We start from the raw sequence: 230,686 nt of genomic DNA, 5'->3' as shown, positions 1-230,686 counted from the left end.
CACGCCAAAGCTAATGAAGGAAAAGATCATGGCGGCATACACCGACATCCCAGTCACAAACATGTGGTGCGCCCACACTAGGAAACCGAGCACAGCGATGGCCACCGAAGACAACGCCACGAAACTGTACCCGAAGATACTCTTGCGGGAGAAGCACGTAACCAACTCGCTAATGACGCCCATGGCCGGCAAGATCATGATGTAGACGGCGGGGTGCGAGTAGAACCAGAACAAGTGCTGAAACAGGAGCGGGTCGCCACCGTAATTCGGATCGAAAATGCCGAAGTGAAAAGCCCGCTCCAGCGCCACCATGACCAAGGTAATGGCAAGCACCGGCGTGCCTAAGACTTGGATCAGGCTCGTGGCGTAGTGGGCCCAGACGAAGAGGGGCAAACGGAACCAAGTGAGGCCCGGCGCCCGCATGCGGTGAATGGTCACGATAAAGTTGAGCCCCGTGAGGATCCCGGAGAAGCCGTTAATGAAAATGCCAATGGCCGTCGGCACCACGTTGGTGTTCGAGGCCGTGGTGCTGAACGGGGTATAAAAGGTCCAACCCGTGTCCACCCCGCCGGTGACCATCGCGTACAACGCAAAGAGCGCGCCGAGCACATACAGGTACCAACTCAGGAGATTGATCCTCGGGAAGGCGAGATCGCGCGCACCGATCATCATGGGAATCAAGAAGTTCCCCAACGTCGCTGGTATGGCGGGCAGGAGAAAGAAAAACACCATGATGATGCCGTGCATGGAGAACATCTTGTTGTAAGTGTCGGCAGCCAAGAGGTCGCCTTGCGGCGTCAGCAGCTCGAGGCGCACGGCAGCCGCGAACAGCCCGCCGATGGCAAACATGATCGTAACGGAGATGAGATAAAGGATGGCGATCCGTTTGTGGTCGCGCGTGAGCAGCCACGATAACAAGCCGTATTCCGCGTTCAGGTAATTGGTTCGAGTTTCTACGCCGTTCATGGTCTAAACCACCTAACTGCGCACCGACCGCGCATCACTGGAGTTCCGTCCCAGCCTTCCCGGTTTTGATGTACGCGATGAGCTGCATCAACTGCTCTTCGTTGACCAGCCCCTTGAACGTCGGCATGATCGGCTGGTAACCGGCAACAATTTTCGCCTGCGGGTTCAGGATCGACTCGCGAATGTAATCTTCGTCTGCCACCACCGTGCTGCCATCTTGCAGGGACACATTGTGACCAAAAAGACCTGCAAGGGAAGGACCCAAGGCTCCCGCCTGCGCACGGTGGCAACTCACACAGCCGAGCTTTTTGAATAACTCCGCCCCGGCCTGGGCCATCGCCGCCTGCTGATCCTCTGGTTTTGCAGCCGGCACTGCCGCAACCGCGGTGGTTGTCGCTCCGGAAAGCCAAGCTTCATACTCGGCCGGTTCCATCACGACGATCCGGCCGATCATTTTGGCGTGTTCTGTGCCGCAATACTCGGCACAGAACAAATGGTAGGTTCCCGTTTTCGTCGCTTCGAACCAAGCCGTGGTGTAGCGGCCCGGGATGGCGTCTTGTTTGATTCGGAACGCGGGAATGTAGAAGCTGTGGATGACGTCTTCCGAGGTCATCGTCAGCTTAATCGGCTGTCCAACTGGCACGTGCAGCTCGTTGATTTCGCGCTTCCCTTCGAGGTGTTGCAGCTTCCACATCCATTGTTTCCCCACCACGAACACTTCCATGGCGTCCGGCGGTGGCACCGCGAGCGTGATGTAAACCTTCGCCCCCCAAAAGAACATGATCATGGCCAAGCCGAAGGGGATAATTGTCCACGCCAGTTCGAGGGCGAGCGAACCATGAATTGCGGCCGGACGTTCATCCTCGCTGCGGCGGCGGTAGCGAATCGCAAACACTACGACCAACGCGGCGATGAGCACGGCAAAGAAACCGCTCACCGCAACTAAGAACAGATACAACGCATCGACTTCGCCAGCCACCGTCGATGCACGTTCTGGAAAGAGAGCAAAGTTCGAAGCCATGCTTGGTCGCTACTCCACGTTTGAAATCAAGATGACGCTCCGCCCCCGGCCCACGAGTGCCCACCCACTACCCCAGCACGACGCTCGCGCCGCAACATCACGATAATGAAGGTGGCAAGAGCCAGCACCGTAATCGCTCCACCGATGCGAATCGAATTCAGGGCGATTGCGCTGTAACGGCCGGTGGCTGGATCGTAGTGAAAACAGTAAAGCAGGAGCTTATCCACCGGTGAGCCGATTTTTCCTTCAGCCGCTTCGATCAGGGCAAAGCGCAAGTCCCGCGGCGAAAATTCCACGCCATAAAAATACCGGGCAATTTGGCCCCCCGGCGTCAACACCACTAGACCGGTTGCGTGTGCATACTGCTGATTCTTCTCGTCCCACGCATACCGGAACCCCACTGCCTCGGTGAGGCGCTGGATTGCCGCCTCCCCGCCCGTAAGGAAGTGCCAACCAGCTTCCGCACCTGAGCGGCGGTACTCCTTCAAATAGGTTGCCTTCTTGGCGGCGGCGAGTTCAGCAGATTCTCGCGGGTTGAACGAAACATTGATCGCGACGAATTCCTTTCCGAGATCGAAGCGCAACGCTCGCAGAGCGCTCACAAGCCCATTCAGCACGAGCGTGCACAACATCGGACATTCGTAATAGGAAAGCGTGAGTACCACCGGCTTTCCTTGAAAGTAGTCACCCAGCCGAACTGTCTGACCACTTTCGTCGCGGAACATCAAATCCAAAGGCACTTGGGTACCTAAGCGCTGCTCGAAATCCACCTTTTGGAGAATCGGGGTTGCTCCTGTGCCTTCCCCGGCCGGTCCGGGTAAGCGAGTCGCGGCAGCACTACCCGCCACCGCAAATACGGCAACCGTGACCACCACTCCACGAAGGCTCATGGTTGTGGCTCCTCCGGTCGCGCCGGCAATCCTTTTTCTGCCAACAGGTCGATCGCTCGTTCGATCGGAATGCGCACGATACCGTTTGCCTTGTCCACCCAACCGTAGTGGTGCAGTTGGCTATCTTCCCATGCCCGCAGTTCCTGCAAATCCTTGATGGGTGCGGGTTGAAGCCGCGGTGCCGGCGGTTCCTTCGGCACCACCCCAGCGAGTGGATTCGGCGGCGGCGATGTGTGTTGCACATAACGCTCCAATGCCGCCGTGAAGACGTACAAGGCCGCAAAAATCGCGACCGTGACCACCACGCCCCCAACGATCGTCACCACGATCGGGCGGCTCGGTAGGTCTCGCGTTTCGTGGGCGCCCGCAGTATGGCCGGCGCTTCCCGTCTGTGGATGGCTCATGAGTGACCTCCTGCAGCGGGCAGCGATGGGTCATTCCATACGATGAGTGGCCGACCGCGCAATCCTCCCGTGAATGCCCACAGCCATACTCCGCCGACACCGAGCCAGGTCGTGACATCGAGCCAGTGAACCCGCGCGTAGTGCGGGGAAAACGCCGGCGTGATCAACCAATACACCTCGATCACCCGCACACAGAGGATGAACAGGGCCACTCGGGAAACCAGTCGTGCGCTCCGTTTGATATCGCGCGACAACAAAATCACGAATGGAAGGGCAAAGTGGAACAAGATCAGGCACAAGCCCACGTACTGCCACCCGCCGCTCATCCGCTTGAGATACCAAGGCGTCTCCTCCGGCAAATTGCCCGACCAAATGATGAGCAACTGCGACAAGGAGAAATACGCCCACAGCATCACGAAGGCGAACATGAGCTTGCCGAGGTCGTGAAACTGCATCGGTTGCACGACGCCACTGAGCGGTCCATCGTCAGCCAGCAGGGCTGTGACCTTGATCATGAATGCCATGGCACTCAGGAGGCAGCCGCCCATCACCAGCACCCCGTACAGCGTAGAGTACCAGTGAGGCTCCAGTGACATCGCCCAGTCGACCGCCGCGAAGGTGAAAGTCAGTCCCAGCGCTACGAGACCACCGCGACTGAGGTTTTCCAACCAACCGATGGCCCTCGGCTCGCCGTTCTCCTGCGCCTCCGACCAACGGGATAAAAAGTTTGCCAACAGAGTCCACACGACAAAGTACAGAACGGCGCGACCGACGAAAAACGGCACATTCAGATACACGCTCTTGTGTTGCAGAAGCGGGTCGTGCGCTACTTTGGCAGCATCCGCCCATTCGTAGAGAGAGTGCACACCAACCACGACGGGCACAAACAGCACTGCGAGCAACGGGATCGTCCGCACCGCCGATTCCAGGCTCCGCCGGATCACGGATCCCCAGGCACCACCCGTCACGTGGTAAATCATCAGCAATGCCAACGAACCCATCGCGATTCCGAACCAAAACAAAAAGCCGAACAGGTACGAATGGAAGAACTGGGTAGTGTCGATCAAGGCACCCGCCACCGAGACTAGCAGACCGACTGCCCCCACGCCTAACGCGACAGGCCGCAAACGTGCCAGTGGGTGGTCGTCGCGCAACAGGAATCGACTGCGATCCGGGATAGCGTTACTCATGGGAATTTCCTGCCTTAGACTTCGTGGTCGGTGCGGCTTGGTCGAGCTTCGGCCGATCCGCTTCAGGAATGTCCGCCAAGGTTGCGTGTTGGCTCAGTTGCAATGCACGGATGTAAGCCACAATTGCCCAACGGTCGCGCACGGGAATCTGCGCTGCGTAGTCGGGCATCACACCGAAGCCATTGCCAATCACGTGAAAGAAATAACCCGGCGGCTGCTGGCGCAAACGATCCTGGTGGAAAGACGGGGGCTGCTTATAGCCACGCTGCACGATCATTCCATTGCCAGTGCCAACTCGGTCGTGGCACGGCGAGCAATAAATGTTGTATCGCTCTTGCCCCCGCTGGAGAACGGCTCGCGTGACCGGAAACGGAAACTCAGGGCTGAAGTTCTCGCCAATCTTGCCGGTGTACAGCAGGGTGTCATCGTGCAAATGGCCCCGCGCCACAGTGCCTGGGACTAGCGGCCGCACCGAACGACCATCGGCGAAAAACTCGCTCGGGCGAAATCCCTTGTACTTCGGCTGATCCTGCATGTCCCGGCGACAGCCGGCGGAGAATAAGAGCGCCCCCACCAATCCCAAGGCGCAGCTCCAGCGGAGTCTGTGTGCGGTCATCAGTCCGGCACCTCGGCAAGAGAAACAGGTGACAAAGATTCTAAGACCCGTCGCGTACCCTCGCGGTCGAACAGCGGGTCCGTACTCTCGACCAACAGGAAGAACCGGTCACGCGATGCCAGCGCAAACCGCGGCACGTTAAACACTGGATGGTACGGGGCTGGAAGGCCGTTCAACGCTAGCATGCCGAGCACTGCGGTGAGGGCGGCAAACAGCACTGTGCACTCGAAAGTCACCGGCACGAACGCCGGAACACTGAAGAGTGGGCGACCACCGACGTTGATCGGGTAATCAATCACCGAAGTCCAGTACTGCAAGCCGATGCCGAACAAGGCACCTGCGAGGCCGCCGCAAAACACCAAGAACGACACCATGTTGCGGTGAATGCCCAGTTCCTCCCACACCTCCTCGACGGGGAAGGGAGTGAATGCATCCATGCGCCGGTAGCCCATTTGGCGCAGCTTCCGTATGGCCGCAACCAGGTGGTTCACGTCGGCAAATTCCACCATCAAGCCATACAGCGGGACACGCGCCGTCATGCGTGCTTCTCCTTCACCTTGGCTTCAGGCAAAAGCGTCCGCATCTCAAAGATGGAGATCATCGGCAACAGCCGAATGAACAGGAACAGCAGAGTCAAGAACAAACCAATGGTCCCGATGAATGTGCCGTAGTCGAAAATCGTTCCAGCATACATGCCCCACGAGGAAGGCAGGAAGTCGCGGTGCAAGCTCACCACGATGATGACGTATCGCTCGAGCCACATCCCGATGTTGATCGACATCGCCACCATAAAGAGCAGCGGAATGTTCGTCCGCACGCGTTGGAACCAGAGCAACTGCGGAATAACCACGTTGGTGAGGATGAGCGCGAAATACAAAGTCTGATAAGGCCCGGTGAGTCGGTTCTTCACCATGAACTCCTCGAAAGGGTTACCGCTATACCAGGCCATGAAAATTTCCATGAAGTACCCGTATGCGACCACCAAGCCGGTGGCGAGCATCACCCGCGCCATGTAGTTGATGTGGCGCATGGTGATGAAATCCTCGAGTCCATAGTAACGGCGCAGCGGAATCGTCAGCGTCAGCACCATGGCAAACCCGGCGTAAATCGCTCCCGCCACGAAATACGGAGGAAAAATGGTCGCGTGCCAACCCGGAATAATGCCGACCGCAAAGTCAAACGACACCACGCTGTGCACGGAAACCACCAGAGGCGTCGAAAGACCCGCCAACAGGAGGTACGCCGTTTCATACCGGTTCCAGTGCCGCGCCGAGCCGCGCCAGCCCATCGCCAGGATTCCGTAGATCACCCGCCCAACCTTGCTCGTGGAGCGATCGCGAAGTGTGGCCAAGTCGGGGATCAGCCCCACGAACCAAAACAGCGCCGAAACGGTGGCGTAGGTCGACACCGCAAACACGTCCCACATCAACGGGCTGCGGAAGTTGGGCCACATCCCCATGGCGTTAGGGTACGGCAATAGCCAGTAAAACAACCACGGGCGCCCCAAGTGCAGGATTGGGTACAATCCGGCGCAGGCGACAGCAAACAACGTCATGGCTTCCGCGAATCGGTTAATGGAGGTCCGCCAGGTTTGCCGGAACAGGAGCAAAATGGCCGAGATCAAGGTCCCGGCGTGTCCAATCCCGATCCACCAAACAAAGTTTATAATGTCGAAACCCCAACCGACTGGGATGTTGATACCCCAGATGCCGATACCGCGGACCAACAACACGGCCACGCACTGCAAAAAAATCGTCAACAACACGAACGACACACCGAACCCGAGCATCCAGCCGCGCCGGGTCTCGGAGAGCACGACGGCCGCAATTTTATCTGTAACGGTTTCGAACGTATGGCCTGGGCCAATGATCGGCCCGAGATCGCGTGCTGGGGCGCTCATGCGTGACCCTTTCCTGAGCTGAGTTCTGGGTTTGGGTTGCGAACCGCCGCCAAGTATGTTGTGCGCGGGCGCGTGTTCAGTTCTTCGAGCAACTGGTACGTGCGCGGCAATTGACGCAACTTTGCCACGCGGCTTTCCGCATCGTTCATATCGCCGAATACAATTGCCTCAGTGGGACAAACTTGTTGGCACGCTGTGAGGATTTCCCCGTCGCGAATGCTGCGTCCCTCGCGTTTGGCTTGGATTCGCGCCGCATTGATGCGCTGTACACAGTACGTGCACTTTTCCATCACGCCGCGGCTGCGTACAGTCACATCCGGGTTGCGCAACAGCTTCAAGCTCTCGGTATACCAATCTTGGTACAGGTAGAAATTGAATCGCCGAACCTTGTACGGGCAGTTGTTCGCGCAGTACTTGGTGCCCACGCAGCGGTTGTACACCATGTCGTTCAGGCCCTCGGCACTGTGCACCGTCGCGTTCACGGGGCAGACCAACTCGCAGGGGGCATTTTCGCACTGCTGACACGGAATTGGCTGGTGGACAAACTCCGGAGCATCCAGATCGCCCTCGTAGTACCGATCCACCCGGATCCAATGCATTTCGCGCCCGCGCGCCACCTGATCCTTGCCAACCACCGCGATGTTGTTCTCGGCCACGCAAGCAATCGTGCACGCGCCGCAACCAATGCACGCATTTAAGTCGATGGACATGGCCCACGCGTACCCAGTGTACGGGAAGCCCGGATACATCGAGGGGAGTTCTCCTTTGTGGCCTCCGTGGCCATGAGGCGCGAGCGACGGATCGTGCCGGTACTCTTCTAGGGTGCCTTTGCGCAGGATATCTCGCCCTTCGAGGCTAAAGTGATCCTGCGTGCAGGCCAAGCGGTAACGCCGCCCCGTCTTCCGTATCTCTCCGCCAGCCATGCCCCAGGGGGCACGCGAGGAACAAAGTCTAAAGGCATCGACGCCAATTCCGCCGCCTACACGACCGGCTCGCGGGCGCCCATAGCCCCAGTGGAGCAACACGGTGTCGTGGGCCTGACCCGGCTGAATCCAAACCGGAGCGTCCACGCGGCGGTCTTCCGCCACCACCTCGACGACATCGCCGTTCTTCAACCCGAGGCGCGCGGCCGTTGCCGGAGCCACGTACGCCACATTGTCCCACGTGAGCTTGGTGAGCGGCTTGGGCAGCTCTTGCAACCAGCCGTTGTTCGCGTAGCGGCCGTCGTAAACTGTCGGATCCGGACGCAGCACAATCTCCAGCCCCGCCGGCGCAGCCACAGGTGGGCGCAAGTTTTGGAAGAAATCGCTCCGCAACGTCACCGGGCGCACTGCCGCCCCGCTGCCCGGCACCACACCATCGTGCAAGGCACGCCGCCACTGGGCTTCGAAATCCGCACCGCTCCACACGCCTTTCCAATATTCGCGAACCGCATCGTACGGTTTGCGGCTGGGCTTACTGCTGAACGCCGCGAGCACTTCGAACGCCGTCTTGCCGTCATACAGAGGCGCGATGAGCGGCTGAATCAGCGTCACCGTGCCATCGTGCGCTCGAATGTCGCCCCACGACTCCAATACATGCGCTTCCGGAATGTGCCAGTGACAAAACAGTGAAGTTTCGTCCTCGTACAACCCGAGGCGGATCCGCAGTCCCACCTTTTGCAGCCGTTCCCCGAACTTCAGGTCTGCCGGTGCCGTGTACACAGGATTACCGCCGAGGATGACGAGCACCTCCACCTTGCCAGCATCCATATCGGCCACCAGCGATTGGAGTGACTCGAGCTGCAGCTCTGGGTGCGGCGCGATGGGCTCGACGAACGATACCGTCTCGCCGATGTTCCCGAGCGACTCATTGATTGCGTACGCCAGCGCGTGCGCCGTGGGCCCAAGCGCTTCGCCCACCACCACCAAGCTTTTTCCGCGGCTGCGCGCGAGGTCCTTCGCTAATGCGACAATGAACGCACGGCGCGGCTCCATGCTCGCCGGCGTTTGCACCGGCAAACCCAAGGCCCCCGCGAGGGCACGCAAAAACGCTTCGCACTCGCTCGGCCGCAAAGCCAAGCGATGGTCGGCCACCGAACCTGTGATGCTAGGTGCCGACTCCACAACGTACAGCCGGTTCATCTGGCGGTCGTTGCCGTCATCCACCTTGCGCCGCCGGGCGAATTCCCGCGCGTACCTCACGCCACCTGGGTGCGGCCCGAGCAGGTCGGCCTCCACACAAAGCACCACATCGGCCGCTTCTACGTTGTAAACTGCGTCGACCACCTCCCCAAACGCCGCTTTGGCGCCGGCATGAGCGTGGTCGCGGTTCACTGGTTCGAAATGATGCCAGCGCGCCTCGGGCCAGGCAGCAAGCAACCGGTGAATTTCCGCGAGGAGCGACGGCGACGTCACCGTTTCCGTCAAAATCCGAAAGCCCGCGCCGCGTTTCCCATTGAGGCGCTCGAACTCGCGTTGCGCAGCGTCCACGAACGCCTGCCACGGACGAATCACGCCGCCAAACCGCACTGCTTGCGAACGATCGGGGTCGTACAAGGTGAGGATATCGGCTTGCGCAAAGATGTCTGTCGCACCGAGGCTCGCAGGGTGGTCCGGGTTACCCTCAATCTTTGTCGGGCGGCCCATGTGGCTTTCCACTAAAACACCGCGGCCAAAACCACTGAGCGGGAGCGCGGTGGCAAAGTATAACGGCTGCCCCGGCACGACCTCTTCCGGCGCTTTTACATAAGGATAGATTTTCTCGACCGGTTGTTTCGTGCACGCACTCAGGCCTGCGAGGCCGAGCGAAGCACCCATCAGCTGCAGGAACTGTCGCCGCCCTAAAGCATCAAGCACCGACGCCTGCCGTGGAAACTCGGCTTCCAAAAACGCCCGAAAGCCCTCGCTGTCAGCAAGCTCTTCCAAACTGCGCCAGTATCGCCGGCCGGTAGCCGCAGCGAGCTTGGCGCGCAGTGCTTCCCAATCGTAGGCGGGTGCTTCAGGTGGAAATTCCCCGGATGCAAGCGCGGAATGGTCTTGGCTCTCGTCCTTCATTCTCAATCACCGGTGGCAGATGGAACAATTCGTGAGCTGCTCTTTGTGGACCTGGTATTGCGATACCAGACGAACCCCCAACTCCTCCTGAGTGCGCGCCGGCACCTTGTACGCCATGTTGAAGACTTCTTCCTTGGGCCGAATGAATTGCTCAGGGTGCCGGTGGCAATTGAGGCACCACTCCATTTGTAAGGAGTTTTCCTGCCAAGTGAGATTCATCTGGTCGATCCGACCGTGACAGCTCGCGCAGCCAATTCCCTTAGCCACGTGGATACTGTGGTCGAAGTACACAAAATCCGGTAAGTCGTGCACCTTGATCCATGGAATCGACTGGTCGGTGCGAAAACTCGCCCGCACGGGTTCCAAAGTGGGACTGTCTGCCCAAATTTGGGCGTGACAATTCATGCAAGTTTTCGTCGGCGGAATGCCGGCCGAAGCAGAAACCTCGACCGTGGTGTGGCAATACCGGCAATCAATCCCGAGCTCGTTCGCGTGGTGCTTGTGGCTAAACGGCACCGGCTGCTCGATGGCTACGTGCGCGCCGGTGACATACCCGGAGCGATTGAGCAGCATGCCCGCGTAACCGAGCAGTCCGATCACAAACACAGCACCAAATATTGTTGCGCGCGCCAGCGCGTTTGCACTTCGATGGAAGATCTGTGACATGCGGCAAGCGCGCCTTTTAGTCAGAACACCATCGTTCGTGCAACAAGTCCCAGTTGGAATTCCTCTAAAAGCAGAAAAAGTATTGGTGATGAAAAATAGCCGGAGCTCTCCTGTGATGGCGCGGTGCACAACACGCCAAGGCCCGACTCGCAACTAGCTTTTAGATTCGCGGAGCATGGAACTGCAGGTGCTTCGCTCGCCGAGCGGTCTCCTGTCTCCCCAGCGAGCGGCAACGCTCGCTTCACGGCCGACCTTCCCCCCGGCTCACCCGCCGGCGCGATTATACCCGGCACCACCTGCTTGGAGCGGTGAGTATGCTCGTTCTTCCAACCGGCGGGCACGCGATCTCCGCGCGGGCTCGGCGAGCTGCCCCAAGAGAAATTTTCCGCCGCAAGTCTGCGAACCCAATTGGCCAACCTGCGTGAATCGCGAGAACCGTTCGAGAGGACGACAAGATTACCCACAGGCGGCCACTCGCGGTGGTTGCGACGGGGCCGAGCCCGCGGAGGGACTTTTCATGCTGGTGGCGAAAATCTGCTTTACTTGCACGCCAGGCCGTTCTAAAGCCGAGCACGAGGTTTGGGAGCCGGGGTTCAAGGGCTTGTCCATGGGTGGGAGGTCGAAGATCGAAACGGGGCCAATCGGGTGGCTCATGCGCGCCGGCGTGCTTGCCGTCGCACTTGCGGCCGCAAGCTGCTCCGGAGGAGGGAACGGCCAGCCGTCGCCCAACGTAGGACGCCTTGCTGTGCAAGCGCAGTGGGAACAGGCGGATGGCAGCTTTGCTTCTCGCCTACCGAAGGCGGCGGTCACCGTGCGCGTGGTGGTGACAGACGCAGCAAATCGCAACTGTTGTCTGGCAGTGCAGCCGGGCGACGTTCCCGCCGACCCTGTCACTGGGTCGAGGATACTCGTGCTCGATGCGCTGGCCGAAGGCGAGGCAACCGTGCAGTTGGCCACGTTTGCGGAGCAATTTGCACCTGCACCACCTGGGCTCGCCTCCCCGAACATCTGCGGCACCGATCCGCCGGGCATCGGAACAGCATGCGCGAACGATCGGCCGGCAGCTCCGACCTACGAAAGTCGCCCGACTAAGGTGCACATCCTTGCCGGTAGCCGCAGCGGCTCGGGGGTGATTTCGATGCTCGCCCAACCATTCGTGCTTCCGTTCTCCCCGCGCCCCGGGAGCACTGCGGTTGCACCCGTCCAGGTAGAAGTGCTCGTGGCTGATGCCGCCAACGAGATCGCCCTCGCAAGCCTCCGCGTCGTTGCATCTGCGGGTGGTGCCTCCAACGTTCTGCCGATGTCGTGGGAGGCCTGCGACGATACCTCGGCTTCTCCGTGCAGCACTCAGCCCAATTTGGGCGTGCGCGGTTACTGGGGCACTGGCGTCTGGCACACCAGCACGGGGGGCGCGGGCAGCCTGCGCGTGAATGCGAGCACAACCGGGGCAAACCCTCGAACAGTCGACTTTACGTATTCCTTCCAAGTGACCCCCGGCACGCCAACGCCGACCTCTAGCCCAACAGCGACTACGACTCCCACGCCCACCGTTACTCCAACGGCCAGCCCCACGTACACCGCTACTTCAACGCCAACCCGAACAGCGACGTCCTCGTCGACTCCCACTTTCACCCCAACCAGCACCCCCACGTTTACACCCACGAACACACCCACAACGACGCCAACAGAGACCCCCACACAAACGCCGACACAAACCGCGACCACCACTTGGACGAACACACCCACATCAACTCCTACGGCAACCCCGACCTCCACCCTCACTCCTACCGCCACACCGACGGAGACTCCCACGTCCACAGCCACTCCGAGCCCCACGTCTACCCCGACGGCAACGCCAACGCTGACTGCAACCGCGACTGCAAGCTCGACACCGACCCCATCTCCTACCCCAGAGCCGCGAACGCTGGCTTATGTCGCGAACTTGAACGATGCGTCGCTGGCGGTGATCGATACGGCAACCAATCGGCTGATCGGCAGCATCCCCGCCGGCGACTACCCGACAGCCATCGCCCTCAGTGCCGATGCTCGCTGGGCCTACGTTGCAAATCAGTTCGCCAATCAGATCTCGGCGATCGATCTCGATTCGGGCCGCCTTGCAGCCACGGTTGCGGTAGGTTCGCGTCCCAACGCTCTCCAGGTTTCGCCGGACGACCGCTGGATTGCCGTGGTAAACCAACTGAGTGGGTCGCTCAGCATTATCGAGCGATCGACCCTGCGGGTCGTGGCCGAGGCGCCCGTGGGGTTCATGCCGACTAGCGTGGCATTCGATCAAAGATCGGCGCGCGCCTTTGTCGCCGAACAATTCGACAATCGTGTGCGCATCATCGCCGTTCCAGCGGGCTCAACGCTCGGATTCGTCCCGGCTGGGTCGCGGCCGCAAGATGTTGCCGTGTCGCCTGACGATGCACGCCTTTACATTGCCAACGGCGGAGACAATTCACTGACCGTGGTCGAACTCGCCACGCCGGAGACGGTCGGTCGTGTATCCGTGGGGCGTTCACCGCAATCGGTCGCCGTAACACCGGATGGAACGGTCGCCTACGTGGTCAGTCGTGGCTCAAACGAAGTCGCTGTGGTGGATACGGCCACGTTGACCTTACGGGCACGCATTCCGGTCGGCTCAGAACCGACTTCGTTAGCAATCCGTCCAGACGGCACGTTCGTTTATGTCACAAACTCGTTCACCAATAGCGTGAGCGTGATCGATGTCCCTCGTGACTTGTTAGCGACGGCGATCTTCGGCGTCGGCGTTACACCGGTCGACATCGCCATTGGAGTACGACGGTGAAGAAACTGTCTGGTTGGGTGGCGGTGGTGTTGGCAGCGATTGCTGCCCTGGTTTCTCCGAGCGGCGGAAGCGAACGCTCCAAACGCCTGTACAATAAGGGCTTGGTGGAATTTCACGCAGGCCAATTGCAAGAAGCACTCAAGTCGTTCGGCGATGCCGTGGAAGCCGATCCGCTCGATGCCCTCGCGTGGTACTACCGAGGCGTGGCGCTGAGTCGCACCGGTGACCGTGCGGCGGCGATCCAGGCCCTGCGCAAAGCGTGGGAGTTGAATCCGAAGCTCTTCGATGCCGCACTGGACCTAGGGATCGCGTTGGCAGAAGCCGGAGAGTTCAGCAAGGCCATCCAACCGCTCGAGTACGCGCGCAACGCTGCGGAGCTCGAAGCTCAAGCGCTGTTGTACCTTGGCATCGCCCTCTTCCGCCTCGATCGCGCTCACGAGGCCCGCTCTTACTTCTGGGCTGCACTGGAGAAGGATCCCGAACTCGAAGCCGTTGCCCGCTATCACCTCGGGGTACTGGATTACCAGCAGGGATTTTGGCAGCGGGCGAAACGAGAGTTCGAGCGGGTCCGCGAACTCAAACCTGGCACTCCGGTCGCCGAGCAATCGCAGCAGTTCCTCGCGCGCATCGCCGAGATCGAGCGGGAGCGGTGGACGTTGTTCGGCAGCCTCGGCCTGCAGTACGACAGCAACGTCATTCTCGCACCCTCCAGCGATTTCGGCGCAAGTTTCGCCAAGAGCGACGTAGGAGTTACCCGTCAGGCCGACGGGCGTGCCACCTTCCAGTTTGGCGGCTCCTACCAAATCGCGCGGACGCCCACCGCACAGTTGGCCGCAGGCTATGAATTTTACCAAAGCCTGCACTTTGAACTGCGGCCGTTCGACCTCCAAGACCACCGCGCGCAAGTGGCCTATACGGACCGCCGCAAATGGGGAGAGTGGGGTGCCCTCGGCCGGTACGACTATTACTTGCTCGACACCGACGACTTCTTACGCGAAGGTAGTCTCCTGCCCTTTGCACGGATCGACGAAGGGAATCTCGGTTGGACCGAGCTTTCCTTCCAACTGCGCCGGCGAGACTTCTTAAAACCAGAGTTCCACATTCGTGACTCGATCAATTACGTCCCCGGTGCCGCACAAGTCTTCTTCCTACAAAGCAACCGGCAGCGGTACCTGACCGTTTCTTATTTCTTCGAAGTGGAGGACACCGCTCCTGGTCGCGCCTCACGCGCCTTCGCGTATACGGCAAACCAGATTGGCGCTGGCTTGGCCTGGGCTTTGCCGTGGTCTGTCGAAACCCAATTCGACTACGCCTTTCGCCACAAGGTGTACGAGCGCGAGCCGAGCAACAACCGGAAAGACCAAGAGCACCGCATAATTTTGCTTGCTCGCCGGGCCCTCACCGGTCATATTAGTGTCACTGCCGCTTACTTCGGCCAACTGAACTTCACGAACTCTACGCAGCTCATCGGTTTGCGCGAGGAAAAATTGTTCGAGTACGAGCGGCACATTGGATCGATCACAATCGAAGCGAGGTACTAAGATGAGTCGACCGGGAGTGGGCACGTTCATAACGCTTGTGTTCTTCTGCTGTGGCGTGGCGCACGCTAGCATGAGCGAGGTGGGGACGATTGCGGCGGTCAGCGGCGAGGTGCACATCGATCGAAGCGGGCAGCAAATTCCTGCGGCGATTGGTAACCCGGTGGCCGTCGGCGACATCCTGGTCACGGGCACGGACGGGAAACTTCGCGTCGTGTTTCAGGATGACAGCGTGCTGATTCTGGCCGAGAACTCCCGCGTGACGGTGGATGAAAACGTGTTCGACGCTGGGGCCGGTGAGGCACGTTCTTTGTTCGGTTTGCTGCGCGGTAAGGTGAACGCCGCAGTTAGCGAATACTACCGCCGCCGGGGCAACGCATACGAAATTCGTACTGAAACGGCAGTTGCCGGCGTGCGCGGCACAGAATTCGCCGTGCGCTTTGACCCGGCTGCGCAACTTACCGAAGTGATCGGCATCGAGGGCAGTGTGCAAGTGCACAGTTTGCGCGATCCGCAAGCGCCTGGGGTGTTGGTCACTGCACATGAGGTGACCCTGGTCGAAGAAGATCGACCGCCCACGCGCCCGCGACGGCTCGACGAACCCTTGCTGCGCGAGCGCATCGAAGGCTTCGACTTTATCAGCCGCGGTCGCCCCGAGGGGCTGGTGCAAACCGCTTCGCTGGCTTCGGGTGCGGCAGTCGCACGTTTGTCCAGCGAGAAAGTGGTGACCGCCGGAGTGGCGCCCGGAGCAGAACCCTCAAAGCCCGTAAACCCGGGCACCGAGGGCGATGCCACCGGCAAGCTTGGGCAACCACCGGCTGCCATTCGCCTGACGGGCCAGCTCGGGTTGAACCTGGGCGAGTAGAAGGGCGCGAGAAGTACAACGGAAGCGGCAAGGGACGCTGCTTACTCCTACTCCTAGCGGCCCGCCCGTCGAGCTCACGCAACCGGCTTGCACCTGCCGGCGCTGACGGGGTGGGATTCAATCGACACCGACGACCTAAACAACAAGCCGCAGTCCCCGCCATGACTCGGCCCCGCGCAGCTCACTGGAACTAAGAAGCACACACATTCTCAAACTCCACAGGCCACAGCGAGGATGTACTGCCGAACTCGCAGTCTCCGATGGACTAGCGGCAACGAAGCGAAAGGCATCCGACAGAAGGTTGCAGAGAAAGCTGAATCTTGCTCCAGGCGGATCAAGCCAACGTGGTTTCTCCCCACCCTTCCTGCCGGAAGCCCACCCCTGAACCTCGAGTCACCGGCTTCCGCTCCGGTACGGTGAAATGCAAGGTCCTGAGTCCCGTACGCGGGAGGCACGGGGTTATTCTCTCCAGTCCCCACGAGGACTAGCCCAGCCCCGGGCGACGGGTCACCGCTTTTCTCCGACATCTTCACCAGCGGCTTGTGCGCCGGCTAGCCCCACGAAGTCCACGTCATGTCCTTCGGAACGCAACCTTGCCAAAGTCACCATCCAGTCCTCCTCGCCGCCAGCGAATACCGCTCGCAAGAACGCAACCACCGCTTCCTGCATAACGCGCCGTGCTGCAATCGGCGGCTCGATCTGGCTTTCCAACAAGTCACTGTGGCCCGCCCCGAGTACACCAATGAATGCACGCGGCGGCCGGGCAGTGGCGTAAAGACCGCGCCCCACCGCAATCGGCACAACATTATCGGCTGTGCCGTGGATGAATAAGTTCGGCGCCGCCAGTGGTTCCACCCGATCCGCACCAAAAGCAGCGTCGAGCGCACTTGGAGCGGCAACGAATATGGCAGCGCGGATTCGCTCATCGAAGCAACACTGTTTCCGCGTCAGCCCAAGCAAGGTCACGGCTCCCAGCGAGTGGCCCAGCACGGCAATTTGCCGCGCGGAAAACGCAGTGTACAGCGGACTTGCCGGATCCGCATCAGCGGCAAGCAACGCCTGGAGTACGAAGCTCACGTCGGCGGGCTGATGGACCAGGTCCCGCAGTCCGGTTTCATGTCCGCCAGGCGCGTTTTGGTTTGTCAGAGGAAACGCCGGGGCAGCAACCACGATTCCTTCCCCAGCGATCGCGCGCGCAAACGCTTCGAACTTTTCCGGCAGGCCACCAAAACCGTGCGCGAGCACTAACAGCGGGCGCACCGTGCTTCGAGCTGCTTCCGATTCGTCCTGCCAGACAAGAAAGCGAATCGTGCGCTCCGCAGCGCCTGGAAAGCTGCCATTCGGAGGAGTGCGGCGCGTGGGGTCGACTGCTACAAATTCGCGGCGCACCACATACGCAGAAGTTTCCCCGTCACCGCCGCAGCCGCCCAGCAGCCCAAGCAAGACTCCTGCGACCACGGCAAGCGAATACCGGTGCCACATCACGTCCTTCCTCTAACAGGGTCGAGGCATAGTTGGAAAGCCGATGGCAGTACCGAGAGCGGCACAGAGCCCTTTGTGACCGGAGGAAGGCACGGCAGGAGCACGGATTGTTGTCGCCGTTAATGCCGCGCAAAAGCAGCGCGCCCAAATCGCCACGCTTCAGAGCTGCGGAGGGAAACGAGCAACCTCGACCAAGCTTGTCGCGCTCCTGCAGCACACTGGCACTGTGCTGGCTGAAGGACTCGCCGCTGCCAGGCAAGGCGGCCGGCGAGCTCGCTTGCCGGACCCTGCGCTGCGCTCCCAGCCCAAACGGAGCTCAGGAGCTTTTCAGGTGTGGGTTCGGGTTAGGAGCACCCTGCCAGTACTGGCAAGGGATGGCCGCGCATGTCGCCCAACAAGGCCACGGCCATCGCCGATGGATCAAACAACCGTTGCGCTAAGGACACAATCTCGTCATTCGTCGTCGAGTCGATTGCAGCTACGAGTTCGCTCGCCGGCACGTGGCGGCCAAAGTAAAGCTCGTTTTTCGCGATACGGGTCATCCGGTTATCGCTCGTCTCCAGACCCAGTAACAAGTTGCCCTTTAACTGATTTTTGACCCGCCGTAGCTCCTCCGGCGTCAGCCCCTCGCGCTGCAATTTCTCCAGCTCGCTCACGATGATGTCCACCACTTCCGCGACCCACTCAGGGCTTGTGCCGACGTAAATCCCCAAGTAACCGGCGTCGCTGTAAGACGACAGGAACGAGTACACCGAATAAGCGCGGCCACGACGTTCGCGGATTTCTTGGAACAAGCGCGAGCTCATTCCTCCCCCTAAAGCCGTGTTCAGCAAGTACCCGGCGTAGCGCTCACGCGCGGTTTGCGAGATGCCAGGGGTGCCGAGGCACAGATGCACCTGTTCCAACGGCTTTTCCACGTAATGAACGCCGCACGAGGGCTTGGGCGGCGCGCCGTTTGTGCTGGTAGCCTCTCCCCGCAGTTGGTCGAAATCGCACGCAACCCATCCGACGATTTCCTCATGATTTACGTCGCCAGCCGCGGCGACAACGATAGAGTTCGGACGATACCGGGCGTCGACGAATTCCCTGAAATCCTCTTGACGGAAACGGCTAACCGTTTCCACCGTGCCGCAAACCGGGAAACTCAATGGATGTCCTGGCCAGTAGCGCAACGCGAACAAGTCATGAACGTAATCGTCGGGCGTGTCCTCCACTTGCAAGATTTCCTGCAGCACAACGGAGCGTTCCCGTTCGATCTCCTCTGGCGCAAACACGGAGCGAAGAAAAATGTCGCTCAGCAAATCTTGCACGAGGGGTAAATGTTCGCGCAGGACCTTTGCGTAGTAGCAAGTGTGCTCTTTACCCGTGAAGGCATTCAGCACTGCTCCGACAGAATCGGCCTCCTCGGCAATTTGCGCAGCCGAGCGGCGCTCCGTTCCTTTAAAGAACAGGTGTTCGAGGAAATGAGAGATGCCAGCTTGTTCCGGGCGTTCGTGCCGGGATCCGTTTTCCACCCACAGCCCGATCGTCACCGACGGAATGCCGGACATTTCCTCGGTGACGACGCGAATTCCATTGTCCAACTGCGAGCGGCGGACCCGCGGCTCGTTATCACGCCCCATCGCTCTACCCTCCGCCATCACGAGGCGTCGCCGCTGCCCGACTTTGTCTTGCTACTCGGCCGGCTCTCCTTCGCCGCTTCGCCTTGCTGCATCGCCTCGCGGCGGCTCAGGCGAATCTTGCCAGACTTATCGATCTCCAGCACCTTCACCAAGATTTCGTCGCCCTCTTTGAGCACGTCCGACACTTTGGCGACGCGGCCCGGCCCAATCTGGGAAATGTGCAGGAGCCCATCCACTCCCGGCAGGATTTCCACGAATGCCCCAAAATCCACGATCCTGCGCACGATCCCCTTGTAAATCCGGCCGACCTCCGGCTCGGCGGTAATTCCTTGAATAATTTCGATGGCCCGGTTCATCGCCTTGGCATCGCTCGACGCGATGATCACGGTGCCATCGTCTTCCACGTCGATCTTCACACCGGTCTCTTCGATAATCCCGCGAATGACCTTGCCGCCCGGACCGATCACCTCACGAATCTTCTCAGGCTTGATCTTCAAGGTCACGATCCGCGGTGCATGCTGCGACACCTCCGGCCGCGGCACCTCGATCGTTTGCTTCATCTGTTCGAGGATCTTCAGCCGGCCGCGCTGCGCTTGATACAGCGCCGCCTGCATGATCTCGCGGGTGACTTTACCCACCTTGATGTCCATTTGCAGTGCAGTGATCCCCCGCGCCGTGCCCGCCACTTTGAAGTCCATATCGCCGAGATGATCCTCGTCTCCGAGAATGTCGGAGAGAATGCGGACCTCCTCCCCTTCGATAATGAGACCCATGGCGATCCCGGCAACCGGCGCGGAAATGGGCACGCCGGCATCCATGAGCGCTAACGTCGCGCCGCACACCGTCGCCATGGAGGATGAGCCATTCGACTCCAAGATTTCCGACACCACACGGATCGTGTACGGGAAACTCTCTTCCGGCGGCAGGACCGCTTGAATCGCGCGCTCTGCCAACGCACCGTGGCCAATCTCCCGCCGGCCCGGACTACGCAGGAACCGCACCTCTCCGACGCTAAATGGAGGGAAATTGTAATGGAGCATGAACTTTTTGAACTGCTCCCCAATCAGGGCATCGATCTTTTGCTCGTCCGATGAGGTTCCGAGGGTTGTGGTCACGAGCGCCTGGGTTTCGCCCCGCGTGAACAGAGCCGACCCATGGGCGCGAGGCAGCAGGCCAACCTCGCAAGTGATCGGACGTATGTCTTCGAGGCCGCGACCATCCACGCGCCGGCCCTCTTTGACAATGGCCGAGCGCATCACCCGCGACTTCACTTCCTCACTGAATGCTTTCAGCTCGGCAATGCGATCCGGAAAGCGCTCTGCCAACTTGAGAATACTTTCCTCTTCTGCCTGCTTGACCGCTTGAGCTCGCTCTTGTTTGGTTGGAATTTGAAAGGCCGCTCGCATGCGCGGAGCGGCCTCTTGTTCGAAGAGAGAAAAAAGCTCCTGGTCTACTTGTGGTGCGACCACCGAGCGCTTTGGCTTCCCGACAGCCCGCTGAAGCTCGTCTTGCAGATCGAGCAACGTTTGGATTTCTCGTTGAGCCAGAAACAGCGCGTCGAGAATAACGTCTTCCGGCAGCTCCTTCGCACCGCCCTCGACCATCACGATGCCTTCCCGTCCTGCAGCAACGATGAGATTCAGCTCGCTCCGTTCGAGGTCGCTGACGGTGGGATTCACCACGAACGCACCGTCGATCCGGCCAATGCGCACACAGCCGATCGGACCGAGGAACGGCACATCTGAAATCTGTAACGCAGCCGACGCCGCGGTCACCGCCAGCACGTCGGGGTCATTTTCCTTATCGTGCGAGAGCACTGTGGCGATGATCTGGGTTTCCGAACGGAAGCCTTCGGGAAACAACGGGCGAATCGGCCGGTCGATCAGCCGCGACGTCAGCGTTTCTTTCTCCGTGGGCCGTCCCTCACGCTTGAAAAAGCCGCCGGGTATCTTCCCCGCAGCAAACGTGCGTTCCTGGTAGTCACAAGTGAGGGGAAAGAAGTCCACGCCCTCGCGCGTCTTCTTCTCCGCCACCACGGTGACCAACACCATCGACTCGCCGTAGCCAATCACCACGGCGCCGTCGGCCTGCTTGGCCATTCGCCCGCTTTCCATCCACAGCGGGCGGCCGTGATACACGGTTTCCAGTTTCTTATACGACATGACAACCTCCCGGGCCTCGTTGCCCCTTTAGCGGGAGGGAAAGACGTGCTCACTCGTGCCGAGAGATTTCGCACGAATGCACACTTGCTACTTTCGGAGCCCCAACCGCTCGATCAGGCTTTTGTAACGGTCAAAGTCCTCACGCCGTAAGTACTCCAACAGTCGCCGGCGTTGGCCAACCAGCATGAGCAAGCCACGCCGCGAATGGTGGTCCTTCTTATGGGTTTGTAAGTGCTGCGTGAGCGACTCGATCCGAGCCGTGAGTAAAGCCACCTGGACCTCGGGAGACCCCGTGTCCTTGTCGTGGCGCCGGTACGTTCCGATCAGCTCCTTCACCTGTTCGGGAGCCAGTCCCATCTTTCCTCCAACTTTAAGTTCGACCGCCGTGGTTAACATCATGCCGCTCCACCCGCAAGTGCGCGAAAGCATTGCCAGATCTTGTATTGTTCTCGGACGCCCATGAGCACTCACTGCCCGGGGCCCGCACGCCATGCACCCTCCCGCCTACTGGACACCGTTCCTTTACCAGGGAACAAGGCGCTCGCTTGCCTCCGACCTCCTATTGGTCGCAAGGAAGCCGCAGCTTCACAGCCTGCAGCGTTTGCCACGTCCACCGTGGTCCTTGAGACCGGAGCCACCCGTCGCTCTGCCATCGCCATTCTCGCCAACCCTTTACCTGCTTTAGCCGGCCCGGCTATGAAGACGGCCCACGGCCTCATGAATATTGCGAACCTCCACGTTGTGCACGTGAGCCCGTGGCGCTTGCCGGTACGGGGGTACGGCGGGTCGCAGCGCGTCCTCACCTGGCTTGTGCGGGCTCAGTGCGAATTGGGCGCGCGGGTCACCGTATTCGCCCCGGAGGGGACGGTTCTTCCTGGCGTGCGGGTAGTGGAAATCTCGGGGCGAACGAATACAAGAGCCTTTTTCGAACGCGTGTTCGAACAGCTTCCGGACGACGCCAGTGTGCTTCACCTGCAGCAATTCCCACCCGTTCACAGTTTTCCTTTGCCTTGGGTGGTCACCGTGCACGGAAACTCCCCCGGCGAGTTGGCGCCGCACCCGCAAAAGATTTTCATTAGCCGCAGCCATGCGGAGCGCGCCGATAGTCAGGCGTACGTCTACAACGGCCTCGATCCTACCGAGTACCTCTACCGAGAGCGCAAAGACGATTACTTCCTCTTTCTCGCCAAGGTAAGCCGGCGCAGCAAAGGGATCGATCTTGCCCTGCAGCTCGCAAGGCACCTTGGGTTTCGGTTGGTGGTGGCGGGAGGAACACGCTGGGATTTGCGCAAAACCGGTGGTTGGTGGACAAGCTGGGGGTGCCGCGTAGAGTTTTTGGGCGAAGTCGACGGCCCCGCCAAAGCAGAGCTCCTTGCCAACGCACGCGCACTCCTCTTTCCGATTCGCTGGGAGGAGCCGTTCGGACTCGCGGTCATCGAGGCCTTAGTGAGCGGGACACCCGTCATCACCGCGCCACTGGGAGCCATGCCGGAAATCGTTACCCCGAACGTAGGCTTTCTCTGCGGCTCGTTTGACGAATTCTGCCGTGCCATCGCTCGGGTGGAAGAGCTCGCCCCGCATGCGTGCCGGCAGCGCGTTCTCGATCACTTCACCCACCGCCACATGGCAGAAGGCTACGCGCGCCACTACGCCGCTGCAATCGCAAAGGCCAACCCGACACTCGCGGAGCCCCGTGGCGACATGGCGCTGAACGCCACCGCCCCAGCTCTTTCGCACAGTCGTCATGGCTGAGCCTCTGTTGAGCATCATCATCGCCACTCGGAACCGCGCTCAGTCGCTAGCGCGCACCCTGCGTACGCTCGAAGTCGCCCTCGACAACGTGGCCGGTGGGGTCGAAGTCCTCATCGTCGACAATGGCTCCAGCGATGCCACTCCGTCCGTGCTCGCACAGTGGCGGCCCATAGGCGCGGTGGAGACAAAGGTTCTGCGCACCGAACAACCAGGCAAAGCGCGCGCTCTCAACGCTGCTTGGCCACAGGCCCGTGCGCACACCTTAGCGTTTACGGACGACGACGTGGAAGTGCCCCCGCTTTGGCTCCGCATCGCGGCAGAATTCAGTGCGGGGATGCTGCAATACGCTGCAGCCACGGGCCCCGTGCGCCTTCCACCTGAACAGCGCCGTCGGGAAATCATGGAACTGGTCAACTTTTATCGGACCATCCCCCTCTTTGACCGTGGTCCGCAGCTACAGCCCTCCAAGCACCTCTACGGCTGCAACATGTTAGTGCGCAAATCCGCCCTTGCTGCCGTTGGAGGGTTCGATGCTCGGCTCGGACCGGGAGCGAGCGGCCTGCACGAGGACGGCGACTTAGCCCACCGGCTCCGTCAAGCAGGATATGCGCTTGCGTATCTGCCGCAATTGGAAATGTTCCACATCGTCGAACCTGAGCGTTTGTGCTGGGAGTACTTTTGCCGCTTGCATCGAGCGGATGCGCAGAGCCGCTTCGTCCGCGATGGCAACCTTGGCCTCGGCTATGCGCTGCGGCACTGGTTCGGCGCGGCTGCAGTGTGGGCGCTGTGGAGCTTGCTCGGCAACCGCAACCGTCGCATGCGCGCTCGCGGGCGGCTCCTCTCCCACACGGAATACCTGCGCCTTTGCTGGTTGGCCCGAACGAGCCCACCGTCCGGCGGCAGCACCTCCAATGGGCATGCCTGCGCCTCCTGATCCAGCCTCCAGAGTCCGTACCCGAGCCTGTTCGGCAGCGAGATTCGCCCGCAGCAGGGGCCGCTAGCGAAGGTGGCGCCTAGGGGATCGCCGAATGGCGAACGGTGCCTCGCGGAACGCAGAAGCGACCGGCCTCTCGCCCTCACGCGCGTGTGGCTGGTTGCAGCTGCGTCCCGCGGATCGACGCCCCACCCCTTCTTGCTCGCCCCATCTCCCGTTCGGCTAGAGGGAGAGATTTTTCTGGCAGGGAGTGTCATCAGACGTCAATCGCCGGCCGATGCAGATCACCCTCGCCCCGGCCCGGGGGAGACAGTACGTTTGCCGCACGTGGGCAACCGTGGCGCCGTGCCGCGTTCGATGCTCCGCCGGCTGGACGGAGCAGCAAAATCGTCTTCCATACAACGAGTCTTGCCCCATCACGCAATCAGTCGGGCAACTCGATGTAGTTTCGGTTCTCTCCCAAGCGAAAGCCGAGAATGCGGTTTTCTAAAAACGTTAACAGCCGAATCCGCAACGTGTCGTGGCGCATCTTTGCTTTGCCCGGCCGCACCTCCCAATTCATTGCCGCGATGCGCTCGCGCATCACTGCCGGGTGTGTCCCGGTAAACCGCGCCCTGCCGTGCAACCGCCCATAATCAAACGGCTGCTCGAGATCCGGAAAGTTTTTGTCTGCCTCTTCGCGCCCTCGGTGCAGGGTGAGAAAAGAGTGCGTCTTGCGGGTCATGCGCTGCGGGGGGCGCACCCAGCCGTAGTGAAAAATTCGTCCCCCGGAGTGTTTCACCTTGAGTTTCTTCCCGTTGCGGCGAAAGCCTTGCGCACTCTTCCAAGAGCGCACACCGATGCCGGTTCGCACGATGCGGATTTCTCGCCGATACCAACCGTGCGCAATCATGTAGTGGTCGTAGTCGCCGAAAAAATGCAGATAATCGAACAGCAAACCCTCCACCCGCGGGTCCTTCAGGTAACGCTCCATCGCGGCAACAATGGTGGGCAAATCGTCCTCGTGGACGACTTCGTCGGCTTGCAGATAAAAAGCCCAATCACCGGTACACGCATCGAGGGCGATGTTGGTTTGCTGCGCATTCGTGCGCCCTTGCACGAACAACGCTGGGTCCCAGACGGTTTTGATAATTTTGATCTTCGGGTCACCGATGCTACGGAGGAGCTCCGTGGTGCCGTCTGTGGAATCACCCGCCGCAACGATGAACTCGTCGCAAATCGGCAAGATGGAGCGGATCGATTCCACCATCGGGTAATACAAGTCGATGGCATTGCGCACGAAGGTAAAGCCACTAACACGCATGCGGCCACACGATCGGCACTTCGGAGTTGCGAGTCAATCCCTCGGGCGCCACGCACGCGTGCTTTTGGTGCGAACGGATCACCTCGGCGACATGTTGCTCACTCTACCCATGGCGCAAGTCTTGCGCGCAGCGCAGCCAGAGTGGCGCGTCAGTGTCCTCGCCTCGCCTGCCAACCGTGAAGCGGCAGAGCACCACCCCGACGTTAGCGAAGTGCTCGTCGACATTGAGGCGAAACATTCCGGCCTGCGACAACTCCGGGCGCTCGCGCGGGATTTGGCTGGGCGCTTCGATGCCGCAATTTTGGTGCATCCCACACCACGACTGGCACTTGCGTTGTGGCTTGCCCACATACCTCTGCGCATCGGAACTGCATATCGCGCCTATTCTTTCTTGCTGAACCGCAGAGTGCGCCAGCATCGCCGCGGACGGGCGATTCACGAGAGCTTGTTGAACCTCGAACTTCTCTCTGCAGTCGGGATTGCACCACCGCAGGCCGTGCCTCCGTTGCGCTGGCAGATGCGCGATCATGAGGTAGAACGTGTCGAAGCGCTGTTACGCCAGCACGGTCTCTCCGGCGAGTCGTGGGCCGTGATTCACCCGGGGAGTGCCGGCTCCGCTTTGAACTGGGACGCCTCTGCCTATGCCGCTTTCGGGCAGCGGATCGCGAAGGCCGGCCACCGCGTAGTGGTCACCGGGACGATGCGCGAGCAAGCCCTTGCCGCTCGCGTTTGCTCCGGCATCGGCAGCGCAGCCGTGAATCTTTGCGGGGCCCTGAGCTTGGGCGAGCTGGCGGTCGCGCTGCAACGCTGCAGTTTGTTCATCGGTGGTTCCACTGGGCCCACCCACTTAGCGGCGCTCCTCGGTGCGCCCACGGTGGCTTTGTACTCCCCGCTTCGGTCACAGCGCCCAGAGCGGTGGCAACCGCTCGGACCGCGCGTGCTCACGCTACTGCCCGACGTTGGCCAGCAGTGTCCGCGCTGTCTCGGAGCACGCTGCCCGTACTTCTTATGCATGACACAGCGACTTTCCGTCGACACCGTGTGGCAAGCTGCGCAACAACTGCTGCGCGCCAGTTGCAGTTGAGCTCGCCTGCCCGCTGCATCTCTGCGATCCACAACGCATTGCACAGGCCAGAGCCGCACAGGCACCGCACAGCTCGAGGTCGCGTCGTCGGCTCCCAGCGCATCCAATCCGCGCGCAACTTGCGCTGAGAAGCTGCTGGCGAACCTGCCGCTGAGACGGCACCTGCGGGAGAAGAGATGTGGCCCGATGGGCGCTCACACTTGAACACGGTGTGGCACCCCTCGGCGATCGCGGAGCTGAATTTCAACGCTTTTCTCACATTTTCAGCGTCGAGGGAGCGGGTCGAGAGGTCCGCACAGAATCAACCCATTGCTGATTTTCTCCTCCGGACAGTTAGCTCGGAGCCAGACCTATGATTCCGGGCAAGTCACGCTCGCTCGCAACCCTGCGGGGCTCTGCTGTCCCGATCAACCATGCTCCCCGGCAAAACCCTATTTCAACGGAGTCATCGTCGCCTCGGTTCTGCACTTGAAATAACCAAAACTCTCCTCCAAGCACTGCGCAAGCAGCCTGTCGAAGACAGCGGGCTTTTCAATAGACGGCAACGTTTCCGCAGGAAAAGCAGTAAGCATCGGCAACGCGCACGGATGGCGAGACATGACGAAACAAGAACCAAGAATCGGTGGCCTTGAAAAAGGCAACTCCTGGCTCTGGAAGTTTGCCCGGTGGCTATCCATCCGACGATTTGGAAAAGTCATCACACCGTTGAAAGTGGTTTACTCGCGAAAGCCCGCCCTGATTCCCATATCCGGGTTGATCGATTACGTCCGGGAAAAGAAGCTGCGACTCGATCAGGATTTGCGCTTTCTGGCGTTGGTGCGCGCGAGTCAAGTAAACCAATGCAGCTTTTGCCATGATCTGGTCACGGCACAAGCCATCCGTGCCAAGCTCGGAACTGAGAAATTCGCGCATCTACTGGATTGGCGAACAAGCCCTGCTTTTACGCACCGTGAAAAGGCCTTGCTGGCGGCTGTCGATGACCTTGTCGAACACACGATTTGTCCGACGGAGTCTTTCAGGAACTGCGGAAACAGTTTTCCGATGAGGAGGTGGTGGAGATCATTTGGCTGTGCGCCAGCGAAACCTATTTCAACATGATCGCCCACTCCCTGCGGATTGATTCAGATCAGTTGAGTCACATCGTCAACGTCGGAGGATAGCGACGAAGAACTCCGCGTTCGCCTGATCACGGCCGGCAACCCGGCCGTTTTCGTCGCTTCGCTACACCCCAACAAGGGACCCGTCTTCGTCAAAGCTTCCACGCGCAACATGAGGAAGCAAGGCGATGGCGCGGCCGTGCCTACTCACGAAGGCGCACACCCAATCGGCGGGTGGGTGGCGATGTTTACGATTAGGGACTTAGGCTGCCGACACAATCCAGCCCGGGGGCAGGGACCCGGCGGGAACATCCGGTGGCTTACGACCGATGTTGACGTTGTTTCGGCTGAAGAAACAGACGAGGACTTGACGGAGTTCGAGCCGCAAGAACATTCAGAGAGCTCCAGAGCGGATTTTGGGTATTATGCTCGACTTCGTGCACGCAACGAACTCCACCCGGAGGGCTGCCGTTATGGCCAACCCGCCTGTGGGCTTCGACGTCCGGCTTGCGCTGGCTGACACCTGACCAGTACACGTTAGGCTGATTCGCTGAGTCAGATCAGGAGGGCCCCGTGTACGAACATCATCGGCAGAGACTCCTAAGTCGGCGCGCTTTCGTAAAACGACTTGCGTGTCACGGCGGCTGGGCGTTGCTGCTGGTTTTGGGCTCGCTTACCCTCGGCACGCTGGGCTTCCATGTGCTGAGCAGCCAGCGCTGGGTTGACGCATTCCTCAACGGGGCGATGCTTCTTGGCGGCATGGGACCAGTCGGCGATCTAGGACCCGCGTTAGGGAAAATCTTTGCGGCGCTTTATGCGCTCTACGCAGGGCTGGTGTTTCTGATCGTCGCGGGGCTGTTTTCGCACCCGTGTTCCACCGCATCCTCCACAAGTTCCACATGGAGCCAGGGAAAGACGATCCAAATGCATAATGCGGCGTGGCACCGAATCGGGAGTCCTGCAACCACGTCGACCCGGCAACCGGCGACACGCGCGCGCTCCAGCCAGCGTTCGCGCAACCCACTGAACTTGCGCCAGCCGTGGGGCGGCGTCGCGTTGTACGAGCGCGTGTGGCAGAATTCCTGTCACGCTGTGAACGCGCATTGGCTCTTACAGGTGCGTTAGGGAGTTTGTAGGCGACCGTGGTTGTGAGCTTGAATCAGAAGCGACACAGATGCTGATCGAGGCCTGCCGGCAAGGTTGCTTTCGCCTCGGGGGCGAGGAGCGCGAGCCACTGTGGTTGCGCCTCCACTGGCTCATCGATCTCTGCCATCGGTAACTCCCTTTGCCGAACAGATCGCCGCTAGCCCACGGCCGAGCGCGAGACGCCCACGATGCGTGCCGAGCATCTTCGCCCGCACACCTCGAACTCGCCGCGGTGCGCTTCTGTGGCTTGTTAGGCCCACGCTAACGGCGGCCAATATCGCGCGATCTGTCGGCGCTAGCTCAGCAGCGAAGCGACGGAGGCAAACTTCGCGGAGTAACAGCCGCATGAAAGGGAAGACCTTGGCGCACTCCATTCTTGGAACTCGGAGAAAAGGCCGTCCGCTGAGCCCAACGAGGGAGGCCCCAGCGAGGCGGCGCTGTCGCGGCGAGCGAGACCGCACAGCCTGGCGAAGTACCTGTGAAGTCGCCCCGTTGGCCAGATCTCTTCGATCGCGATCACCTCTAGGTCGCGTAGATTTCACTGAAGCCGGTGCGCACCCGGGAAAATAATCGCCAACTACCCGCCCCGGAGGAACCAATGTGCTCTCTCAACCTCGGAGATGCCCCTCGCCAGGGAGGACTGTAACCCCCGTTTGTCCTTGGCCGAGTGGAAGTGCTCGCCCGCAATCTTCCCGTGCGCCCGAAGCGGGTCCTGGCCCTCGAACCGCTCCCGGCGACGACCGCAGGATTCGTCGGCGCTCGCCAGTGAGGGCATTCACTCGAATCTTCTTCCTCGTGTGCGGCCCCGGCTCCCAGGATGGCCTAAGCGACGGACATCAAACTGGGGTTATGCCGCGGAGCGGCAACTGCCCACGGTCGTTCGCTTCGTCAACGCTTCGCGGCACGGATCTTCGCCGCGCGCTGCTCGAGCGCCTCTGGCTCTGAACGACGTCCCGTGGCACGGTAAAGATCCGCAAGGTGCTCCAAGCCGGTCGCCACATCGGGATGATCCGGGCCAAGGGCCTTCTCTCTGATCACCAGCGAGCGCTCGTAGAGCGGCTCCGCCTTCGCGTAGTCCCCTTGCATCTGGTAGAGCAGCGCCAGGTTGTTCAGGCTGATCGCCACGTGGGGATGCTCCGGGCCCACGTTGGTTCGGCAACCTGAAGGGCCTGCTGAGCGACCTCCACCGCCCGCTCGTCATTCCCCGGCCGATACAGTTCCACAACCTGCTTGTTGAGCGCTTCCCACTCCGCACTTGCACCGCCAGCGTGTGCCAGCGGCGTAATGCCCCACAGAATGGTGAGAAACAAACTACTCAGCGTGACCAGCCGTGCTGCTGTCACAGTGATACCTCCTATTTGGCTTCACTCTTACCAGCGAGCAAAGCTGAACAGGCTCGATTCCGTGTAAAGGCGGCGACCCGTTCCTTTAAGGCCCCTTGGGTCAGAAAAGCCTTGTTTTTGAGCTCGCCAACCTCCGCAGGATGGCGCTCGCCGCGGAAAACGATGAATTCGTTGATCCACATCGCGTAGCCTCGTACCGTCTGGCCACTGTAATGACGAGTCACCAGCACTCGACGTAGTCGGTCGAGCCATTTCGACCTCGCGCCCGCGACTCGGTCGTCGCTCGACTGAACGCTCATCGTTTTGGATGATATGCGTGTATAGTCCAACCTTGCAGCGCGGAGATTGGCAGAAAACAACATCGCTGAAACCGCAACTACCCGGTCACATCCAACGCTGCCGCGGTGGGCCTGCCGGAAACCGCTACCGCGGCCACGTCGATTGCCTCGCCGCTCCAGTCACCCGCCTGCCGCAGCGACAAATCACCGCGCGTTCACTCGTGCGGCACCGCTCCACCGCCGCAGTGAGGAGACTTGCGGCCAGCGCCCCGGTTTTCAGCGGGCAGGGCTGGTGCGGTGCGCGCTGCACGTGGCAGCGCCGCTCGCGGCCCCCAATCCTGTCATTCAGCGCTTCCGCCGGTACCTACTTGCTGTCGGAACACCGAGGAGGGCCGCCCTTGTCAGCTGCATGCGGCAGATCCTGAAGATCCGCACGACGAGGCATGGCGCGGGAGATCTTGGACGAATTTCCTCATTGTATCTGCTTGCAAACCACAGGTGTTCCCCTCCCGTGTTCCCCACGGCACCACCTGCCCCGCACCCGGTGCTGCACTTTGCGCCGTTCGCAACGGGCGATCAATCGGATCGGACTCCTTTTTCGAACCGAGCGGTTTGCCCCAGCAGAGGGCGAGGAGCAAGCGGGGCGGTGCGAGTCGCGGCTTGTCATCCGAGCGCGTGTGGCCGCTGTGAGCCCGCTGTCGCTGCAGACCATGGCTCGGCCACGCCTCGCTGTATTCGTGCTTCATTCGTTGAATCCACGGAACTCCTCAGTTATGCCGGCGGCCATGCCGATTCCCCTGGCGCGCTTGCAAGTGCAGCACGAGCGCTTACGGGCGGAGCTTGTCGCTGCGTTTGCGCGCGTACTGGATTCTTCGCAGTTTGTGCTCGGACCCGAGGTCGAGGCCTTCGAGCGGGAGTTCGCTGCTTGGTGCGGGGTGCGTTACGCAGTCGGCGTGGCGAACGGCACCGACGCGCTCGTGCTCGGGTTGCGCGCGCTCGGGGTGCGCCCCGGGGATGCGGTCGCCGTACCTGCGATCACCTTCGCGGCAACGGCCGAGGCCGTGCGCTTGCTCGGCGCGCGGCCTGTCTTTGTGGATGTCGAGCCCGCTGGGCTTACGCTCGATGCGGCCTCGCTTCGTGCCGCGGCAGAAAGAGTACCGCTCAAGGCAGTCATTGCCGTGCACCTGTATGGGCAACCGGCACGAATGGAAGAAATTTTGGCCGTGGCAACCGACTTCGGACTCCGAGTTCTCGAAGATGCCGCACAAGCGCACGGCGCTGCCTTGCGCGCCCGCCCAGTGGGTACTTGGGGGCAGGCCGCAGCCTTTAGTTTCTACCCGACGAAAAACCTCGGCGCCCTTGGCGATGCGGGTGCGGTGGTAACCAACGACCCGGATATTGCCGAACGCGTGCGTCTTTGGCGTGACCACGGCCAGGTTGGCAAGTACGAACACGTCGACGTCGGGTGCAACTCACGCCTCGATGCGCTGCAAGCGGCTTGGCTCAGGGTAAAGTTGCCGCACCTGGCAACGTGGAATACGCAGCGCAGGGCACTCGCCAAACGCTACCGAAAACTGCTCGCCGCTGTTCCGGGGGTCCAACCGCTAGCCGAGTTCGCCGACTCCGTGCATGTTTACCACCAATTTGTCGTGCGCTGCCGCGATCGAGCACGGCTTGCTCACCACTTGCAGGAAGCTGGCATTGGCACCGCGATTCATTATCCAACTCCGTTACATCTCCTGCCCGCATTCGCAGCCTGGAGCGAGGGACCAGGCAGTTTGCCAGTAAGCGAACAGGCCTGTGAGGAAGTCCTGGCTTTGCCGCTTTACCCGGAAATGACGGAAGACGAGGTCGACCAGGTGTGCCGCACGATTGCCGAGGTGAGACGGTGAGTCCTGATCTCCGCCCCGAGCAAGTCCAGCGCCTGTTGCGAAAACTGCCCCAAGCCCGCGTGCTCGTGGTTGGCGACTTGATGCTCGACGAATTCCTCTGGGGCACGGTGGAGCGCATCTCCCCGGAAGCACCGGTTCCTGTCGTCCGTATCGAACGGGAGTCCACCCACCTCGGTGGCGCGGCCAACGTGGCGCACAACTTGCGCAGCTTGGGCGCCCGCGTGACGGTGTGCGGAGTGGTAGGAAGCGATCGTGCAGGCGATCGCATCCTGGCGGAACTCAAGAGCATCGGCGCGGATACCTCCGGCGTGATTCGCACCCGAGGCTTGGTGACTACCCGTAAAACCCGCGTGATCGCCCACCACCAACAGGTGGTTCGCTTCGATCGAGAGCAGGTCGAGCACCCTCCTGCCGCCACGAAACGCGTGATCGAATTCCTGCGCCGCCACAACCGCCGCTACGACGCGGTCCTCATATCCGATTACGCCAAGGGCACAGTGACTGCCGAACTCCTCTCGTGCCTGAGCGAGCTGCACCGCGCCACCGGCTGGCCTTTAGTCATCGACCCGAAGAAGCCGAATTTCGGCCGTTACTCCGGAGCCACGCTGATGACCCCCAATCAACACGAAGCCGCGGAAGCTTCCGGCATCGAGATTCGCGATGACGCCTCGCTGCGGTGCGCTGGCGAACGGCTGCTGGAGGCTTGGTCTTGCGAAGCTGTGCTCATCACCCGCGGAGAGGCCGGCATGAGCCTGTTTCGTGCGCAAGCGCCTCCGCAGCACTTTCCGACGCAGGCACGGGATGTGTACGACGTCACCGGCGCCGGGGACACGGTGGCAGCGGTTTGCACTCTCTCGCTCGCAGCAGGATTCCCCCTGGAGGTGGCGGTATCGCTCGCCAATGTCGCTGCCGGCATCGCGGTGGGCAAATTGGGCACCGCAACGGTCACGCCCGGCGAAATTCTCAATGCGGTCGCCCGCAATGGTGCCGGTCCCGGGCGCGGCAAACAACGGAGGTCCCGTGCGTAGCATGACAGGTTTCGGCACCGCCACGGTGAGGAGCGGACCGTGGAGTTGGACGGTGGAAGTGCGCTCGCTGAACCAGCGCGGCCTGGAAGTGCGCTTCAACATGCCGCGAGAACTCTATCCGCTGGAGGCCGAGCTCCGTGCCCTGGTGCAACACCACGCTGCGCGGGGCAAGGTTGACGTAAACGTTAGTCGCACGGGCCGCGGCGAGGCGGTCCTGCAGGTGGAAGCGAACGAGGCCTTGGCGCGAGCGTACGTCGCATCGTGGCGCCGACTGCAACAGACGCTCGAGTTAGCCGGCGAGCTACGGATTGAGCTACTTACCAACCGTGCCGAGTTATTCACGGTCAAGGAAAGCAAGGTTCCCCCGCAAGAAGAGCAGCGCCGCGTGCGCCAAGCTTTGCAGGCTGCCCTCCGCGCTTGGAACAAAGAGCGAGAGCGCGAGGGCAAGGCCTTAGCGGCTGACCTCAGCCGCCGTTTCGCTGCCCTCGAGCAGTATCGCCGAGAGATTGCCAAGCGGGTGAAGCGCATCCTCCCGCAGCTCGTTGCCCGCCTGCGCGAACGTGTGCGGGAACTGCTGCGCGGTCGCGACATCGACGAGCAGCGCCTGCTCCAAGAGGCAGTGCTCATTGCGGAACGCAGCGACGTCACCGAGGAGCTGGTCCGCCTCGCTACCCATTTGAAGGCAGCTCGTGCCCTCCTCAAACAAGCGGGCCCAGTTGGCAAGCGGCTCGAATTTCTCCTCCAAGAGTTACAGCGCGAGTTCAATACGATTGCGGCAAAGAGCGCCGATCCCGAGGTCACCGCCTTGACGGTCGACGCGCGCAGCGAGCTCGAAAAAATTCGCGAACAAGTGCAAAACCTCGAGTGAACGTCTGGGCGCTCTTGCCCCTCCCTAGGGCCGAGCCTTACCTTAAAGGGCGTTGACCATGCTGATCACCATTTCAGGCACTCCGGGTAGCGGAAAAACCACCGTCGCGCGCCTGCTCAGCGCACGGCTTGGGCTGCCACACGTGTATGCTGGCGACCTGTACCGGCGCGAAGCTGAGCGGCGCGGCCTGACGCTCGAGCAGTTCAACCAGCTCTGCGCGGTGGACCATTCGATCGACCGCCAGCTCGACGAGCTCATGATCAGCCATTTGCGGCAGGGTAACGCCATCGTCGAGGGCCGCTTGGTGGCGTTTTTCGCCCGGCAGTTGGGCATCCCAAGCTTCAAGGTTTACCTAACCGCGAGCCCCGAGGTGCGCGCCCAGCGAGTGCAAGCCCGTGAGGGCGGAGATGCGGAAGAAAAACTCCGCGCCAACGAAGCCCGCCAACGCGCCGACCGGGAGCGCTACCGGAAAATCTACGGCTTCGACCTCGACGACACCTCCCTCTACGACCTGGTGTACTGCACGGACCACGCTGCGCCGGAGGACATTGCCGAGGTGATCGCCAGCGCGGCGCGGATTCGGTTCCGCCACAATGGAGGCAAGCCAGTCGCCGAATGAAGCTGGAGAATCTCATCGAAACCGTACGCAGCTACGACCCCGCGGCTGACGTGAACCTCATTGCCCGGGCTTACGAGTTCTCCGAGCGCGTGCACCGCGGTCAAAAGCGCGCTTCCGGCGAGCCGTATTTCACGCATCCCGTGGAGGTGGCCAAAATCATCGCCGAGCTCCACCTCGATGCCGCCAGCGTGGCCACCGCGCTCCTGCACGACACGGTGGAAGACACGCTCACCACGCTCGACGAAATCGGGCGCCAGTTCGGTCCGGAAGTGGCCACGCTCGTCGATGGCGTGACGAAAATTAGCCAGATCTCCTTTACCAGCCGCGAGGAGAAACAAGCGGAGAACTTCCGCAAAATGCTCCTGGCGATGGCACGGGATATCCGCGTGATCCTCATCAAACTCGCGGATCGTACCCACAACATGCGCACCCTGGATGCCTTGAGCCCCGAGCGGCAAATCGAGATTGCCCAGGAGACTCTCGACATCTACGCACCGCTCGCGCACCGGCTGGGAATCTACTGGATGAAAAGCGAGCTCGAAGACCAGGCACTGCGCTACTTGCAGCCCGAGGTTTACTACCAACTCAAGCGGGCCGTGGCCAAACGTAAGGAGGAGCGCGAGCGCTACATTGCCGAGGTCATCGCCATTCTCCGCCGCAAGCTGGAAGAAGCCGGAATCGAAGCCGAGGTTACCGGAAGGCCCAAACACTTCTATTCGATTTACCAGAAGATGCAGGCGCAAAACCTGCACTACGACCAAATTTACGACCTCATCGCCTTCCGGATCATCGTGGGCACGGTGCGCGAGTGTTACGAAGCGCTCGGGGTCATCCACGCCAACTGGAAGCCGGTGCCGGGGCGGTTCAAGGACTACATCGCGCTCCCTAAAGGTAACATGTACCAGTCGTTACACACCACGGTGATTGGTCCGTACGGGGAGCGGATGGAGGTGCAAATCCGCACCCACGAAATGCACCGCGTGGCCGAAATGGGCATTGCCGCGCACTGGAAATACAAGGGCGGCAAACACGTGGACGGGCAAGACGCCGAGCGCTTTACCTGGCTGCGGCAGCTCTTGGAGTGGCTGCAAAATCCATCGGAGCCCCAGGAGTTTCTGCGCCTGGTCAAAGAGGACCTGTTTAGCGACGAGGTCGTGGTGTTTACGCCCAAGGGCGACTGCTTGTCCTTCCCCGAAGGCTCCACGGTCATCGATTTTGCCTACCGCATTCACTCCGAAGTGGGGAACCACTGCGCCGGGGCGCGCGTGAACGGTCGCCTCGTGCCCCTACGCTACTGCCTGCGCAACGGCGACACGGTGGAAATTATTACGACCTCGAACCAAACGCCGAGCAGCGACTGGCTGAACTTCGTCAAGACGGCGCGCGCCCGGCAAAAGATTCGCAACTGGATCAAGCAGCAACAACGAGAGCGCAGTGTGGCCATTGGGCGCGAGCTCTTGCAACGTGATTGTGCGCGGTATCACCTCGACTACGCCAAGCTGCGGAAGCAGCCGGACTTTCCCGCGGTCCTGCAAGCCTTTGGCGTGCGCGACGAAGAGTCTTTGTTCGCGGCAATTGGTTACGGTCGCCTCACCCCCCGTCAGGTCCTCGCGAAGTTGGTTCCTGCAGAGCAGTTGCAAGAAGGTGCTCAAGAAACCGGCTGGCGGCGGCTCTTCAAGCGGATGCGCCGCACTGAACCGCCGAGCGTGGTTGTCGGTGGGATCGACGATGTGCTGGTGCGCTTTGCCCGCTGCTGCAGCCCCGTGCCGGGAGAGCGGATCATTGGCTTTCTCACGCGCGGCCGAGGGGTCACCGTGCACAGCATCGACTGCCCGCGGGTGTTGGAAAGCGATCCGCAGCGCCGCGTGGATGTGACTTGGCGGAGCGATGCAGAAGCGAAGCAGTTGGTTCGGCTCGAAGTGGTCTGCGTGAACCAGCCGGGCTTGCTTTCCGCCGTGTCGGGGGCAATCAGCGCGGTGGGCGTGAACATCAACCGAGCCACCGTGCGGGAGCTCCCGGATCAGAAGGCGCTCAACGTGTTCGAAGTCACGGTGCAACACATCGATCAGCTGCAGCGCCTGCTGCGCAATGTCGCCAAGGTTCGCGGCGTAGTGAAAGTGGCTAGGGCGCGCTCGTGAGCGCACGACAGGAGGCTTTCCCCGTGGAATCGAAACAACATGAAGCCGTGGCAACATCGCTCGCTCCGGCGGCGATTGGGCCGTATTCGCAAGCGATCGTGGCCGGAGATTGGATTTTCCTTTCCGGGCAAATTGGCCTCGACCCCAAAACCGGCGAGCTCGTCGCTGGCGGCACGGCAGCGGAGGCCCGACAAGCTCTGGCCAATCTTGCCGCCGTGTTGCGCGCTGCCGGAGGCGAGCTCTCCACGGTGGTTCGGACCACTTTGTATCTGGTCGACTTGGCCGATTTTGCCACAGTGAATGAAATTTACAGCAGCGTGTTCTCGCCCCCTTTCCCAGCACGCGTCACTGTTGGCGTTGCCAGTCTGCCCCGCGGCGCCCGCATCGAAGTCGAAGCCGTGGCCTACCGGCGACCCCCCGGCTAACGCCCGGAGTGGGCTCGCCTCACGGCGAGCCTGCCGCCAGCTCGATGTACCAAGCGAGCAGCGCTTCTCCCCAATAGAGCGCCACGATTGCGCCGAGCGCGAGGAAGGGTCCAAACGGAATCGGCACCCCGGCTTGGGATCGGCGAAGCAAGATCCGACCGCCGCCGACCACGGCACCCGTTAAGGATCCCACGAGCAGGGTCACCAACACCCCTCGCCAACCGAGGAAAGCGCCGATCATGGCAAGGAGCTTGATGTCACCACCTCCCATGCCCTCTTGGCGCCGCGCCCACTCATAAAACGCAGCCACCGCCCACAAAAGACCGCCACCCAGCAAAACGCCCAACACCCGATCCACCAAACTCGGACCCCAACCGAACAAGGCGAGCCCCAAGCCAACCACAATGCCGGGCAAACTGATCACGTCGGGAATGATGAGGTGGTCCAAGTCGATAAACGTGACCACCACCAGAGCTGCCGAAAACATACAGGCTACTGCGGCCCACGGTGTGGCACCGAACATGACCACATTGGCGAGGAACAGGAGACCCGTGAGCCCCTCCACCAGCGGGTAGCGCCACGAAATCGGCTCTTGGCAGTAGCGGCATCGCCCGCGGAGAAGGAGAAAACTCAACAACGGGATGTTGTCCCACGGAGGGATGGAAGCTCCGCACTTCGGGCAGGCCGAAGGGGGATGCACGATCGACTTTCCTTGCGGCAGCCGCACAATGCACACGTTGAGGAAGCTACCCACCGCGGCGCCCACGACAAACGCGAACGCAAGGAACCAGGCTTCCGTCATTTCCCTGCTTCCGCGTTGCCGGTTTCCCCTGCGGGGCGAAGAACCGGATCGGCTGCCTCCAACCGTGCCAGCAACTCTTGCGCACGGGAAAACTGCGGATCGCGCTGCAGTGCAGCCTGCGCCGCGGCGTGCGCCTGCTGCCAATCGCCCCGCTGGATCCAAGCGAGCGCCAATAAGTAGTGCGCCGGCGCCGCCCACGGGTGCCGTTCGACCGCGCGGCCGCGAGCAGTCACATCGTCACGAAACACTGCCGCGTAGGCATGACTCTGCCACGCCAGCGCAGTACACCACAGTGCGAGCGCGGTCCCCAAAGCCCACCGTTTCCCACCTTCGCGCAATCGTGCACACGCGAGCAGCGCGCCCACCCACAAAGAAAACGCGATCATGGGGAGGTACAGGTAACGGTCAGCACGCAGCACCGCGATAGGCACGATGTTCGACACCGGCAGCAGGCAAAGCCCGATCCAAGCGAGGGTAAATGCAGTGCGGCGCATCCGCTGCCGCATCCTCCACACACTAAGTGCCAAAACCAGCAACCCGAGCAACGACACGTAATTGAGCGGCGAACCGATTTGCGAGCGCTGGTAGTAGTACGCTGGCGCCAGGCCCGCCGGCGCGAACAGCGCCACCAGATACTCCCACCACACTTGGCCCACCACCAGGGCACTCACCCACACACTCTCCCCATGCGGAGCTTGAACCACCACGCCCATCTTTGCGTAGGCGCTGAGAAGCGCCGTTGCCGCAGCGAGTACGAAGTAGCCCCACTTGCTGCGCCACTCGCAGCGCTCCGTGCGCAACCAGTCGTACAGGAAAAGCAGGAGGGGAAATGGAACCACGCTCGACTTCGACAAGCATGCCGCGGCAAAGGCAACGAGCCCCGCGCCGTTCCACACGCTGCTTCCGCCGGCTTTGTACCGGCCGTAGGCCAACAGCGCTAGCAGGAGAAAGAACGCCGCTAAGAGCGTTTTCCGCTGGGCAACGATGGCCACGGCCTCTACCTGCACGGGGTGCACGGCAAACACGACACCCGCCAGCACGCCGGCAACGGCACTGTCCAACGTGCGGCTCACCCAGCGCTGGACGAGGACCGCGTTCAGCACGTGAAACAACAAGTTGGTGGCGTGATATCCGAGGGGATCGAGGCCCCAAAGCTGGTACTCCAAAAGAAACGACACCATGGGCAACGGCACGTAGTCGTACAGGTAAAAGCGGTCGAAGCACATCCACAGGCGTTGCCACGTCCAGGGACCAATGGTCTCCACTTCGGTGACAAAGCCCGGATCGTCGAAGGCGACGTAGAGAAAACCGTTGCCCAGCACTGGGGAGAGAGCACCAGCCCCGGCCAAAACGACCAGGAGGGCACCAAGCCACTGTACCCGCGCGGGCGCGCTCTGGGCGGAATCGGTCACACGAATTCTCGGCGGCGGAACAACACCAAGCTGGCAGCCAACAAAACGGCCACGTAACAGAGGGCGTACGCAACCGCCCAAGCGTACAAAGAGGCCGGCAGCGTTTGGCCAGCAATCAGGCGGTCGGCCACGTACAACTGATCGAGTTGCGGCAAAACGCGTTGCAGCACGGCGGCCACGGCGCGCAACGCCGCAGGGAACTCGTCGCCCCTGAAGTGCGCGAGCCACGACGCGGATCGCCCGGCGATAAATGCGGCCACAGTAAACAAGCCCGCGAGGGCTGGCGTCACCACCACGGTGCTGAAAAACACCGCCACGGCCGCGAGGATGGCGATTTCGGCGAGCATCATGAGAATGGCGGGGACGAGGTTCCAGTCCGGTGCACCTTCCAGCGCTCCCAGCACCACAAACACCGCAAACGCCATCCCCGTAACCATCGCCAGCAAGGTGGCCATCAACCCGAGGTACTTGCCCAACAAGAACTCACCGCGGCTTACGGGTTTGGACAGCACGTTGTAAATCGTCCGTCGTTGCAGCTCGTTGTGCACCATCGTCACGCCGAGCACCACCGTGGCGGCGACACCGAACAGCGACAAGCCGGTTAGAGCAAAGTCCTTGACGAACTTAATGCTGTCGCCCAGCGAAACGGCCCCAAATGCGCTTGCGATGCCAATCAACAAGGCGGCAAAGAACATCACCGAGTACAGCACCTTGTTCCGGATCGACTCACGGGCAGTGTTGACGGCAATCGCGAAAACTCGGCTCATCGCCCTGCCTCCTCCTTCGGCTGAGAAAGTCCCTGCAAGTAATCGCGCAGCGCGCGGTCGTTCGGCTGCAAGCGCAAGGCAATGTTCAGCGCTTCCTTGCCCTGCTCCAGCTTACCGCCGCCAATCCAGGCAAGACCCAGCCCCTTCCACAAATTCGGCTGCGCAGCTTGCAGCCGCAAACCACTGCGGCAAGCGTCTTCCGCCTCCTGCCAGCGACCCTGCGCAACAAACAGCCGGCACAAATTGTTCAACGCCCCCGCGTGCTGAGGCTCCAGCTCCAACGTTTTCTTGTACCAAAATTCTGCCTCCGGCAGACGGCCCAAACGGTCGGCCACCTCGCCGCTGCCAAAGGCAATCCCTTTGTCGAAGGGATACAACACCCACGCCTTCCCGTACACCTCCAAAGCTTCGGCGAACTTCCCAGCATCGCGCAGCGCGACGGCGTGATTTTTCAGTGCCTTCGAACTGCGAGGGGCGTCTTGCGCGGTACGGGCAAACAGGGTGGCCTGATCCCGCCAATCGAAATTCCGCACGTACGTCCGGCCAGCGTATGCCACCACCGGGAACGCCACCACGAGCAGAGCCACGAACGGGCGTACAAAACGGCTGATGTACACCAGCACCGCGGCCAGCCACCAACACCAGGCAACGGAGGGGAAGTACGCCAGCCGCTCTCCGCGCACCGTGCCAATGGGGAACAAGAGGTTCGAGGTGACCGCAAACGCCACCCACGGAAACAAGAGCACGAAGCCGGTAGGCCCCGGCGCGCGGATCCCCCACGCCACAGTGCCAACAAGGAGCGCCAATCCCGCAATGGTGCCGAAATTCAGCAGCGAGCTTACGGGTACAATTTGCGGGTACGAGTAATCTGCACTCAGCACCAGCGGGAAGACAAACTGCGACCAATAGTCCCACTGAATGGCCAAAGCCGTACCCATGCGCTGCCAAGCTGGCACCGAGGCGAGAATGTTATCGATCGGATCTGGCGCTTCCACTCCTGGTTCCGAAGAGAGGGCGAGCGCACGCAGCAGGAACACAGCTCCTGCACAGGCAGCGAAGGCCAGCCAGTCGAGTTTGCGCAACTCGGCTCCCAGGCCAGCCCACCAACGTTCGTGTCGCAGCGCCACTCGCAGCAGGAGCAACAAGGGTAAAGCAGTGATCGCACTTTCCTTACACAAGAGGGCGGCGGTAAAGCTCACCAACGCCAGTGCCATCCACAAGCGTTGCCCCCGTGGCTGCCGCTGCTCGTCGGCGCGCACGGCCGAGAGCATTGCCGCCAGCGAGAACAGCGCGGCGAGCAACTCGGCGCGGCCAACCAGCCCGGTGACCGCTTCGGTGTGAATCGGGTGCACCGCAAACAACAATGCTGCCACCACTGGCAACGCGGGTTGGCGCGGAAACAGCCGAAAGCCCAACAACGCGACCGACAACGTCACCCCCGCGTGCACGAGCAGGTTCACCAGATGAAACCACCACGCTTCCCAGCCGAACCAAGCGTGATCGAGGGCGAAGGTGCCGATCGTGAGCGGGCGGTACAAATTTCCCGGGAATAGCGGAACGGCGAGGATTTTGAACCAATCGAGTTCACCTCTCAGTGCTGGGTTTCCGCGTATTTGGATCCAGTCATCGAACACAAAGCCAGCCTGGAGCGCGTTGAGGTACGGCACGATCGCTGCGCCCACCAGGAGAGCCCAAATCCGGGGCCCAACTGGTACGCGGGCGCGGGCTTGCGATACCGTTGCAACGGCCGGGCTCAGGCGAATGGTTTCAATCATGAACAGACCCAGGAGGCATATATCGGAGGAAACGTTCCTCGAGCGACCAGCGCACCGGCGCAACGGATTGAATTCGCGCGGTGGTTTGCAGCAACTCGCGCAACGCCCCTTGCAAGTGCTCGGTTCCAGAAAGAATCAGTGTGGCCCGCTCCGGGCTGCCCTCGGTTTGCCAACCAGTGCGCTGCCACTGCTGCCACAGCGCAGGTGGCACGCCCGTCACTATGACGCGATAGCCCAATTCCGCTTGGGCGGCGCCGTTGAGCTCGACGATCTCTTGCAACCGCCCGCGCGCCAAAATGGCCACGCGGTGGCAGAGCATTTCCGCATCGCTCAGCACATGAGAAGAAAAGAGAACTGTTGTGCCCTCCGCGCCCAATTGCGCAATCAGATCGCGCATCGAACGGCGGCCCACCGGATCGAGGCCCGACATCGGCTCGTCGAGAATGGCGAGTTTCGGCCGGTGCAAAATGGCCTGGGCGACGGCCACGCGCTGCAGGTTTCCCTTCGACAACGTGCGCAGCCGGGCATCTAACTTCGGACCCAAGCCAAACCGCTCCACAAGCTCGTCAATCCGCGATTTGCGCTCCGCGCGCGACAAGCCGTAGAGGTGCGCGTAAAAGTCCAAGGTCTCCCGCACCGTCAAGTAGTCGTAAAAGTAGGGCTGCTCCGGCGCAAAACCGACCATACGGCGAGCGGCAAGCCCGGTCTCGACACGCCCGAACCAGAGAATCTGACCTCGCGTGGGGCGAAGCAAACCGGTGAGCATTTTGAAGGTTGTGGTCTTCCCCGCTCCATTGTGGCCGATCAAACCGAAAACCTCCCCTTCTTCCACGGCAAAGGAGAGATCCTCCACGGCCAGCATGCGTCGGTACGTCCACGGGTGATAAAAGTGCTTCGAAAGGCCGATGAGCTCCAGTACCGTCTTCATGGCTGGCCCTCGTCACTCCGCTTGCCCTTCAGGATCGCCTCGCGAATTTTGCTGCTGCCAAGCTTTTTCGGCGTGCGCCCAGTAGTCGCGCGCACGGTCCCGGTTTGGGGATCGATCACGAAGCCACCGCCAAACGGGTCGGCGGGAACGCGAGAAAGAATCCCGGCAGTTTCGAGCGTGCTAAGGTTTGGCGGTGGGACTCCAAAGCGGTCCCGATAGATTCGCACCGCTTGCTCGATCTCCGCCCAGGCACGCGCAAATGCGAGTTCGCGGAGTTGTTCTTCAATCGTCTCCCGCACCTCTGGTACCGTGGTTGTCCGGAGAGCCGCTTGCAGAAACTCCATGGCGGCCTCCGGCCCGCGGTGGGCGGCGTCGATCACAGCTAAAAGCCCCGCCAAAAAGCCCGGGGCATCCGGCAAAGCCAGTGCGGCACGGAGCTCGCGGCTTGCCGCCTCGAGATCGTCGCGGAAAAAGTAATACGAAAAGCCGAGCATATACCGGAGCTCCCAGGAGTGCGGCAGGTTGCGCACGCCCTTCTCGAGCAGCGCGATTCCGGCATCAACCTCGTTCGCTTCCCACGGCAGGATAACGCCACCGAAGCGGTAGACGTGCACGGCCGCAGGATCCAAGTCGGTCACGCGCTCGCACATTTCCGCAAGCCAAGGGTAGATACGGTCGCCACGGTAATGCCGTCCAAAGTAATCGATGGTGCGAAACCAGAGAACGTCAGCCAAGGCGTGCCGATAGCCAAGCGAGACAACCTGCAGGAATTTCCCCGGCGGAGCGTAAATGAGCTCGGGAGGATCGCCTAACTCCGCCCGGGTGCGGGCCAGTTGAGTTTGAGTAAAAACCGTTGTCCAAACCATTCCCGCAGCGACGCCAATCCCCGCGAGGCCGACCAGCCAACGACGGAGGCGACCCACATGGCCGTTGGCCAGTCTTGCCGAAGCCATCCAGACCGCTTTTGAAGTGGAGAGTTCCATGGCGTGCTGCTCTGCTCCCTGCAGCCTGAAAGTTGCCCTATCCACTCGCGGAATGTGTGGTCTCGGAATCGTCGAGCCCGAAGCGATCGTTGATGTCGTTCAGCCCGTACTTGTACAGCCGGTGGCGGAAAGAGCGGTAGTTGATGCCGAGTAAGTCGGCAGCCCTCTTCTTCACGCCCCCGGCTTCAGCCAGCGCGCGCAGGATGATGCTCTTCTCGTAAGCGGCAAGGCTATCGTCCAAGTTGCCGTTTACGAGCTCTAACCTCGAGGGGGCAGAGTTGGCATGGAGCGGCGTCGCGCTTGCGATTCCGGGCGTATCAGCCAGCGGGGCGGGTTCTCCACCTTGCAAGCGCAGGAGGTACTCGGGCAAGTGCTCTTCGTGCACGGTTTCTCCATCGCACAGGGCGACCGCATGTTCGATGATGTTTTCGAGCTCACGGATGTTGCCTGGGTAGTGATAATCCTGCAACCGTTTCGCAGCGGCGACCGATAGCCGGTGGACATTTTTGCCATGCAACTCGGAGAACTGCCGCAGGAAGCGGCGCACTAACAACGGAATGTCCTGCCGCCGCTCGCGAAGTGGTGGCAAGGACAACGCTAAAACGTTGAGCCGGTAGTACAAATCTTCGCGGAAACGCCCCGCAGCCACCTCGGCCTCCAAGCTCCGGTTTGTTGCCGCGATGATGCGCACATCAACGCTCACGGCCGCATCCGAACCCACCGGGTTGAAGGTGCGCTCCTGCAGGACACGGAGGAGTTTCACTTGCAAAGGCAGCGGCAACTCGCCGATTTCGTCGAGAAACACCGTGCCTCCGTCGGCCGAACGGAACAGCCCTGCCCGCGCTTGCACCGCGCCGGTAAACGCTCCCTTGGCGTGGCCAAAAAGCTCGCTCTCGATGAGGTTTTCCGGGATGGCCCCGCAATTCACCGCCACAAACGGGCGGCCTGCGCGCGGGCTGCGGCTGTGAATGGCACGCGCCACCAATTCCTTCCCTGTGCCGCTCTCCCCGGAGAGGAGCACTGTGGCGTCGCTTCGAGCCACCTTGTCGATAAACTCACGCACCCGTTGCATCGGTGGACTCGTTCCCACCAAGCCATCGCCGCTGGCTCCGTCGTCGGCTTCCATGTGCGCCTCGATCAGATCTTCGGCACTCTGCTTGAGCTTTTCTTCAAGCCGACGGAGGCCCGTGATGTCCTGGAAGATAAACAGGGCACCGATGGGATTTTGATAGGTGTCGCGCAGCAACGCTGCCGAACAGCGCAAAATGCGCTCGCCGTCGCCATCCCTGAGGAAGCGAAACTCTGTGGGGTTACTTTCCGGTGACTGCAGAAAACTCAAACGACCACTGCTGGTGTGGCGCAACGGCGGGAACAGGCTGCCTAAATCACACCCGATCAGTTCCGCGGGAGCGCGACCGATGAGTTCCCCAGCTACCGGGTTGGCAGACGTCACTTGGCCAGCGAGATCCGTCGTCACTAAGGCACTGTCGATGTTCCTCGCCAGCGCTTCCTGCAAGGAAATCAGTCGCTCCCTTTCTGCTTCGCGTTCGAGCAACAGAGATTCAGCCGCCTGGAGGCGCCTTGTGAGGGAACTCGCCAACAGGGCGATGACAAAAAAGCTCGCATTGGTGATCGCGAAGCGAACGATGAAGTCCAGGTCCACGTGTGTGGTCACGCCGCGCGCTTGGAGGTTATACAACAAGCCAAGTTGAACCGCCCCAACCAATGCTGCATAGGCGATCGAGCTGACTGCGGCCATCGCCACCGCACCGGCAGACGATACCAAGAACGCCGCAGCGATGACCACCAAACTGTAGAGAAACCCGAACGGGCTCTCGGTGCTGCCAGTGACGTAAACCACGCCAGTGACCAACAGCACGTCGAACAGCAGTTGGCCGTAGGCAAAAGCGCCAAGCTGCCGCACCCGCAGCAGCACCACCGCAGAGATCAGCGTCACCGCATACGCGAGTGCAATGCCCCACAAGAGGAGCACCGTGGAAACTGCATAGCCCTCGCTTTGGTTGCGAAAGAAAGACAGCGCGAGAGCGCCGAGGAAACCCGACACCAAGAGCACGCGGAGAAAGAGTGCTGCTTTCAGCCGGTTCCGCAGGCGCTCCTGCGCTCTCGCGTCCATGGCGCTGCCGCTCCCTCAGCCAATGACCGAGCCCAACTTGAAGATGGGCAGGTACATCGAAATCACGAGCCCGCCGATCACGACACCGAGAAACACGATAATCAGCGGCTCCATCAACGAGGTAAGGTTGGCAACGGCGTTATCCACCTCTTCCTCGTAAAACTCGGCGATCTTGTTCAGCATCGCGTCGAGTGCGCCGGTGGACTCGCCGACGGAAATCATCTGCACCACCATCGGTGGAAATACCTTGCTTTCCGCCAACGGCTCGGCGATCGTACGCCCCTCGCTGATGCTGACCCGCGTGGCCAACACCGCTCGCTCTACCACTTTGTTGCCCGCGGTCCGTGCGGTGATGGCCAGTGCGTCGAGGATGGGCACACCTGAGGACACAAGGGTGCTCAGCGTGCGTGTGAAGCGGGCCACCGCGGTTTTGCGGAGCAGCTCCCCGAACACCGGCGTCTGTAACAAGAAGCCGTCGATCGCCAGCTTGCCCGACTCGGTTTTGTACACCTGTCGCAACGCCACCGCACACGCCACGACAAAAGCCACCATGTACTTGAAGTATGCAATGGTGAGGTTGCTGAGGTTGATGACAAACTGCGTCGGCCCCGGGAGTTCCTGGCCGAAGCTGGAAAACAACTCCGCGAACACTGGAATCACGAAGATGAGCAAAATCGCGGTGACGCCGACGGCCACGGTGACAATCACGGCGGGATAAATCATGGCCCCTTTGATTTTGGCCTTGAGCTTGGCAGCCTTTTCCATATAGCCGGCAAGGCGATTGAGGATACTGTCCAAGATCCCGCCGACCTCGCCCGCAGCGACCATGTTCGTGTAGAGGTCGTCAAACAATTTCGGGTGTTTGCGCAGTGCATCCGTGAAGGTCGAGCCTGCCTCCACCTCTTCCTTCAGTTGTCGCACCACGTTGCGCAGCTTCTTATTGGGAGACTGCGCTGCCAAGATGTCCAGGCACTGCACGATGGGCAAACCTGCATCGATCATGGTGGCAAGCTGGCGCGTGAACACCACGATGTCGCGGGTCGTCACCGAGTCGGAAAAGCCGGGGATGGTGATCTCGCGGTCCAGCCCCCGCCCCTTCTCCCGAATCTTGTCCGGCAGCGGTTGAATGCGCTGTGAGCGCAAGCGAATGAGCACCGCATCGCGCGACGGCGCCTCCATCTCGCCCGCCAACATTTCTCCTCGTGGGGAAATCCCTTGCCAACGAAAGACCGGCATATCCTCACCTCATTTTCCGCAATTCGAATTCAGCCAAAGATTGCTGCATCATGGCGTTCTCCGGAAACCGCTCAGCGCCTCCCGGCGCCGATTTGCCCCAGCATCGAGCGCACCTCATCGGGTTCGGTGGCGTGGCCGATGGCCTCTTCGTAACTAATCAACCGCCGCTGGTAGAGATCGACCAACGACTGCGACATGGTCTGCATCCCGAACCGCGCCTGCCCCACCTGCATTTGCGAATAGATTTGATGGATCTTCTCCTCACGAATTAAGTTGCGAATCGCCGGATTGGGGATCATCACCTCCACGGCGAGAACCCTTCCCCTCCCGTCGAGCCGGGGAATGAGCTGTTGTGAAATCACTCCTTGCAACACCAGCGAGAGCTGAGCGCGAACCTGTGGCTGCTGGTTGGCGGGGAAGATGTCGATAATCCGGGTGATCGTCTGCACGGCGGAATTGGTGTGCAAGGTGGACAACACCAAGTGCCCGGTTTCGGCCACGTTGAGGGCCGACGCCACCGTTTCCAAGTCGCGCATCTCGCCAATCAGCACGACGTCCGGATCCTGTCGCAACACGTGGCGGAGCGCTTCCGCAAACCCTTTGGTGTCGGCGTACACTTCGCGCTGGTTAACCACACAACCGCGGTGCTGGTGAACGAACTCGATCGGGTCTTCGATCGTAACGATGTGCTCGTGCCGCTCGCGGTTGATCTTGTCGATCATGGCAGCTAGTGTCGTTGACTTACCGCTGCCAGTGGGGCCGGTGACCAACACCAAACCGCGCGGCAACTTGGTCAGCTCCGCCACAACCGGAGGTAACCCTAATTCAGCCAGGCTCCGCACTTCATAAGGAATCAGCCGGAAGGCGCCGCCCACCGTTCCTTTTTGCAGGAACAAATTCCCGCGGAACCGGCTAAGGCCGCGGATCCCGAAAGAAAAGTCCAGCTCCGACTGCTCTTCGAATCGGTGGCGCTGGCTGTCGGTCAATAGGCTGTAACAGAGAGTCTTGGTCTCGTTGGCGGTGAGCGGCGGGAACGGCAGAGGCTTCAGTTCACCGTTCACCCGCATCATCGGCGGGCAATCGGCGGAAATGTGAAGATCCGTACCACCGCTTTTGACCACGATCTCCAAGAAACTCTGAATCGTGAGCGTTGGCGCCGGCTCGCCAATTTCCACCGTCGGCATGACTCGTTCTCCTCTCAGTCCGCCATGGTCACGCGCACGACTTCGTGAATGGTGGTCAGCCCCTCTTTGAGCTTCTGGATCCCGCTCATACGCAAGGTTTTCATGCCTAAGGAAATGGCCATGCGCTTGATCTCGCTCGCTGAGGCGCCGTTCAGCACGAGCTCGCGAATCTCCTCGCTCACCGGCATGACTTCGTAGAGAGCGATGCGCCCGCGGTAGCCGCTGCCGTTGCACGCCGAGCAACCCACCCCGTGGAAGGGCGTGAACGTGCCCACTTCCTCCGGTGGGACACCGATGTCAATCAACGCTTGCGGCGAAAGTTCGGTGGGCTCCTTGCAGTTGGTGCAAATCAACCGCGCCAAGCGTTGCGCCAAAATCAAATTCACCGACGAGGCCACCAAAAAGGGCTCCACGCCCATGTTGAGCAAGCGGTTGATCGTGGACGGCGCATCGTTCGTGTGCAGCGTGCTCAGCACCAGGTGACCCGTGAGCGCCGCCTTAATGGCAATTTCCGCCGTCTCGAAGTCGCGAATCTCGCCGACCATGATAATGTCCGGGTCTTGGCGCAAGAACGAACGGAGCGCGGCGGCAAAGTTGAGGCCAATTTCCTCGTGAATCTGCACCTGGTTGATGCCGGGCAGATTGAATTCCACCGGATCTTCGGCGGTAGAGATGTTGGAAGTGACGCGGTTCAACTCGGACAGGGCAGAGTAAAGCGTCGTCGTTTTTCCGCTGCCGGTGGGTCCGGTCACCAGCACCATTCCGTAGGGCTTGTAAATGGCCTCTTTGAAATCGCGAAGCTGGTCCTCCTCGAAGCCGAGCTTCGTCATGTCGAGCTGCAAGTTGGATTTGTCGAGCAAGCGGAGAACGATTTTCTCCCCGAAAATTGTCGGCAGCACCGACACCCGGAAATCCATCTCCTGCCCCTTGCCCAGCTTAAGCTTGATGCGCCCATCTTGGGGAAGCCGCCGCTCCGCAATGTCGAGCTGGGCCATGACCTTGATGCGCGAGGTAATGGCGTTCTTCAGTTTCAGCGGCGGCCGCATGATCTCTTCCAGTACGCCGTCCACCCGGAAGCGCACGCGAAACATGCGCTCGAAAGGCTCGAGGTGAATGTCCGATGCACGCCGCTTGATCGCGTTCGTCAAAATCGCGTTTACCAAGCGCACAACCGGGGCTTCTTCCGTGGCACGCTCGAGTTCCTTCAGGTCGATCTCGTCGTCCCGATCAACTATTTCCACTTCCTCCGTGCCGAATTCCGTAAGGACGTCTTGAACGTTGCTCCCTTCCTCGTAGTGGCGCTCGATCGCCGCCGTCACCGCGCTGACCGACGCCACCGCTACCTTCACATCGTAACCGGTGAGAAATTTGACCTCGTTTACGGCAACAAGGTTGGAAGGGTCCGACATGGCAACGGTGACCGAAGAGCCGCTGAAACTAATCGGCACGAGGTGATGGCGCTGCGCAAGCTGGCCGGGAACAAGCCGAATTACCTCCGGCGCAATGGACATTACCGATGGATCAACCAGCGAAAGGTGGTATTCTTTCTGTAAAGTGGCAGCCAACACCGCCTCGTCCACCAAATTTTGTTTTACCAGCGCCACGCTTAAAGGAAGCTGCGCCACTTCAGGATCTTCCAAAAGTTTGCTCAGTTGCGCTTGCGACACCAAACCTCTGCGCACCAACAATTCTCCCAGCCGACTGCTCATCGGCCCGCCTCCTCCAGCCGGTCGATGGACAATTTTCGGCACCCCCGCTGCCGGCGGAAATACAGGTGAGAATATGCGCTCATACTCGCCTTTCCCTCGAGAACTCGATTGAGTGCGCGGCTTTCAGAGCAGGGAGCGTGCCGACCCGAAAGTGACGAAAATTGGCACTAAAGGGCAGCCGCAACGTACACTTCCGTGTCACTGCATCCGTTCTCGCCAAGAGAACGTCACGGACTCACTCCGATCACCCTCGAACTGCTGCAGCGGCGCAAGGAAAGCGTCGGAGCTGAAAGCCTCACAACGAAAAGCGCGGTCCGAGAACTTCGTGACTTGCTTGCGGCAGGGGATGCCGCAGGAGGGCTGCAGTGCCCCAAGCTCGTTTCTCCGCGAGAGACCACTACCTCGCGCTTTCTCCCCCACGACTCCGCACCGCGATGCCGAGCGATGTAGGTCGGCCGCGTTCGCGGGGGCAGCACGCACGGATCCGTGGCCCCGAATCCGGGCGCGAAAGACCGCCCCTAATCGAGGGGCAGCACAGCCTCTGCGGATTCGGGGAACCCGCAGAGGAACCCCGCGCTGCAAGGTTCAACCTCGCAACCAGCCATTGCTACGCCCCGGCGCGCCTGTGCCCACGTCACAGGGCGCTAGCTGCCGAATGCGAGGCACCAACGCACCAGTGTGCCCGTGTCCCCAGGGGCATGGTCGGCAACACCCAAGAGCCAGGTACCTACCGGGTCTTCCCCGCCGAAGGTCGCGAGGGGCTCCATCGGCCGCACCGTGCCTCCGATCGCAGGCACGAGGTCCGTGCACGCGTCTTGGGCGGCAACGCTGGCAGCGTCGGCGAACGTACAACGGACGTCGTTGCCATCGCAGCCAACTGGAGCTTCGCCAGGGCGCTCCAACAAAAGCACTTGCGTGCCGGTCTCCACATGCACCAGCCAGAGAGCCAAGTCTCCCACCCAACTGTGCGAGATTTCCACATCTACGCGCAGTGCTCCCAAGCTTCCGCCTGCGGGCACGGTGAGTGTGTCGGCGATGCCGAACGGGTCGTTATCGGGAATGGCGATCCCTGGCGCTTGACAGAAGCGCTCGCTTGGCGGGGTCAACGTGGCCGTGGGTGTTGCCGTGCGCAAGCGCGTCGGCGTGGCTGAGGGCGTAGAGGAGGGCCGTGTGGCGTTGGTCGCCGTGCGCCAGGGAGTCGGTGTGGCGGTGAAGGGAACGGCGCTCGGAGTACGAGTCGCAGTGACGGTGGGAACAGGTGTGAGCGTCGGCAGCGGGGGAGCGGTAGCCGTCGCTGTGCGCGCACTCGCTGTTGCCGTCGCAGTCGGCGTCGAGTCCTCGGGACCGCATCCCAGAAGCGCATTCCCCACCGCCGCAATGATTTCCTCCACCGTCACGGCGCCGTCGCCACTGCGGTCGAAATTCGAACAAACGCTCAAGGGCGCCAACTCCAGGGCAATGTTCACGCCGCGAATAATCTCGTCGATCGTAACTTCCCAATTGCCGTCGCAATCGCCAGTGCACAATCCCGCTGGGAGCGAAACCTCCACCGGGTTCGAAGGCAAGCTGGCGCGACCGTCGGCATCGATCGCGACAACCACAAAGCGGAACCGCTGTCCCGGGGTGAGGCCACCGACCGGGAGCTTGGTTCCTCCCGGAACCGAGCGTACGAACGGATACGCGCTTTGCTCCGCGCTGTCGGTAAAGGCCACCATGTAGCCGAAGGCTCCTGGGCTGGGGTCCCACTCCAACAGAACGCGCCCGTTCTCAGCCATGCCACGCAAATTGCTGGGCGGCGCTAGCTCTCCTCTGTCAATGACGATCGGCTCGGGCCACTCGACAACCACGGGCAAGTGAGAGTCGTCGCGCACGACGAGCCGCAGGCGATAGGTGTCGCTACCAAGCTCGTCGAGGGGCCAGGTAGCGGTCAGGCGCCCGGCGGCCACATCGACCTCCGCATCAATGGTGCCGAAAACCCCACCGGCAAACGCGCCCGTGTACTCGAGCGAAGCTCCCGCTGCTGCCGACGCGGGCTGCACACGCGCACGCACGTGAACGAAGTTGCCCTCCCGGCCCACTTCTTCAAATTCCGCACGCGGCTGCTGCCGCACACCGAGCACGCGCACCGCATCCACGGCAGGCCCATGCGACGACCACTGCCAGCGCCCCGCCGCAACTTCCGGCAGGAAAAACATGAGCGCGTTCTCCTCACGGTCTTCCAAGGCGAAGGCCCCTGGAAGCCAGCGGCTCACGTTGCTGCGATCGAGCACCACGCCGCCCGGTGTGACAAGCTGCACTTCGGGCGACGCATCCCGACCAAAAAAGGCGAAAACTCCGTGTGGCGCGATCGTGGGGATGTCGATCGTCCCACTCCCACTCGCGGCACGCTGGACCGACGAACCCAAGTCGAGCGAGTACATTTCCGCATAATTCCTGCCGAACTGCAGGGTGGCACCCTCAGGAGCAAGTTGGAGGAGGACGACCAAAGGCCACCCGCGGAGTTGCAGGTTGGCCTGTGCTGTCGCGCTCCAAGTGTCGAGCCCCGCTCGTCCGGCAACGACCACGGAGGTGTTCGCAAACTGCACGGGCAAGGGACCTGCCACTTCTGTGAGGAGCCTACGGGTCACCTTGCAGACAAAGTTGACCGGATCGCAAGCAAACTGCGGAATTTGCAACGTGCCGCGAATGCCACCGTACACCAGCGGTCGCGAAAAACTAAAGCTCAAGTCGGCATCTCCCGCCACGAATTGCGCCAGGTTGGCATAACCGCGAACGAACATCCCCAAGGGTGGCTGATTGCCCTGAAGGCGGCCCCGGAGCCCCGCCACCGGAAATCCCAAGATCTGCGCTGTGCCTGCCCGAATGTCAAAGTTGAAAGGATGCTGATACCCAAGCCCGAGATCGGCGATGCGGAAAAATTCGCCCGGAATACTCACGCAGTCAACGCCCACGTCGATGCACAGGGTGGCGCGCGTGCCCACGTAAATCGCAAAGGGATCGCCGTCGCAAATATGATCCCCCCGCACCACTAAATCGCGTCCGGCCTTCAACCGTACCGGCACCACGGGCGGTGTGATCGTCACACCTTCCCCAAAAAACTGGCCGATCGTGGCATCGAACCGATTGAACCCGCAAGGCTCGAAGCCGAACGTGCCTATGTACGAAGGAAGCCCGGAGAACGGGAATCGACAAACGAACCGCGTGTCCAAACGTTGCCGTTCGCAGTCGTAACGGACCTCGATCTCCGCAAAGGAGATGCTCGGACTCACCGACCCAGATAAGACCCGAAGCTCCACGAACTCCGGACACCGGCCCGGCGCGAAACGCTGGGTGCCATCGATCCGTGCCAACTCCGCTACCCCTGAGAGTCCCACTATGGATACGATGCGGGCAAGCACCTCCTCAGGGCGAAACACCAGCGAGCGCAGGGCCACGACGCCGATTGTCGGCAGGCCTACGATCACGAGACCCGGAGTGGAAAACCCTGGGCTCGAGTCGAGCCGGCTTTGCGCCCCTTCGATGTCAAATGCCAGGACCTGGTCTCCTTTAGGACGAATCCATACGGTGCCACTTTGCGAGCGGACGAGCAGCTCTCCGAGGGCCACCAATCGCGGGTTGGATCCGGTGTACAACTGCACCGGGCGGGTGAACTGCGCCAGGTCATTGATGCGCAAATTTCCGCTCAGCCAAAACGAGTCGGGGACATCCTGCCGCACCTCATCGGCACAAAAACGCAAACCGCCAACACGAATGCACTGCACCTGTAAAGAGCCGGCGGAGGTGCACGAAACGCTGCCATAGCGGGCGGTGAACTGCCAGTGGTAGGGACCGACGCCACCGTACTCGTGCGTCACCTGCTGGGCCTGGCTTGTCTGCCCATCACCGAAGTCCCACTCGTAAGTCAGTTGCGCACCGGGGCAGCCCACCGGCAGCGCGGTGGCGCGAAAATCCACAACCAGCGGCAACTCATCCCCTCGCGGGGTGGCGACCACTTCGCAATCCAGGCGGCATACACCCGGCTCCACGTGGACGGTGCCGCTGTCGCAGCACTGCTCACAGCCCGCAAGCCAGCTACAAAATTCCCACGGATAATCTCCGGGAGTTTCCAGCCGTTTGGTGAACGAAACGACGCCCGTCGTGGGTACCCCATCGACGATCCAGAACTCCTTGCCGCGATTGCGTTCGCACTGGCTCGCCAATCCGTGAAATTCGACCGTGAGTGGCGCTGGCCCTCGCGAGGGCGAGGCATACGCCCCGCACAGTCCTGCAAACGCCCCTGCTGGTACGCCAGCGCTGGAGACAACTACCAACATCGCCATTGCGAGTGCCTTGGGCCCTACGCCGTGTCGGCGCCCTGACCTGAGGGACTGCATGGTGCGAAACCGCGCGCAACTCGCATGCCACTGGGCGTCACCTTGGCTACCGAGCGGAACCGGGCTCTGTGGTGTGAGGCGTGTGAAAACGATGGCTGGGCCTATGCAAACCCGGGAAAGCGCGGCCCAAGGACTAAGTGCAGCGAGCGCTGGTCGCTGTAGCGCTGCGTGCCAAGCAGGTCTCGGTCGCATCGAAGTCAGCAGCACCGACTCCATTACTATGCAGCGTCGAACCGAGCCCTCGCTTGCGTACCCGCCGCTCGGTCCGCGAGCCCGTGCATTCTCACTCGGCCCCAAACGCTGGCGCAGTTCTCGAGCGCAACGGCGTAAACCACGCAGGCCAGTCCACCGATTGGAATCGCGAACGGGTCTCCGAAGACACTCAGCTACCTCAGCATCGCGCGCCCATGCACTAGTGCTGTCGTATCTCGCAGCCCGGCTTGCGGTAGCTCCGGGCACCATGCATGGATACGAGAGCGCCCTTAGTGAAAGCCGACCGCGACAAGAACGGCGGCAACCATTCTCCCAACGTGGCGGAAAGGTCTCAAAACATGCATCGAACGCGAATCTGCCTTCTTTATTTTTGCCTCGCCGTATTTCTCGCCGCAGGGTGCCACCGACCAGAGGAGCGAGTGCTCGTTCCGGCTCCGGAGACGCTGCGGCACCCGCCGGCGGGGCCCGTCATCGGTGGGCACGATCTCTATGGCAGTTACGCGTGGTACGGCATTCCCTATGCGGCCCCGCCAATCGGCGAGCTTCGCTGGCGAGCGCCGCAACCGGCACCAGCTTGGACCGACACGCGCCCAGCAACACAACGCGGCGCGCCGTGCGTCCAATACCCGAGCCCGTTCGGCGGAGTCCCTGGCAAGAGCGGAACACCGACAGGGAGTGAAGATTGCCTGGTCCTCGACGTCTGGTCGCCGCCGCTGTCGGCAGCGGAGCTCGCCTCCCAGCCGAAGCTGCCGGTCATGGTGTGGATTCACGGTGGCGGCAACACCATCGGCTCGACGCGTCCTTACCATGGCGGCCATTTAGCGGCAGCACACCGAGTCATCGTAGTGGCTGTGCAGTATCGCCTCGGGCCTTTCGGGTGGTTTCGACACCCTGCGCTGCGTGCGGTGGCGGCAGATCCGCTCGACGCCTCGGGCAACTACGGTACGCTCGATTTGATCGCTGCGCTCCAGTGGGTACAGCGCAACATCGCTGCCTTTGGCGGCGATCCGGGCAATGTGACCATTTTCGGAGAATCCGCCGGCGGAACGAATGTGTTCAGTCTGCTCCTCTCGCCCCTTGCGCGTGGCCTCTATCACCGGGCCATTGTGCAAAGCGGCGGGATGCGATTCAGCGATCCGGAGCAAGCGGAACACCCCGCAGTCGAGCAGAGCTCCACTGCGGTGGTATTGCGTTGGCTCGAACGTTCCGTTGGTTCACGAGAGCGTGCACAACGAGAAGTCGAACGTCTGCGCAGCGACGAACTGGTGCGCCGCCTGCGGGAGTTGCCAGCTCACGAGATCTTGGCGCTCTATCGGCCGGGTCCAGCAGGCATGATCCGCATGCCCTTGCTGTTCCGCGAAGGCACCGTCGTGCCGCGCGAAGAGCCGCTCTCGCTGCTGGCACAGGGGCAATATGAGCGCGTGCCCGTGATCCTAGGAACCAACCGCGACGAAATGAAATTGTTTTTTTCGCAGATTCCTGAGCTTGTCCGCTACCGGCTGTGGATTTGGCCGCGCATCCGCGACGAGCGCCTTTATCAACTCTTCAGCGACTATGCCTCGCAGATGTGGAAGGCGCTGGGGGCAGACGAACCCGCGGAGCGGATGCGCGCCGCACAAGGGCCGTCGGTGTTCGTGTACCGCTTCGATTGGGACGAGCTTCCGCGCCGCCTCGGGGTCGACCTTGGTGTTCTGCTCGGTGCCGCCCACGGCTTCGAGATCCCCTTTGTGTTCGGCCATTTTGACCTCGGGCGTACCTCCGGGCTCCTATTCACAAACAGTAACGAGGCCGGACGCCTGGTGTTAAGCCGAGCGATGATGTCTTACTGGACCGAGTTTGCTTGGCACGGCAGCCCGAACCGCGGGCGCGACGGGCAAGTGCCCGAGTGGCACGCATGGGATCCGACTTCGCCGACGGCGCCCAAGTTTATTGTGTTCGACACGCCCGACGGCGGAGGCATTCGGATGAGTGCGGAAGTCGTCCGGCGCACGGAGTTGCTCGAACGGATCGATCGCGATTCGCGGTTTCGCGATTTGCAGGAGCGCTGTGCGCTATACCGCTTGCTCGCTGAGTTCGGGCGTGGTCTTAGCGCAGAGGAGTACCGCGAACGTGGCTGTGGAGAACAGGCGAAGTCTGCTCGGAGGTAGATCATGCGCGTCGGTGCGATTCGGTTTAGAGAAACTGGTGGTCCTGAGGTCTTGCGCTGGGAAGAGGTCGAAGTCCCAGAGCCGGCTCCTGGCGAGGCTCTCATCCGCCAGACCGCCATTGGCGTAAATTTTATCGACGTCTACCACCGCACCGGCCTGTATCCCGTTGCTGGCTTCCCATCCGGGATCGGCCTCGAGGGAGCGGGGGTCGTGGAAGCGATCGGCAAAGGGGTCACGGAAGTTGCCGTTGGCGATCGCGTTGCTTATGCCAGCGCGCCCATCGGTGCGTATGCCGAGTGGCGGTGTATGCCTGCCGAGCGCCTGGTACGCCTGCCGCCAGGGATTAGCGACGAAGTTGCGGCGGCAATCATGCTCAAGGGCATGACGGCCCAATACCTCTTGCGCCGCACCTATCGGGTGCAGCTTGGAGATACCATTGTCTTTTATGCGGCGGCGGGCGGAGTCGGCTCCATTGCGTGCCAGTGGGCGAAACATCTCGGCGCAGAGGTCATCGGCGTGGTGGGCTCCGAGGAAAAGGCCGCTCTGGCCCGCGAGTTTGGCTGTGCCCATATTATCGTGTACACGCGCGAGCGGGTACCCGATCGAGTGCGCGAGATTACGAACGGCAAAGGCGTTCCCGTGGTGTACGACTCGGTCGGACAAGCAACGTTTTTCGATTCCTTGGATTGCCTCGCGCCGCGAGGGCTGATGGTGAGTTTCGGAAACGCTTCCGGGCCCGTGTCCCCGTTCGACATCCAACAGCTCGCGTTGCGCGGGTCGCTGTATCTCACCCGGCCCACGCTGGCCACCTATACCGCGTCGCGCCCGGAACTGCTGGCCACCGCTGAAGAGCTCTTCGAGGTCGTCCTCGCCAAAGCCGTACGCGTACACATTGGCCGCCGTTTTCCCCTGCGCGAAGCGGCTGAGGCACATCGGGCCCTGCAAAGCCGGGCGACCACTGGCGCAATTGTGCTTTTCCCCTAAGGCGAGCGCCCCCCGCGAGCCCCTCGTTCACCTTCCGGCGCACCCGTACAAAGCCATCGACACCGCCGCAATCACTTCCTCAATGGTCACCATCCCATCGTTGTTGGGATCGGCCGCCGCACACTCAGGTCGAGCTTCGCCCAAAGCGCTTACGACCATTGCGACGATCTCCTCGACGGTCACGCTGCCGTCGCGATTGCAATCCCCAGCACACAGCGCGGTGGGCGTTGGCGATGGTTTCGGCGTGGGCGGTGTCGCCGTTGGCTCCGGAGCGTCGGCCCGCACATGCAGCACGCCATCTACCGCTCGCGCGTAAGGCAGTAGCGCTCCGCTGCCGTCAGCAACGATGACCCTCCTGAGCGGTATCGCGTAGTCGCCTTCCTCCGCCTGAGAATCGATCTGCGCGGTGCATTCCACCAGAGGTCCGTCGCTCAATGGGTTCCGATCGAAGAAATCGAACACCACCACCCGAACTGCCTCGCAACCCCCGCTCCGCTCCCGCTCGCACGCCGCCGGGACGAACGCAAACGCAGTGGCGTTGCGATTGATCTCGGGGTTCACTCGGCATGCCGGCCCGTCTCCTGCCTGCACTCCGATCTCGAGGACTTCGCTGATTCCAATCTCGAATTGTGCCGCCACACCCGCCTCACCTTCGCCACGATATTGCACCTTGAGGGTGACCGTCTCACCCGGGCGAGCCACAACAGGATCCAGCGAAATCACCTGCGCTCCCAGAGGATGGAAGGCGAACGCACAACCCAATGTTGTGAGGAGCCATGCGCGGCGCATTGTGATTGTCGGCATCGCTGGCCGACGAGTCTACTCCGCGCGATTCGCAGATGCGAGCAACCTCTTTAATGCTTTAGCCGCATGTTGGTGGGCAAGCCGAAGCGGTTCGGGGAGGCGAAAGCGAGGCGCGGCGAGGAGAACGACGCGCACCGCTTCGTCGAGGCCGATTCCGCCACCAACGCTGACATACACCGGCCGCACCTGAGACTGAGTTCGCACCACCCGGCCGACAACCTCCCCATCGAGAACGACATCGGCAACCGAACCACGCGCTGCTGCCACCCCCGTGTGACGCCCGCACAGCAGGCTCTTCGCACATCCGATCGTCGGCCAGCCGGTAACCCGCGCCACCTCGCACGCAAGCCCAAACCGTCGCGGGTGGGCTTGCCCATGGGCATCGCACAGCACCGCCATGGGGCGGTGGCTGAACGCGCGCAGTGCGGCGATGATCGCACCTGCTTCCCGCTCTGCAAACCGCCCCGGAACATACGGAGCTGCGTTGGCCGCCATCGCCACGTGTTGTTCCAAGACGCGCCCGGACTCCGCCTGCCACGCCACCGCCGCAGCGACAACAATTCCCTGCCCTGCAGCATACGCCGCATCAGCGCCAACCAGCACACCGCAGCTCGGCGGCAGAAACGGGCCCTCGTTTCCGTGAGCCTCCAGTACCAACATATCGTTGCGCGACTGCAGGACAGCAAAGCTACATCGCGGCCGCCAATGCCCGTCGCGTCACTCGCTGCCAAACGAATTTGCCTATTCAAAGAAGCCATTTCCGTTGCGAATTCAAGCGAGCCGCGAGTTGGCGCCAGCAGAGAGCGGCCTAGAAACAAACTGGCGGCGGTCTTTCCGGAATCAGAGATCGAACCGGCTGGGCTCTGAGCGGGCGGCGGACGATCTTCGTCAGAACAAAGATCCAGCATTACCGGTTACCAAAATCGCTGCACGTTTCTAATCGTTGCCTGGCCCGCCGCCAGCCGGCAAAAGCAATGCGAAAGGGGGGAGTTGAACCCCCACGGGTGTTACCCCACAGGATCCTGAGTCCTGCGCGTCTGCCAGTTCCGCCACTTTCGCGTGCGCGGCGTGGTTAGCGTTTTTCCCCTGCGGCAACAAGCGCATGCCCGTCGCAAGTACGAAGGAGCATTCCCAAATGCCTGTCTGCAAATCCCCCCGAGGCAGTGCTTTGCAATCACCATCGATGCGACACAGCGCGCCCGACAAAACCGAAAGGCAGGCACTTCGAGCTGCGGTAGTTGTCGAGCGGTGAACCGCTTCACATTGCGGGTCGTGGCGATGAGCGCGTTGCGCACCCCTGCTGCATCAGGACAGCACCAGGCGGAAGGGCACAACCTGCGTCCGTTTTTGAGCGGTTCGGAGGGGAGTCGCCGAACAGCGCCACTCTGCAATCAACGGCAAGCGGCGACGGCCACGGTTGCAAACAGCCACCCAAACAGATAGCGTCGCTGGCTTGCGGCGGCGGAACGATGGGTGCGCTACTGTCCTGGTGGGTGTTGTTGGAAGTCTTGGGACTGGTGGGACTTCCCCTGGCTGCTCGTCTGTTCGGCGAAGCTCGGGCATACGGTTATGTGTTCTCCAAGATTTTGGCCGTGGCCACGGTGACCTACATTGCGTGGCTGCTCGGCCACGCGGGTCTTGCCTACGGCACCGGCTTGCGCGTCGCTGTCGTGGCGTTCGCGGCACTCAACGTGGTGCTGGCCTGGCGCGACCGTGTCGCGCTCGGTGCGTGGATCCGCAGCGACGGGCTGCGCGAACTGTTGCGGGCTGACGCATGGTGGACCGCAGCATTTTTGTTCTTCGCCTGGCAGCGGGCTCTCCACCCGCACATTGTGGATCAGGAGAAGTACATGGACTTTGCCTTTTTCAACACCCTGATCCGCACCGAGCAAATGCCCCCGGAAGATCCGTGGATGTCAGGGCTGCCGTTCAACTACTACTATTTCGGCTACTTGATGAATGCCAACTTGGCACGCCTGCTCCCGCTGCCCAGCCCCGTGGCGTACAACCTCTGTGTGGCGACCATCGGTGGGCTTGTGTTCGCCCAGCTCGCCGGCATTGGCTGGCAACTCATGCAACGGCACGGCCCGGCGCTGCTGACTGGCGCGTTTGGCGTTTTGCTCGGGAACCTTGATGGCCTCTGGCAAGTGCTGGAAAAGGGCAGCTTCCTCGACATGGATTACTTCCGCTCCACGCGCATTGTGGGCAAAGACGCCACGATTAACGAGTTCCCCTATTTCACCGTGATCCATGGCGATTTGCACCCGCACTTATCGGTCATGCCCCTCACCATTCTTCTGGTCGGATGGCTGTTGTTGCGGCGTCCCTGGAGCGACATCGCCACGCGTGGAATCGCCACCATGGGCGAGCTCGTGCGCGTGACGGTACTCGGCCTCGTGTTCGGCGCCATGGTGGCAACCAGCCCCTGGGAGCTACCCGTGGGGCTGATGGTGACCTTTCTCCTCCTGCAACGCGAGCTCCCGTTGCGGCCGCTTTTATCCTGGCCACGGGTGCGCACGGGTCTCATTACCCTGAGTGTGCTCGTGGTCGGGTATGTTGCCTTCCTGCCCTTTTACTTTCACTTCCAGGCTCCGCAGGGCGGCGTGGGATTCAAAGTTGCCACCACCAAACTCTCGGAGTTCTTGACCGTTTTCGGGGCCCTGCTCGCTCTGCCGGGATGGTATCTTGTGCAACGATTGCGGGAAGAGGCGGCCGTGCAACGGTTTGCCCAGCTCCTAATCGCGACCCTCGCTCTAGGGCTCACCATTGGCGTGCTGAGCGGGAAAGCGGTCCTGGTGCTGACGCTAGCTTTTCTCATCGCGTCGTTGTGGGTTGCTTACCGCAGCGAGGACGAGGACAGCCGTGGCCCCGTACTGCTGGTGTTTGCTGCCAGTGTCGCACTTCTGGCTTGTGAGTTGGTGTACATCAAAGACCCTTACGGTGAACGGCTGTACCGGATGAACACGGTCTTCAAGCTCTACTTACAAGCCTGGTTTCTGCTTGCCATCGGCTCGGCCTGGTGTATGCGCCGCCTCGCAACGGCTGCCCAGCCGGTGGCGAGCCGCATCCCCCTTGCACATGTGGCTACCGTTCTCATCGTCATCGCCACTGCTTGCTACCCATTGGGCGTGACCGCGACCCGACTCAAATACCTTGATCGCGGCCTCACGCTCGATGGCAACTGGTACCTACGACGCGACCACCCCGATGACTTTGCGGCCATCGAGTGGATCCGCAACAACGTGCGCGGTCTACCGGTGATCTTGGAGGCGAGCGGCAATCCTTACTCCTACTACGCGCGCTTCTCTTCCAATACCGGGCTGCCAACGGTGATGGGATGGGCGAACCACGAAGGCCTGTGGCGTAGCCACGAGGCCTCGGTGGAAGCACGGAAGCGGGAGGTCGCAGCGATTTACGCGGCACCCACCCTCGAAGAGGTTGAACCGCTGCTCAATCGTTATCGTGTGCGGTACATCGTTATCGGCGAACTCGAACGGCGCGATTTCAAGGCGGAAAGCTTGGAGAAATTCAACCGACTCCGTGTGGCCTTTTCCCAAGGGCGGACCACCATCTACGAGCGATGACGCTGCCCAGGATCTTGGTGGCCACTTTCCGCTCGCTACCGGCTCCAGGTGAGCCTCGCCTTGCGAGGGACAACGTACCGACGCTTATACCAATAACGACTTCAGCGTTCTACCGCCCACGTCCGCAACGAGTCCAACTGTTTCGCTCCTCCCCTTTACGAATTGGCGCTGAGTTCGACCTGGGCCTGCGGGTGCGCGGGCGCAGGGGCGTCTCCTCGCAGCCCGTGGGCGCTAGCCGAGCGAATTGTGAAAGTGCTAGGCAATCGGGCGTTTTATGTCCGATCGCGGCAGGAAGCAGACGCGGTATGCTCGCGGAAACGGACGGTACGTGAGAACGATGAGCTGTTTTGTTGCCCATTCTCTGATGATGAGCCTCAGGATCGCAAGGGTGCGCGTATGCCCGAGTCGCCGCTTGGTGCTGGCAGACACCAGTGGAGCGCGGGCTCGTGATGTTTGCTCCGCTCACGCCGTAGGTCGGCGGAAGCAGGAGGCGTGGGCATGAGTGGCGAAAGCGCCCCCTGGTGGAAGCGCCCTGCGCTGTGGGCAGCGGCAGCCGTCGTGCTTGCCGCTGCTGTGCGCTTCCCCGCCATCGAGTGGGATCAGCGCCACTTTTTCCATCCAGACGAGCGTGCGGTTGCGTTTGCCATTCAACGCATTTCCTTTACGCAGATCAAGCTCGACCCTGACTGGTTCGCCTACGGCACGTTGCCGATTTATTTGAACCGCGCGCTGGCGGAGATCTTGAGCCTCGTTGACCCGCAGGCAACCAGCTACGACGATATCATCATCAACGGCCGCCGCCTCACCGCTTTTCTGGGCACGCTCACGGTGCTGGTGCTGATTCGGCTGGGCGCGCGGTTGTATGACCCTGCCGTCGGCGCGCTTGCCGGTTTTCTACTGGCGGGCGCTGTGTTGCACGTTCAGAACTCTCGCTTCCTCACCGTGGACGTACCCCTCACCTTCTTCGTGCTGTTGGCGCTCGCGCAGCTCGTCTGGGCCGCGGAAAAAGGAGCGTGGCGATCTTTTCTGCTGGCGGGCGCCGGGATCGGCCTCGCCATGGCAACCAAGTTCAGTGCAACCCCTCTGTTTCTCCCGTTGGCCGTGGTTGGATTGCTGCGCTGGCGCCGCGAAGGGCAGTTGTGGCCGAACGTCGCGAAAGTGTTCGCCGCCACCTTCGTGGCAGGGGCCACGTTCGCCATCGCGCAACCCTACGCACTCCTCAACTTCTCCCGCTACGCGCACGACATTCTCGAGCAGAGCAACATGGTTCGGAATGCCGGATTGTTCCCGTACACCAACCAGTACATGCACACGCCGAAGTACATCTACGAGCTCACCCAGCTCGTTCTGTGGTGTATGGCACCGGCCCTCGGCTTGGCGGCGGTGTGGGCGGCCACAGTCCGGCCGGCTTTTGCCTGGCGTAGTGGCCGAGCCGCCGAGTGGGTGCTGCTCTCGTGGGTGGTGCCGTTTTTCCTCGTGACTGGCTGGTTCGAGGTCAAGTTCCCGCGTTACCTTCTGCCGACCTATCCGGTTCTCTGCCTGTGGGCAGCAGAGTGGTTGCTCCGCCAATATCGGAGTGGGATGCAGTGGCGGCGCCTGCTCTTGCCGCTGGTTTTGGCCGGGAATACGGCAGCGTTGCTCGCGTTCCTCTCCATTTACACGCGCCCGCATACCGTGCGGACGGCGTCGGAGTGGTTTTATCGCAACATTCCGGCAGGAGCGAAGGTGCTGTCCCAGGATTGGGACGAAGGGTTCCCTTTCCCCGTGCCTGGCTTTAGCCCCAACCGCTACCACATCGTCACCTTCAGTTACTACGAACCCGATTCGCCGGCCAAAATCCAGCGTTTGGCACGAGAGCTTGCGAGCAGCGACTACATTGTTTTCCAAACAAAGCGGATTTACGGTGCGGTGACGCGCGCCCCGGAAAAATTCCCCCTGACCACCAACTACTTCTATCAGCTCTTCGCCGGCGATCTGGGCTACACGCTGATTCAAGAATTCGCATCGCGTCCGTCGCTGTTCGGCTGGGGAGCCCCAGACGAACTGGCTGACGAGTCGTTCTCTGTTTACGACCACCCGAAGGTTCTCATCTTCCAAAACACGGGGCGACTCGCCGAGGCTGAGCTCGCCGATCGGATCTTGCACCGCCCGCCCTCACGGCCGCTCACGCGCAATGATCTCTTGCTCGCCAAGCCAAGTGCCGAGGGAGTGATCGCTACCGGCAGCGGAGAGCGCATTCGCTCGAGTGTGCTGGCGCTGATTTTGTTCGCGGCGCTTGTGGAGCTGCTTGGGTTGAGTTTCTACCCCTTAGTGCGGCACTGGTTCGTGCGGCCAGGCACTTTGGGGCTTGCCAAACCGCTCGGCGTGCTGCTGTTCGCTTACGTGGCTTGGCTACTCGCAGGGTGGCACGTGGCGCCATTCTCGCAAGGCACGCTCGGCGTGCTTGTGATCGTGTTTCTGTTCGTTGGCGCCCTCGCGTGGCGAGCGCACGGCCGGGTGCCCATGTCGCGAGGCGAGATTTTGGCCACCGAGGGCTTGTTTTGGGGCGTTTTCGCCTTCTTCCTTATCGTGCGTGCCTACAACCCAGAGATTTACTGGGGCGAGAAGCCGATGGACTTCTCCTTCCTCAACACTCTATACCGCACGACGTACCTGCCACCGCCCGAGCCTTGGTTCGCCGGTTCGGCGCTCCACTACAGTTATTTCGGCTACTTCATCGTTGCCGCCTTGGGGAAAACCCTCGGGATCGAGCCGGCCATTGCATACAACCTTGGAATCGCGCTGGTTGCGGGCCTTACGGCTGCAGCCGTGTTCGCGGCCGGCACCATGGTGGGCGACCGCTGGGGTGTCGGTCTCTTCGCAGCATTTTTAGCAGTGATGGTTGGCAACCTCGCCGGGCCACGCGAACTCTGGGGAGCACATCGCATCATCAACTTCGATTACTTCTGGGCGACTTCTCGGGTCATCCGCGACACCATCAATGAATTTCCCTTTTGGAGCTTTCTCTTCGCCGACTTGCACGCGCACGTGATGGTGATGCCCCTATCGATGACCTTCGTCGCCCTCATGATGCGTTGGGTACGAAGCCGGGTGATGTCGCCGCCAGAACCGCTTCCACGAAGCAATGCTTTGGTGTTGCTCCTACTCCTGGCCGTCACGCTGGGCGCGATTACCACCACGAACACTTGGAGCACGCCCACCTATGTGGCGCTGTTAGCCTTCACTCTCGCTGTGTTGTGGCTCACGGAAAGCGAGCACCAGGGTGTGGGCGGCTTCGCGTTTGGCTTCATCGTGCGCGTCGTTCTCGTTACCGTTGTCGTGCTTGGCCTGGCCTACCTTTTCTTCTGGCCTTATTGGGCCACGTTCGTCGCCCCCGAGCGCAACTTCGGCTGGGAACGGCTGCCGCCCTGGAAGCTGGTACAACCGCGCGACCTCTTCACCATCTTCGGAACCTTTCTCCTTGCCATCGTTCCGTTTTTGTGGCGCCAGTGGGGTGAGCTGTTGCGCTCCGACCAAGGGAGATGGACGGCACCGCGCGTGGCCGCGTGGGCAATCGTGGTACTCCTGCCCGTTGTGGGCTTTTCCATCTCGACGCGGGTTGGCATGAGCGTGCTGTTCCTGCTTGCCCTGCAGTTGCTTCTGAGCCCGACCACAACACGGGAGTGGAGGCTCGCTCTTGCCCTTGCAACCTTCGCCCTTGCGATCCCAGCGGGCACCGACCTTGTGTACCTTTGGGACCGAATGAACACGATCTTCAAGTTTTACTTGGAGGCGTGGTTCCTCTTCTCGCTCAGCGCTGCAACGATGGCGGTGGCGTTATGGACCGGTACCGTTTCGCTCGGCCCATTGCGCCGCGTGTGGCAGGCAGTATTCGTTGCCGCAATTGCAGTAGGAATCTTTACTGCCGTTACCGATGTTATTGGAATCTTGAGGACCAACCGAGTGCCCACTCCGAAGCCTACGTTGGACGGCATGGCATACTTGCGGATCAAAGCGCCCGACGAGTACGCCGCCATCGAATGGCTCAACCGCAATGTGAAGGGGATCCCCTACATCTTGGAAGCGCACGGCGACGCCTATCAAGAGTTCACCCGCGTCGCGATGAACACCGGATTGCCTACCGTACTCGGATGGGCCTACCACGTCTACCAACGCGCCCATTCGTGGAACGAGATCAACCGGCGCAAGGCCGACGTAACCCTGGCATACACGACAGAGGACAAGGCGGAATTGATCCAAATTCTCGACCGGTACAAAGTCAGCCTGGTATATGTCGGCGCCTTGGAGCGGCGGACTTACGCCGGGGGAAACTTAGAGCGGTTCCGTTCTTGGACCGACGTGCTCACACCGGTTTACCAGAACCCTGGGGTAACCATCTTTGCCGTCAATGGCCGCTTTGCCGGGTCCCTCCCGGTGACAACGATCGAAGAAGTTGCTCCGGCGGCGGAAGGCGACGTACCGCGTGCACCTGATGCGCCGGGAATTTTGTCGCAGCCACGCGGTGTCGCGGTGAGTCCCGATGGGAGCATCGTCGTCTGCGATTTCGGAAACAATCGCATGCAAGTGTTTCGGCGGGATCTTTCGTTCGTGCGCGTATTCGGGCGCCGTGGCGAACTGCCCGGGCAGTTCAAAGAACCTTGCGGCGTGGCCATCGGATCGAAGGGCGAAATTTACGTTGCCGACACTTGGAACGGGCGCGTGCAAGTGTTCGACGCCGAAGGCAAGTACCTGCGGGAGTTCGGCGAAGCGTTGTATGGTCCACGCGGCATTGCCGTAGACGCAAAGGGAAGTGTTTTCGTAGCCGACACGGGGAACAACCGCATCGTGCGGTACTCGGCGCGGGGAGACAAAGAGGTCGAGTGGGGTCGTAAAGGGGACGGTCCTGGAGAATTTTGGGAACCCACGGGTATCGTCGTCGATCAAAGCAGCACGGTGCTTGTGGCAGACAACGGCAATGGCCGGCTGCAAATGTTCACTCGGGATGGCAAGTTCCTCGGTAGCTTCCCTGTGCCTGGCTGGGAAAGCAAGGTGTTCTCCGAACCCCACCTAACGCTCGACGCTCGGGGAAACGTTTGTGCCACGGTTCCCGGCGATAAAGAGGTGCGCTGTTATGACCGCAGTGGCAAGCTGCTACGCGCAATCCGCGGCGATGGCTCAGCAGGTGTGGTGTTCGACACTCCCATGGGCATCGCGTTCGACGCTGCAACGAACGAACTGGTGATCTCCGACCTAGAAAATCGCATCGTGCGGATCCGCTATGGAGGCAGGTAACAGCGCGCGACCTTCTGGTGCTCGGCTCGGCTTCTTCCTCACCAGTCTGATTCTCGCCGGAACGGCACAGTACTGTCTTGCCTTCAAGTGGCAAGTTGGACTCGCTGCGCCGCTGTGGCTGGCCGCGCTTGTGCTCTTTGCCGCCTCGCTCTGGTGGGCGCCCGCGGGGCAACGAACACTGCCGCGCCCGGAGGCGGACAGAGGCAACCGCCACGTCGAACTCGCACTCGCGCTGGTGGTGATCGCCTTGGGCATTTTTTTCAAGGTCCACAAGCTCGACGAGTTCCCCCCCGGTCTCAATCACGATGCTGCATGGGAGGGACAGTATGCCCTGGCCATCCTGAACGGCATTCCATACACGCCCTTTATCTCGGCCGCGTGGGGGCGAGAAACTCTCACGTTTTACTTTCGTGCCCCCTTTGTCTGGTGGCTGGGCAACGTTCCTCTGGCGGTCTACTTGCCCTCCGTCATTGCTGGATGCCTGTTCCTACCTTTTCTCTATTGGTGGGTGCGCACGATGTTCGGCGTCCGGGTGGCGTTACTCACCACGGCGCTTCACGGCGTCTCCGGCTGGAGTCTCGTCTTCAGCCGCACTGGCTGGCGCTCCGACTTTCAGCCTTTGTTTACCATCCTGACTTGCTGCTTTTTCTGGCACGGCCTTGAAACCCGCAAGACCTGGCCTTTTGCGCTCGCAGGGATCTTCCTGGCAGCCACCGCGAATACGTACAACGCCGGGCAGGCATTCCCCTTGGTGTTTTTGCTCTGGATTCCTGTTTTCGCTCTGCAGGGTTGGACCCTCCGCGGGTTTCTTCGCCGCTACGGCTGGCAACTCCTGGCCGGGGCGGTGGCATTTGCAGCCGCCATCGCGCCTCTGGCCTGGTACGCGCTGACCAACTGGGAGAAATTTTTCGGTCGCCAAACGTATTTGTTGCAGCAGTACTCTCGGCTGAGCGCGCTCAAGGACACTCTCCTGATCTTTCACTATTGGGCCAATGGAGACGACTTCTTCGTGAACACCCCAGGCCTGGAGTACTTCGCCGCGGTGCTGTTTCCTCTCGGCCTCGTCTGGTGCCTGGTTTCGCTGCGTGACCCGCGCGCTCAGTTCCTAACGGTAGGGTTCATCGTCGGTCTGCTTCCCGGCTTGATGAGCAAGCCCAACATGAACCGGGACATCGGCACCATGCCGTTCGTGTACGGCTTCGCTGGTCTCGGGGCATTTTATGTCGCGGAGGAGCTCGCCCGAATCACCCCGCAATTGTGGCGCCGCGCGGTCGCTGCCTCGGTGGCTGCAGCCCTAGTCGTCGGATCAGCGTGGGCGACGTATACGCAGTACCTCGGTCCTACGAGGCGTCTCGTTTGGGGGTACTATCCAGAGACCACAGTGCTGGGCCAGTACCTCCGAACCTTGATGCCAACCCATCGGGTTTGGGTTACCAGCAGCCGATTCCCTACAGAGACGCTCATCTACCTCACGTACCAAGGGGGCGATCCGTTCACCGCGGCGTTCACCAAGTACGAGGATCCGAGCGAGCTTTTGCGCGTGACGCTGCCGAAACCCGGGCAACGTGGCTTGGCTTTTGTGTTCCCCGACGAGACCCTGGCACTCCTCGTCATGGCTGAGCTGCGCAACCGATACCCCGAACATGAGATCGTCTCGCTGCGTTACCCGCCGAACGACAGCGGCCGCATTTTTGCTCGGGTGTTGCTCGTCCCGGCTTCTAACTCAGCAAAGCCGGCAGAACCCGACACAGCGCCGACTGCGGGTGCTTCGCCCTCGGGGTTCAGAGTGACCGCCGGGCAAGCGGATCTGGCTTCGCTCGCTGAGCCGCGCGGGGTAGCAGTGTTCCACGATGGCACCATTGTGGTGAGCGACTTCGGGCACGACCGCGTGGTATGGTTCGACTCGGCCCTCCATCCGCAGTTTGCCATCGGAGGCACACCTGGTGTGGATCCGGGGCAGTTCCGCCAGCCCTCTGGCCTAGCCATCGGGCCGAAGAACGAGTTGTTCGTTTGCGACACGTGGAACCACCGCATCCAGGTATTCAGCAAAGCCGGCGAATATCTCCGACAATACGTGGCCGATCTCTTCTCTCCGCGCGGGGTCGCGGTCACACGGTCCGGCACGCTGTTCATCGCCGACAGTGGGAACAACCGCGTGGTCGTTTTATCGCCCGATGGGACGATCGTGGATCGATGGGATGGAAGTAACAATGGCGGAACTCCATTGCGCGAACCTGTCGGAATTGTCGTCGACGAAGAGACCAGCACTGTCTACGTCACCGACAACGGCATGGCCGCAATCCGCAGATTTACGCTTTCCGGTGAGGACCGAGGCAGCTTTGCCATCGCGGGCCTCGGTGTCCGGGCGCTTTCGGAGCCCCAAATTGCTTGGGCCACGGGTGGGAACCTCTGGGTTAACGTTCCGCACGCGCACGAGGTGCGCCTCTACAACCCTAGCGGCGACCTTCTCCGCGCCATTTCCGTGAAGCGGGAGGGAAACACGGTTGAGGCGATGCCCATGGGTGTTACGGAAGATCGACAGCGGCGGCGCTTGCTGGTGACCGTCGCAGAGAACGAGCTGCTTGCGCTTCCCTTAAAGAACCCCTGACCGGCGCCACCGACGCCGCTTGTCGGATCAAGCCCGTCTTTGCGGAACAAGGGTGTCGAGCAAGCGGCGCACGAACGCCCCTGGCTCCGGGGCCCGTGCAATCGCGCTGATCATGGCCACGGCATCAGCCCCCGCGTCGAGCACCGCTTGCGCATTGGCCTCAGAGATCCCTCCGATGGCGACAATCGGCAGTTGCACCGCGGCCCGAATTTCTCCCAGCAATGCAAGACCCACGACCGGATCGGGGTTCGCTTTGCTGGAAGTAGAGAATATGGGCCCCACGCCGATATAATCCACCAGCCCTGTGCTTGCTGCTGCGACGGCCTGGGTCAGGTTGTGCGTCGACCAACCAATGATCCGCGGCCGGCCAAACCACGGGCGAACGGCATCGGGGGGGATGTCTTCTTGCCCCAAGTGCACCCCAGCCGCCCCCGCAAGCAAGGCAATGTCCGGGCGGTCATTGATGACCAACTGCGCACCATGCTGAGCACAGGCCGTGGCAATCTCGGTTGCCAGGGCGAGAAACTCGCGGCTGGTCCGCGACTTCGCCCGCAGTTGCAAGAGCGGCACACCAGCTTCGAGCAGGGAGATGGCGAAGCGCAACGGGTCCTGCTGAGAAGCGGCGTCGCAGTCCACAATTGGGTACACAGGGCAAGGAAGACGGAACATGGGACGAACAATCAAGTGCCACTCTCACCGCCAACGCGTCGGGGAGGGATCCGCAACTGCGTCATCTTTTTATGAAGGGTGTTGCGATTGATGCCCAGCAAGGCGGCTGCCCGCAGTTGGTTGCCCCCGGTCCGCTCCAGCGCAAACTCAATCAATGGTCGTTCAACCCGCTCCAGCACGCGCATATAAAGCTCGCGCGGTAGGACGTCGGGGTTGTCCCCGAGCAACGATTCTGCCACCCGGCGCACCGCGGCCTCCAGGGTAAGTTGTTCACCACCATCGGTCACAGCTTGCGGAGCCTCGCCGAGACTCAAGTCATTCGGCATCAGGAGCGGGCCGGGTGCGAGCACGGCGGCGCGCACCAAGGTATTTTCGAGCTCGCGGACGTTGCCCGGCCACGAGTGATCCAGTAACTTGGCCAGAGCCCTATCGGAGATTCCGGCCACCCGCGTACCGAGTTCGCGATTGATCTTCTCGAGGAAGTAGCGCACGAGTTCAGGAATATCGGCTCGCCGTTGCCGCAGCGGGGGAACGTGGATTGGCACCACGGCAAGACGAAAGTACAAGTCCTCCCGGAATTTCCCTTCGCGCACCGCGCGGTCCAAGTTTTGGTTCGTTGCCGCAATCAAGCGAACATCGATTTTGATCACCTCGCGACCGCCGACGCGGGTGAGTTCCCGTTCCTGGACCACACGCAACAACTTGGCCTGCAGCTCCAGTGGCATGTCGCCCACTTCGTCGAGAAACAACGTGCCCTCGTGCGCGACTTCGAACACCCCTGGTCGCTGCTCCGTGGCACCCGTAAACGCGCCCCGTTCGTGACCGAACAGCTCGCTTTCCAACAAGTCGCGTGGGACGGCGGAACAGTTCAATGCCACGAACGGCCTGCTCCACCGCCGCGAGTGAGCGTGAATGGCCCGGGCAATCAATTCCTTGCCGGTGCCGCTCTCCCCTTGGATGAGCACGGTAGCGTCGGTGGGCGCCACGCGCCCAATGGTCTTGAATATTTCCTGCATTGCCGGCGTGCGGCCGACAATTTCCACCCCGAGCTCGAAGCGTTTTCTTTGGTCCCGCTCGAGTCGTTCGAGCTCGGCGGTTTGGCGGCGCATCTCCACCAGACGTTGGAGAAGGATGCGCACCTCCTCCAAGTCGAACGGCTTCGTCACGTAATCGTAAGCCCCGCGCTTCATGGCCTCGATCGCATTCGCCATGGTGTTTTGCGCGGTGATGATGATCACGGAGGTGTTGCTTCCAGCGTCACGCAATTTGGACAACAGGGACAAACCATCGACGCCGGGCATACGAATATCGACGAGCGCAATGTCATACTGGTCGTCAGTGAGTTTGGTGAGAGCCTCGTGGCCGTCAACCGCGACATCCACCTCCCAGCCCAAATCGCCTATCGCCCGCTGCAAGACCCAGCGGATCGACTCTTCATCGTCGGCAACGAGCACACGCGGAACTGGCGCGGTCATGTTCTTCCGTCCACCGGCAAATGCACCGTGACCACCGCTCCCCCGAGTTCACGGTTTCCGAGATGAATGTATCCCCCGAGCGTGGTAACGATGCGCTGGCAGATGGCCAAGCCGAGGCCGGTTCCCTTTGGCTTCGTCGTAAAAAAAGGCTCAAATGCCTGGTCCAACACTTCCTCCGCAAACCCGGGACCGGTGTCAGCAATTTCCACCCGGACAAACTTGCCGGGGCCGCTGCCCTTCACGATATGATAATCGGTCTCCATCCGGGTCACGATCGTCAGGCGCCCGCCACTCTCCATGGCCTCGCAAGCGTTGTGAACCAAATTGAGAAAGAGTTGTGTGAGTTGGTCCGGATCGGACCAAATTTCGGGCAGGCTCGGATCGATCTCCAGAGCGGTTCCGATCCCGCTTCTTTCGAGCTGCGGGCGGCAGAGCCGCAAGACCTCATGCAGAGTGCGGTGCACGTTAACCGGCTCCAGCTTTGGCGTGGCCGGGCTCCCTAAAAGCAGCAGTTGTTCCACCAGGCGCGCCAAACGATCGGTTTCACGGATCATGATGGAAGTGTACTCGCGGATTTCGGGGTCGTTGCCGTAGCGGTCAGCCAGTAACTGTGCCGTTCCCCGGATGCCACCTAATGGGTTCTTCACTTCGTGCGCCAAGCCAGCCACCAAGGCGCCGAGGCGCGCCAAAGTTTCCGTGCGACGCACCGCCTGCTCCAGCTTTCGCTGATACGTGAGGTCATGAAACACGAGTGCCGTACCCTCAATGGCGCCGTGCGGCGACCAGACCGGCGAGCAGCTCACCCGCAGAGGTAGGCTGCGCCCCGCACCGATCTGCAATACAGTCTCCCCGCATGCTTGCCGCTGTGCGGAGGCCAGTGTGCGGCTCACCAAGTCCGCTACCACCGGAGAGGCGGCAAACACATCCCTCACTGGCCGCCGGCAAACTTGCGCCTCGCTCCAGCCCATCAGCTCTTGTGCTGCTGGGTTGAGAAAGACCACAATGCCGTCTCGGTCGGTGAGCACCACGGCCTCGCCAAGGCTCCCTAAGACATTCTCCATCATCGCCGCTAGGTAGCGCTGCTCCACTAGTGTCGAGACGAGCGGAGCGGCACGTCTCCGCTTGTGACGGGCAAACTAACAACCACTTGCTTAAGCAACAACATCCGCGCTTGACTCGCCCAAGCTCTGAGCACGCACCTTTCCACGGCATCCAATTTCGCTGGTTTTCCTTTCCGGCATGCCGTGCTAACGCCGAGTCGCGATGATTCGCGTTGGCCATGGTTACGACTTACACAAGCTCGTTCCCGGGCGAGCCTTGTACCTCGGGGGAGTTGCCCTCGAGTACGATCGCGGCTTGTTAGGGCACTCCGACGGCGACGTTGTTCTGCACGCGCTCTGTGATGCCCTGCTCGGCGCGATGGCCCTCGGAGACATTGGCCAACTTTTCCCCGATACCGACGAGCGCTTTCTCGGTACGCCAAGCTCCGTGCTCGTCAAAGAAGTGGCCCGCCTCGTCCAGCAGGAAGGCTGGGAGGTGTTCAACGTCGACGTCACGATCGTTGCTGAAGCCCCGCGCCTCGCCCCTCACCGCCATGCCATGCGCTCCCGGATCGCAGAGCTCCTCGGAATCCCGATTGAGGCAGTGAGCGTGAAAGCAAAGTCCAACGAAGGCGTCGACGCCATTGGTCGTGGCGAGGCAATCGCAGCCACCGTCGTTGCCGCGCTGCGGGAGCAACCCCAGCAACAGGTTCGCTAGGGCCGAAGTCCCCGCACGAGGGCGCAAGCGCGGCTAATCTTCCTCGGAGCTAACCCCCGACTCTGGCTCTTCTCCCTCAGCGGCTTCGTGCCCCTCGCCGCTCTCGATCTCGTCGATCATTTCCTCGAACTCGTCACCGCCGAACTCATCGCCCATTTCTTTGCCGACGCTCCGCATCCAACGAGCGAAACTCTTTGGGTCATTCTCATCGAGATCTCCAAAGCGGCTGGGGTCGGCCAAGGCTTCCATGCGCGCTTCGTCCGATTTCGGCATGGCAAAGCGGGACATTAACCGTTGTGCCTCCGTAGCCCCGCAGTGTTCGCAGCGCACTTCGTAGGATTCGCCGATGCGCAAGGTAAGGATGGAAAAGCGCTTGCGGCACTTACGACAACGGAACTCGTAAATCGGCATCGCTCGCACTCCTCGTGGTACGCACGCGCAGCGTTTCTAGCCCTTAGGTTCGAGCCGACGCAAGCACGGCAACATGCTGGAATTTGCTTGCCATGCACCCGCACTCCACGTAAACGTGACCCTGCACGGGAGGACAAACATGAGGGCCATCAGTGAGCTTGGATTGGGCAGACTCGGTCGGGCGTTCGTCTTCTCTCTCCTCGCCGCCGCGATGCTTTTTCCATCGGCCGCCAGGGCGCAAGGCGTTACCGATCTCGCGATCCGCGCGACGGCCACTTCCTTCCAGGTAGGCATGCCAGGGCGCTACGTGATCACGGTGGTCAACAACGGTGCGGCCGCCACGGAGGGGGAAATCGCGGTCATCGCACAGCTCCCTGCGGGGCTCGCGCTCCTCAGCAGTGCCGGGAGCTGGCAATGCGGAGCCAGCGAAAGTGGCGCCGTGTGCGCAACCAGTGCTTCAATTCGCGCCGGTCAAAGCAGCACGTTTAGCTTCACCGTCTCCGTTGCACGCGAAGCCGTTCCCCGTGCTTCCACGATCCTCAGCATCCGTTATGGGCCAGATCTGCGGCCAACAAACAACGTGGTCGTTAAGACCACCAGTGTGCGCCCGTCGCGCCGACCGATCCCGACGTTCACCCCCTCTCCGACATTCCCGCCGAACCGGCCAACGTGGACGCCAACTCGCACCCTGAGCCCGACGACTTCACCGACACCTTCGATCACCCGCTCCCCGACACCGACGGCAACGCCCATTCCGAACTCGACCAATCTCGCTTTGAGCGCGGCCGTAGCCGGCCGGTTCATCGTAGGAAGCAACGGAACCTATATTCTCACCGTTAGTAACCTCGGGCCGCAGGTGACGAACATTCCACTGGTCGTGACGGATGCACTCCCCCAAGGCCTGTCGTTTGTAAGCGCAACCGGCACAGGATGGAGCTGCCAAGCGAGCGGCAGTACCGTGCAGTGCACGTACAGCGATTCGCTGCCGGTGGGAGGAATCACAGCGATTACGCTAACGGTTGGCGTGGGCAGCGATGCCTATCCTACGGTGACGAATGTCGCAACATTGAGTTATCCGGCGGATCCGGACACGAGCAACAATTTCGCGCGGCGGCCCACGTCTGTGCGAAGATGACGGAACGGGAAACAGACGAGGTTTTGTCGCGAGGCGTTCAGGCAGAACGATGGAAATGATGGAACGAGGCTTCTCTGCAGCGGTGTTGCGCCTGTCGAGGCAGGCACGATGAGCGTTTACCGCTTATTTGGCAACGAGTTGTCGCCTTACTCCGTCAAGGTTCGCTCGTATTTGCGATTCAAGGGGCTCGCTCACGAGTGGATCGTGCGGAACGCGGCCACCGAAGAAGAGTTCTCGCGTCATGCCCGCCTCCCACTCATCCCGCTTTTGCTCACGCCCGCGGGTGAAGCACTTCAGGACTCCACACCAATCCTCGAAACTTTGGAAGAGCGCTTCCCGGAGCCGTCGATCATTCCCCACGATCCGCTGCTGGCTTTCCTGTCGGCACTACTCGAAGAATATGCAGACGAGTGGCTGAACAAGCCGATGTTCCACTATCGCTGGTACTACGATGAAGACGCAGCCTCAGCGGCTGCCCGGTTGGCGGCAAGCCTTATGCCTGAGGCTGACGCGGCAGTGGCGGCAGCAATGATTCGACGGCGCATGGTGGACCGTTTACGCTTCGTCGGGTCCTCAGCGGAAACCAAGGACGTCATCGAAGATTCCTTAGTTCGCCTTCTGCAATTTCTCGAGCGCCACCTCGAAACGCGCAGTTACGTCTTCGGCGAGCGGCCTGCCCTGGCAGACTTTGGGCTCTTCGGACAACTGTTCCAGTGCTTGTCAGATCCAACCCCGGGCCGACTCTTGCGCGAACAGGCCCCGCACGTGGTTCGATGGGTCGAGCGAATGGAACACCCCACTGTAAATGGACCGTTCGAGCCGTGGGCGAGCCTAGCGCCAAGCCTCGAACCTATTTTACGCGAGGAAGTCGGTGCAGTGTTCGTACCGTGGACCCTGGCTAACGAAGACGCACTGCAAGCGGGGAAGGATCAGCTCGAAGTTCAGATTCGCGGAAAAACGTTCCGCCAAACCCCGCAAAAGTACCACGCGAAATCGCTAGCCATGCTGCGACAGAAGTTTCGCCAACAATCCTCCCAGCAGCCAGCGCTCACCAAAGTTCTCGCCTCAACCGGCTGCGCTGTCGCGTTCCCGGTGTGAGCAACTGTTTTTCTAATTTTGGTCAGGCGAAGTGAAGCGATTCATCCCACTGGTGTTCTGTTCTTGACGCGGCGTTGAGGATGGTCAGCAGCTTGCGCACCCAGGCAACGAGGGCCACTTCCTTGGGTTTGCCGGCAACAAGCAGGCGCTCGTAGAAGCGGCGAATGACGAGCGGTGGTACCGGGATCGCGGGCTCATGACGTTCGCCGGGCCACACACAGGGGGCGCCGCGGGTGCGGCGCCGCCCACAAGTGCATGGAAATAGAAAATTGTAGGGGCAGGCCTTGTGCCTGCCCGTGGGGGGTGGGGGATCGGCCGTGGAGCAGGCAGTCGCGGCGTGGTCGTCGCCGACGAGGGCAGCCACAGGGGGCTGCGCCTACGTTGGCGTTGGTGGCGCGCGCCAAGACGCCACGCGCGGGGCACCAGCCGTAATACCATCCGCCAATGCACGGTTTCCGCTTCCCCATTCGGCATTCGCCAAGGTCCACCACTCGCCCCTCGCCAACTGCGCCCCGCTCACCCGCGGCTAACCCCGCACCCCCTCCCCCTGCTGGGGGTAAGGGCGTCTGGATATCGCGGCGCGAGTAAATGTGCCGCAAGCGTGCACAGGCTACCAACAGAGTTACCCTCTCCCCCGCGAGCGGGATAGGGAAACAGGGTAAGGCCGGCCTTGCCCCACAACCTTCGCCGCCCAAAAATGCCGGGAGGGCCCTCTTTCCTAGGGCCCTCCCGGAGAGTGAACTGAGTTCGAGACGGGGTTCTTGAACGTTTTGGCTGTGTGAACAGCCCGTCGAGCTAGACCGTTACTTTTTCTTCTTGCTGGTGCTCGTCGTCTTCTTTTTCGCTGGTGCTTTCTTTTTCGCTTTGCTGGACTTTGTTGCTGCCATACCGACCTCCTTGTGACCAATTGGGGAGTGTCTTCACTCTGAGAACATCCCCGCCTCGAACTCTACCTCTCCTCCCCTCCACAACCTCCGCTTACGACGCCTTTTACGGCAAGTTCCCCTTCGAAGTCAATAGGAGAATGCGATTTTGGAAATTTTTTTTTAAAACCGAATGCCCCGAAAAAATCGCGAGTTGGCGCGAACTAAAATCGTGTTCCGCCCGCTTCTTTCAATGGTCTAGGCAGCCGTTTTATCGAGAACTGTTGCCATCGGAGGCCGCCCCGGCGGATCCGAATTCGCAGTCGGATCATCCTCACCGCGTGCGCTTAAAGGCGCGGTTTCCCGGGAATATCGCTCGCCTCCCGAGTTGTTCTTCGATGCGGAGCAACTGATTGTACTTTGCTGTGCGCTCGCCGCGGCAGGGGCTGCCGGTCTTGATCTGGCCAGCCCCCACCGCCACCGCGAGGTCGGCAATCGTAGCGTCTTCCGTTTCCCCTGACCGGTGCGAAATAATCGTTTTGTAACCGGATCGGTGAGCAGCCTCGATCGTATCGAGGGTTTCCGTAAGAGTACCGATTTGATTTGGTTTGACGAGGATGGCATTTGCGACTCCCATCTCCACGCCGCGCCGCAGGCGTTCCGGATGGGTGACGAACAAATCGTCCCCAACGAGTTGGATTTTGTTTCCTAATTCGTGCGTCAGCATGCGCCAGCCATTCCAATCGTCCTCCGCCAACCCGTCCTCAATCGAAACAATCGGGTAGCGGCGCACCCACTCGGCATACAGTTCGACCAACTCCGCGGCGGACCGGCGACTGCCGTCGGACTTGTGAAACACGTACTCGACCTCCCGTTCATCGTAGAACGAGGAGGCGGCGGCATCGAGCGCCAGCAGCACGTGTTTTCCGGGCTGATACCCGGCCCGCTCGATGGCTTGCAAAATGCACTCGATGGCCTGCTCGTTCGATGCCAAAGCCGGGGCAAAGCCGCCTTCGTCGCCAACAGCGGTGGAGTATCCCTGCTCGTGGAGCACTTCTTTAAGGGCGTGGAACACCTCCACGCCGATGCGCAGGGCCTCGTGATAGGAACGGCTGCCGACCGGCACGATCATGAATTCTTGGATGTCCACAGAGTTGTTCGCGTGGGCTCCTCCGTTCAGGATGTTCATGAGCGGTACGGGCAGCATCTGCGCTTTACGGCCGCCCAGGTAACGGAACAGCGGCTCGCCGGCGGCTGCCGCTGCGGCCTTTGCCACGGCAAGGGAGACAGCCAAAACCGCATTGGCTCCCAGCTTGCGTTTGTTGGGCGTGCCATCGAGAGCGCACAACAAGGCGTCGATGGCCCGTTGGTCGCGCGCGTCTTTCCCGCGCAGGCGGGGTGCAATTTTCACATTCACGTTTTGCACCGCCCGTTGCACTCCTTTTCCGTGATAACGGCGCGTGCGATCCCGCAGTTCCACCGCTTCGTGCGTTCCTGTCGATGCCCCCGAGGGCACCGCTGCCCGGCCGAAGGCTCCGTTGTCAAGATGCACATCTACCTCCACGGTGGGGTTGCCCCGCGAGTCTAAGACCTCCCTCGCCCAAATTTTGCGAATCTTCATCCCTTCCTCCTCAGTTGTCTTTGCGTCGCGCGATAGAATACGCTGTATTCAAGGCGCCCAGCGAAGGCGAGTTCTCGTGCGTGTATCGCTTCGAAAGACACAACACAAAATTTTTCTGCTCTTAGCAATCGTGGTCATTGCAGCGCTTGCTGCCCATGCCATATGGGGTCCGTATGGTCTGTTGCACCTCCGTTACCTCGAGGGACAGCAAGCGCAACTCGAAAAGCAACTCTTTCGCCTGCATCAAGAAAACGAGGAACTTCGCGCCCACCTCGAGCGGTTGGAAAGCGACGATCTGTATTTAGAGCAGGTTGTGCGCGAGCGGTTGGGGTTCGTTGGCCCAAACGAAATCCTTTTGGAATTCGCCACCCCAACACCCACTGCCACTCCCTGATCCGACGGCCAGTTCTCTGCTTGAACGCCTTCCAGTGCCTCTTTACCATGCGCTCGTATGAGCAGTCTCGAGCGATTGCGGCGTATACGCGACGAGCTTCTGCAACTGTTCGTCGAGCGCCAGGCAGTCATCGACGGAGCTCTGACCTGCTTGCTCGCACGGCAGCACCTGCTCTTGGTTGGCCCTCCGGGCACGGCCAAATCCATGCTTGCAGACGAAGTATGCTCGCGCCTCGAAGGGGCACGTTACTTCCAGTGGCTGCTGACCCGGTTTTCTACTCCGGAGGAGATTTTCGGGGCCGTATCTCTGAGTGGCTTGGAGCAAGACGAATACCGGCGTGTGACCACGGGCAAGCTCCCGGAGGCGCACATTGCCTTTCTGGACGAAGTCTTCAAAGCCAACTCCTCCATTCTCAATGCCTTGCTGGCAATCATGAACGAGCGGCGTTTTCACAATGGGCGGGAAGTCGCCAACGTGCCGCTCGTTACGCTCTTCGGAGCGACCAACGAACTCCCGGACGACGACGAGTTGCAAGCCCTGTACGATCGTTTCCTCGTGCGCTTCACCGTCAGTTACATCCAAGATGACTTTCATTTCCTCCGTATGCTGGAGGGACGCTCTCCGGTACAGCGTACAACCCTCGCCCTTGCAGAGCTCGTCGAGCTGCAACGGTCCGTTGCAGACGTACAGGTGCCTTCGTCAATTTTCCGCTCGCTAGCCGATTTGCGCCGCGAGCTATTGCGCAAACAAGTCGTGGCCTCGGACCGCCGCTACCGCCAAGCCGTGTCGGTATTACAAGCGCACGCTCTCTTACGCGGCGCGACGACCGTCGGTGAAGAGGATCTCTTCTTCCTCGAACACGTGCTCTGGCGAGCGCCGAGCGAGCAAGCCGAGGTGCGGGCGACCATTCGCGAGCTCTTGCGCGGTTACGAGGACGAGGCTCGTGCTTTGCTTTTCCAAGGAAGAGAGATCGAGGAGTATGCCCACCGCCAGTGGGACAATCACGAGCTCCGCAGTCGGGCCGTCGTCGAAGCGCACACCAAGCTTCGCCAATTGCTACGCAAAGTGGGCGCCATCGTGGACGCCGCCCGCGCCGCGGGCAGGCCGACGGATACCGTGGAGGCGGTGCAGCGCGAGATCGAGGAAATCCAAAAGCGGATGCTGGAAACCCTGTAGCCCGTTCTGATGAAGAAAAAGCTCGACAGAGACTGGCTCGCACAACCGTTGCCGACCGAGGTCCACCGGCCCTGGGGCGAGCTCGTGCCACACTGGGTCGAAACCGACACGTACGACGCTGCGGCGTTCGCGGCGATCGTTCGGGACTCGCCCTCCCTACAGAAGCTTGCGGAAAGTGGGCAAAAGCTCGTGCCTCATTTCGGCACGTTTTTGTTCGATATTTATGGTCTGCTCTACAAAGCCAACATTGTGCTGCGCGGACCGGACCAAGTGCTGCCAAGCGCCGGGTTGTACCGCGTGATTCTCGAAGCGATCTTACGCTCCCCCGGGCTGCCTGTGCTGCGCGAGCGAACCGTGCTCGATGAGTACCAGAGCGGTCTGGCCACACTGCTCCTCGGAGAAAAAATCTTGTCTCTGCTCCGCAGCGAGCGGTTGGTCTCTCGCGCCCACATGCTGGACTACTGGAGTCTCGAACATCAGGAACGCGAACTGGTGGAACTCGGAGAAAATCGGTCCTCGGCTGCGCAACTGGCCACGCAGGTCAGCGAGGCAAGACAAGCCCCGCTGGCACAGCTCTCGAACAACATCGACAAACAGGCCCGCCTGGTCCAACGGAGCCATATGCTCAAGGCTCGCGACGTCGAGCGGACGGTGCGCGAAACCGTGGAGCGGCAGTTCACGCACCTCAGCACGACCGTGGCGCGCGTTGCAATGGCAACGAGCGAACTCGAGGAGCAAGGGCAAGATTGGCAAGAGCAGTGGGGAGGGCAGCTCGGACAATCCGTCGGGTTGCAAATCGAACTCGGCAAACGCCTGGCGGACAACCCACGGCTACGCAAGCTTGCTCGCCTGCTCGGCCGTATGCGGGCTGTGGCCTCGGCGCTACGGCAGAAGACTTTTGAACGAGCCAATCAAGAGGTGCACGCCATCAACCAGGGCAGCAACTTAAGCCGCCTCCTCCCGAGCGAGCTCTCGGCGTTGCGCAATCCTTGGCGCCGGCGTGACTTTGGCCGCCGCCTGTTGGAGGGGACCCTACTTCAGTACGACTTGCGAGGCCCTGAGCAAACCGGCCGGGGCCCCATGGTTGTCTGCCTGGACGTTAGCTCCTCGATGTCTGGCGACAAGGAGATTTGGGCGAAGGCTATCGCCCTGACGTTGCTCGATATCGCCCAGCGCCAAAAGCGCTTGTTCCGCGTGATTTGCTTCTCGAGTCGAGAAACGCCTTTGCTCGAACTCGACCTGAATCCTTGCGAGCGTTACGCGGCTGACCCGCACCGCGTTCTCGACTTCGCGGCCTATTTTCCTGGAGGTGGAACAGATTTCCAAAAGCCGCTCGACGCAGCAGTGAAATGCTTGCAATCAGGAACGTATCGTAAAGGCGATCTCATCTTCATTACCGACGGCGAGTGCCAATTCGAACCGGGATGGCTGGCCACGTTCCGCGAGCACAAACAACGGCTTACTTTCCGCCTGTTCGCCGTGCTCATTGACGTTGGCTCCGCGAGCCTCGCCGCGCTGCAGCAAGTGAGCGACCGTGTGACCTCCGTGCGACAACTCACCGCTGAAGCCGGAGCACAACTTTTTCTCGAACTCTAGCGAGCTCCGCTCTCCTGCGGGGCCATTCCCGGCAATTCGGGGAGGTCCCGCAACTCGGCGAGCAGCTGGTCCAACCGTTTGCTGGTCGATCGCATATACTCGTACAAATGCTTGTGCAGCAGCGCGAAGGTGACTGCATCGCGAAACGCGCGGGGGCGGCGGAATGCCGTTTCCAGCAACAAAGAGAGGGTCATCCATGCCCGGGCCGGTGACGCACGCAACACGCAGTACCACAGCACGCGAAAGAAGATCTTTAAATCCTGCGCCGATGTGACCAAGCGCGCGTGAGCGAGGTGCCCCCGGTTCAGGATAAAATCCATCACTCGCTTGCGGTAGGCGCGATAACTGTACAACCGCTTGAGCAGCCGCTTGTAGCCCACATACAGCTCCGCCAGTGACATCCCGGCTGGAATAATGTTCGTGAACACGAACTGATCCCCCACCGACTCCGCAATCAACCGCCCCGCGCGTTTCAATCGTTCGTACAGCGGTGTCTTCGGCACCGCATTGAGCATACCCGTCATCGACACCGGGATGCGCGCTTGCTGGATGAACTCGAACTGCTCGTCGAAGATCGTGGGGTCATCGTGATCGAAGCCTACAATCATCCCGGCCATCACTTCGATCCCCGCCCGTTGGATGCGGTGAACTGCGTCGAGTAAGTTTTCGCGGAGATTCTGGGTCTTGTGGGTTTCCTGCAAGCTTTCGCGGCGTGGCGACTCGATCCCGATGAAGATCGTGGTGAAGTTGGCGGCGCGCATGAGTTCGAGCAGCTCGTCATCTTGAGCGACGTTGAGAGTGACCTCGGTCATCATCTCGATCGGGTAACCGTGAGCTCGCTGCCACTCGGCCAACGCTCTGAGAAGCTCTTTGGCCTCTTTTTTATTTCCGATGAAGTTGTCGTCGACCACGAAGATGTTGCGCACACCGAGCCGGTGGATCTCTTGCACCTCGGCCATGACTTGCTGCACAGTTTTCGTGCGCGGCCGGCGGCCATACATCACGATGATGTCGCAAAACTCGCAGTTAAACGGACACCCGCGGGCAAACTGGATGGTCATCGTGCGGTAGCGATCGACTTTGAGCAAATCGAAGCGCGGCAGGGGCGACTCGTGCATGCTCGGTTTTTCGATCTGCCGGTACTCCTTCTTCCAAGTTCCCCGCTCGAAATCTTTCAGGAACTGCGGCCAGGTGTATTCCGCCTCATCGATAAAAAGGACGTCCACCTTGTCTCGAAGCTCCTCCGGACACAGCGAGGCAAACGGACCGCCGGCCACAACAAACTTCCCTCGTTTGCGAAATTCCTCGGCCAGCTCGAAGATGCGCTGTTTGTGGATCACGTACCCGGTGAGGCCAACAATGTCGGCATCCGTATCAAAGTCGACTTCCTCCACGTTCTCATCGCACAGCACCACCTCATGCTCTCGCGGGGTAATCCCTGCCACTGTCGGCAGCGACAGGTTCGGGAACACGCACTTCTTACCTAAGCTGGGCAAAATGCGGTCAAACGTCCAAAACGATTCCGGGTTCTTCGGTGCGATCAAGTAAATTTTCATCCTTCGCCTCCAGATGCGAAGCACACTTCTACCACGCTCGACACCACCCGCGCTAGAACGCTTCTCTCGTCGGAAATGTTTCTCCCGAGAGGGACAGCCCAGGGAAACACGCGTTTGCTTTTCTGCAACGCAACCTTGAGGACTTTGCGTTTGCGGACGGAGGTCCTCCCTGCCCCTCTATGCGAGGCGAAGGGCCATGCAGCCGTTGTCGCAGCCGCCCAAGTTCCTGGCCGCTCAAACGCTCGAGTCAGAGCTCAGTCGACAATTCCGGCGTTTTGCCGTTGTGCCCAGGCTTGCAGTTCTTTGATCCGCATGTAGCCACCCCTTCCTTCCACCACGCCTTCTCGCCGGGCATCGTGAATGCAGGCCACCGGGCACAGCGGCAGGCAAAACCCGCAGTCAATGCACTCTTCCACGCGGATCGCAAAGCGCCCGAGGAAGTCCCCCTCCACCGGGTAAATGGCATCCACCTTGCCCGGACAGGCATGTTCGCAAGCGCCGCAGCCTATGCATGTCTCATCGATGTAGAAGTGACCGTGCCGCGGCATCACCGAGTCCCAACATTCGCCGCGAAATGCGTATGAATGGCGGCAGAAAGGTTGAAGAATTCCTGCAGAGTCTGCGCGTAGCGGAAGTACAAGTCGCGGCGCAGCGGATCCGTGGAAGTCACCCGCATCGGGGTGCCCATATGGGTCAGGTGGTTGAGGGTCTGATCGAGGTCTGGCCGGCCGTGGTTGCGAGCGATGCTTTCCAGCATCCGTTGCCATGTCGCCAAGTCACCCTCGACGCGGAAATCGGCGCGATAGTGGTCGCTCACGCTGGGGATCCGCACATCGGTTACATCAAATTCTTCGAACGTGACCTGCACGGCAAAAGGTGAGGGTCGCCCGTCGGTCACGCAAAACTCCGCCACACAGTCCGCGTATCCCAGGTGTTCGAAGCGGCTGCGATGCACGCGAGCCAGTCGCGCAAGCTCTTGAAACCACGAAAGCGAAGGGAACACCGCTTCGGCAACCGTTTCCATGCTACCTGCAGGAGTGGCGAGCGAGCCGATCATGCTGCCAACCTCCACGGGGCCTCCGCCGGCAGGATACAGCGGGACCGGCGATCGAACCCAGCACGGGCGCAACGCTGCAAGTACTCATCGATGAACATCGACCAAACCCGCATCATTCCATCCATGCCGGCATCGATCTTGTTCAGTCCTCCGCCGAGGAGAATGGCGATCGGCTCAACCAACGTTGGCTCTGTGAACGCCGACAAAATCACTTGTTCACCAACGTCGGCGAACCGGTGAAGCGTCTCCAACGCTTGGTCACGATCCGGCTGATGATCCAACCACCACTGAAATTCGAGGACGCCGTAGGAAACGTGCCGCGCCTCGTCCTGCAAACAACGGCGAAAGATCTCCTTGTCGACGTGCGTCTTGGCGATCATTTCTCCCGAGCGAAATACGGAAAGCACCAGCCCTTCCGCCAACAGGTTCAACAAGAACGTGCCCATCGTGTGGGTAGGCGCATCGAGGATCGCCTTGAGCGCCCACTCGGCTCCTGGGGAGGCGTGCAACAATCCGCCGCCGGCCAGGGCCCGCTTGCGGAATACTTCCTGATGGCGCGCTTCGTCCATGATTTGGGTCGAAAGGAAACTCTTGACCTCGAGGTAGTCTTGCGGGATCCGAAACATCCACTTGGAGGGGAAATCGCCGGCCACGAATTCTACCTCTGTTAAGGCAGTACAAAGCTGGCAGGTGGCTTTCTCGAGATCTTCCGGTAAGGGGGTCAGTTCATCCCAGGGGATGTCGCGTGTTGCATTCCACTGTCGAGCCTTTGCTTCTTCGTACAGCGAAAGCACGTTTTCCGCCCACACTTCGTCCCGCTCGAGCACCGTGTAATCCTCGACCTCAGGCATCTCATCGCGGTAGCGGTCGCGCACCGAACCGCGGGGGGCAAAATTCAGCCAGGTGGCCACTTCCGGAAGCTCGCCATAGCCAGGCACCCGGTTAACGTCGGCGTACGTGAGCCCGCGCGAGGATGGTTTCGCCCGGCGGCCCCAGTGGGCCTCGCTCGTGTCCATCCAATGCAATGAGAACTGCCCACGCGCCAGGCGTTCAGCGTTGCGTTGCAAAATTTCCATCCAGCGCGTGTAGCGTTGTTGAAAGGTCGCTTCGTACTCTGCGAGAGCTTCCTCCTGCGGGCGCCGCCCTCCCAAGGTAGCCACCACCCGAGCGCCGCTCGGTTCCGCCAGTCTGTCCTCCGCCTTGCTTTGCATCGTGCACCTCCTGCGGCCACTAATGATAAAATTGTCACTACGCCCCACGGGTAACGAAGTCAAGAGCCTAAAAAGAGCGGTTCCAAAGCCTCCGCAGTTTGACCGACTCCAGCCCCTGCCGTGCGCGCTTCATGGCCCGAACACTCGCGCAGCAAAGCGACGGAGCACTGCCGCGTTTGGATAAAATCATGGGGGAACGGCAATGAGTCTAACCGAACTGGCTGCCCCGTGCGCGAGCACATGGCCCTTGGTACAAGGGTTCACGATGCAACGCCGACGCAGCTCCACTCGCACAACGACCAAAAGCGACGCGGTCAAGCCAAAGCGACGGCGCGCGGTGCGCCTCTCCCCAGAGTCTCGGCGTCAGCAACTGCTCGCTTGCGCGCTGCGCGTCTTCGCTCGGCGAGGCATAGGGGAAGGACGCCACGCGGAAATTGCCAAAGAAGCTCGCGTCGCCGTGCCCACGGTGTTTGCCTACTTCCCCACGCGAAAGGCACTCGTGGATGCCGTACTCGACGAAGTTGCCCGCTTTTACATCGACATGACCCAGCGGATTCACGCCCGTCGTGAGCTTTCAGCGAGCGAAGTGCTCCTGCTGCACGCACGTGAATTTTCGAGGTCCGTTGTGATGCACGAAGAATACGCGCGGGTGTGGCTGGACTGGAGTACTTCAGTTCGGGAAGGAGTTTGGCCTCGCTATCTCGAATTTCAGCGCGAGGTGGTAACCGCCATTGCGGAAACCATTCGTCGCGGCCAGCGGGAACGCAGCATCCCGGGCACATTAGATGCGCATTTTGCGGCGCTGTTCGTGGTCAGTGCCGCGCACATGGTGGCGCAGCTCCAGTTCTCGCACCAGCCGGCAGATGTTCTCGAGGGATTTTTGCAAACCCTTGTACACGCGGTGACCTCCGGTGCACGCACGGGACATGCGGGATCCAGCGTGTCACAGACGGAAGGCCAGCGGAGGAGCGGCGGCAAGCACGGAGCAAGGGTCAGCTGAGGGAATCGCCCTCGTTCCCAGCAGCTCGCTCCCTTGCGAAAAACAGAAGTGTTCCCGTATAGTGAAGCTCGTGCTCGGGCTCGGTCTCGGTGAACTGATCATCCTCCTCGTCATCGTGCTCATCATTTTCGGGGCCGGCCGCCTGCCAGAGCTCGGCGAAAGTCTAGGACGCGGAATCCGCAATTTTCGCAAGCAACTGCGGATGCCCGACGAAATCGACGTCACGCCGCGCAATGTGGAGGATGAGCCATCACGGCCCCAGGACAAAGATCAGCCTTGACGTCGCGCCGTCACCACTCGCAGCCGGAATTCCGACGGGTACCGCCCCTCTTCCACTCGTCTCGAGTCACCCTGGCGGGTGGCATCGAGAAAGAAGACGATGGCAAACGACGCAGACTCGCCTGGGGGGATGGCAAACTGTTTCGGCGGGCTCAACTGCTGCAAGATAGAAATTTCTTGCGGTGTCAGGTCGCGCAGCACACGCGCGGACACCATATTACCCAGGAAGACAGTCTTCTCGTCGACCACTTTGCCGTCCGCACGCAGCAGCTCTGCCGACAATTGCACCGCTTGCAACGGGTTCGGCGCTGTGTTCACTGCTCTACCGGTAATCACCAACACTGGCCGCCCGTCTTTGGTTTGCTGCGTGCTCGCCTCTACACCCTCCAGGCGTACACGCCGGGCCCACAAACGCTCCTCCCCGATCCCCTGGCCAACGACCGGAATCTGCGTGATCAACGCTTGCGCACGATCGGGCCGCGCAAACAAGCTCGTGGTCAGCACAGCGTAAAATCCCACGACCACACAGAGGAGAAACACAAGGGTGCGAAACTGGCCGAGATCATCGGAGGCCACAGTGCTGCCGCGAGTACGCCCGTTAGATGGGCGTCGCTTCTCCGGTTTTTGTCTGATTGGCTCGGACGCTTCGACTGCATCGAAATCTTTATTCTCCGGATCGAGAGTGAACTCCTCTTCCTCGCCAAACTCAAACTCCGGGATCATCGGGTCGCGATCCTTGCGGGGCTTGCGTTCCCCGCTCCGGCCGCCGCGTGGCGTCTTCGCACCACTCTCGGGAGGCCGGCCCTGTTCCGCGCCGCGTGCATCGGTGTCCGTGTCTGGCGGATTTGCCCCCACCTCACCTCCGGCCCCCTCGTCCAATGGCTCCGCCGCGTCGACCGCCCCTGCCTCGCTACTTTCAGTGGCAGTTGCCCGACCCGGGCGCGGCGGAACGTAAATAAAGATCTGCTGACACCGCCGGCATCGCAGACGAGCGTCCGGCTTGGGCGCCCGTCGAAGCCGATACACAGCATTGCAACTGGGGCAAATAATCTTCAATTCCATAGCCAACGTCAGGGCCGAGGATTCTATGAGTCAAACAGAAAAAAGCAATCAGAATCTTAGCGTTGTTAAGGACCTCTCCGTCGTGCTGCCCGCTTACAACGAAGAGGCCAACATCGAACGGGTGACCCGTGAAGTCGCGAGCTACTTGGATACCACTCCGCTCGATTACGAGATTATTGTCGTCAACGACGGAAGTCGCGATCGCACGGGAGAGATCATCGAAGCCCTCGCCCGGGAGCTACCGCGCGTCCACCCGCAGCACCACCCGCAGAACCGGGGATACGGTGCGGCACTTCGGACTGGGTTTGCAGCAGCACGCAAACGGTTCGTGTTTTACATGGATGGGGACGGACAGTTCGATATTCGAGAGCTGGCGCTTCTCTTGCCTCTGGCCACGGACGAGAACCATATCGTCACCGGCTACCGGATTAAGCGAAACGACCCTTTTATCCGTCGCCTCAACGCACGGCTGTTCGGCGGCTGGCTGGTGCGCATCCTTCTGAACGTGCGCGTGCGCGATTTGAACTGCGCCTTCAAGCTGATCCCCAAAAAGGTGTTGGATGCGGTGACCCTGGAGTCGACGGGAGCCCTGATCAACGCCGAACTTTACGGACGCGCCGTGCGCAAAGGCTTCGGGATCAAGGAAGTGGGCGTGCATCACTACCCGCGAACGGCAGGCACACAAACGGGAGCCCACCCCAAGGTGATCTTACGGGCGTTCTACGACTTGTTCCGGCTGCGGCAAAAGATCGTCTCGGAGCATTAGATCGGCGCACGCCTTTCACTCGCGTTCCTAGCGGGTGACGGGTAGGACGAATTTCTGGATACGGTGGTTCATCGTATCCGCGACGTAAACACCCCCATCGGCGTCAGCAGCGACGCCGATCGGGCGGTTGAAGTCGCCCGGGTCAGCACCGCTCTTTCCCCAGACAAACACCAGCGCTCCGCCTTTGTCGTACCGCGCCACGCGGTGGTTGAAAGAGTCGGTGGCCAGCAAATCCGCTCCTAGGATTGCCAGGTACGGCTCGGTGTAAAACTCTTCCCAACCGGAAACAAAATGTTCCCGCACGAACGACCCGTCCTGTCGGAACACCTGCACGCGACGATTTCCAGTGTCGGCCACGTAAAGTTCGCCCTCGCTGTTGAACGCCAGACCTACAGGTTCGATGAACTCCCCAGGACGCGACCCCTCCTTGCCCCACACCAGCAACTGCTTGCCATCCGGGTCGAATTTGACCACCCGTTTGTTGCCGGTGTCCGTCACGAACACCGCACTTCCATCGGGTGCCACTGCAATTCCGCGTGGGCCCCAGAATCCCGAAGTTTGCTCCACCCACTCACGAATGAACGTTCCGTCCGCGGTGAACTTTTGGATGCGGTGATTCCAAGTGTCGGCCACATACACCGATCCATCGGGCCCCACAGCGACCCCACACGGATCGTTGAACTCTCCCGGTCCATTTCCTTGCTTGCCCCACACGGTGACTGCGCGGCCTTCGGGAGAGAGTCGCTGTACCCGATGGTTCTTGCTGTCCACGACATACAGGAAGCCCTTGCTGTCCACAGCTAGGCCGCGCGGTTCGTCGAACTCACCGGCCCCTCTCCCCCTCTTCCCCCATACCGCCACCGGCTTTTCGAACGATGGCTGCATCGTGTACGGGCGCGGTGCGGGCGGAGGATTCACCGCGATCGGCGTGATGTCCTTTCCGGGCCGCAAGTCCTTGAGAACGTACATCACCGCGTCGCTCGAGCCGACCGGGCTCCACGCCTGGCGGGTGAAGAGCCAGCGGGTCAACGTCACCGCATTCATCTTCGACCAATCCGGTTCCCACCAGCCACGAATCGCAAAAGGAATCTTCTCGTACTGGTCGAGCAACACTTTGTCGAAATTCGCTGCTACCTCTTTGTCGACGATCACCACCGGCGTATCCACCTTGCGCACATCCGCTGCCCAGTTCACGGGGTAATGGCGCAAATACCAACTGAGCGGCCAGGTCGCGTTCCCCGACACTTGCAAACGCGTGTTCCTACCGGTTCCGAGCTTTTGCCCGACCTCTTCGATCTTCTGCATGACCATGTGAATATCGTACGTCGACTGAACGTAGGCCAGAAGTTCAGCCGTGCGCGGCCCGGGAGCTTCGGCTGGGCGCGGCGCACCATAAAAGTAGTTGCTCGCCACCAAGATCCAAACCGTGAGCGCGCCCAAAGAAGAGACCAGAACAATCGGAACGGGCTCGCGAAAAGTCCCGGCCTGAACGCGCTCGCTGTACCACGCTGCTGCGAGCATCGACATCGGCATCAGGATCGGGAACAACAACCAGGGAACCTTTTCTTGCGCCCAGGAGTAAAATCCGACGCAGCCGATCGTATAAATCACCATGAAACGTAAGAAACGGCTCGGGAGCCAACGCTGCATCACCGTGAGGCCAGCAAAAGCGAGCGGAATCAAAATCACAATCCCGGCCTGATGCCAGTCGTAAAAGCACCAGCCAACGAATATCGCGAAGGTTGCCACAGTGGTGTAAAACAAAAACCGCGTGCTCGGCCGTTCCGTAGCCCGCGCGGTCGAAAGCGGTCGCAGCAACAGCAGCAGCGCTGGAACGAAAATCAAAAACTCATACGAAATGAGCTGCGGGAAATAGTACCACCACGGGCCCCCAATCCGTTTAATTTGGTGTTGGCCCCACCAGTACGTGAGTGCCGGGGTCACCGGATTCCAGTTTTCCGGATGGGTAAAAAAAGACGTATAAAAGGTGAGAGACACCACGACAAACAAGACCGCGCTACCGACAATCGGGATCCACTTCTCCACGAGCAGGGATTTGGTTTCCGCCCACACGGACCTCAGTTGCGTGCGCCACTCGGGCGCGTACAACACCTCCCAAACCAGCATGAGCGCGAGGCTCAGCAAGCTTACGGGGATGAGCGCGTACATGTCCTCCTTGTTGCAAAAGGCAATTGCCAGGCCCAAGGACGACAAATACAAGTATCGATCACGCCGCGTTTCGCCGAAACGAAACGCGAAGTAAATCGCCATGATATTGCCTAGGCCCACGTACACATCGTGGCGGAGGAAGCGGGTGAAATACGTGAGCGCAGGCGAAAACGTGAACAACAGCAAGAACAGAAAGGCCGTGGTCGCACCGACAAACCTGCGCAGCGGCCACGTGAAACCGAGAATCCCGAGTCCGAACAGCACGGCGCTCAAGCGAGCCGTAAAGTCGGAATCGCCGAGCAACCACATGACCAGGGCAGAGGAGTAGTACAGCACGGGGCCGTGGTAGACCGGATCGTATTTATAATGCGCAATTCCTTCGTCCACGATCTTCCACGAGAAAAACGCGTGGATCGACTCGTCGTGGTGAAAGGGGCGCTCACCCAGCCAGAGCAAACGATTCACCAGAGCAATTGCGAACACAGCCACCGTCAGGCACTGCCAGCGGGTGTATGTGCCCAGCATGGGCTGGTCCCACCAATGCTCGGAGGAAGTTGGTACTGGCGCCTCGGGGAGCGCACTCGACTGGTTGCGAATCACTGCTCTCTCTGCCATACGACGCCACTCGTGCGGGTTTTGCCCGCGCAAAGCCGAACTCGTGTATATGCCACTGGTGACGTTGTCAACTAACGGTCTGCGCGCGGCATGAAACTGTCCGTCGTTATCCCAGCGTTCAACGAAGCACGACGGATCCTGCCTTCGTTGGAGCGCATCTTCTCCTACTTGGGCTCTCAACCCTATGACTCCGAGGTGGTGGTGGTCGATGACGGGAGTACGGACGCTACGGCTGCTCTTGTTCGGGAACGGTTTCGCGACCGTCCTGCCCTCCGCCTGCTGCGCTACACACCGAATCGCGGCAAAGGATACGCCGTCCGCCAGGGAGCGCTGCAGGCGCGCGGCGATTGGGTGCTGATCTCCGACGCTGATCTCTCGACCCCCATCGAGGAGTTGCCGAAACTTGTGCGGGCGCTGGAGCAAGGTTTCGATGTCGCCATCGGCAGCCGAGCCCTACCGCAATCTGAGGTGCGCAAGCGACAAAATTTGCTCCGCGAGCGTGCGGGCAAGCTTTTCAACTGGTGGGTACGGCATGTCGTGGACTTGCCCTTTCACGACACGCAGTGCGGCTTCAAACTGTTTCAACGCGAGCGCATGGCTGCTGTGTGGCCACACCTCACGGTGGATCGTTTTGCTTTCGATGTAGAGCTGCTGGCGGTAGCGCTCGCCCTCGGGCGCCGCGTCGCCGAAGTACCAGTGGTGTGGATGAACGCACCGGACTCCACAGTGAATTTCTGGAGTGGGCTCGAAGCCTACGTCGAAGTGTGGCGTATCCGCAAACGGGTGCAGGCCGTGCGGGCTCTCGCCGTAGGTGTTCCAGGGGCGACGACTCCGCCAACAGTGCGCTGAATTGCCAGGAGGCAAAGGGTGGCAACGGAGCGACGATGGATTTGGGGCATTGCGCTTGCGGTCGTTCTCCTTGGAGCGGCTTGGTTGCGCTTGTACCAATTGCGCGACGTTCCCGCGGGGCTGTTCTGCGACGAGGCTGCCTTCGGCTACAACGGCTACGCAATTTCGCAAAGCGGGTACGATGAGAATGGAAAGTTCCTGCCGCTACTGGTTTGGTCTTTCGGCGGCTACAAAAACACCGTCTACATTTATTCCACTGCATTAGCGGTCAAGATTTTCGGTCTCGACGAGTTTTCCACTCGCTTGCCCGCAGCTTTTTACGGCGTGCTGTCGATTGCCGTCGTGTACTTAATCGGGAAGGAGCTTTTTAACCCGTGGGTGGGGTTGTTCTCGGCGGTCTTTTTGGCGCTCGCGCCGTGGCACCTCCACATGAGCCGCATTGCCTTCGAAATGACTCCCTTCGCCTTCCTGTTCGGCATGGCCGTGTGGTTGCTCATCTTGTACACCAAGGGCCGGCGCACCTTACCCTGGGCTGCATTTTTCTGTGCCGCTTGCCCGTACAACTACGCGATTTCCACTGTGGTGGTGCCCCTGTTTCTCGTGGGTTTCGCCCTGTTATACGCTCCGACTTTGCTGCGCCGGTGGAAAGAAACGTTGCTGGCGATTGTGGTCGGCATCTTGACAATCGCGCCACTCGTCGCCTTCTACCAGCGCAACCCGCAAGGGGCGATTTACCTGCAACGCACGACGGCCTTCGACTGGAATGCCCCGTGGTTACCGCAGGCGAGGCGCTACTGGGCGCACTACAAGGCTTTTTTCGATCCAGTTTTTCTGTTCCAACGAGGCGATCCCATCACCCGACACGCGGTCCGCGAGTTTGGGGAGCTGCTGCCGATTTACATGCCATTCTTGCTCATCGGCATTGCTGCGGCCTTGCTCAGGCGCGATCGATTCAGCAAACTGCTGCTCTGGTGGCTGGCGGTGTATCCCACCGGCGCAGCGCTGCTCACGGAAATCCCCTCAGCCACGCGTGCCTTCATCGGCGTCCCCGCATTCTGCTTGCTCACTGGCCTGGGCCTTGCCACAGCACTGTGGATAGCGAAGATACTCCGCTGGCAGCCGTTGGTGCGCACCGTCCAGGCGGTAGGGCTCGTGGTCGCGGGGTACTTCTTGGCGCAGCAGTCGTACCGCTACGTCACATTCTACTTCAACGAATATCCAAAGTACTCCGCTCCGACGTACGGCGGATTTCAGTACGGATATCGCGATTCGATCCACTTCATGGAGCCGCTGCGCCCTCAATACCAGCGGCTGATGCTCACGGCTACGGAGGTCAACCAGCCGCAAATCTTCCCCCTCTTCTACAACCGAGTGGATCCGCTCTACTACATCCGCACGCGTGACATTGGCTACTTGATCGCTGACCCGGCCTTTTACTCCGAGTACACGATCGACGGGCCGATTTTGTACCAGCTTCGCGAGTCGGACCTCGCCTACTTCAGCGACTACACGATTTTGAAAGACATCATCGCCCCCGGCGGACAAAAGGAGTTTGTCATTGCCGAAGTCCGTGCCCGCAGGATGTTTTTAACCCAATGGCTCGTCCTAGGCCTGTTTGGCAACAGCGAGGGCGGCGGCATTCGTCGCGACTTCATCGATCCAACCAAAATCTCGAAAGATCGTGTACGCACGGCCTTTGGCGATGCGTATTGGCGGCCAATGTTTCAGCGCAACGTTCGGGTCGACCTCAACATGTTCTATGCCGGCTCTGATCCACTCCATCCAGGCAACCCCGAGTACGTGTGCGCTTACGCACTGACCAACGTGCGTTCCGATCGTGCTCAGCAAGTTTTCTTGGAACTCGCCGGCGGTGGAGATTTGGCGCGTGTTTGGCTCAACGGGAATTTGCTCTCCCCAGTGCCGATCGTGCTCGGTCCCGTCGCCTTGCGCAAATCCATCGACTTACAAGCGGGCGATAACGTGCTCCTCGTGCAAAGCTGCGAGAGCGTGGGGGACTGGTACTTTACCGCGCGCATCACGGACGCCGAGGGCAAGGACGTCCCGGGCATTTCCGCCGTGGCCGAAATCCCCACCGTGACCCTTTCCCCGGCACCACCCCCAGCAGACAAACGAGCGGAAGCCGTGCAATTGATTGAGGGGTTTGGCGAAATCAAGCGGTTCGTGCACACCCAAAATCCGTATCCGGATTACCGCGGGGGAACCGAATCCTGGTGGGCGTATGTGCGGGATTCAGCTGGGGAAGTCGTTTGGACGACTACGCCTGTGCCCGAAAAGAAGCGCACGATCGCCGTGCTAACCGCGTCGTTCTCCGAAGTGCCCTTCGAAGGAGAGTTGTACGTGGATGGTAAATTCGCCCTCACCTTCCGCTTAAGCCCTGAGTTTCAAGACGAGAGCTGGGGGCAAAATGGCTACCGCCTTCGCTTCCTGTATCGAGCGGCCACCGCAGGCCGCAGTGGCGTGCTGTTGGTAGAAGTGCCGGCTGAGGCGATGAGACCGGGCGAACCCCTGGAACTGCGGATCACCCCCACCGGCGGGGATGACGCGGGTTGGTTCATGGTGAAGGGCTACAAGGACACCCTGGCGCACGAGGGCATCACGGCCGAAGAGGCTCTCAGTGTCAGTGCGAGCGGCTGGGAAAAAACGCCACCAGAGAAGCCGTGAGCAAGGTCATGAGGCGGATGCAGCCGCACACTCACGTCTCCAACACATGCAGCAACGTCTCCCCGGCTACGACGTGAGCGTGCCTAGATAGAACCGCGATTGGTGACAAACGCTGACGGTGGAGCGGCGGGTTCACACCGAGTCCCACTCTACGCAGTCCTCGCAGTCACCGAGGCTAGGGGGCCGTTACCGCTTGTTTGTGTCGGGCCGTTTTCCCTCTCAGTGCTCCTTCCTGCAAAGCAGCACCAGGGGTTGAGCCCCGCCCTCTGGCGGCCAACAACAGGCCCAAAGCCAACAATACCGCGCGGTGGGAGACCAACTCCGGCGAGAGTAATTCTTCCGCCTTTACCGGTTGGAACGGAGGCGCAAACGGTGCGGCCAAGGGATTATACTTGCCGAGGGTCCGAAGCCCACCCGTGCAGAAATACAACTCTTCACTGTTCGCACCGACGAGGCGCGCGTGAAGCGATAAGGCCATGACCCATCCCCAGTCACCGATTGTGAGGAGGTAGTTGGCAATGGTTTCTTCGCTTCCATCCCACTTCGCCACCCCATCTCTCCATGGGGCACGAACGACGTGGATAGTCAACGCCAACGAAGCATCGCAGCGGTACTGCTTGCCCACTGACCGGTTGAACCGCTGCCGTGCTTCTTCGACCCGATCAACGTCCAACCAGCCCACCTCCGGGTCGAAGACGCCACCGACGTCAGCAGCAGCTCGGTCGGCCAGTGTTTTCCACCCCTCTTTGCTAATCGGCACCACGCCGAAGCCAGCTCGCTCGAGCTCCTCCACCGCGATTCTGCGCAGGTTCTCGGCACCGGGTTCGAGCTCCTTCACCTCAGGGTCGATGGGCAACACACAAATGGTCCGCACATCGAACCGCTCGGGGGGTATCCGCCACTGGTTCGCCTCGGGCATGTACAACTTTGGCGGGATGGGCCCGCAGGCTACCAAAATGAGCGTGACCGCAGATGGCAACAAGCAAAGGCGCGACTTCCGGACATCGCCCTCCCACGAGAAGGTTATTTCCCTACTCCTTTGTGATACTCCTTTCTCTTCCGGACCCACCCGGAAAGTGAATTTTCCCACGAAACCGGCGAGGTCGTGTCACACCTACTCCGCTCTTGCCGCCCGCGGGCCGACGGATCAACTGCCGAACCCGCTAAACAGGCAGGCCCGAGTCCCTCAGGAAATGGGGCAGCGAGCACACGATTTGAGATCGATCTTGCAACAGCACGTGTGGATCGAGCATGAAGGACCTCGGGGGATGCGCGACGGCAGGAGAAGTCGAATGCACTGTGTGCAAGGGCCTGCCCGGAACCTTCGGTTCTGGGTCGGGGTTCTCCTAGCCTCAACCGCGGGTGGCAGTTGTGCACCGAGTGCCCGCTACAACCCTTACCGAGTGCCCCGCGAGGAGTTCGCGCGGACGGTCCGCACGATTGGTATTATGCCTCCAGGGGTCAACTTGCGCGGATCCAAACGGTCCCGGGGTCGCGCACGACATCGAGATGATGCTTACTCGCCTGTTGCGCCAGCGTGGATACCGAACGGTGGGTAGCGACGTGGTGGGCCCAGTTTGGCGCCGGTATGCAAGTCAGGTTGGCGGCCTTTTCGACCCGATCACGGGCGACGCCTACGAAGCGAAGTGGAGGACCGCGTGCGGCTACGTTTCGCGCGACCTAGCGCACTCCCATGGGATCGACGTTTTGGCCGTGAGCTTCATCTCCGAAAGGCCATTTTACGTGCAATACGAGGGATTCCGCATCCCAAATGTGGCGTACGAGCCCCTTACGTGGTTCGGGCGCCCGGTCGAAGATTTACCCCAACTAATTTTCGTCCTGCGCCTCAACCTACTTTTGATGGAGCCGGACGGGCGTGTACTCTACGAGATCAGCGTGCCCACGCAGTGGCGAACAGTCTACGTTGCCCGCTCTTACTACCGCCGCCCGGACGATGAGTTGCTCAGCACGGGCGTGGTCCAACGAGCGGTGGGTTGGCTTGTCGAGGACTTGCAACCCGTCTTTGCTCCAGAAGTCGCCCCTACGCTTCAACACTGAAGGACGTTCGAGAAATCGCCCGCGAAGCAAAGCATGCGTTTTTGCGCTGCGGAACATGCGCTTTTCGAAGCGGCTCACGATTCGTTCGTAACCCAAGGCACGTTTCCACAACGAGTGCTTGTGCACCCGCAGAGAAACGGGCGCCGAGCTTCGTCACGCCCTTGCACAATCGGGCCTCGCCCCAGCTCGCCTCAGGGCAGTGGGCAAACCTTAGGGTGAGGCCAGCCCGCGCGGAGTCAAACCCCACCTTCCCCAAGCTAAAGGGCCGATGCTCTTCCATCGGTGCCAAAGGCTCACCCGCCATACGCGGACAGAGAGGGCTCTCGAACTGTTCAACTGTGACGATACGGTGCGTGGCAGCTGCTCAACCGCTTCAACACACGGCTGCCCCCCAGTGGTGCACGCAAGTCCCGGCTTGCATGCTATAGAATGCATGCTATAGCATAAAACCGAGCACCACGACCAGAAAGGAGGAAGCGAATCTAAAAATGAGCAGAGCGAAGAACAGCAACAACTCGAACGCGAACGTGGAACCATTCGCATGTCCCTTAACCGGGTTCCGCGGCTGGAGAGCACGCATCTCGTCCTACCGGGGGATCCCGACGCCCGCTGTGGCTGACGGGAGGGTATTCTTTGGAGGGGGCTTTGGTAGCTACGAGTTCTACTGCCTGGACCAGAGCTCCGGGGCGCTGCTCTGGCAGCTCCGGACGAGGGACGACGGACCTACCGCAGCCACCGTCTGCCAGGATCACGTTGCCTTCAACACCGAGAGCTGCACGGTTTACGTAGTCGATGCGAAGACCGGCCGGGTACTCTGGGAACGATGGCTGGGCGACCCACTACTGGCACAACCGGCAATGACCCCCTACGCGCTATACGCAGTGTATCCCTCGCGCGGTGATCACGCCCTCGGCGCCTTTGCCCTCAAGGACGGCGTGCAACTTTGGGAAACCCGCCTTACCCACGACGCCATCTCCGCCGTGGTGTTTGCCGAGGGGTACGTTCACGTTTCCACTTACGACGGAAAGGTTTGGAAAATCGACCCCACTTCGGGCAAGGTGCTGTGGGTGCAGGACCGAAACGCCACCTCAGCACCGTGGGTCGCCGATGGTCAGGTCTACGTCGCCGAAAAGGTCGAGGACGATTCGCACCATCGCAGCAAAACAGGGTGGGCTCCTGAGAGCGGTGCGACATCGTGGTCGGCAGGCCCATTTGAGCCCGACGCGAAGGCTTCACCAGGCGAGCATCACCCGTACGGCGGCGCCGCAACGGGAGCGAGTGCCCGCGACGCCACGCCTCGAGAGCGGACAACTTCGTTGCGAGGGGAAAAAGGAGACCCCAGGTGGGTCTCGGAGTCCAAGCAGGCCGACTACTTGGCAGCAAAGCGCAAGTTGAAAGGCCTAAGGAACTATGAAGAGCAGGATTCCGGTGTGGGATTCTCAGTCCCGCCAGCCAGCGCCAAGTTACATCACGTCGAAAAACTTGTCGGGGAACACCTAGTTTCTCGAGTGCATCGATACCAAGGATCGCGCCCCGTAGTTTGGAACGGCGTGCTCTTTCAAGCAAACGGTGACGAACTGGAAGCAACGGAGGTCGCCTCCGGAAGAACACTCTGGAAGCACAGTGTGCCCCGCCAGTCGCGACTGGAGCGAGCTATAACCCCACCCGCAGTCGCCAACGGACGAGTGTGGGCGGGCACGATCGACGGCCGGATCATCTGCTGGGACGCCCGTTCCGGACAAGTGCATTGGGAAGTAGCCGTGGGCTCCCGAGTCCACTGGCAACCTTCGATTTCAGAAGGCAGGGTTTACGTGGGCCTTGAGGACGGCTCTCTGGTCAGCTTCGCGACAGGTAGTTCGGCCGACGACGGATGGCCCATGTGGGGCGGCGGTCCTGGTCACAACGGCTGACCCGGACCTGCAGCGCCGCTCACCCCGACTCGCTCTCGATGGGTAGAAAAGAGATTCCTCTCCAACTGCCTCTCTGAGGATCAACCAGCGAGCGCCCAAGTCTTCCCTCTACTGCTCCATAAACCCGCCTGGTGAGTTCACGATCGTCCTCCGAGGTAAGAAGCTAAGGCGGAGCGCCCTCCAAACTTCACGGCCCCATCCCTAAGAGGAGCTCCCACAAGGCGGGATGCTCCATTGCCGAGGAAAAGGCCTTGCCACGGGAGCCACCCGGTCGCTTCCCCCAAGTTCGCGACCTGGCGCCGGCCCGCGGAGTCTCGGCCCACCCGCTGATCCGAATGTTTCATGGCTGTACAAGCGTGGATGCCGACCTCTGGGCGCCTGACCGAGGTAAACCAGCGTGGCAGGAAACAATCCGAAATCAAGGGCAATGCCCTTCGCACCCTTCGCCGCCTCTGATAGGACTCGCAAGCAACATGACAGCCGAGGCAAAATCTCTTGGAGTGCTCCTCTTCCCCGAATTCGAGCTCCTCGATGTCTGTGGTCCCTTGGAGATGTTCGGCTCTCTCCCAGGGAAACTGCGGATCCAAACGATCGCAGCCACGATTGACTCGGTTGCCAGCACACAAGGACCGGCGCTGATTGCGGAGACGGATTTTGCTCGGTGTGCGAAGCTTGATTGGCTTCTCGTGCCCGGCGGATGGGGTACGCGCCGAGAGGCGGAGAACCCACCCTTATTGGAATTCCTGGAGCGCCAAGCCACCGCCTGTGAGCTGGTCATGAGCGTCTGCACAGGATCCTTGGTCCTGGCTGCGGCCGGTCTTTTAAACGGGCGGCGCGCGACCACCAATAAACGCGTGTTTCGGTGGGTGGCTGAGGTGCAACCCGCCGTGCATTGGATCCCACAGGCGCGCTGGGTGGAGCACGGGAAGTTCGTCACCTCGTCAGGCGTGGCTGCCGGGATCGATATGGCGCTCGCTGTGATCGCGCGTTACTTCGGCGCAGAAACCGCGGAACAGATTGCCACCGCAACCGAGTACGAATGGCACCGCGATCCTCACTGGGACCCTTTTGCTCGGATGCACGGACTGGTCTGATTCGTCACCACGCACCTGCCCGGAAACCTCGATGCGGGTGATCGGCCGACATCTCGCCGCCAGCGCACCCACTCTTGGCGCTACTGTGCGCCGCGAGTGGGTGCTCGCTTCCGGCATGGGTCCGAGATGAGCCACCGCAGTCGGATGCGTTTACCGGCGCAGACAGTAATCAGGGCCGTGAAGTTCGTCTTGCCACAACGCAATCCCGGTGATGCTTTCCGCCCGGTCTTTTAACATCGCCGCAACTTGACAACCCCTTCATGCCCGGGCGAAACACCTGTCCGAACCGCTCAAGAGGCACCCCTTGGCCGCAAGCGGAAACTGCCTAAGCTGCAGGAGGGACACAATGGGGAAGCGTAAACTGCCTGCGCTCGCGACAGCTTTGCTGCTTCTGGCAGCAGCCGCAGGTCCGACGCAAGCCAACAACGCACCGCGCGCCGAACGCAAGATTCTTTTTGGCATCCAAACCACCCCTCAAGACTTCTCTTACGATGAGTTGGTCACCATTTGGAAAGATGCAGAGGCTCTCGGTTTCGATAGCGCTTGGGTTTTCGATCACTTCATTCCGATCCTCGGCGCCGACGTCGACGGGCCGTGCCTGGAGGGGTGGACGCTGTTGAGTGCCCTCGCGGCGCACACATCGAAGATCCGGGTCGGCGTGTTGGTCACCGGGAACACGTACCGGAACCCAGCCATTCTCGCCAAAATGGCGACCACGGTGGATCACATCAGTCGGGGCCGTTTGTACTTTGGCATTGGCGCAGGGTGGTTCGAACTCGAACACCGCGCCTACGGCATTCCCTTTTACGATGCCAAGGAGCGGGCACAGCGCCTCGAAGAGGCACTACAAGTGATCAAAAAACTATGGACCGAGGACCATCCCTCGTTTGCGGGAAAGTTTTACACACTCGAACGCGCTCCGTTCGCACCCAAAAATGTGCAGAAACCACATCCTCCCATTGTGATCGGCGGCCAGGGCAAGAAATGGATCGTGCCTCTCGTGGGTCGTTACGCCAATGGCTGGAATGCCCCCGTGGGCTTGACGCCCGACGATATTCGCCACCGCAAGCAAATCATCCGGCGAGCATGCGAGCGCGCCGGCCGTCACGATTGCAATATCGAGGTTTCTGCCTTGCTCATTCTGTATTCGATCAGTGACGTACCCCTCGCCGGCCCGGTGCTTCGTCTTGGCGCTCGCATGATTGCCGGCGAGCGCATCCAACGCTCGGTGCTCGCCGGCTCTCCCGACGAGATCGCCAGCAAGATTCAGGGCTACATCGACGCCGGCGTCGATCACATCATCATGAACATCCAGCCCAAATACGATCGGAAACTCCTCGAGCGCTTCGCGGCAGAAGTTATGCCACGGTTTCGCCGAGCTGCTCCCCACTCGAGCGGAGAGTGATTTCAGTTCCTCCAGGCGCAACGTCCTGCCTTGCCATCCCTTTGCCTAAGCGTGGTGCAGGAGACCGTTAACCAGAACGAAGAAACACGTTGCCGCCGAGTGCGGTTGGAGCAATTGGTCTCACCCTGAGGGGCCTTGGCGTGCGCCGCCAGAGGCCATCACAAGCCAAGCAGTAGGTCTATACGCTGCATTCAAGAGGGGTCGGCCATGCAAGACACGTCGTCTGCCTTGCCGCGGCTTTCTCTCGCTGCCGTACTTCCCGCAAACCAAGTGACTGCCGAGCGTGCCGGACGAATTCCGCGCGCAAGTAGTTCCGAGAGCAAGATTTTGACGAGGGACTCCTTCGTGCTTGCCCGGTCTCACCTTCGCGCCGCTACAGCCATGAGCCTTAACATCGCGGTCACAAATCGTTCTTGTCCACCAAGTCGACAACGAACTCAGACGTATCGTTCATTGGCTCCAGATCCGGGCTCACCGGGCCGACCACTGTTGCCGTCAACACGCAACGCGCCGGCGACTTGGGCTTGGCCGTACCCACCATGGTTCCGTCGGCAAGCAGCTCGACAACCGCCTTGGCCACCTTCCCTGGGGCTACCTGTGCATTCGGTTCAGCCCCTGGGGTTTGCGGGTCGAATGCGAGCCCACCGGTGTGATTTCGAGCACCTACTCGTTGGTTGAGCCAGGAGTCACCGACGTTGGCCCGCTTAGGGTGACGGTAGGCACCTGCCCGCCAGAGTGGCACTGGTTGCAACCAGTCGTGCTGGTCGTAAGTCCAGTGATGCGGCTGGAGAAGGAGAAGCCCGCTTCAGGAAGAGCAAGTACAAATAAAACCAGCAGTGCTCGCTGGCAGATGCGCCGGAGAGTCTTCACCGTTCTCCCCCGGTGAGTTAGCTCGCGCCCCTTGCCGACATGAGTCAACAACAAGCCTGCCTGCTCTAGTTCGAGCTGTAGACCCTTCAGGCTGGCCGTTTTGCGTCGAGCGCATCGAAATGCGCAATCAACCCGCCGTTCCGTGTGGGTTGTGGGTCGCACGGTTCGCTGTACCTAGAACCGAACCACCGCAGGGATGGTCGGTCAACCCTCCAGACGCCGGCGCAGGATCAGCCGCAAACTTGCCCACGCGGTGCGCCACACCTTCATCTTACTCGCCCCGCCTTTACGATCGTAACGGAGCACCATGGGCACCTCGCCCATTACAAGATCGAAACGCCGGAGCTTGAGCAAAACGTCGAGCATGCACTGGAACCCGGCTTGGTCAATGAACGCATCGCCGTACCTGTGAAACGCAGCCGTAAGCGCGGTGGCCCTATAGGCGCGGTAGCCACAGGTAAAATCACGCACGCCCATGGGAAATAAGGTTCGCAACAGGAGCGAGGCTATCCGTGTCATCAGCCGCCGCATCGCCGACACGCCGAGCACCCTTGCGCCGGGCTGGAAGCGAGAGGCAATGACAACATCGAATCCTTCCTCGATGAGCTGAAGCATACGCAAGATGAGCCCTGGGGGATGAGTTGCGTCAGCATCCATCGTCACCACTACATCACGCTCCGAGGCGCGTGCCACTGCGGCCTTAAGGCCATCGCGCAACGTCGCACCCAAACCTTGGTTTTTTTCGTGCTGAACCAAAACCAGCGGCATCTCCTCGGCGTACCTGCGTGCAATGTCCGCCGTCGCGTCCGTACTCCCGTCGTCGACAACCACCACCTCGTACGGCACGCTGTGCGGTTCGAGGGCGTCCCGCACTGCTTCCAGCAGAACCGGTAGGTTCGGCTCTTCATTGTACGCCGGCAGTGCAAGGATCACTTTTCGCCGCGTGCGGAGGTGTTGCCGTTCCCCCATCTCTGTCATCGGAAGTTGCACCGCTTACCCCGCGCGAGCGCCGCTTGCAACCGCAGCGTTCCCTTCGCTTTTTTTGTCCGAACCCCGCGGCTAAACAAACTCATCATGCAACGTTGGTTCGTGGCTGTCCTCGCCGCCGTCGGCTGCTTGCTCCTGTGGGTCATGATCCGGCCGCGACCTTCAACGGATCATGGGGTACGGCTCAGTCGCCCCAGCGCTCGCCAGCCCACCTTCCCGATTCGCGGAAGCGGGCTACGCGACACTGGGGAGAGTCCGTCGTTTAACGACTTTGCTGCCCCAGTGCGCGGGCCAACGGGAAGTGCCCCTCGTGCACGGCACGATCTGCTGCGGGCACGCCGCGAGGAGTTGAGCTCGGAGGGTAAAATCGAAGTTCCAGCAGCGGACACATCTTCCCCACCACCCGAGCTTGCCACGCGCCCTAAAGTCGTGCCCGCGGATCGTATTGCGGTGGGGGCCGTTACCGGCGCTCAGGGGGAAGGACTGCTCGCTGAAGCCGCGCTGTCGCTACCGTTCGACGACCCGCAAAAAGGCACCGGGGGGCTCCAGCCCTTGGCAGAAAAAGACGTGCAATTCGATGAATTCGGGGCCGTATTCGGTCCCAACGCGTTGTTCATCGCTCCGCCCCCCGACAGCGTCAACTCCAACGCCGGCAGCGTGGTCTTCTGGCTGCAGCCTGCATGGGCAGGGGATAGCGGCAGCAACAATGCGTACTTCATTTGGCGAATGCCCCACGCCTTCGAAAACCGCGTAACGATCTTCAAAAATGGCCCGTTCCTCCGGTTTTTGATGGCCGATAGCCTCGGCATGGAGACTGACGTCAGCTATGGCGTAGCGCGCTGGCGCGCGGATGAATGGCATCACATTGGTGCCACCTGGGGTGACTACGTGGCCACGTTCTATGTCGACGGACGCCCGGTGGGCAGCAAAGAATACGCACACGACATCATCATCCCACCGGGAACGCCCTGGTACATCGGCTCTGACTATCCGGGCGGCGCACAAGGCGCCAATAGCCGCATCCGTGGATTTCACGTCTTTCCACGCGTGTTGTTACCCGAGGAAATCGTGAGCCTCATGGACGACACGAGGCCGCCCGGGGCGTGACCGGCCCAGTGCACACGCCGATCCTGACCGGCGAGATTCTAGAGCTCCTTGCACTCGCGCCCGGCGATTCCTGCATTGATGCCACGATCAACGGCGGTGGGCACACTGCAGCGATCCTGGCTGCCACGGAGCCCCATGGCCGGGTGTTGGGCATTGATCGAGATCCGGAAATTTTGCAGCACGCGAGACAACGATTTCAAAGCGAGATAGCTGCCGGCAGACTCGTCCTCGTTCACGGCAGTTTTGCGAACCTTGGAGAGATCGCAACCAGCAATGGTTTTACTGGGGTGGCGGCAGTGGTCTTCGACCTCGGAGCTAGCTCCTTCCATTTCGATTTTGCTCAGCGAGGATTCACATTTCGCCGCGACGAACCGCTGGATATGCGGTTCGACCCAACCGATGCCTCACTGCGGACCGCTGCCGACCTCGTCAACAGCCTTGAGGTTCGCCAACTGGCCAGCCTGATCGCACGTTATGGGGAAGAGCGTTACGCCTGGCGGATCGCGCGCAGCATCGAGCGTCGGCGTCCGTTGCGCACGACCAGCGAGCTTTACGCAGCCATCGCGGCCGCCCTACCCGGGCCCGTGCGCTGGCGCTCCGCACGGTCGGCCGCCCGCGTCTTTCAGGCGTTGCGCATTGCAGTCAACGGAGAGCTCCATGCATTGGAAGCTGCCTTACCGCAAGCAGTGTCTTTACTGCGGCCTGGTGGGAAGCTGGTGCTGGTGTGCTTCCACTCCCTCGAAGACCGCATCGTCAAGAACTTTCTTCGCGCACAAGAGCAGCACGGCGCAGTGCGGATCCTGACAAAGAAACCGCTCCGCCCAAGTGACGAAGAGATTAGCGCAAACCCGCGGGCTGCCAGTGCAAAGCTTCGTGCCTGCGAGCGAAGGGGGTAACCCCCTAAAACTAGAAGCGTTGGCACCCGTGCTGCGATGGCTAAGACTCTGAACCTTCCCCTAATGTGACCCTACAGCCTCACTTGCCACAACTTTTAGATGCTCCTCGAAGCGCAAGACCCCCGGGCCACCAGCTACCACGAGCAGCGCGCCATCGAAGGGCACGACCCTTGCCGGTACCCCAACCGGTTCGAGAAGAGCGCGCCAATCCGCTGCGGGCTCGCGAGCCAGCAGGCGGCGACCTTCTCGATCATAAACGAACAGCCACGGCTTCTCCGGGTCGCCGACAACTAGACGCCCTTGGTGATCGAACGCCAGAACCCGCACTGCGCCTGCCGGCACGCTCCAAGGCGGGCGCACTTCGGTGTCCAGCACGAGGTCGTGGGGGCGATTCTCGCGCATGCGGAGCAACAAGATCCGACCGTCGGCTTCGGCGACGGCAAACCTCTCGGTTTGCGGATCGTAGGCAATGCCCGTCGGCTCGACGAAGCGCCCGAGGCCTCCCGTAAAATGGTGGATCCTCGAAAGCACGTTCCCTGCAAGATCAAATTGTACCACCGCAGCGACGGCAGGAACGGCTGCAAACAAGGACTGCCCCTCATCCCACCAAACTGCCTGCGGCCGAATCGGCGACGGTTGAAAGGGCCAGCGGTAAACGACTCGTCCCAGCCGGTCGATCACGAACATTCCTGACTCAGCATGTAGCAACCGATGCCCTGAAGGCCCTGGGACAAAGCCCCGCACTATTGTTCCCCCCGGGAGGTCGAGGGAGTAAGAAGCGCCAAGCCTCCCCCGCTCGTCCAGCTCGAGGAACCAATAACGCCCATCCCGCCACGTCAAGGCAACAAGGCCAGTCAACGGGTCAAGTCCGAGGTCAACAAAATTCCCCTCTTCCTCTCCAATGCGCCGGTCGAGGCGGAAGCCGTCGTAGATCGCCATGCGTGGGGCGCGGGTGAGTGGATCTTCACCAAGCCATGGACTCCACAGTGGCGCCACCCGCCACGTGGTTTCTTCAGCTCCGCGTATCGACATCCGCGGCAAAGACCCGCACGGTCCCCGGCTTTCAAGCTCCACGGGATGAAAGCCAGACGTCAGCGGGATGCTTGCGCCAGGATCGGGCGAACTCGAGAAGTCGCCGAGCTTCCACCGCAGCAATTCAAACGGAGGGAGCGCCTGCAGGCGGTACCAGTCGTCGTCTCTCGCAAACAGCGCAGCGCGCATCGCCACCGTACAAACACCTGCTACGTGGCTCGCCCCCTCGCCCGTGGCAGGAAGCTCCGTTGATTCCGACACCTGCAACAGCTCGAGCCCAGCGCGTTCGGCGGTGAAAACGGTAAGCGAAAAACTCCAGTCGAGCGTGCCAACCCACTGCTCCTTTCCCTGCGGAAACAAGCGTCGCAGCAAGGCAAGTTTTCGTTGTGCATCAGGCACCGCTGCGAGGAAGACAGTCCAGCGTCGTGGTTCGTGATCGTTCGCCCGACGGCTCCGCCTAACCTCGTCGGGAACCATCCAAGTCCACACGGCGTCGTCGAAACCACAAGGCTGCTCGATCACGGTTGACAACCACAACCTCGGAGAGAGCGCTTGTATGCACGGGAGACGCTCGCGCCACAGCGAAGAGTGCACCATCACAACCAATGGCAGCGCCGCAGGATCCATCTCATAGTAAATCGCTTCGCTGGTGCGGAACACATCGCGAGTCGCCCGGCCCAATTTTGCCAAGCTCACCTCAGCCTTGGGGAGGGCCAAGTGCGAAGCCGCGCTCGAAAGCGCGATTGCCGCCAGCGCCGCCAACGCTGGCAGTCGCCACGACCACGTGACGAAAGAGGAGCCACAGCCGCGGATCCAAAACATCACCTGCTGCCACCCGTAGCCAGCCAGTGCGTACAGCGCCGGAAAGGCCGCGGCCATGCGCCGGTCTGCGGGGTCCGTGCTCAGCAACGCCGGCAGACAGCCAGAAACAAACCACGCCACGAGCACCGCTGAGCCGCCACGACGCAACTGCCCCAGAGCCGTTCCGAGTCCGAGAATGCCCACGCCAACGATGCCAACGTTGATTACCGTGGGTGGGTACGGCCACGTTTGGCGCTCATACCACTGAGAGAAGCCGCTGCTCACCGTCCACTGCGCCGCAACCACAGCTGCATTGTTCGCCACGCGAGTTGCGACCGCAATCAACCTCTCCCCCAGGCTAGCTGCCCCGGCGCCGGTTAATTCACCGTGCAGTGCGGGATGAATAAACCGCCACTCCCCTTGGCTGACCAAATGCAGCAAGGACAAGCTGGACCACCACAAGCCCACACCAGCCGTGAGCACGAACAGCGCGCCCAAATAGCGAAGCCGTCTCGGACGGTTGAAAATCAACTGATGAAGGACCACCGCTGGTGGGACGAGCACGAGCGTCACAGCCGCCAAATAAAACAAGCGCGTCGCCCCCATCCATAAGGCCACGACGACTGCGCGCTGCCAGCACGGCTCTGTCACCAACCAAGCCGCTAATCGAGCGGTCACCACACCAGCGAAGCAAACAGCAATGAAGTACGTGTTTTCGCTGCGCGACCACCAAAGTTGCTCCGCACCGCATAGCGCCAGCAAGGTCCCGCACCAGGCGGCATCGCGCCCAACGTAGTTACGCAGCAGCCAAAACAAGTTCCACACCAAGGCGACTCCTAGAACCACACCGCTAGCGCGGAGAGAAAATACCGAGTCACCCCAAGCCACAAACGCAGCCCACTGTGCGAACAAGTGCGCGCAGCCGATCGAGGCGGTCGTAACCGCACTCACCAAGTAATTCTTCAAGCTGTACCAACTCGAGCCCGCAAGCATGGACAAACCCATTTCGCCCTCGAACCGCCTGGGGAGTTCGTCCAGTGCCCACAAGCGTAAAAAGACAGCCACGATTAAGAGCCAAAGCGCCAACACAAAGTCGGTAGAACGAATCGGTTCCGGCGAAACTTCCGGAAACCGTTGCAACCACCACCCAACGAGGACGGCTGCCCCCAATGCGCAAAGATACACGACTTTTCCGAGACGCAGTTCGTTCCCCAAAATCGCCCATTGGGCGCCGATCGTGGCGAGCGCAGCCGCGATCCACACCAATCCAACCAGACCGCGCCGCCAACTCCAAAACAGCGAAAGGATGCCCACCAAAGCGCCGAGGACGGCACTGACCAAGAACAACCGCCGAGGCTCCTGCAGCACAGCGCTGGTCAAAGCGTTGCCCCATTCGGCGCACGCTTCGAATAGCGGGGAAAGTTCACCCCAGACGCGGCGTGGGCCGAATTCGGCGTTTCGCTCGCGCCAGATGGCGAGAAACACGAAGGCACATGCAACTGCAGCAACCGCGCCCCAAGCTCGTTCCACCGGAGAGCGCTCCGCGCGAGTCATTGACTCACCTCACTGCTTCGCCCACGCCCACCGCTAGAGCCACTCTCCGTAAGCTTTCAGATCCGCACGGTTGCGCAAAGCCCTTCAGTCACTCCCCTCCTTGCACTTCAGCCGCGCAGCAGCACGTCGCAAAGCAAGCGGAGTCCGCGAACGAGGCCCTCTATGCCAGGCACTCCGTGTACGAGTTTACGAGACCAGCGTAATAGTTTGCGCTCGAGAAGGAAGCGGTCCCAGCGCGGGGGCCTCGAAGTCGGCGCCACACCCGTCCCTCGAGCACGCTCGACCGCAGCAAACAATGCCGGCCGAGCAAAACCCCAGGTTTCCAAGTCGCGATCATCGATCCCTTCGAGCACGCCCCGAACGAAAGCAAATTTCCGTGAGTCGCCCGCCAATTCATGGGCCCACTTGTCGACAGAATCCACGATCGGCCGACTCTGGCGTTGCACCGTAAGCGGATCCCCCAAACCGCGGAACGCAAACTCATGCCGCCCGTACTCGATCATGCTGGGTTCGTAAGGAACGGCGAGGAAGCCGCACAGGCGACGCATTTCTTCCTCCGGTTGCTGGACCAGAATTTCGTAGCGTACCACCTCCATCGGCACAGCGCGCTCGCGCAAAAACCGGGCGATGGCCGGAACGTAGCGATCCAAGATCGGGTTGAAGCGTTGCGCGGCAACATAATCGCCGTCGAAGAATGAATTTGCGTAGGACGCGAAAATCGCGGCTGGGTGCCGCAGGAGTACGATGTAACGAGCCCGTGGATAGAGCCGGGCAATGAAAGGCAGGACCAGAGCATTGGCAGGGGTCTTATCAAGAAAATACCGCTTGCCAGCGCCGCGCGCCGCGAGCATCCGCCCGTAAAGCACGTCGGTGTATGCTCTACAGGCATCTACGTAATCCGCTTCGCCGCGCGGTAAATCGGCAACGAACTCGCGAATCGCTTGAGCCGCCTGCAGATGATCAAACGGCGCTGCATCGACGGTGTCGAAGTAGCCGAGGTGCGCAAGCGGGGGCAGGATGTGTGGCTCGGGCCGGCTATAAATCTGTGAATGAGCTGCCAGCATGCGCATGAGCAGCGTCGAGCCTGAACGGGGCGGGCTCAACACAAAAATCAAACGCTCTTCCATCGGTTCAGAGCTTGCGGACGGTTCACGGAGAACAACCTGCTCGGCCACACTCATTCTGCCGCTGCCTTCGCAGACTGACGCTCATTCCTTGGCCGGCTCAACGCTTGCACCTCGGAGCCACTGCTGTCGTCCGTGAAGAACACGATGAACTGCCAGCCGAGCTCCCGGTCCTTGCGACGCAAACGTACGCCCATGTCGCCTTCGCCAGCCGCGGGAACGGCCCGCATGAAAATGCGGTGGACGCCAGGCTCCAACATCAACCGGGCCGCACTCATCTCCCCACCCAGTAAAAAGCCCTCGATTGGCACCGAGCGATCCAAGGCAAACGGCCGATCGTCTATTCGTCCGTCTACCGTCGCATTGCGGGCTTCGACGGCAATTTCCTGCCGACCCTCTCCTAGCAGTGCGAACTCCCCCTCCCATTCCACCACACAACCGGGATTGTCCGCGCGCCCCCAACGAGAGCACTCTGCCGGGAGTAATGCCCAACTGATTGCTGGTTCTGCACGCTCGAGGAAAGGCTCCTGCGCACCGGGGCGGAAATAGCGCACCCGCAGGCTCGTTGAGAACGATTTCGGGTGGGGGTTTCGCCCGATCATACAAGCGACCTGTTCTAAATGAGGATAGCCTTCGGGATGGCGAATCCACTCGCAGGCGGCCTGCGGGAACACTTGGCGGAGGATGTCCGCAACTTCATGTTGCTCGAACGGTTTTTGGATGAGAATGTGCAGGGAGCGTCCGCTCCACGGCCCGGGGGCACCGACAAGCACTGGATAGATATCCGTTACCACGTCGCCCGGAATCCGATCTCCGCGCCACCACGCGTAATCGTTGGGGATGAACAAATTTCGCATGTCGGAAAGCAGCAACGCGTAAGCATCGTTCGGCAATGAATGCAGGTAAGTGATCGCTGTCGTGTAGTAGTTCCGATACACAGCACGCATCACTGGACTGTGAATGATTTTGCCGAAGTACACTTCCCAGTTCAAAATCGCTGCCGCGACGGCTGCCGTTAGGCTACCAGCAGTCCACACCGCTTTCGGCCAATGCTGCCCAACCTCAGTCGCCAGTTCGTAAAAGCGATCCGCCCACAAGGCAACCAAGATAAAGGTCAAGGGCACGACAATTTGCAGGCGAGCTACCACCAGGGTTTGAGTGAGCATCGCACCAGCGAGCAAAAGAAACAGAAAAGCAAAGACGAAGAATCCTCGAAACACTCGCCGGGGGTGTAGCAAACAAAAGAACAGTGCTGTCGTGAACAATACCCCGGAGATCGGATCCAGCATAGGCTCGCCAGGTAGGTTGTAGGCCTGCTCGGTATCGCCCCAATGGTGGAAAATCCGTGCGGTCTCGACCAGGCGCTGCCAGCGAAGCCACAGCCAGGTTGGCCAATCGGAAACGTAGTACTGCTTGTTCGCGTAAGACCGGTAAAACGCCTCCAAGAAATACGCTGGGTTGGACCGCAATTGATTCACCAAGGCCACGACCGGACCCGCGAAAAACAGCAGGAAGAGCCCAACTCCCACCCAATACACCCGCCACCGCCCCGTCGCCTCCGAGCCTTGTCTCCTCCGTAAGAACAAAAACAAACCGTATCCACCGAGAAAACAAAGGACGACGAGCGGGATCCCCCGATAGCCCGCGTAGGCATAGAGCGAGTACCCACACCAGAAACCAATCCACGGATAAAGGCGGAGACCACCGGTTCTTGCCTGACGGACGCACAGCCACCACACCACCACGCTGAGCAACGTGGTGGGAAAAATGTTGTGTGCCAAGCGGGCGTAATGGAGGTGCCAGTGCGACACCGACAGCAAAAACATTCCCAAAAGTGCAGCGGGCGGCCGGACAACCTCCCGCAGCAGCACATACGTTGCCAACAAAGTCAGGCAGCTCACAATCACAAAGGGGATCCGAAGAGAGAGTATCGAGATTCCAAACCAGTGAAAAAATGGCACCGGCATCCAGCGGTCGATCATGAACTCCCAGGGCCTCACCCCCTCGCTCATGATCGTCCATGCGCCTTGGCCAGACTGGGGCTCCTCGATGGCAACAAATCCATCGGTAGGAGGAAAATAGTCGATGCGGTAGAACCGCAAATAAGTACCAAACGCAAGCACCGCGAGGACGGCAAAGAGTTCGAGTGCGGTCACCCGTGGTCGCGCTTCAGACAACCGCCATTGGCGATCGAGCATCCCCAGACCTACGCTGCTCACGGCCACGGCGGCAACCATCGTCGGGGCGGCCCAATCGAAGTTCGTACGCCAAGCGCTAACGAGCGCCCAGGTAGCCAGACCGAACAGCCCCATCCCGAAAACAAGACTCATCCAGCCGAGCACTCGTAACGCTGCGGTGGGCCTTGGTCTCTGTGACTGGGTGGACGCGGGGCAGTCAAAGAGTGGGCGGTCACCCGTGAAGAGAGCCGCGGCCAAACATCCGAACACCAACAGCACAGTGCCCGTGACCGTGTTCGGAGCGTCGGCTAGAAGGAACCTGCCCCACAACGCAAGGAGCAGCGCGAGGAACGCACCGACAAAACGCACCGGTGCGGAGAGAATAAGGTTGCGTCCGGCTGCACCCACCATGACATCGTACATACGCGAACGATGCCTGGTGGACAACGGGCGCTCCGCCCCTCGTCGATGTGGGTCAGACGGAGCGTTGTCGGGAGAGCGTCAGATTGAAAAAAAGGGCCGGGCTTGTGGCCCGACCCTCAGGTTCCGGTTGAGGTGAATCAGTTAGTTGGTGATGCCACCGGCGGCTGAGTCATAACTCCAGGTCTTGCCGGTGCCCAAGCTGTGCGTCGACGTACCCGTGAAGCTTTGCGTTGCCGCAGTCATCGTCAGGGACACGCCATTGGACAACTTAAACCCAGGAAGAGACGTGTTGCAGGCGGCATCGGAGCAGGACACGTACACCTGGTTCTGCGCGTAGTTCGCTTCTTCAGCGGTTGCCGCATTGCGGAGATCAGATTGAGCACGGGAGTCGAATCCCCGTTGCCGATAGGCCGCAAACTGCGGAATGGCGATCGCCGCCAAGATCCCGATGATCGCTACCACCACGAGCAGCTCGATCAATGTGAAACCCTTGCTGTTACGGATTGCTTTCATCTTTGCCAATCTCCTTTGTCCCTTGGTTGTATTCGAGTAATCCAACAAGTCCACCCAAGAAGCTTGCATGCTTGGCGATAAACGTAGGCAGCCAAGAAACCAGGCTGCCGATCCGGCCCCGCTAAGGAGGTTGATCGATCCTTGGCACCCACTCACTCCGAAGTTGACCCATAAACATGACCGCTCCTCTTCCTGCAAACGGTTACTGGCGGTAGGCTGAAGCACGAAGGGTGCCACCCGAGAGCCTACGTGGAGCCGCCAGGCGATTCCAGGTTAGCAGGCGGAACTGACCGTCAGATTGCTAACGGCCCCGCCTCGTTTCTGGCGTCAAATCTGCCGTCAAACGGTAACAGCCGAAATTGCTGAAGACTGGGGGATTCCTAACGCACCGTCAACGCGTAACCGCCTGGACACCCACCACAAGGGCGCAGCGCGCATTGCGACCAACGGATGAGGGCAAAATGCGCATCATCCCTTGAACCCGCGGTGCGCCTGACAGCAATTGCACCAGCGGGACCTCCCCGCGAATTAGACTCCAAGGTCTTCCGAACGAATTCACTTTGCGCCCAGAGGAACTGCTCAAAGCATCAGCTCAGTGTCCAAAAAGCGCGAGGGGCGAGTCCCCGACTCGCCCCTCGCGATGCGCAGAGCCGACAGAACGGTTTCGGGTTAGTTTGTGATGCCGCCCGCCGCCGAGTCGTAGCTCCAGGTTTTACCCGTGCCCAAGCTGTGCGTGGAAGTACCGGTGAAGCTCTGGGTAGCGGCCGTCATAGTAATGGATACGCCGTTGGACTTCTTGAATCCCGGCAAGGAGGTATTGCACGCTGCGTCGGAACACGAAACGTAGGTTTGCGTTTGCGCGTAGTTTGCCTCCTCAGCCGTCGCCGCATTACGGAGATCGGACTGAGCGCGGGAGTCGAATCCCCGTTGCCGATAGGCCGCGAATTGCGGAATCGCGATGGCTGCCAAGATACCAATGATGGCCACCACTACGAGCAGCTCGATCAACGTGAAACCCTTGCTGTTACGAATTGCCTTCATTTTTCTCTCCCCTTCTCGAGTTATTCAACCTTTTAAAACTTTTGCTTCTTTAACTTCTTGCCGTTCGCTTCCTTGGGCCGCCCGATCAGAGCTCGGTAGCCCCTGTCGTCTCACTACGGTGGTGCATGCGCCCTCTGCATCGCTCGTAACCTCTTTTCTCTTCTGCCGTTCCTTCCTTCGCGTTCGCCATCGGCGACGGGCCGCGTACAGTGCAGGGCATGTGCCAAGAGCTCGCTCCCACGAGGTGAAAAAAGATTTTCGCGAGAAAGAAAGGTTAGGACGGAGCAGGCCGCTAAAACGCGTACAAAAAAATTGACGACACCGCTATCCGAGCGATTTCAGTGACGCGCGGTGACATTTAATGTCACCGCCAGCCTGAAACGTGGCTTGCGCAAGCGCAAAGACCGTGCGCAGTAGTCCTGCGACAACTAACACACATTGCACACACACCGCCCCTCGGTCCGGAGCCTCGCCACCCGAACCATCTGACCACATCAGACGATGCGGTCAGATCGTGGGGGTCACGATCGTCGACACTCACAGATTCAGTCACACCATTAAATCACAAACATCGGATCACGGACACTCAGCAATTGGAGCGGTCTGCCCACCCCACCGTCAGATCATGTACGCCCACCGATTCGATCGGTCCACCCAACCCCACCGAACAGGGGATCAACCGGCATCCCTTACATCCCGGTAAGAATTCCCTATGGGCTGGCGATCCCCCAGACTACTCAGGGACTAGCCACGGACTATCCAAGGACACCCACAAACCCAAGAAGGGGGCGAAGAAGGTGGACATCCATGTCTTTGCCCGGGGGGCGAGGCCTTGGATGGGGTGGATGACGCAGCTCCCTCAGATACTTATGGCCTGGCCCACGGCATCTCCCCAACCTGCGCTCCGCCACGCCGCAATCCCCGACCCGCCGGGGTTCGATGGGTGTCCATCGTTCGCGTCATGGGTGTCCATCGTTCGCGTCCATCGTTCGCGCCATCGTTCGCGATGGTTCACGCGCGGAAGCACAGATTTGGTATCGTTCCGACCCGGCAAGATCCTCAATCCGAACAAGGGGAACCAAACGATACCTGGTACCGGGCACTTCGTGACAAGATTTGCCGGGCTCGCCGGATACGCCCGGCAACTCGGGCACCCAAACGTGGCGCTCGCACTTCGCCAGGCCGGCAGCTCCCCACCTTGGTGCCGGCTGACTTTGACGATCTTGCAATCGTTCGCGGCGTACGCCGACCCGCGGGCCCTCAGCGCCCCAACGCGAAGCGCAACATTCGGGTGGCTACTGGACCCTCCACGGGACGTCGCATGTGAGGTCCACGGGCCGTCTGAAATGTGGGTGTTTACGGAGGGTCTCCACGAACGGTCTCGACCTCAGCCGGGCTCCACGGACTTGCGGTGATGACCTTGACCGGACGTTGGGGGATTTCCTCGATGCAGGGGTGAATGAGTGCGGCCACTGCCCCTAGGCAAAGGCGCGGCGAAACTGGGTGTCCAGGTTTCTGCTTCCAGGTTTCTGCTTTTATAAAAAGGTGGGTGTCCACGGTGAGTGGACACGGTGGGTGACAATGGATGCAGTGGCTCACTCTTCAGGGGCTCTCCCAGTTTCTCCCTCTAAGTTCAGTCTTGCCTGAATCGTCGCGGTTTCCCGGGGGTTCTCCACGTGCGGTACGCTGGGTCACCCTCGAGGCCCGTACGAGGGGAGGCTCGTCGGTCGCGGTAAAAAGTGGGTGGCCATGGGTGAAGTCAGTACAAAGTGGATATCCATGGGTGAAGAGATCGAACAGACTCAAGCGAGAATTGTTTCCGCGGCGGCCGGGTAATTGTGCTTGAAGATGTGCCTCAGCGTTTGGGCCTGCGTTTTCGCGGAGGCACTCCTGGCGGGCTCAGCTCGCTTCTGCTTAATCGCACTGACCGCGGGGTGAAGTCAGTAGGCGTGGCGTCCTTTTGGGCCTTCTAGTCAAGGGTCAGTCGTACCCCACCTAGATTGTGGACTCCTATACTGCGGGGGGCGCGTGTTCAGCTTGCCGCCGATCTTCCCTTTGCACCGGTAGATTCGGGCGCATTCGCATTGTGCAAGTACTTATTGACGAACTCAACCAACTGCCGGTTAGTGAACGGTTTCGCCAAGTATCCTTCGCACCCCGCATCGCCCGCAGAGTGGGCAAGAAATTCCCACACATGCGCTGTCACCGCTACACATGGAATTCCCTTCGTTGTTTCGTCTCGCTTAATTTGCTGGATAACCTCGACTCCCGTCATCTTCGGCATCGCCAGATCGGTCAAAACGAGGTCCGGTTGGTGCTGCTTCACTTTTCGTAAGGCGTCTTCCCCACCGTAGGCGGGAATCACCAAATGCCCAGCCGCTCGCAGGGTATGCATCATGATCCGCAGGATGTCCGGATCATCTTCGACCACCAAGATCTTCGCCATACGCAACGCCTGACACTATCACGAAACTTTCGCATGCGCAGCGAAAAATTCCGCGCTCGATCCGGCCGGGACACTCCGGAATTCTGTTCAAGTTCCGTAAGGAAGCCCGCGCTCCAAGATCTGCACGACTCGCTGGGAGAACACCCCTGCACTCGGAGCGAGCTCCCCGGTGCGCACGGAGGAAACGAATGCCTCCACGGCAAGTGCTAGCGGTTCTTCCGTTCCCCCAGCAATCGATTCCACGCACGCGAACCGCTCAATCGGAATTACGTTCCCCTGTACTTTTTGGCCGTCGCTGATCCGGAACTCATAAAACTCTAGCTTCCGCTTCCCGAACCGCCCCTCGAACACCAACATGCCGCTACTGCCAACCACTGTTGCGGTCGCGATCTTTTGCGGTGCCATCCAACTGAGGTAGACATGAGCCGAGATCCCGCCTTCGAGGCGCAAGGTGCCAACGGCAACATCCGCGAGGTTCGGCTGAAGGTAACGAAAGGACTCCACGCGCACGTCCTCCACAGCTGCGTCGAGCCAATAACATAGAATCGAAAGGTCGTGCGGGGCCGAGTTCCACCACACATCGGAATCGCGGCGAATCCGTCCTTGACCCAAACGCTCGAACGACAGGTGGTACACCCTCCCCAAACGCCCGCCGCGAATCCACTCTCGGGCTGTTTGTACCAGAGGGTCGTAAAGAAACGTTTCGTCGACGAACAATTGGCAACGCTTATTAGACGCCAGCTCAACAAGCTCAGCCGCCTCATCAGCGCGCAAGGACAAGGGCTTCTCCACCCAACAGTGCTTCCCGTGGGACAACGCAATTCGGGCGAGTTCGTAATGTGTCGAAGGCGGGGTCGCGATCGCCACCGCATCGGGGTGGTGAGCGCGAATCAACTCCTGTAGGTCCGAGGCCACGGGTGCACCCTCGGCAAGAGCTTCCGCCGCTTGCCGATCCAGATCCGCGATCCCACACACCTCCGTGTCACTCCGCTCCCGGAACAGACGGAGTAAGTTTTTGCCCCAATAGCCCGCACCTACAATACCTACGCGCAACCTCTCCACCTTAACGCTCTCCCGCACATTGCCGCTGCCCACAGAACAACGAACCCTCGCCCAAGCGGCTGAATTCCCGCCGCACGCGAAAGACGCCATACCGTTGCGCCCGATTGAAGCGGCGCAAGTTCCAGGCAACGGCGTACGACAGCAGGGCGAAGGTCGTTGTTACCAGCGCTGGCAGCCACTTCTGCTGCAACGCCAAAGCGAGTGTGCCGACGATGGCCACGAGCGCCAGCGTAAACCACACGGGCTCGAACCACGTTGGTTTCGAAAGAAGAAAGGGCATGGCAAGTAAATCCCGCAAAACGATCAGAGTCCGGTTGAAACCATAATGCGAGGCCCCGTGCTGTCGCCGACGATCGCGCACGGGCACTTCAGTAACTTCGTCTGCCCCGACCCCGAGAATTGCGGGGAGAAACCGGTTGAATCCCCTCGGCAACTGCACTCGTTTCGCTACCTCCGCGCGGTAGATTTTGAGCCCGCACCCATTGTCGTGCAGCGGCACTCTTGTCACCCGCGCGATCATCCAATTCGCGACCCTCGAAGGCAGCACGCGGAGCCAAAAGCCTTCTTCACGTTTTTGACGCCAGCCGGAAACTGCCGCGAACCCCTGCCGAAAAACCCTCCACAGAAGCGGGATGTCCGCGGGGTCATTTTGCCCATCGCCGTCCAGCGTGACAATGACACTGCCCCGCGCCGCTTGAAAGCCGGCAGTCAAGGCGGCCGCTTCACCGAAATTGCCGTCGAGATCCAAGATGCGCAGGCGCGCGACATCCTTCAGAGCTGCGATGAGTTCCCCCAGCGTTCCATCGCTGCTACCATCGTTGACGAACAGGATTTCGTACTCCTCGCCCAGCTCGCGCACAATCGTATCGATCTCTCGAACCAGCGGGCCCGCGTTCCCTTCCTCATTGTACACGGGCACAACCACCGAAATTCGCGGGGATCCTTGTCGGGCTTTGGTCATCGCAGAAAGAATTTTCGAACAGCCGTGGCAACGTGCTCGACTTCCGGGTCAGACAAATCGGGAAAAACGGGAATGGAAAGCAGTTCTGCAGCGTAAGTCTCAGCACGCGGGAAATTGTAGTTTCCAAAGTAACAGGCCTCCCATGCCGGTTGTCGATGCAAGGGCACAGGGTAGTGCACGCCAGTGTCCACGCCCGCGGCTTTGAGGTGGCGCTGAAGTTCGTCCCGTTGTGCGGTCTGCACAACAAACTGATGGTACACGCTCACACCCTCCTCCGGCTCTGCGGGCACTATCAGCGGCAGATCGCGAAACTGATCGCGATAAAACGACGCGATGGCTCGCCGACGCGCGTTGCGCTGTTCTAGATAGCGGAGTTTCACCCGCAGTACGGCTGCCTGCAGTTCATCCAAGCGGCTATTGAATCCGTATAACTGATGCTCGTTCTTACGCGCCTGGCCGTGCGCCTGCAGTAACCGTACCTTTGCGGCCAGGGCACTATCATCGGTGGTTAAAAATCCCGCGTCCCCGTATGCTCCGAGGTTTTTCACCACTCCAGCACTGAAGCAGCCAGCTAGGCCGAAGCTTCCCACATGACGACCCCGCCACCGCGCCCCATGAGCGTGGGAGCAATCTTCAATCAAAAACAAGCGCCGCTGCCGGCACAACGCGACAAGCGGCTCCAGCCGCAAGGGGAAACCGTATAGATGCACAGCGATTACCGCCTTCGTCCGCGGCGTAATCGCCTGCGCAACCTGCTCAACGTCGGGGCCAAAGTCGTCGCCGGCAGCGTCCACAAGCACCGGGGTTGCCCCATTGTGGTGGACCGCCTCGAGTGCAGCAACGAAAGCATTGGCATGCAGGATCACCTCGTCGCCTGGACCGATGCCGAGCGCCCGCACAGTGAGCAGCAGCGCATCAGTGCCAGAGGCTACACCGATCGCGTGTGTGGTCCCGACAAACCGGGCAATCTCTTCCTCAAAGGCGGAGACGTTTTCTCCCTTTAGAAGATGCATCCGCTGCAGCACACGCTCCCATTCTGCCGCGAGCTCGCTGCGAATGCTCTCGTACTCGCGCTTGAGATCCAGTAGCGGGACGTGAATCGAGCCACCCATGGAACCAACCTCCACACTTTCGAACGGGCAACGTGCTCAAAAAGACCGGCGTCGCAGCAGCACCAATTTTGGCGGGAGGGTCTGTCTTCCGCTCAGGTCGAGTTGCACTTCTTCATACTGCCCACGTAACTCGCTTGCGGGACTCATCCACGCCCCTCGCTCTACCAACAAAAACGCCGGACCACAGGGTATGGCCTCAGAGCCCAGCGCGGGTATGTGCCGGTAAGAATAGTAGACAGCCTGGTAGTCAAACGTCTCCCAAAAGTAAACCGCTTCACCGTTCGTGGCGTGGCGCACAGCCTCCATGAATGGGCGGAGCGTCACCTGCTGCGCGTACGCCGGCAATACCCAGACGCGGCCTAATACGATCACGGCGTAAGTGGCCACAAACACTGGAATCAAAGCGCGCTGCCAGGTCGAATGTTTCAACGCATGTCCGGCCCACAGCCAAAATGCTGCGCAGGCACCGCCGGCCAAAAGCCCGGGTCCGCTGAAGAGTTCCCGCGCAACCCCGAGTGCGAGCAGCAGTTCCTTCGATGTCGTTCGGCCACCCACCTCACCCACGAACCGGAATGCCAGTCCGGCGACCACGATACCGCACAGTGCGAGCACAAGGAGAAACGCGACGGCATAAGCAGCGTACGACCACGCAAGACGCCACAGGCGGTAGCGGTCAACTTCCTGATTCGCGATCTCGTGCCACCACCAACCACACAGTAAGGCAACAGCAGGGTAAGCGGCCAGCAAGTATACGCCGCGCTTGCTAGCCGCGAACTCGTAAAAAAAGAAGACGACTGCGCACCATAGCAACAACCCGACAACCGGATGGTTGCGCCTCAAGACCCTGCGGCGGTCCCACAACGAGATCGCAAGAATCGGCCACAAGAGGGACCAAGGTAACGAGCCAAGAAACCACTGCACTGGCAGATAGAGTACGCCATGGCGGTGGCCACCACCCCAGTCCGGATCATCAAGGAAGGTGAACACATTTTCGGCCAGGATTTGCTTGTTGAAAAACGCCCACCCTCCTTCCCACAATGCCGCCACGTACCACGCGCCGGCAATCGTTACCGCAAAAGCGAGCCCGCGCACGTAACGAAGCTCGCGCAACGCTCGCCAATCACACACCTGTTCCCAACGCCGCTCCCGCCAAGCCGTCGAGTCCCAAGTAAGCGCGAGCAACAACACTCCAAACGCTACTGGCAAGGCAATACCCACCGGGCCCTTAGCCAACACTGCCCACGCGATCCCAGCATACAGGGGGAGTAACCAAAGCCAGTGCCGGTGCTGCCAAAAGAACAGCATTGCAAGGAAAGCGCCTTCCAAACCGAGCGTGAGCACCATATCCACTCGAGCATTCGAGGCCGCACGAGCCCACTCAAAGGACGTCGCCAACACTAAGGCAGAGACGACGCCAGTAGGGACCGACCACCACACGCTACCAGCAAGCAGCACACCGTAGAGGCCAAGCAGCGACGCAAGCGCCGAGGGCATACGCACAGTTCCCTCATCCACCCGGCCTGCAGCTCTGCTGGCCAACGCGCCGAGCCAATGAAACATCGGCGGCTTTGAGGGAATTTCTTCTCCGTTGCGCCGGGGCAAGATCCAACCGCCGCCGTGCGTCATTTCCCACACTACGAGCGCCTCGCGTGGCTCCCCCTTGGTGTAAAATGGGGCTGCACCAAGTCGCCACCAACTGAGTGGCCACCACAACACCGTGATTAGCAACAGCGCCAGGGCCACTTCGAGCCCGCGCCTAAGGATGCCCTCCCGGTCCCCATCTTGCTGCCCACCGGTTTGCGGCAGAGAGGATGCTCCATCTCCACCACTGGTCTCTAACTCGCCCGCGTTCATCAAAAGTTCACCACCACAACCTTTTTGCCCCAATGAGCCAATGGACGCGGCGACGGCTCGAGATGGCCAGCGAGATCAGCCAGCGCGCTTCTGTTGAGTACGAGAAACATTCGGCCACCCCTGTTCCACTCTCGGACCAAACGGTCGTCGTCCTCCCAGAAATAACCCGTGTGGTCACCCTGTCGTCTGCCGAAATCGAGCTCGCCCCAAGAACGGACCACCACCACCCTCCGGCCCGTATAGTAAGGGATCCCCTGGGTGTAATGACGATAAAGCACTATGCGGTCTCCGGGTTTCCACTGTTGCCGAATCGCTTGCGCTAAGGGGGTGTAGTGCTCGGCCACGCCTCGGTTCCTAAAAGTTGCAACTTCCACCGACAAAAGCAGGCCAGCCAGGCCAGCCACCGCGATCCACGGCCTCTGTCGAGTGCAAGATTCGAGCCTCGATAAGAGAACACCACCAACCACCAGTACCGCGGCTCCCACCAACAGGGCAGGGGGCAACCGTTCAGCGCGATGGTGCGTCGACAACACGGGAGCCAAACGAGCGGCTGCAAGCAAACCCAACCCTAACACAATGGCACTGGCCCCAGCGGCCTTCAAGAGTGACGCCCCAAGTCCGTCGATCTGCTTCACTATGCTGTGCGCAAACAACATGGCCAGCGGTGGCAAAGCTGGCAAAATGTAAGTTCCGAGTTTCGACCCGGACAACGAAAAGAACACAAACACAACTGCGAACCAGCAGAGCAAATACAAGTGTTCCGCTCGCCAAATTCGGCTTGTGCCACCCGCTACGGTTTTTACCCTTCGCCACGCGTACAAGCCGATCAGCCACCACGGGAAGGCCCCCAGGAGCACCACCGGGATGTAAAACCACGGGGGCTGCCGATGTTCCCAAGGTTGCGCGTAACGCAACACGTGCTGTTCGAAGAAGAAGAAACGCGCAAATTCCGGATTGTTCCATGTGACCAAGACAAACCAGGGAAGCGTGATAGCGCTGAACAGTGCCAGTCCCGGTAGCCAAAACAATCTGACCCAAGGTGCAAACTCCCGCGCCACCAACGCATATGTTCCGATGGTGCCGAACACGAGTACGGCCGCAACCGGGCCCTTCGCCAGCACCGCAAGTGCAAGGGCAATCCAGAAACACGCAACAAGAGCCCGCTCTCGGCCGCCTTCGTCTCTCGAATGAATCACCCATGCGCAGACCAAGCAGGCCGTGCACAGCGCAGCGAGCGGCATATCGGGGCTCGCGACCTGGCTGATCCCGAAATAAAGGGGCATGCTTGCCAAAATCGCTGCCGCAACCACACCCACCCGAAAGCCGAACATCCGCCACGCCAGGTAGGCAGTGCACATCACGCCAAGCAGGCCAAACACAGCCGACCAAAACCGCACCGCCCAGTCCTGCTGCCCGAAGATCGCCAAGTTCAACGCGATCAGCCAATAAACCAACGGCGGCTTCTCGAAGTATTTCACGAAATTCAGCGTCGGCGTAATCCAATCGCCGCGCACAAGCATTTCTCGAGCGACTTCCGCATATCGAGGTTCGTCGGGCTCGATGAGCGGGCTTGCGTTCAATGTGCACAGGAAGGCGACAGCGATCGCCACGAACGCCGCGATCGCAACCACGACTTGCCCGGCGGTTAGGTGCTCTCGCTCTACGGGGTCGTCCAGCACGGGCGCAACTTCAACCAAGGCGTTCTCCTTGTATCGCGACTGTGCCGGACCGCCCCGGGACGTGCCCCATGCGCAACTCACACCTCGAAGCTGTATTCCGGTACGCAGCGGCCAATTCGTCCAATCGGGTCACAGCCACACCTTCCGCAAGCACGCCGTGCAACCACTGCTCCAGAAAGTTCAAGTAGCCTCGCCCTTCCATCTCAGCGTGTGCCGTGTACACATTGAAGTCGTCGTCGAGCTGGCGCAGGTACCAGCGGCACAGGTGTTCCGTGTCGGTACTCACCGCTCCCCAGGTTTCGTCTAGCGTAGGTAACGTTGTTGGAATTTCCAGAGTGGGCAACATTTGCCCGTTCAGCACGATGTAATACGGCACACTGCCGCGAGTGTCGCTGCGATACAGGAGGCCGCGGGCCTCTTCGCACCGCAAACTTTCCTCAGTGCACTGCCATCCCGGCGCGCCGAAGGCGCGTGGCTCCGCACCTGTGGCATCACCGATCGTTTGCCAGGCCCAACGCAATTCGTCGGCAATGTCGGCGCGTGTTAACGACGCCAGGCAATCTTGCCAGCGAACGTGATCGTAGCCGTGCGCGGCCAGTTCATGGCCAGCGGCGACAATCTCGCGCAGTAGCCCAGCACAGCGGCGCCCAATGTGAGGTGACGGCAACAAAGTACCGTAAAGCAACGTGCGCCAACCGTACGTCGAGATTGCCCGGGTGCGCCACATCTTGTCCAAAAAGCCGGGGCGAAACAGCCGCCGAATCGCACGACCGGAGCGGTCCGGACCGACTGCAACAAAGAAGCTAACGCGAACGTTCAGCCGGTCAAACAAACGAAGCAGATTGGGAACGCCGTTGCGCATTCCCGCATACGTGCAAACGTCAACCTTGAGGCCCAGCCGCATAAGCGTGCACGACCCCAGCCTGGGCCGCTTGTTGCCTAAACCAGTCAATGGTCCGCTGTAAGCCAACGCGCAGAGACGTATTCGCGCACAGACCTAAAACGGTTCGCATCTTTGACACATCAGGAACCCGTCGGGGGATGTCCTCGTAAGAGGACCCGTACACGTCCTCGGAGGAAACAAAGCGAATCGGGGAGCGCGTTCCAGTCAGCTCAATAATCAGTTGGGCTAGCTCGAGTATCGTGGTTTCGACGTTTGTGCCAATATTAAACACCTCGCCGTCGGTTCCGGGGTAAACCCCCGCAGCGACCGTGGCACGGACACAGTCGTCAACGTAGGTAAAGCAACGCGTTTGCCGTCCGTTGCCGATTACCGTGATTGGTTCGCCCCGTAAGGCCTGGCCTAGAAAAACCGTTACGACACGGCCGCTATCGAGCTGATCGAGGCGCGGCCCGTACACGTTGAAGTAACGCAGCACGGTAACGGGCAGCCCCAGGCGGTGATACGCAAAGCAGAAGTGCTCGCCCACGGCTTTGGAGGTGGCGTAGCACCACCGATCCACTCGTGTGGAACCGAGCACACGATCGTCATCTTCGCTCCAGGGCACTTTTGGGTTTCGCCCATACACCTCGGAAGTCGATCCGAACACTACCTTTCGCTGACGTTTACAGGCCGCTTTCAGCACGTTCTGGGTGCCATTGATGTTCACGTCGAGCACCTCCTGTGGTGCGGCGACGTAATGGTCGACCCCAACAACGGCGGCTAAATGGTAAACCAAATCGCACTCTGCAATCAGCCGATCCAACACATCTTCATCGAGCACGCTACCGCGAATGAAACTAAAGCAAGGATGCCGCAGTAGATGCCGTACCTTGTCCGGAGGACCCGAATCAAACGCCAGCACGGTGTCGCCTCGGCGCAAAAATTCTTCCGCCAGGTGCGATCCGACAAACCCCGCTCCACCTGTGATCAGAACCCTCATTGCATTCGTTCTCCTCGGCTGACGCCGTGTCTGCGCGCCCACTCCGCTCCCGGGCACGGTTCTTCCCTGTCCGATTGGACCTCCTCGAGCACCACCACACCGCGCCCACATTGCACGACCAGCTCGGGATCGGTTTCCAACACTGTTCCCGGCAGGCCAGATTCCGCAGGCGCGGGCACAGCGGATGCCCGCCACACGAGCAGCTTCTTTCCGCGCCAAAAGGCAAATGCCCCGGGGTACGGCTTCGTCACAGCCCTGACCAAATTGAAAACCTGCCGCGCCGTAAGAGCCCAGTTGATCCGTCCGTCCTCCGGGCGACGTCCGCCAAAGTACGTGGCCTGACTGTGATCTTGCGGAATCCGCGGCGCGTTACCGCTGCACAAAAGTGGGTACACGTCTCTCAACAGCAACGGAGCGGCTTCCGCAAGTTTGCGATAGAGTGAAAGTGCGTCGTCGGAGTCGTCGATGGGAATCACTCGTTGAGCAACGATGTCGCCCGCATCTGGCTTCTGGGTCATGTAATGGAGGGTTAAGCCGGTCTCTTTCTCGTCGTGGATGAGCACCCAGTTGACTGGGCAGCGGCCACGATAACGAGGCAACAACGAACCGTGCAAGTTCAGCGCGCCGTGAGTCGGAAGTTCGAGCAAGCGCCGGCCCAGCAACCGGCGGTAATAAAAGGAGAATATGAAGTTCGGCCGAACTGCTTCAACACGATTCACCCATTCAGGTGCGTTAACGTTCTGCGGCGCAAAAACAGAAAGGTGTCGGTTCCTCGCCAGAGCCGCGACCGAGCGGAACCACACATTTTCTTCCGGGTCGTCCTCGTGAGTGATCACAAGTGGCACATCGGCGCCGAGACGCAAAAGCTCTTCCAAGCACACATATCCGAGTTCGTGGTAGGCAAAAACGACGCAGCGCATAACGGGTCACGGTTGACCGAATTCGTGCACCGCACGAATGACGTAAGGTGGATTGCGTCTCGCGCAGTGCGGAGTACGGCGCAACGTCGTTCCAACCAACCCTGCGCAGACAAGACCAATCCCGACGCACAACCCGACAACACCCAGAAGAAACTGTGGAGAGGGGGACGGTGCGCTATGAGGGCCCCGCGTCGCCGAGGAAAGCCCAACGAGCGTGGCCCCGGTAATCGCACTGACGAGCCCAATCGGCCCAAGCCAGCGGGGTAGGAGTACCGGCATCGTAGCCAACAGAGCCCGGCCGAGACGGAGTAACCCCAGCACCGAGTACCGAGAACGTCCGCGGAAACGCGCTGCGTGGCGGACCGGGATCTCGATCGCCCGTTTAGCGACAGCATTCGCGAGCACCGGGATGAAGGTCCAATTACCACTCCGGAGGATCACTTCTCGCACCACTTCCCGCCGGTACGCGCGCAGCATACATCCGAGGTCTTGCATCGATGCGCCGGTGAGCAGGGCGACGAAGGAGTTGATCACCCGTGAGAGGAAAATGCGCGCCTGGGAGTCACGCCTCCCCACACGGCGGCCCCCAACGACATCGGCGCCTTGGCCCACGGCGTCAAGCAAACGTGGGATTTCCTCGGGCGGGTTTTGCAGGTCAGCATCGAGAGTGACCACAACATCCCCGCGGCACACGAAAAAACCAGCCAAGATTGCTGCATGCTGCCCGCAGTTGCGCGCTAGCTCCACCACGCGCACGTGCGGATCCTTAGCGGCGCATTCCAGGAGAAAGGACAACGAACCGTCGTTGCTGCCATCATCGATGTAGCAAATTTCGTAGGTCCGCCCGAGTTTGGCCAGCACACGGGTCAAGCGCAGATGCAAGGGCGGTAGGTTGGGCCTTTCATTGAAAATCGGCACAACCACGGAAAGGTCCAGTACTGACCGGTCATTGGCGTTTGCGCCCTCTGACTCCTGCCCTTCCTGGGAGCAAGCGCGTACATCGACAGCCGGTGGGCGAGCTTCCGAATGCGCGAGTAGCGCATCGGTTGCGCCCGTCGCGAGGTTACGAGCAGGAAGGTCACGAGGCGGCAGACGCTCTGCCTCATCAGCACATTTCACAGCCTCACCTCTCCGAGCAGAGGCGCACTCAGGCGGTACAACGCGGGCAGCACAACGAGAGTGAGCAGGCAGGCACTCACAGTACCCCCAACAATCACGACCGCCACCGGCCTTTGTACCTCGCTCCCAATGGAATGACTCAGGGCAGCCGGGACCAGACCAAGTGCGGCTAGGCATGCAGTCATGAGAACGGGACGTAGCCGTTCCATGCAGCCCGAAACGATGGCCATCTCGAGGGGGGTACCTTCGCGCCTTTTCTCCTCCACGCGAGAGAGCACCAAAACTCCATTTAACGACGCTTGCCCGATCAAAGCAATAAAGCCCACTGCCGCGGAAACCGACAACGGCATTCCGGCGACCCAAAGTGCCAGCACTCCCCCAACAAGAGCGAATGGAGTGTTCAACAGAACCAACATGGCCGGACCAAAGCGTTGGAAGGATTGAAACAGGAGGATCAATGTAACGACGAGTGCGACCGGAACGACCGTCAACAACCGCGCCATCGCACGCTCTTTGCTTTCGAACTCACCTCCCCACTCTGCCGTCACCCCAGGTGGCAATTTCACCGCGGCCGCAACCCGCTGCTGCGCCTCTGCAACAAAGCTTCCCAGGTCGCGGCCGCCAACGTTCATGCGAATCCCGATGTAGCGCCGCCCGTTTTCGCGGGTGATTGCTGCACGACCGCGGCCCACCGTTACCGTGGCGAGCATTTCCAAAGGAACTGTCGCTCCCCCTTGCACTGGTACTTGCAGGTTGCGGATCTTTTCAATGTGCGCCCTGGCTGAGGGCGGGTAGCGCAACACGATGTCGAACCGGGCCTCACCGTCCCAGTACACCCCGACTTGTTGCCCACCAAGGGCGGCTTGCAGCACGTGCTGAAAATCCTCCATGTCCAGACCGTATCGACCTAGGGCATCGCGGTCCGGTTCCACTTTGATTTGCGGGATCTCGCTACTCAGCACCAGTCCTAAGTCCGCGATTCCGGGCACCCCGGCGAGCACACCCTTCACCTGCTCCGCCAACTGTTGCAATTCAACCAAATCTTCCCCGAACAGCTTGAGGGCCACTTGTCCCTTTTGCCCAGAGATCGACTCGTTCACGTTATCTCGGATCGGCTGAGAGAAGTTCACCTCGACGCCCGGGACCTCGACGAGTCGGCCTCGGATGTCCTCGATCAGGTCGCTCAGGTTGCGCACATGAGCGCGCCACTGTTCGGGAGGCTTAAGCAGCAAGAATACCTCCAAATTGTTCGCCAGCTTCGGGTCTGTCCCATCTTCGGGCCTCCCAAGCTGAGTGAGGACTTCCTTTACCTCGGGGTGGTCGCGCAACAAGGCGGTAATTTGAGGCACCATTCGCCGTCCCTCGGTCAGACTCGTGTCCGGTGGCAGGGTAAACGTCAAGTACAATGAACCCTCGTTGAGTTCGGGCAAAAACTCGGAGCCCATGCGGGCGAGCAAGTAGACGGAACACCCGAGCGCCAAAACCACCACGGCAAGAAGTGCCCGGGGCCACGTCAAGGCGAAGTTCAGCGCTGGCTGGTAGGCTCTTTCCGCCCAGCGTAGTAAAGGGGACTCACGATGGACAGGCAAATGTCGGTAAGCGAACGTCGCCAAAACCGGCACCAGGGTAATCGAGAACAGCAGGGCGCCAAGCAGAGCCGCCACCACCGTATTTGACATTGGAGCAAAAATTCTTCCCTCCACGCGCTCCAGCAAGAAAATTGGAAGGTATGCTGCAATGATGATGAGCAACGCAAACACCGTGGGCCGCACAACCGCAGTGACGCCGGCGCGAACCCGTTGGCTTAACGCCTGTGCGTACGGCGCTGATTGATTGTGCGCGCTTCCGTACAAGTGCAGCAGAATACTCTCGATGATCACCACGGCACCATCCACGATGATTCCGAAGTCTATCGCCCCCATGCTGAGCAAGTTGGCGCTCATTCCGCGAACGTGCAGGTAAATGAATGCACTAAGGAGCGAGAGCGGGATGACTGAAGCCGCGATCGCTGCGGCGCGGATGTCCAAAAGGAACGCGAAAAGAACGATCGTCACTAAGGTCGCCCCCTCGAGGAGGTTGTGCCCTACGGTACGTAGCGTGGTGTTGACCAAATCCGTGCGATCGTAAAACGGGATGAGAGATACACCGGTCGGAAGCCCCCCACCGTTGAGTTCTGCAACCGCCTGACGGACCCGTTGCAGCACGACGGATGGATTTTCGCCCCGCCGCATGAGGACGATGCCCTGTACCACGTCGTAGTCGTTACCTCGACTCACCACCCCCTGTCGCGGCGTCCATCCATCTTGCACTGCAGCCACATCTCCTACGCGCACAGGCGTGCCATCGCGGCTTGCGACATGGACCGCGGCGATGTCCTGCAAGCTGCGGAACATGCCCTCACTCCGGATGACAAACTGCTCCGAGCCATGCTCCAACACGCCACCACTCGCATTCACGCTACTCTTGCGTAGGGCACTCTCGAGTTGCTCTAAGGTGAGGTCATAACCTGCAAGCCTGGCGGGGATGGGCTGAACGTGAACCTCGCGAACCAAGCCGCCATAAGAAACCACGTCGGCCACGCCCGGCACGCGAAGCAATCGCGGGCGAACCACCCAGTCCTGAATGGTGCGCAGACGCATCGGGTCGCCACCCGCCCCTACGAGCGTGTAGCGGTAAACTTCTCCGATCGGAGTGGCGAGCGCCCCGAGTTCCGGGACCACTCCTTCGGGCAGCTCTGCACCTCTTAAGCGCTCGAGGGTTTGAGCCCGCGCAAACAAGACATCGAAGCCGTCATCGAACGTCAAGGTGACGTACGAGAGCCCGAACAACGAGATGCTTCTCAACCGTATGAGCCCCGGTGTCCCATTGAGGGCACGTTCGATCGGGAGACTAATCTGCCTTTCCACCTCTTCGGCAGGTTGTCCAGGGAACAAGGTAATGACGTTGACCTGTGTGTCCGTGGGATCGGGGAACGCCTCGATGGTTAGAGCACGAAATGCCCGCCAACCGAACAAGATGACTACCCCAGTGAAGAACAAAACAGCGCTGCGGTTCCGGAGAGACAAGTCAACAATGCGGTCGAACATGGGCTTTGTTGGACGTGTTAGGGAACAAGGTCGATGGCGTTTGCGAGCAAATTTGCTCCGCGAGCCACGTAGCTCTCCCCGGGCTGCAAGCCGGATAGGATTTCGATCGAGTGTTCGCTTTGACGGCCGGTAGTCACATCACGCCGTTGAAACGTCGGTGGGTTCTCACTCGCCACGACAAACACGGAGACCCGTTGATCGTCGGTAACGACAGCCGTTGCAGGCACCACGACCACTGTGCCTTCCCCGGGGTCGAAGACCACCTGTACGAATGCGTTCGGTCGCAGCAGGTGGTCCGGATTTGGCACTCGGATTCGCACGTTGACCATGCGTCGCTGTGGGTCTACAACTTCGCTCACGTATTCAATTTCTCCTGTCCAGACCCGGCCCGGCTGCGCCGCGCTGCGAATCCTCGCCTGTCCCCCGGCGCGCAGCCATGTCGCGCGCTGCTCGGGAACGTCGGCCGTAACCACGACCTCGCTGAGGTCAGCGATGACAAGCAATGGTTGTGTCCGATCCGCGCCGACTTCTTCACCCACGAGCACGTTCCGCTCAACGACCACACCGTCCCGAGGCGCCAGCAGCCAATACGACCCATCGGCCGACACCTGTATCGGGCGACTGCGCAATTTGAGCTCCGCGGCCTGTCGGGACAACCGCACCTCCTCCAACTTGAGCTGAGCTGCAAGCAGGTCTTTCTCGGCAGCAGCGCGCAACTGCACTAAAGCACCCAACCGTTCCACCGTCTTCGCGCGCACCGCCTCACTAGCTTGCAAGACCTCGATTTCGTGCAACAGGTCGACGAGGGCAGCAGACCTAAGTGAGATCAAGCGATCCCCAGGGTTCACCCGTTGCCCTAAGCGAACGGCGACGCTGTCGACTCGCCCCTCGAGAGGTGCCACGATAGGTTCCGCCCGTGATTCGGCAACGGCCACCCGTCCTGCAACGGGTTCGGGATCGAGCACTCGCTGCAATTTGGCCTGTTCAATGGTCAGGTAACCTAAGGTTGCTGCCGCACGCTCGACCTCAACCTTGGTGCCGTCCACGCGGATTGGTGACTTCGGGGCTTCTTGCAGGTCCCGTTCACAGCCGAGCAGCGCCACGACCACGGCTGCCGAAACAACCACCCCGACGAACGTCAACCTCAGCGGCAAGGAGAATCGATCAAAGCGACGCAGTGCTACGCTGCCACAAGGCGCGTCCTTTGCTCTTCTCAAATCCTCACTCCACCTCATAGGTTCTCATTTTTCGGTTGAGACCGTGGGAAATTGGCCAGACAGTTTCCGAATTGTCAGAGCGGCGGAGAAGGCATCGCCGTCGAGCTCCACGCGCTCCCGCAGTAAATCCTGGTAATTTCGGCGCGCGACCAGCACTTCGATTGCCGATATCCCACCGGCACGCTGGGCTTCGACCAGTGTGTCCCGCATGGCACTCGCTTTCGTCACTGCGCGATCCAGTTGCTCCATGCGACGAAGCGCCAAACCGAGTTGTTCCGTCGCCCCCTTTAGGCGATCGGGAAGGCTCTCCGTCAGAACGCGGAGGAGTTCGCGGGCTCTCGCCTCAACAGCACGGGCCGCAATGAGGTCAGCCTGGCCGCGATCAAACAACGGAATCGGCATTTCAAAGCCGACCACTAGACTGTTGCGTTGATTTCCAGCGACGGTGAACTGGTCGTACGTGTACCCAGCACGCAGCGTGACATCGGGCACAGCGCGGCGCTCCGCGAGCACGGCGTCTTGCTCGGCCGCGGCGATGGCAGCCCGCAGCGCCTTGAGATCGGGGCGTAGCTCTAACGCCAAGTCGACGGAAGGCTGGACCCCCGCAACACCCTGGTACGATCGAACAAGAAAGCTCTTCGCTGCCTCGTCGTCAGCGAATTGCGGGCACGGCATTGCAAGCAGCGCGCTGCACTCGGATTGTGCCTGGAGCAGAGCTGCTTGAGCACTTTCCCGCAGTGCCCGCAGTCGGGCTTGCTCCACTTCCGCGACATCCACATCCAACGCAGGGATTTCCCCACGGTCAGCACGTGCCCGATCCAGTTGTAGAAGTTCCTCGGAGTCGCGAATCTGTTGGTCCAGCACCGCGCTCCGTCGTTGCTCGGTGGCGATCCGTCCAATCGTGTCCAGGAGAGCGAAGAAGCGATCGCCCAACACGGCTTCTGCCTCGGCGCGTAACCGTTCAACGTCGAACGCTCGGGCGGCGATACGAGGGCCACGCTTCCCCAATTCGAAAAGCTGTGCAAAGACAACGGAGTAATTAGGAATTTGATTGAGGCGGTCCGGCAATCCAGGCGGATTGGTCCGGCCAACGGGAATGGTATTCCAACTTCCGTCGATTGACGGGTTTGGGTACGTCCGTGCCCGCAGATGCGCGCTTTCTGCTTGGCGAAGAGCTGTGCGGGCATCGAGCACCTCTGCCGCACGCGCCCACAAGAGAGCTGCCAGCGCTTGCTCGTCTTGGTACGAGAGTAGGGCTGCTTCCTCGCCGAATACGGGAAGGGCAACCGCAACGAGCATCGCAGCCCAGGTCAGAGTCCCAAGTTTCAAGCGCACGTATTGATCCCCGTGAGTCACGAACGCGTTCTAGACGCGCCAACACGCGCGCGATTCAATCCGTTAGGGCCGACCGTTGTTCGGCTATCGTCTTTCGACCGCAACCGAACACGTGATGCCATTCACCCGTGAGCTTTCGCTTCTAGCCACCGCTCTGCATCAATTGCAGCCATGCAACCTGTTCCGGCAGCAGTCACTGCCTGACGATAGGTCGGATCTTGCACATCCCCGCAAGCGAAAACGCCCGGCACACTGGTGGCGGTGGAGCGCCCGCGCGTGATGATGTAGCCGGCTGGATCCATCTCAAGCTGCCCTTGAAACAGTTGCGTATTCGGTTGGTGCCCAATGGCGATGAACACGCCCTCGCAGGCGAAGTCGCTTAGCTCGCCGGTTTTGACGTTGCGCAGCCGTACCCCTGTAACCGCCTTGCCATCGGGACTTCCGTAAATTTCGTCGACCACCGAATCCCAGATGAACTGGATTTTCGGATTTCGACGGGCGCGTTCCTGCATGATTTTCGATGCCCGGAGTTCATTTCGGCGATGGACGACGGTGACTCGCGAAGCGAACTTCGTCAGAAAGATCGCCTCTTCCATGGCGGTATCCCCACCTCCAACGACAATGACTTCTTTGCCCTTAAAGAAGAATCCGTCGCACGTAGCACACGCTGATACTCCGTGACCCATCAGGCGCTTTTCAGACTCAAGGCCCAACAATTTCGCAGATGCTCCGGTGGCAATAATCAGAGCGTCACAAGTGAACGCCTCACTGTGGGTGCGGACCTCGAACGGCGATTGCGAAAGCTTCACTTCGGTGACATCGCCGTAAACGTACTGTGTCCCGAAGCGTTCAGCCTGTTTGCGAAACCGTTCCATCAACTCAGGGCCTAAAAGTCCCTCAGGAAAGCCTGGGTAATTTTCGACCTCTGTCGTGATGGTCAACTGCCCACCGGGCTGCGAACCTTCAATCACAACGGGAGCGAGATTCGCGCGGGCGGCGTACAATGCCGCTGTCAGCCCCGCTGGCCCCGAGCCGAGAATAATGATTTTGTGGTGTGTCATGAGGTCTCGAACTCTACTGACTCAGTCAAGCCCCCGCAAGGATTCCGGTCAGTTCTCGCACTTAGATGCGCAGGGGAGAGCACGCATGGTGGACGTAGGTGCGAAGCCGAAGACACGACGGGAGGCTGTTGCGCGCACACTCATCCGCATGCAACCGTCGACGCTGGAACGAATTGTCAAGGGACGGATCGAGAAGGGAGAAGTGTTCTCGATTGCCCGGTTAGCGGGGATCATGGCAGCGAAGCGGACAAGCGATCTTATTCCGCTTTGCCATCCTTTGCCGATCGAGGCGGTCGAGCTCGAGCTGGAGCCCGTCGCTCCGGGCGAGTTAGAGATTCGCTCCCGAGTAAGGGTGGAGGGAAAAACGGGCGTGGAAATGGAGGCGCTGGTGGCCGCAAGTATCGCAGCCCTTACGGTCTACGATATGTGTAAGGCAGTAGACCGTGAGATGGAAATTGCAGAGCTTCACTTAGTCGAGAAAAAGGGGGGTCGGAGTGGTACGTTTCGTCGGCAGCGAGCAAAGCGAAGCGATCGGTAAGGCACATGAGTTTCCCTGTCCGCACTATCCTCAATGCGTAGGGTGCCGCCTGATTGGGCAGCCGTACGGGGCACAACTCGAGTGGAAGCAGCAAAAGTTACGCGCGTTGGTTGCCACCCAGTGGCCGAACGGGGGTCCTGCGATCGGCAACATCGTCGGGTCACCACAAGCGTTCGGCTACCGCAATCAAGCGAAGCTGGTGCTTCGTCGCTCCGTTCGACGAGGGTTGCTGGTTGGCTTATTTCGTCCCGGCACCCATGTCGTTGTGGATATTCGTGCTTGCCCGGTTCACCATCCGTTAATCACTACCACGCTTGCCCGGGTTCCTGCCTTGTTAGAGGCGAGCGAGTTGCCAACTTACGACGAGCGGACGCATGAAGGCTCGCTCCGCTACTTAGTCCTTCGCGTCAGCCGTTGGACGAAAAGCGTTCAAGTCATCCTCGTCACGGCCACAAAGTTAGACCAACGCCTGAGGACACTGCTCCGTGCTATCGCTCGCCTCCCGCGAGTTCGCAGCGTGGTGCACAATTACAATCCATCGGCCGGCAACGTCATCTTCGGAGAGCTCTTTACGCCTGTAACCCGAGAGGACACTTTGGCGGAGCGCATTGGGGCCTTCAAACTCAAAACTCGTGCGGGTGCGTTTCTGCAGGCGAATATCCCGGTGGCTCGCCGGATTTACGAATACGTAACTCAGGTAGTTCAAACGTCAGCGGAAGAGCTTGTTGCGGACCTTTACTGTGGAGCGGGCGCGCTCACTTTTCATCTCGCGCCAACGGCAAAACTTGTGTTTGGTATTGAGGAATCGCCGATTGCGAGCGCGGATGCGCGGAGCAACGTGCGGTGGAACGGTTTTCACAATGTGCGCATCCTCACTGCCACCGCTAACGAGGGTGCACGTATTCTGGGGGAGCGATTCGGTCGCGTTAGCGTTGTGACACTGAATCCTCCGCGCAAGGGCGTGGACGAGGAGGCGCGCTTGGGGATCATTAAGCTTGCTCCGCGGCGCATCGTGTACGTCTCGTGTAACCCAGAAAGCTTGCTCCGCGATTTAGCGTGGTTCGAGCGAAACGGATATCGAACCACCGTCATCCAACCCTTCGATATGTTCCCGCAAACGGACCACCTCGAGTGCGTGGCTGCGTTAGACTCCGTGGACCATAGCCCCTGTTAGCAACCGGGGCGAATAGCCCAGCCGGCCTAGGCGAGAAAAGCGCTGGGACCGCCCTTTCCCCAAGCCGCCCGAGTTTCAACCCCCGGCGGCGTAAAAGGCAGCGCCGTTTCCAGCTCACGTTCAGGGTCGGCCAGCAACGCCAGCGAGACAGAGCGAGACAAGGGAAGTTGCGTGATCCCTCACATGCGGTGTTCCACACTTGATTCCGGAGGGGCTTGGACTCGGTTGCCGGCCGCCGTATCGAGCGAATGGCATCCTCACTTGATCCCGAGGGCGCTCGGGCTGGGGACGTTTCAAGGGCATTCGATGATTGTCGTTGGAGCTTGACCCCGAGCGCGCTTAGACGCGGCGAGTCAAACATGCCGGAGGGCCCGGCGCGATACCTTGTTCCTATGCACGCTTGGGCTCGGGGCCAGCCCTCTTGTCGAGCGAACGGCGCCCTCCCCTGATCCCGCAGGCGCTCGAACTTGCTCAGGTCCACGTCTGGGGTTCTCGCTCGGCCACGGAGAGACTCGCGCAATGGGGCAGCAGATTTCGCTCCTCTTCACCCCATGCATCCACCACACGGCCCCGTGCACCTGCCCATTCCAGCCATCCGTGCAACCAAAAGTGGGGTCCAATCCTGGATGGAGTCCCATCTGGGATCCCATCGTGGGATCCCATCGTGGACACCCAAGATCCCATCGTGGACATCCAACAAATCCCTTCCTAGGAATCCCATGCTGGAGAAATCCCATGCTGGAGAAATCCCATCCTGGACACCCACCGAAGGAGGCACTCCTCCCAAATCCCATCCTGGACACCCAGGAAAAGCCGCTCGAGGAACCGGTCGAGGGCATCCAGTAGATGGGGGCCAAGTCTGGAGGTCAATGCTGGAGTGCAATGCTCCAGCGACGCCGATCGGGGGGGCAATCTTGGAAGGGAGGTCAATTCTGGAGGTCAATTCTGGACATCCAGGAAAAGCAATTTTGGAGGAGGCAATCCTAGGCAATCCTGGACATCCAAGAAACATCCGTGAAATGGGCCAGGATCCCCAGCCCGTTTCGCCAGTGGAGCATCAGTCTATAGACACCCACGAATAGCTCAGGAGCCCCGACTAGCTCCGCCGGCTCGGGGCTGAATCGACTATCCGCTCAGGGTGGTCCCTGACGAACCGGTCGCGGACACCCTAGACAACCTACCGATACCCAAGATGAAAACGCCAGCCCGCGGGGCAATCCCGGACCGCTGTTCATGCGCCGATGGCGGTCCGGGACGCGGATCTTGGAGCCGGGCACCGCATACCCACAGGGCAGAGACTTTGCCCTTGCGCTCCCCTGATAAGTCAAACCGGCCCCAAAAAATCGACTAACTGCCCGAGCCAGGAGCATGACCTGGTAGGTGGCCTCGCTCTTCTTGGTGACAGGTCACGACCGGCTCAGCGAGCATGGAGAGACGAGGGAGGAGCGACAAGGGAGGAAAAAGCAGGGAGGAATAATCAGGGCACAACCTCCGAGTTTCTCGGGCTCCTCGCGGCGCGGACTGCGGTACCATGCTCGAGTTGCAACCCACAGGATCCTGCGAGAGCGCGGGCAGACTTCGGACCCTGTCGGAAGCCGAGCTCCAGCCTCCGGATCCTAGGATTGGGGCAGCCAGATCTAACGTCGTCGCGGTTTTATACGCGAGTCTGCTCTCGTCCCTCAGTAGGGCCAACACCCTCACGGAGGCGCTTTGGCTTCAGGTTCGCACCTCGAAAATGCGGGTTTTCCGAGCCAATCCAAGAAACGGGGGAATCCGGCAATCGCCTCCAAAAGGGGTGCTGATCCTGGGTGTGAGTCAAAGAAGGGGGCATCCAGGTTTTGCGTCACTTCGCAAGAATTCCAGCCTGCCGAGTCAAACAGAGCAGACACAAAGAGCAAGCGTGCCGCCGTCGCCCGCTATTGGCCCCGCCGAAAATGTCGGTGTCCACCATCCACCCGTCCACGATTCGTCCCGCCCTCCACCAGGCATCCCCCCCATGCTCCCGGTCTGCACGACAGAGCCGGCCTTCTGCCGGGCCTGAGCATGCAACGGAAGCACGGAGGTCTTTTTCAGCCGCAGCTAGCTACCCCGAAAAGTGGGTGTCCGGGATCCGTCGCGGAAACGTCCGGGATCCGTCCCGGAAACGTGGGTGTTTACGATCCGTCTCCACGATCCGTCCCGTCCTATTGACCCCCAATTGACCCCGCCCAGCAGGTGGGTGTCCATGATCCCTGGTGGGTATCCATGATCCCCTACTCGTGGCCCACTCCTCGTTGGACAGTGGGTGCCCAGGATCCATCCCCATGCGGAAACGTGGGTGTCCATGATCCATGTCATGATCATCCATAACCATAACCTACGCTTGCCGAAGCGGCGGGTGTCCACCGACCGACCTCCACGACCGATGGCCATGACCCGGCCCCCATGATCCTTCTAATTCGTACGCGATTCGTCCTGGATTCTGCGACTGTTGGACATCTGTCAGAGGTGCACGAGGCTCGAACTGAGTTTCCCCCTCGCGCGCCTGCTGGTGGACGCACAGCCGTCCGCCAGGCGATGGCGTGTCTGACGCCGCTCTACTCTATCAATGCGATGGATACATGCCGGGGGCGGGACTCGAACCCGCACGGGGATAACCCCAAGGGATTTTAAGTCCCTTGTGTCTGCCGCTTCCACCACCCCGGCCCTTCCGCGCCTCGAAATCAAACTATCCCGTAAACTAATTGGTCAGGCAGGTTCCGTCTCAAAGTAAATGTTCCGGACCTCGCTGTACTGCTCGAGCGCGTGCATGCCCAACTCCCTGCCCAAGCCGGATTGCTTCATCCCTCCGAAGGGAGCTTGTAAGTGTACGCTACTGGAGGAATTCACAGAAAGCACTCCGGTACGCAGCGCCCGTGCCACGCGCAAACCGCGCTTCAAATCGTTGGTCCATAAGGAACCAGAGAGGCCGTATATGGTGTTGTTCGCCAGCTCGATGGCCTCTTGCTCCGTATCGAAGGTCATCACGACCGCCACGGGACCAAAAATTTCCTCTTCAACCACCCGCATTCCCGGGCGCCCGCCGTCCAGTACCGTGGGCCGCAGGAAGAACCCCGGGCGTGCCAATCGCTCCCCCCCGCAGATCTTCCGAGCCCCCTCTCGCCGGCCAATCTCGATGTAGCTCTCTGAAATCTCTCGTTGTCGCTCCGAAATCAGTGGGCCCATCTGAGTGTCCTGTTGCAAAGGATCGCCAACAACCCAGCTCTGGGTAACGGCGGCGAACGCCTCCAAAAACCGCGCGTGGGCTGAGCGTTCAATCAAGATACGAGAGCGTGCACAACAGTCTTGACCCGCATTTGCGAACACCGAGGCCGCCGCTTCGTGAGCCACCACTTCAATATCCACGTCGGCAAAAATAACATTCGGGGACTTTCCACCGAGCTCGAGACCCACCCGTTTAATCTGCTGCGCAGCGGTGGCCATAATCGCGCGCCCGGTTGCGGTCTCACCCGTGAACCCAATTTTTGCCACGTCGGGATGTGCCACGAGTTGATGGCCGATTTCAGCCCCCTTGCCGGGCACCACGTTCACAACCCCGGGAGGTATGCCTGCTTCGAGGGCAAGCTCTCCAAGGCGCAGGGCCGTGAGAGGCGTCAAACTCGCGGGCTTCAACACCACTGTGTTCCCGCACGCAAGCGCGGGAGCCAGCTTCCACGTCGCAATGACCATCGGGAAGTTCCACGGGACAATCAGGCCCACGACCCCAAGTGGAACACGAAGTGTCAGGTCAAGCCCACCTTTCTTTACGGAAATCGTATTTCCGAAGAACTTGTCGGCCGCCCCCGCGTAGTACCGAATCGTTTCTACAACATGACTTGCTTCCCAACGAGCATCGGCAATCGGTTTACCGACGTTCCTGGCCTCGATCACGGCCAATTCTTCCGCATGAGCCCGCACAATATCGGCAAACCGGTAAAGGATTTCTCCTCGGGCAACTGGAGTCAGTCCAGACCACGCGGGTAACGCCTTCTTTGCCTCTGCCACTGCGGCATCCAGATCATGACTGGAAGCCGCGGCCACTTCGGCAAGCGGCTGCCCGGTCGCCGGCTCGATGACAGTAATCACACCCGCTCCATCGAGGCGCCGATCCCCAATTATTAGCTTTTCCATGATCGCTTCTTACTCCGGAGTCACGTACGCAGCAGTAATGCCGCCGTCCACCAAAAACGTTGTGCCGGTGATGTAAGAGGACTCGTCGGACGCAAGAAACACCACCGCGCGTGCGATTTCGTCGGCCTCCGCGAGCCGGCCCATGGGAATGTGAACTAACCGCCGGGCACGACGCGCGGGATCCGAAAGCAGTGACTGAAGTAAGGGCGTGTTCACTGGGCCGGGGCACAGCGCATTCGCACGAATGCCTCGACGGGCGTACTCCACCGCTATCTCACGGGTAAGTGCCAACACGGCGCCTTTTGACGCTGTGTAGGCGCTCTGCGAGGTGGCCGCGCCCATCAGTGCTACGAAAGACGCGGTGTTGATCACGGAACCACCCCCGGCACGTAGGATGGCAGGTATTCCATACTTGCAGCCGAAAAACACCCCTTTCACATTGACGGCAAGCACGCGATCCAACACCGCCTCGCTGGTTTCAGTGACCGAACCGTCTTCGTCCGGGAAGATGCCTGCATTGTTGAACAACACGTGCAGCGCGCCGAATCTCTCCTCCGCAAAGCGGATCATCGCCGCACAATCGCCCTCACGGGAAACATCCGCTGAAAACCATGCAACCCCCGCGCCGCTTTTGTCCAAGTCGGTAGCCAGCTTTTGAAGGGCCGCTGCGTTGAAATCCACAAGCACCAAACGAGCGCCTTCTTCGCAAAAGCGCCGCGCGGTCGCCTCACCGATACCCCCGGCTGCTCCCGTTAACAAAGCGACCTTACCGGCAAGTCTACCACTCATTGCGCCTCCTTGCGTGCACTGAAGCTGCATCGATGAATGCCGCAAACAGCCGATCGTGTTTGGATCCACTTGGCTCCATTTCTGGATGCCACTGTACGCCAAAGCACCATGGATGTCCCCGATGTTCTACTGCTTCGATGAGGCCATCTTCAGCCCAACCGACCGGCCGAAGGTCAAGAGCCAAGCGGTCAATTCCCTGATGGTGCCATGAAAGGACATCGATCTCCACACAACCTAAAATCTGGGCCAAGCGACTCTGAGGATCCACACGGACGTGATGTCGGCAGGTTTGGCGGGGTGGAATGCGGTGCGCCACAGCTTCTCCAAACACCTCGGGGAGATGCTCATGCAGCGAGCCCCCAAGGACTACATTCAACACCTGAAGACCGCGGCAGATACACAGAATCGGGATGTCTTGTCGCTGCAGCGCAGCCCGCAGCAGCTCGAATTCAAAACGATCGCGCTCCTCGCTGACGGAGTAAATGGTCTCGTGGTGGTCACCGCCATAAGCCTCCGGCGACACATCCCCACCACCCGAAAAAACCAACCCATCCACACGATCGAGCAACCTCACCGGTTGCGCCATAGCCGGAGGCAGAATGACCGGGTCTCCACCCGCGGCAACAACGCGATCCACGTAACCTACAGGTAGACTGAAGCAAGGAAGCTCCGAATCGTCACGCGCGTAAGAGGTAATTCCGACGACCGGCGCTGGCATGCCTACGCCCGCTCCAGATAGCGCTGTCGCTCCCAAGAAGTAACAACCTCCTCGAACTTCCGCTGCTCCGTTCGCGCAAAGTGAATCAAATGTTCCACAACGTCTTCACCGAAGGCTTGGTAAAACAGCGGAGAATCTTCGAATGCAGCAATTGCTTCGGGCAAGCTGCGCGGAACGGAAGGCAGCGTCGTGGCTGCGTATGCGTCGCCACGAAACATCGGCGGCGGTTCAATTTTGTTTTCGATCCCGTCGAGTCCGGCAGCTAGCGTCGCAGCGAAGGCCAGGTAAGGATTAGCGTCGGCGCCCGGGATGCGGCATTCCACTCGTAGCGAGCTGCCGTGCCCGACCACGCGGAAACCAGCCGTGCGATTGTCGTACGACCAAGCGATTGCAGTGGGAGCAAAAGATCCAGAGCGAAAGCGCTTATAAGAGTTCACGTAAGGAGCGAACAAGAGCGTACACGCCGGCGCGTGGTGAATCAGCCCCCCGAGCCACCATCGGAAGACCTCAGAGAGGTGGCTGAGGTCTCCATCCACGGGTGCTTCACCTGCAAAGAGCGCTTCGCTGCCATCGATGGACCACAAACTCGAATGCAAATGCATGGAGCTTCCCGCGTGCCGCTCATCGAATTTCGCCATGAAGGTAATCGCCAGATTTTGTTGGATGGCCACTTCCTTTGCGAGTTGTTTGTAGATCGCGTGGCGATCGGCCATTTCCAAAAAGTCAGCGTAGCGGATATTGATTTCGTGTTGCCCCGGACCCCATTCGCCCTTAGAGAATTCTACCGGAATCCCCGAGGCCTCCAGATGGCGCCGAATCGCACCAATCAGGCCTTCGACCTTGAAACCCTGCAGCGTGTGGTAGTCTTCGATGTACCAGCCAAAGGTTTCCAGTTGCTCAAAGTTTTTCTGCTTTGCCGATTCGTAGGTCTCCCGCAAAACAAAGAATTCCAATTCTGACGCACCCATTGGGCAGAAACCTTTTGCTGCTGCTCGTTCGACCTGACGCCGCAAAATGGTGCGAGGCGCAACGGACACTGGTTCGCTGGTTTCCTCGTTCAGCACATCGCAGAGCACAATGGCCGTGCGGTCGATCCACGATGCACGCCGCAACGTGCTAAGGTCAGGCAGGCAACGAACGTCGCCATAACCCTTTTCCCATGACGCAAAGCGGTAGCCGGGGACCGGGTCCATCTCCATGTCGCACGCGAGCAAATAGTCGCAAGCATGCATCCCATGATGAGCCACTTCCTCACAAAAGAACCGTCCTGAGATCCGTTTCCCCACCAACCGGCCGTAGAAGTCGGGAAACACAGTCAGAACAGTGTCGATCTCGCCCTTGCGGACCGCCTCATCGAGCTCAGGCTCCGACAGTCTTCCGTTCGTGGCGTGGCTGGACATGCACGCCCGTCTAGCACGAGGAAAAAAAAAGGGGAGCCACTTACGCGAAGCGCTGAAACGCAGCGGCGCGGAGGTTCTACGGGTCCACACTCCCGCCCACGGAACAGCCTATTGATTATGTGAGACCGCAAACTCGCGGGGTGACCTCCCGAAGGGTCGTTTCTAACCGGATTCTCAAACTCTCCTAGGCTCTCACAAGAATTCGGAAATTGAAATCCTGCACACCTACTGAAATTCTAAAATCCCGTATAAAATCCTGGACACCCACGAATTCGCAGATGAACTCCTGGGCACCCTCGAATTCGCATGAATTGCCATGAATTCCCGTGAGCACTTGGATGAATTCCTGGGTGAACTGCGGGATGCATTACAGTAGGATGAATTGCAGGACACCCACCGATGAATTGCTAGAGAATTGGTGAAAAAATTGCTGGGCACCCACCAAGTTGGTCGCATTTCTGGCCAGCGATCGAATTCTTGACCCAACTTGGGCAGACTCGTTCTGGACACACTTCTTCGAGCCGCACTTCCCTACCACCCGCACTTCCTCGCCACCCAAGGATTCGTAGCGCCCGACAATGTTGCGCGTGGTCTCAAGGCTTCCCCACAAGACCTAGTCAGCGGGGGGCGCCGGAAACCGACAACGAGTTCTTGCCGATTGCGAAGGTCCCGCTTGTGGATCCCGTTCGTGGACACCCACGATACTTGCCTGCACTTGCCGAGCTTGTTTTGGCTACCCAGTTCACCCCCCTCCAAGCCAACCCTGGCCATCCGGGTGCCGGTTCCTCCGGATGCTGTCGGCAGCGCCCACTCTGAAGCAGATAGAATCCTGGATGAAGCAGATAGAATCCTGGACACCCAAGAATTCGTAGGAGCAAACTCCTGGAGACCCACGAATTCGTGAATTCGTGGATGAACTGCTGGACGCCCGCGAAATTGATCGCATTTCTCGACACCGATCAAATTCCTTGAACAATTCCCGAAGACCTATCCTGCCCTCCCTTTCTGGAGACGCACTTCATGGAGATCCACCCTTCTTCGACATCCATGAATTCGTAAAGCCCGACGATGTTGGCCAAGGCCTCCGGGGCTCCCTGCAGGACCTAATCAGCCGGAGGTCCGGCTCGTGGACACCCACGATACTCGCCTGCATTTGCCGCGTTTGTTTTGGGAACCCAGTTCACCCTCCAAGCCGAGCCTGCCCACCCGAGAGGCGGTCCCCCCGGAAGGTGCCGACTGGGCCCTCTTTGAAGCGACGCGTGAATCAACAGTGAGCGAGTTTCTGGACATCCACCGAGTTTCTGAACATCCACGGTACTGGACTAGCCTTGCCAACTTTGTTCTGGGCCCCGACTTCCCGCCCTCCATGGCAACCTGCCAGGGCACTCTGTCCAAATGAGGAAGGTTCCGGAAGGTTCGTGGAGGAAGGCTCGTGGACACCCACCGCTTCTTGTAAGCCGTTGCCAAGCCTTCGTAACGCCGCGGCTCCCTCAGGCCCCCTCGGAGCGAACCGGATCCCGGCTCATTCGGCGACTCGAGTGGGGAGGAAGCTTAGGGGAGGGCACCGTCCATCGAAGCTTCGCTTTATACGCTTGATGGAGATCCAACCGGGATCCCTTGCCAGGTGGCCAGATACTGCCTGCGCCGACACCCGGAATGTGCCAACCCGTAACCAGCCGCGATACCGAAACTGGATTTTGTCGCCTTCCTCTCCGAGTCCGGCCCACAGGCGAGGCTCGAACCGCGGCTTCGGGTCTTTAAAGTGCAACGCAAGGAGCGGGACTTTCGGAAGGTCAATTCGGCGAGAGCGGAATACCACGCAAGTGCACCGGACATAGACGAATCCGATGGTCCCTTCGTCGCGAGGCAGAGATACACTGTAAGACGAGTCACGAGACGCAGACGACCCGGGTCTCCCGTCCCCGTGAGCGTCTCACAACTTCTGAAAGGCGCATTTTCGCTTGTTGCACCTGCTGTGGGAGCCAACCCCTGTTTCCCCACAAGTTGTGTGTGGCCCCTGGCATTTCCAAAACGTTGTGGGTGTCCGCTGGCATTTCCTTTCCTCCACTGGCATTTCCTAGCGTTGGCGTTTCTCCACTGGCGTTTCACCCAGAACGAGTGCCAGCCCAAATTAGTGGGTCTCCACAAAACCCGCCCCTTGCGTTTCTCCACTCGCGTTTCACCCGAGCGAGGCCCGGTCAAAAAGAGTGCGTGTCCAAGATCCGCGGGGTGTCCGAAATCCGGTGCCCAAAATCCGTTGCGGGTTTCACTCGCGGTCCTCGGGTTTCACCCGGAGCGAGAGCCGACAAAAAGAGTGGGTGTCCAAGATCTGCGAAAAGAGTGGGTGTCCAAGATCTGCGTCCAAGATCTGCGCACGGAGCGAGAGCCGGTCAAAAAGAGTGGGTGTCCAAGATTCGTCCCAAGATTCGATCTCCAAGATTCGATGTCCAAGATTCGATCCAGGATCCGTTACGATCAAAATCGGATTACAAAGCGCGCAGCCCGAGATCCGCTTGGTCCGGAATCCACTTAGCGGCCGGGCTCTTCGAGGATTGGCACGCTGAACACGATTCGTTGAATAGGGAGCTACCGCACAAGTGCTCCGGACATCTCCCCAACAAAATGAAATTATACCGAGCTCTTGGGAGCTTTCCTGAACTCCCGCTGGGCCTAGCGTTGCGCCTGAGCCTTCTGTGGTGTGTCCAGGCAATGGCGAAAAATCACTTGCCAAATCTGTGGTATCCCCTCACCCGTGATAGCTGAGGAAACAACTAATTCGACGCCTACCTGGCCTAGCTCAACAGCGAGCTCACGAGCCCTTCTGACTCTCTCGCCTTGTCCCAGTTTATCCGCCTTCGTTGCCACGACGAGGCAGCTAATCCCCAGGGCGCGCAGGCGGCTGATCATTTGCCACTCTTCTGCCTCCAACCCGCGGCGGATATCCGTAATGAGCAACGCTGCTCGCAACTGGTGCCGAGTTTCCAAGTACAGTTGTAGGAGCTCAGACCACTGCGCCCGCATTGCTGGAGGCACCTTCGCAAAGCCATAACCCGGCAAGTCGGCGAAAATCAGCGAATCATCAACAAGAAAAAAGTTGATTTGTTGGGTTCGACCCGGCGTCTTGCTGACACGCGCAATACCGCGGCGGCCTCCAAGCAAACGGTTCAGCAAGGAAGATTTTCCCGCGTTGGAGCGGCCGACAAAGGCCACCTCAGGATAAGCAAACCTGGGAAACTGTGAAGGCGAAGCCGCGCCCACAAGGAAGCGTGCCTGATGCAGTCGCTTCATGGTCGCGCACGCGTCAACCTGAGCTTGGCCCTGGCGTTGCTCTCAAAAGTCGCTCAATCCCGCGCACGGTGTTCACAAAAGTCTCCCTCCCGGCACTGTCCAAAACGGCGCGAGGAAACGGCACCGGAACTTTCTCACGCGCTGTTGTACTGTAAATTAACCGCGTCTTTTTACCGTCAGGCGACGGTTCCAACCGGTACTCTCCTTCGATCTCTTGAGCCTGCGATCGCAGCGTTCGAAAAGTCACCCGATGCTCTTCGGGATGCAAGGTGAACTCCATTTCGTACCGCAATAAGGGCAGACTCAGTGCTTGGATCCCGAGCTCTACCCGTTTGACATTTCCTAGATCTTCGATCAGCCGCGAGATTTTGAAGTTGGGCACCGTCGCCTCAAGGCGTTCTACCTGCCAGACGACAGCCTGGACTTCCTCTACGGGAGCTGGCAGCAAAGCGACAAAGCGGCTGCGAGTCGTCCCATCGTCGTGCTCGATCTTCTCCTCGACAATCTCCTGGAAGGTTCCTTCCCAACGACGGGCCTCGCGCCGCATTTGGAGCTGGTACAAGCCGAAAGCCAAAGCGGCGGTAGCCAACACCGCTATGCCTGTAACCAAAAGCTTCCGGCTCAAGTTCTCCCCGTCCTCCTTCGACGCAACGGTTTTTGCTCTTCGGTCGGGCTGAAGTACAAAGGCTCCTCGCCACGAAGCATGGCCGGCGTTACCACGTAGTTCCCCCCGAGGGCTGGTTGCCAAACCTTCTTCGCTGTACCAACGTCACCAAGCGTCACGACGTACGCGAGCGATCCCGTAATGCCTCCGACCCCCGCCCAAGCGATCTTTGCCGGCACATAAAACAGGTTACACACGACAGCGAGGGTACCCCAGCCCAAATCACTCAAAAAATCATCGTCTGCGTATGCTGGCCAAGACAGCAGGGTAACGCCAAGCAGCACCACTGCAAATTTCTTCTGCAGCACCATGGCCACCTCCTCACTTGTCAGTTTTTCGCGAGTCTGCCACAGATCTACTCAGTGCGCACTACCAGTTCTGCGGGAACGTGCGCGAGGAAGTGTGCGAACGCCTCCTCAACGTAAGTTTGATCCTTCGACTCGAAAGTCACCCTGACGCGATAATCGGGATCGTTCCATTTCGGGTAAGAGCCCAGGAGAAGCTCAGGGAAAGCTGCCAGGGTAGCGTTTAGATAGGGAACCAACTCGGTTTCCGCCGCGCGAAGATAAATTACCCGCAAGTGGAAGGGGGCGGACCGGAATCGGGATCGAATTGCCAGGAACTTGGCACGAAAGAGTTCCGGAATCCCAGGTAGGATGAAGACATTGCGAACAACCACTGCCGGGAAGACGAGGTCTTCACCAAACAAGAGTTCAGCACCCTCTGGTACTTCGGCCAACTTCAGTCGAGCATCCCCAATTTCGCCGCCGCTGATGTTTTTTAGTCGGCTTTCCAGCAACGGATGCCGAATCACCTTCACACCGAAAGCCTGGGCTACACCCGAAATGGTGACATCGTCATGGGTCGGGCCCACACCCCCGGAAGTGAACACCCAGTGAAATTTCCTCGAGTAGTCGGAGACCGCCTCCGAAATGGCGCCAACCTCGTCTGGGATTACGAGGATCCGCTCGAGACTTACGCCTAAAGCACGAAGCTCCTGTGCAAGGAAGCCTGAGTTTGTATCAACTACCTTGCCAGATAAAATCTCATTCCCAACTACGACAACTGCCGCTGTACTGTCGCTCACAGGCCGACACCGTAGCTCCCCGCAGCAAAGACCCAGAGAGGGAAATTCTTGTTAAATCGAAATCGCATCTTTCCGAAATTCGCTCGTGCCGATCTTGATGTTCACTAGGGCGGGCTTGCCTGCAGCCAATGCACGTTCGATCGCTGGGCGGATTTCCTCTGGACGCTCGCAGTATTCACCGTGACCACCAAGAGCCTCGACTACGCGGTCGTAACGCGTGTAATCAAGGCCGGTCGCTACCGCCCGCTCGCGCCCGTAGAGCTGAATCTGGCCTCTCCGAATTTGCTGCCAGGCCGCGTCGTTTCCAACGATCCCAACCACCGGAATTTTTTGGCGGATCATCGCTTCAAATTCCATTGCGTGCAGGCCGAATGAGCCATCTCCGTAGATAATCACGACAGGGTGATCGGGCTTCGCCAACTTTGCAGCCATTGCGTAGCCTGGCCCAACGCCAAGTGTTCCCAGTGGGCCAGGATCGAGCCAATGGCCTTGCTCGTAAATACGCAGGATAGAAGCTGCTGTGGCGACGAAATCTCCCCCGTCGCCGATTGCGATCACATCGCGCCCTACGGCATCCGCGATCTCTTTACACGCACGGAGCGGATTGATTGGGACGGCGTCCGATTCCAACTCCGGACGCATCCGCTCCCACTTCTCGTGTTCTCGCCTCCGAAGCTCATCAACCCAAGGCTTGACCAGCGCCCTGTCGAAGCGCTCGCTCTCCGCTAGATGAGTGAGCTGCTCCATCACGAGGCCGGTATCCCCGACGATTCCCACCTCAATGGGCCGGTTCCTGCCGATTTCAGCACCGTCGAGATCCACTTGGATCACCTTGGCTGCGGGATTAAAGTGCGTTTCCCTTCCATATCCCAAACGGAAGTCCAGGGGCGTCCCAAAGATCAAAACTACGTCCGCTTGCCGTAACGCCTCCTTCCGCGTTTGTGAGAAAAAGTATGGGTGATCCGGCGGAAGCGACCCACGTCCCAGCCCGTTGACATAAACCGGGATTCCAAATGTCTCCACGAATTTTGGGTAGGCCTCTCGCCTCTTTGACCATCGCAGTTGTGACCCAACCAGAATCACTGGTCGCTGTGCAGAGCGCAATAACTCAAAGGCACGCTCGACATACCGCGGGTCTCCCGCAATACCGGCTTCAGTACGATACTTCGTAGGGAAGACAATGCGCTCCTCGTCGTAAGTTTGAAACAGTTGGTCGATCGGCATCTCTAAAAACACCGGCCCCGGGAGCCCTGAGGTTGCAATGCGAAAGGCCATTGCCACATATTCCGCCAACCGCCGACCCTCGGGCACCGAAACCGACCACTTCGTGATGGGCCGCATGAGTTCAACGTGGTTCATGTCCTGCAAAGAGCCCATATCGGCAAATGGCCTCGGGCCTTGTCCACCGATGAGAACCATGGGGATGTTTGCGCGATGGGCGCTCGCAACACCTGTAACTGCGTCGGTCACGCCGGGCCCAGCAGTAACTACAGCAACGCCCGGACGCCCCGTCACGCGCGCCCACCCGTCTGCAGCATGCGCAGCGGTTTGCTCGTGGCGCACGTCGATCACGCGGATCCCCTCGTCGACACAACCGTCATAAATGGGCATGACGTGGCCACCGCAGAGCGTGAAGATATAAGGGACATTTTCAGCCTTTAGAGCGCGCGCGACCACGCGCCCTCCGTGAATTTCAGCCATAAGCGTAAGGTCCTCTGGACCGACCGTTATAATGAGGGGCTAGGAGAGCCGCAACCGAGGCGAGTTCCAAGGGGCTCGTCTTCGGTCGGAGTAAGCCAATGGCGCCACTGCAGGCGCCGATCGCCCCCACGGAACATAAGCGAACCTTCCCCCGCCCGGCGGATCAACCTCAAAGGCGCAACGGCCAAGAGCTTCGGAAACGCTAACGAGCGTCTGGCTTTCACGGCCTAGGCTAAATCGAGCATTACCCGCTAGGGCACGCCCTGGGAAAACCTCGGGAGAAATAGTGGGCAATAACTGCGGAAAAATTCGTAAAAAACCATGGAAAAAAACCATGGACACCCATAAAAATCCATGGACATCCATTGAAAAAATCCATGGACATCCATTGGAAGACCCGGAAGATCCGTGGAAGGAAAAATCCATGGACACCCTGGAAGATCCCTGGAGGGAAGATCCGTGCACACCCATTAAATCTGAAGATCCCTGGACAAGCCCGCGGACGCCTAAGAATCCGCAAGGCAAATGGACCGCGCACGTAGCCAGCGGGGAGGCCCGCTATGGACAAAGGTTGTGGACACAGGTTGTGGACACCCACGATGGACAGGTTGTGGACGGTGGGCTGTGGGTGGGCTGTGGGTGGGATGCGGAGTTGGGCTGTGGACACTCCAAAATAGATGGCCCTGGCCACTGATGAGCCCACTACTCTCCCTCCCCTTCAGGCAAAGCCACATTGGCGGCAGGGCCCGACCGTTGAATTAACTACATTCGTCGAGGCACGCAGAGTTACGACACTCGATACTGATCGGCGTTCGCTTTGTGTGACACGTGTCCATTGGCACGGGACAATCCTCGGCATACATGTCGAGCACCAATACCTTTGCCCCCCGACTCGTGCAGGTATTTCTTCGATGTTTCAACATGTTGTGTGCTGAGGACGGCTCTGGAACACCGGATCGACAACTGCACGATCCACAAAGCAAACCCCCTCAAGCTGACTGCGCCTCTGCTGCTCACCTGCCCCCCCTTCTAGGCCGGCCCCGCCTGGCGGGCGAATATGTGGCTGTCCACAATGCCGTCATCTCGGGTTTTCCGATAGCTTTAGGAAATATTTGGCCGGTAAAGGAATTGTGAAACCATGGCCCAACCACGACACCCTCCCCTTCACGGTTTCCGAATTTTGGAATGGGGTGGATGGGATGCCGCGATCGCCGGTCGGATTCTTGCTGGCCTCGGAGCGGACGTCTGTATGGTTGAACCGCCCGAGGGTCACCCTCTGCGGCGTGGAGCCCCGAAGGTGATGGGCGGGACACTGGAGGAGTCGAGCAGCCTACATTTTTTCTTCGCCGCCTGCGGGAAAACCAGCGCGGTGCTGCCACCGCAACGGAGCGAATTTTCCAACTGGCTCGCAGTCACTCTGAATTCGGTTGATGCCGTCATAACTTCCCGCAGCACGCACTTTCAGGCTGCCGATGAGCGCGTGCTCGCGGAACTACTTTCTGCCAGTGACTGCCGCGTTTGGATTCGCATCGATCCTTACGCCGACGAAACGTATTCTGAACACACCACGGCCCCGAACTCCGCAGCGGAGCTTGTGTCTTCGTTTAACTTCCTCGTGCGTAACATCGTCAGCATCTGGGCAGCGGCGAGTTGTGTTGTAGGACTCGTGAACGCATCAATAACAGACTATCGGGAAAGCTTGCACTCGAGCAGCATCCTTGCGGAGCTATTCAGCCTCTTCGAACGTAAGGGCCAGCGGTCAGAGAGCTACTGGGACCGGGGTTTCAAGATCCTACCCACCCAAGACGGATGGATTGCCACGACAATCCTGGGAAACTGGTCAGCCCTTGGGCACGCGATTCGGGAGGCCGGGGGCCCGCATTGGCTATCCGCGCATGAGTTGGAGGACGTCAGCGTTCGTTACGATCGCGCTGAGGAGATTTTCAACGCCTTGCGTGCGTGGTGTCGCCACTGGAAATCCAACGCTCTCACGGTCTGGGCACAGCTAAGAAGAATTCCGTTCGCATCTCTACGCCACCCAACCCAAGCTTGTGCCGACCCGCTCCTCCGCCAACGGCGGTTTTTCTTCGAGGGCCCGAGTGTAGGACCAACAGCGCGCCTTTGGCATCCTCGAGTTCCGCTAGTTCTTCGGGGTTGCACTCTCCCAAACCTGACTTGTCTCCCTAACAGCCCGTCACGGAAAAAGCCTCTGTGGGATACACGCTCCGCCTGGCGGAATCGCTGCGCAAACAACACCATGATCTCACCACTTCGAGGTATAAAGGTGCTCGACTTTACTCATGCGGTGGCAGGGCCCTTGGCCACCCAACTCCTGCGGCGCTACGGCGCCGACGTAACGAAAATCAACTCCCCATCGAGGACGCGCGTTTCTCATCCAAGCAAGAGGACATTCGAGGTGCTCCACAAAGGCAAACATGACGTCACGGTGAATGCCGAAACAGACGTAGGACGGGCTCAGATCGTGGAGTTCATACGGAATGCCGACATAGTCGTCGACAATTTCAGTGTTCGAGTGATGGACAATTGGGGGCTCAATTATGCATCACTGCGAACGATCAACTCGAACGTCATTCAAACACGAATGTCGGGATTCGGTCTAACTGGTCGCTATCGCCACTGGGTAGCATATGCACCTACCCTGCACGCTTGGGCTGGCCTCAGCTGGCTCTGCGGACGCCCCAAAAACGGGGAGTGGGAGGAGCATTTGCCAATCCCTTACTCCGACATCGTCACCGGGCTCTTCAGTTTTCTGGGCACCGCGGCGGCCATTTTGCATCGAGAGCGATGCGGCCGCGGCACGCTGGTTGATGTGAGCGGCTATGAGTGCTTGCTATTTTCACTCGGCCCTGTCGTCCTGTGGGCGGCTAATCAGCACCTCTGGTCCGACGATTACGAACTTTCGCAGCTTAAAAGCTGGCCTTAACTGCTCCCGCAATCTGATGCTCTGACCAGCATGGCGGCACCAAAAGGTGCGATTTGGCACCTCGCGTTTGGCAGCGCCCTATGTGCTGACCGCGTCGTAGTTCCCGAACGCTGGCAAATACTATGCATCCTCACGAGTAGGCATCGTGGACACGCAACGTGACCCGTACCGTAGACACCCGCGACGTGTACCGTGTGTAACGCGGGCATTCACACAATGTATCGTGGGCAGCCACCGTCAATGTGCCGTCGACAGCCACCATTAGCGAGGCTAAGTGTCCCGTAGCCGTCCTTAGCCGTGTTGGACGCTCATCAATCAATCTGACAAGAAGGGCAGATATCGTTTCGGAGCTCAGGGCCTGCGAGACGCGGAGCCCTAAAGACGGCTGTGCCTAAGAGGGACCGGTTGTAGCCTTTGGTCAGCAGGTTTTATCTATCTTACCTTGTTCCGCCCTGCGGCTCCACACTCCTCTCCGCCAACCTGCCGACAATGGAATTTTCGGGTGGAACGGGTGGGTCAGCGGCGGCCCATGGCGGGAATGGAACCCCGTGTTGTTGATCCAATACTCGATCCGCGAATCGCGTCGCGTGTCCACAAATCAGCCCGTCCACTAATCAGCCGCAAGTCACCCTCTTGAGCTACGTCTCCACAGGTTGTCCGGTGGGCGCCTACGGGTTCGTACCTGTATCGGCTCCAGAGGTGGTGGATCTGGATGAGGCATCTCAGCTTTTATGGGTGTCCATTCAACGATTTGTCCATTCAACGATTTGGTCGGGACAATCTTTCCGTGCTGCCCCACAATGTTTCCGTGCTCCCCAGTTTCGCTGCGCGGCTCCTTATTCTTCTCCAACAGCCTGCCGACAATGGAATCCTCGGGTGGAACGGGGGTGGGTCTGTGGCGGCCCATGGCGGGAATGGAACCCACCGTTGTTGATCCAGTACTCGATCCGCGAGTCGCGTTGCGTGTCCACAAACCAGCCGTGTCCACAAACCAGCCGGAACTCACCCTTATGAGCTACGTCTGCACAGGTCATACGGGCGTGTTTACGGGTTAGCACCTGTATCACCCTCAGAGCCGGCGGTCGTTGCAAATGAGGGATCTGAGCCAATGGTGGGTAACCATTCAACATCTCGTGGGTGTCTGTTCGACGTTACCGGTTCGACGTTCGGTGGGTGTCCGTTCGACCGTCCGTTCGACCGGTTTGGTGGGTGTCCGTTCAACCGAAACATGTTAGACAAAAGGCCGGCGCCAGCCCCCCACAAAAGCCCGGAGCGAGCAAGGCGCGCCGGTCACAGCTGACACCGTCGCCTAGGTAACCCCTTCGAACGCAGCGCAGCACAACGTGTCCGCTAGGCAGGCTCCTTACGCGCTTGCGAACCCAAGACCGCCCTAAACTTTATAATCTGGCGGCGAGGTAATTTACGCGACGCGTCGCTTTAGGACAGCCTCACCGTCTAGGCCGCTCGGCGATACAGTAGCCGAGCGGCAGCAGCCCCCCTCGACCGCTTTCGTCCCCATCGAGCACAGGCAACCCTCAGACGGTCAACATGCCCGACCATCCCGAAGAAACGCAAGCTGTAGGTACGAACAGCCTGAACAAATGCTCCGGGATCTAGGCCTACAGACTCGACTGTATTCGCGGCCGCTCCTGAAAGGCGCTCCGCTTTAGAGACCTTCAATGCATGGGCGGTCGCCCGAAGAAGCTCGAGGTAATTCGTAAAATCAACGGGAATTACACCTAGCAATTCCCGTTTCGTGTCGCTCGGACCGATCGCACTTAGGTGCCCAGCCTCACTTTGGAACTTGGCCAACCAGGTCGATTGCGGCCGATTTCTCAACCGCTCCCCTATCGAGCTGAAACGCGAGTCTCGCAACTTGCCGACAATGCCAGCCCTCACTTCGTTTAGGTCCACGTAACACATGCAGGTCACTACAGCTCCTTCATCGAGTAGCGCCTGGCTCTTAAACCGGCCCTCCCAGAACCGCCCTGTGCACCCGTCCTCCCGATTCGCTCGGCGAGCAATCGATTCGTTCAGGCACCGCATGAACCAACTCAGATCAGCCAAGCGCTCTCTCCAACGATCCACAAATCGCTGGCGCATGTTTACGGGAATTTGCAACAACCGATCGCTGCTGCGCTTAAACAGTTGCCCCCAGCGGGCTACTACTTCATGGTCTGACCACTCGCGAGCGCGCGCAGGCTCAAGCGCAATGACAAGGTGATAGTGGTTGCTCATAACAGCGTAGGCAAAGACTTTCACCGCGAAGATGCCCGCCAGTGTCCTGATGCGCTCGACCAACCATTCTTTGCGGTGATCGAAATTCTTTCCAGTGTGGAAATCTCGGCCGCAGAGGTGGGCACGGCGTACGCACCGACTGATGACGTGGTAGTACGGTGTGACTGTGACGTCTACCAATTGGCGCCGAGCTACTGGCATCTCAGACCCCGAACCGTGCCAAATTTACTGCAATCTGTGAATATCACTTAGTACATTAATTGTAAAGTAGGCGCCGACATGAAGCGCACAAAGTCAACCGGCGCATTCGCGTCGATCATCTCAATCCACCCATCGCACCCTAGGAAGCGGAAAGGCGACAGCATTCCTTAGCCAAACCCGCTTCTCCTGACATCCGCATACACACCGGCGCGGCTCAACGAGGCGACGTAAAAGCGATTGCTTGCCTATCAGTGAAGCTCGGGTATCTTTCGAAGCCACAACGCCGCCGGGACAACTCCGCTGGCAACCCTTCGATATTCAGCGACACGTACAACCCTTCAGCCCGCGACATCGTGTCCCCTTCTACGCCTCAACCGGGCCTTTGGTCAACGCAAGCCAGCGATCGCGCCAATTACCTAAGTACTCACTAAATAGAGGATCCGTCGGTGACCCCAATCGCGCGTCCCTGAATTCCGGACACCCACCGAAGCCCTGAATTCCGGACACCCACCGAAAGACAGCGACGGGATACCCACTTGCCGTCCACTGCGCCGCCCGTCCAACCCAGCGTCAACAAAAATTCCGCCCCGGCATCGCGGGCCGGGTCACGTAGGCGTTGCAGCATCGATAAAAACCGCAACGCCAACCAACTCGATGTCCCCGTAAGGCGCACATCGCCGAACAACCTCCATCGAGCCCAGCCATTGAAAGCGCTGCCGCACACGCATCCGTGGCGCTACATTGCGCCACGCCTGACAATGTGCCACAGAATCCTTTCGCACGAACTTCGACGCTGGCAGACGTTGCAAGCACGGCATGCCAACGATTTCGGGTCAAGCTTTCCAGCGTCGTCGATCGCGCTCTTCTAATAAGAGGTAGTAAGAGGAGCGAGGCCCGCCCCAGCAGCGAGAATGGCCGAACGCACCAGGAAACGAATCTCCCTAGAGCCGCCGGGAATGTCCGCTTGGTGCAGCGTGAGCCCCCCGGGAACGCTCTGGTCTGGGCGACCTTCGTGAAGCCAGAATGTGGGCAAGACGACCCACCCCGGGCTCGTCACGACTATAGTCGGTAACGCCTCCTGCCGACGGTGGCTGCTCGGTATTCGAGAAAATCGCGGCCGATTTGGTGCTGCCCTCGCGCAAACTCCATGCTTTCTGCTGACTCCGCTCGCCAGGGTACTGCAGCCTTCGGACACTAACCTTGGCCGAAGCTCGCCGTATTTCGCAGATCGAGGCTAATGGATGTCCATTGGGCGTACTCACTGAGCGTACTGGTGGGTGTCCAATGAGCGTACTCTAGTGGGTGTCCACTGAGCGTACTGAGCGTATCCAGTGAGCGGAAGATCGGCGGATGTCCACTGAACCCGCACGCTATTCCCTGATTTCTCGTGGGTGTCCCGAGGACCTCTCCGGGAGACCTCTCTCAGGGGGACTGTCAGGGGACCCTCCACGTCAGTGTCCGTGGGGGGTGTCCTCTGCGAGGGTGTCCATGGAAGCTATCCATGGAGACCAGCGTGGCTGTCTCTGGAGGCCGTCTCTGGAGGCCCAGTCCATGGAGGCCATGTCCATGGAGGCCTTGAGGCCCTCCAAGGAGGCTTGGATACTTCGAGGCTCTCCATGAAGGTGCGCTCCATGAAGGTGCGTGGGTGTCCAGGTAGGCCTCTCCAGGCAGGCCGTGAAGGTGTGTTGGTGTCCAAGCAGGCCTCTTCCAAGCAGGCCTATGTCCAGGCAGGCGCTCTCCACGCAGGCTCGTGGCCGCTGCTGTCCATACAGGCTGCTGGGTGTCGCCCATGGCTCCGACGCGAGCAAGGCGTCGGCTCCGGATGTGGATGTCCGCTCCGGATCCTCCGGATCTTCTGGCCCCCCGATTCAGTGCGGGCACGTTCCGGACTCCCTCGCGGGGGTTACTCTCGGGAGCTATTTTTGTATAATCGCGACGGGATGGGGAACGAGCCGAGCTAGCAATCGGCCTGACTCGCTGCTCATTGAACCAGCCATTGGGAGGAGCTTCTTATTGTGCTTTGCAGCCCAGTGTGGAATGAAAGCCATTGAGACAACGCAGAAAGGAACCCCGTCGATGCCGCGCGAATTTAAAACCATTCTTTGCCCGACGGACTTCTCAGAGGATTCCTACCTCGCGCTCGAATACGCCCGGCAATTCGCGGAGCTGTGGCATGGGAGAATCTTGCTCACCCACGTCATCCATGTCCCCACCGAGTCGCTATTCGACGAACACGGCCGTTGGCAAAGCTCCGACCAAATCGAACGAAGAGCCAAAGACCTTCTCATTAAGGTCCGGGAAGAACGGCTAGCCGGTTTTTCGAACGTGGAACCTTTGGTTGTGTGGGGCAACCCTGTGGAGGAACTCATCAAGTTGTGTACGGAGCGAAACGTTGATTTGCTTGTGATTTGCACGCACGGGCGGACCGGACTACGCCACCTGCTCCTTGGCAGCGTCGCAGAAAACTTAATTCGGCTCGCACCCTGCCCGGTTTTCGTCGTCCGTCGGGGAACAAAGTAATTTTAAGCGCGCTGGACAACGGACCTATTTGGTCTCCTACACCACTGGAGCACGAAGTCCTCGAGAAGAAACCGTGCGTCAACCCGAAGTGTTTTGAGTTGCATGTCCAGTCTCTGCAGGTCAAGTAACGCGGCACACAAATCTCTTGAGCTCCAGGCCAACGCGTCTTGAAATCTCTTGAATAAAACGAACGGGTGAGGCTTCCCGAAGACAGCCATTTGGTCAGAAGAAATTCGGGGCAACAATGCCTTACAAAAGGTTCTGTAGTCCGACAGGGAGCGCCGCAGAGCTACCGCTGAAGCGCTGCCCTCGCCTTCACCGCTCCCCATCGCACTCCAACGAGGTGGCCTGCTCTCCGCCCCAGCCGACCGCCTAGAGTTCCCATCCTTCGCTCCGAAACCTGCTCTACCCGAATTCACCGCTGAACGCTGGTTATTGTTCACCAGAAGGTCACCTTCAACGTATTCGCGAACCGTGAGGAGGTTCCGCAATTCTCGAGCCACCAGGTACACAAGGCGGAGCGGCTGTTCACCCTGCCCCAACAAGTCCCGCAGCGTGCGAAGGGAGACCGCCAGATCCCTCTTACTCAATGCCGCCGTGAAGTCGAAGACCCAACTCTCCGCTAGGTCCGTAGTCGCTCGGTACACATCGTCTGCGCGGACCTCCGCCCGCTCTCCAACCCACAAACAGAGCTTTTCCACCTCGGTCACGAGTTGTTGAACATCCACCCCTGCCCTCTGTACAAGTATTTCCAATGCCTGTGGCTCCAAAGCCTTCCCATTACTCGCGACTATCTCTCTGATGAGAGAGGTCGCAGCACCCCGACTGAGAGCCTGGCTCCGCTCACGTTCCACGGCAAGCACGACGCCAAACCCATCCTGGCAAATTTTCCGCCAAAGGTGTCGCCGCTGGTCTACATTCTCTTCCGTCAGCAACAGGACGACCTTCGGAGCCAAAGTCGTAAGCAAATTGGCAAGCTGATCTTCTCCTGAGTCGTTGCCCGAGCCGCTAGTCTGCCTCTCTGTCACCGCAAAGCGGAAGATCGTCTCCAAAAGCCCCCATTCACTGTCGTCCACCGGTCGGCCAAGTGTTCGTGTCTGTTCCTCTACGGTGGCTGCCGCTTGCCTCAAAGACTCCAACTCCTCCGAGGCCCACCCAGCCGCAGTCAGCAGCGCCATCAAGTGACTCGCCGCCTGGTTTCGACGTCCCGCAGCCCACTCCTCCAGGATTCGATCGACACCTTTGGTTTTTGTCTGCGTACTGGCAAGCACCCCAGTACTGCTCAGCCAAAGAATCTTCGGCCCAGGCCCAAAACCTGGGGTTCTCGCACTATTCGCCACCCGCCCCCAGTCCACGTGCTCGCCCTCGTACCGCTCCACATTCCAGCTTCGGTCGGATGCAGGCACCAGCAATTCGATCAGAGCGCGAGCCGCCCGATCGACTAAATACCTGTCTCCTACAAAAGCATAGATCGGCCGGATCTTACCAGCCCGAATCTCCTCCAGTACGGGCTTCAACAAAGAGAGGTCCACATCGGACCGATCTCGCCGCGTGAAAATCGAGGCATCTGATTTCATCGGGTGGTCACCCCTCTGGCTTTGAACCCTGACTACACAGGCGACACGCCAGATCAACCGCTACGCCAGGGGCGTCGACGTGGTAGATCCCCTTTATTTCACGCCAAGCGCCTAAAGCAACGACCGGTCTACCCAGAACTCGTGCCAAATGAATCTCGGACGCCGTTCCAGCCTCACCCGCCAAAGCAATAACCGCTTTCCCCGATGCCACCACCAACAGGTTCCTTGCATGTCCGAGTCCCGTCCCAATCACTACATCCAGCCAGGGATTGCCGCCTTCCAGTTCAGTGTGCGGCAGGATGCCGACTACGAGGCCGCCCGCCAATTTCGCCCCCCTACTCGCTGCAGCCATGACGCCCCCCAGCCCACCCGTGACGACGACAACCCCTCGCCGAGCCAATTCTGCCCCCACTGCCTCTGCCTGCTTCGCAATCTCAGCGCCACACGTTCCTCCGCCGATCACCGAAATTTGCAACCTCATCCTGAACTCCGCTTTACTCTCATTCAGCTCAAAGAAGCCTGGTACTCATCACTGCGGGTTTCAACACCGTCCAGACTAGCCGGAGTCCCAAGCCGCAATATGCATTCACGAGCTTTCGTAGACGGCGGTAACTGGGCTCAACCCTAAGACACGCACCTCCATTATTCCTCCGCACCAATCTGCCCTAGAGACTGGGCATCTACGCTCCCCTCCCTGCTTATATAAAAGCATCGATCCGCATCCGTGGGTAACACCGGCTTCTCTCCCGGCTTTTTCGTCCCGCTCCATTGGGACCTCCAACCACCCGCTCAGAGGCGTCCAAATCCGGCTCACCATCCTGGCTGCCTGCCCGATCTACGCACCCTCCATCCGTGCGCCAGTGTCAGTGTGATTGGTCTACGCGGAGTACCATAGGGATGGAGCTCCACGCACGAGCTCTTTCACCCCTCGCAAGTTTGATGTGTGGGTGTCCAGTTCAGTGAGTAAATGGCTGTCCACGTTCCTGTGAGTGAGGGGCCCTATACCATACAAATGGCTGTCGACGTTTCTTTGTTTGGTCCACGTTTCTTTGGGGCCCTCTGGTCCGCGATACGTCGCTGTCCACTTCCGGAGCTGCCCACCTCCGGAGGGTCGTTGCCCCCCCAGATTTAGACGTTCCTGTGCGGGTACCCGCCCCACGTTCAGGCGACCGCCACGGACCCGGTCGAGGCGAACGTTCTTGTGTGCGTCCAGGGCCCTCTCCAGGTCCCCTCGCTCGCGTCGGTGTCCATGGATGGGCGTGGGTGTCCATGGATGGATGTCCATCCCCCGGTGGTCGCTTTTCGATGCCTGGGTGTCCGCGAGTCGATTTCTCTTTTGCGTGGGTGTCCATGAGGTGCTTTTAGGTGGGTCTCCACGAGGTGGTTTGCCGGGAGTGGGGTCCCGGGTGCCCTCGCGTGAGTGCCCGCGTGTGCGGGCGCCTCACGCGGGTGTCGATGCGTCGGTGTCCTCCAGTCGTGGATGTGCTCCATTCGCTCCATGCCGGGATAGGATCCATTCATGGGTGTCCACGAGTTGCCCGAGTTGCCTCCATGAGTTGCCTTTCGTTGGTGGGTGTCCACGGGTTGCGTCCACGGGTTGCACCTCGGTGGATGTCCACCAATTGCGGGCGCATGTATTCGCGCCTCCGAGCGGTCCTCTGGATGCCCGCGTGTCGCCGCGCATACCACCGCCTTCGAGCCAAGGGCCCGCGGGGTTCGCATGGGCGGGCGTTCCAGAGCCGGTGGGTTATATTCTCTGACACGCGGATGTCCACAAATGGGTGCCGAGTTTGGTCCTCCTGAGTTCCATCGGTGGGTGTCCGCGAATTGCCTCGCGAATTGCCTCCGCGAATTGCCTCCCGTACGTGGGTGTCCACGAATTGCCTGTCCACGAATTGCCCCTACGTAGCTGGGCGCCCGCGAATTCCTCCGCGAATTCCATACGTGGGTGTCCACGAGTTATCCACGAGTTACTATAGGTGGGTGTCCACGAATTACTCCCACCATAGGTGGGTGTCCACGAATTGCGCGAATTGCGTCCACGAATTGCGGGTTGGTCGGCAGCTTGTCCGGATTTCCGGCTCGGGGTGCACTCTTGGTGCCGGGCACCTTGGCCTGCGCCTGGATAGGTAGGCGTCACCGTTCTGATCGCGAGGCGGTTCACTCTAGGTGCCGGAAGCCTCGCTCTGCGTCGGACTAGTGTGCACGGCAGCACCTCCGGGGGACAGGCAAACGAGCTCCCGCTTGCTTTTGAGCGGGGAGCCGCAAGGCGGCACGCATTACGGTATTCGGGAACCACAACGTCTAGGTTTTCTACGACGAGAACCGAGGGCGGACGTGCCTCCGTGCGCTTGCGGCCCAACGGCAGCTCGGGTATCAGTAAACTTCGTCGCGAATTTTTGAAGTAGTCGTTCCAGGAGTGTTGAGCCATGGCCGAGAAGGCAAACCAGGAAAGCGCAATCGGTACGATCATTGGCTGGGGTAGCCTCGGAATTTTTGCCCTATGGTTCGCTTACCAAGTTGCTTCTCCGTTGCTTATTGGAGAACAATGGGCGGAAAAGCAGAACGATGCAATCGAGCTCGTGAAGAACAGTAAGCCTCTGGGCAATGACACGCTCTACGACATGATCCGTGCTTACTCGCTCAAGGCGAAGGAGAACGATTTCTTCGTCGGAGAGTTTAGCTGGAGCGCCATCCAGAAAGACGGTCCGGAGTACGAAGTAACCCTGCTTTGGACCGAGGGTGACCAAAAGAAAGTGGCCCTCTGGCGCGTCAACTTGGAAAATAAGGAGGTGCGACCCCAGGGGGACGCAGCTAGCCTCCCGCAGCGCCTTGCTGCAGGCCCTCCAAAGAAGCCAGCCGGAAGCTGATCCGCGCTGGGCGCGACAGACCGCGTTTGATAATCGGTTTCCCCTAGCCGATTTTGTTTCAGGCTAACCCGCGTCCCGCGGATCCCCTCCCGCAAGGGCCCTACCACCCTCATTCGCGCCCACTGCACCAAGATGTCGCCTAGCCACCTCCTAATGCTGCGAATCTAAGTGCTCCGTGGGCTCATCCGGTGACCGCGCCAGCCAGACGGCACCTGCGCAGCACAAGTACGTTACACACCAACCGACTACTGCGCCAGCTCGCGGCTGGCGTCTCTGCACCGCGCCCTCCCGATCGACCAAAGCGTCCTCAAGCGCTCTTATTCTCTCGCGCCTGAGCCACCCACGGGACCTTTTTCGAGCGGTGCCTGGCACTTCCCCCAGCAACCACAGCTTTTGCCTGCGATTCAACCAACGCCTCAGGGCACATTTTCAGGAAGCTCCTCGCGGCAAGCGCTAACACGACACCATCATCGAAAAATCCAGCTACGCTGCGTGTGTCCCACAGCAGATCCCGCGGCGCCCCTGCGTAGAGCAGAGCTGCCGCAACCAGAACCTTTCCCAAAGTCGGGCTAGCCGGATGCCTGAGTAAACGCACATAGACTGCGAGTCCGCGCCCGAAACTCCTCCAAGCAGCTCGCACCCCGTTCTCCTTCAAGCGCCCCCACACGCTGCGATCCCACGCACCCACCAACAGCACCCAGCCAAACCCAAACACCATGGCCGGCAACCACGCCACCCACACCCGCAGCGAGTAGCCCACGACCTTGCGAAATCGCCGTAGGGCCTGTCGGAGATCCTTCCGAAACTGCTTCAAGCGCGGCGATACTTCCCCTTCTCCAACCTCCACTGTCACCACCGCCTTGCCTCCAACCCCAATGGGCAACGGCCCCTCCCCATCAGCTCGCGTGGGGTTGATCAGCCCCCCTCCCAGAGCCAACACGACGCAGAGCAGCAGCGGCAGAGAAAACCTCTGCGAGCGGATCGAGCCCGGTTCCCCAAGCGCAGCGATCCTTTTCTCACCGTCGAGGCCGACCATGTGCTAGGAGCCGCTCTAGCTTTTGTCGCACAACTTCCGCATCCGTAATGGGCTTGGCAATGTAGTCGTCGCAACCCACCGCCAACGCGCGCTGCTCGTCACCCGCCATCGCCTGAGCAGTCAAGGCGATGATGGGAATCCTCTGGCCCACCTCGCTAGACCGCAGCCTGCGCGTTGCTTCCCATCCATCCAGCACTGGCATTTTGAGGTCCATAAAGATCAAATCCGGCGGGTTCTCCGCAACCAATTTCAAAGCCTCCTCGCCATTGCCCGCCTCGATGATTTCAAAGTCCCCAAACCTCTTGAGCCGATAGACCAGAATCCGCCGGTTATCGACGTTGTCTTCGACCACCAAGATTCGTTTCCTGCTCATAGCACTCAATTTACAAACCTCGCGGCCCCTCGCCAACAAGAAAAAAGGCCGCCGCCAAGGTTGGCGACGGCCCTTCCACTAATTTACGGACTCAGCGGTGCTCAATACGCAACCGTGTCAGCCTGCGACTTGTCCCCACGCAGGTGCACGTTGAAGGCGGCCGACCGTACCGTATTGTTGTTGGGATTCCGGTGAAACTCCTCCACGACGGCGAGGATCCCGTTCCCTGGATTGCCGTCGCCGGACAGCACCGGACGGATGACGGTCTGTCCGGCCAGCGTACCTTGCACGCCAACGTTGAAAACTGAGAAGGCTTCCTGACCGGGCCGCCGGTCAAGCCGCGAGAGTTGCACCTCCCGGAAGCAACGGAACCGAGCGCTCGCCGACATCCTCTGCTCGAACTCGTTGAACACAACAAACTGCAGCGTGTGCACCGCCGGGTTATCGTCAACTTCCAAGCGTTCGCTGCACGGGACCAACGTTATGTCACTCGTGACTTCCCGCGTTGTGCTCAAATCTGCGTTGTCAAAGAAATGGTCCACCACCAACTGCGAGGGGCAGCCGGCATACTCCGGGTTTCTTCCGCCAAGGACCACGTTTGTATCGTTCTGCGTACTACCGTCGGATGCAACGGCCTGGACTCCCACAGCGTTGTAGGTCTGCACGTCTACTGATGCGTTGTTCACACGGTAGATCGACGCGTTCCCGACTAGGTCATTCCGGTTCACTGGCACGTTAGGATCCTGGCCCGTACCCACAACCTGGATACACTTCAGTTCACCCAGGAACACCCCGGGATCGAGCGGTGGGACCCGGCCAATATCTTGGTTCTGACAAAATCCACCCGAGCAGTCGGCGTCGCCACTACATGGCAGGCCTGGCGACGACCCATTCACACATAAGCCGGTTGTCACCACGCCCTCACTCGCACGCCACCCGACGGGCTGGTTTGCTGTGAGGTTGAGGTCGAAATTCACCGCCTGGCAGGTAGACAGGGTACAGATACCCCCGGCCGCGCAATCCTGGTTCGTCTCGCAGGCGCCTTCCCCATCCCGTCCCCGGCCAATGGTGCAGCGTGGCGTACCATCCACGTAAAAGCAGTGCACGGTTGTCGGCATGGAACTCGTGTTCGTGATCCGAACGACCGTGTCCATCGGCACGCCATTCATCGCGCCACTGGTATCGACCACGACCTTCGGGAATACGAGGTATCCCGCAGCCTCCTCCGTAGATACCTTTTGCCCGACCGCCACGTTGCTCCACCCCAGTAAGATTGAGCAGCCCAGCAACGCGAGACCCTTCGTCCACCGTGTGGTTACCATGAGCACCTCTGTTCCTTTTAACCACGACATGACTCACCCTCCGTTACGGCAAGCGGATGATCCCCACCGCTCCGCCGCCGGTGTGCAGGTTGCTTGCCGCCGTACCTACTCTCCCAGCCTGATCGGCATGCGCCGATTCCGCCACTGCCACTGCGCCAGCACCGGAGACCACCAGCCGCGCCTGCGCGAAAATTGTATTAATTGCTCCCCCTGAAAGGAGCGTGGAGCGGAATTGGCCCGTGGTCTGCGGCGTGTTGCCCAAGTCGATACTCGACCAGCACTGATACGGGAATACGCCACTGAATGGCGACTCGAACTCGTCGTAAACAACGAAAGACACGATCCCATTGCTACGCACACCAGCTTGCAGGTCCACGTTACACGAGAGCAACGTCAGGTTTGTCGAAATGAACGAGTTCAGCGAGGCGTTGCCCAGATCTTCGATGACCGGATCCAATGATCCTCGAGGGCTGAAATTCAATGTGAGCTGATTCGGACATCGCTCGTACTCGCTATCGTCCAGGTTAAGCGGGTTGTTTACAGATAAGCCCCGCGCCGCCAGGGCGAACGCGTTGTACTTGGCCACGTCGCCATTGGAATCATCCAAAATCGTCACTTCACCTTTCAGCCGGTTCTGCGCAAGCGGGTCGCCGTTGGCATCCACTTCCACGCACACCAAGGAACCCCGGAAGCCCGGCGGCACCGGGGGAATCAAGCCTGCGTCGAACCCGGCCCCGGGCGCACCGAAAGCGTCACTGGGATCAACCCGTCTTCCTTGGGAGACCCGCCATTGCGTTGGCTGTTGCCGCGTGAGCACCAACTCGAAATCTGTCGCGCCGCAGTAACCGCTGCCGTCCGGCGCGGACAGGTAAAAGCAGTGCACCCAGTTAATGCTGTTGCCCGTGTTCGTAATCTGTACGATGGTGTCCCGCGACGCACTCCGCACTACTTTCGGGAACATCAAGATCGACCCTGGCCGATCCGTCCCCGAGCGTGTTTGCTGTGCAGGTGCCGCGGCAGCGGCTCCGAGGATGCACAGAGTGCCGATCCCCAAAAGCCAGCTCCTTTTTAGCGCGCTCATGACTGTCCTCCTTGCGGTTTCATCCCGCATCGCCACAAAACTTTGCACCCAGCGCTCCGTACCGAGCCCTTTACGGGAGAATGATCAGGTCCTGCCGGCCGTTGCCCTGCTGGTGCAGGTCGTAAGCTGCGCTACTCGGAAAGAGCAGATCACCATTGAGCTGCGCCCTCGCAACTCCGAGCAGACCCGAACCGAGCGGCGCCACGCCACCGACACCCCGGATTCTCGTTTGACCAGCGATGCTTCCGGCCACACCAGCACTGAAGATTGAACGGGCAGGATTGCGCGTGTCGATGCGGGAGAGCGCCGAGTCGAACAAACAGTCAACGGTGCGACTAGTCGAAAAGCGCTGCTCGAACTCGTTAAACACCAAGAACTGCGCCACCGCTCGTCCAGGCGTTTGAGTGCTGAAATCGTTTGAACATGGGATCAACGTCAGCCCCGTTTCGTAAGACACCCCTCCCGTTGGCGTGCTGAGCGGATCCACAGCCCCGTCAAACAAGTGGGAGAGAACGAGCACACCGGGACAAGCCTCGTAATTCCCGCGATCGCCAAGCACCAGATTTCCATCCGACACCGCGCTGCCCCTCGCCTCGAGGCCAATGGCATTGTAACGAGCTGGATCCACTCCACTCTCCCCGCGCTGCACGATCGTCGCGTCACCATAAAGCTTGTCCCGCGTCGCCGTTTGGTCGGGAGCGCTCTGGCTACCCCCCGTGAATTGGATGCAAATCAGCGCTCCAATGAACGGGTCCTCCGGTGCCGGAGGGATGGCGCTGCCCAGGTTACTTTGCCCTGTGTTACAGCCGACGTTATTGGGACACTGCGCATCCGTGTAGCACTGCAAGCTTACGAATGGCGCATTGCAACGAAACGGCCCCTCCAGCGGGAATTGCCCACGGGTCAGTCCGTCGCTTGCGTACCAAGCCAACGGCTGCTCTTGAGTCAGAACCACGTCAAAGTCCGTTTCGCTCCAGCTCGGGATGCACTCCGCGGCTTCACAGTCCCGGCTATCACGGCAGGCTGATCCATCGTTGGAGCAATGCCCGGTCGCATTGATGTAAAAGCAGTGCGCCTGCTTGATTCCCACCGTATTGGTACTGCTCAGCATCAGCTTGGTATCGGTCGGCGCACCCAACAGGGTCCCCGAACTATCCACCACTATTTTCGGCCACACAATGATCGAGGCCGGCCGGTTGGTTGTACTTCGGGCGCTCGCAGTTGTCGCTAGTACCCCCAAGGTCAGCCCGGCACACAACGCCCACCGAGCCATTCCGCTTACCATACTCGCCATCGCTCGACTCCTTTCGTACCTCGTTCCCGCTCGCTGTTGCTCTTGACCAAACCCCGTCATTGGAGCAGACCTCCCTCAACTGGCGGCCTAGCCTATCGCACCTAGGGGAGGGTCACGATGTCACCAAACCCACTACGGCTGCCCTCGTGGCGTAAGTTAAACGCCGCCGTGCCCAGGTTGCCGCCGAGGTCGTAAAATTCCTCCGCCACCCCCAAGACGCCCGACGCAGGAAGGCACCCCAACACCGTGCCGCCCGGCCCGCTCGCGAGGCCTACACCACATTCTGAATCGGAGCTACAGGCGTTGCCACGGTTGGTTCCCGAGTAGCACACGTTAACGGGACGCGGAGCAACCCGGATTTTCCACAAGTCCTGGTTGCCGTTAACGAAGATTCCACCGCCGGCGACCGGCAAGTCAGCAAGGCGCCGATTCAGGAAGCAGTCAAATGAGAAGGCTTCGATGCTTAGGGACTGCTCAAACTCGTTGTATCCCACAAAACGCAGCCGAACGGGCGCAGGAAGATCCTCTTCGAGCAATTCACTGCACGGGACAAGCGTAAGCTCCGTGCTGATCGTGGCCCTGCTAAACGTGTCCGTCACTCCTTCCGCGTTCGCAGTGAAAACCAAACTGGCTGGACAATAGTTCAGCTCGCCGCCGCCGGACCCGTTGAAGTTAAGGCGCAGCTCACGATCGTCGTTCAACCCCTGATTCATGTCTGCGTTGGCAGCTACGACCAAAGCGTTGTACTCACTGATCTGCCGACTAGCGAGCGTTTCGATTGTCGCTGCACCTTTAAGCGCATTCCCTGGAAAGGGATTTCCATTAGAGTCCATCTGATAGCACTTAAGTTCACCGACGAAGCTTGTCCCTACTGGCGGAACGAAGCTCGCGTTGTTTTGACCAATCAGCATACCCGGGCACACCAACTGCCCAGAACTGTCCAGTGTGCACTGGCACGGTTGCCCAGGTCGGCAGGGGGCCGATGGAATCGTGGTCAAACGACCCGTCGACACTCGCCACTGCACCGGTTGTTGGGCCGTCAACGCGATCTCAAAATTCGTCGCGTTACAGTTCCGGATGCAAGTTTCGCCAGTTGGGCAATCAGCATCGATTTCACACGACCGCTCTGTCGTGTTGCTGCACGAACCGGAGGCATTGATGTAAAAGCAATGCACCAGCACGACGGAATTAGATCGATTGCTCATCTGAATCAGGGTATCCCGCGAACCGTCCGAGATTACCTTTGGATAAATGATCAACGTGCCCGACTCATCCGACGTCACATCTGCCCGTGCACCTGGCGCCGTCACCAGCCCCGCCAGCAGCACGCCCAGGCCCATCAGCCAAGGACTCCGCTTCACCAATCGCATCGTACGCCTCCTTTCGGTCACTCCAGCGTATGGCAAACGCCAGGATCACTTCGTCGACCCCGGCACAAACGCATGCGATGTATGCCCCAAAGGCGGGAACGAGTCAAGCTGAAATTGAAAATTTGTTGGTTTATCGCTGGCGGGCAACTCTATGGCTGCCTTCGCACTACGATCTCGACGACGGGTCCGGGGCGCCCGGCCGTGTCGGCGACGCGCGCCGTGAGCACCGTATCGCCACTGGGGAAGGCAATGTTCGCGCTCACGATCGCACAGAACTGACGGCCCCCGCTTGGCAGGTTGGCAGTGATCGTACCATCCAGGCCGTCCGGCCCCAGAGTGCATGGCTCGCTCGGCAAGTGCGCATTAAAGCGGCAAGCAAAGTCGACCAGCGCGTCCGCCTTATCCACGCCGAAATCGGGCACGAGGAAACCAGGAACTCCGCCACCTCCTTGGGCTACGGGCTGTGTGTCGCAAATGGTGGGAGAGCCATTGCCCAAGCTCCTGCTGCTCAACACCTGCAGGCTAGGGTATACACCCGCACCGGGGGTCGGAGAGGGAACGAAGGTGCCGACAGTGCCCCCGCCACTACCAGGCTTCGCTTCGAGAACGAGATAGAATCCTGAGCCACGCCCTACCACGAACACACGGCGGCCGAAGCTATCGTACACCGGAGTCGGCGTTGGGCTGCCGTTGCAGAGGCACCCCGGTTCACTGCACCAGTAACAGCCGTTCGCTCGCACCACGCCGAAAAACGTGATCACCGGACCCACCTCAATGCTGGTCGGGGTGGGGGTCGCAGTGATTGTTGGCGTGGGCGTGATTGTCCGCGTGAGCGTAATGGTCGGGGTCGCAGAGGGCAGGGGCGTGTTTGTCGGGGTGCGCGTCGATGTGATTGTCGGTGTGGTGGTTCCCGTGGATGTAGGGGAACGGGTCGCCGTCGGCGTGCGCGTGGGCGATGGGGTGCGAGTGTCGGTGGGCGTTGCACTCAGGGTCGGCGTACGCGTCGCCGTGTGTGTTGGGGTACCCGTGCGCGTGGAGGTCACGGGAGCCGTGGAAGTGGGCGTGCGGGAACTTGTCGGAGTGAGCGAGGTGGTCGGCGTGCGGGAGAACGTAGCTGTCCAGGTATTTGTGGGTGTCCACGAATTCGTGGCGGTTGCAGTCGCGGTGGAGGTCCAGGTGGGGCTTCTCGTCGGGGTGTCACTGCGAGTTGGGGTGACCGAAACCGTTGCCGTCGGCGTGCGGGAAAACGTGGGTGTCCACGAATTTGTGGGCGTAAAGGCCATGGGCAGGGTCGGCGTGGGTGTGGCTGTTGTCGTCTCGGTACCGCTCGGAGTGAGCGAGGCGACCGTTGTGGGAGTCCGCGAAGACGTTGGGCTGGTCGTGGCGCTCTCGGTCCCGCTGGGAGCGAGGGATGCAGTCGGGGTCGCTGAGGGGGAAAACGTGGGTGTCCAAGAGTTGGTGGGGGTCGATGGGGCCGTCCGGGTAGGGCTCATCGTCAAGGGGTTTGCGGTGGCCGAAGGCACTGCGGTTTGCGTGCTCGTCCCGGTAGGCGAGCGCGACGCTGTGTGCGCCGGAGTGGCTGACGCCAGCGGCGAGGTAGCACTCGGAGAAGCCGTGGACGACGCGGTTACCGATTGCGTGGCCGTGGCTTGCGGCGTGAAGGGAGGGGTTGGGGATACAGTTGGGCTTGCCGAGGCGGAGGGTGTGGGGGAAGCGGTTTCGCTGCTCGTCCTGCTTGGCGTCCGACTCGCGGTGGGCGAGGAAGTCGGAACCTCCGTGTCGGTGGGTGTTGCCGCTGGCACATTTGTGGGCGACGCGGTGAACGAAGGACTTTCCGTTGGCGACTCCGTAGCTACACGCGTGCGCGTCCACGTCGGGCTCGCCGTCGAGGTGCGGCTTGGGGTGGGTGGTGGGGTCCAGGTAGGGCTTGGTGTCACCGTGCTCGAAAAGGTGGCAGTCGGCGTTCGCGTGGCAGTCGGGGTACGCGAGGGCGACCACGTCGGCGACACCGTGACGCTCGACGAGGGTGACACTGTCGGCGTCACCGTCGGTAAGCTTGTGACCGTCGGGCTTCCTGAGGGAGTTTCCGTTGGGGGCAGAGCAGTGGTTGTCGGACTGGCTGGCTCCGGCGAGCGCGTCGGCGACCGGGTTGCGCTCATGGTTCCGGTTGCGCTCATAGTTCCTGTTGGCTGTGGAGACAGGCTTGCAGAGGGCGATGGAGTCGCGGTTGCCGCGGCCGTCGGGCTTGCGGTTGTGCTCGGCGAGATTGTGGAAGTCGGCGTGCCGCTCTCGGTCGCAACTGGAGTCGGGGTTGAAGTCCGCGACGCGCTGGGGAGTGGTGCTGTAGGGGACTCGCTCGGCACCGGGGTGGGGCTCGGCGTTCCCGTGCGGGTTTCCGTCGGAGTTCCTTGTTGCGGAGTTGGCGACAGTGCCGTCGTCCCCGTGGGCAATGTGGTAGAAGTCGGCGAGCGCGACGGTGAGGGCGTGAAACCTCCCGTGGCGCTGGGCAGCGGACTCGCTGTTGGTGTGGGTGTGGGAGTGGTCGTGGGCGTCGGAGTCGTGCTGGGCTGGGGCCCGATCGCCGGCACGAGCAGCGCCGCCAACGCCACGAGATCGGCAGCGCCCACGCGCCCATCGAGGTTGACGTCGGCGGCAACGCAATCGCTGTCGCCGAATACAACCGTCGCCAAAGGTGCGACTTGCACATCCGGACGCCCGTCGCAGTCCACATCGAGGTCGGCGGCGGCCGACACGGCTCGCGCAATCCCCAACACGCACAGTGCCGCAATTGTCGCTCTGATCCGCAACCCGCAATGACCCCGCTTTCCTTAAGACGCACCATTGATGCCTGTGTGTTCCAACGTTTGCAATGCAGCTTTCCATCGAAGCTTGTGCGTGCGGAGCGACCCGAGTTGACTCGTCTCCGCGCGTGGGTTCTCATGTGCTGCATGCGCACGGTGCAAACCGTACTCGGTCCCGTTCCTGTCGATCAGCTCGGCGTGACGCTGATGCACGAACACCTTCTCATTGGCTGGCCTGGCTGGGAACATGACGCGGCGGCCCCGCAACCGTCGCTCTCGGAGCTCGCCAAACTGTGCACCGAGCGGATGCTCGAAATCAAAGCGCACGGGGTGACCACGTTAGTGGACCCTTGTCCGATGGACCTGGGGCGCGATGTGGAGCTCATGGCGCGAGTGTCTCAAGACAGCGGGGTGCACATCGTGTGTGCGACCGGTCTCTACAAGGAAGACCAAGGCTCCCCGTCCTACTTCAAATTTCGCGCTCGCTTTGCCGATGCGACGCAAGAGATTCGCGATGCATACGTGCGCGAACTCACCGAAGGAATTGGCTCCACGGGCATCAAGCCTGGGATCATCAAGGCGGCCACTGGCGCCCTCCAAGTGACTCCTTATGAAGAGATGACCTTGCGCGCTGCCGCGCAGGCTTCCTGCGCTACCGGCGTTCCCATCACGACCCATACCGATGAAGGCACGATGGGGCGCGAGCAGCTCGACATCTTCGCAGCCGAGGGCGTGGATTTACGGCACGTGATCATCGGCCACAGTTGCGGCACCGCCGATCTCCGGTATCACGTCGACTTGCTCGATCGCGGGTGCTTGATCGGCTTCGATCGCTTTGGGCTTGAAATTGTGCAGCCGGATCGGCTGCGGCTTGCCGCGCTCATCGGACTGCTCGGCATCGGGTTTGCGAAGCAAATTGTTTTGTCGCACGACTCCGTGTGGTGCTGGCGCGGGCGGCCCCTACCCTTACCGGAAACTGTTCTCCCCCATTGGCGGCCCACCTATCTATTCACCGACATCCTTCCTCGGCTCCGTGATGCCGGGGTCAGTCAAGACAAGATCGATACAATGCTCGTGCAAAATCCCCGGCGTTTCTTCTCGTAGCCCGCGTGTGCGAACCGACCCCGGGAGCCGAGGACGTCAACGGATCAATGCTGGCGGAGCCCGAAGGCATACACCTCGCGGCGCGTGATCCCGTACTCCTGTGCGACCTTTCTTGCTGCATCGCGCAGAGAAACGCCACGCGCCAGCAAATCCGCAAGCGCGGTTTGCCAATCCTGCGGCGCCGCTGGTGCACAAGCTGCGCGCCTCGCCCCTTCCGCGACGATCGTCACTTCGCCGCGCACTTCATGGCGGCGCTCGCCGATTTTCTGCAGCAGCTCAGCGGGCGTCCCGCGCAAAAACTCTTCGAATCGTTTCGTCAGCTCGCGGGCGATCACGACGGTGCGCCCACCCCAGACGTTCGCCATGTCTTCGAGGGTCGAGCCGAGCCGGCGCGCGGTTTCGAACAACACCAAGGTTCGCGGTTCGTTTGCCAATTCCTGCAACCGCGCTCGCCGTGAGCTCGCGCGGGCTGGCAGAAATCCCTCGAACACGAAGCGTTGCGCTGGCAGCCCGGCAGCGGACAACGCGGCGATCACGGCAGACGGTCCCGGCACCGGCACCACACGCACGCCCGCCGCCCAAGCGAAGCGCACGAGATGGAAGCCTGGGTCGCTGAGCCCTGGAGTCCCGGCATCAGAGACCAGCGCCCCACTTTCTCCCCCCGCCAAGCGCTCGACCAAACGAGGTGCTTTCTCCCGCTCCACCCAGTCGTGATACGCTATGAGTGGCGTGCGAATGCCGTAGTGGGAGAACAATTTCCGCGTGTGGCGCGTATCCTCGGCAGCAACCCAGTCGACCTCCTTGAGAACACGTAAAGCTCGCAACGTGATATCTTCGAGGTTGCCGAGAGGAGTCGCAACCACGTAGAGGCTGCCGGGCGGCATGGCGAGCGCTGCTCCCCTTCTTGGGGTTACACACCCCAGTCGCGGGCGTAGCGAAAGTCGCGGTCAATCGTGCGTTGCGACACCTTCGCGATGATCGGGAGCCGCCTTTTAAACTGGGAGTTGCGCACCATCTCGCTGACGCGACGAACGAAGGCTTCCGGAAAACCAACCGCAACGAGTTCCGCTCGCGAATAACGCAAATCCACCATGCAGTAGAGCAGGCGATCGACTTCGCGATAGCCAAAGCCTAATTCCCCTTCGTCCGTCTGCCCTGCCCACAAGTCCGCCGTCGGCTGCTTGCGGACAATCTCGAGGGGCACGCCAACATGCTCCGCCAAAGCCCACACCTGGCTTTTGTACAAATCTCCGAGGGGGTTGAGGGCAGACGCCATGTCGCCATGCAGGGTGCCGTAGCCCAGCAAGAGTTCGGTTTTGTTGCTCGTACCCAGCACGAGTGCATGCCAGCGAGCCGAGTGGTCATAGAGGATGGTCATGCGCTCCCGCGCCATCTTATTTCCGCGGCGTACACGGTCCGCCTCGGGGAAGCGCGCAAAGTAGGCGTCGATTTGCGGCGTGATGTCGACTTCGAGCGACTCCACCCCCGCGCGGGCAATCACGAGATCAGCATGCGCGCGGCTTTCCGGGCTGGAGGTGCGGTAAGGCATCTTGATGGCCAACACATTGTGGGGCCCAAGAGCTTCTGCAGCGAGCATGCAGCTCAGGGCGGAGTCCACCCCGCCGGACACGCCCACCACAACCCGTTCTACCCCAACCTTACGGACCTCATTGGCGATAAACGCGGTGAGGATCCGCCGAAGCAAAGGCGGGTTCACAGGAATCGCGGGGCAAGCGAGCGAGGGCGCGGGCGTCCCGGGAACTGATTCCGCCGGCTCGCCGTTATTCGTCGGAACCTTCTTCATCGCTGCAGCTCCTGTCTTCTGCCTCACGACCGTCATCGTCGGACAAACGGAGCGCGCCACCGCAGCGGCGGATGCGCTCGAGCTCGCGGATCGTGAGGTCGAGGTTCTCGTCGCGCAACAACGGCGCGGCAATCCGCTGGCGGCGCGGCTCCTTCAACGAGATCTCCGCCACGATAAAATCCTCTTCGTAGTATTTTGCCTTTGCCAAGCGCTGGCCGAGCGGCGACACAATCTCCGAACCTCCCCAGAAGCCAACTCCGTCTTCGAAGCCGACACGATTGGCGTACACCACAAACACACCGAACGTTTGCGCATACATGCTGTTCAGGAGCTCCCAGTAAGCGGCGTTGTCGTCGTGGTCGCGACCTTCAGAGATGCCGCGCAGCGGACTGCTCGAAGGGCAGACGATGGCCAGCGCCCCGTCGAGCGCCGCGATGTAGGCCGTGGAGGGATGCCACAAGTCCTCACAAATTAAAATTGCCGTGCGCCCCAACGCGGAAGAGAAACAGCGAATGCGGTCCCCGCGCGCAAGGTAACGCGCCTCGTCGAACAAGCCGTACGTGGGCAAGTAGACCTTGCGGTGCGTGTGGACGAGGGCACCGTCGCGAAAGTAAAGAGCGCTGTTGAAGAAACGAAAGTCCTCGCTTTCCTCTACCAAGCCGACGATGAGCTCGACTCCACAACTGAGCTCCGCCAAGCGCCGAAGCTCGGCACCGTCCCGCCGCAGCGCCACTGTAGAGACCATGTCCTTAAGAAAGTAACCGGTGAGTGCCAGCTCGGGGAACACCACGAGATCTGCACGCGCCTCCCTGGCCTGCTGTACCCCTCGTTCCAGCAAGGTGAGGTTGTGCTCCACATCTCCCAAGCGCGGGGCAACCTGCGCAATCGCAACGCGGCGAAACAATTCGGACATGAGTGCAGTCTCCGCGCCACCCTTTAACAAACAATTGGAGATCGTGCCTGCAAATTGGGGCAGCTGCCGCACTTCGGCGTTTCCTGCTCATTGCAATTCCCGTCCGCAGTCGATTCGCACGATGTAAACCACGAAGGTGTGGGCCCACCGTCACATAAGGAAACACCAACTCGCTTGCCAAGGCTGCTTATAGGTGATAGGGCTCGACACAGCGATGCGTGTCGCGGAAGAGATGGTGGTGGTTGGTGCAACGTCGCGCCCAAACTGTTTCCGTTCTTCCTCACTGTGCTTCTGGTTGTTGCTGCTCGCTCAAGGCTGCAGCCTCCTCCACCGGAGAATTCCGCATTGCCCAGACCTGTTGCCGACGAGTATACTTGGGGGCGGCAGAGGAAGAAGCACGAGCAGAGCGAGTGACGGAATGACGTAGGTGACCAAAAACAAAAACAGTGCGGGCATCAGGCGGAAACGCCAAGGAGCTTATGAGCCATGATGCATGACGATAAAGCCCATTTTCAGCGATTGATCGAAGAGGACAGGGCCGCACGAGGAGCGAGGGAGTGGCGGGGAACTTTCCTCGACTATCTCGAGCGGGTCAAGCAAGATCCGACGATTCCCAAACTCGCTCACGCCCGCATTTACGACATGATCATGCAGGCGGGCGTGCGTGATGTGCTCGATACGGACGATCCGCGGACGAAGCGACTCTTCAAAGACGAGCCGGTCAAGATTTACAACTTCTTCGCGGACTCCTTCTTTGGCATCGAGCGCGTGATTGCGCAGATTGTGCGCTACTTTCACGCTGCAGCACTCAAGGGGGAAGAAAGCCGCCAAGTGCTTTACCTCATGGGGCCGGTCGGTTCCGGCAAGAGCTCTCTGGTGGAGCACATCCAGCGCGGTTTGGAGCAAAGCCCACCATTTTACGCCATCGAAGGCTGCCCGATGTTCGAGGAGCCCTTGCACTTGCTCCCGCGGCACTTGCGCCGCGAGTTCGAAAAGATGCTCGGCGTGCACATCGAAGGGGACTTGTGCCCCGTGTGCCGTTTCCGGCTCAAAGAGGAATACCGCGGGAAGTACGAAGAAGTGCCGGTCGTGTTGCGATCCTTCTCCAAACGGAATCGCGTCGGCATCGGCGTCGTGCCGCCGGTAGACCCGAACAATCAAGACACCTCGGTGCTCATCGGTTCCGAAGACATCTCCAAGCTCGACTTGTACTCCGAGGGCGACCCGCGCGTGCTAGACCTCAACGGGGCGCTGAACGTCGGCAACCGCGGGATCGTCGAGTTCATCGAGGTGTTCAAAAACGAAACTGAGTACCTGCACGCGATGATCACGGCCACGCAGGAAAAGGTAATTCCGGCGCCCGGTCGGCACGGCATGGTGTACGTAGACGAGGTGATCATCGCCCACTCCAACGAGGCAGAGTGGCAGAAGTTCAAGTCCGACCACACGAACGAGGCCATTCTGGACCGGATCGTCGTGGTCAAGGTGCCGTACAACTTGCGGCTGTCCGAAGAGGTAAAGATCTACGAAAAGATCCTCCGCAACTCGGACTTCCGCGCGCACATCGCGCCCCACACGTTGGAAATCGCTTCGATGTTCGCCATTCTCACTCGCCTCGAGCCGACCGCCAAGTGCGACTTGATGACCAAGCTCAAGCTGTACAATGGCGAGGAAGTCATCGAGAAAGGCCGCACGAAAAAGATCGATGTTCGCGAGCTGCGCGAAGATGCCAAGCGCGAGGGCATGTTCGGTATCTCCACGCGCTTCATTATGAAGGCGTTGGACAACGCTCTGTCCGACAACATCGAAGGGAACTGCATTAATCCGATCAGTGTCCGTGAAGCGCTGATTCAAATGACGAAGGAAGCCGACCTGCCTGACGACACGCGCAAGCAGTATCTCGAGTTCCTCCAGGATACGCTGCACAAAGAGTACCTCGACATTTTGGAGCGCGAAATCACGAAGGCGTTCGTCTATTCGTATCAAGAGCAGGCTGAGGCCCTGTTTCAAAATTACCTCGACCACGCCGAGGCTTTCGTGAACCGCACCCGCGTGCGAGACCGGAACACCAAAGAGGAGCTGCAGCCGGACGAGGCGTTTCTAAAATCCATCGAGGAGCAAATTGCCATCATCGGCTCAGCAGCCGAAGGATTCCGTCAAGAAGTGATCGCTTACCTCTGGGCAGCAAGCCGGCGCGGCGAGAAAGTCTCGTACCAGAGCTACGAGCCGCTCAAGGAGGCGATCGAGAAAAAACTCATGACATCGGTGCGCGACATTAGCCGAATCATCACCAAGGCACGGACGCGCGACGCCGAGCAAACGGAAAAGTACAATGCGATGGTACAAAACCTTCTCAACCAGGGCTACTGCCACAGTTGCGTGGACGTCGTGCTCAAGTACGCCGCCAACAACTTGTGGAAGGACTGAGCCGACGGCTCAGGCCCTGCTTCGCCCGCAAACGGCTGCGTGCTCTACCGGTTGAGCCAAGGAGGCCGTAGCCATGCCGCTGCCAGAATCAATTTTTCGTCCGTTCAATCCGTCGGACGCCGAACGGAGTGACCGGGCTGCCGGAGACCGGCTTCGCCACCGCCAGAAGGTACGGCAGTGTATCCGCGAGAACATTGCGGACATTGTTGCCGAAGAGGCGATCATCGGGAAGGACGGAAGCCGCATCATCAAGGTGCCCATTCGGGGCATCAAAGAGTACCGTTTCATTTATGGTGACAACGTGCCCGGAGTCGGCCAAGGCGAGGGCCAGATGGAGCCCGGGCAGGTTTTGCGTCGCGGAGAAGGAGAAGAGCAAGGGCCGCCGGAGCGGGCGGGGGATCGTCCCGGCATCGACTATTACGAGACGGACGTCACGCTCGATGAGCTCGTGGACATTATGTTCGAAGACCTGGAGCTTCCTGACCTCGAGCGGCGCAAGCTACGGGAGTTACCGGCGCAGCGCGTCTTCAAACGCAAAGGTTATCGGCGTGCTGGCCTGCGGATTCGCCTGGATAAGCGCCGCACCGTGAAATCAAAGGTTCGGCGCCGTCTGGCTTCCCAGCGTCGCGCCGAGCTCGTCGGTGGGGATCGGTTTCCTTTCCACGAGGACGACCTGACTTACCGGCACATGGTTCCGGATCTCAAAGAAGAGTCCAATGCTGTGGTCATTTGCATGATGGATACATCCGGGTCGATGGACACGATGAAAAAGTACTTGGCCCGGAGCTTTTTCTTCCTCCTCTACCAGTTTGTGCGCGCCAAGTACCGCAACGTGGAGCTGGTGTTCATTGCCCATCACACCGAGGCGCGGGAGGTGACCGAGGAGGAATTTTTCCACAAGGGGGAGTCGGGAGGAACGTTCATTTCCTCAGCCTACCAGAAGGCGCTCGAGATCATCCAAGAGCGTTATCACCCGTCACTGTGGAACATTTACGCATTCCACTGCTCCGACGGCGACAACTTCGATGCCGATAACCCGACAGCGCTCCGGCTGGCGGAGGAGCTGTGCAAGGTGTCCAACTTGTTCGGTTATGGGGAAATCAAACCGCTCGGATCGAGGTACTACGAGAGCTCGATGTTGCAGCTTTACCGGCGCATCGGAGCGGATAACTTCCACACGGTCTTGATCGAACGAAAAGAGGACGTGTGGCCGAGCTTCAAAGCGTTTTTGGCTCGCGATCGAGTGCGAGAGTAACATGCGCTCTTACGATCTGACGGATCTCATCGAGTGGGATCGACGGATTCGCGAGAAGGTCGAGGAATTCGGGCTCGACTGCTTTCCGCAAGAGTTCGAGATTTGCGACCATAATCAGATGCTCGGCTACATGGCCTACTCCGGGATGCCTTCGCACTACCCGCATTGGTCGTACGGGAAGGCATACGAGAAGCTAAAAACTCTGTACGACCACGGTGTCTCCGGGCTGCCGTACGAAATGGTAATTAACTCGAATCCGGCGCTCGCCTACCTCATGCGCGACAACACGCTCTCGTTGCAGATTCTGACGATTGCGCATGTCTACGCTCACAACGACTTCTTCAAAAACAACTTTACCTTTCGCACCACTCGGCCCGAGTACGTCCTCGGGATGATGAAGAGCCACGGGCAGCGGGTGCGGTCGTATATCGAATCGCCTAGCATCGGGGTCGATCGCGTGGAGCAAGTTCTCGATGCCGCTCACGCTCTTTCGCTCCAGTGCCGACGCAATCTCGCCGTTCGCAAACTCTCCCAGGAAGAGCAGCGGCAGCGGAAGCTCGAAGCTGCACAACCACCGCAGGATCCCTTCTCGCGGGTACACAAACGGCCGGCCACCGACATGCCGGACCTGCACAAACTTCCGCTCGAACCCGAGGAAGACTTGCTCTTGTTCATTCGTGATCACAATCCATTTCTGGAGGAGTGGGAGCGGGACTTACTCACGATCGTGCATGAGGAGGCGCAGTACTTCATCCCGCAAATCGAAACCAAAATCATGAACGAGGGTTGGGCTACTTTTTGGCACAAGCGGATCCTCGAAAGCCTCGGCCTCCCTCAGGACTTGCACTTGGAATTTCTCGTCCGCCACAACCAAGTGGTGCGACCCATTACCGGCGGTCTGAACCCGTACCATGTCGGGTGGAAAATCTGGGAAGACATTTACCGTCGCTACGAGGAACCGGAGGCCGACGAGGAAGCGGATCTCGAAGCGGGCGCGCGATCGGGAATGGAAAAGATATTCTCTGTACGGGCCGCGGATCGCGATTCTTCTTTTTTGAGGCGGCACCTGACGGAGCGGCTCGTACGCGAACTCAACCTTTTTGAGTACCGGCCCCGCGGGAGCGATTGGGTGGTAACCGAAGTGGCCGACGACGAGGGCTGGCGCAAGATTAAAGAGACCCTAATCCGATCGGTAGGCATGAACAATGTGCCGGTGATCAAGGTCGAAGACGCCGACTTCGGGCACCAGCGAACGCTCCTGCTTGTGCACGAACACGATGGGCGTGACCTGCACTTGGAGTACGCGGAGAAAACGCTCGCATATGTTCACCAGCTCTGGGGCCGCGATGTCGCGCTGCAGACGCTGGTGAACGGCAAGAAAGTGCTCCTGCAGTACAGCGATCGCGGCTTCACGACCCGCCAACTCACTCGCTGAGTGCGGCACGTCGGTCCGGTCTGCAGTCCCCAAGGGCAGGCCGGGAGACGAAGTGCCTCTTAGCTACCCTGGGTCAGCGTCGATCGATGGTTCGTGAGAATTTCTCGAACTGGCCCGAACCCGGCGACGGCTGGGGCGCAAGTCTACGCACGCCGTCTCCACTGTGATTGGGGGGGCGCCCCGCCAGGGTTGCCTGCACCCATTCATTGTGCCGGGCACGCCATAACGGCTGAGGACGGTTTCGCCAGCACTACCGGGTGACAGATAAACGCCGTCAGGAGACTCGCGACAACACCTAGAGACGCCCCCCGCCACACACTTGGACATTGGACGCCCACTCGGACAGTGGACACCCACAAACACTCGGACAGTGGACACCCACAAATGGACGGACCCTAGACGAATACTGGGACGGACACTGGACACCCATAAAGGACGGACACTGGACACCCATAAATGGATACTTGGACACCGACAAAAGCCCGAAGGTCCTGCAAGGGTCCCGGACAAAGCCCCCCGACACTCGCCGACACTGGTCACCCACAAATGCCACAGTCCAAGTGCCACAATCCAAGCACAGTCTATGGACACAGTTCGTGGAGACACAGTCCGTGGAGACACAGTCCGTGGACACCCACGGAGACACAGTCCGTGGACACCCACGACAGGGAGACGTGGCTGTCCCCAAAAGCCCCATCCAAAAAAACGCCTATCCCCTCGAAAGTCCCCAACGGTGGACATCCACAAATGCCAGAGGCCAAGTGCCCCAGGCCAATGCGACGGTCCACGGACACCTACCACAGTCCATCACAGTCCATGGACACCCACCAGCCCAGTTCATGGACACCCACCAACACAATTGATGGACACCCACCAAACACAATTGATGGACACCCACCAAAGGTAAACGTGGGGGTCCATAAACGAATCTTGGAGTCCATAAACGAATCATCCATAAACCCAGGCGCCGGACACTGGACGCCCCGGCACTAGACACCCACAAATGCGAGAGGCCGGCACAATTTTCACACAATTTTCATGGACACCCATGACAGGAAAACGCGGCTGTCCATGAACAAAAGCCATGGGTACCCAGGACGTCCGGGAGGCTAGGAATAAAACAAGGGACACCGACCTCCAGCGGGTGGCCTTCCACGTGCACGAATTGGCCTCAGGGCGAGCTCGAATGTCGACGCGGGGGCCCCGGTGGTTTCGGGAGTGTTCAAGAATTCTTTTATGGATGTCCAAGAATTGCCTCCAAGAATTGCCTCTGGAATCCCAACCCGCCGGCTCACGGTCGTTTCGTGGGTCTCCCGGAACTGATTTCGTGGGTGTCCAGGAATTGATGGGGCAAGAGGTTCCGGAGCCGGCAAAAAATTGGCGGGGACCCTGAGGTGGCTCCCCGAAAGGTTCATGTGTGGCCCTGAAATCGCGGCGCCGGGCACAAAGGAGCGTCGATCCGCGGACTACTTGACCACTGGTGTGCGACCCCGCTGACTGGCGACGGAGTCACCAAATTTTAAGGGGTTAGCCCAGAAGACTTTGTTGGACTTCCATACGGTTGAGGGGTCCGGTCCTCCGACCTGGCAGGCCGACCAACCGCCCGGACCACATCTTTCGCCCTCATCGCGCCAACTGTCTCGGCTCGGACCGGAGATTCGTGGCGAACATCAGCGGGTTCGCAGCAGACCCTTTCCCGCGTGCCCACAAACAAGAACGTTGGGTGTCCATGAACGAGAAGGCTTACTTGGGTGCCCACGAAAGAAAACGTGGGTGTCCACAAACGAACATGGGTGTGCATGAAGGGAAACGTGTGCATGAGGGAAAACGTGGGTGTCTATGAACCAATCTTGAAGGGATGTGAATGAACGGGCGCGGGCGAGCCTGCCGACCGCGACTGCCCGCCCGCTAGAACCGGGGATATGTCGAGCAAATTAGCGAGTTAGCAGCCGACGCTTTCTTGGGTGTCCATGAAAGAGTGCTTGAGTGTCCGTGAGGGAAATCTGCCCGAAGCTTTCTTGGGCGGCTATGGAGGAGATCAATGAAGAAGGAGACATGAAGGAGGATGTGCGTCTCCACGAACAAACCTCCACGAACAAACCCTGGGCGTTCTGGAGGAATCCTGGAGGGATCCACGAACGAATGCATGAGGGCCCCCGGGCCAGCGAACCGCGCTCCGAGATCGGCACCCGGCCTACCAGAGCCCGCGGCGCGGTTAGCTTGCCATGGTGCGCAATAGCTGCTCGGTTACCTCGTAAGGCACGCCGGTGGGAAGGTTCATGAGGAAGGTATTCACACCTTCTTTCTCCCACTCGGCCATTTGCTCCTTACAGTGTGAGACCGGTCCACAAATGGCGATCGCGTCGATCAAGGCATCGTCCACGGCGGCCACAGCCTCGGCGCGGCGTCCTTGAGCGTATAGCTCACGCACTCGTGTTGCATTCTCCGCAAAGCCAAAGCGGCAAAACATTTCGTAGTAGTACGTGCCCATGCCACCGATATAGAAGGCCACGGTGGGCTTGAGCATTGCCCGAGCCGCCTCGCGATCCTCTAAGGGCACGATGCCGACGAATGGCGCGAGCTCGATCGCCCTCGGATCCCGGCCCGCTTGCCGCGCCCCCTCAGCGATCCACTGCAGCCCGGTGCGAAAATGTCGATACGGCCAGAACGTCGGCACCCAACCGTCAGCCAACGCCCCAATCTGGCGAATGGCCTTTTCCTGAAGGGCCGCAATATAGATGGGGATATCGGGGCGCACTGGTTTCATTTCGAGCTTGAAATGCCGAACCGGAAACAGGGTGCTGACCTCAGGACTCAACCGTTCGCCGCGCAAGAGCGTGCGCACGATTTGAATCGTTTCCTTCATCCTGGTCAGCGGCTTGCGATACTTGACCCCGTGAAGATTCTCGACCACCAGCTTTCCGCTCGTGCCCATACCCAAGATGGCACGGCCGGACGAAATTTCGTCCAACGTGGCGGCACTCATTGCAATGAGCGCCGCCGAACGGCTGAAGATGTTCACGATGCCAGTGGCCAGCTTCAAGCTTTTGGTGTGGACCGCAATCTCCGCAAGCAGTTGGAACTGCTCGTAAGCCCACGCTTCTGGAATCCAGATGGAGTGGTAGCCCAAATCGTCCGCAAGTTGCGCCGCGCGCAGCACAAGCTGGCGATCGTAGTTCTTCCAAAACGGCACGATACCAATTCTAAAGCGCATTCTTTCCTCCCCGACGTGTGATCAGACCAACAGTCATTGCAGAAACAGCGGGTGCTCGATTTGCGTGGGCTCGCAGTCTGCCGGCGCCACCACAGGGTTACACCGCGCGGGCGTGCCTCCGGGGATCGACGCCACGTACCCGTGCCCCCAACGGGTATCCGGAACAGGGTAATCCGTACTGACCCACTGAGCCCCGCTTGCCAGCGCCCGATCGCGCGGCTCGGTATTACCGGTGCGAGCCTCTACTGTGTCCGCGTCTGCACGCGTGCGGACGACAAACCCTCGCGCCACCATGTCACGAATCGTGTCGAAGTCGCCGATCGGATCGTTTAGCTTGATGAAGCCAGCCTCCGCCTCGCTCGGACCAGCACTCACAAACATCACCCTCCCAAGAAGGGAAGGGTGGGCCGCAAGGTACGCCGCCCGCACCGCACCCCCGTTATCGAGGCAAAACATCACCTTGCCCCTGCTCTCACCCAATGTCGGCCAGCCAACGTTGCGTACGGCGTCTTCCAGCGTCGGCCGGTCACCGCGCACAAAATCCGGAGTAATCAATTGTTCCTCGGGGAACACCGAGCGAATTTCCGCATCCAGTGCGTCTAGCTCAGCCTCGCCAATCGGCACCGGGACGGCCGAACCAGCCACAGGAATCCACTCGTCCTTCGCTTCGATCAAAACCATCAGCGGCATGTGGCGGGGATGCTCGTCCGACCAGCGCTTCACCTCCTGCAAGCACTCTACCAAGGTCCAACACGTACTCTCGAAGTCGATATCTTGTACGTGCAGCACCTTGAACCCTGGTTCGAGCAATTGTGGAATTCCTGCGTCCGGATCTTCGCGAATCAATGCAAGTCCGGCACGGTGCGAGAACAAACCACCTCGGGGATCGGCAAAAACGTCCAGCTCGATCTGCCTCACCCCCTGCTGCTCGAACTGCTGCCACAGAGGAATATGGCTGTACTGGAAGCCCTCGGCCAAAGATCCTAACCGGCGCAGCAAGTACTCCATTAAAGCTGGACGCGGCTCAATGTGGTAACTGTTGTGAGTGCCGATGACTTGGAAGTGGTTCAACCGCAGCTCGTGGTCCCGCAGGTAAGGCCAGCGTTGTGCGGTTTCGCCATCATCGCCACAACCACCCAAGGTGAATAGGACGGGAAGCAAGACACTCAGAACCAAAAGCCGCGCACCGCACCGACTCATTTGGACCATGCGGCCGCCTGCTTACCCCGGCGCCCCGCCTACATTCAACCCACCACCGACTACCTCGGCCGCCAGTGCTCGGCAATTCTAGGAGAGCGGGCTCTCGGTCTGACTGCGTCACCAGCCCGTTCGCAGCCACAATGACCAGCTGTAGGTAAACGGTTGCCGGGGCAGCGCGGGTCGCGGTAACGGGCCAACCGCAACCCGCGCCACACGGCTTGCGGAGCATTTCAGGCCGGGGGGCAACGGCCAAGGAGGCACTCCACAAACCGCCCTGCGGGAAACCCGCAGTCACCGGCACAACTGGACAAGACGCATCTACCCTAACAGAAATTCAATCGCCAGTCCCCTCTTTCGGTCAGTCAGCATCTGCGGGGAATCACTCCCCTCACGGCGTCGACGAACCGTTTCTCAACAACTGGCCAATTCACATTCCGCCAAAATGCTTGCATGTACTGGGGGCGGCCTGTCGCGCCATAATCGACCATATACGCGTGCTCCCAAACATCCATCACGAGGAGGGGAACAAAACCAGCAACGTTTCCCTCCTCGTGGATCTGCACAAAATGATTGTTGACCGTACCGACTTGCGGGTCGAACGCCAAGATTGCCCAGCCAATGGACCGCGTCGCCCCACACGCGACGAAATCATCTCGGAACTGATCGAACCCACCAAACTGTGCAACCAACAGTTTGTAGAGCTCGCTGGACTCGCGCAACTCGTCCACGTCTGCCTTGAGGTTGCCGAAGTAATACTCATGCAGCACCATGCCATTGTACTCGAACCCAAGGCGACGCCGCCGATCCGCGTACTGCACGGTGTTCCCTTTCCCCTCGCGCCGCAAACCTTCGAGCTCGGAGCGCAAGGCATTCACCTGGGCAACATAGCCTTCGTACAGCTTCCAATGCTGAGCGATCTGCTCTTCCGAAATTCCATGAAGATCCCTCGGGCGCAAACCGACTTGTACTTCGTAAGCCATACTGTGTGCTCCTTTCCGTTCGTCGGAGTATACGTATCGATTCTTACAGGGAGGGGAAGTGGTAGCGGCGCAAAATGTTTTGCGCGCCTCCTTTAGCATCGTTGATGCAAGAGCGCCGGCGCACAACTTTTGGCGCCGGGCTCACCCAAGGGCTCCGTACCACGGCAACATGAAGCCCCGTCATTGCCTCCTAGTGCAGGCCCTGCTCGATCAGCCGCGCCAGGTAGCGGCCGTAAACACTGTCGCCCATGTCGCGTGCAAGCTCCTGCAGTTGCTCCCGGTCGATGTAACCGAGCCGGTAGGCAATCTCCTCCAAGCAGGCCACCTTGAGCCCTTGCCTTTCTTCGATGGCTTGAATGAAGTTTGCCGCTTGCAGGAGCGCTTCGTGCGTGCCCGTGTCGAGCCAAGCGAAACCACGTCCCAAACGCTCGACGATGAGAGAGCCCTCTTCCAAGTAAACACGGTTGAGGTCCGTGATTTCTAATTCTCCCCGCGCCGACGGCCGCAGCCCGCGGGCAAATCTCGGAGCCCGACTATCGTAAAAATACAGCCCCGTCACCGCATAATTGCTTTTCGGAGCATGCGGCTTTTCTTGGATGGCAACCGCCACACCCTGTTCATCAAACTCCACCACGCCGTACCGTTCTGGATCCCGCACCCAGTAAGCGAAGATCGTCGCGCCTTGCTCGCGGGCGGCCGCGCGCCGCAGCAAATCGGGCAACCCATGCCCATAAAATACATTGTCGCCCAAAGCCAACGCGCAAGAAGCACCGGCGAGGAACTCTTCCGCAATCAGCAGCGCTTGCGCGATCCCTTCCGGCCTCTCCTGCACGGCATAGTCGATCCTCAAACCAAGCCAAGCACCGTCGCCCAATAAGCGGCGATAAAGGGGAAGGTCCTCGGCCGTGCTGATCAGGAGTATCTCGCGCAAGCCGGCGAGCATCAACGTCGAAAGCGGATAATACACCAGCGGCTTGTCGTAGACCGGCACCAGCTGCTTGCTGATGGCTCGAGTTACGGGGTACAAACGAGTTCCGCTGCCACCAGCAAGCAGAATTCCCTTACGCACAGCTACCCTCACGAACGAGAGGCACTCAGGCCCAGGCGTTGTCGGTCATATCGTCCTGCAAGAACCGCAGCGCACCAGTCGCGATGAGCGAAATACCAGCGCACCGTCTCCCGCAACCCAGCGAGGAAATCGTACTGAGGCTGCCATCCGAGTTCACGACGCAGGCGGCTCGAGTCCAACGCATAACGTCGATCATGCCCAGGCCGGTCTTCGACGAAAACTTTGAGTTGCTCGTACGCAGCAAACCCGCGCGCTTGTAAATGGGGATTGGTTCGTGCCGGAAACAGCTCCTCCAAGGCTGCGCACAGCGAGTCCACCACCTCCAAGTTTGTACGCTCATTCCCTGCTCCGACGTTGTACTGCGCACCAGCGGCTCCGTGCTCCAAAACACGAAGGAGCGCCTCGCAATGATCGGCAACGTACATCCAGTCGCGCACATTGCCGCCATCCCCGTAGATGGGCAGATCACGGCCGTCCAAGGCATTGAGAATCATGAGAGGAATCAGCTTCTCGGGGTACTGGAACGGCCCGAAGTTGTTTGACGAATTCGTGATCAGCACGGGAACCCCGTAAGTGACGTAGTAAGCCCGTGCCAAATGGTCCCCCGCAGCCTTGGAAGCAGCGTACGGAGAGTTCGGCCGATACGCACGCTCCTCACTTGCTCGCTCCCCATCAGGAATGCTGCCGTAAACCTCGTCCGTCGATACTTGGAGAAAACGGAAGCGCTCCTTGGTCCCACCGGGCAGCGATGACCAATACCGCCGTACAGATTCGAGCAACCCGAATGTACCGTCGATGTTCGTCCGCACGAAGGGCTCTGGCCAATCGATCGAGCGGTCCACATGGGTTTCCGCAGCGAAATTCACCACCCAAACAGGCTGGTGTTCGGCCAGCAAGGTTTGGACGAGCTCCCGGTCGCCGATGTCACCGCGCACGAATATCACGCGAGGATGTTGTGGCACATTGCCCGCATTGCCTGCATACGTCAGCTTGTCGAGAATGACCACCTTCGCGGCGCCCCGCTCCACGGCCAAACGAACGAAGTTCGTCCCGATGAATCCAGCGCCACCGCAAACAAGAATACATCGACCCGGCATTGCCATCGTCACCCGCGGCTCGTTTTTCCTAGTACTGTACGCTGCAGTTGGGAACAACGAGTTTACCGCCGCGGCTCATGGTCTGGCGCCCCAAGCAGAGGCGCAAGCATAGAACCTTCGTAAGATGCCAAACCATATCCCTGAAAGGACGACGACGTACGTGGCGCTTCCAATACCGACGGGCAGCGGCATTTTTCGGATACCCCCCAGTCCTCGTCGCGGGCTCGCCGGTGGCCGAAGATCTAGCCAGCCCGCTTTTCTTAAGGTAGCTTCGCGAAGCGTTGCTGCTAGCGGCCATTTGAGTTCTGGTTCCGTTCGAGCAAGCTCGCGGTGAGGTGGAGTTTCATGCGTTTCGCCTTCGAATGCCTCGAACAACGTCCAATTGCCCAGCGTCGCCGAGAGCTCGTCGAGGTCAAGGGAATCGGCCACCCCGACACTTTGTGCGATGCATTGGTGGAAGCAATCTCGGTCGAGCTGGCTCGGATGTACTTCCAACACCTTGGATTTGTGGCTCACTACAATGTCGATAAGGCGCTGCTCGCGGCCGGCCAATGCGAGAAGACCTTCCTCTCCGGCCGGATACTTCAGCCGATGCGCCTGTTTGTGGGCGACCGAGCCACCTTTTCCATCGAAAGCACGGCACTACCAGTTATCGAAACTTTGGAACGCGCCGTGTCCGATTGGCTCGAGCGGCATTTGCCTAAAGTGCGGCTCCGCCACGAGCTGACCTTGCATCCGGTGCTGGCACCCGGGTCGACCCCGCTGCGCAGGATCTACCGTCGCGCCGAAGAAATAATTTCCAACGACACGTCCGGAGCGGTCGGATTTGCTCCCTTCACGCCAACCGAGGCTTTGACACGTGGAGTCGTCGCGTTTTTGAACAGTGAGGAATTCAAACAGCGGTTTCCCGATACCGGGCAAGACCTGAAGGTTTTTGCCGTTCGCACTGATGCACGCGTCGAGCTAACTGTTGCGATGCCGTTCCAATGCGAGGCGATCGACTCGGAGTCGACTTATTTTCGCCGCAAGGAAGAAGTGCTTCACGCGTTGCATTCCCGCTTCACTGGTGCCGACTTGGAGATCGACGTGCGCCTCAACACCCTGGACCAACGCGGGCGAGGTGCGGACGGGTTGTACCTTACGCTGACCGGCACCTCCGCAGAAGATGCCGACTCAGGGCAAGTTGGCCGCGGAAACCGCACTTACGGGTTTATCGCGTTTGCCCGACCCGTTGGCGGAGAAGCTGCGCCCGGCAAGAACCCAGTGGCTCACGTCGGCAAGATCTACAGCGTTGCCAGCCAACGGCTGGCTGAGCGCATTCACACCCGACATCCGGAGCTTTTGGAGGTCTACGTTTCGCTAGCCACACGGATCGGCGAGCCTATTGTCCAACCATGGGTCAGCGTTCAAGTGCTGCCTGCACACGGATGCAGGGTTGCGGAAATCCAGCATTCGATTCAGCAGCTGGTCGCTGCGGAACTAGCGTGCCTGCCCGAGTATTGGCACTCCCTCGTCCAGGGCGAGTTCTCAGTATATTGACGGAGGACTGGGCACCTCAGCACTGCGTCAACGAAGCTCACCCTCGTAGTAGGTCCGGCTGCTTAAAGGCCGTCCACCCACGGTCGCACGGCAAAACGGCGCCGATGAAGCTTCGCCCTAGTTCAGAGGCGAGAAACACCACAACCTCCGCAATTTCCTCGGGCGTTTGCAAGCCCATGGCATGCCCACGGGCGAATGCTTCCTTAAGAGGCTCGTTTTGCCAAATCACCGCGTTCATCGGCGTATCTACGTAACCGGGGCAAATCGCGTTCACGCGGATCCCCAACGCAGCACAACCCGGCGCCATGGATTTCGTCAGCGCAGCCACGCCGCCCTTGCTTGCGGCGTACGCGTCTAGACCACCCAGAGGCAACAACGCCATGGAAGAGGCGGCATTGATGATTGCACCTCCCCCAGCCTTTGCCATCTCCGGGATCGCGAAGTGTGAACAGTAGAACGTTCCGGAAAGATTCACGCGCAGGACGCGATCCCAAACCTCCGGGGCAACGCTCGGCGTAAAACCATCCTGGAGCGGGAGGGCGATCCCCGCATTGTTATACAACACGTGGAGCGCACCAAAGGTCGCAACGGTCTCACGTACCAACCGCTCGCACTCCGACGGCTCCGCGACGTCCGCAGCAATGAATCGGGCAACGCCCCGCTGTTTCCTCACCAGCGCGGCCGTGCCTTCGCCCGCCATGGAGTCCACGTCCGACACCACCACGGCGGCCCCTTCCCTTGCCAAGGCCAAACACGCGGCGCGACCGATGCCCGATCCGCCACCCGTCACCACAGCAACTTTCCCTTCCAATAACATGTAGCCTCCTGTCACGCGCCAGCGGCCGTTCGTCTTCCTTCCATAGCCCGCAATCGAGCTCAACAGGAGTAGCCAGCGTTCCTGGGACTCCGCGGGGGCGAAGTTGCACCCCTTCGCCCTTACGCTCTCGCCCGGCCAAGCACCGCACGAAACGCGAGAGCGTCATTCCACATAGTTTGGTTATTGAAGAACACCCACGCTTCCAGATATGCCCGCGCCCAACGCGCGATTTGCAGCAACTCCGCCGGTGAAAACTGGTACCGGTAGCCTGTGCGCCCGTGAAGCCGAAAGTACGCCACCTGTTGCTGCACTGGATCGGGGGGAGGTAAAGCGAAGGGGTCACCAGCCCGCAACCAACCGAGTTCGCGGCAAAGCTGGTCGGTGAAATCTTGAGTCCACGCCGGGCCGCGCGGCTCAAAGGCGATCGTCACCCCGGGATCGCGCTCCCAGGCGGCAAAGGAACGAAGGCGGCGGACATGCTCGGCCGTGGGCTCGAAGCGAGCAGGGGTTTGCACAAGGACAATCGGAGCACGAAGAACTCGTGCACACTCCAACGTTTCCTGCCACGCCGCCCGTACGGCGTCGTTGTCACGGAAGTGGCCCACCTCCACACCGGCTGGCAGGCGACGGCGCAGACGGCGATAGGTAGGACTCGTGCGCTCGTGCGTCACCAACTGGAAGCACTTGACTGTGAACGCGAACTGCGGGGGAACAGCCTGCCGCCAACGCTCCAACGTGCGTCGCTGTGGCGGTTCATAAAACGTTTGCTGGAGCTCAACCGCGTTGAGCTCTCGCACGTAGAACGACTGTGCCTTCGCCCAACCACAGCAGCCGATTTGGATCATCCTTTGCCCCGTTCCTCACGACGACCCCGCAAACCACGCCGACCGTCGAAAGGAAATGTCTCGCTCCGTTACGGGAAGTACAGAGTTCTGCCGCTGTCTACCGGCAAGTTGGCAAGAGAGAAGGCATGCAACCGGTCCGCCCGAACGTAGAGGTTTGCCACATCGTCCCCTGTGAGTCGCTGCCAGCCAGGCTCCCGCTGCAGCGGATGGAATACTCCCGCGGGAAGCAACACCGCCTCGGTCGGGTAGTTCGAAAGCAGCCTGCGCCAACCTGGCTCGGCACGGAAAAACGAGAAGTTGTCGGCCACCACGGTTTCCGGATATACCGTGGCAAAGCGCCCATCGAGCGACGGCTTCACTAGCGGCGCCAAGTGCCAAAGCACATAACCGCCCCAATCAAGGGGTACAGCGAGGTTGCCGCGCGCACCTCCCGCTTTGAGCCCCTGAACGACCCGGACCGGATAGTCTTGCGAGTGAAAGACGAAGCGGCCGCCGTGTTCTCGAATCCCCAAGGTCACCAACACACCCTGTACAAGGGCAATCACTGCAACTCCGGTCGCAACAGTTCTGCTTGCGGTTGGCGACAAGGACCATCCCCGCGCTCTAAACAGCGCCGCAACCTGATCGAGTTGTACGGCGAGCAGCGGAATCACGCACAAAGCGAACACCGGCGTATGGCGCTGGTGTCGCCAAGCGAACGCGAGCACGACGGCAGCCAAGACTGCTCGCCAAATGTACGAAGGCCGAAGCGGCAACCACCGAACAGTCGCCAAGAAAACCACCGCCAAGAGAAAGAACGCCGTGTGCTCCGCTGCCAAAGCAACGGGCTGCCATTCGCTAATCGGGTGAGACCGTCCCAGTTCGTCTGCCAAATATAAATACAGCCGCACACCGTATGGATTGAGGCAAGCTGCAGTCCCACAGAGAATGAGGAGCCCAACCCGTTGTGCGAATTCCCGCCATCCTCTCCATACTCCGGTGGCTGCAAACAACGCCAACACCGCAAGGCCAAGCACAAATCCACCGTGCAGGTTCGCCCAAATGGCAAAGCCAATCACCGCGACCAGCCCGCGGCTGCGGCGCCCTCGCTCCCACTCGGCCAAGAGGCCCAAGAGCGCCGGGAGGAACGCATAGGTGACAAGTTGCGGCCTCATCGCCCATCCGCGGGCAAGCACCGGAATTGCCAGCAACAGCGCCACGCCCCAAGTCCACGGCGTACCCGCGCCTGCGACCGCAGCAGAGCGCGAACCGCGGAGTTGCGCCATACTCCACGCCGCCGAGGCAACGCAGAGACACACCAAGAGGACTTTGACCAAGTAAAGCAGACGGCTCCCGCCCCAGCTGAATAATTGAAAAGCCACCACTTGCCAGAGCCACTCATGGTCCACCCACAGCGCGCCAGTAGCGGTATAACTGAGTTGGTCCACACGCGGGACGCCGCCTGTTTCCACGATCCAGCGGCCAACAAACAGGTGCATCCAAAAATCGTTGTCCGCTTCCGCCACGGCGCCGAAGTACAACGTACTCGCGACGACGGCGGGAAGCCAAACACGATTTTCCATGCGCGTCTAGGCAGACCCTGACGCCAGAGGAGTCAGGGGACGGGTTCCGGAAGCCACACGTACCAAAATTCCGGTCCGCCGAAGAACCAGCTTAGGTCCGTGCCCAACACCTTCCAAAGCGGCAACAACGGCGTCTCCGCCGAGCCTGCAACAGAATAAATATTCTCCGCGTACTGGGAGGGCCGGCGGTACGTGACCACGGTTGCCTCCGTCACTTGCGCGAGCTGCTTTGCGCGTTCGATCGCCTCGTCCAAGTAACCAATCCGATCGACCAAACCTAACGCCAATGCTTCGCTGGCGTAGAAGACTCGGCCATCGCGGATTTTGTCCCAAGACTCGGGCACCACCTGCGGCCGACGTTCTTTCACAAGCGAAAGAAAGCGTTCGTGCATGGCAGACAGAATCCCCAGGAGTACGGCTTCGTCCGCAGGTGTCATTGGACGGAGAGGCGACCCGGCATCCTTGAGCGCACCAGACTTTAGTGTCTGGTCTTTCACGCCGATCTTGTCCAAGAGCCCACTCACATTAACTCCTGCGAGGAGTACGCCGATGCTACCAGTCACCGTGGTCGGGCTTGCAACAATCTCGTCCGCCGCGAGGGCAACGTAGTATGCCCCTGAAGTCCCTACGTCCAACAAATGCGCCACAACCGGCCGCCCGCTCTTCGCAGCAAATTCGCGAATTTCGTGGTACAACGTGTCGCTCGCTGTGACTGTGCCTCCCGGGCTGTTGATGCGCAGCACGAGCGCCCGGACGCGATCGTCCTCCTCGGCCCGCTTCAGCTCCTCGCGCACACGCGCGAGCAAACTCTGGCCCCTGGAACCCAAGAAACCGGGCCGCTCGGCCGACACAATCAGCCGCGAAATCTCCACGAGAACAACTTTGTCTCTACCCCTGCCTTCCAGCTTGCGCTCGATTAAGGGCTCCGGCCGGGTTCGAAACGGGTTCAAATCAGCCTGCACAAAAACGCAACCTGGTAGACACACCAACCACAGAACCACAAGACCACGGGCGGCCGCTCTGGCGAGCGGCCGCGATGCCCGACAGCGCTGAAAAACTCCTACTGCAGTCACGCGTATTACTCCAACACCTTAAGCAAAAGCGGGCATGACCCGCTCGGCGAACAGGCGCGCTGGCTCGCGCGTGTCACGACCGAAAAATTCCATCACAAACATCGTGCAACCAAGATCGACATGCGCATGGATGCGATCGATGATTTTTTCCGGGCTGCCGGCCAATGTCAGAGGCCCTGGCGAACCCATGTGCCCACCATAAATCGCCTGAGCCTTTTGTAATTTAGCTTCTGCGTCCGCTTCATCCGTTCCAATCACGACCAAGCATTGCTGAGAAATCGTGAGGGTGTCCCACTTACGATCCACCTGTGCGCAGTGCTCGCGGAGAACCTGAATCTTCCGAGGCAGTTCGTTCTGGTTCACCGCCAAGTTGTTCCAGATGTCGGCATGAATTGCGACGAGGTGGAGCAAAACCCGCTCGCCCCCGCCCCCAATGAGCAAAGGCGGATGCGGTCGCTGCGTGGGCTTGGGCTCGCAAAAGGCATCCCGGGCGCTGAAATGCCGTCCTTCGAACGACACCTGCGGCTCCGTCCACAGCCGCTTCATCAGCACCGCTGCCTCCTCTAATTGCTCGAGACGTTGGCATAAAGCGGGAAACGTGTAGCCGTAGCCTTCGAACTCCATTTGAAACCACCCGCAACCCAAACCAACAATCACTCGCCCGTTGCTGATATGGTCGAGAGTTGCGGCCATTTTCGCTAACAGCGCCGGGTTGCGAAACCCAACCGGACTAACCAGTGTGCCAAGCCGTACGCGCTGTGTCACCCCGGCCACTGCGGCAAGCGTGGTCCAGGCCTCCAAGATGGGCAGATTCGGCATGGGAACGCCGAACAGGTGGTCGTTCAGCCACACAGAATCGAACCCCAGCGACTCAAAGGTTTCCGCTGCAGCGCGTGTTTCCTCCCACTTCCGCTTAATCTGCGGCAACGTGACTCCAAAGTGAACTTTTCCCACCGGCGGCCTCCTTTTGCCCCGCCGAGTTAGCACAGATACTCTTTTGGAAAAAATAATTCTCCGTCCCCTTACCGGAGGCGCTTGACGCACACCGCGCGCACCGCCACGTTCGGTTCTACGCGGGCATGCAAGACTACATTACTGTTCGTGGCGCACGCCAGCACAACTTGAAAAACGTCGACGTTTGCATTCCCCGTCAACGCCTGGTCGTCATCACCGGCGTTTCCGGTTCGGGTAAGTCCTCGCTCGCCTTCGATACACTCTACGCTGAAGGTCAAAGGCGCTACGTGGAGTCTTTATCGACCTACGCACGGCAATTTCTCGAGCAGATCGAGAAGCCGGACGTGGACTCGATTGACGGGCTTTCCCCGGCAATCGCCATTGGACAAGCGACTTGGTCCCGGAATCCTCGCTCCACCGTTGGGACGGTGACGGAGATTTACGACTTCTTGCGCTTGCTTTTTGCCCGCGTCGGTACGCCCTACTGCCCCAACTGCAACGTCCCCGTCCGCGCCCAGAGCACGCAACAAGTTGTCGACCAACTCCTAGAGCTCCCCTCTGGCACGCGCTTGCAAATTTTGGCTCCTGTGGTGCGAGAGCGAAAAGGAGAGCACAAGCAAGAGCTTGCTAAACTCCGGAAAGCGGGATTCGTCCGGGTTCGCATCGACGGGCACCTGCACGATCTCGACTCCGTTCCCTCGCTCGCACGCGGAAAGTTGCACACGATCGAAGTGGTGGTCGACCGCGTCGTGGTACGCGACGGGATGCGTAGCCGCCTGTCCGATTCCCTGGAGCTCGCAGCACGCTGGGGCCAAGGGGTCGCCCTGGTCGAGGCGCTCGGGAGCGGCACGGAAGAAGTCACGGACAGCTGGCTGTTTAGCCAACGCAACGCCTGCCCACGATGCGGATTCTCGCTTCCCGAAATCACCCCGCGGATGTTGTCATTCAACAATCCACATGGTGCCTGCTCGACTTGCAAGGGGTTGGGCGAACTGCGGACCTTCGACCCAGAACTCCTAGTGACAAACCCCAGTCTCTCGCTGCTCGAGGGGGCAATTCCTTTGTGGGGCCCGATCGACCCGCGAACACGTTTGGGCAAGATACTAGAAAACCTGGGCCGCGCTTACGGCTTCTCTCTAGCTACGCCGTGGCAAGATTTGCCGGAACACGCCCGCAGGTTGATCCTGTATGGGCCGTCTGCCTCGCCGCTGGGAAACAAGCAAAGGACGAAAACGGACAACGGTCCGGCAACGCTGGTTCGGTATCCGGGCCTGATCCCGATGTTGGAGAAGCGCCTCGCGCGTGGCGGACAAACGGGGCGTGAGCAGGTGTACGTGGAGCGCTACCAAACCACGAAACCCTGCCCTGCATGCCAGGGCAGTCGGCTTCGCCCTGAGGCGCTGGCCGTACGCCTCGGCTCTCGGACCATTGCGGGGGTGGTCAATCTAACGATCCCCGAGTGCCAAGCTTTTGTCGCCAGTCTGGACCTACGGGGGGCCGAGCAACAAATTGCAAAGCCGATCGTCGCGGAGATTCTGTCGCGCCTCGGCTTCCTGATCGAGGTCGGCCTCGGTTACCTATCTTTGGGGCGAAAAGCAGACACACTCTCCAGCGGGGAAGCTCAGCGCATCCGCCTCGCCGGGCAATTAGGGGCGTCGTTGAGCGGGGTGCTGTACATCCTCGACGAACCCTCGATCGGCCTCCATCAAAGAGATAACGATCGCTTGCTCGCCATGCTGCGCCGCCTGCGCGATCTTGGCAACACGGTGGTTGTCGTCGAACACGACCGCGACACCATCGCGGCAGCAGATTACGTGATCGACATGGGCCCAGGCGCTGGGGCTCGTGGCGGCCAAGTTGTCGCTTGTGGGACCCCAGAGGAAATCAGTCGTAATCCGGAGTCGTTGACCGGCCAGTTTTTATCCGGGCGGCGAGAGATTCCTGTTCCCGACCGTCGCCGCCGCGGGAACGGCAGCTCTTTGCGACTGGAAGGCGTAACGGCGCACAACCTGAAGAACGTGAGCGTCTCGATCCCGTTGGGAACGATCACCTGCGTTACTGGTGTTTCCGGGGCCGGCAAAAGCTCGTTAGTCTTAGACACGCTTTATCCAGCGGTCGCCTCTCGGCTCGGACAAGCGCGCCTGGAGGATGGCCCGTTCAAGGAGATCTCCGGCTGGCAATCGCTCAGCAGGGTTGTGCAAGTAGATCAAAGCCCGATCGGCAGAACGCCGCGCTCGAACCCCGCGACCTACACTGGGGTGTTCGACGACATCCGTCACTGGTTCGCCCAACTGCCGGAGGCACGCGCGCGTGGCTTTGGCGCCGGGCGCTTTTCCTTCAACGTGGAGGGTGGGCAGTGCAAAGCTTGCCGCGGCGAAGGTCTCGTGCGGGTTTCGATGCACTTCTTGCCCGACGTCTACGTGACCTGCGACGTGTGCGGCGGCAAGCGTTACGAACGCGAAACCTTAGAGGTGCGCTACAAAGGGAGAACTATCGCCGACGTCTTAAGCCTGACCATCGCCGAGGCCCTCGACTTCTTCTCGTCCGTTCCCCACATCCAGCACAAGCTCCGGGTACTCTATGAAGTCGGTCTCGACTACCTTACGCTGGGCCAACCGGCGCCCACTTTATCGGGTGGGGAGGCACAGCGACTGAAACTCGCAAAAGAGCTTGCGCGCCGGAGCAGTGGCCACACGCTCTACATTTTGGACGAACCAACCACAGGGCTCCACTTCGAAGATGTGCGCCGACTGTTAGACGTGCTTCACCGGCTCGTGGACAGCGGCAACACGGTCGTGCTCATTGAGCACAATTTGGACGTGATCAAGGCAGCAGACTACCTCATCGACCTAGGCCCCGAGGGAGGAGAGCACGGTGGACGGGTCGTCGCGGAGGGTACGCCGGAAGAGGTCGCACGCACGCCAGGCTCGTACACGGGCCAGTACCTAAAACGCGTCCTCTTCCCGGCGCACTCCGGTGATGCCCACACCGCAGCGCCCAGAGCCTAAGCCATTGTCGCGCACGACGCCCGTCGCACCTTTTCTAGGGCTCGCCCTATGTTCAGCGGTGAGCGTTCACTAAACTGGAGGGCCCAATGCGAACGGATCGCCGCGTCTATATGGACCACCACGCCACCACTCCCGTGGATGGGCGCGTATTGCAGGCAATGCTGCCTTACTTTTGCGAAAAGTTTGGCAATGCAGCCAGCCGCCACCATCAGTTCGGCTGGGAAGCCGCAGAGGCGGTGGAGCAGGCGCGCGCTCAGGTGGCCAAACTCATCAACGCCGAGCCCAGCGAGATTGTGTTTACTAGCGGGGCAACCGAATCGAACAATTTGGCAATCAAGGGGGCTCTCGAATTTTACGCCAACCGGGGCAACCACGTGGTCACCGTCGCTACCGAGCACAAATCAGTCCTCGACGTCTGCCGCTACCTCGAGCGCTCGGGCAAAGCCCAGGTGACCTACGTGCGGGTAGACCGCTACGGGTGCGTCGATCCGGAGGATATTCGAAAAGCGCTCACAGCGCAGACCGTGATGGTCTCCGTCATGCACGCAAACAACGAAATCGGCACGATTCACGAGCTTGCTGAAATTTCGCGGCTGGCAACAGAACGGGGCATCCTTTTCCACACCGACGCCACCCAGAGCGTCGGGAAGATTCCCGTCGACGTTCACGCCCTCGGAGCCGATCTGCTCTCGCTCAGCGCACACAAAATTTACGGTCCGAAGGGCGTCGGCGCGTTGTACGTGCGCTCGAAGCCACGACGGGTACGCTTGGCGCCGCAAATTCACGGCGGCGGGCATGAGCGAGGGTTGCGCTCGGGCACATTGAACGTTCCCGGCATTGTGGGCCTTGGCGAAGCTTGCAGAATCGCGCGAGAGGAGATGGCGCAGGAGGCGGAGCGCCTCACCGTCCTGAGGAACCGCCTGCACGAAGGTCTGCTCCGCGAGGTCGACGACGTCATACTGCACGGCCATCCTACGCGCCGATTGCCAGGGAACCTGAACGTTAGTTTCCCTGGTGTGGAGGGCGAGTCGCTCCTCATGGCGCTAGCAGATGTGGCTGTATCGTCCGGTGCTGCGTGCACTTCGACCACTTTGGAGACATCCCATGTTCTGCGGGCCATTGGCGTCAGTGAAGAACTGGCGCAGTCTTCGATCCGCTTCGGCCTTGGACGCTTCAACACCGAGGATGACGTAGACTACGTGATCCTCCGGGTTGCCCAAGAGGTGCGACGACTGCGAGCCTTGTCACCCGAATACGCCGCCAGCGCCCGGCAGCGGCACAGTTCTTCGCAGTGAAGAAAGCCTGTGGCCACCTACAGAGGGGCCTTGCGGGCCAGCAGTGTTGAACACTAGGGAAAAAACCATGTTGGTCGAGGTTTCACAGGCTTTTGGGGCGTAGCTAGGAGTTGCAGGGATGGCGATAACGATATCCGCGCGTGCCGCTGAAAAAATTCGAGAGCTTGTGCGGGCAGCCGGGAAACCTGAGCTCGGCCTGCGGATCAAAGTTGTGGGTGGTGGCTGTTCCGGGCTGCAGTATAAGATGGACCTGGACAGCGAACGCAGTGGGGACAAGGTGTTTGGAACTGAGGACGCACGTGTTATCATTGACCGTAAGAGCTTTCTCTATCTCAATGGCACCGAGCTCGATTACAATGACGGCTTGATCAACGCTGGGTTTACACTCCGCAACCCCAACGTGAAACGAACGTGCGGGTGCGGGGCGTCTTTCGCTGTTTAGCTGGCGGAGGCAGTGCTGATGCGCGCCGCTAAAATATTATCTGTCCCGTTGCCGTCGGTCGGTAGCCGTGCTCCGCTCCACAGGAGAGGTGGGCTGCGGCCATATCGCCTGCCGTTCAGGGCTGGCTCGACAAATGGGCGTTCTGTTCCGCGCTCCCAGGCCATGTTCTGTGGGCGTGCGGGTTGTCGCTCGAAGCGGACCCAGAGGAGGCAAGACTATGCCTGAACCGCAATATCAACCCGACGGGTTCGTTCACCTATTGAACCCGGATGCGGTGCTCCCTTCGCAATACTTTGCGGCGTTGAGGCGGCGCTTGGAGCACGAGCCAGAGCGGCGGCTCGTAGTCGCACTTCTGCAGGACGCGGTCGAGTGCTTCCAAAAGCACCTCTTTGCCCACGAGCGCAAAAAGCGCCAGCTGTTCCTGGAAGCAGAGGAGTGGATTTCTTCTACCGACCGCACCTGGCCCTTCTCCTTCGAGAACGTCTGCGAGCAACTGCAGTTGGATCCTGAATATGTTCGCAAAGGGCTCTTTGCCTGGAAGGCGGCGCAGCTCGCCAAACACGCCAGTGAGAAAACTCCCGAACAGTCCCACGGCTCCGTGCTCGCGGCTGAAGCGGTGCGGCGCTCGGTTGTAGGCCGCTGAGTTCCCTTCGAGCCCTGCGCCAGCTGCCGCACTTTAGGCGGCGCCAGCGATACCCGCCGGCGGCTCGAGTGCAGCTTTGGCCCCGGAAAAGTTTGTCGTGACACCTGTGAGGATTTGCTAAAGCGCCTCGCATGCTTTGGCGGCTGTGGTTGGGGATCCGGCTCACGCTCCACTACCTTGGCGAGGCGCTGCGCTGGATCGCCGGGCGAAAACGTCCATTCGCGGTTCTTCGGATCACCCTGCGAGGCGAGCTTCGCGAAGCAGCGCCCTCTGGCTTTTGGAGCACGAGGCACCCGCTGACGTTCAGCGAATTGGTGAGGACACTCCGCTGGGCGCGGGAGGATAAACGGATCAAAGCAGTCTTTATCCAGTGCGAACAGGCACTCCTGGGATGGGCACAGGTCGAAGAGTTGCACCGGAGCCTGCTGGCGCTGCGCAAAGCTGGAAAGCGTGTGTACGTCGCCCTCGGCCAGGCGCAAGCGCCGGAATACGTACTTGCGAGCGCGGCCGATCACATCTTCCTTTCGCCCGCGGGCGAACTGGCAATTCACGGGCTGACCGCCGAGGTATGGTTTCTCTCTCGCGCCCTCGCCAAGTTGGGCATTCAACCGGAGATCATCCAAGTCGGCGAGTACAAGAGTGCGGCCGAAGTGTTCACCGCCACCGCGATGTCCGCAGCGCACCGCGAGGCCGCGCAAGCGCTTGTGGACCACTTACTCGAAAGCCTCGCAGCCGCAGTGGCAAGCGGCAGAGGGTGGGAACCGCAGCGGGCGATCCAAGCGATCGAGAATGGCCCCTACGATGCGCGGACGGCGTTAGATCAGGGATTGGTCGACTCGCTGGAGGACGCGATTATCGCGGAGGCAAAGGCCTTGGAGCTCACCGGCGTTTCCCGCACCGAGGCCATCGACTTCCATGCATACAACCGGCGGCGGGTGATTGAACTTCGCCGGTTCTGGTGGCGTCGCCGGGGCGAGCACGTCGCCATCGTGCACATTGCTGGTTCGTTATTCGATGGTCCCGCGCCTCGCTCCCGCTTGACCACGCTGTTGCACGACCTCGAGCAAATCAAGGAATCTCCAGGGGTAAAAGCCGTGCTCGTGCGCGTGGTGAGCCCAGGCGGGACCGCCTTCGCCGCGGATCGCATCTGGCACGCTCTTTCGGCAGTAGCAGAGAAAAAGCCCCTCGTGACTTCGCTCGGCGATGTTGCGGCTTCGGGCGGTTACTACCTCGCAGTTGCCGGGCGCCCCGTGTTTGCCGAAGCCAACACCATTACAGGGTCGATCGGGGTTCTCAGCGGCAAATTTATCCTCCGTGGCCTGTACGAGTGGCTGGGCATCGACAAAGACCGTGTCGCCCGCGGGCAACACGTCGGCTTAGCTTCTGATGCTTTGCCGCTGACTCCCGAAGAAAAACTCGTTTTGGAACGGCATGCCCGCCATTTTTACGAGCGGTTCCTCGACATCGTCCGACTTGGACGGGGACTGGAGTCATCTCAGGTGGACGCTGCCGCACATGGGCGAGTTTGGAGCGGCAAGGCTGCCCTTGGGCTCGGTCTTGTGGATGCCATCGGCGGGTTCGAACAAGCCCTCGATGCCGCGATATTGCTCGGCGGGTTCGACCCTGCTGAACCCGTTGCGGTTATCCACTACCCGCGCCCTCGGCCCTTCTGGCAATCCTTACTCGACCGCGTGCGCCCGACTCCGCCTGTACCCTTGCCGCCCACACACGAGTTGACTGCAGGGCGCGTTTGGGCGTGGATGCCGGTGCAGTACTGCATCTATTGATTGAACGGGAGCTTCGGCGCCGACCACAGAAACCCACGGCTGCCAAAAGCAGGAGCCACCGCTCTGCAGGCCAGGGACGTCGGGACCAAGCAATCTCTAACCGGAAAGCCACCCTTCGTTATTTCGTCAAAAGCCACCCTTGTTGATACCGACTTAAAGTGACGGACGCCGCGGGCCCCAGCGTCCTTGCCCTCTGCTTGTCCGCAGGGCCGGCTTGCTCAAGTACGGTTTCAAAGCAGAACCTTCTCCGTCTCGGGGGCTCCGGACTATTCCATCTGCCCCCCGTGGCCTCCTCCCGGGCGTCCACGCAACCCGCCGGAGGCGGACTCTGGCTGGGTGACAACGGACGGGATTGTTGGGTGGCCAGAACAACACCCAGAACAACAGAAACTTCAGTCGGTGTCCATCATCAAAGGGGGTCGTGAGGCGCAAGACTCGTGGCTGTCCACGTTCGTGTGTGGCTGTCCACGTTCGTGTTGGTCGGACAGATTGGTGGCTGTGCACGAACCGCGACGAACCGCGTGACCACGAACCGTGTGTCCAAATTGGTGGGTGTCCATTGATCGGCTTTGATCGGCTTCCATTGGTCGGCGCATTGACGGGATTCAGGAAGGGGAGCGGCGGGCGCCACGAATGGGGCTGGTCGGGGAGGCGGCCTTGATTTAGAGTGCCCGCCGCGGTAGGTACTAACCGATTGGTTTAGAGCTTTTGGTCTATAGCTGGCGGTTTATATCGTTAGATTGATCGGCCCGAGTAAGGTTGAGACGCCTCAATAAAACTCAATAAAAGAGGAGGGGCTGTGGAAGGCTTGAGAGCGGTAACTGGCACCGGAAGGCGAGACGAGCCAGTAAAGCGCGTCCGGGCTCGAGCTCACCCCAATGTCGCCCTGGTAAAGTACTGGGGGAAACGCGACCGACAGCTCAACCTTCCGAGTGTTGGCAGCATCTCATTGACCCTGGGGGGGCTCTCTACAGAAGTCACGATCCAGGCGGCCGAAGGGCCAAACGACGAGTACTGGTCAAACGGTCACCGCGTCGAAGGACAGGCGCTTCGCAATGTCAGCCAATTTGTCCGACTCTGCTGTGCACTTGCCGGGAGCGAGGGGGCCATATCCGTCCACACTCGGAGCAACTTTCCAGTGGCCGCAGGTTTAGCATCGTCGGCCTCAACGTTCGCGGCTCTGACCCTTGCACTCACGCACTTTCTCGGCCTGAACCTTTCCCGGCAGCAACTGAGTGCCTTGGCAAGACGTGGGTCCGGATCAGCATGCCGATCACTCTGGGGAGGATTTGTCGAGTGGCGCGCGGGCGAACTGCCTGACGGCAGTGATTCGTTCGCATTGCCGTTGCCCTGGCCGCACGATTGGCCTCTCGCAGTAGTGATTGCCGTCATCGATCCGAATCCAAAACCCATCGGCTCACGGGACGGCATGCATCGATCCACGACCTCGCCCTTTTACCCCGTGTGGGTGTCCACTCAAGATGCCGACCTAGACACCGCCCGTGCTGCCATTCGTTCTGGCGACCTCGAGCGGCTGGGGACCTTGGCAGAACATAACTGCCTGAAGATGCACGCGGTGGCCCTAACTGCTCAACCGCCACTAATCTACTGGGCACCGGGAACGCTTGCCGCCATCGCCACCGTACGAGAACTGCGCGCGACCGGGGTCCCAGCGTACTTCACGATCGATGCCGGTCCACAAGTCAAAGTGTTGTGCGACAAAACCGACGAGTCTCGCGTAGCCGCTGCCTTGCGTGACACACCAGGAGTTACGGAAGTGCTGTTGACTCGCCCCGGCGAGGACGCGCGTTTGGTCGAGGAGCCACTTTCATGACCGCCGTGCACGCCACCGCCCCAGGGAAACTCTTCGTACTCGGAGAGTATGCCGTGCTGGATTCCTGCCCGGCCATCATTGCCGCCCTCGAACCCGGGGTCCGGGTGCTGGCCGAGCCGCAAACACATCCTCGGGGGACTTGGGTGTCACTGCCTCAATACGGTGTGCATACCGCGCTCGAGGAACTGAGCGCACCTGCTCCCATCGGGAACGCACTCCGCTTCGTCACTGCGTGCTTTGCAGGATTGTCGGCCGCGGAACGCTTCCGGCTGCCAACCGGTCTCCACCTGCAAATTGAATTTCCAGAGTACTTCGGCCGGCCGCAAAAAGTTGGCCTTGGCGGTAGCGCCGCTCTGGTGACTGCGATCAGCGCCGTGTTGATCGAAATGGCCTACGGCCGAGGAGCCACAGAGGAGATGACGGATCTCGTGTATCAGCGCGCCGTGACTGCGCACCGCCGAGCTCAAGGTGGGCGGGGTAGCGGTGGGGACGTCGCCGCGAGCGTGTACGGCGGGGCAATCCTTTTCGAGCCCGAGGCGGAGGACGTGGGGATTACGCACCTCAAATGGCCCGAGCACCTTCGCTTGATTGTCGGTTGGAGCGGCCGCTCTGCTTCCACTTCCGCCCTGATCGAGGCGTACGAACGCGCGAAGCAGACCCACCCCACAGTCCACCAACAATTTCTCGACGACAGCATTCAAGCAGTGGCGAATTTCGCTTCAGCGCTTCACGGCAGCGGCAACGCCCTGCACATCTGGGCCCAAGCGGCCGAAGTACTCCCTGCTTTTGCTGCCCGTGCCAGGCTTCCCTACCTCACAACCGAACTCGAAACCCTTCTAACCGCAGCGAAACAAGCGGGCTCCGCAGCCAAACCTTCTGGCGCGGGTGGCGGCGACTGCGCCATCGCTCTCAGCACGCACGAAGCCGCTGCTCAAGTTGCGCAAGCTTGGCAGCACTTAGGCTTCCCTGCCCTTGTTGCTGCGCCCTCGGCTGAAGGAGTTTACTGTGCACAAGCCTAAGACAAGGTCGCCGCGCACCCCGACCGCGATCGAGGAACGCAAGCGCTCGCACCTCGAGTTGTGTGAGAAGGCCCCAGTGGAGCACCCCGAGAAAACTACCCTGCTCGAAGAAGTGGATTTCATCCACAACGCCTTGCCCGAGCTCAGGATCGAAGACCTCTCGCTCTGCACGGATTTTCTCGGCAAGACCTTGCAGGCGCCGTTCCTGATTACCGGGATGACTGGCGGGGCACCGGAGGCTTTCACGATCAATCGCGACCTTGCCGCGGTGGCGGAACGCTGCGGCATCGCTTTTGGTCTCGGTAGCCAACGCGCCATGCAGCATGAGCCCGAACTCGCTTGGACGTACCAAGTGCGCAAGTTCGCCCCGACCACGGTGATCCTTGCCAACATTGGGCTTACACAAGCGGCCCAAACACCAACGAGCGCATTGCGGGAACTCGTTGACAGCGTCGACGCCGATGGGCTGTGCATCCACCTCAACGCTGCCCAAGAACTCATGCAACCCGAGGGCGACCGCGACTTTCGCGGTGGTTACGACACCATCAACCGCATCGCGAACGAACTCGATGTGCCCCTCATTGTTAAGGAAACCGGTTGCGGCATCTCACCGCTCGTCGCACACCGCCTGCAGGATGTCGGCGTACGGTACGTCGACGTGTCTGGCGCTGGGGGAACTTCCTGGGTCCGCGTCGAGAGTTTCCGCAGCGCTGGCGAAGCCGCCGAGTTAGGGGAACAGTTTGCCTCGTGGGGAATTCCAACCGCAGCAGCACTGCTCGCGTTACGAGGCTCTCCGCTGCGGCGAATCGCTAGCGGAGGGCTCCGCAACGGGGTCGACGCAGCCAAGGCGCTGGCCTTAGGCGCCGACCTTTGCGGCATGGCCCTACCTGTGTTTCGCGCCTACCGCGCCGGCGGCAAAGACCAAGCGGAAGCATTCATCGGGCAGTGCATCCGGGGGCTCCGCACGGCGATGCTGCTCACGGGCTCGCGCTCCGTCGCAGAACTCCAACATCAACCACTGGTCATTGGGCCACGCTTGGAAGCATGGCTCCGTGCTTTGGAGACCGCACAAGGGAGGAAGTAGACCCATGGAAATCAACCCCATCAGTTCGCGCATCGAAGGCTTTTACAAGCTTCCGCGCAAAGAGCGTCTCGTTACCCTCGCTCGTATGGGCAACCTCGAAGAAAACGAGGTCGCCGAACTATTGACCCCAACGCCGCTGCCGTTTGAGGTGGCCGACCACATGATCGAAAACGCCATCGGCGTTCTCGGCCTACCCCTCGGTGTTGGGTTGAACTTCCTAATCAACGGCCGCGAGCGGCTCGTTCCCATGGCCATCGAGGAACCTTCGGTTGTTGCGGCGGCCAGTTTCGCTGCCCGCATCGTCAGGGACGCCGGCGGGTTTTTTGCCGAAGCTGATCCGTCGCTGATGATTGGCCAAATCCAACTAGTGAACTTACCGGATATCGACCGAGCAAAAGAGCAAATCCTTGCGGCTGCGGGTCGCATCTTGGCGGTGGCAAATTCTGTTCACCCCAACATGCTGAAACGGGGCGGCGGAGCCCGGAAGATCGAGCTGCGGCCGCTCCCTGATACCCCCTGTGGCCCGATGCTCATCGTGCACATTCTCGTCGATGTCGGCGATGCCATGGGGGCTAACGCAATCAACAGCATAGCCGAAGCGGTTGCGCCCTTGCTGGAGGAACTCAGTGGCGGGGAGACCAGGTTGCGCATCTTGTCCAACCTGGCGGACCAGCGCCTCGCTCGCGCCACGGCACGCATTCCTTTCCACCTGCTCGCCACCAAGGACTTCTCCGGGGAACAAGTCGCCCGACGGATCGAGGAGGCTTGGGCCTTCGCTTACGCCGATCCTTACCGCGCCACTACCCACAACAAGGGAATCATGAACGGAATCGACGCCGTGGCCTTAGCTACCGGCCAAGACTGGCGAGGCATCGAAGCCGGAGCGCACGCCTACGCCGCACGCGACGGGCAGTATCGTCCACTCAGCGAATGGCGGGTCCACAACGGAGCCCTGATTGGTTCTATCGAGCTCCCCTTGGCCGTCGGCATTGTGGGCGGCAATTTGGAATGCAACCCGCGCGCAAATTTCGGCTTGCGGCTCTTGCGCGCACGCTCTGCCCGGGATCTCGCGGCGGTCATGGCAGCCGTCGGCCTAGCGCAAAACTTCGCTGCTGTGCGCGCTCTGGCCACTGATGGAATCCAGCGGGGACACATGTCCCTCCATGCCCGCGGGCTTGCACTCGCCGCCGGTGCCACGGAGGACATTGTTGATCAGGTTGTCGAAGAGCTCATCGCCAGCGGCGAGGTGAAGCTCAGCAAAGCGCGGGAAATTGTCGCGTCACGCAAACGCGCAGCCTGAGGGCGACGCCTTGCATCCACTCCGCGTTGGCCAAGGCCGGGCCCCCGGCAAAGTCATCCTTCTCGGGGAACATGCCGTTGTTTACGGGTGGCCCGCCATCGCTTTGCCTGTGGACCGCTGGGTGCACGTCGAAGTGGGGCCGGGCAATCTCGTCCCGACAGAAACAGATTCTGGAACGCTGCACGGTAACACGCCGCCCGTAAGCATCCGGCAACTTCTGTCCCTCGCCGGAAGCCTCTTGCGGCTGCCGGCGGAGCACTTGGCCGTTCGGGTGAATTCGGCGGTTCCTCCGGGAATGGGGCTCGGCAGCTCGGCAGCCCTGAGTGTCGCGCTCATCCGGGCGATAGCCGATTACTATGGAATCGCGTTGGAGGACGGTGACGTGAGCAACTGCGCCTACAAGCTCGAATGCCTATTCCACGGCCAACCGTCCGGTGTCGACAACACCGCCGTCGCCCTAGGCAGTTTGCTCCGCTTCGTTCGCGGCAAGAGCCCGCTGCCCCTCTCTGCGCCAGCGCCGCTTCCGCTTGTCGTCCTCTTGGGAGACCAGCCCCGATCCACGCGGACCGTGGTCGAGCTGCTCCAGCGACGCCGCGAGCACGATCCGCAAACAGTGGACGCGAGTTTCGCCCGGATCGGACAACTCGCGGAACGTGCCGCCGCTGCCATCGAGCGAGGAGACTGGGGAATCCTCGCCGTGACCATGAACGAAAATCAAAGAATTCTTCACAATCTTGGGGTTTCTACTCCGGAGATCGACACGTTGGTGGCACAAGCCCTCACGGCGGGGGCCTGGGCAGCAAAGGTCACGGGCGCAGGCGGGGGCGGTGCTGTGGTTTGTCTTTGCCCAGAAAATCGGGCCGCCTTTGTGGAACGCTTTCTTGCCCGTGGCTGCCAATGCTTTCCGGTGAACTGGCCCCCTGAAGATGGAGGTGAACATGAACGATATGTTGCGCAGTCAAGCATTAGCACCGAGCGCCTCTGAAGAGATCGGTAGCGAGATCGAGAAAGCCCTCGACGAGACGATCCGCCGCACCCAAAGCCACCTGCTGCGGATCCAATCCAGCGCTGGTTACTGGCACTTCCCGCTCGAAGCCAATGTCACCATGGATGCCGAGTACGTTTTCTTTAACCGCTTCATGCGGCGCGAGGCTGCGCGGCCAGAGGCACGGCTGACCGAGCACATGCTCTCCACCCAAAACCCAGACGGATCTTGGTCACTGTACCCGGGTGGACCAGGCAATGTGAGCCTGACGATCGAGGCTTACTTTGCGCTCAAACTCTGCGGGTTTTCGGTCAATGACAACCGCTTGACCAAGGCGCGCGAGTTCATTCGCGCGCAGGGTGGGCTCGCACGTGCCGGCGTGTTCACTCGCTGCTTTCTCGCCTACTTCGGCCAATTCCCTTGGTACGGACTTCCGTCGATGCCGGTGGAGCTGATCCTCCTCCCACCTTGGTTCCCTGTGAACATTTACGCGTTTTCGAGCTGGGCTCGCGAAACTGTGGTCCCGCTCACCATTCTTATGGCACTGCGGCCACAGATACCGCTCGGCCCCGAATTCCATCTACAAGAGCTTTGGCTCGAGCCCCCCTCGCCCGATGCCGTGGCATTTCCTCGCGGCGACAGGACCTTGAGCTGGCGGAACTTCTTCCTGGCCGTGGACGCAACTCTGAAGTTGCTCGGGAAACACGTGCCGTGGGCCCCTCTACGCCGTCATGCGCTGCGGCGCGCCGAGCAGTGGATCTTAGAGCGACAAGACCGCAACGGTGGCTGGGGCGGGATTCAACCACCCATGCTGAATTGCGTGATGGCGCTCAAGACCCTCGGTTACCCTGACGATCATCCTGTAATTCTCAAAGGCATCCAGGCGATCGACGACTTCTTGATCGCTGACGGAGACGCGCTCATGATGCAGCCGTGCGTGTCGCCCACTTGGGACACCGCACTCGCTGCCAAGGCCCTGCTCGACTCCGGTTTGAACGCGGATCACCCGGCATTGTCCCGAGCCGCCGAGTGGCTGATTCAAAACCAAATATTCCGTCGCGGCGACTGGAGCATCTACAACCCAGATCTCGATCCCGGAGGCTGGGCCTTCGAGTTTGCCAACGATTGGTATCCGGACGTCGACGACACCGCCGTCATCTTGATGCAGCTCCAACGCATCCACACCAAGAATCACCGCGCCAAGCAGCGGGCAATTGCCTACGGCCTCAACTGGGCGTTGGGCATGCAAAGTCAGAACGGTGGCTGGGCCGCCTTCGATACCGACAACGACAGCGAATTCCTCAACCAAATTCCCTTTGCCGACATGGAGGCAATGATCGATCCGCCCACCGAAGACCTCACCGGCCGGTTGCTCGAGTTGATGGGACAATACGGTTACGACTTGCAAAGCTCGCGGGTCCGCAAAGCGCATCGATTCCTGCTGCGCACGCAACGCCCCCATGGTGCCTGGTGGGGCCGTTGGGGCGCGAACTTTATTTACGGGACTTGGTCGGTCTTGTCTGGCTTGCGTGCCATTGGCGATGACCTGCGCGCGAGCCATGTACGCCGCGCAGTAGCTTGGCTCAAACACCACCAAAACCCCGACGGCGGATGGGGCGAGACCCTGGCTTCGTATGACGACGAATCCCTAGCAGGGCGGGGCGAGTCGACCGCATCGCAAACCGCATGGGCGATCCTCGGCCTGCTTGCCGGCGAGGATGGCGTCAGCCCGGAACTGCTGCGGGGCGTGCGCTTCCTCTTACAAACGCAAAAGTCGGACGGCACTTGGGAGGAGCGGCTCTGGACCGGCACCGGCTTTCCCCGCCATTTTTACCTTCGCTACGACGGCTACCGCATCTACTTCCCGCTCATGGCCCTTGGCCAGGTGCGCCAGCGCTTACAACAAGTTCGCTCGGGCAGAGCTAGCGCCGAGAACACGCACCTTGCCCCCACACGAGGCGTTTCACCATGAGGGATGCGGCTGAGCTCCAGGAGGCATACCGGCACTGCTGGACCATTGCCCGCAACCACTACGAAAATTTCCCGCTCGGCTCTTACCTCCTACCTCGGCGGCTGCGAGACGCGATCGCAGCCATCTATGCCTTTGCGCGCGTCGCGGACGACCTGGCCGACGAAGGGGAAAAAACTCCCGACCAGCGCCTCGCCGCGCTCGACGCATGGGAGGCACAATTGGATGCCTGCGTGGCCGGCCAGCCCGAGTCGCCCATCTTTGTCGCGCTCGCGGATACCATTCAACGCTTCTCCCTAGCTGTCGAGCCATTTAAGGCACTGCTGGAGGCATTCCGGTACGACGCCCAATTTCGCCCGTTTGCAACGTACGCCGACTTGCTCCAGTATTGCACCCGGTCGGCAAACCCGGTAGGCCACTTGGTGCTCTGTCTGTTCGGCTACCGCGACGCGGAGCGGCAGCAGCTTGCCGACCGGATTTGCACCGGCCTTCAACTCGCGAATTTCTGGCAAGATGTATCCGTGGACGCTGCCAGGGGCCGAGTGTACTTGCCAAAGGAGGAGCTGCAGCGCTTCGGGCTATCGATCGGCGACATCCTCGAGCACGGCGCAGATCGCGAACGATTTCGCGGCTTGATGGAGTTCCAAGTCGCCCGCGCCCGCACTCTGCTGGAAAGCGGCCTTTCCCTAGCAGAGCACGTCTCGGCCGACCTTGCTCGCGAAGTCCGGCTCTTTGCCCATGGAGGACTGGCGATTTTAGACCGCATCGTGCGCATTGACTACGACGTTTTGCACCAACGCCCAACCCTATCCGCTTGGGATAAGGCTCGCCTGCTGTGGCAGTTCGCCAAACCGACGCCGCGCCGGCCGTTTTTGTTGCTGGACGACCGCAGCCCGACCTCCCTTCAACGAGACTACCGCTACTGCGAAGAGGTCACCCGGCGGAGTTCCAGCAATTTTTACTATGCGTTCCACCTCTTGCCCGCACAAAAACGACGGGCACTGTACGCGGTGTACGCGTTCTGCCGGTTTGTGGACGATGTTGCGGATCGGTCTGACCCTGCCTGGTCACCCGCCGCAGGCATCCAACGCTGGCGCGACGAAGTCGGCGCTGTGTTCCACGGCACTCCCCGCCATCCGATCAGCCGTGCGTTAGCAGACTCGGTTCGGCGATTCCCCCTGCAGGAGCGCTACTTTCACGAACTCATCGACGGCGTGGAAACCGACCTGCGCCCGCGCAGCTACGAAACCTGGGAGGAGCTTCGCACTTATTGCTACCGGGTTGCGAGCACGGTTGGTTTGCTCTGCATCGAAATCTTCGGCTACCTTTCGCCCTCCGCCAGGCAATACGCCATCGACCTCGGCATTGCTTTCCAACTGACCAACATTCTCCGCGACGTGCGCGAGGACGCCGAGCGAGGACGCATTTACATTCCCAGGTGCGATCTCGTGCAATTTGACTGCTCCGAGGGCGATCTTTTGCAGGGGCGCTATTCTTCCCGTGTGGCCAGTTTGCTCGCCTTCGAATGCGGCCGCGCGCGGGCGTATTACTTGCGCGCGCGTGCCGCCCTCGCCCCTGAAGACCAGCGCTCGCTGGCAGCCGCGGAAGCCATGCGTTTAATTTATCAACGGCTGCTGGCCCGCATCGAAGCGCAGAATTTCGACGTGTTTAGGCAGCGTGTCACGCTCCCGCGCTACGAGAAAGTGTCCCTCGCCTTGGCTGCTTGGGGACGCTCCCAATTGCAGCGCCCAGCGTAACCGATGTCGTCAAACGGATTCTCACCAACCCCAAGCGCATGCTCGGCACCCGTAGTCGTTATCGGCGGCGGGCTCGCTGGTCTTGCATCTGCAGTTGAGCTGAGCGACCGAGGACACCAGGTCTTGCTGCTCGAAGCTAAACGACGCCTCGGGGGCCGAGCGGCGTCGTTCCGCGAACCGGTGACCGGTGACGAGATCGACAACGGCCAACACGCCATGATGGGCGCATACCATCACACACTCAGTTTCCTCCAACGCATTGGTGCACAGCCAAAGCTGACGCGCCAGGAGCGCTTACGTGTACCCTATGTGCATGTCCCCTCCAGGCAGCATGCGACGCTCGAAGCGGCCGAGCTGCCCGCCCCTCTTCACGCTGCTTTCGCCATCGCCCGCTTCGCCCTGTTACCGCCCCGTGAAAGGCTGCAAGCCCTGCTCGGGGGCCTGAAGATTCTCACGATCTGCAAACAAAATCCACGGTTCCTCCAGGACCTGACAGTCGAGGATCTGTTGCAGTTTTGCGGGCAAACGCGGCGCACACGCGAGCGCCTCTGGCACCCAGTGGCCGTCGCCACCATGAACGAGCGGCCCTCGCGTGCCGCCGCGGCGCCGTTTGCCGAAGTCGTGGTGCGAGCCTTTTTTGCTTCCCGCCGCGATTCCCAATTTGTTTTCCCCCGCGTGCCGCTTAGCGTTCTATACGTGCACGATGCACTAAAGTTTATCCAGCGCCGAGGCGGCGAGGTGCGCACTGGCGCAGTGGTGGAAGAGCTAGTTTGCGAGCGTGGTAGAGCCCTGGCCGTTCGGCTGCGCAATGGTGCACTCTTGCCGGCGTCGGCAGTGGTGTGCGCTCTGCCTCCGGAGGGGGCGCACAAACTGCTCGCTCCCCACGGGATCGACGTGCCTTGCGGAGCCTACACGCCAATTGTTTCCTTGCATCTTTGGTTCGATGGCCCGCCCCGCCTGCCATCGTTTGTGGGCCTTCTCGGCACCCGTGCCCAGTGGGTGTTCGATCGAGAAAGCTTGTGGCAACAAACAGCAAACGCGGCAGTGCGCCTGCCGCACATTTTGAGCGTCGTCATCAGCGCAGCCTACGAGGAAGTGGAATTCAGCGACGGCACACTGGTCGATACCATCAAGGATGAGCTTGCGCGGGCCTTTCCCCATTTGCGGGCGCTAAGGCTCCGGCACGCCGCGGTCATTCGGGAACGACGCGCCACCCCCTCGCTGACTCCGGAGTTTGAGCGCTGTCGCCCGACCATTGCAACCCATTTGCCCAACGTCTTCTTGGCGGGTGATTGGGTGGCAACGCGTTTACCGGCAACCATCGAGAGTGCGGTCGCCAGCGGCTTTGCGGCGGCTGAAGCTGTTGTTCAGGCTGTCGGAAGGGCGTAGGATCGGGAAGCCAATGCATCGGATCGCAGTACTGGCCGCATTACCTTGGGAATGTAAGTGCGTGCTTCCAGCGTTGCGGAAGATTCGCAAAGGTCGAGAGGAGCATTGTACCTGGTGGTGCGGCCGGGCCACGGTGGGCGAAGTTATCGTCGTTCGCACGGGCATCGGAATGGAGCGGACCGCAAAAGCACTCCCATGGCTTTTGCAGACCTTCGCATGCGACCTGCTGGTCAGCACCGGATGTGCCGGCGGGCTCATGGCCGTACTGAGCCCGGGCCATGTGGTTGTTGCCAACGAGATCGTTTCCGCCTTGAGTGGGGCAAGCTTCTCCGTGCCACCTCCGCTCGTCGCGGCTCTCGTGGAAGCGAGTCAACAATGCGGCCTCAAGGTCGCCACAGGCCGACAGCTTTGTGTCAACGAAGCCTTGGCCTCCGTCGCAGACAAGCAGCATTCGGCTTTGCGCTTCGACGCCATCGCCGTCGACATGGAAAGTGCCGCCGTAGCCCAAGCAGCCATGCAACATGGCCTTCCGTTTGTCATCGTTCGCTCCGTTCTCGATCCCTTGTCCGATCCTCTTCCCTCGACAGACGGCCTTGTCGATCCGCAAACTGGCAGAGTTCGCCCAGCGAGGCTGCTCAGCCATGTCTTGAGCAACGGGATGCTGGGCTTACGGGGGCTCCAAGAGCTTTACGCTTGGAAACAGTGCGCAGAGCACGCCCTCGCTCGCTTGTTTGCGCACTGGCTGTCCACAAAAGACTGGCTGCCGCTCTCGGCACCACAGAACTAAAGGAGGAGGTTCCTAGAATGCGTTTTCCGCTGCACATTGCCACCGACATGATCAAATGGCAGTTGAAGAACTGGTGGCGCGGCAACAAGCGCTATCCTTTTGTACTGATGCTGGAACCCTTACACACATGCAACTTAGCTTGCATCGGGTGCTCGCCCGAGCGCTACAACGGTGACCTGAAGGACCGTTTACCCTTAGACGAATGCCTGCGCGCGGTGGACGAATGTGGCGCACCGGTGGTGTCCATTTGCGGCGGCGAACCAACTATTTACCCCGAGCTCCCGGAGCTCGTACAAGGGATCATCGCACGCAAGCGACACATTTACCTCTGTACCAACGGCATTTTGCTCGACCGCTTTTATCAGCGCTCGCAACCGCACAAACGACTCTCGATCAATGTCCATCTCGACGGGCTGCGCGACACCCATGACTTTGTCGTCAACCGTAACGGTGTGTTCGACAAAGCTATCGCCATGATCAAGGAGGGAAAGCGCCGCGGCTATTCGGTGTGTACAAACACCACAATCTACCGGGAAACCGACATGGACGAAATCGAGGCCATGTGCGCCTTGCTCACCGAGCTTGGTGTGGATGGAATTTTGCTTTCGCCGGGCTACCACTACGACGCGCTCAGCGGCGATCACTTCCTTTACAAGGATGAGATCCACGAAAAATTCCGCCGGGTACTCGCGCTGGCGGAAAAATACCCGGTGTCTTCGACACCGCTATTCTTGCAGTTTGCCGCTGGCCGACGAGACTATCCCTGCACGCCATGGGGCAACCCAACGCGAACGCCGAAAGGTTGGAAAGGCCCCTGCTATCTGATTGCCGGGCGTTACTACCCGACCTGGAAAGAGTTTTGGAGCGGCGTTGACTGGGATTACTGGGAATCGCGGCAAGACCCGCGCTGCCAAAACTGCCTCATGCACTCGGGGTTCGAACCGTCCGTGATCCGAAAACTCGGAGAGAATCCCCGCGATGTCTGGACGATGGTCAAGTGGAACCTGTCAAACCCACCCAGAGCCGCCAGTGCCACCCAGCGTTGACCCTCAGTGAGCTGCGGTTTGGGACCTACAGGCTGAGACAAACGATTGCTCCAGCAGTGCAGGCCGTGGCTTATCGTTAGCGCGCCTTCGCAACTCGATCAGGCTCGCGCCGGGCCTTGCCTGTTTCCCTCCAAGGAGGGGCGCTGAATCCTCTCCAACTGGAGGTGAATCCTCTACAACTCCAGTTGCGCCCCGAGTTCCACGACGCGATTGACTGGAATCTCGAAAAAGGCCGCCGCAGAAGGAGCATTGCGGGCCAACAAGATGTAAAGGCGCTTACGCCACTTAGCCATACGGGCGCGTCCTGTAGGGAGTAAGGTTTCGCGGCCTAAGAAAAACGTCGTCGTCATCAAGTCGAAGGCCAACCCTTTGGCCTGACAAAGGCGGAGCACATGTCGGATCCGGGGCATCTCCATAAACCCGAAGTGAGCAATGATCCGGTAGAATCCCTGGCCAAGTTCCTTAACCTCGACTTTTTCCTTGTCCGGCACCTCCGGCCGTTTTTCCGTCAAGATCGAGAGCAACACCACGCGCTTGTGCAGGGTCCTCGTGTGTTTCACATAGTGCAGCAAAACTGCCGGAATCCCTCGGGGGGTAGAGGTCATCACTACCGCGGTACCGTCAACACGAACCAGCCGCTGATTTTGCACGTCGGCCAAAAATGCCTCTTCACTCAAGCTTGCGCGCTCGAGCAGAGCGGCGACTTCGGCCCTGCCGCGCTTCCAAGTGGTCAGCACGGTGAATACCACCACACCCACAGCCAGAGCGAACCAACCTCCGTGTGGTAGCTTGGCCAAGTTCGCCAGTAAGAACGAAAGATCGAACAACAGGAACAAGGCTGCCGCTGCGAGCGCGGAAGCCAACCTCCAGGACCAAAGCTCGCGCGTCACCGCGTAAAACAACAGGGTGGTGGCAGTCATCGTTCCGGTCACTGCCAGGCCGTACGCCCCTGCGAGTGCGCTTGACGACTGAAAGCCCAAAACGAGCAACAGACAAAGTGCACCCAAGGCAACGTTGACTTGCGGAATGTAGATCTGTCCCGCTTGCTCCTCCGAAGTGTGAATAATGTTGAAGCGGGGTAGGTAACCCAGCTGCGAAGCTTGGTGCGTTAACGAAAACGCCCCCGAGATGAGCGCTTGCGAGGCAATAATCGTGGCTGCCGTGGCCAAGCCAACCAGAGGATACAACAGCCACGGAGGTGCCAGTTCGAAAAACGGGTGGCTGACCGCGCTGCCTTTTGCAAGCAACAGGGCTCCCTGGCCAAAGTAGTTGAGCAACAGCGCTGGAAACACGAGTACGTACCATCCCAAACGAATCGGCCGCCGACCAAAGTGGCCCATGTCGGCATAGAGAGCCTCCCCTCCGGTGATGCATAAAACCACCGAGCCAAGCACGAGAAATCCATGAACTCCGTTGCGGGCGAAAAACTCGATTGCATGCCAGGGATTCAGCGCGTGCCAAATCCACACATCGGCGTGCGGCTGCAAGAGAATTGCCCGCAGGCCGAGAACGCCGATGACGACAAACCAAATCAACATGGTTGGTCCGAACACCGCGCCGAGGCCCGCTGTACCGTGGCGCTGCACCGCAAACAGCGCCAAAAGGATCCCCGCAGCAATGGGAACCACGTACGGCTCGAACGCGTGCGTGGCAACGTTGAGCCCTTCGACTGCCGAGAGTACCGAAATTGCCGGCGTAATGATGCCGTCACCGTAAAGTAACGCGGCGCCAAACAAGCCGCAGAACACCAGCAACGAACGCGGCAGCGAAGCCGTGCCCTCTTTGGGAATCACGAGCGCGAGCAGAGCGAGGATCCCACCCTCTCCTTCGTTGTCGGCCCGCATGACAAAAATCAGATACTTGATCGAAATCACCACCGTGAGCGACCAGAACACGAGGGACAGCACCCCCAAGACATTCTGTTGCGTGATGGCGACGGCGTGTGGACCGACGAAGCACTCGCGAACGGCATATAAGGGCGAGGTCCCAATGTCGCCGAACACCACCCCGAGGGCGGCCAGAGCCAACCCTAGTACCGGCGACTGCCGTGCTGCCTCATTTGTCGCCATGGTCGGGCTGCGGTCCAACGCAACTCCGGATTGTTCGCTTCCTGCCTGCATCATCGCTTGACCGTTGCCCGCACGGTAACTGCCAGCCACATACCGCGACGACCGGAACACCCGCTGCTCGAAGAGCGTCGAGACAAATTCCCGGAATCCATCGCGTTCTCGCTAGCCTCTTCCCTCGCGCTCCGTTCTCGCCGGACGCGCCGCGCAACCCTAGCCAACCCGGAGAGCCAATCAACGCGTGTGCAGACCCGGCTGCGGCCCTACCCGAACTAGACAACTTATTTCTTGACATCCGTTACCAAACTGTCGTAAACGTTTCGCCGCGAGGGAGAGAAGGCGAAGGTTTTCCCGGTTCAAAAACTCAACTCCGGGGGTCGCATTTATGGGAGAGACGAAGAAGCTCTGCGGGTCGCTCATCGCTACCGCGTTTGCTTTGGCTGCTTGTGTTGGCCTCGGCATGGCCGGCCGAGCGAGTGCGCAAAGCTGCACGCAAGGACCGTTTGCGAACAAATGCATTCCGGGCGGTGGTTCGAAGAGCAGCGACTGCCACTTAGAATGGCTCGTTCCGACGATGCTCATTCCCCAATCCCCGAAGTTTACCGGCACTGGTTTCCCCAAAAACAAATATATTTGTTACGAGGGCGACCCACGATGCGACATCGATCCCGACCTCAACAACAATAGCTGCACTATCCCTGTCCAACTGTGCATCAACAACGCCGACCCTCGATTTGCAGGGAAGTGCATCCCCTCGGGTCTGACCTCGTTCGAAGTTAAAAAACCCAAGCCCACGAGCCTCGACCCGACTGACCTCGCGAACCTAGCTGCGCTGGAGACCGCAGCCAGTTCTGGCTTCGGCCTGACGGTAATGCGGAAGAACACCCCCACGACGTCCGGCGCGTCGAATACCTCTCCCAATTTATGTGGCGCGCCTGTTGCTGTGGTGGTTCCGCTCAAGGTTACAGTCAGCGGGAAAATCCGCCCCGGTACGCGTACGCTGCGGGTGATTGCCCGTACCACAAATTCGATCCTCGATCCGGACGCCCTGAAGATCCAATGCCTACCGAGCACTTGCGGGAACGGCATCGTGGAGTCGGATCACGAAACTTGTGACGACGGGAACCGAGCAAACGGCGACCGGTGCGATCAGGGCTGCCAAATTGAACCTCCGACACCGACACCCACACGTACCGCAACGGGAACCCCTACCCCGACTGAGACAGGTGCGCCCACGGAAACGCCTACACCAACGGTGACAGAGACGCCCACGCGTACACCGACCATCACCAAGACCTTTACACCAACCCGAACCGCTACGCCTACTTATACACCGACGGTAACGCACACGCCCACGAGGACGGCATCGCCGACATGGACCTGGACGCCCACCCGTACCCACACGCCGACGAACACACCGACGCCGACCAACACTCCGACAGTAACCAACACACCGACGGTGACCCCGACACCGACCAATACACGGACACCCACCGCTACGTTCACGCCAACGCCACCACCCGAAATTTACCTCGATTCACCTGCGCACGGCGTCTTCACCACTGCGAGCTCCTCGACGGTTACAGGCCATGTTGTGAATCCGGTCGCTGGGCAAGTCGTGAAGATTAACGGGAATACGGTTTGCACGGGACCGTGCACGACGTTTAGTTACAACCTGCCACTCAGTGCTGGTGCCATCTTCAATCCCGTGCTCGCTGAACTCACGGTGCCAGCCACTGGTTTCCGCGTGGTGGCTCGTCGTGTAATCATTCGCGGGCAATCGGTGGCCGACGGCGCGTTCTCCATCAACGCACTCGGCCTGCGCATTAACGATTCCGGTTTCGACAAACTCGAGCCGGTCATCCAAAGCATGATTCCACTCGACCTGGCCACCTTGTTGCCACCGGGAATGTTGCTGACGGATGATAACATCTGCGTCGTCGACGGCGGCTTCCTCGGTTGCTTAGGAGGAATCGACAAGGTTTACGTTTGTAACCCGCCGGGGAACGGTTGCGCGCCTGGTGACAGACCGTCGATCTCGGGCTTTACGATCAACATCGATTCGCAAAGCGGGTACGTGCAGCTTGATCTCACCTTGTTCAACATCCGCATCCGGCTGTGGCTGGACAATTTCGGTGTGGTCCCAGACTGTGCCGTGCGAGCAACTGCGAGCTCGGCGCTGATTCGCGGGAACTACACGCTTGCGCCCGGGAGCCCCGACCCGAGCTTCCTCGACGTCAACCAACAGGGTGACGTGTCGATCACGTTCTCCAACTTCAACGGCACCATTGAAGGTGGGTTCCTATGCGATGTCGTTAACTTCCTAGCTCCGTTGTTCGTCGACCTCGAGCAAACGGCACGCGACCAGTTGGTGAACTACTTGCGCGATCCTGACGGTGCTGGTCCGCAAGACTCCGTTATCGCAGATGCGATGGAAACAGCACTTTCGCAGTTATCCATTGCTGGCGCTATCGGCGGAGCCCTCGGCGTACAGCTCGATGCGCCCTTCAACTTCGTGGCGCCAGACACTCAAGGAGTAACCTTCGGGGTCAATGCCCGCATCATGTCCACCGATAAGCCGGCGTACACGCCAGACTTCACCGCATCGCTGCACGTGCCCGAGGCCTTCCCGTCGTATGGCACGACCACCCCGGTGCAAAACCTGCCCTACCACATGGCCATCAGCCTCGGCACCTCGGCAATGAACCAGTTGCTCAAGGCGCTCACCGAGGAAGGGATCCTTAATATCGACATTTCCCAAATCGACCTCGGGTCGGGTGCAGTGGATATCACCTCCGACTTACTCGCCCTCTTCCTGCCGGAGTTCGCCAACTTGCCGTCCGGCACACAACTGACCATCCGGATTGAGCCGACCATTGCGCCGGTGCTCACCGGCAACCTCGGGCCAAATCCGGGCGACCTGGCGGAGCTCAAGCTTGCGCACCTGCTGATCTCGATTTGGTCGCGCGACCTCTCCACTCTCTACCTGCGCGGCGCGGTCGACGCTCGAGCCGGCTTGCAACTGAGCTACGTTGCCGCCACCAACTCGATCAGCTTCGTCATCAGCAACATCAACCCGAGCGACGTGACTACGGTCGTGCTGCAGAATGCCATCGGCGTGAGCGAGAACGACCTGCAATCGATCATTCCACAATTGGTGCAACAGTTCCTGCCTTCCCTCGCCGGTGGTCTCGGCTCCCTGCCGCTACCGTCGCTCCTCGGTCTGCAGCCAGTGGGCGTAGAGTTGTCGCGTCTGGGCCAGGTGATCACCATTTTCTTGAACTTCCAATAATCCCCACCTGAGAAGCCGGACAAAAAGCGGCAGAGGGCAGCCCCCCCTCTGCCGCTTTTCTTTTCTCGGGCCCCCTGGGCACTGGCACCGAAATAAAATCTTCGGTTTTTGCGTCTTTGCTCTTCGCATGACGAACATAGTGCTGAACTCTGTGCAGGGCTGGGAAGAGGATGGGGTCCGTGAGGGTTCGGAAGCTCGCGCTGCTTCGGAACGGCTTTCCGCAGGTTTCATCACGCAAGAGATCCTGTTGCCGTCGCAGTACTTCGCTCCCATCTCCGAGCGAATCTTATCGCCGGAGCAGCGGCTGATGTTGGCAATCCTCGAGGACGCGGTGTACACGGTGCTTAAGCACGCGGGCACCCGCAACCGTCGCGCGCAAAGGCTCGTGCGAGAGGCTGAAAAGTGGATGGCCCTCACCGATCGCTCGTGGATCTTCTCCTTTGAAAACATTTGCGCGGTCCTCGGCCTCGAGGCCGATGTCGTTCGCGCCCGCCTTCGCCGCTTGCAGCTCAAAGGCGAGCGCTTTGGTTCCACGGGGTTGGCACGCCTGGCGAACCAGCACCGCGTCGTCGGCCGGCAGCATCGTGTGGTCCTCGCCCCTTCGGTTCGCCGCCGCTTACGGGCGCAACAAAAGGCCCGCGCTGCGCGACCGCAAAAGTCACAGTCGTAGTGGGGACGGACGTTGCCTCGGGGGCGCGTGGACTTCCAAGACGAAGCGCTTGACGCGCCGGACCCAGTCCGGTTGCATGTCACCCGACGCCAATCGCAATGGTAAAGGAGGGCGTGGCATGCTCGAGGGAAGTCTCCGGGGCACACGGGTTGCGCTGCTCGTAATCGGTACCCTTGCTGTGCTGAGCTGCGCAGACCGGAAACCTGCACCGCCGGCCGTGCCAAAGCCCGAACCATCGGTCCGCTTCGGTTTGATGACGCCCACGGATGGTGCTCGCTACGAGGACATTTTGCGTGCCTGGCGTGAAGCGGAACGACTCGGGTGGCACAGTTTGTGGCTCAATGATCACTTCATGCCGGTATTCGGCGACACGGATCGCAACCAGTACGAAGCCTGGACGCTGCTGGCGGCACTCGCTGCCCAGACCGAGCGCGTGCGCATCGGCGTACTGGTTACCGGCAACACCTACCGCAACCCTGCTTTGCTGGCGAAAATGGCCGCCACGGTCGACGAAATTTCTCGTGGCCGTCTGGACCTCGGCATCGGCGCCGGCTGGTACCGCCAGGAGCACTTTGCGTACGGTTTTCACTTCGGTTCCGACCGGGAACGAGCGGAGCGCTTGGAAGAGGCACTCAAGGTTCTCAACCTGCTTTGGGGCGAAGAGCATCCCACCTTTCGCGGAAAGTACTACGCCCTCTACCGTGCACCGTTTGCTCCGCGCGGCGTGCAGTCTCCTCGCGTCCCCATCATCGTTGGCGGGCAAGGGAAAAAATGGATCGTACCGCTCGTGGCTCGCTACGCCGATGGCTGGAACGCACCTGTGCAAACCGATGCACAAGGTTTTGCCGAGCGCGTGGAGCTCATCCGTCAGGAATGTCAACGGATCGGACGACACAACTGCCCCACGCGTTTCTCGAAAATGTTCGCCTTGGTGACCATCTCGAACATGCCTCTCGTGGGTCCCGCGATAAGAACCGGGGCGCGCATGCTGCCGCAGGTGGACGCCGGAACGGCACGCCACCTTCTAGCGGGCTCCCCCGCGGACATTGCCGAACAAATCCTACCGTTTGTGCGCGCCGGCTGTAACGAAGTAATCGTGAGTTTCCTCCCTCCGTTCGAATCCGAAACGATTCGGCAGTTCACGGCTGAAGTGATTCCGCGCGTCCTGGCAGCGCAAGGGAACTCCTAATCGGGTAGCGTTGCCCTCGCCCCTCTTGCCGCAAACCTTTCCGCCGGTACTGTCGCGGAGCATTGTGCACGGAGGGCACCGTATGGACTGGAACATTGGCACCACGGAAAGGATGATTCGCGATACTTTCCGCGACTACTTTCTACAACATCTCGAACCGCTCGTACCCCCGATGGAGCGTGGGGAGGAGTTGCCCTATCCGTTCATGCGAAGGATGCACCGCGAGCTCGGGCTGGATGCCTTCCTGTCTCGGCGAGCGGAGTCGACCGCCACGGAGCACAGTCCTCTCAATGATTTCGGGCTCGATGAGCGAGTGCTCAAATTCGCGCGCATCACCTTTTCGGTAGAAATGGCCCGCGTGAGCCCCTCATTTGCTCTGAGCTATGGCGCGAGTGTGGGCCTTTTTGGAGCAAATGTGGCCGCACGCGGAACTCCGGAGCAAGTAGAGCGATTTGCTTTACCGGTGTTGCGCTGTGAGCGGATCGGCTGCTGGTGCCTGACCGAACCCCAGGCCGGGAGTGACGCCCTCGGCGGCATGCGCACCCGTGCTCGCTTCGATGGCGACACGTACGTGCTCACCGGCAGCAAGACATTCATCACCAACGCCCCCTACGCCGACTTGTTCTTGGTCTACGCCCGCGTACAAGGCGGACCACTGGACGGCTCGATCCAGCCCTTCATCGTGGAACGGGGTACTCCCGGGCTAGCCACCGGAGCGCCCATGCGAAAAATGGGGATGCACGGATCGCCGACCGGCGAGGTGTTCCTCGACGAGGTTAGGATTCCTGCAACCCATCTGCTCGGCGGGGGAGTGCGCCAGCGCGATCATGTGAAGTCCAGCCTTGCCCAAGAACGGCTCGGGCTCGCAGCGCTCTCCTACGGTATTGCTGAGCGCTGTTTCGAGATCGCTCGCGACTATGCCAAACAGCGCCACCAGTTCGGGCAGCCGATCGCCAACTTTCAGCTCGTGCAACAGCGTTTGGCCCGCATGTACGTTGCCCTGAGCAATGCGCGCCGCTTCGTCTACGCGGACTACTACAGTGATCGACCGCTGGCGGAGTCGCTGGCGGAAATTTGCGCCGGCAAGCTGTACTGCGCTGAAGTCGGGACCTTCGTTGCCTTCGAGGCAATCCACATCCTTGGGGGCTACGGGTACATCGAGGACTACACTGTGGAGCGGCTGGCACGCGACGCCAAGCTCATCGAGCTCGGCGGTGGCACGACGGAAATGCAAATACTAACGATTGCCCGCGAAATCCTCCGCTAACCTGGGCGTTCGCAAACACCACTCGCGCGCTCTCGCCCCGATTGCCGTGGCCAGTCGTGCGGCGGGGGGGCGCCCGCCCTAGTTGCATCCCTGCAGCAGGTCCTCGACTGCCGCCACCCGCTCGTCTACGGTGACGCGGTCGTCGCCGGTGCTATCGGCAGCGAAGCAGTCGAGCGGCTCGGTGCCGGCTAGAGCACTTCTGACCGCACGAACAACTTCATTCACGGAGACGACCCCGTCGCCATTACAATCGGCAGGGCATGGGTCCACATCCAGGCACGCTCCTGGAACAAGCACGAACAGCCCGCCTCGCACCTGGCGCAATGCAATTTGTGTGGTCAGTTCAGCATCCCACACCGTTAACAAGTGAGTTCCCAATTGGTCGGCATAGCTAGCGGCGACCACCCACGTGCCTTCAGGCTCGACCGCGATCGTGCCCATCAGACCGATGCAGGGGGCCGTCGCTACGATCCGATCTTCGCCCACTGCCAGGGCGGCTACGCGGCACTCACCGTCGGCAACCATGGGGAAGTACAACGTCGCGCCGTTTGGGGCGGAGGCCAACGGGCGCGAAGCCACGCCGGAAGGTGGCAAGCGCAACTCGTCTACTACCCTGAAGTCGGTGAGACCGAAACGAAGAAGTTCGATTCCGACGCGAAAAACGGAAGTGAAGGAGCGCACGTTGGCTGCGAACTGGTTTTGCGAAGGACCATGCGAAGCCAGGCCCAGGCAGCTCCAGTGAAGCCGTTACCGCGCGCAATGCAACGTCAACTGCGCTCAACTTCGACTTCACGGTCAGGAAGTCGTCAATACGAACAAAACGCCAGTGCACCACGTAAAGAACGTTGCCACCCTCCGAGAACGATAACATGGTTGGCGTTCCCTCGAGGTAGACTCCCGGAACGAACCTACCCGAAGCTAGGTCGTACAGACTCACACCGAACTCGGGTTCGAGCGCAAGCAGATTTCTGGCCGGGGAATACGCCCACACCCGAAAGTCCGACCGCAACGAATCCACGACTTTTCCCCGCCGAGTATGGACCACTGGGGCAACTTGGTCGAGGCTCGAGTCCGTTGTCTCCCCGGCTCTTCCCAACGCTGCCGCCAACACCACGCAGGGTCCGATGGCAGCAAAGAGGAGGTTGCTGTCTCCAGCAACCGCTATGCTCTCAATCAACCATCCACGACGGGCATCCGGTAGCGGAAACGGCCCTGGGGGAGATCGGTCGCCGTGATCGTCCCGCGAACGGCCACATAACCGCACGCCTCGCCAGCCAAACTTTGGGCCGGGTGAACGCTCAAAACTGTCAATGCCCACGCCATCCATGCCGCCAAGCGGGACCTAACGCGGCGTCGCCACTGGCTACGGCGAGTCGTCCGCTGATTGCCCCCGGTCCTGACGAGTGGGTTCAGTACCGACTCCTTCTTTGTTTCCCCCAGCCCTCGAGAGGGTTTCAAAGACACAGCGCCTAACACGACGAGGGAAGAAGGTCTAACTTCATACGTAACCGCTGTCCCCCGCCGCACAATTAAACGGAAGTTGGTAAGTCCACGGTCCATGCGGGATACCCGGACGCTCTGCCCACTTGTACCGTGACCACGGGAAGCGCGAGGCTGGGGAGCCAGGTGACAGCGAGGACCGATGCGACACCCAGGCAGTGCACCAGTGCCCGTTTGCTCCTCACGGTTGCCGACATTTGCGCTCGCCAACGCGCAAAGAAAAGACGAACCGAACCTTCGCTTGCCGCGCTGCTATCGGACATGGCTGACCTCCTCCAACTTCGAACTGAGTGTGCCCCCGCAAACAAATCAATGATCCCATCAGTTGTTCCGATGGACGTAGGGCTTGCCGCCGGCTGCATTGCCAATGAGTTTGCTCCAGAACAAAGATGCTGACCACGGCGACCAGGTAGCTGGTCAGCGGCAAGGGATAAGCTCCGCGCAAGCAGCAAACGAAGGCTCTTTTTTTCCCGGTGCAACCCTGATAGAGGACCGGGCCAGCATGGAACTCAATCCCTTCTCGTATGAGTTCCACGAAGACCCGTACCCCGTGTACGCGTGGTTACGAGAGCACGCGCCGCTGTACTACAATCCTAAACTCGAGTTTTACGCACTCACTCGTTTTCACGACGTTTGGAGTGCCCTGCAAGATTGGCGCGCCTATAGTTCACGCGAAGGGGTGACTCTCGAGCGGATCGACACGACGCTGTTCGAAGTCACGCCGATGATGATCTTCATGGATCCCCCGCAGCACGATCGGCTGCGGCGCCTCGTCAGTGCAGCCTTCACGCCACGCCGGATCGCAGCGCTCGAACCCTTCATTCGCGAGCTTGCCCAAGGGCTGATTGCTCGGCTTCGAAGGGATGGCGGCGGCGACTTCGTGGCGGACTTCGCTGCACCGCTTCCGCGCGAAGTGATTTTCACGTTGCTCGGAGTCCCCGTCGAGGACCGTGTCCAGTTGCGCGAGTGGATGGATCGCGCTCTCGAGCGCGACCCGGACAGCCCAGAAATCCCCTCACGGGCAATCGAAGCCAGCATGAACTTGGTGCGCTACTGGTTCCAGCTCCTCGAGCGGTTGCGCCGACAACCGAACGACGGCCTGATTTGCGCGCTGTTTTCTGCAGAAATCGAGCACGACAATGGCACACGCACCAAATTGAGCGATGGCGAGATTGCCGGCTTCTGCGCCCTTCTCGGGGCCGCAGGCAACGAAACGGTGACCAGATTGTTGGGTAACGCCATCGTGTTGTTCCACCGGCACCCGGACCAATGGCGCAAACTCGTGCAGGATCCTTTACGGATTCCGCAAGCGATGGAAGAAGTACTGCGCTACTGGCCGCCCTCCCAATACCAAGCCCGAACCGTCACTAAGGATGCGGAGTGGTACGGCGAAACCGTTCCGGCCGGCGCACGCATTCTCTTAGTCAACGGAGCCGCCACGCGCGATCCGCGCGCATTCTCTGACCCCGATACCTTCGATATCGACCGGCAGATCCCGCTCCACTTGAGCTTTGGCTACGGCGTGCACTTTTGCTTAGGCGCCTCGCTCGCGCGTTTGGAAGCGCGGGTGGCGATGGAGGAGTTCGTGCAGGCCTTCCCGGAGTTTTTTGTGGATGAGTCGAGGTGCGTGCGGGCGCACATGAGTAACGTACACGGCTTCGACCAAGTGCCGTTCGCATCTCGCTAAACACCGCAAAAGCTAACCGCTCCTGCCGCCGTGGCGGCACGCAAAGCGCATTCCCGCTTCCACTCACCCGTGCCTCAGCCCGTTGGCCGTATAGCACCCTACTTCGCAACCCTCCTGCTATGATGCGCGCCCCATAAGCCCAAGCTACCCCACGCGCTGCCATCGGAGGGTTCGGCTCAGCCGCGGCGCACGGAATTCTTGTCGCGGTGCAGCATTGACAGAAGTTCGGCCCTTGGTATTGTGAAACGGACTAGTCCGTTTCGAAATTGGGATCATGGCAGGACGGAAGAAAAGCGAACACATTCGGGAGGCCATTGTGCGCGGCGCCGCCGAGGTATTCTCGCGGCACGAATTCCACGAGGTTCTCACCGATGACATTGCCGCGCGGATCGGTGTCGGCAAGGGCACGTTGTATCGGTATTTTCGTTCCAAGGAGGAGCTGTATCTCGCCGCCATCGGGGATGGGCTTCGGGAGCTGCACACTTCGGTCACGAATGTGCTCGCACAACCCTCGCCGCTGGTTCCGACGATCGAGCGGCTGGTGACGACGCTGATCGGATATTTCTGGGACAAGCGCGATTTCTTCGTCCTCATGCATCGTTTAGAGCCTAAACTGAAAGCCAAAGAGCGCGCTGAATGGCGGCAACGCCGCGATGAAATCGTGGCAATGCTGGGGCGGCGCATCGATGAAGCTGCCGGCAGGGGAGAGATTCCACGGGTCGACTCCCGCCTCGCCACAGAAGCGTTGCTGGGGATGATCCGTGGCGCCTGCATGTACCGGCAGCCCGGGGATCGGCCGCAAGAAGTGGCCCAAACCATCACGCGTCTGTTCCTTTCGGGGCTTCTCGGGCCCGACTCCGTGCGGGCGAACACGACATCGCGCCGCGTTGCCGGCGTACGGCGTTGAGGAGTACGTATGCAACCTTTCCTTCGCTGGTTTCCCTTGCTGATCGCCCTCGTGTGCGCTGGCTGCGGTCGCGCCGGGGGTGCAGAGAGTGCGGCCGCCACGCGCGGTGATGCCCCACCCCAAGGGGTTGTTGTGCGGGTGGCCCGCGCGGTCGTGCGGCCAGTGCAGCGCACGGTGAACTTTGTCGGCACGTTATATGGCCGTGAAGAGGTCACCATCGCGAGTCAAGTCGAGGGCCAGGTGCGCCGGATCGGGGCTGACCTGGGGGACACCGTTGCCCAAGGAGCTGTTCTCCTAGAGATCGACGATGATGCTTGGCGCGCGCGGCTGCGCGAGGCCGAGGCCAACCTGGCCAAGGCCCGAGCCGATGAGCAGCGGGCCCGGCAACTCGTCGCCGAGCGAGTGATTTCGCCTCAGGAATACGAAGCCCGGGCCACGGCCGTACAAGTGGCAGAAGCGCAACGGGACTTGCTCAAGGTCACGGTGGAGCATGCGCGGGTCACTTCGCCCTTAGAAGCGGCCGTCGCGCGTCGGTTCGTTTCGGCCGGCGAGTACGTGCGTCCCGGCACACCGCTGTTCACCCTGGTCGTAGAACATCCGCTCAAGCTGCGCGGCGATGTTCCGGAACGTTTCGCGCCCGAGCTCGCCGCGTCGCAAGCGGTGGAGGTTCGAGTCGACGCCTACCCGAACGAGGTGTTTTTCGGAACCCTGGAGCGGATCAGCCCCGCGTCGAACCCCCAAAACCGCTCGATCACCGTGGAAGCTTCGGTTGCCAATCCTGAGCGGCGACTCAAGCCCGGATTTTTTGCCAATGCGGCCATCGTGACAAAGAGCGACGACCAGGCAGTGTGCATCCCGCAAGAAGCGGTCATCTCCTTCGCTGGAGTGCAGCGTGTGTTCGTCATCGAGAACAACCGAGCGCAAGCACGTGAAGTGGAGCTTGGTCGTCGCCTGCCGGAAGGTTTGCTCGAGGTCACCCGCGGCATTCAAGCTGGAGAGACCGTCGCTGTGTCCGGCTTGAGCAAGCTCGACTCCGGGGTGGTCGTGGAAATCGATCACACCGAAGGCGAGTCGATTGCCGGAGGAGAAGGTGGGCGATGAAGCTGGTTGAGATTTGCATCCGCCGCCCGGTGGCGGCCACGATGGGAATCGCGTTCCTCGTGGTCCTCGGTTTGTTTTCTTATCGGCACCTCTCCGTCGACCTGTTCCCCAACATCGACTTCCCCATTGTCGTCGTCAACACCACGCTCAAGGGCGCAAGCGTGGAGGAGATGGAGTCGAGCGTCACCAAGGTCATCGAAGAAGCCGTCAACACCATCGAAGGCATCGAAGAGCTCCGTTCCACGACCAAAGAAGGCTTGTCGCACGTGGTGGTGATCTTCCACCTCGAGCGCAACCGCGAAGCGGCTGTGCAGGATGTGCGCGACAAAGTCGCGGCAATTACCTCGAAACTCCCGGCTGGGACAGACCCGCCGGTGGTGATGAAGTTCGACGTCGAGGCTTCGCCGATCCTCTCTTTGGCGGTGGCCGGCCAGCGCAGCCTGCGCGAGGTCACGGAGATCGCACGAAAGTTGATCAAGGAAGACTTGGAAACCTTGCCCGGAGTGGGCTCGGTTACGCTGGTGGGCGGTCTCGAGCGTGCGATCAACATCGACGTCGACACCCAACGACTCGCAGCGTACGGACTTTCCATCGGCCAGGTGCGCTCTGCCCTGCGCGCACAAAATGTCGAGCTCCCGAGCGGGCACGTCGATCAAGGCAGCAAAGAACTTACGCTCCGAACGATGGGGCGGGTGGAGCGTGTGGAGGATTTTCGCCAGTTGATTATCGGCACCGTGCAGGGCCGACCCATCACGCTCGGCGACGTCGCCACGGTGACCGACGGTTTTGTCGAACCCCGCACGCTGGCTCGGCTTGACGGCAACCCGGCAGTAAGCCTCCTCATTCGCAAACAAAACGGGCAAAACACAGTCGACGTCATCAAACGCGTCAAGAAGCGGCTCGAAGAGCTCCGACCAGTGCTGCCGGCGGATGTCAAAACGCAAGTAGTCCAAGACCACTCGCGATTTATCGAGCGCTCGATCGAGGAAGTGCAATTTCACCTCGTGTTGGCCGCAATTCTCGTCAGCCTGACGGTGCTCCTGTTCATTGCCAATTGGCGAGCCACGCTCATTGCTGCCGTCGCCATTCCCACTTCCATCATCGCCACCTTCACGCTCATGCGGTGGCTCGGCTTCACGATCAACAACATCACGATGCTCGGGCTCGTCTTGGCCACGGGCATCGTGATCGACGACGCGGTGGTCGTCCTCGAAAACATTTTCCGCTACGCGGAAGAGAAAGGCTTGTCGCCTCGCACCGCCGCAGCCGCTGCCACGAGAGAGATCAGCTTGGCGGTGATGGCAACCACGCTGTCGCTCGTGGTCATCTTCTTACCCGTGGCGTTCATGGAAGGCCGCGTGGGCCGATTTTTTAACAGCTACGGCGTCACGGTGGCCTGCGCGATCATGGTGTCGCTGCTGGTGTCGTTCACGCTCACGCCGATGCTGTGCGCCCGCTTTCTCAAGATCAACCCGCACAAAGGCATGCGAAGCCGGCAGCGCGGCTTCTATGCGGTTATCGACCGCGGTTATGGGGCGCTGCTTCGTTGGTCACTCCAGCACCGATGGGTGATCGTGTTAGCCTCGGTGCTCACCGTTGCCACGACGATTCCGCTCTTCCGCATGGTGGGCAAAGACTTTTTGCCGCAAGATGATCAGAGCGAGTTCGAGGTGATCGTGCAAACTCCCGAAGGCTACAGCTTGGCGCGCACCGACGAAACCATGCGTGCGCTCGAGGCGAAGCTCCGGGAGCTTCCCCATGTCGAACACTTGCTGACCACGATTGGCGATGCCAGCGGCACGTTGCGTGCTGGCGAGGGGCCGGTCACGGAAGGTTCCATCTATGTGCAGCTCAGCGATTTGCGGCACCGCAGCGTGTCGCAGTTCGAGCTCATGCAACGCGCACGAGAAATTCTTGCAAGCTTCCCCGACCTCCGCGCCAGTGTGCAAAACATCAACCTCTTTATGGGTGGCGGCCAGCGGTACACTGAAATCGAATTGGATCTCACTGGGCCGAGCCTGGCTAAGCTCGAGGAGTACTCACGGCGACTCATGGAAGGCATGCGCAAAGTGCCAGGGATTGT

At 60.4% G+C, this 230,686-nt stretch carries 167 protein-coding genes, 2 tRNA genes and 4 pseudogenes (2 of these 173 running past the window's edge); 71 read left to right on the top strand and 102 right to left on the bottom strand.

Annotated features, from left to right (window positions below; translation table 11 throughout):
• The 10 genes in view from ctaD to N3C12_06695 are tightly spaced (at most 34 nt apart) and all read right to left on the bottom strand, a layout consistent with a single transcriptional unit that may run on beyond the window.
• Positions 1-966 carry the 5' portion of a cytochrome c oxidase subunit I gene (gene ctaD, locus N3C12_06740; protein MCX8072130.1) on the bottom strand. The gene continues 645 nt to the left of window position 1, outside the view, so only the first 966 of its 1,611 coding nucleotides appear in the window; its start codon is at positions 964-966; the stop codon falls past the left edge of the window.
• A 34-nt stretch (positions 967-1,000) separates the two neighbouring features.
• Positions 1,001-1,987, bottom strand: a complete 987-nt coding sequence (gene coxB, locus N3C12_06735; GenBank protein ID MCX8072129.1) for a cytochrome c oxidase subunit II — start codon at positions 1,985-1,987, stop codon at positions 1,001-1,003.
• A gap of 26 nt (positions 1,988-2,013) precedes the next feature.
• On the bottom strand, positions 2,014-2,877 hold the full coding sequence (locus N3C12_06730) for an SCO family protein (GenBank protein ID MCX8072128.1): 864 nt from the start codon (positions 2,875-2,877) through the stop codon (positions 2,014-2,016).
• On the bottom strand, positions 2,874-3,281 hold the full coding sequence (locus N3C12_06725) for a hypothetical protein (GenBank protein MCX8072127.1): 408 nt from the start codon (positions 3,279-3,281) through the stop codon (positions 2,874-2,876). Before N3C12_06725 ends, N3C12_06730 begins: the two co-directional genes overlap by 4 nt.
• A complete protein-coding gene (locus N3C12_06720) occupies positions 3,278-4,471 on the bottom strand; it encodes a hypothetical protein (protein ID MCX8072126.1) in 1,194 nt (397 codons plus the stop codon). Before N3C12_06720 ends, N3C12_06725 begins: the two co-directional genes overlap by 4 nt.
• Complete coding sequence (locus tag N3C12_06715) at positions 4,464-5,087, bottom strand: cytochrome c (protein MCX8072125.1); 624 nt, start codon at positions 5,085-5,087, stop codon at positions 4,464-4,466. Before N3C12_06715 ends, N3C12_06720 begins: the two co-directional genes overlap by 8 nt.
• Complete coding sequence (locus tag N3C12_06710; GenBank protein MCX8072124.1) at positions 5,087-5,626, bottom strand: DUF3341 domain-containing protein; 540 nt, start codon at positions 5,624-5,626, stop codon at positions 5,087-5,089. The genes N3C12_06715 and N3C12_06710 overlap by 1 nt, the downstream gene beginning before the upstream one ends.
• A complete protein-coding gene (nrfD, locus tag N3C12_06705; GenBank protein MCX8072123.1) occupies positions 5,623-6,987 on the bottom strand; it encodes a polysulfide reductase NrfD in 1,365 nt (454 codons plus the stop codon). Before nrfD ends, N3C12_06710 begins: the two co-directional genes overlap by 4 nt.
• Entirely contained in the window at positions 6,984-10,022 is a 3,039-nt protein-coding gene (locus tag N3C12_06700; GenBank protein ID MCX8072122.1) for a TAT-variant-translocated molybdopterin oxidoreductase, read from the bottom strand. The genes nrfD and N3C12_06700 overlap by 4 nt, the downstream gene beginning before the upstream one ends.
• Before the next feature lie 6 nt (positions 10,023-10,028).
• A complete protein-coding gene (locus N3C12_06695) occupies positions 10,029-10,688 on the bottom strand; it encodes a cytochrome c family protein (GenBank protein MCX8072121.1) in 660 nt (219 codons plus the stop codon).
• Positions 10,689-11,205: 517 nt separating this feature from the next.
• Here N3C12_06695 and N3C12_06690 point away from each other — a divergent pair.
• Genes N3C12_06690 through N3C12_06680 form a run of 3 tightly spaced genes read left to right on the top strand, consistent with a single transcriptional unit; the run spans position 11,206 to position 15,900 of the window.
• Positions 11,206-13,497 carry a YncE family protein gene (locus N3C12_06690; GenBank protein ID MCX8072120.1) on the top strand — a complete coding sequence of 764 codons (2,292 nt, stop codon included), beginning with the start codon at positions 11,206-11,208 and terminating at the stop codon, positions 13,495-13,497.
• Complete coding sequence (locus N3C12_06685; GenBank protein MCX8072119.1) at positions 13,494-15,038, top strand: tetratricopeptide repeat protein; 1,545 nt, start codon at positions 13,494-13,496, stop codon at positions 15,036-15,038. The genes N3C12_06690 and N3C12_06685 overlap by 4 nt, the downstream gene beginning before the upstream one ends.
• 1 nt (position 15,039) lies before the next feature.
• The gene (locus tag N3C12_06680; protein ID MCX8072118.1) at positions 15,040-15,900 is read left to right on the top strand and encodes a FecR family protein; all 861 of its coding nucleotides are present in this window, start codon (positions 15,040-15,042) and stop codon (positions 15,898-15,900) included.
• Between the two features lie 507 nt (positions 15,901-16,407).
• Here N3C12_06680 and N3C12_06675 read toward each other — a convergent pair.
• From N3C12_06675 to rpsO, 4 genes are all read right to left on the bottom strand, one after another.
• Positions 16,408-17,382, bottom strand: coding sequence for an alpha/beta fold hydrolase (locus N3C12_06675; protein MCX8072117.1), 975 nt, complete (start codon positions 17,380-17,382; stop codon positions 16,408-16,410).
• A gap of 344 nt (positions 17,383-17,726) precedes the next feature.
• Positions 17,727-19,004 (bottom strand): insulinase family protein, encoded by a 1,278-nt coding sequence (locus N3C12_06670; protein ID MCX8072116.1) that lies wholly within the window; start codon positions 19,002-19,004, stop codon positions 17,727-17,729.
• A 17-nt stretch (positions 19,005-19,021) separates the two neighbouring features.
• A complete protein-coding gene (gene pnp, locus N3C12_06665; protein ID MCX8072115.1) occupies positions 19,022-21,166 on the bottom strand; it encodes a polyribonucleotide nucleotidyltransferase in 2,145 nt (714 codons plus the stop codon).
• 87 nt (positions 21,167-21,253) lie between these two features.
• Positions 21,254-21,523, bottom strand: coding sequence for a 30S ribosomal protein S15 (gene rpsO, locus N3C12_06660; protein MCX8072114.1), 270 nt, complete (start codon positions 21,521-21,523; stop codon positions 21,254-21,256).
• 339 nt (positions 21,524-21,862) lie between these two features.
• Here rpsO and N3C12_06655 point away from each other — a divergent pair, with 339 nt between their 5' ends.
• On the top strand, positions 21,863-22,918 hold the full coding sequence (locus N3C12_06655) for a glycosyltransferase (protein ID MCX8072113.1): 1,056 nt from the start codon (positions 21,863-21,865) through the stop codon (positions 22,916-22,918).
• On the top strand, positions 22,911-23,852 hold the full coding sequence (locus tag N3C12_06650) for a glycosyltransferase (GenBank protein MCX8072112.1): 942 nt from the start codon (positions 22,911-22,913) through the stop codon (positions 23,850-23,852). Before N3C12_06655 ends, N3C12_06650 begins: the two co-directional genes overlap by 8 nt.
• Positions 23,853-24,276: 424 nt before the next feature.
• Here the strand turns inward: N3C12_06650 and N3C12_06645 are convergent, their stop codons facing one another.
• Positions 24,277-25,155, bottom strand: a complete 879-nt coding sequence (locus N3C12_06645; protein MCX8072111.1) for a glycosyltransferase — start codon at positions 25,153-25,155, stop codon at positions 24,277-24,279.
• Between N3C12_06645 and N3C12_06640 the strand changes: the two genes are divergently transcribed.
• The 3 genes from N3C12_06640 to N3C12_06630 all read left to right on the top strand — a co-directional run bounded on the left by N3C12_06640 (position 25,154) and on the right by N3C12_06630 (position 28,461).
• Positions 25,154-26,239 (top strand): glycosyltransferase family 9 protein, encoded by a 1,086-nt coding sequence (locus N3C12_06640; protein MCX8072110.1) that lies wholly within the window; start codon positions 25,154-25,156, stop codon positions 26,237-26,239. The genes N3C12_06645 and N3C12_06640 overlap by 2 nt on opposite strands.
• A 597-nt stretch (positions 26,240-26,836) precedes the next feature.
• The gene (locus N3C12_06635) at positions 26,837-27,337 is read left to right on the top strand and encodes a carboxymuconolactone decarboxylase family protein (protein MCX8072109.1); all 501 of its coding nucleotides are present in this window, start codon (positions 26,837-26,839) and stop codon (positions 27,335-27,337) included.
• A 572-nt stretch (positions 27,338-27,909) separates the two neighbouring features.
• Positions 27,910-28,461, top strand: a complete 552-nt coding sequence (locus N3C12_06630; GenBank protein MCX8072108.1) for a hypothetical protein — start codon at positions 27,910-27,912, stop codon at positions 28,459-28,461.
• A 909-nt stretch (positions 28,462-29,370) separates the two neighbouring features.
• Here N3C12_06630 and N3C12_06625 read toward each other — a convergent pair.
• From N3C12_06625 to N3C12_06615, 3 genes are read right to left on the bottom strand one after another with little or no spacing between them, the layout of a single operon-like run.
• Positions 29,371-29,607, bottom strand: a complete 237-nt coding sequence (locus N3C12_06625; GenBank protein ID MCX8072107.1) for a tetratricopeptide repeat protein — start codon at positions 29,605-29,607, stop codon at positions 29,371-29,373.
• Positions 29,592-29,825 carry a hypothetical protein gene (locus N3C12_06620; GenBank protein ID MCX8072106.1) on the bottom strand — a complete coding sequence of 78 codons (234 nt, stop codon included), beginning with the start codon at positions 29,823-29,825 and terminating at the stop codon, positions 29,592-29,594. The genes N3C12_06625 and N3C12_06620 overlap by 16 nt, the downstream gene beginning before the upstream one ends.
• Before the next feature lie 11 nt (positions 29,826-29,836).
• Positions 29,837-30,124 carry a phage integrase N-terminal SAM-like domain-containing protein gene (locus N3C12_06615; GenBank protein ID MCX8072105.1) on the bottom strand — a complete coding sequence of 96 codons (288 nt, stop codon included), beginning with the start codon at positions 30,122-30,124 and terminating at the stop codon, positions 29,837-29,839.
• A 752-nt stretch (positions 30,125-30,876) separates the two neighbouring features.
• Here N3C12_06615 and N3C12_06610 point away from each other — a divergent pair.
• Genes N3C12_06610 through N3C12_06585 form a run of 6 tightly spaced genes read left to right on the top strand, consistent with a single transcriptional unit; the run spans position 30,877 to position 37,073 of the window.
• Positions 30,877-31,995, top strand: coding sequence for a DegT/DnrJ/EryC1/StrS family aminotransferase (locus tag N3C12_06610; protein MCX8072104.1), 1,119 nt, complete (start codon positions 30,877-30,879; stop codon positions 31,993-31,995).
• Positions 31,992-33,023, top strand: coding sequence for a D-glycero-beta-D-manno-heptose-7-phosphate kinase (rfaE1, locus tag N3C12_06605; GenBank protein MCX8072103.1), 1,032 nt, complete (start codon positions 31,992-31,994; stop codon positions 33,021-33,023). The genes N3C12_06610 and rfaE1 overlap by 4 nt, the downstream gene beginning before the upstream one ends.
• Before the next feature lies 1 nt (position 33,024).
• On the top strand, positions 33,025-33,891 hold the full coding sequence (locus N3C12_06600; GenBank protein MCX8072102.1) for a YicC family protein: 867 nt from the start codon (positions 33,025-33,027) through the stop codon (positions 33,889-33,891).
• A gap of 58 nt (positions 33,892-33,949) precedes the next feature.
• Positions 33,950-34,510 carry a cytidylate kinase family protein gene (locus tag N3C12_06595; protein MCX8072101.1) on the top strand — a complete coding sequence of 187 codons (561 nt, stop codon included), beginning with the start codon at positions 33,950-33,952 and terminating at the stop codon, positions 34,508-34,510.
• A complete protein-coding gene (locus N3C12_06590; protein MCX8072100.1) occupies positions 34,507-36,648 on the top strand; it encodes a bifunctional (p)ppGpp synthetase/guanosine-3',5'-bis(diphosphate) 3'-pyrophosphohydrolase in 2,142 nt (713 codons plus the stop codon). Before N3C12_06595 ends, N3C12_06590 begins: the two co-directional genes overlap by 4 nt.
• 23 nt (positions 36,649-36,671) lie before the next feature.
• Entirely contained in the window at positions 36,672-37,073 is a 402-nt protein-coding gene (locus N3C12_06585) for a RidA family protein (protein MCX8072099.1), read from the top strand.
• 19 nt (positions 37,074-37,092) lie between these two features.
• On the opposite strand, the gene N3C12_06580 is transcribed toward N3C12_06585, so the two are convergent.
• From N3C12_06580 to N3C12_06530, 11 genes are all read right to left on the bottom strand, one after another.
• Positions 37,093-37,875: a prepilin peptidase gene (locus N3C12_06580; GenBank protein MCX8072098.1), complete on the bottom strand. Its 783-nt coding sequence runs from the start codon at positions 37,873-37,875 to the stop codon at positions 37,093-37,095.
• Positions 37,872-39,287, bottom strand: a complete 1,416-nt coding sequence (locus tag N3C12_06575; GenBank protein ID MCX8072097.1) for a hypothetical protein — start codon at positions 39,285-39,287, stop codon at positions 37,872-37,874. Before N3C12_06575 ends, N3C12_06580 begins: the two co-directional genes overlap by 4 nt.
• Positions 39,284-40,054: an ABC transporter permease gene (locus N3C12_06570; protein ID MCX8072096.1), complete on the bottom strand. Its 771-nt coding sequence runs from the start codon at positions 40,052-40,054 to the stop codon at positions 39,284-39,286. Before N3C12_06570 ends, N3C12_06575 begins: the two co-directional genes overlap by 4 nt.
• A complete protein-coding gene (locus N3C12_06565; protein MCX8072095.1) occupies positions 40,051-41,829 on the bottom strand; it encodes a hypothetical protein in 1,779 nt (592 codons plus the stop codon). Before N3C12_06565 ends, N3C12_06570 begins: the two co-directional genes overlap by 4 nt.
• Entirely contained in the window at positions 41,822-42,757 is a 936-nt protein-coding gene (locus N3C12_06560; GenBank protein ID MCX8072094.1) for an ABC transporter ATP-binding protein, read from the bottom strand. Before N3C12_06560 ends, N3C12_06565 begins: the two co-directional genes overlap by 8 nt.
• Positions 42,754-43,710 carry a hypothetical protein gene (locus N3C12_06555; protein MCX8072093.1) on the bottom strand — a complete coding sequence of 319 codons (957 nt, stop codon included), beginning with the start codon at positions 43,708-43,710 and terminating at the stop codon, positions 42,754-42,756. The genes N3C12_06560 and N3C12_06555 overlap by 4 nt, the downstream gene beginning before the upstream one ends.
• Before the next feature lie 67 nt (positions 43,711-43,777).
• On the bottom strand, positions 43,778-45,874 hold the full coding sequence (locus N3C12_06550) for a sigma 54-interacting transcriptional regulator (GenBank protein ID MCX8072092.1): 2,097 nt from the start codon (positions 45,872-45,874) through the stop codon (positions 43,778-43,780).
• A gap of 15 nt (positions 45,875-45,889) precedes the next feature.
• Positions 45,890-47,110 (bottom strand): type II secretion system F family protein, encoded by a 1,221-nt coding sequence (locus N3C12_06545; protein MCX8072091.1) that lies wholly within the window; start codon positions 47,108-47,110, stop codon positions 45,890-45,892.
• 71 nt (positions 47,111-47,181) lie between these two features.
• On the bottom strand, positions 47,182-48,294 hold the full coding sequence (locus N3C12_06540) for a type IV pilus twitching motility protein PilT (protein ID MCX8072090.1): 1,113 nt from the start codon (positions 48,292-48,294) through the stop codon (positions 47,182-47,184).
• A 14-nt stretch (positions 48,295-48,308) separates the two neighbouring features.
• Entirely contained in the window at positions 48,309-50,003 is a 1,695-nt protein-coding gene (gene pilB, locus N3C12_06535; GenBank protein MCX8072089.1) for a type IV-A pilus assembly ATPase PilB, read from the bottom strand.
• Positions 50,004-50,647: 644 nt separating this feature from the next.
• The gene (locus N3C12_06530) at positions 50,648-54,322 is read right to left on the bottom strand and encodes a PKD domain-containing protein (GenBank protein ID MCX8072088.1); all 3,675 of its coding nucleotides are present in this window, start codon (positions 54,320-54,322) and stop codon (positions 50,648-50,650) included.
• 605 nt (positions 54,323-54,927) lie between these two features.
• On the opposite strand from N3C12_06530, the gene N3C12_06525 reads away from it, so the two are divergent.
• Both N3C12_06525 and N3C12_06520 read left to right on the top strand, forming a co-directional pair.
• Complete coding sequence (locus N3C12_06525; protein ID MCX8072087.1) at positions 54,928-56,736, top strand: carboxylesterase family protein; 1,809 nt, start codon at positions 54,928-54,930, stop codon at positions 56,734-56,736.
• A 3-nt stretch (positions 56,737-56,739) separates the two neighbouring features.
• Positions 56,740-57,720 (top strand): quinone oxidoreductase, encoded by a 981-nt coding sequence (locus N3C12_06520; GenBank protein ID MCX8072086.1) that lies wholly within the window; start codon positions 56,740-56,742, stop codon positions 57,718-57,720.
• Positions 57,721-57,747: 27 nt separating this feature from the next.
• Here the strand turns inward: N3C12_06520 and N3C12_06515 are convergent, their stop codons facing one another.
• From N3C12_06515 to N3C12_06505, 3 genes are all read right to left on the bottom strand, one after another.
• A complete protein-coding gene (locus N3C12_06515; GenBank protein MCX8072085.1) occupies positions 57,748-58,443 on the bottom strand; it encodes a hypothetical protein in 696 nt (231 codons plus the stop codon).
• A 96-nt stretch (positions 58,444-58,539) separates the two neighbouring features.
• On the bottom strand, positions 58,540-59,184 hold the full coding sequence (locus N3C12_06510; GenBank protein ID MCX8072084.1) for an endonuclease V: 645 nt from the start codon (positions 59,182-59,184) through the stop codon (positions 58,540-58,542).
• A gap of 315 nt (positions 59,185-59,499) precedes the next feature.
• A tRNA-Leu gene (locus tag N3C12_06505) sits at positions 59,500-59,583 on the bottom strand.
• Between the two features lie 410 nt (positions 59,584-59,993).
• Between N3C12_06505 and N3C12_06500 the strand changes: the two genes are divergently transcribed.
• The 3 genes from N3C12_06500 to N3C12_06490 all read left to right on the top strand — a co-directional run bounded on the left by N3C12_06500 (position 59,994) and on the right by N3C12_06490 (position 69,987).
• The gene (locus N3C12_06500) at positions 59,994-62,108 is read left to right on the top strand and encodes a DUF2298 domain-containing protein (GenBank protein ID MCX8072083.1); all 2,115 of its coding nucleotides are present in this window, start codon (positions 59,994-59,996) and stop codon (positions 62,106-62,108) included.
• A gap of 498 nt (positions 62,109-62,606) precedes the next feature.
• Positions 62,607-67,379: a DUF2298 domain-containing protein gene (locus N3C12_06495; protein ID MCX8072082.1), complete on the top strand. Its 4,773-nt coding sequence runs from the start codon at positions 62,607-62,609 to the stop codon at positions 67,377-67,379.
• On the top strand, positions 67,366-69,987 hold the full coding sequence (locus N3C12_06490; GenBank protein MCX8072081.1) for a hypothetical protein: 2,622 nt from the start codon (positions 67,366-67,368) through the stop codon (positions 69,985-69,987). Before N3C12_06495 ends, N3C12_06490 begins: the two co-directional genes overlap by 14 nt.
• Before the next feature lie 27 nt (positions 69,988-70,014).
• Here N3C12_06490 and thiE read toward each other — a convergent pair whose 3' ends face one another.
• From thiE to N3C12_06475, 3 genes are read right to left on the bottom strand one after another with little or no spacing between them, the layout of a single operon-like run.
• Positions 70,015-70,671, bottom strand: a complete 657-nt coding sequence (gene thiE, locus N3C12_06485; GenBank protein MCX8072080.1) for a thiamine phosphate synthase — start codon at positions 70,669-70,671, stop codon at positions 70,015-70,017.
• Entirely contained in the window at positions 70,668-72,131 is a 1,464-nt protein-coding gene (locus tag N3C12_06480; GenBank protein ID MCX8072079.1) for a sigma-54 dependent transcriptional regulator, read from the bottom strand. The genes thiE and N3C12_06480 overlap by 4 nt, the downstream gene beginning before the upstream one ends.
• Positions 72,128-73,195 carry an ATP-binding protein gene (locus N3C12_06475; protein ID MCX8072078.1) on the bottom strand — a complete coding sequence of 356 codons (1,068 nt, stop codon included), beginning with the start codon at positions 73,193-73,195 and terminating at the stop codon, positions 72,128-72,130. Before N3C12_06475 ends, N3C12_06480 begins: the two co-directional genes overlap by 4 nt.
• Positions 73,196-73,394: 199 nt before the next feature.
• Between N3C12_06475 and ispF the strand changes: the two genes are divergently transcribed.
• Positions 73,395-73,889, top strand: coding sequence for a 2-C-methyl-D-erythritol 2,4-cyclodiphosphate synthase (gene ispF / locus N3C12_06470; protein MCX8072077.1), 495 nt, complete (start codon positions 73,395-73,397; stop codon positions 73,887-73,889).
• A gap of 33 nt (positions 73,890-73,922) precedes the next feature.
• Here ispF and N3C12_06465 read toward each other — a convergent pair whose 3' ends face one another.
• A complete protein-coding gene (locus N3C12_06465; protein MCX8072076.1) occupies positions 73,923-74,300 on the bottom strand; it encodes a zinc ribbon domain-containing protein in 378 nt (125 codons plus the stop codon).
• A 139-nt stretch (positions 74,301-74,439) separates the two neighbouring features.
• Between N3C12_06465 and N3C12_06460 the strand changes: the two genes are divergently transcribed.
• Complete coding sequence (locus N3C12_06460) at positions 74,440-75,435, top strand: hypothetical protein (protein ID MCX8072075.1); 996 nt, start codon at positions 74,440-74,442, stop codon at positions 75,433-75,435.
• A gap of 108 nt (positions 75,436-75,543) precedes the next feature.
• Positions 75,544-76,533 (top strand): glutathione S-transferase family protein, encoded by a 990-nt coding sequence (locus tag N3C12_06455; GenBank protein ID MCX8072074.1) that lies wholly within the window; start codon positions 75,544-75,546, stop codon positions 76,531-76,533.
• Positions 76,534-76,555: 22 nt separating this feature from the next.
• Here N3C12_06455 and N3C12_06450 read toward each other — a convergent pair.
• Both N3C12_06450 and eno read right to left on the bottom strand, forming a co-directional pair.
• Positions 76,556-76,702: pseudogene (locus tag N3C12_06450) on the bottom strand (IS110 family transposase).
• Positions 76,703-77,730: 1,028 nt separating this feature from the next.
• The gene (eno, locus tag N3C12_06445) at positions 77,731-79,017 is read right to left on the bottom strand and encodes a phosphopyruvate hydratase (protein ID MCX8072073.1); all 1,287 of its coding nucleotides are present in this window, start codon (positions 79,015-79,017) and stop codon (positions 77,731-77,733) included.
• A gap of 76 nt (positions 79,018-79,093) precedes the next feature.
• Between eno and N3C12_06440 the strand changes: the two genes are divergently transcribed.
• The 3 genes from N3C12_06440 to N3C12_06430 are packed head-to-tail and all read left to right on the top strand — an operon-like array spanning position 79,094 to position 82,183.
• Positions 79,094-79,411 (top strand): septum formation initiator family protein, encoded by a 318-nt coding sequence (locus N3C12_06440; protein MCX8072072.1) that lies wholly within the window; start codon positions 79,094-79,096, stop codon positions 79,409-79,411.
• A gap of 57 nt (positions 79,412-79,468) precedes the next feature.
• Positions 79,469-80,587: an AAA family ATPase gene (locus tag N3C12_06435; protein MCX8072071.1), complete on the top strand. Its 1,119-nt coding sequence runs from the start codon at positions 79,469-79,471 to the stop codon at positions 80,585-80,587.
• Between the two features lie 9 nt (positions 80,588-80,596).
• A complete protein-coding gene (locus N3C12_06430) occupies positions 80,597-82,183 on the top strand; it encodes a VWA domain-containing protein (GenBank protein MCX8072070.1) in 1,587 nt (528 codons plus the stop codon).
• On the opposite strand, the gene N3C12_06425 is transcribed toward N3C12_06430, so the two are convergent.
• The 4 genes and pseudogenes from N3C12_06425 to N3C12_06410 form a co-directional block, all read right to left on the bottom strand.
• The gene (locus N3C12_06425) at positions 82,180-83,739 is read right to left on the bottom strand and encodes a B12-binding domain-containing radical SAM protein (GenBank protein MCX8072069.1); all 1,560 of its coding nucleotides are present in this window, start codon (positions 83,737-83,739) and stop codon (positions 82,180-82,182) included. The two genes, N3C12_06430 and N3C12_06425, sit on opposite strands and share 4 nt — an antisense overlap.
• 371 nt (positions 83,740-84,110) lie before the next feature.
• Positions 84,111-84,287, bottom strand: a pseudogene (locus N3C12_06420) (4Fe-4S dicluster domain-containing protein).
• On the bottom strand, positions 84,287-84,796 hold the full coding sequence (locus N3C12_06415) for a hypothetical protein (protein MCX8072068.1): 510 nt from the start codon (positions 84,794-84,796) through the stop codon (positions 84,287-84,289). Before N3C12_06415 ends, N3C12_06420 begins: the two are co-directional and overlap by 1 nt.
• Positions 84,793-86,007 carry a ferritin-like domain-containing protein gene (locus tag N3C12_06410; protein ID MCX8072067.1) on the bottom strand — a complete coding sequence of 405 codons (1,215 nt, stop codon included), beginning with the start codon at positions 86,005-86,007 and terminating at the stop codon, positions 84,793-84,795. The genes N3C12_06415 and N3C12_06410 overlap by 4 nt, the downstream gene beginning before the upstream one ends.
• Positions 86,008-86,272: 265 nt before the next feature.
• On the opposite strand from N3C12_06410, the gene N3C12_06405 reads away from it, so the two are divergent.
• Together N3C12_06405 and N3C12_06400 are read left to right on the top strand one after the other, a co-directional pair.
• Positions 86,273-87,007 carry a TetR/AcrR family transcriptional regulator gene (locus N3C12_06405; protein ID MCX8072066.1) on the top strand — a complete coding sequence of 245 codons (735 nt, stop codon included), beginning with the start codon at positions 86,273-86,275 and terminating at the stop codon, positions 87,005-87,007.
• A 70-nt stretch (positions 87,008-87,077) separates the two neighbouring features.
• The gene (locus tag N3C12_06400; protein ID MCX8072065.1) at positions 87,078-87,287 is read left to right on the top strand and encodes a twin-arginine translocase TatA/TatE family subunit; all 210 of its coding nucleotides are present in this window, start codon (positions 87,078-87,080) and stop codon (positions 87,285-87,287) included.
• Here the strand turns inward: N3C12_06400 and N3C12_06395 are convergent.
• Positions 87,278-88,009 carry a DUF3426 domain-containing protein gene (locus N3C12_06395; protein MCX8072064.1) on the bottom strand — a complete coding sequence of 244 codons (732 nt, stop codon included), beginning with the start codon at positions 88,007-88,009 and terminating at the stop codon, positions 87,278-87,280. The genes N3C12_06400 and N3C12_06395 overlap by 10 nt on opposite strands.
• Before the next feature lie 364 nt (positions 88,010-88,373).
• Here N3C12_06395 and N3C12_06390 point away from each other — a divergent pair, with 364 nt between their 5' ends.
• Complete coding sequence (locus N3C12_06390) at positions 88,374-89,114, top strand: glycosyltransferase family 2 protein (GenBank protein MCX8072063.1); 741 nt, start codon at positions 88,374-88,376, stop codon at positions 89,112-89,114.
• Between the two features lie 27 nt (positions 89,115-89,141).
• On the opposite strand, the gene N3C12_06385 is transcribed toward N3C12_06390, so the two are convergent.
• Entirely contained in the window at positions 89,142-91,898 is a 2,757-nt protein-coding gene (locus N3C12_06385; GenBank protein MCX8072062.1) for a TIGR03663 family protein, read from the bottom strand.
• A 90-nt stretch (positions 91,899-91,988) separates the two neighbouring features.
• Between N3C12_06385 and N3C12_06380 the strand changes: the two genes are divergently transcribed.
• Entirely contained in the window at positions 91,989-92,747 is a 759-nt protein-coding gene (locus tag N3C12_06380; protein ID MCX8072061.1) for a glycosyltransferase family 2 protein, read from the top strand.
• Positions 92,748-92,765: 18 nt separating this feature from the next.
• The gene (locus N3C12_06375; GenBank protein ID MCX8072060.1) at positions 92,766-95,429 is read left to right on the top strand and encodes a glycosyltransferase family 39 protein; all 2,664 of its coding nucleotides are present in this window, start codon (positions 92,766-92,768) and stop codon (positions 95,427-95,429) included.
• A 175-nt stretch (positions 95,430-95,604) separates the two neighbouring features.
• On the opposite strand, the gene N3C12_06370 is transcribed toward N3C12_06375, so the two are convergent.
• The gene (locus N3C12_06370) at positions 95,605-96,348 is read right to left on the bottom strand and encodes a hypothetical protein (protein MCX8072059.1); all 744 of its coding nucleotides are present in this window, start codon (positions 96,346-96,348) and stop codon (positions 95,605-95,607) included.
• A gap of 590 nt (positions 96,349-96,938) precedes the next feature.
• On the opposite strand from N3C12_06370, the gene N3C12_06365 reads away from it, so the two are divergent.
• The 4 genes from N3C12_06365 to N3C12_06350 all read left to right on the top strand — a co-directional run bounded on the left by N3C12_06365 (position 96,939) and on the right by N3C12_06350 (position 101,896).
• Positions 96,939-97,487, top strand: a complete 549-nt coding sequence (locus N3C12_06365; protein MCX8072058.1) for a hypothetical protein — start codon at positions 96,939-96,941, stop codon at positions 97,485-97,487.
• 488 nt (positions 97,488-97,975) lie between these two features.
• Positions 97,976-99,397 (top strand): PQQ-binding-like beta-propeller repeat protein, encoded by a 1,422-nt coding sequence (locus N3C12_06360; GenBank protein MCX8072057.1) that lies wholly within the window; start codon positions 97,976-97,978, stop codon positions 99,395-99,397.
• A 473-nt stretch (positions 99,398-99,870) separates the two neighbouring features.
• Positions 99,871-100,491, top strand: coding sequence for a DJ-1/PfpI family protein (locus N3C12_06355; protein ID MCX8072056.1), 621 nt, complete (start codon positions 99,871-99,873; stop codon positions 100,489-100,491).
• Between the two features lie 346 nt (positions 100,492-100,837).
• Entirely contained in the window at positions 100,838-101,896 is a 1,059-nt protein-coding gene (locus N3C12_06350) for an LLM class F420-dependent oxidoreductase (protein ID MCX8072055.1), read from the top strand.
• A 400-nt stretch (positions 101,897-102,296) separates the two neighbouring features.
• Here the strand turns inward: N3C12_06350 and N3C12_06345 are convergent, their stop codons facing one another.
• Together N3C12_06345 and N3C12_06340 are read right to left on the bottom strand one after the other, a co-directional pair.
• Positions 102,297-102,638 (bottom strand): hypothetical protein, encoded by a 342-nt coding sequence (locus N3C12_06345; GenBank protein ID MCX8072054.1) that lies wholly within the window; start codon positions 102,636-102,638, stop codon positions 102,297-102,299.
• A gap of 332 nt (positions 102,639-102,970) precedes the next feature.
• Entirely contained in the window at positions 102,971-103,744 is a 774-nt protein-coding gene (locus N3C12_06340) for a glycosyltransferase family 2 protein (GenBank protein MCX8072053.1), read from the bottom strand.
• 96 nt (positions 103,745-103,840) lie between these two features.
• Between N3C12_06340 and N3C12_06335 the strand changes: the two genes are divergently transcribed.
• Together N3C12_06335 and rsmH are read left to right on the top strand one after the other, a co-directional pair.
• On the top strand, positions 103,841-104,860 hold the full coding sequence (locus N3C12_06335; GenBank protein MCX8072052.1) for a LamG domain-containing protein: 1,020 nt from the start codon (positions 103,841-103,843) through the stop codon (positions 104,858-104,860).
• Positions 104,857-105,756: a 16S rRNA (cytosine(1402)-N(4))-methyltransferase RsmH gene (gene rsmH / locus N3C12_06330; GenBank protein MCX8072051.1), complete on the top strand. Its 900-nt coding sequence runs from the start codon at positions 104,857-104,859 to the stop codon at positions 105,754-105,756. Before N3C12_06335 ends, rsmH begins: the two co-directional genes overlap by 4 nt.
• 60 nt (positions 105,757-105,816) lie before the next feature.
• Here rsmH and N3C12_06325 read toward each other — a convergent pair whose 3' ends face one another.
• The 19 genes and pseudogenes from N3C12_06325 to trxB all read right to left on the bottom strand — a co-directional run bounded on the left by N3C12_06325 (position 105,817) and on the right by trxB (position 134,156).
• Positions 105,817-109,143 (bottom strand): hypothetical protein, encoded by a 3,327-nt coding sequence (locus N3C12_06325; protein ID MCX8072050.1) that lies wholly within the window; start codon positions 109,141-109,143, stop codon positions 105,817-105,819.
• A gap of 107 nt (positions 109,144-109,250) precedes the next feature.
• The gene (locus N3C12_06320; protein ID MCX8072049.1) at positions 109,251-110,324 is read right to left on the bottom strand and encodes a sulfotransferase; all 1,074 of its coding nucleotides are present in this window, start codon (positions 110,322-110,324) and stop codon (positions 109,251-109,253) included.
• A complete protein-coding gene (locus N3C12_06315; protein MCX8072048.1) occupies positions 110,321-112,867 on the bottom strand; it encodes a glycosyltransferase family 39 protein in 2,547 nt (848 codons plus the stop codon). The genes N3C12_06320 and N3C12_06315 overlap by 4 nt, the downstream gene beginning before the upstream one ends.
• Before the next feature lie 414 nt (positions 112,868-113,281).
• Positions 113,282-113,371: pseudogene (locus tag N3C12_06310) on the bottom strand (prepilin-type N-terminal cleavage/methylation domain-containing protein).
• A gap of 951 nt (positions 113,372-114,322) precedes the next feature.
• A pseudogene (locus N3C12_06305) lies at positions 114,323-114,412 on the bottom strand (prepilin-type N-terminal cleavage/methylation domain-containing protein).
• Between the two features lie 2,041 nt (positions 114,413-116,453).
• Positions 116,454-116,867: a response regulator gene (locus N3C12_06300; GenBank protein MCX8072047.1), complete on the bottom strand. Its 414-nt coding sequence runs from the start codon at positions 116,865-116,867 to the stop codon at positions 116,454-116,456.
• 87 nt (positions 116,868-116,954) lie between these two features.
• Positions 116,955-117,920, bottom strand: coding sequence for a Gfo/Idh/MocA family oxidoreductase (locus N3C12_06295; protein MCX8072046.1), 966 nt, complete (start codon positions 117,918-117,920; stop codon positions 116,955-116,957).
• A gap of 10 nt (positions 117,921-117,930) precedes the next feature.
• Complete coding sequence (locus N3C12_06290) at positions 117,931-118,890, bottom strand: glycosyltransferase family 2 protein (protein MCX8072045.1); 960 nt, start codon at positions 118,888-118,890, stop codon at positions 117,931-117,933.
• A complete protein-coding gene (locus N3C12_06285) occupies positions 118,887-120,002 on the bottom strand; it encodes a DegT/DnrJ/EryC1/StrS family aminotransferase (protein MCX8072044.1) in 1,116 nt (371 codons plus the stop codon). The genes N3C12_06290 and N3C12_06285 overlap by 4 nt, the downstream gene beginning before the upstream one ends.
• 36 nt (positions 120,003-120,038) lie before the next feature.
• Entirely contained in the window at positions 120,039-121,856 is a 1,818-nt protein-coding gene (locus N3C12_06280; GenBank protein ID MCX8072043.1) for a glycosyltransferase family 39 protein, read from the bottom strand.
• Positions 121,856-123,553: a glycosyltransferase family 39 protein gene (locus tag N3C12_06275; GenBank protein MCX8072042.1), complete on the bottom strand. Its 1,698-nt coding sequence runs from the start codon at positions 123,551-123,553 to the stop codon at positions 121,856-121,858. The genes N3C12_06280 and N3C12_06275 overlap by 1 nt, the downstream gene beginning before the upstream one ends.
• Positions 123,546-124,397: a polysaccharide deacetylase family protein gene (locus N3C12_06270; GenBank protein ID MCX8072041.1), complete on the bottom strand. Its 852-nt coding sequence runs from the start codon at positions 124,395-124,397 to the stop codon at positions 123,546-123,548. Before N3C12_06270 ends, N3C12_06275 begins: the two co-directional genes overlap by 8 nt.
• Before the next feature lie 19 nt (positions 124,398-124,416).
• On the bottom strand, positions 124,417-125,418 hold the full coding sequence (locus N3C12_06265) for an NAD-dependent epimerase/dehydratase family protein (GenBank protein ID MCX8072040.1): 1,002 nt from the start codon (positions 125,416-125,418) through the stop codon (positions 124,417-124,419).
• Positions 125,415-126,338, bottom strand: a complete 924-nt coding sequence (locus N3C12_06260) for a formyltransferase (protein ID MCX8072039.1) — start codon at positions 126,336-126,338, stop codon at positions 125,415-125,417. Before N3C12_06260 ends, N3C12_06265 begins: the two co-directional genes overlap by 4 nt.
• A 6-nt stretch (positions 126,339-126,344) precedes the next feature.
• A complete protein-coding gene (locus N3C12_06255) occupies positions 126,345-127,457 on the bottom strand; it encodes a glycosyltransferase (protein MCX8072038.1) in 1,113 nt (370 codons plus the stop codon).
• Positions 127,454-130,543, bottom strand: a complete 3,090-nt coding sequence (locus N3C12_06250; GenBank protein ID MCX8072037.1) for a CusA/CzcA family heavy metal efflux RND transporter — start codon at positions 130,541-130,543, stop codon at positions 127,454-127,456. The genes N3C12_06255 and N3C12_06250 overlap by 4 nt, the downstream gene beginning before the upstream one ends.
• Before the next feature lie 17 nt (positions 130,544-130,560).
• Complete coding sequence (locus tag N3C12_06245; GenBank protein ID MCX8072036.1) at positions 130,561-131,778, bottom strand: efflux RND transporter periplasmic adaptor subunit; 1,218 nt, start codon at positions 131,776-131,778, stop codon at positions 130,561-130,563.
• Positions 131,779-131,784: 6 nt separating this feature from the next.
• Entirely contained in the window at positions 131,785-133,095 is a 1,311-nt protein-coding gene (locus N3C12_06240; protein ID MCX8072035.1) for a TolC family protein, read from the bottom strand.
• Between the two features lie 122 nt (positions 133,096-133,217).
• Positions 133,218-134,156 carry a thioredoxin-disulfide reductase gene (gene trxB / locus N3C12_06235; protein MCX8072034.1) on the bottom strand — a complete coding sequence of 313 codons (939 nt, stop codon included), beginning with the start codon at positions 134,154-134,156 and terminating at the stop codon, positions 133,218-133,220.
• An 85-nt stretch (positions 134,157-134,241) separates the two neighbouring features.
• Between trxB and moaC the strand changes: the two genes are divergently transcribed.
• Together moaC and rlmD are read left to right on the top strand one after the other, a co-directional pair.
• A complete protein-coding gene (moaC, locus tag N3C12_06230; protein MCX8072033.1) occupies positions 134,242-134,694 on the top strand; it encodes a cyclic pyranopterin monophosphate synthase MoaC in 453 nt (150 codons plus the stop codon).
• Positions 134,651-135,868: a 23S rRNA (uracil(1939)-C(5))-methyltransferase RlmD gene (gene rlmD / locus N3C12_06225; GenBank protein ID MCX8072032.1), complete on the top strand. Its 1,218-nt coding sequence runs from the start codon at positions 134,651-134,653 to the stop codon at positions 135,866-135,868. The genes moaC and rlmD overlap by 44 nt, the downstream gene beginning before the upstream one ends.
• A 2,601-nt stretch (positions 135,869-138,469) precedes the next feature.
• On the opposite strand, the gene N3C12_06220 is transcribed toward rlmD, so the two are convergent.
• The 10 genes from N3C12_06220 to N3C12_06175 form a co-directional block, all read right to left on the bottom strand.
• Positions 138,470-138,553 (bottom strand) — tRNA-Leu (locus N3C12_06220).
• Between the two features lie 42 nt (positions 138,554-138,595).
• Positions 138,596-140,017: an aldehyde dehydrogenase family protein gene (locus N3C12_06215; GenBank protein MCX8072031.1), complete on the bottom strand. Its 1,422-nt coding sequence runs from the start codon at positions 140,015-140,017 to the stop codon at positions 138,596-138,598.
• Between the two features lie 9 nt (positions 140,018-140,026).
• Entirely contained in the window at positions 140,027-140,806 is a 780-nt protein-coding gene (locus N3C12_06210) for an SDR family oxidoreductase (protein MCX8072030.1), read from the bottom strand.
• Positions 140,796-141,524, bottom strand: coding sequence for a gamma-glutamyl-gamma-aminobutyrate hydrolase family protein (locus tag N3C12_06205; GenBank protein ID MCX8072029.1), 729 nt, complete (start codon positions 141,522-141,524; stop codon positions 140,796-140,798). The genes N3C12_06210 and N3C12_06205 overlap by 11 nt, the downstream gene beginning before the upstream one ends.
• 2 nt (positions 141,525-141,526) lie before the next feature.
• Positions 141,527-142,924 carry a glutamine synthetase family protein gene (locus N3C12_06200; GenBank protein ID MCX8072028.1) on the bottom strand — a complete coding sequence of 466 codons (1,398 nt, stop codon included), beginning with the start codon at positions 142,922-142,924 and terminating at the stop codon, positions 141,527-141,529.
• 2,670 nt (positions 142,925-145,594) lie between these two features.
• Positions 145,595-146,212, bottom strand: a complete 618-nt coding sequence (gene yihA / locus N3C12_06195) for a ribosome biogenesis GTP-binding protein YihA/YsxC (protein MCX8072027.1) — start codon at positions 146,210-146,212, stop codon at positions 145,595-145,597.
• A gap of 13 nt (positions 146,213-146,225) precedes the next feature.
• Positions 146,226-146,837, bottom strand: coding sequence for a hypothetical protein (locus N3C12_06190; GenBank protein MCX8072026.1), 612 nt, complete (start codon positions 146,835-146,837; stop codon positions 146,226-146,228).
• Positions 146,834-147,187, bottom strand: a complete 354-nt coding sequence (locus tag N3C12_06185; GenBank protein ID MCX8072025.1) for a hypothetical protein — start codon at positions 147,185-147,187, stop codon at positions 146,834-146,836. The genes N3C12_06190 and N3C12_06185 overlap by 4 nt, the downstream gene beginning before the upstream one ends.
• A 44-nt stretch (positions 147,188-147,231) precedes the next feature.
• Positions 147,232-147,963, bottom strand: coding sequence for a competence/damage-inducible protein A (locus N3C12_06180; protein ID MCX8072024.1), 732 nt, complete (start codon positions 147,961-147,963; stop codon positions 147,232-147,234).
• A gap of 51 nt (positions 147,964-148,014) precedes the next feature.
• Positions 148,015-149,664: a thiamine pyrophosphate-binding protein gene (locus N3C12_06175; GenBank protein ID MCX8072023.1), complete on the bottom strand. Its 1,650-nt coding sequence runs from the start codon at positions 149,662-149,664 to the stop codon at positions 148,015-148,017.
• Positions 149,665-149,998: 334 nt separating this feature from the next.
• Here N3C12_06175 and N3C12_06170 point away from each other — a divergent pair, with 334 nt between their 5' ends.
• Positions 149,999-150,358 carry a hypothetical protein gene (locus N3C12_06170; GenBank protein MCX8072022.1) on the top strand — a complete coding sequence of 120 codons (360 nt, stop codon included), beginning with the start codon at positions 149,999-150,001 and terminating at the stop codon, positions 150,356-150,358.
• Between the two features lie 444 nt (positions 150,359-150,802).
• Positions 150,803-152,608, top strand: coding sequence for a CoA transferase (locus tag N3C12_06165; GenBank protein ID MCX8072021.1), 1,806 nt, complete (start codon positions 150,803-150,805; stop codon positions 152,606-152,608).
• A gap of 1,455 nt (positions 152,609-154,063) precedes the next feature.
• Here the strand turns inward: N3C12_06165 and N3C12_06160 are convergent.
• Positions 154,064-155,047 (bottom strand): transposase, encoded by a 984-nt coding sequence (locus N3C12_06160; GenBank protein ID MCX8072020.1) that lies wholly within the window; start codon positions 155,045-155,047, stop codon positions 154,064-154,066.
• 2,076 nt (positions 155,048-157,123) lie between these two features.
• Between N3C12_06160 and N3C12_06155 the strand changes: the two genes are divergently transcribed.
• Positions 157,124-157,567 (top strand): universal stress protein, encoded by a 444-nt coding sequence (locus tag N3C12_06155; GenBank protein ID MCX8072019.1) that lies wholly within the window; start codon positions 157,124-157,126, stop codon positions 157,565-157,567.
• Positions 157,568-157,569: 2 nt separating this feature from the next.
• Here the strand turns inward: N3C12_06155 and N3C12_06150 are convergent, their stop codons facing one another.
• Together N3C12_06150 and N3C12_06145 are read right to left on the bottom strand one after the other, a co-directional pair.
• Positions 157,570-159,144 (bottom strand): hypothetical protein, encoded by a 1,575-nt coding sequence (locus tag N3C12_06150; protein ID MCX8072018.1) that lies wholly within the window; start codon positions 159,142-159,144, stop codon positions 157,570-157,572.
• Positions 159,145-159,151: 7 nt separating this feature from the next.
• A complete protein-coding gene (locus N3C12_06145) occupies positions 159,152-159,625 on the bottom strand; it encodes a TIGR00725 family protein (protein ID MCX8072017.1) in 474 nt (157 codons plus the stop codon).
• A 1,948-nt stretch (positions 159,626-161,573) separates the two neighbouring features.
• On the opposite strand from N3C12_06145, the gene N3C12_06140 reads away from it, so the two are divergent.
• Positions 161,574-162,014, top strand: coding sequence for a hypothetical protein (locus tag N3C12_06140; protein MCX8072016.1), 441 nt, complete (start codon positions 161,574-161,576; stop codon positions 162,012-162,014).
• A gap of 307 nt (positions 162,015-162,321) precedes the next feature.
• On the opposite strand, the gene N3C12_06135 is transcribed toward N3C12_06140, so the two are convergent.
• From N3C12_06135 to N3C12_06105, 7 genes are all read right to left on the bottom strand, one after another.
• Entirely contained in the window at positions 162,322-163,050 is a 729-nt protein-coding gene (locus tag N3C12_06135; protein MCX8072015.1) for a DUF1232 domain-containing protein, read from the bottom strand.
• A complete protein-coding gene (locus N3C12_06130; protein MCX8072014.1) occupies positions 163,031-163,423 on the bottom strand; it encodes a response regulator in 393 nt (130 codons plus the stop codon). Before N3C12_06130 ends, N3C12_06135 begins: the two co-directional genes overlap by 20 nt.
• Before the next feature lie 101 nt (positions 163,424-163,524).
• Positions 163,525-164,775 (bottom strand): hypothetical protein, encoded by a 1,251-nt coding sequence (locus tag N3C12_06125; protein MCX8072013.1) that lies wholly within the window; start codon positions 164,773-164,775, stop codon positions 163,525-163,527.
• Between the two features lie 13 nt (positions 164,776-164,788).
• Entirely contained in the window at positions 164,789-165,826 is a 1,038-nt protein-coding gene (locus N3C12_06120; GenBank protein MCX8072012.1) for a hypothetical protein, read from the bottom strand.
• A 70-nt stretch (positions 165,827-165,896) separates the two neighbouring features.
• Complete coding sequence (locus N3C12_06115) at positions 165,897-167,120, bottom strand: hypothetical protein (protein MCX8072011.1); 1,224 nt, start codon at positions 167,118-167,120, stop codon at positions 165,897-165,899.
• A gap of 101 nt (positions 167,121-167,221) precedes the next feature.
• Entirely contained in the window at positions 167,222-168,490 is a 1,269-nt protein-coding gene (locus tag N3C12_06110) for a hypothetical protein (protein ID MCX8072010.1), read from the bottom strand.
• A gap of 149 nt (positions 168,491-168,639) precedes the next feature.
• Positions 168,640-169,251 (bottom strand): hypothetical protein, encoded by a 612-nt coding sequence (locus N3C12_06105; GenBank protein ID MCX8072009.1) that lies wholly within the window; start codon positions 169,249-169,251, stop codon positions 168,640-168,642.
• Positions 169,252-169,264: 13 nt separating this feature from the next.
• Between N3C12_06105 and N3C12_06100 the strand changes: the two genes are divergently transcribed.
• Complete coding sequence (locus N3C12_06100; GenBank protein MCX8072008.1) at positions 169,265-171,307, top strand: hypothetical protein; 2,043 nt, start codon at positions 169,265-169,267, stop codon at positions 171,305-171,307.
• A 95-nt stretch (positions 171,308-171,402) separates the two neighbouring features.
• Complete coding sequence (locus N3C12_06095) at positions 171,403-172,395, top strand: phosphotriesterase-related protein (GenBank protein ID MCX8072007.1); 993 nt, start codon at positions 171,403-171,405, stop codon at positions 172,393-172,395.
• Between the two features lie 44 nt (positions 172,396-172,439).
• Here N3C12_06095 and rsmI read toward each other — a convergent pair whose 3' ends face one another.
• The 3 genes from rsmI to N3C12_06080 are packed head-to-tail and all read right to left on the bottom strand — an operon-like array spanning position 172,440 to position 175,103.
• Positions 172,440-173,279: a 16S rRNA (cytidine(1402)-2'-O)-methyltransferase gene (gene rsmI / locus N3C12_06090; protein ID MCX8072006.1), complete on the bottom strand. Its 840-nt coding sequence runs from the start codon at positions 173,277-173,279 to the stop codon at positions 172,440-172,442.
• A gap of 26 nt (positions 173,280-173,305) precedes the next feature.
• Positions 173,306-174,199 (bottom strand): NAD+ synthase, encoded by an 894-nt coding sequence (locus N3C12_06085; protein MCX8072005.1) that lies wholly within the window; start codon positions 174,197-174,199, stop codon positions 173,306-173,308.
• Positions 174,177-175,103 carry a carbon-nitrogen hydrolase gene (locus tag N3C12_06080; protein ID MCX8072004.1) on the bottom strand — a complete coding sequence of 309 codons (927 nt, stop codon included), beginning with the start codon at positions 175,101-175,103 and terminating at the stop codon, positions 174,177-174,179. Before N3C12_06080 ends, N3C12_06085 begins: the two co-directional genes overlap by 23 nt.
• A gap of 498 nt (positions 175,104-175,601) precedes the next feature.
• Between N3C12_06080 and N3C12_06075 the strand changes: the two genes are divergently transcribed.
• The 3 genes from N3C12_06075 to N3C12_06065 all read left to right on the top strand — a co-directional run bounded on the left by N3C12_06075 (position 175,602) and on the right by N3C12_06065 (position 180,229).
• Complete coding sequence (locus N3C12_06075) at positions 175,602-177,539, top strand: serine protein kinase (GenBank protein MCX8072003.1); 1,938 nt, start codon at positions 175,602-175,604, stop codon at positions 177,537-177,539.
• Between the two features lie 73 nt (positions 177,540-177,612).
• Entirely contained in the window at positions 177,613-178,794 is a 1,182-nt protein-coding gene (yhbH, locus tag N3C12_06070) for a sporulation protein YhbH (GenBank protein ID MCX8072002.1), read from the top strand.
• Position 178,795: 1 nt separating this feature from the next.
• Positions 178,796-180,229: a SpoVR family protein gene (locus tag N3C12_06065; GenBank protein MCX8072001.1), complete on the top strand. Its 1,434-nt coding sequence runs from the start codon at positions 178,796-178,798 to the stop codon at positions 180,227-180,229.
• Between the two features lie 2,215 nt (positions 180,230-182,444).
• On the opposite strand, the gene N3C12_06060 is transcribed toward N3C12_06065, so the two are convergent.
• The 5 genes from N3C12_06060 to rfbB all read right to left on the bottom strand — a co-directional run bounded on the left by N3C12_06060 (position 182,445) and on the right by rfbB (position 187,795).
• Positions 182,445-183,443, bottom strand: coding sequence for an LLM class flavin-dependent oxidoreductase (locus N3C12_06060; protein ID MCX8072000.1), 999 nt, complete (start codon positions 183,441-183,443; stop codon positions 182,445-182,447).
• A gap of 33 nt (positions 183,444-183,476) precedes the next feature.
• The gene (locus tag N3C12_06055) at positions 183,477-184,652 is read right to left on the bottom strand and encodes a phosphatidylinositol-specific phospholipase C1-like protein (protein MCX8071999.1); all 1,176 of its coding nucleotides are present in this window, start codon (positions 184,650-184,652) and stop codon (positions 183,477-183,479) included.
• Positions 184,653-185,005: 353 nt separating this feature from the next.
• Positions 185,006-185,623 carry a superoxide dismutase gene (locus N3C12_06050; GenBank protein MCX8071998.1) on the bottom strand — a complete coding sequence of 206 codons (618 nt, stop codon included), beginning with the start codon at positions 185,621-185,623 and terminating at the stop codon, positions 185,006-185,008.
• 190 nt (positions 185,624-185,813) lie between these two features.
• Entirely contained in the window at positions 185,814-186,692 is an 879-nt protein-coding gene (rfbA, locus tag N3C12_06045) for a glucose-1-phosphate thymidylyltransferase RfbA (GenBank protein ID MCX8071997.1), read from the bottom strand.
• Between the two features lie 8 nt (positions 186,693-186,700).
• On the bottom strand, positions 186,701-187,795 hold the full coding sequence (gene rfbB / locus N3C12_06040; protein MCX8071996.1) for a dTDP-glucose 4,6-dehydratase: 1,095 nt from the start codon (positions 187,793-187,795) through the stop codon (positions 186,701-186,703).
• 339 nt (positions 187,796-188,134) lie between these two features.
• Between rfbB and N3C12_06035 the strand changes: the two genes are divergently transcribed.
• Complete coding sequence (locus tag N3C12_06035) at positions 188,135-189,328, top strand: methionine adenosyltransferase (GenBank protein MCX8071995.1); 1,194 nt, start codon at positions 188,135-188,137, stop codon at positions 189,326-189,328.
• A gap of 37 nt (positions 189,329-189,365) precedes the next feature.
• On the opposite strand, the gene N3C12_06030 is transcribed toward N3C12_06035, so the two are convergent.
• The 5 genes from N3C12_06030 to N3C12_06010 form a co-directional block, all read right to left on the bottom strand.
• Positions 189,366-190,145, bottom strand: a complete 780-nt coding sequence (locus N3C12_06030; protein MCX8071994.1) for an SDR family oxidoreductase — start codon at positions 190,143-190,145, stop codon at positions 189,366-189,368.
• A 119-nt stretch (positions 190,146-190,264) separates the two neighbouring features.
• A complete protein-coding gene (locus N3C12_06025; GenBank protein ID MCX8071993.1) occupies positions 190,265-190,990 on the bottom strand; it encodes a DUF72 domain-containing protein in 726 nt (241 codons plus the stop codon).
• A gap of 68 nt (positions 190,991-191,058) precedes the next feature.
• The gene (locus N3C12_06020; GenBank protein MCX8071992.1) at positions 191,059-192,552 is read right to left on the bottom strand and encodes a hypothetical protein; all 1,494 of its coding nucleotides are present in this window, start codon (positions 192,550-192,552) and stop codon (positions 191,059-191,061) included.
• Positions 192,553-192,584: 32 nt separating this feature from the next.
• Positions 192,585-193,502 (bottom strand): signal peptide peptidase SppA, encoded by a 918-nt coding sequence (gene sppA, locus N3C12_06015; protein MCX8071991.1) that lies wholly within the window; start codon positions 193,500-193,502, stop codon positions 192,585-192,587.
• Positions 193,503-193,643: 141 nt separating this feature from the next.
• Positions 193,644-194,579 (bottom strand): TIGR03560 family F420-dependent LLM class oxidoreductase, encoded by a 936-nt coding sequence (locus tag N3C12_06010; protein ID MCX8071990.1) that lies wholly within the window; start codon positions 194,577-194,579, stop codon positions 193,644-193,646.
• Positions 194,580-194,704: 125 nt separating this feature from the next.
• Between N3C12_06010 and uvrA the strand changes: the two genes are divergently transcribed.
• From uvrA to hpnH, 15 genes are all read left to right on the top strand, one after another.
• Positions 194,705-197,587 (top strand): excinuclease ABC subunit UvrA, encoded by a 2,883-nt coding sequence (gene uvrA / locus N3C12_06005; protein MCX8071989.1) that lies wholly within the window; start codon positions 194,705-194,707, stop codon positions 197,585-197,587.
• 86 nt (positions 197,588-197,673) lie between these two features.
• Positions 197,674-198,882, top strand: a complete 1,209-nt coding sequence (locus tag N3C12_06000) for an IscS subfamily cysteine desulfurase (GenBank protein ID MCX8071988.1) — start codon at positions 197,674-197,676, stop codon at positions 198,880-198,882.
• Between the two features lie 118 nt (positions 198,883-199,000).
• The gene (locus tag N3C12_05995) at positions 199,001-199,324 is read left to right on the top strand and encodes an iron-sulfur cluster assembly accessory protein (GenBank protein MCX8071987.1); all 324 of its coding nucleotides are present in this window, start codon (positions 199,001-199,003) and stop codon (positions 199,322-199,324) included.
• Positions 199,325-199,541: 217 nt separating this feature from the next.
• Positions 199,542-199,967: a hypothetical protein gene (locus tag N3C12_05990; protein ID MCX8071986.1), complete on the top strand. Its 426-nt coding sequence runs from the start codon at positions 199,542-199,544 to the stop codon at positions 199,965-199,967.
• A gap of 131 nt (positions 199,968-200,098) precedes the next feature.
• A complete protein-coding gene (gene sppA / locus N3C12_05985) occupies positions 200,099-201,754 on the top strand; it encodes a signal peptide peptidase SppA (GenBank protein ID MCX8071985.1) in 1,656 nt (551 codons plus the stop codon).
• 799 nt (positions 201,755-202,553) lie between these two features.
• Complete coding sequence (gene mvaD, locus N3C12_05980) at positions 202,554-203,588, top strand: diphosphomevalonate decarboxylase (GenBank protein ID MCX8071984.1); 1,035 nt, start codon at positions 202,554-202,556, stop codon at positions 203,586-203,588.
• On the top strand, positions 203,585-204,607 hold the full coding sequence (locus N3C12_05975; protein MCX8071983.1) for a hypothetical protein: 1,023 nt from the start codon (positions 203,585-203,587) through the stop codon (positions 204,605-204,607). The genes mvaD and N3C12_05975 overlap by 4 nt, the downstream gene beginning before the upstream one ends.
• On the top strand, positions 204,594-205,691 hold the full coding sequence (fni, locus tag N3C12_05970; GenBank protein ID MCX8071982.1) for a type 2 isopentenyl-diphosphate Delta-isomerase: 1,098 nt from the start codon (positions 204,594-204,596) through the stop codon (positions 205,689-205,691). Before N3C12_05975 ends, fni begins: the two co-directional genes overlap by 14 nt.
• A 4-nt stretch (positions 205,692-205,695) precedes the next feature.
• Positions 205,696-206,991, top strand: coding sequence for a hydroxymethylglutaryl-CoA reductase, degradative (locus tag N3C12_05965; GenBank protein ID MCX8071981.1), 1,296 nt, complete (start codon positions 205,696-205,698; stop codon positions 206,989-206,991).
• A complete protein-coding gene (gene mvk / locus N3C12_05960) occupies positions 206,963-207,976 on the top strand; it encodes a mevalonate kinase (GenBank protein MCX8071980.1) in 1,014 nt (337 codons plus the stop codon). The genes N3C12_05965 and mvk overlap by 29 nt, the downstream gene beginning before the upstream one ends.
• The gene (gene shc / locus N3C12_05955) at positions 207,930-209,948 is read left to right on the top strand and encodes a squalene--hopene cyclase (protein ID MCX8071979.1); all 2,019 of its coding nucleotides are present in this window, start codon (positions 207,930-207,932) and stop codon (positions 209,946-209,948) included. Before mvk ends, shc begins: the two co-directional genes overlap by 47 nt.
• A complete protein-coding gene (gene hpnD, locus N3C12_05950) occupies positions 209,945-211,702 on the top strand; it encodes a presqualene diphosphate synthase HpnD (GenBank protein ID MCX8071978.1) in 1,758 nt (585 codons plus the stop codon). Before shc ends, hpnD begins: the two co-directional genes overlap by 4 nt.
• Before the next feature lie 3 nt (positions 211,703-211,705).
• Positions 211,706-213,091, top strand: coding sequence for a hydroxysqualene dehydroxylase HpnE (gene hpnE / locus N3C12_05945; GenBank protein MCX8071977.1), 1,386 nt, complete (start codon positions 211,706-211,708; stop codon positions 213,089-213,091).
• A gap of 13 nt (positions 213,092-213,104) precedes the next feature.
• A complete protein-coding gene (locus tag N3C12_05940; protein MCX8071976.1) occupies positions 213,105-213,878 on the top strand; it encodes a hypothetical protein in 774 nt (257 codons plus the stop codon).
• Between the two features lie 17 nt (positions 213,879-213,895).
• Entirely contained in the window at positions 213,896-214,924 is a 1,029-nt protein-coding gene (gene hpnH, locus N3C12_05935; GenBank protein ID MCX8071975.1) for an adenosyl-hopene transferase HpnH, read from the top strand.
• A 173-nt stretch (positions 214,925-215,097) separates the two neighbouring features.
• Here the strand turns inward: hpnH and N3C12_05930 are convergent, their stop codons facing one another.
• The gene (locus N3C12_05930; protein ID MCX8071974.1) at positions 215,098-217,011 is read right to left on the bottom strand and encodes a potassium transporter Kup; all 1,914 of its coding nucleotides are present in this window, start codon (positions 217,009-217,011) and stop codon (positions 215,098-215,100) included.
• A 364-nt stretch (positions 217,012-217,375) separates the two neighbouring features.
• Here N3C12_05930 and N3C12_05925 point away from each other — a divergent pair, with 364 nt between their 5' ends.
• From N3C12_05925 to N3C12_05910, 4 genes are all read left to right on the top strand, one after another.
• A complete protein-coding gene (locus tag N3C12_05925; protein MCX8071973.1) occupies positions 217,376-220,282 on the top strand; it encodes a hypothetical protein in 2,907 nt (968 codons plus the stop codon).
• A gap of 127 nt (positions 220,283-220,409) precedes the next feature.
• Positions 220,410-220,952 (top strand): hypothetical protein, encoded by a 543-nt coding sequence (locus N3C12_05920; GenBank protein ID MCX8071972.1) that lies wholly within the window; start codon positions 220,410-220,412, stop codon positions 220,950-220,952.
• 118 nt (positions 220,953-221,070) lie between these two features.
• Positions 221,071-222,141 carry a TIGR03560 family F420-dependent LLM class oxidoreductase gene (locus tag N3C12_05915; protein ID MCX8071971.1) on the top strand — a complete coding sequence of 357 codons (1,071 nt, stop codon included), beginning with the start codon at positions 221,071-221,073 and terminating at the stop codon, positions 222,139-222,141.
• Positions 222,142-222,223: 82 nt separating this feature from the next.
• A complete protein-coding gene (locus N3C12_05910) occupies positions 222,224-223,408 on the top strand; it encodes an acyl-CoA dehydrogenase family protein (GenBank protein MCX8071970.1) in 1,185 nt (394 codons plus the stop codon).
• A gap of 78 nt (positions 223,409-223,486) precedes the next feature.
• On the opposite strand, the gene N3C12_05905 is transcribed toward N3C12_05910, so the two are convergent.
• Positions 223,487-224,089: a lactonase family protein gene (locus N3C12_05905; protein MCX8071969.1), complete on the bottom strand. Its 603-nt coding sequence runs from the start codon at positions 224,087-224,089 to the stop codon at positions 223,487-223,489.
• 492 nt (positions 224,090-224,581) lie between these two features.
• Positions 224,582-224,731 (bottom strand): hypothetical protein, encoded by a 150-nt coding sequence (locus tag N3C12_05900; protein ID MCX8071968.1) that lies wholly within the window; start codon positions 224,729-224,731, stop codon positions 224,582-224,584.
• A 679-nt stretch (positions 224,732-225,410) separates the two neighbouring features.
• On the opposite strand from N3C12_05900, the gene N3C12_05895 reads away from it, so the two are divergent.
• From N3C12_05895 to N3C12_05880, 4 genes are all read left to right on the top strand, one after another.
• Positions 225,411-226,595, top strand: a complete 1,185-nt coding sequence (locus N3C12_05895) for a cytochrome P450 (protein MCX8071967.1) — start codon at positions 225,411-225,413, stop codon at positions 226,593-226,595.
• A 274-nt stretch (positions 226,596-226,869) separates the two neighbouring features.
• On the top strand, positions 226,870-227,502 hold the full coding sequence (locus N3C12_05890) for a TetR/AcrR family transcriptional regulator (GenBank protein MCX8071966.1): 633 nt from the start codon (positions 226,870-226,872) through the stop codon (positions 227,500-227,502).
• A 9-nt stretch (positions 227,503-227,511) separates the two neighbouring features.
• Complete coding sequence (locus N3C12_05885) at positions 227,512-228,603, top strand: efflux RND transporter periplasmic adaptor subunit (GenBank protein ID MCX8071965.1); 1,092 nt, start codon at positions 227,512-227,514, stop codon at positions 228,601-228,603.
• Positions 228,600-230,686, top strand: the 5' portion of a protein-coding gene (locus N3C12_05880) for an efflux RND transporter permease subunit (protein ID MCX8071964.1). The gene runs 1,048 nt beyond the window's last position; 2,087 of the gene's 3,135 nt are visible here — the first part of the coding sequence; its start codon is at positions 228,600-228,602; its stop codon lies off the right edge, out of view. The genes N3C12_05885 and N3C12_05880 overlap by 4 nt, the downstream gene beginning before the upstream one ends.

It is taken from the genome of Candidatus Binatia bacterium (genome assembly GCA_026415395.1).
GTDB lineage: Bacteria > Desulfobacterota > Binatia > HRBIN30 > HRBIN30 > HRBIN30.
This window is presented reverse-complemented; position numbering and strand designations above follow the sequence as displayed.

What these genes read in the sequence shown, in the direction of transcription:
- coxB (MCX8072129.1), bottom strand. Translation starts at nt 1,987, where the DNA reads ATGGCTTCGAACTTTGCTCTCTTTCCAGAACGTGCATCGACGGTGGCT.
- N3C12_06730 (MCX8072128.1), bottom strand. Translation starts at nt 2,877, where the DNA reads ATGAGCCTTCGTGGAGTGGTGGTCACGGTTGCCGTATTTGCGGTGGCG.
- N3C12_06725 (MCX8072127.1), bottom strand. Translation starts at nt 3,281, where the DNA reads ATGAGCCATCCACAGACGGGAAGCGCCGGCCATACTGCGGGCGCCCAC.
- N3C12_06720 (MCX8072126.1), bottom strand. Translation starts at nt 4,471, where the DNA reads ATGAGTAACGCTATCCCGGATCGCAGTCGATTCCTGTTGCGCGACGAC.
- N3C12_06715 (MCX8072125.1), bottom strand. Translation starts at nt 5,087, where the DNA reads ATGACCGCACACAGACTCCGCTGGAGCTGCGCCTTGGGATTGGTGGGG.
- N3C12_06710 (MCX8072124.1), bottom strand. Translation starts at nt 5,626, where the DNA reads ATGACGGCGCGTGTCCCGCTGTATGGCTTGATGGTGGAATTTGCCGAC.
- nrfD (MCX8072123.1), bottom strand. Translation starts at nt 6,987, where the DNA reads ATGAGCGCCCCAGCACGCGATCTCGGGCCGATCATTGGCCCAGGCCAT.
- N3C12_06700 (MCX8072122.1), bottom strand. Translation starts at nt 10,022, where the DNA reads ATGAAGGACGAGAGCCAAGACCATTCCGCGCTTGCATCCGGGGAATTT.
- N3C12_06695 (MCX8072121.1), bottom strand. Translation starts at nt 10,688, where the DNA reads ATGTCACAGATCTTCCATCGAAGTGCAAACGCGCTGGCGCGCGCAACA.
- N3C12_06690 (MCX8072120.1), top strand. Translation starts at nt 11,206, where the DNA reads ATGCTGGTGGCGAAAATCTGCTTTACTTGCACGCCAGGCCGTTCTAAA.
- N3C12_06680 (MCX8072118.1), top strand. Translation starts at nt 15,040, where the DNA reads ATGAGTCGACCGGGAGTGGGCACGTTCATAACGCTTGTGTTCTTCTGC.
- N3C12_06675 (MCX8072117.1), bottom strand. Translation starts at nt 17,382, where the DNA reads ATGTGGCACCGGTATTCGCTTGCCGTGGTCGCAGGAGTCTTGCTTGGG.
- N3C12_06670 (MCX8072116.1), bottom strand. Translation starts at nt 19,004, where the DNA reads ATGGGGCGTGATAACGAGCCGCGGGTCCGCCGCTCGCAGTTGGACAAT.
- pnp (MCX8072115.1), bottom strand. Translation starts at nt 21,166, where the DNA reads ATGTCGTATAAGAAACTGGAAACCGTGTATCACGGCCGCCCGCTGTGG.
- rpsO (MCX8072114.1), bottom strand. Translation starts at nt 21,523, where the DNA reads ATGGGACTGGCTCCCGAACAGGTGAAGGAGCTGATCGGAACGTACCGG.
- N3C12_06655 (MCX8072113.1), top strand. Translation starts at nt 21,863, where the DNA reads ATGAAGACGGCCCACGGCCTCATGAATATTGCGAACCTCCACGTTGTG.
- N3C12_06650 (MCX8072112.1), top strand. Translation starts at nt 22,911, where the DNA reads ATGGCTGAGCCTCTGTTGAGCATCATCATCGCCACTCGGAACCGCGCT.
- N3C12_06640 (MCX8072110.1), top strand. Translation starts at nt 25,154, where the DNA reads ATGCGGCCACACGATCGGCACTTCGGAGTTGCGAGTCAATCCCTCGGG.
- N3C12_06645 (MCX8072111.1), bottom strand. Translation starts at nt 25,155, where the DNA reads ATGCGTGTTAGTGGCTTTACCTTCGTGCGCAATGCCATCGACTTGTAT.
- N3C12_06635 (MCX8072109.1), top strand. Translation starts at nt 26,837, where the DNA reads ATGACGAAACAAGAACCAAGAATCGGTGGCCTTGAAAAAGGCAACTCC.
- N3C12_06615 (MCX8072105.1), bottom strand. Translation starts at nt 30,124, where the DNA reads ATGAGCGTTCAGTCGAGCGACGACCGAGTCGCGGGCGCGAGGTCGAAA.
- N3C12_06610 (MCX8072104.1), top strand. Translation starts at nt 30,877, where the DNA reads ATGCCGGCGGCCATGCCGATTCCCCTGGCGCGCTTGCAAGTGCAGCAC.
- N3C12_06600 (MCX8072102.1), top strand. Translation starts at nt 33,025, where the DNA reads ATGACAGGTTTCGGCACCGCCACGGTGAGGAGCGGACCGTGGAGTTGG.
- N3C12_06595 (MCX8072101.1), top strand. Translation starts at nt 33,950, where the DNA reads ATGCTGATCACCATTTCAGGCACTCCGGGTAGCGGAAAAACCACCGTC.
- N3C12_06590 (MCX8072100.1), top strand. Translation starts at nt 34,507, where the DNA reads ATGAAGCTGGAGAATCTCATCGAAACCGTACGCAGCTACGACCCCGCG.
- N3C12_06580 (MCX8072098.1), bottom strand. Translation starts at nt 37,875, where the DNA reads ATGACGGAAGCCTGGTTCCTTGCGTTCGCGTTTGTCGTGGGCGCCGCG.
- N3C12_06570 (MCX8072096.1), bottom strand. Translation starts at nt 40,054, where the DNA reads ATGAGCCGAGTTTTCGCGATTGCCGTCAACACTGCCCGTGAGTCGATC.
- N3C12_06565 (MCX8072095.1), bottom strand. Translation starts at nt 41,829, where the DNA reads ATGATTGAAACCATTCGCCTGAGCCCGGCCGTTGCAACGGTATCGCAA.
- N3C12_06560 (MCX8072094.1), bottom strand. Translation starts at nt 42,757, where the DNA reads ATGAAGACGGTACTGGAGCTCATCGGCCTTTCGAAGCACTTTTATCAC.
- N3C12_06555 (MCX8072093.1), bottom strand. Translation starts at nt 43,710, where the DNA reads ATGGCTTCGGCAAGACTGGCCAACGGCCATGTGGGTCGCCTCCGTCGT.
- N3C12_06550 (MCX8072092.1), bottom strand. Translation starts at nt 45,874, where the DNA reads ATGGACGCGAGAGCGCAGGAGCGCCTGCGGAACCGGCTGAAAGCAGCA.
- N3C12_06545 (MCX8072091.1), bottom strand. Translation starts at nt 47,110, where the DNA reads ATGCCGGTCTTTCGTTGGCAAGGGATTTCCCCACGAGGAGAAATGTTG.
- N3C12_06540 (MCX8072090.1), bottom strand. Translation starts at nt 48,294, where the DNA reads ATGCCGACGGTGGAAATTGGCGAGCCGGCGCCAACGCTCACGATTCAG.
- pilB (MCX8072089.1), bottom strand. Translation starts at nt 50,003, where the DNA reads ATGAGCAGTCGGCTGGGAGAATTGTTGGTGCGCAGAGGTTTGGTGTCG.
- N3C12_06530 (MCX8072088.1), bottom strand. Translation starts at nt 54,322, where the DNA reads ATGGCGATGTTGGTAGTTGTCTCCAGCGCTGGCGTACCAGCAGGGGCG.
- N3C12_06525 (MCX8072087.1), top strand. Translation starts at nt 54,928, where the DNA reads ATGCATCGAACGCGAATCTGCCTTCTTTATTTTTGCCTCGCCGTATTT.
- N3C12_06520 (MCX8072086.1), top strand. Translation starts at nt 56,740, where the DNA reads ATGCGCGTCGGTGCGATTCGGTTTAGAGAAACTGGTGGTCCTGAGGTC.
- N3C12_06510 (MCX8072084.1), bottom strand. Translation starts at nt 59,184, where the DNA reads ATGTTGGTACTGGAGGCTCACGGAAACGAGGGCCCGTTTCTGCCGCCG.
- N3C12_06500 (MCX8072083.1), top strand. Translation starts at nt 59,994, where the DNA reads ATGGGTGCGCTACTGTCCTGGTGGGTGTTGTTGGAAGTCTTGGGACTG.
- N3C12_06495 (MCX8072082.1), top strand. Translation starts at nt 62,607, where the DNA reads ATGAGTGGCGAAAGCGCCCCCTGGTGGAAGCGCCCTGCGCTGTGGGCA.
- N3C12_06490 (MCX8072081.1), top strand. Translation starts at nt 67,366, where the DNA reads ATGGAGGCAGGTAACAGCGCGCGACCTTCTGGTGCTCGGCTCGGCTTC.
- N3C12_06480 (MCX8072079.1), bottom strand. Translation starts at nt 72,131, where the DNA reads ATGACCGCGCCAGTTCCGCGTGTGCTCGTTGCCGACGATGAAGAGTCG.
- N3C12_06475 (MCX8072078.1), bottom strand. Translation starts at nt 73,195, where the DNA reads ATGATGGAGAATGTCTTAGGGAGCCTTGGCGAGGCCGTGGTGCTCACC.
- ispF (MCX8072077.1), top strand. Translation starts at nt 73,395, where the DNA reads ATGATTCGCGTTGGCCATGGTTACGACTTACACAAGCTCGTTCCCGGG.
- N3C12_06465 (MCX8072076.1), bottom strand. Translation starts at nt 74,300, where the DNA reads ATGCCGATTTACGAGTTCCGTTGTCGTAAGTGCCGCAAGCGCTTTTCC.
- N3C12_06460 (MCX8072075.1), top strand. Translation starts at nt 74,440, where the DNA reads ATGAGGGCCATCAGTGAGCTTGGATTGGGCAGACTCGGTCGGGCGTTC.
- N3C12_06455 (MCX8072074.1), top strand. Translation starts at nt 75,544, where the DNA reads ATGAGCGTTTACCGCTTATTTGGCAACGAGTTGTCGCCTTACTCCGTC.
- eno (MCX8072073.1), bottom strand. Translation starts at nt 79,017, where the DNA reads ATGAAGATTCGCAAAATTTGGGCGAGGGAGGTCTTAGACTCGCGGGGC.
- N3C12_06435 (MCX8072071.1), top strand. Translation starts at nt 79,469, where the DNA reads ATGAGCAGTCTCGAGCGATTGCGGCGTATACGCGACGAGCTTCTGCAA.
- N3C12_06430 (MCX8072070.1), top strand. Translation starts at nt 80,597, where the DNA reads ATGAAGAAAAAGCTCGACAGAGACTGGCTCGCACAACCGTTGCCGACC.
- N3C12_06425 (MCX8072069.1), bottom strand. Translation starts at nt 83,739, where the DNA reads ATGAAAATTTACTTGATCGCACCGAAGAACCCGGAATCGTTTTGGACG.
- N3C12_06415 (MCX8072068.1), bottom strand. Translation starts at nt 84,796, where the DNA reads ATGATCGGCTCGCTCGCCACTCCTGCAGGTAGCATGGAAACGGTTGCC.
- N3C12_06410 (MCX8072067.1), bottom strand. Translation starts at nt 86,007, where the DNA reads ATGCAAAGCAAGGCGGAGGACAGACTGGCGGAACCGAGCGGCGCTCGG.
- N3C12_06405 (MCX8072066.1), top strand. Translation starts at nt 86,273, where the DNA reads ATGCAACGCCGACGCAGCTCCACTCGCACAACGACCAAAAGCGACGCG.
- N3C12_06395 (MCX8072064.1), bottom strand. Translation starts at nt 88,009, where the DNA reads ATGATCCCGGAGTTTGAGTTTGGCGAGGAAGAGGAGTTCACTCTCGAT.
- N3C12_06390 (MCX8072063.1), top strand. Translation starts at nt 88,374, where the DNA reads ATGAGTCAAACAGAAAAAAGCAATCAGAATCTTAGCGTTGTTAAGGAC.
- N3C12_06385 (MCX8072062.1), bottom strand. Translation starts at nt 91,898, where the DNA reads ATGGCAGAGAGAGCAGTGATTCGCAACCAGTCGAGTGCGCTCCCCGAG.
- N3C12_06380 (MCX8072061.1), top strand. Translation starts at nt 91,989, where the DNA reads ATGAAACTGTCCGTCGTTATCCCAGCGTTCAACGAAGCACGACGGATC.
- N3C12_06370 (MCX8072059.1), bottom strand. Translation starts at nt 96,348, where the DNA reads ATGCCCGAGGCGAACCAGTGGCGGATACCCCCCGAGCGGTTCGATGTG.
- N3C12_06365 (MCX8072058.1), top strand. Translation starts at nt 96,939, where the DNA reads ATGATGCTTACTCGCCTGTTGCGCCAGCGTGGATACCGAACGGTGGGT.
- N3C12_06360 (MCX8072057.1), top strand. Translation starts at nt 97,976, where the DNA reads ATGAGCAGAGCGAAGAACAGCAACAACTCGAACGCGAACGTGGAACCA.
- N3C12_06355 (MCX8072056.1), top strand. Translation starts at nt 99,871, where the DNA reads ATGACAGCCGAGGCAAAATCTCTTGGAGTGCTCCTCTTCCCCGAATTC.
- N3C12_06350 (MCX8072055.1), top strand. Translation starts at nt 100,838, where the DNA reads ATGGGGAAGCGTAAACTGCCTGCGCTCGCGACAGCTTTGCTGCTTCTG.
- N3C12_06340 (MCX8072053.1), bottom strand. Translation starts at nt 103,744, where the DNA reads ATGACAGAGATGGGGGAACGGCAACACCTCCGCACGCGGCGAAAAGTG.
- N3C12_06335 (MCX8072052.1), top strand. Translation starts at nt 103,841, where the DNA reads ATGCAACGTTGGTTCGTGGCTGTCCTCGCCGCCGTCGGCTGCTTGCTC.
- N3C12_06325 (MCX8072050.1), bottom strand. Translation starts at nt 109,143, where the DNA reads ATGACTCGCGCGGAGCGCTCTCCGGTGGAACGAGCTTGGGGCGCGGTT.
- N3C12_06320 (MCX8072049.1), bottom strand. Translation starts at nt 110,324, where the DNA reads ATGAGTGTGGCCGAGCAGGTTGTTCTCCGTGAACCGTCCGCAAGCTCT.
- N3C12_06315 (MCX8072048.1), bottom strand. Translation starts at nt 112,867, where the DNA reads ATGTACGATGTCATGGTGGGTGCAGCCGGACGCAACCTTATTCTCTCC.
- N3C12_06300 (MCX8072047.1), bottom strand. Translation starts at nt 116,867, where the DNA reads ATGGCGAAGATCTTGGTGGTCGAAGATGATCCGGACATCCTGCGGATC.
- N3C12_06290 (MCX8072045.1), bottom strand. Translation starts at nt 118,890, where the DNA reads ATGACCAAAGCCCGACAAGGATCCCCGCGAATTTCGGTGGTTGTGCCC.
- N3C12_06285 (MCX8072044.1), bottom strand. Translation starts at nt 120,002, where the DNA reads ATGGGTGGCTCGATTCACGTCCCGCTACTGGATCTCAAGCGCGAGTAC.
- N3C12_06280 (MCX8072043.1), bottom strand. Translation starts at nt 121,856, where the DNA reads ATGAACGCGGGCGAGTTAGAGACCAGTGGTGGAGATGGAGCATCCTCT.
- N3C12_06270 (MCX8072041.1), bottom strand. Translation starts at nt 124,397, where the DNA reads ATGCGCAACGGCGTTCCCAATCTGCTTCGTTTGTTTGACCGGCTGAAC.
- N3C12_06265 (MCX8072040.1), bottom strand. Translation starts at nt 125,418, where the DNA reads ATGAGGGTTCTGATCACAGGTGGAGCGGGGTTTGTCGGATCGCACCTG.
- N3C12_06260 (MCX8072039.1), bottom strand. Translation starts at nt 126,338, where the DNA reads ATGCGCTGCGTCGTTTTTGCCTACCACGAACTCGGATATGTGTGCTTG.
- N3C12_06250 (MCX8072037.1), bottom strand. Translation starts at nt 130,543, where the DNA reads ATGTTCGACCGCATTGTTGACTTGTCTCTCCGGAACCGCAGCGCTGTT.
- N3C12_06245 (MCX8072036.1), bottom strand. Translation starts at nt 131,778, where the DNA reads ATGAGGTGGAGTGAGGATTTGAGAAGAGCAAAGGACGCGCCTTGTGGC.
- trxB (MCX8072034.1), bottom strand. Translation starts at nt 134,156, where the DNA reads ATGACACACCACAAAATCATTATTCTCGGCTCGGGGCCAGCGGGGCTG.
- moaC (MCX8072033.1), top strand. Translation starts at nt 134,242, where the DNA reads ATGGTGGACGTAGGTGCGAAGCCGAAGACACGACGGGAGGCTGTTGCG.
- N3C12_06215 (MCX8072031.1), bottom strand. Translation starts at nt 140,017, where the DNA reads ATGGAAAAGCTAATAATTGGGGATCGGCGCCTCGATGGAGCGGGTGTG.
- N3C12_06210 (MCX8072030.1), bottom strand. Translation starts at nt 140,806, where the DNA reads ATGAGTGGTAGACTTGCCGGTAAGGTCGCTTTGTTAACGGGAGCAGCC.
- N3C12_06205 (MCX8072029.1), bottom strand. Translation starts at nt 141,524, where the DNA reads ATGCCAGCGCCGGTCGTCGGAATTACCTCTTACGCGCGTGACGATTCG.
- N3C12_06200 (MCX8072028.1), bottom strand. Translation starts at nt 142,924, where the DNA reads ATGTCCAGCCACGCCACGAACGGAAGACTGTCGGAGCCTGAGCTCGAT.
- yihA (MCX8072027.1), bottom strand. Translation starts at nt 146,212, where the DNA reads ATGAAGCGACTGCATCAGGCACGCTTCCTTGTGGGCGCGGCTTCGCCT.
- N3C12_06185 (MCX8072025.1), bottom strand. Translation starts at nt 147,187, where the DNA reads ATGGTGCTGCAGAAGAAATTTGCAGTGGTGCTGCTTGGCGTTACCCTG.
- N3C12_06175 (MCX8072023.1), bottom strand. Translation starts at nt 149,664, where the DNA reads ATGGCTGAAATTCACGGAGGGCGCGTGGTCGCGCGCGCTCTAAAGGCT.
- N3C12_06170 (MCX8072022.1), top strand. Translation starts at nt 149,999, where the DNA reads ATGGACACCCATAAAAATCCATGGACATCCATTGAAAAAATCCATGGA.
- N3C12_06165 (MCX8072021.1), top strand. Translation starts at nt 150,803, where the DNA reads ATGGCCCAACCACGACACCCTCCCCTTCACGGTTTCCGAATTTTGGAA.
- N3C12_06160 (MCX8072020.1), bottom strand. Translation starts at nt 155,047, where the DNA reads ATGCCAGTAGCTCGGCGCCAATTGGTAGACGTCACAGTCACACCGTAC.
- N3C12_06155 (MCX8072019.1), top strand. Translation starts at nt 157,124, where the DNA reads ATGCCGCGCGAATTTAAAACCATTCTTTGCCCGACGGACTTCTCAGAG.
- N3C12_06150 (MCX8072018.1), bottom strand. Translation starts at nt 159,144, where the DNA reads ATGAAATCAGATGCCTCGATTTTCACGCGGCGAGATCGGTCCGATGTG.
- N3C12_06145 (MCX8072017.1), bottom strand. Translation starts at nt 159,625, where the DNA reads ATGAGGTTGCAAATTTCGGTGATCGGCGGAGGAACGTGTGGCGCTGAG.
- N3C12_06140 (MCX8072016.1), top strand. Translation starts at nt 161,574, where the DNA reads ATGGCCGAGAAGGCAAACCAGGAAAGCGCAATCGGTACGATCATTGGC.
- N3C12_06135 (MCX8072015.1), bottom strand. Translation starts at nt 163,050, where the DNA reads ATGGTCGGCCTCGACGGTGAGAAAAGGATCGCTGCGCTTGGGGAACCG.
- N3C12_06130 (MCX8072014.1), bottom strand. Translation starts at nt 163,423, where the DNA reads ATGAGCAGGAAACGAATCTTGGTGGTCGAAGACAACGTCGATAACCGG.
- N3C12_06125 (MCX8072013.1), bottom strand. Translation starts at nt 164,775, where the DNA reads ATGTCGTGGTTAAAAGGAACAGAGGTGCTCATGGTAACCACACGGTGG.
- N3C12_06120 (MCX8072012.1), bottom strand. Translation starts at nt 165,826, where the DNA reads ATGAGCGCGCTAAAAAGGAGCTGGCTTTTGGGGATCGGCACTCTGTGC.
- N3C12_06115 (MCX8072011.1), bottom strand. Translation starts at nt 167,120, where the DNA reads ATGGCGAGTATGGTAAGCGGAATGGCTCGGTGGGCGTTGTGTGCCGGG.
- N3C12_06110 (MCX8072010.1), bottom strand. Translation starts at nt 168,490, where the DNA reads ATGCGATTGGTGAAGCGGAGTCCTTGGCTGATGGGCCTGGGCGTGCTG.
- N3C12_06100 (MCX8072008.1), top strand. Translation starts at nt 169,265, where the DNA reads ATGCTGGTCGGGGTGGGGGTCGCAGTGATTGTTGGCGTGGGCGTGATT.
- rsmI (MCX8072006.1), bottom strand. Translation starts at nt 173,279, where the DNA reads ATGCCGCCCGGCAGCCTCTACGTGGTTGCGACTCCTCTCGGCAACCTC.
- N3C12_06085 (MCX8072005.1), bottom strand. Translation starts at nt 174,199, where the DNA reads ATGAAGAAGGTTCCGACGAATAACGGCGAGCCGGCGGAATCAGTTCCC.
- N3C12_06075 (MCX8072003.1), top strand. Translation starts at nt 175,602, where the DNA reads ATGCATGACGATAAAGCCCATTTTCAGCGATTGATCGAAGAGGACAGG.
- yhbH (MCX8072002.1), top strand. Translation starts at nt 177,613, where the DNA reads ATGCCGCTGCCAGAATCAATTTTTCGTCCGTTCAATCCGTCGGACGCC.
- N3C12_06065 (MCX8072001.1), top strand. Translation starts at nt 178,796, where the DNA reads ATGCGCTCTTACGATCTGACGGATCTCATCGAGTGGGATCGACGGATT.
- N3C12_06060 (MCX8072000.1), bottom strand. Translation starts at nt 183,443, where the DNA reads ATGCGCTTTAGAATTGGTATCGTGCCGTTTTGGAAGAACTACGATCGC.
- N3C12_06055 (MCX8071999.1), bottom strand. Translation starts at nt 184,652, where the DNA reads ATGGTCCAAATGAGTCGGTGCGGTGCGCGGCTTTTGGTTCTGAGTGTC.
- N3C12_06050 (MCX8071998.1), bottom strand. Translation starts at nt 185,623, where the DNA reads ATGGCTTACGAAGTACAAGTCGGTTTGCGCCCGAGGGATCTTCATGGA.
- rfbB (MCX8071996.1), bottom strand. Translation starts at nt 187,795, where the DNA reads ATGGCAATGCCGGGTCGATGTATTCTTGTTTGCGGTGGCGCTGGATTC.
- N3C12_06035 (MCX8071995.1), top strand. Translation starts at nt 188,135, where the DNA reads ATGCGTTTCGCCTTCGAATGCCTCGAACAACGTCCAATTGCCCAGCGT.
- N3C12_06030 (MCX8071994.1), bottom strand. Translation starts at nt 190,145, where the DNA reads ATGTTATTGGAAGGGAAAGTTGCTGTGGTGACGGGTGGCGGATCGGGC.
- N3C12_06025 (MCX8071993.1), bottom strand. Translation starts at nt 190,990, where the DNA reads ATGATCCAAATCGGCTGCTGTGGTTGGGCGAAGGCACAGTCGTTCTAC.
- N3C12_06020 (MCX8071992.1), bottom strand. Translation starts at nt 192,552, where the DNA reads ATGGAAAATCGTGTTTGGCTTCCCGCCGTCGTCGCGAGTACGTTGTAC.
- uvrA (MCX8071989.1), top strand. Translation starts at nt 194,705, where the DNA reads ATGCAAGACTACATTACTGTTCGTGGCGCACGCCAGCACAACTTGAAA.
- N3C12_06000 (MCX8071988.1), top strand. Translation starts at nt 197,674, where the DNA reads ATGCGAACGGATCGCCGCGTCTATATGGACCACCACGCCACCACTCCC.
- N3C12_05995 (MCX8071987.1), top strand. Translation starts at nt 199,001, where the DNA reads ATGGCGATAACGATATCCGCGCGTGCCGCTGAAAAAATTCGAGAGCTT.
- N3C12_05990 (MCX8071986.1), top strand. Translation starts at nt 199,542, where the DNA reads ATGCCTGAACCGCAATATCAACCCGACGGGTTCGTTCACCTATTGAAC.
- sppA (MCX8071985.1), top strand. Translation starts at nt 200,099, where the DNA reads ATGCTTTGGCGGCTGTGGTTGGGGATCCGGCTCACGCTCCACTACCTT.
- N3C12_05975 (MCX8071983.1), top strand. Translation starts at nt 203,585, where the DNA reads ATGACCGCCGTGCACGCCACCGCCCCAGGGAAACTCTTCGTACTCGGA.
- N3C12_05965 (MCX8071981.1), top strand. Translation starts at nt 205,696, where the DNA reads ATGGAAATCAACCCCATCAGTTCGCGCATCGAAGGCTTTTACAAGCTT.
- shc (MCX8071979.1), top strand. Translation starts at nt 207,930, where the DNA reads ATGAACGATATGTTGCGCAGTCAAGCATTAGCACCGAGCGCCTCTGAA.
- hpnD (MCX8071978.1), top strand. Translation starts at nt 209,945, where the DNA reads ATGAGGGATGCGGCTGAGCTCCAGGAGGCATACCGGCACTGCTGGACC.
- hpnE (MCX8071977.1), top strand. Translation starts at nt 211,706, where the DNA reads ATGTCGTCAAACGGATTCTCACCAACCCCAAGCGCATGCTCGGCACCC.
- N3C12_05940 (MCX8071976.1), top strand. Translation starts at nt 213,105, where the DNA reads ATGCATCGGATCGCAGTACTGGCCGCATTACCTTGGGAATGTAAGTGC.
- hpnH (MCX8071975.1), top strand. Translation starts at nt 213,896, where the DNA reads ATGCGTTTTCCGCTGCACATTGCCACCGACATGATCAAATGGCAGTTG.
- N3C12_05925 (MCX8071973.1), top strand. Translation starts at nt 217,376, where the DNA reads ATGGGAGAGACGAAGAAGCTCTGCGGGTCGCTCATCGCTACCGCGTTT.
- N3C12_05920 (MCX8071972.1), top strand. Translation starts at nt 220,410, where the DNA reads ATGACGAACATAGTGCTGAACTCTGTGCAGGGCTGGGAAGAGGATGGG.
- N3C12_05915 (MCX8071971.1), top strand. Translation starts at nt 221,071, where the DNA reads ATGCTCGAGGGAAGTCTCCGGGGCACACGGGTTGCGCTGCTCGTAATC.
- N3C12_05910 (MCX8071970.1), top strand. Translation starts at nt 222,224, where the DNA reads ATGGACTGGAACATTGGCACCACGGAAAGGATGATTCGCGATACTTTC.
- N3C12_05900 (MCX8071968.1), bottom strand. Translation starts at nt 224,731, where the DNA reads ATGGCGTGGGCATTGACAGTTTTGAGCGTTCACCCGGCCCAAAGTTTG.
- N3C12_05895 (MCX8071967.1), top strand. Translation starts at nt 225,411, where the DNA reads ATGGAACTCAATCCCTTCTCGTATGAGTTCCACGAAGACCCGTACCCC.
- N3C12_05890 (MCX8071966.1), top strand. Translation starts at nt 226,870, where the DNA reads ATGGCAGGACGGAAGAAAAGCGAACACATTCGGGAGGCCATTGTGCGC.
- N3C12_05885 (MCX8071965.1), top strand. Translation starts at nt 227,512, where the DNA reads ATGCAACCTTTCCTTCGCTGGTTTCCCTTGCTGATCGCCCTCGTGTGC.